Raw genomic sequence first — 227,649 nt, forward strand, 5'->3', positions numbered from 1 at the left:
ATGAAATCGATTGGTACTTTCTGCGGTTCTTCAGCTGGCGAACATCCGCTGTACCTCGAAACCGCCCGTCTGGTTGGACGTACGCTGGCGCAGCAGGGGTTGGCGCTTGTCTATGGCGGCGGCAAAGTTGGTCTGATGGGGGCGGTCGCCGATGCGGCGCTGGAGGCCGGTGGTGTGGTGATCGGCGTGATGCCGCGCGGCCTGGTGGAGCGGGAAATTGACCACCGCGGCTTGACGGAGCTGCATGTGGTCGAGGATATGCACGAGCGGAAAACCAAAATGGCGGCGCTGGCGGATGGCTTTATTGCCCTGCCGGGCGGGGCGGGGACGCTCGAGGAGATTTTCGAACAATGGACCTGGGCGCAGCTGGGGATCCATGAGAAACCGTGCGCGTTCCTGAATATTAAGGGTTATTACGATCCGCTTCAGGCGATGGTCGATAACATGGTACGGGAAGGGTTTATGCACCCGCGCTACGCGGAGATGCTGCCGTTCGCTACCTCGGCAGACGAGATTATCGCCGGTTTTCGCGACTATACGCCGCCGGCCCGAAAATGGGTTCAGCAGCCAGCTATTTAAACATCAAGCGCAGGGTAAACAGCGCGCAGACGATGAGCAGTAACAGCAGCAATTCGAAGCGATAGCGTTGCAGCATGATGTCCTCCTGAAAAAAAACCGGCGCTGTTCAGCGCCGGTTGATCACCTTAACGCCCTGACCATTATGCCGCCGGTTTAACCGCCGGTTTAGCTGCATGGTGCGTCGTTTTATGGTGTTTCTTCGCCGCCTGCGCTTTCTGCTCGGCTGCCGGTTTCGCGGCCGCTTTGTGATGTTTCTTATGGTGAACGGTAGTATGGCTGGCTGCTGCACTCGGGGTGGTGCTTGCCGCATCGGCAGCGAAAGCAACTGATGACAGACCCATAGCAGCGGCAACGACCAGAGCTAATACTTTTTTCATTCTGAAATCCTCGACTTGGTTTCTTGAGTAACCCCACTGCGGGGCTGTTGGCAACACTATAAGCGCCTGCCGGGAGGCTATCAGTGAGTCTTTGGTGTCAGGGAGTAACGGAATGTACAACGCGCCGTTATAGCGAAGAACGAAAAAGCCCGCCGGAGCGGCGGGCTTAGACAAGTTAGCGCGCAGCGCGCTGTAAGATGATGCTGGAAGGCTGGCGCTGCAGAAAACGCATCCGCAGCATCATCATGATGGCGGCGGAGGTCAGACCGATGATAAATCCGCACCAGAAACCGGCAGGTCCCATGCGGGGCACAATCATATCGGTCAGCGCCAGCAGATAGCCGCTCGGCAAACCCAGCACCCAGTACGCGGTAAAGGTAATGAAAAAGATAGACCGCGTATCTTTATAGCCGCGCAGAATGCCGCTGCCGATCACCTGAATAGAGTCGGAGATCTGATAGATAGCCGCCAGCAGCATCAGGTGCGAGGCCAGCGTCACCACCTCGGGATTATCGTTATACAGCAGCGCAATCTGCTTACGCATCAGGACGGTAAAGATAGCGGTAAATACCGCCAGGCAGACCCCCACGCCCACGCCGGTGCGGGCCGAAACCTGGGCATCGATCGTTGAGCCCTGGCCAAGGCGGAAGCCGACGCGAATGGTGACCGCCGCCGCCAGCGACAGCGGCAGAACGAACATCAGCGAGCTGAAATTAAGCGCGATCTGGTGACCAGCGACGTCAATGATCCCGAGCGGGGAGACCAGCAGCGCGACGACGGCAAACAGAGTGACTTCAAAGAACAGCGCCAGAGCAATGGGCAGCCCCAGCTGCACCAGCCGTAACAGGACGGCAAAATCAGGGCCGCTGAAGCGCTCGGCGCAGCGGATATCGCGCATCGTACGCGCCCGGCGCACCCACCACAGCATGCTGGCGAACATCACCCAGTAAACGGAGGCCGTCGCCACACCGCAGCCGACGCCGCCCAGCTCGGGCATGCCGAAATGACCATAGATAAAAATATAGTTCACCGGAATGTTGACCAGTAATCCAATAAAGCCCATGACCATCCCGGGCTTGGTTTTTGCCAGCCCTTCACACTGGTTACGGGCGACCTGGAAGAACAGATAGCCCGGCGCGCCCCACAGCAGCGCGCGCAGGTAGCCAACCGCCTTCTCTGCCAACAGCGGATCGATGTTATGCATGGAGCTGATGATGTATCCGGCGTTCCACAGCACGACCATGATCAGCACCGAGACAAAGCCGGCCAGCCAGAAGCCCTGACGCACCTGCGGCGCGATACGCTCTCGCCGCCCGGATCCGTTAAGTTGCGCCACCACCGGGGTCAGCGCCAGCAGAAGGCCGTGGCCGAAGAGGATCGCCGGCAGCCAGATGGAGGTCCCGATGGCCACGGCGGCCATATCCGTGGCGCTGTAGCCACCCGCCATCACGGTATCGACAAAACCCATCGCCGTCTGCGCCACCTGCGCAAGGATGACGGGTATAGCCAGAGCTAATAACTGACGCGCTTCAACGAAATACTTCTGCACGTGAACACCTTCGAATTGTTGTTATTTTGAGACTAAAAAAGCCGCCGTAACTGGCAGCAAGGGGATAAAAATGAGGAATTTCCAGTCTATTGTAGCGAGGATTGGCTATTAAGCCAGTGAAAAAAGAGTCGAGGCACGAAGCGCGCTGGCAACCGCTTTGCCCTCCTGTTATTGTTCCCGATAGCGAAAGCGGTAATGATACCGTCATGATTTTCAACAGGAGCCAAACATGTTTACTGGTATTGTTCAGGGAACCGCGAAAGTGGTCTCCATTGATGATAAACCCAATTTTCGCACTCACGTGGTTGAGTTACCGGCACATATGCTGGAGGGGCTGGAAACCGGCGCCTCGGTAGCCAACAACGGCTGCTGCCTGACGGTGACCGAAATCAACGGCGCGCGCATCAGCTTCGATCTGATGAAAGAGACGCTGCGGATTACCAATCTTGGCGATATTCAGGTCGGCGATGAAGTGAACGTCGAGCGAGCGGCGAAATTTAGTGATGAAATCGGCGGGCATTTAATGTCCGGCCACATTATGACCACCGCGGAAATCGTGAAGATTCTGACTTCCGAAAATAACCGTCAGATCTGGTTTAAAGTGCAGGATCCAACGCTGATGAAATACATCCTCTATAAAGGATTCATCGGTATTGACGGCATTAGTCTGACGGTGGGTGAGGTGACGGCGACCCGTTTCTGCGTACATCTTATTCCGGAGACGCTGCAGCGGACCACCCTGGGAGCGAAAAAACTGGGCGATCGCGTCAATATTGAGATTGATCCGCAGACCCAGGCGGTTGTCGATACGGTCGAACGCGTGCTGGCCGCGAAAGAGATGGCGGCTAAGGTCAATGAAGCCTGAAAAAAAATCCCCCGCCGATAAGCGGGGGAGTGTTATTTAACGGGCGACGCGCAGTCCATGTTCAATACCGCGCGAGAACACCACCTGCCAGAGCTGAATGTCGCGGGCGCGGAAGGCGCCGGCGCAGGCGTTCAGATAATAGGTAAACATGCGTTTGAAACGCTCAGAATAGTTATCGGCAATTTCCGGCCAGCTGGCGAGGAAACGCTCATACCAGGCCATCAGGGTCGTGTCATAATCGGCGCCGAAGTTGTGCCAGTCTTCCATCACAAAATGCTTCTCGCTGGCTTCGGCAATGTGACGCACGGAAGGCAGGCAGCCGTTCGGGAAGATATATTTATCGATCCACGGGTCAACGTTATGGTCGGTGACCTTGGAACCAATGGTGTGCAGTAAAAAGCGGCCGTTGGGTTTCAAATTACGGTCGGCAACCTCAAAGTAGGTGGCGTAATTTTTCGGCCCCACGTGCTCAAACATGCCAACGGAGACGATGCGGTCAAAGCTGTCGTGCAGATCGCGATAATCCTGGAGACGAATCTCTACATCGAGATCGGCGCAGCGCGCCTGGGCCATTTTTTGCTGTTCAGCGGAGATGGTTACACCCACGACGCTGACCTGATAATTTCGCGCCATATATTCGGCGAGACCGCCCCATCCACAGCCAATATCCAGTACCCGCATGCCTGGCTCCAGCTCCAGTTTGCGGCAGATGAGATCCAGCTTAGCCTGCTGGGCGGCCTCGAGGCTCTGCGCCTCTTTCCAGTAACCGCAGGAATATTGCATATAGGGATCAAGCATCCGGCTGAAGAGATCGTTGCCGAGGTCGTAGTGCTCTTTACCGACAATCCAGGCACGTTTTTTACTTTGTAGATTAAACAGACGAGCGCCTGCGATGCGGAGTGTGTCTTTGAAATGGTGTGGGAGCTGCTTTTCCAACCCGGCGCGTAACACCTTGTGGAAGAATATATCCAGACGCTCGCATTCCCACCAGCCGTCCATATAGCTTTCGCCCAAACCCAGCGAACCTTCCTGCAAAACCCGTTTAAAAAAGAGAGGATTTTTAACCCGCAGGTCGGACGGCGCGGAGCCATTGATTTCAATTCCCGCACGGCCTAATAATTCAGCTGCAATCCGGTACCAGTCATCATTTGGTACACTTACTTCTTCTATACACGATGAACTCATAGCTTCTCCATCACGCCCAAGTGATCAGAACCTTAAAACAGCGTAGACGCTTTTTTGGCTTTGTGAGAAATCTCACGGATAATCCGTGAAGTCGCTATCCGACGTAAACAGAGGAAGGGAGATAACCCTTGCCGAAAGGCCTTCCATGGTGAAACGGAGGCATCCTGCATCCGTTAATCTGTAACTATTTTCTATTTATGTGAACCCGGATCCAGTATAGGACGCTAAGTACTGGCTTTCAATAAAAATTTCTTAGCATGCTAACGACTGGTCCGGGCCCTGGCGACGGGCATTACGCGTGGGAAGAGTGGGGTGTCAGCTCCGGCGTCTGCTGCAGGCGATAGCCTATTCCGGCTAAGCCAATCGAAACCAGCATTACGCTGGTGGTGGTCAGCAGCGGCGTGGCGATCAGCGCGGATACCAGCAGACTGGTCAGGAAGCACAGGCCAAGCTGCAGGGTATTTTGCAGCGCCGCCGCGCGGCCGGTCGCCTGCGGAAAAGGCTTCAGCGCCTGAGCAACCACGATGGGGTAGATCCCGCCGTTGACCACCGCCATCATGCAGAACGGGATCATTAACGCCACCAGCGAGGCATGGGTTTGCAGGCCCACCAGCCAGGTGGCGGCTACGCTGATGGCAAAAATCACCAGCAGCCACGGCAGCATCTGTTGACCGGACCATTTCTGCAGCAGCGCGCGACAGCCATAGCCTCCCACCAGAAAGGCGATGGTCTGCGGAATATAGCTCAGGCCGATAGCGGTTGGGCCATAGCCCATTTCATGCAGGATAAAAGGTGAACCGGTAAGCCAGGCGAAGAAGCTGGCGGAACAGGCGGCGTAGATCAGGACGTTGCCGCTGTATTCCCGGGAGCGCAGTAGCGCGAGAAAGGTGATCTTTTGCTGCGTCACTACTACTGACTTCGCGGCTGCCTTCAGGCGCAGGGCAGGCAGCATCAGCAGCAGAGTGATGGCGAACAGGGTGGCGAAGATGGCTTGCCACTCGAAGTGCACCAGCAGCCAGCTGCCCAGCAGCGGGGCCAGCGCCGGCGACAGTCCTACCAGCGGCATAATGGTGGCGAAGATGCGGTTCGTGCGCTGGGCAGGATAGTAATCGGCGACCATCGCCTGCCAGGTAACGGCCGCGGCACAGACGCCAATCGCCTGCAGAAAGCGCAGCGCCAGCATCAGGGTGGCATTGTGCACCCACAGCATCCCCAGACAGCCGGCCGCGAAAATCGCCAGGCCGCTCAGCAGTACCGGTTTACGTCCATAGCGGTCCGACAGCGGTCCCCAGAACAGCTGGCCCAGCGCGAAGCCGGCGAGGAACAGGCTCAGGCTGGCGCTAATGGAGGCGGCGGAGGTGTTGAGATCCTGCTGCATGGCGGCAAACGCCGGCAGGTACATATCGGTGGCCAGAAAGCCCAGCACGCTCAGGCCGGCCAGCCAGACTAAAAATCCTTTCCCGGGTTGTGACATAACGTTCTCATAGTTGGTGTACAGGTACGATGCCGCAGAGTGTAGGGAGTGCATTGTGGCTTGTGAAACGCTAATATTTGTCACATGCATTCAAAAATTTTGCAGGCAGAAAATGTGGTCTGAATACTCTCTGGAAGTGGTTGATGCCGTCGCCCGTAACGGCAGCTTCAGCGCGGCCGCGCAGGAGCTTCACCGGGTGCCTTCCGCGGTCAGCTATACCGTGCGTCAGCTCGAAGAGTGGCTCGCCGTTCCCTTATTTGAGCGTCGCCATCGTGATGTGGAGTTGACCCCCGCCGGGGTCTGGTTTTTACAGGAAGGGCGCTCTGTTATCAAAAAAATGCAGATCACCCGCCAGCAGTGTCAGCAAATTGCGAACGGCTGGCGCGGACAGTTGTCGATCGCAGTGGATGATATTGTGAAACCGGCGCGGATGCGTCAGATGATCGTCGATTTCTATCGCCATTTTCCCGACGTCGAACTGATCGTCTTTCAGGAAGTATTCAATGGCGTATGGGATGCGCTGGCCGACGGCCGCGTTGAGCTGGCGATTGGCGCAACGCGATCTATTCCGGTCGGCGGTCGCTATGCGTTCCGCGATATGGGGATGCTGAGCTGGGACTGCGTGGTGGCGAGCGATCATCCGCTGGCAAAGATGGATGGACCCCTGAGCGACGACGTCCTGCGTAACTGGCCGTCGCTGGTGCGGGAGGATACCTCGCGCTCGTTGCCTAAACGGACAACATGGTTGCTGGATAACCAGAAGAGGGTAGTCGTCCCTGACTGGGAATCATCAGCAACCTGTTTGTCGGCAGGACTCTGCGTCGGCATGGTGCCGAGCCATTTCGCCCGTCCATGGATAGATCGCGGCGAGTGGACTGCGCTGGCGCTGGAAAATCCGTTTCCGGATGCCGCCTGCTGCCTGACGTGGCAGCAGAACGATGCCTCACCGGCGCTGAACTGGATGCTTGACTATCTGGGGGACAGCGACACGCTGAATCGGGAGTGGCTGCGGGCGCCGGAGAGACCCGCGCCCGCCAGATGCCTTAACGACGATAATCGACAAACGGGCCATCCGCTACCGAGCGGCGCTCAACCAGACGAGGGTGCACTTCGATAGACTGCGACTCTTCACGCTTGTTGACGATACGATCCAACAGCATGTTAAATGCGGCCTCGCCCAGGGAATCTTTCGGCTGATGAATGGTGGTTAACGCCGGGCTGAAATAGCGGGCGTTGCGCACATTATCATAACCGATCAGCGAAATGTCCTGCGGCACCCGCAGTCCCATTTCATCCGCCGCGCAGATAGCGCCCATCGCCATGATATCGCCGCCGCAGAAGACCGCCGTCGGGCGGTGCTGCTGGTTTAGGATCTGCTGCATTGCGCGGTAGCCGGACTCCGGCTCGAAGTCGCCCTGCACAATCCAGTTTTCCGGCACGCTGATATGCGCCTCTTTCATCGCCTGCATGAAGCCGGCCAGTCGCCCCGCGCCGGTGTTGCGCTCCAGCGGGCCCGGGATCACGCCGATTTCGCGATGGCCGCGTTCAATCAGGTAGCGTCCGGCGATATAGCCGCCCTGGAAGGCGTTATCGATCACCGCATCGGTGAAGTCGGCTTTCGCCTCGCCCCAGTCCATCACCACCATCGGGATATGGCGGTACTCTTCCAGCATGCTCAATACCGAATCCGGATACTCGGAACACATCACCAGCAGACCGTCTACGCGCTTTTGCGCCATCATCGACAGATAGGCGCGCTGTTTTTCCAGATCGTTCCACGCGTTACCGAGGATCAGAGTATAGCCCTTCTGGAAGCAGCTCTTTTCAACGGACTCAATAATTTCAGCGAAATAGGCGGCTTCGCTACTGGTCGCCAGCAGGCCAATCGATTTGGTGTGATTGACTTTCAGGCTGCGCGCCACGGCGCTCGGCGAGTAGTGCAGCTCTTTGATCGCCGCCCATACCGCATTACGCGTCTCTTCGGCAACGAAACGGGTTTTGTTAATTACATGTGACACAGTTGTAGTGGAAACGTTTGCGCGTTTCGCTACATCTTTAATAGTTGCCATTACATCTCACTCCATGCCTTGACCTGATCGCCTGATCATCGATACGTAAACGTTTGCCTACACACACCCTGAATACAATTTTCAACATTGCATCACGTCGGGAAAACGACACAGAACGACAGGAAGGGGTCAATGGCCGATACGCTTTTAAATTAGCGTGGGATTTTGTCCGATCTTGGGGCAAAGTGGAAGAGCAAAAATGTGCATCGCCCTAAATCCCGGAAGATTTTTGCGATTTTTTGTGCAAAAATGAGCAAGCTCACTTTTGGTGTGGGGATAACAAGAGGGAAAAATGATGGATACCAATTTAAAGTTTTCGCTGATCACCACGATTATTGCTCTCGGCGTGATTGTCGCTTTCAGCCTGACCGCCATACTGCACTAATGTTTCGCTGAGGGAGGAGCGCCGCTTCCTCCCCATATCCCGTTATTATTATCAATTCTGCAAAAATCTTTTGTCATTTCGTTCACTTTTGTTTTTTTGTGATTGATGTCATGCTTTTGACTTCTGATGTTACGCCGTCCTCTCTGACGGTCTGATGGAGTCATTGAATGAAAATCAACTTTCCTTTACTTGCGCTGGCGATCGGCGCCTTTGGCATCGGTACCACCGAGTTCTCCCCGATGGGATTGCTGCCGGTGATTGCGAAAGGTGTGGACGTCTCGATACCGGTAGCGGGAATGCTGATCAGTGCGTATGCCATCGGCGTCATGGTCGGCGCACCGCTGATGACGCTGCTGTTGTCGCATCGCGCACGGCGCAATGCGCTGATTTTTCTGATGGGGATCTTCACCGTCGGCAACCTGTTGTCATCCATCGCGCCGGATTACACCACGCTGCTGCTGTCGCGCATTATTACCAGCCTCAATCACGGCGCTTTTTTCGGCCTGGGATCGGTGGTGGCGGCCAGCGTCGTGCCAAAGCATAAGCAGGCCAGCGCGGTAGCCACTATGTTTATGGGCCTGACCATCGCCAACATTGGCGGCGTGCCGGCGGCCACCTGGCTTGGCGAAACCATCGGTTGGCGGATGTCCTTCCTTGCTACTGCGGGATTAGGCCTGCTGGCGATGGTTAGCCTGTGGTTCTCCCTGCCGAAGGGCAGCGCGGGGGAACGTCCTGATGTCAAAAAAGAGCTTTCTGTCCTGCTGCGCCCGCAGGTGCTCTCCGCGTTGCTGACCACCGTGCTGGGCGCCGGGGCGATGTTTACGCTGTATACCTACATTTCGCCAGTGCTCAATACGCTGACCCACGCTTCATCGCTGTTTATAACCGCGATGCTGGTGCTGATTGGCGTCGGTTTTTCGCTAGGCAACTATCTGGGCGGCAAATTTGCTGACCGGTCGGTCTCCGGCACGCTGAAGGGCTTTCTGCTGCTGCTGATGGCGATCATGCTGGCGATCCCGCTGCTGGCGCAATCCCAGGCCGGGGCGGCCATCAGCATGATTGTCTGGGGCGCAGCAACCTTTGCGGTGGTTCCGCCGCTGCAGATGCGGGTTATGCGCGTAGCGCATGAGGCGCCGGGGCTCTCTTCTTCGGTGAATATCGGCGCGTTCAACCTCGGCAACGCGCTGGGCGCCGCCGCCGGTGGGGCGGTGATCTCTGGCGGACTGGGATATGCGTTTGTGCCGGTGATGGGCGCGATTATCGCTGGTCTGGCGCTGCTGCTGGTCTGGTTTAGCGGGCGAGCGCAGCCGGAAGAGGCTTTCGCCAGCCAGTAATCATCGGCTGGGTAAGGGCAAAAAAAAACCGCAGCCGGGGAGACCCCGCTGCGGTTTGTCGTTTATGCCGCGAGGTTAGCCGCAACAAACTTCCAGTTAACCAGCGCCCAGAAGTGGTCCAGGTAGCTTGGACGGGCATTGCGATAGTCGATGTAGTAGGCGTGTTCCCAAACGTCAACGGTCAGCAGCGGCTTCGCGTCGGTGGTCAGCGGGGTACCGGCGTTGCTGGTGGAGACGATAGCCAGGCTGCCGTCGGCATTTTTGACCAGCCATGTCCAGCCAGCGCCGAAATTTTTCGCCGCGGCATCGGTAAATTTGGCTTTAAAATCCGCGAAGCTGCCGAAAGATTTGGCGATTGCGGCCGCCAGTTCGCCTTCCGGTTCGCCGCCGGCGTTAGGCGCCAGGCAGTTCCAGTAGAAGGTGTGATTCCAAACCTGCGCTGCGTTGTTGAATACGCCGCCTTCAGACGTGCGGACGATCTCTTCGAGGGATTTGCCTTCGAACGCAGTGCCTTTGATCAGGTTGTTGAGGTTAGTGACATATGCCTGGTGGTGTTTACCGTAGTGATATTCCAGGGTTTCTGCGGAAATGTGCGGCGCCAGGGCGTCTTTTGCATATGGTAATGCAGGTAATTCAAACGACATTGCTACTCTCCTTATAACTTTTTGTTTTATCTCACATTGACAGGATGAGGTTTTCACCTGAATCGTGTTCTGACCGCCCGACGCTGTCGCGTCCCGGGCGTGTTATTGTATTGAGAATGTTAACATTTGCCGCAAGCAGTGAAAAGCCTTACAACGATAAAGGCTATTATCTCCGGTGCATGTGGTGAAGGCTTAACCGTTTTCTGCAGGAGTGGGCGATAAGCCGCCAAAATTGTTGCAACCATGTATAAGGAGATGCCCTCTGCGGATTTGCGAACTCGCATAGCGATTAACTACTCTGCTTCGCCGCTGTCACGCAATGCGCTGGACAAAAAATAAAACTTTAATATCAAACGATTAATAAAAATATGCGCTCAGGCAATCGTCGCTATGCCAATAATTCATTGTCTATTTTTTAATTTGTATGACAAATATAGCCGCCAGCAGTAATTTCCCAGGATGACGACGATGGCAAAAACAGATGAGGTGGTGAGCGCGAAAATGATCCCGGTGGTGCAGGGGATTGTTGACTGGATCGAAGCACATATTTTCGACACCCTGTCGGTGAGCGCGATTGCGAAAAAGTCCGGCTACTCACACTGGTACTTCCAGCGACAATTCGCCATGGTAACGGGCTGCACGCTGGCGAGCTACGTCAGCCGACGAAAGATGACGATTGCGACAATCTATTTAACGCAGACGCAGGCGTCGATACAGAGTATTTCTCAGTGCCTGGGATACGAGGGACAAGCCGCTTTCTGCCGGACCTTTCACCGTCACTTTGGCATGTCGCCGACCCGCTATCGTCGTGATACGCCGGGCAAAGAGAGCAATCTGCAATATCCCTTGCGGGTGGGGATAGAGATCGAGCAGGAGAGGCGGTCTGCCGCCGCAGCGGCAGACCGGGATCAGCGAATGGTTTTCGGCGTCATGACGCGACGAGCGCCGACATAATGGCGAACCCAGTAATCCTCGCTCAGGGAGGTGATTTGAATATCACGACCTGTGCGCGGCGACTGAATGAATTTTCCGTTGCCGACGTAGACGCCGACATGGTCGGCAGCGCCCCGTCCGCGGGTGCGGAAGAAGACTAAATCGCCGCTCTGCAGTTCATCACGATCCACCGGACGCGCATCGCGCAGGTGGTACATTTCGTTGGCCGTACGCGGGATGTGGATCTTGACCAGGTCCTTATAGGCGTAATAGACCAGCCCGCTGCAGTCAAACCCGGTGCGCGGCGAGGTGCCGCCCCAGCGATAGGGTTTACCCAACTGGCCCATCAGTTTGTTCATCGCGGTACTTTGCGCTTTTTGCACCCGGACCTTGTGGGCGTCGGCGATCGTTAAATTCGCTTCGCTGGCCTCGGGCTTACAGCGTTTTTTATAGCCCTTGCGCACCACGCATTTGCTTTTGACGCTGTTTAGCGCCAGGGTCGGCTCGGCGCTGGCGGCGACCGTTTTCGCGCACTGCTTTTTATAACCTTTACGCAGCACGCATTTTTTCGTCGCGCCGGCGGCCTGACGATGAAGTGCGGTTTGGCTTGCTGCGGTAGTGCGGGTAGGGAGCCGGGTGCGCGAGGACTTTTTACTGGTGGTTTTAGCGGTGGTTTTAGTTTTTTGACTGGTTGCTTTTTTCTTGCGCTCTGAGCCACTTTTCGCGGGCAACGCTTTTGGCGAAGCGGAGGCGTGCGTATGCCCTGATGCCTGAGCCAGTGGCGTGAATGAGATAGACGTGAACAGTAATGCACAGAGCGATATCGCGATTTTGTTTAGCCGCGCCACTGAGCAATCCCCTGATTAATTACAGACATGTACAAATGCCTGACGATGAATGACAAACCGGAATGATTCTAAAGCATAAAAAGCCGGAAAGTTAATATTCTTTTGTATCAAAAATGTCGATTGGTTAACGATTGCAAGAAAACGCGTCAGACATTGACCGCCTCGCACAGAAAATGCGCAATGAGCGCCCGCCTGCGATCGCAAAGTGATATTTTTAAGGCAACTTCGCGCAACAGAAGATAAAATATGAATAGTGAAAAAAATGTTATTATCCGTCCTGCCTACAGGACGCTACAATGACAAGTTACTGCCGTAGAAAGAAGTTTAAGGAAGCACGACAATGAGCTCGACTTTAGAAAAGATCCAACGCCAAATCGCTGAAAACCCGATCCTGTTATACATGAAAGGGTCGCCGAAGCTGCCAAGCTGCGGTTTCTCTGCCCAGGCCGTTCAGGCGCTGTCCGCCTGTGGCGAACGTTTTGCTTACGTTGATATCCTGCAGAACCCGGATATCCGCGCCGAGCTGCCTAAATACGCCAACTGGCCGACTTTCCCGCAGCTGTGGGTAGATGGTGAACTGGTGGGCGGCTGCGATATCGTCATCGAAATGTACCAGCGTGGTGAACTGCAGCAGCTGATCAAAGAGACGGCGGCAAAGTACCATACCGACGAGCCAAAAGCGGAGTAATTCCCGCCATCAGTAAAAAAGCGACTTCCTGGAAGTCGCTTTTTTTATCACTCCGGGGTGGCTACGGGCAGCGGCCAGCCGCCCAGACGCTTCCAGCGGTTCACGATCTCGCAAAACAGCTGCGCCGTCTGCTCGGTATCATACAGGGCGGAGTGAGCCTGCGCGCCGTCGAACGGCATACCCGCGGCAATACAGGCTTTCGACAGCACCGTCTGGCCCAGCGCCAGCCCGCTTAGCGCGGCGGTGTCGAAGGTAACAAACGGATGGAAAGGGTTGCGTTTAAGTCCCGCGCGTTCGGCGGCGGTCATGGTGAAGCTGTGGTCAAAGGTGGCATTGTGCGCCACCATGATTGCCCGGCTGCAGTCGCTCTCTTTCATCCCTTTGCGCACCATTTTGAAGATGGCATGCAGGGCATCGTATTCGCTGACGGCCCCGCGCTGCGGGTCATGCGGGTTAATCCCGTTAAAAGCCAGCGCTTCGGGCTGCAGATTGGCGCCCTCGAAAGGTTCAACATGGAAATGCAGCGTTTCATCGGGCATCAGCCAGCCGTGCTCATCCATCTTCAACGTAATGGCGGCGATCTCCAGCAGGGCGTCGGTTTTGGCGTTAAATCCTGCGGTTTCAACATCGATCACCACCGGATAAAAACCGCGGAAACGGTCGCACAGACCATTCAGTTGAGCGTTCTCGGACATCAGATTCTCTTAGCTGGAAAAAAGTAGCGCGCATTATGGCAAATTTTGCCGCGGCTTGCAGCAGGCAGGGGTGAAAACAACGGGCGCCGTAGCGCCCGGGCGAGCCATGGCATTAAATATGCCAGCGTGGGGAAGCGTTAGTTGCCCAGACCTTTGCCGGCATCTTTCTCTTCAATGAGCTCGATTTTGTAACCGTCCGGATCTTCCACGAAGGCGATGACGGTGGTGCCGCCTTTTACCGGCCCGGCTTCACGGGTGACGTTGCCCCCGTTCTGACGGATCCGTTCGCAGGCTTCGGCGGCGTTATCGACGCTCAGCGCGATATGGCCGTAGGCGGTGCCCAGCTCATAGCTGTCCACGCCCCAGTTGTAGGTCAGTTCGATCACCGCGGTTTCGCTCTCTTCGCCGTAGCCGACAAAGGCGAGGGAGTACTTGTACTCCGGGTTTTCGCTGGTGCGCAGCAGCTTCATGCCCAACACGTTGGTATAGAAGTCGATAGAACGTTGCAGGTCGCCAACGCGCAGCATGGTGTGGAGTAAGCGCATAATGTCCCCTATGCAGTTTATTTGATAGATCAGAACGTTGAGTATAGCGGCGATACGTCGCCGCTATCAATGGAGGGATTACAGAGTCGGGTAATCGGTGTAGCCTTCCGCGCCGCCGCCGTAGAAGGATTCCGGGCGTTGCGGGTTAAGCGGCGCTTTTTTCTGCAGGCGAGCCACCAGATCCGGGTTGGCGATGTAATCGCGGCCAAAGGCCACGGCATCAATCAGCCCTTTATTGATAAGATCGTTGGCTTTTTCTACTGTGTAAGCGCCAGCGCCAATGATCACCCCCGGGAAGCGGTCGCGGACTTTCTGACGGAAAGCTTCACTGTAAGGTTTGCCGCCCGCCCAGTCCGGCTCGGACATGTGCAGATAGGCGATACCGCGTTTCGCCAGCTCGCTAATCAGATACAGCGCGTCTTCTTCTTCGTTCGGGCCATTATCCACATTCTGGAAGCTGCCAATCGGCGACACGCGGATGCCAATGCGCTCGGCGCTCCACTCTTGACTCACGGCGTCAACCACTTCCAGCACCAGACGGGCACGGTTCTCCACGCTGCCGCCGTACTGATCGGTACGCTGGTTCGCCGATGGCGAGAGGAATTGGTGCAGCAGATAGCCGTGGGCTGAGTGCAGCTCAACCAGATCGAAGCCGGCGTCACGGGCATTGCCGACCGCCTGACGGAAATCGTTGACGATCCCTGGGATCTCTGCGGTTTCCAGGGCGCGGGGCATTGAGGTGTCGACGCGAATGGCGTGGCCGTTTTCGTCACGCAGTGAGGTACGGGTGCCCGCGCTCAGCGCGGAAGGCGCTACCGGGGCGGCGCCGCCAGGCTGCAGGCTGCTATGGGAAATACGCCCGGTGTGCCACAGCTGGACGGCGATATGACCGTTTTCGGCATGAACGCCGGCGGTGATTTTCTGCCAGGCGGCAATCTGCTCCGGGCTGTGCAGCCCAGGCGCGCCGGCGTAGCCTTTGGCCTGCGCGGAGATCTGCGTCGCTTCGGTGATGATCAGCCCGGAACTGGCGCGCTGGCGGTAGTATTCGCCCATCAGCGGAGTAGGGATATCGCCCGGCTCAATGCTGCGCAGACGCGTCAACGGCGCCATAAATACGCGATTAGGGACGGTGACCGCACCGACTTTCAGTGGGCTGAATAATTTTGCTTCCGACATAGTGACTCCTGAGTAGACCGGTCGTCTAGTAACTGATGAAATAAAAACGCCTGTTATACCGCAGGCGCTGCAATAATCTGTTTGGCGTGGGCAAGGGCGCTTTCCAGCGGCGTTGCGCTACGCGTAATTTTGGCCTGCAGGTTGGCCCCGAGCCACAGGGAATACAGCACCTGCGACAGGGTCATGGCCTCGCCGTCAAATGCGAGACTGCCTTCCTGACGTCCTTTCTCCAGCGCGTCGCCCAGCAGGGCGATAATCTGGCTGGCTCCGCGATCCATGGCGGCGCGCATATCTTCCGACAGATCGCAAACCTCCGCGGATAGCTTGACAGTAAGACACCCGCTAATAATCCCCTGCTGGCAGAACTGATTCAGCGTGTGCTGATAGTAGGCCAGCAGGCGATCGCGATAGTTACCGTCGCCATGATCGAAGTGGTCGACCAGGCGCTGCAGATATCCGGTGTAGTGATGTTCAAGCAGCGCGACGCCGAAGGCTTCCTTAGAGCGAAAGTAGTGATAGAAAGAGCCCTTGGGCACCTCCGCCGTCTTCAGAAGTTCGCTCAAGCCCATTCCGGTAAAACCGCGATGCATGCAAAGCTGCTCGCCGGTGGCCAGGATATGTTCTCGGGTATCGCAATCGCTGTGTCTGTTCATGCTGCACACTGTAGTAGACCGATTGGTCTAATGCAAGCGTCGGCGGAAAAATGTTAGCTGGCGCAGCACGTAGTGAACAAAATTTGCGTCGGCGCGGGGAAACGTCTTCAATGAAAGGAGACGAGGGGACAGGAGGCGTGTGGTGGCAGAGCAGTTAGAATTTTTCCCGGTGCAGAGCCCGTGCCGGGGAATATGTCAGACCGATGAGCGCGGCTACTGTCGCGGCTGTTTCCGCAGCCGTGAGGAACGTTTTAACTGGCAAACGATGAGCGATGCGCAGAAACAGGAGGTTTTGCGTCTTTGCCGCCAACGGCTGCTGCGCAAAATACGCGCGAACAGGCCGGAGCCGGCGGAAGAACCGCAGCAACCCTCACTGTTTTAAGCCAAAAATTACGTATACTCAGAGCACTTTTTTATTGAGGAAGCGGTTATGGTTCAGCGTATTGCTATGGCTCCCCAGGGGCCGGAATTTTCACGTTTTGTGATGGGCTACTGGCGTCTGATGGACTGGAAAATGTCGCCTGGCGAGCTGGTCAGCTTTATTGAGCAGCATCTCGATTTAGGCGTAACCACCGTCGATCACGCCGATATCTATGGCGATTATCAGTGTGAGGCTGCCTTTGGCGAAGCGCTGAAGCAAGCGCCGCATCTGCGTAGCCGGATGGAAATCGTCAGCAAATGCGGTATCGCCACCCGGGCGCGCGCTGAGAACACCATTGGCCACTACATTACCGACCGCGATCACATCGTGCTCAGCGCCGAGCAATCGCTGCGTAATCTGGCGACGGACCATCTCGACTTGCTGCTGATCCACCGGCCGGACCCACTGATGGACGCCGACGAGGTAGCCGAAGCTTTTCTCGCGCTGCATCATAGCGGTAAAGTGCGCCATTTTGGCGTCTCGAACTTTACCCCCGCCCAGTTCACCTTGCTGCAGTCACGTCTGCCGTTTACCCTGGCCACCAACCAGGTCGAAATTTCACCGGTGCATCAGCCGCTGCTGCTCGACGGTACTCTCGATCAGCTGCAGCAACTGCGTATTCGTCCGATGGCGTGGTCTTGTCTTGGCGGTGGTCGCCTGTTTAACGAAGAGTGCTTCCAGGCGCTGCGCGATGAGCTGGCGCAGGTGGCGCACGAGCTTAACGCCGACAGCATCGAACAGGTAGTTTATGCCTGGGTGCTGCGTCTGCCGTCGCAGCCTCTGCCGATTATTGGCTCGGGCAAAATCGAGCGCGTGCGCTCGGCGATTGTGGCTGAAAAACTCAGCATGACCCGTCAGCAGTGGTTCCGCATCCGTAAAGCCGCGCTCGGGTACGACGTACCGTAACGGGCATTTCCCCTCCGGAAAGGCGTTCCTGGTTTACACTTAACAGGGAGACAGCCATCCGGAGGTGTTATGCAACGATCTATTCTCGCGATCTTATCCCTCGCATTTTGCGCTGGCGCACAGGCCGTTAGTGAAGATGTGCAACTTAATCTCGTGACCACCCAGGGCGTCGGTCAGACCATCGGCAGCGTCAAAATCACCGAAACCGACCGCGGACTCGAGTTCGCCCCCACTCTGCGGGCGCTACCGCCGGGTAAGCACGGGTTTCATATTCATGCCGAAGGCAGCTGCCAGCCGGCGATGAAAGAAGGTAAAGCCGTGGCCGCCGGGGCGGCGGGCGGACATTACGATCCGCAGCATACCGGCAAACACGAAGGGCCGTTGGGGGCCGGGCATCTTGGCGACCTGCCCCTGCTGGTGGTCAACGATGCGGGCGTAGCCGACCAGCCGATTATTGCTCCGCGCCTGAAAACGCTGGCGGAGGTGAAAGGGAAAGCGCTGATGGTCCACGTAGGCGGGGATAACATGGCCGACAGTCCGCAGCCGCTGGGCGGCGGCGGCGAACGGTTTGCCTGCGGGGTGATTAAGTAGTTCCTTCGCCAATTGTGCCGGCCACCGGGGCCTGTTCCAGCTGCGACAGGGCGCAGTACAGTCGCCAAATCGCGGCGGCCAGTTCCCGCGCCGCCGGCTGATGATGGTGGTTCAGGGCGTCGCAGATCCGCTGCAGCTCCTGCAGGGTGGAGGCCAGCGGGCGCTGCTGCACGCCGCGCTCGCTCATCACATCGCGTAACAGGTTGATGCACAGGTCGCGCACCTGGGCGAGAGGATCGGAGCGGGTTTCCCATTCGCGAAGCTGCCAGACGACGTGCGAGCAATTGAGCAGCACGACGCCCCAACGCAACAGCCAGCGGCGCGCCAGGGCATCCTTACTCTGGCTGAGCTGACTGACGTGGTGATAGACCAGCGATTCAAATTCATGCTCACTGTGCTGAGGATGACGGCTAAGCTGATCGACAAAGTGACGCCGTAACGCTCTGATATGGCGTCGCCCTTTGCGGGCGTCAGAGCCCGGACTCAGTACCGCAAAGGCCAGCCAGGCAAAGCCTACCCCGACAATCTTGCTCAAATTATCATTGAAAAAGGCCGCATAATCGTACACCGGCGGGTTGGTGACGGCGATAAACGAGCCCATAAAGACGATAAGCTGCCCCCACAGGCCGGCGTATTTGGGCCACTGCAGTTTGAGTAACTGCATGGTGGTCAGGAGCGGGAACAGGAACAGCAGAAACTGCCACAGGTCGGTTACCTGCACCATCAGGCCGAACTTCACCACGAAACTGAATAGCGACAGCAGGACCAGAGTCTGCATCAGCAATGTCAGCGAGCGAAACGGCGAGGCGGATACGGAGTAGAGCACGCAGCAGATGGAGGCCAGGGTCAGGGCCGCCGCGCAGCTGGTCCACTGGGTACTGATCCCCCATGCGCCAATCGCCACCAGCGCGCAAAAGGTACGGACACCGTTGAGCAACGCCTCCGCCTGATCGGTATGGCGGGCTAACGGCGGGGCGGCGGGCACATTGAACTCGGCGATCGCCGAGGCATTTTCAACGCGGCGGATCCAGCGGCTGCTCTCCAGGTAAATGCGACAGAAATAGCGCAATCGCGCCCAGAAAGCGATGTGCCGGTAATCGGCATCCTGCCGCGGCGCCAGCGGCGCCAGGATCCGCGCAACGTGATAACTGTCGGCATGAGGGGTGGCGAGCTCGGCGAGCAGCGACTCCAGTACCTGGCGAGTGTTCGCCGGCGCGTCAGGCCAGTTCAGCAGCATCCGTCGCAGACTGGAGATGACGCTGGTCATTCTGAGCTGCTGATGCAGGAGGTAGTTCAGCAGAGGATTCTGCCGACGGAAACGGTAGTGGCTCCAGAAGGCCTGGATACGCAGCAGGTTCATGGTCAGGATCTGGCCAATCACACTCTCATGGGCGGTGCGAATGGCATCCGTCGTCTCCGGCACCCACAGCAGGCTGGCGTGCTCCAGCAGCCGGGCGTGCATGGTTTTCAGGGCCGTCAGCAGGTTGCTGCCGTCGGAGGTGCTTGGCAGGATCATCATCATTAGCCCGCCGCAGAGGATCCCGACGATGACTTCGCAGACGCGCGACTGGGCGATGACCCACAGCTCGTAGCTGTCGCTGATGTTAATCACCGGAAAGGCGATGATGGCGCAGGTATAGCCCGCCAGCTGAAAGGCGTAGGCGACGTTGTTGGTGAACAGGGCGCAGGCCCAGGTGCAGAGCGCCAGCCAGCCGGAGATACTGAACAGAAACAGCCAGGGATCGTTGAGTGTATGACCGGCAAGCAGCAGGGCGGCGCAGGCGCCGAGCAGGCTGCCTGCGATGCGGCCAAAACTTTTACTGATCACGCCGCCGACGGTGGGAAAGCTGACCACCGCCGCGGACGTCATCGCCCAGTAGGGCTCATCAAGATCCAGCGCATAGGCGATACTCAGCGCAAGACACATCGCGATGCCGTTGCGCAATGCGTACCGCCACTGCGGCCGGGTGGCTTTAACCCAGGGGAGTGCGCGCCACGACAGGGTCTGCAGGTTCATTACTGCCCGCCAATTGAGACAGTGCAGGTGGTACCGGAGACCAGGGTGACATCGGCCGGCAGCGTATCAAAGGCAATTCGCACCGGAACGCGTTGGGCGAGACGAACCCAGGGGATATTTGGTTTGATGTTGGCCACCAGCCCGGTTCCCTGTTCCACGCTCTGGTCGACAATCGCGCGGCCGATGCTGGCGACATGGCCCTTTAGCGTCTGCTGATTGCTATAGAGAATAATTTGTGCCGGATCGCCGATGCGAATGTGGCGCAGTTTGGTCTCTTCGAAGTAGCCCAGTACGTAAAACGAATGGCTGTCCACCAGGGCAAAGACCGGATGGCCGGTGGTAGCGTAATCACCGACGCGGGTGGAAAGGTTGGTCACCCAGCCATCCACCGGCGCTTTGACAACCGTCTGGCTGAGCTGCCACTGCGCATGTTTCAGCGCCGCTTCGGTTACGCCGACCCCCGCTCTGGCGGCAGCCAGGGTGGTGGTGGCGGTATTCAGGGCGGTATTGACGTTCTCAAGGTCTTCAGCCGAGATGGCATTTTGCGACAGGCTTCGGCGACGGCGAGCCTCGCTGGCGGCCTTGCTTTGCTCCGCCTGCGCTTTCGCCACCTCCGCCTGGGCTTTCGCCAGCTGCGCCTGGGCGTTCAGCACCGCGATGCGATAGGGGGTGTCGTCGATGGTAAACAATACTTCCCCGGCTTTGACCCGTTGGTTATCGGTTACGTTCAACTGCAGAATACTGCCGGAGACCTGAGGGGTGATCCCAACCTGCTCGGCGCGCACTTTGCCGTCGCGGGTCCAGGGTGACTGAGTGTAGAAATTCCATAACAACCATGCGGCAATCAGGGCGACGGCCGCGACCAGCAGCGTTGACAGATATTTTAATCTTTTCATAACAGGGAGATCACCAGGCAATGAGCAATACCAGGGCCAGACAGACCGAGAGCGCGAACAGGGAGAGATCCATTAGTAGCGGGTGCCAGATGTCGCCCGCATACATCCAGTCACGCAGCTGGCGATGTAAAAACAACCAGATAAAGAAACCCAACAAGACGGCTTTGAACAGCGGAGGGAAATAGACGGATGCGCCGAACACCAGGTCCTGCAGCGGCAATCCGGATGTGTTAAGACTCAGTTTCACAAGCAAAAATCCTTTGCCATTACAGGGGTAACCTCAGGACGTGCTACTCTTTAACAGTGTAAATCATTGTTTTGGTTTTTGTTGAATCAAGTAATTCATTTGTTTTGATAATTCAAATGCTGCACACTATTCTAAAATCAGTATAATAACTTAGCAAGCTAATTATAAGGAGATGAAATTGGAATCGCCACTTGGTTCTGATCTGGCACGTTTAGTTCGCGTTTGGCGCGCGCTAATCGACCATCGCCTGAAACCTCTGGAGTTAACGCAGACCCACTGGGTCACGCTGCATAACATCCACCAGCTGCCGCCTGAGCAGTCGCAGATCCAGCTGGCGAAAGCTATCGGTATTGAACAGCCGTCGCTGGTGCGCACGCTCGATCAGCTGGAGGAGAAAGGGCTCATTTCTCGCCAGACCTGCGCAAGCGATCGGCGGGCCAAACGCATCAAGCTGACGGAAAAAGCCGAACCGCTGATCAACGAGATGGAAGAGGTGATAGGTAAGACCCGTGATGAAATCCTCTCAGGGGTCTCGAAGCAGGAAGTGGAAACCTTGCTCCACTTAATCCGTAAACTTGAACAAAATATCCTCGATCTCCAGGCTAAAGATTAATTCTTTGCGGCCCGGGCTAATCCGGGCCTTTTTTCACCCTCCCTGCCGATGCCAGACGATCACCTGGTTACGTCCGTTATTCTTTGCTTCATACATGGCTTCGTCCGCGCGCTGAACGCACGCTTCCGCTGTCACGCTATTGTCGTAGGTGGTATACACCCCCATGCTGATAGTCATTCGCTCCGGTAAATGGCTCTCCCCGGCACTGACCGCCAGGCGGATACGCTCGGCGATAGCTTGCGCTTCTTTTTCACCGGTGTTGACCAGCAGCAGAGCAAATTCCTCACCGCCGATGCGTGCGGCGGCGTCATCTACCCGCGAATGGCTTTCCAGCACCGAGGCGGCGAACTGGATCACTTTGTCGCCGGCGACATGGCCGTAGCTATCGTTGATGCGTTTGAAATGGTCGAGGTCGCTGATGAGCACCGACAGCGGATGCTGGGCATTCACCTTCGCCAGCTGTTGGTTAAGGGTGTCGTAGAAAAAGCTGCGGTTGTAGAGGCGGGTCAACGGGTCGCGGATCGAATTCTGATACGAATGGACATATTTGTGGTTAGACTCGCGATAGAGGATAAAGACGTCAACCAGTAGCACCAGAATCAGGAACAAGGTGCATAGCGTTTCGAAAAAACGCGCCTGGTACCAGGTCTGAGCCAGCTCCCCTGCGGTGGAGAGCAGCTGGAAAAGCGTGAACAAATAAGCGCTGCAAAAAAAAGCGCCGCTGAACCAAAAAATATTACGCAGTTTACTCAAGCTAATTAATAAAATCAGCGTGATGAACCAAACTGCCATCAGCAGCCAGCCGATAATACTTTGCCACAACGGGGTAAAGGTATGGCTCAGATCGTCGATAAAATTGACGCTCAGCCACGGCGAATGGCTGGAGTATAGCCATGATAAAACAATAATGGTCAACGTAAAAAGAATACATGCTGTAAATGTAAGAACGTGTGCTTTCCACGAATGCATGATGCGCTGGCGAAAATAGTACAAAATAATAGATGACATGAATAACACAGCCATCATTATATTGCGGAAGAAATAATAGATAACGGCGTCATTTTGATTAACGACCGGGGCCGGATTGCAGGTAAGCCAGTCCGGATAGCTGCTGAGCGTGCCAAGCATCAGCAGCGCTGAGCAGGCAAACCCGAAAGAGACTGGAGTAAGGTACAGACGCCGCTTGCTGCTCCAGTATTTCATGCCCATAAAACAGGCAATGGTAATATGAAAAACCATCAGGAAACTGGTCAGCAGCGGAAATAATATTGAGGAAGTACTACTGAAGCTGGTATGAAAAAAAGCAGTCATCCCGGAAATGCCAATCCCGGCCAGTAAACAAATGCAAATATAAAGGATTAGACGTTTAACGATATGATGCACATGTTCGGGCATAGGCAATATTCCACATAAAAGGCAACGGCAGCGACGATGAGTCGCCAGGGCTAATTTACGTTCTTGAGGGTAATAGGGGCGGGCAGATAAGATATTGCGCAGGCGCAATGATTCATGGAATATTAAAATAAAGATGTCTGATGGTTACTACGAATTTATTACGGCGAAATAAACGTGGCTGAAAAATACGATGCGGCGCAACCGGCCGCATCGTAAGGGAAATTATCGCGGAGAGACGGTGACCTGGCTGCCGCTGCCGGCAATGGCCACGCGCTGACCAACGGAGAACGGAGTGCTGCCCTGTTTCTGCACTACCATAATGGTATTGCCATCGTCCTTACGGATTTCCAGTTCAACGCCCTGCGTTTTATTCATCGCGCCCTGAACGCCCTGACCGGCTACGCCGCCCGCGACCGCACCTGCCGCCGTAGCCAGAGAGCGTCCGGTACCGCCGCCGATGGTGTTTCCAAGGAACCCGCCCAGTACCGCACCGCCAATGGCCCCGATGGCATTGCTATCGTCGCCGCTCTGGATCTGTACGGCGCGCGTATGCACGATGGTACCGTAAGTCACGCTCTGCACCTGTTTGGCTTCAGATGCGGAATAAACGTCGCCGGACAGGCCGCTGCTGCTCACGCAGCCTGCGAGCGTAAAACCAATCATCGATACAGCCAAAACACGTAAAATCATTTATGAATCTCCTGTTCACCGAAGGTGTTCAATTGAACGTCCATACGGTTAATTATATGGCATTTAGTCGTCGGCGGGCATAGGTTCTCCCTGGACTATACAAAAAATAATAAACACTGGTGCTTCAACCTCAACTAAACGCCGGTTCTTTACGATGTTCTCTGATTTGTCGCTCTATTGTTAAAAAGTATTAGTACAACATAGCATTAACCGACACTTTATGATGGAGTGAAGGGCATACAAGGGTCATGGAATGAAGGAAAACGTATGAGATCGGGTCGCTTTATTGGCGTTATGTCTGGTACCAGCCTGGATGGTATCGATGTCGTTTTGGCCACCATTACTGAAAACATGGTGGCGCAGCAGGCTAGTCTCACCTGGCCCATTCCACACGCGATAAAAGAAGAGATTCTGGCGATTTGCCAGGGGCAGTCGCTGACCCTTTCGCAGCTAGGTCGTCTGGACACCCGTCTGGGACGGCTGTTTGCCGATGCCGTACTGGCGCTGATGCGCCAGGAAAGTCTCAAACCCACCGACGTCATCGCCATCGGCTGCCATGGACAGACCGTATGGCATGAACCGCAGGGAGAGGCTCCGCATACCCTGCAAATTGGTGACAACAACCAGATCGCCGCCCACACCGGGATAACCGTAGTGGGGGATTTTCGTCGCCGGGATATGGCGCTAGGCGGGCAGGGAGCGCCGCTGGTGCCGGCTTTTCATCATGCGCTGCTGGCCCACCCCGTTGAGCGACGTATGGTGCTCAATATCGGCGGGATCGCTAATGTGTCGCTGCTGGCGCCAGGGCAGCCGGTGCGCGGCTATGATACCGGGCCGGGAAATATGTTGCTGGACGCCTGGATCTGGCGCCAGAAGGGCAAACCGTACGACAAGGACGCCCAATGGGCTAGCGAAGGTAAAGTGCTGCTGCCGCTGCTGCAGGACATGCTGAGCGATCCGTGGTTTGCCTTGCCGGCGCCGAAAAGCACCGGTCGGGAATATTTCAATTACGGCTGGCTGGAGCAGCATATGGCCCGCTATCCGGGGCTACGCGGGGAGGATGTTCAGGCTACGCTTGCGGAATTGACCGCCGTCACCATCAGTGAGCAGGTATTGTTAAGCGGCGGCTGCGAGCGTTTGTTAGTGTGCGGCGGCGGCGCGCGTAACCCCTTGTTAATGGCGCGCCTGGCGGCGCTGCTGCCGGGAACCGAGGTCTCCACCACCGATGAGGCGGGGATCAGCGGCGATGATATGGAAGCGCTGGCCTTTGCCTGGCTGGCCTGGCGAACGCTGGCTGGTCTGCCGGGCAATCTGCCCTCCGTGACCGGCGCCAGCGAAGCCTCGGTGCTGGGCGCCATTTTTCCGGCTAACCCGCCGCAGAATCGGAGTTAACTGAAATCTTAAATACGATGCGACCGGTAAACTGGACAAGTTAAGCGGAGGGCGGAGTGCCCGCCGTGACCGGGAAAGTCGAAGGCAAACGAATGAAAAAAATTCTTATCGCAGTTGTACCTTTTATGCTGGCGGGCTGTAGCTACTACAACCAGTTTGTCGAGCGGATGCAGACGGACACGCTGGAGTATCAATGCGACCAGAAACCATTGACGGTCCATCGCAATAACGCACGCCAGCAGGTCAGTTTTATCTATGATAATCAGCAACTGAACCTGTCTGAGGGGCTGTCGGCTTCCGGGGCGCGCTATACCGACGGCGTCTATGTGTTCTGGTCAAAAGGCGATACCGCCACCGTCTATAAGCGCGACCGCATCGTCCTTGATAACTGTCAGCTGCAGACGGCCAAACGTTGAGATTTCTGTCCGGGGGGCGCACAATAACGCCACCTTATGACTACATCCTCAATGGCCATGTCTGATAACGACGAACTCCAGCAAATTGCGCATTTGCGCCGTGAATACACCCGTGGCGGTTTGCGTCGCCACGATCTTCCTGCTGAACCCCTGCCGCTGTTTGAACGCTGGCTGCGTCAGGCCTGCGATGCGAAACTTGCCGACCCAACGGCCATGGTGGTTGCCACCGTCGATGGGCGCGGCCAGCCCTACCAGCGCATTGTGCTGCTGAAGCACTACGACGAAAAAGGGTTGGTGTTTTATACCAACCTCGGCAGCCGCAAAGCGCATCAAATTGAAAACAACCCGCAGGTCAGCCTGCTTTTCCCGTGGCATATGCTGGAGCGCCAGGTGATGGTAATCGGCAAAGCGGAGCGTCTGTCGACGCTGGAAGTGGTCAAATATTTCCACAGCCGTCCGCGCGACAGCCAGATTGGCGCCTGGGTCTCGAAGCAGTCGAGCCGGATCTCAGCCCGCGGCATCCTCGAAAGCAAATTCCTCGAGCTGAAGCAGAAGTTCCAGCAGGGTGAAGTGCCGTTGCCGAGCTTCTGGGGCGGATTCCGCGTCAGCATTGAGCAGATGGAGTTCTGGCAGGGGGGAGAACACCGTCTGCACGATCGCTTTTTATACCAGCGCGATAGCGGCGCCTGGAAAATAGACCGTCTGGCGCCGTAAACGCCGAAATTAGTTATCGAAGCGCTGGCGCTGAAAGGGCCGGCGCTTTATTCTATGTACTTTTCGCATCTGGCGAAAAGTCGTGTACCGGCAGAGGTGCAGTCGTTTATACATGGAGAATTTGATGGCAAGCAGTAACTTGATTAAACAATTGCAAGAGCGGGGGCTGGTAGCCCAGGTGACGGACGAGGAAGCGTTAGCAGAGCGACTGGCGCAAGGCCCGATCGCGCTCTATTGCGGCTTCGATCCTACCGCTGACAGCTTGCATTTGGGGCATCTTGTTCCATTGTTATGCCTGAAACGCTTCCAGCAGGCAGGTCATAAACCTGTGGCGCTGGTGGGCGGCGCAACCGGTCTGATTGGCGACCCAAGCTTCAAAGCCGCTGAGCGTAAACTAAACACCGAGGATACCGTGCAGGAGTGGGTGGATAAAATCCGCAAACAGGTGGCTCCGTTCCTTGATTTTGACTGCGGCGACAACTCGGCGATCGCGGCGAATAACTATGACTGGTTTGGCAGCATGAACGTGCTGACCTTCCTGCGCGATATCGGTAAACACTTCTCTGTTAACCAGATGATCAACAAAGAAGCGGTGAAGCAGCGTCTGAATCGTGACGATCAGGGTATCTCCTTTACCGAGTTCTCTTACAATCTGCTGCAGGGTTACGACTTTGCCTGCCTGAACAAGCTGCACGGCGTGGCGCTGCAGATCGGCGGCTCTGACCAGTGGGGCAACATCACCTCCGGCATCGATCTGACCCGTCGTCTGCATCAGAACCAGGTGTTTGGCCTGACCGTACCGCTGATCACCAAAGCGGACGGCACCAAATTCGGTAAAACCGAAGGCGGCGCCGTGTGGCTGGATCCGAAGAAAACCAGTCCGTACAAATTCTACCAGTTCTGGATCAACACCGCGGATGCTGATGTCTATCGCTTCCTCAAATTCTTCACCTTTATGGACATTGCGGAGATCAATGCCCTCGAAGAAGAAGACAAAAACAGCGGTAAAGCGCCGCGCGCCCAGTACGTGCTGGCAGAGCAGGTGACGCGCCTTGTCCACGGCGAAGAAGGCCTGGAAGCGGCGAAGCGCATTACCGAAAGCCTGTTCAACGGTAACCTGAGCGACCTGAGCGAAGCAGACTTCGAACAGCTGGCCCAGGATGGCGTGCCGATGATCGAAATGGAAAAAGGCGCCGATCTGCTGCAGGCGCTGGTTGATTCCGAGCTGCAGCCGTCCCGCGGTCAGGCGCGTAAAACCGTTGCCTCTAACGCGGTGACCATCAACGGCGAAAAACAGGCCGACCCGGAATATGTATTCAGTGACAGCGATCGCCTGTTTGGCCGCTACACCTTGCTGCGTCGCGGTAAGAAAAATTACTGCCTGGTCTGCTGGAAATAAAAAAATACTGCCAGGGCGTGGGAAACCACGCCCTTTTTCTTTTTAGGGTTGTGGTAAGAAAATGAAGAACATCCTCGCCATTCAGTCTCACGTTGTGTTTGGCCATGCCGGCAACAGTGCCGCCGAATTTCCGATGCGCCGTCTGGGCGCCAATGTCTGGCCCCTGAATACCGTACAGTTCTCTAACCATACGCAGTACGGCAAATGGACCGGCTGCGTCATGCCGCCTTCGCATTTGACGGAGATCGTTCAGGGGATTGCCGATATCGACAAACTGCAGACCTGCGATGCGGTACTGAGCGGCTATCTTGGCTCCGCTGAGCAGGGAGAGCATATCCTCGGTATCGTGCGTCAGGTTAAGGCGGCCAATCCGGCGGCGAAATATTTTTGCGATCCGGTGATGGGTCACCCGGAGAAGGGCTGCATCGTCGCGCCGGGCGTGGCGGAGTTCCACGTGCGCTATGCGCTGCCGGCCAGCGATATTATTGCCCCGAATCTGGTTGAGCTGGAGATCCTGTGCGGTCATCCGGTCGCCAGCGTCAGCGAGGCAGTGGCCGCCGCGCGGGAGCTGATTGCCCAGGGGCCGGAAGTGGTATTAGTTAAGCATCTTGCCCGTGCGGGTCTGAGTATGGATCGTTTTGAGATGCTGCTGGTGACGGCCGAAGAAGCCTGGCATATTAGTCGGCCGCTGGTGGATTTCGGCCTGCGTCAGCCGGTGGGCGTCGGCGATGTGACCAGCGGTCTGCTGTTGGTTAAATTGCTGCAGGGGGCAAGTCTGCGCGATGCGCTGGAACACGTCACCGCCGCGGTGTACGAGATTATGCTCGCCACCAAAAATATGCAGGAATACGAACTGCAGGTAGTAGCGGCGCAGGATCGCATCGCCGTACCGGAGCACTGCTTCAGCGCCACCCGGCTGTAACTCCCAGGGCCTGCCCGACGGTCCGCCGGGCAGGTTCAGGCCTTATTTTAAGCCTTCAGCCGCCAGTGCGGCAGCCACCGCCGGACGCGCTGCCACCTGCGTCATCCAGCTGCCGATATGACCATAGGCAGCCATATCCAGTTTTATAGCATAGGCCCAGCGCAGCACCGTAAACAGATAACCATCGGCAATGGTGAAGCGATGGCCGGTCAGCCACTGTTTGTCTGCCAGCGCTGCATCAACGTATTGCAGCTTTTTCTCAAGCAGCCCCCGCGCGACAGGCTTATAGTCCTCCGGGGTATCCGGGCGGAACAGCGGGGTAAAGCTTTTATGCAGCTCGGTGGCCACATAGTTCAGCCATTCGAGAGTCTGATAGCGCGCAATCGAGCCCACCGGCGCCAGCAGATGACGATCCGGCACCTGGTCTGCGATGTACTGCATGATGGCTACGCCCTCAGTGAGCAGGATATCATCATCCAGCAGCAGCGCCGGCACCTGACCTTTCGGGTTGATCAGCAGATAGTCTTCCCCGTTTTCCAGCCGTTTTTGGGCCAGATCCACGCTCTGCAGGGTAAAATCCAGACCGCTTTCGCGCAGGGCAATATGCGAGGCAAGGGAACAGGCGCCGGGTTTGTAGAACAGTTTCATGCGTGACTCCTCGTGGCTGCAGTTTTCTGTATGTTAGTCCTGCCAGGGGTAAAAAAAAAGCCGCTAAACTAACGTTAGCGGCTTAAAAATAATTAGTTTTCCCTGCGGCGTCAGGCAGCCGCGGTTTCGCGTGCTTTAATGTCCGCGCTGTCGTCCTGAGTCATACGATTCAGTTTCGGCGCGGTCAGCAGCATCAGGGCGGCGATAACCGCGGTGACGATACCAATCTGCAGGAATACGTGACCGTACACTTCCAGCGACACCAGCGGATCGGTGACATTCTCCGGGACTGCCATCAGGTTAGCGATTTTCCCGGCGATGATCGCCGCGCCTGCCGTGGTGAGGAACCAGCTGCCCATAATGAAGCCCATCAGACGCTGAGGAACCAGCTGAGCGACCATCGCCAGGCCGAGGCCGGAAATCATCAGTTCACCGATAGACTGCAGCGCGTAGCTCAGAATCAGCCAGTTGACCGAGACGATACCGGCGTCGCTGGCGAACTTCGCCCCTAAAGGCAGGACGAGGAATGCGCCAGAGCACAGTACCATACCGATAGCAAATTTGTGCGGCATCGGCAGGCGGTCGCCCATCTTGTTGTAGATGGCGGCCAGAATCGGGCTACCAATCATGATCCAGAACGGGTTCAGCGCCTGATACTGTTCCGGTTCAAAGGCGAGACCGAGGATCGAGTGCTCCACGTTACGGATGGCGAAGAAGTTCAGCGAGGTCGGCATCTGGCTGTACAACACGAAGAAGACAATCGCTTCTACCATCAGCAGGAAAGCGACGATCATTTTACGACGCGGAGCGCCTTTCAGGCCTATGGTTTCTTTGGCGAAAATCACGACGATACCCAGTGCGACGACGCCCAGCACCATACGTGCGATACCCTGGTTGTGCAGCAGCCAGGTGGCGATAGCGACCAGCACCACCACGCCAGCGATGGTCGCCAGCAGTTTACCCATGTGTACCGGGGCAAAGTCCGGTTTAGAGCCGTACTGTTTAACCCATTTCTGACAGAAGGCGAAGTTAATAATGGTGATCACCATCCCCACCACGCTGAGGGCAAACGCTACGCTCCAGCCAAAACGTGCGGCCAGCCACGGGGTTGCCAGCATAGAGAAGAACGAACCGATGTTGATGGACATGTAGTACATGGTAAATGCACCGTCCAGACGTGGGTCGTTTTTGTCATAGCAGGTAGAAAGCAGGGAGGACGGGTTGGCTTTAAACAGGCCGTTACCGACGGCGATGGTCGCCATACCCATATAGACGATAGCGGCGTCATGACCGGACCAGGCCACCAGCGCATAGCCAATCGCCAGCACGATAGCGCCCAGCATGATGACACGCTTGGTACCCAGCACTTTATCACCCAGCCAGCCGCCAATGGCGACGAGGCCATAAACCAGCGCGCTAAAGGAGGAGAACAGAGTAATGGAATCCGCTTCCGACATACCCAGCTGTTTTACCAGGTAAACGGCCATGATCCCTTGCAGGCCGTAGTAACCAAAACGCTCCCACAACTCGATCGAGAAAATGAGATAGAACGCGCGTGGTTGTTTGAAAGCGTTCAGACTCACGCTTTCTGCTGGTTTATTGTTTGCAGTAGACACATATACCTCTTTTTTTACATCCCATATTTACTGGGGGGTGTTCGGGGCGCAATCTCGTTGGACCGCCGCCTTTATAGTTATTCTTGGAGGGAAAACGGCAAGTAATGTTCACTATCCTGGCGCATCAGGCAAGGCTTTTGTAATAATCTGTTACACATAATCAGGGTGGTATAATGCTCCGGACATATGAATGTTATACAGCGTTAAATTTTACCGTTTCGATATCGTTGGTATTTTTATCTTTCGGGTTCGCCGGTTTACCGGGAAAAGGCGATATATTCTACTGATCTGGCGTAAGCATAGTGATATGGTCCATTATCTTAAAAAATCATGGGTCATTATCCTGACAATCTTTACTCATCCGTTGTATTGCCTGACATTTATTTCCATTCCAGTAACATTCAATCAACATAAAGTTGCGAGCATGATCTGGATCACAAATGCATAGAAATTTTGCGCTGATAAAAAATGAATGAACTAGTTGTTTGTTATATAACCGGATAATCATCCATAATCATGATGATTATGTGGTGTTAATGGCCGGTGAAATAGATGAATGCGGGCCATAACCCAGAGTTAAGCTATGACCGCAATAGAGACGAGACAGTCAGGCGTAGACTTTATCTTTGTATTCGCAAAGATCTTCAATCAGGCAGGAGCCGCAGCGCGGCTTGCGGGCAATACAGGTATAACGCCCATGCAGGATCAGCCAGTGATGACAGTCGACCTTAAACTCGGCGGGGACCACCTTCAGAAGCTTCTCTTCCACCTGCTCAACATTCTTGCCCGGGGCGAACTGCGTCCGATTGCAGACGCGGAAGATGTGCGTGTCCACGGCGATGGTCGGCCAGCCAAAGGCGGTATTCAGCACCACGTTGGCGGTTTTACGGCCCACGCCGGGCAGCGCCTCCAGCGCCGCTCTGTCTTCCGGCACCTCACCATTGTGCTGCTCCAACAGGATGCGGCAGGTTTTGATGACGTTTTCCGCTTTGCTGTTAAACAGGCCGATAGTCTTGATATACGATTTCACCCCATCCACCCCCAGGGCCAGCATCGCTGCGGGCGTATTGGCCACCGGATAGAGTTTGGCTGTCGCTTTGTTGACGCTTACGTCGGTGGCCTGCGCAGAAAGCAGGACGGCAATCAGCAGCTCGAATGGCGAACTGAAATGCAGTTCGGTGGTGGGGTGGGGATCGTTTTCCCGCAGCCTGGTAAGGATCGCCAGGCGTTTGGCTTTGTTCATATTATGCTTTCCCTGTCACGTCGGACGGGGCGACAGAGACGGCCCGGGCCGCTTGCGCCTTCCGCTGTTTGCTACGTTCATCGATAAGGTATTTAATCGCCAGCATCATGCCGAGGCCAATAAAGGCGCCTGGCGGCAGCATAGCCAGCAGGAAAGGGGTGTCGGTGTGGAAAACCTCGATGCGCAGAACCTTCGCCCAGCTGCCAAGCAGACTGTCGGCGCCGTCAAACAGGGTGCCGTTGCCAAGGATCTCGCGCAGGGAGCCCAGCACAAACATCGCGCAGGTAGCGCCCATGCCGATCGAGAAACCGTCCAGCGCCGACAGCGCCGGCCCTTTTTTGGCGGCAAAGGCTTCGGCGCGGCCGACCACGATGCAGTTGGTCACGATAAGCGGGATGAAAATCCCCAGCGACTGATAGAGGCCGAAGGCATAGGCGTTGATCAGCATCTGCACGACGCTCACCACCGAGGCGATAATCATTACGTAGATGGGGATCCGGATCTCCGCCGGCGTCCAGCGGCGCAGGCTGGAGATGGTCAGGTTGGTCAGGGTTAACACCAGGGTGGTGGCCAAACCCAGCCCGAGGGCGTTGGTGGCGGTCGAGGTGACCGCCAGCAGAGGACACATACCTAACAGCTGAACCAGGGCGGAGTTATTTTTCCACAGGCCCTGGACGATGACGTCTTTAACTTCGCTCATGGTTATTCTCCACAGGCGGTGAATTCAGGAAGTTGCGCAGGCAGCGTTTGTGCATATAAGCCTGCGCGCTTAACGGCATTGACCACCGCCCGGGGGGTGATGGTGGCGCCGGTGAACTGGTCAAAATCGCCGCCATCCTTTTTGACCGCCCAGTGGCTATCGCCCTGGCCGTGGATGACTTTCCCGGCAAAATGGGTAATCCAGTCCGACAGGCGAAGTTCGATTTTATCACCCAGGCCCGGCGTTTCATGATGCTCAGTTACGCGGGTGCCGAGGACCGTGCCGCTAAAATCGGCGGCAACCAGCAGCTGTATTGCTCCGGAGTAGCCGTCCGGCGCGGTGGCTTCCATCACCGCGCCGATCGGTCGATCGTTATTTTTGGCGATCCACACTTTATGCTGGCCTTTGCCCAGCGCCGGGGCGCTGACCAGATAGCAACTCTTAAGCAGATCGTTATTATAGCGGTCGGCAGGTAAAACCTGGTCGAATAACGCCTTTTGCTGCAGGGCCGCCTGCTGGTCGATGGTGCTTTTGGTCAGCTCATTGATCGCCGCCGTCAGCCCGGTGGAACCGGCGGCAAACAGCGCCAGCGTGACGCCGTGTTTACGCATCGTTTTTAACATCATTGCTCTCTCAACGGTGGCCATATACGCGCGGGCGCGTGTAGTAATCGATCAGCGGCACGGTAATATTCGCCAGCAGAACGGCAAACGCCACGCCGTCCGGATAACCACCGAAGCTGCGGATGAGCCAGACCAGCAGGCCAGCGAGGGCGCCAAAGATCAGACGGCCGCGGTTGGTTGTTGAGGCCGTCACCGGATCGGTCAGGATAAAGAAGGCGCCAAGCATGGTCGCCCCGGAGAGCAAATGCATCTGCGGTGAGGCCAGGCTCTGCGGCGAAAAAATCCAGCCGAGGGTGGCGCACAGGCCGAGGCTAACAAGGAAGCTGACCGGGATATGCCAGCGGATCGCCTTCTGCCACAGCAGGAAAAGGCCGCCTGCCAGCCAGGCGATATTCACCCACTGCCAGCCCAGACCTGCCAGCACGCCGCCGTAGACCGGCAATTGCAGCACCTGCTGAACGCTATGTCCGGCATGCAGGGAGGTTTTAAAGGTATCCAGCGGGGTGGCCTGGCTGACGCCGTCGATACCCAGCCGCAGACTGGCCATGTCGCCTCCGGCGGCGGTATGACCGGTGAAGATCATCTGCAGCGCGTCGCTGAATGCCGGGAGATGGGCGGCTATCTCATAGGAAGGCAGCCAGGAGGTCATCTGCACCGGGAACGAAATCAGCAGCACGACATAGCCGATCATTGCCGGGTTGAAGGGGTTATGGCCCAGGCCTCCGTACAACTGCTTGGCAATGACTACGGCAAAGGCAGTGCCGAGCACCACCATCCACCACGGGGCCAGTGGCGGAATACTCACCGCCAGCAGCAGGCCGGTGAGCAGGGCGGAATTATCTTTCAGCGTGGCAGCAACAGGCTGTTTACGCAGTTTGAGAATAGCGGCTTCGGTCGCCCAGGCCGTCAGGGCGGCGAGGACAATCTGCAGTACGGTGCCCCAGCCGAAAAACCAGGTCTGGACCACAATGCCAGGCACAGCGGCGAGCAGCACCAGCAGCATAATACGCGAGGTCTGCCGCTGGTTATGGGTATAGGGGGAGCTTGCGATTCTGAAAACCATTTATTCCTCGTTAACTGCCTGCTGTGTTGCTTTACGCGCCTGAACGCGGGCGATAGCCGCGGCGACGGCCGCTTTGCGCGGGTCGTCATTGGCTGCGGCTGACGCGAGATCCTGTTGTGCGGCCTGCTGTTCGGCTTTACGCGCTTTAGCGCGGGCGATGGCGGCTTCCACCGCCGCCTTGCGCGGGTCGACCGGTTCGGCGGTCGGGGCGTCCACCGGCGCGGCCTGCTGTTCGGCTTTACGCGCTTTGGCGCGGGCGATGGCGGCTTCCACCGCCGCCTTGCGCGGGTCGACCGGTTCGGCGGCCGGGGCGTCCACCGGCGCGGCCTGCTGTTCGGCTTTACGCGCTTTGGCGCGGGCGATAGCGGCTTCCACCGCCGCCTTGCGCGGGTCGACCGGTTTGACGGCCGGGGCTTCCACCGGCGCGGCCTGCTGTTCGGCTTTACGCGCTTTAGCGCGGGCGATAGCGGCTTCCACCGCCGCCTTGCGCGGGTCGACCGGTTCGGCGGCCGGGGCTTCCACCGGCGCGGCCTGCTGTTCGGCTTTACGCGCTTTGGCGCGGGCGATAGCGGCTTCCACCGCCGCCTTGCGCGGGTCGACCGGTTCGGCGGCCGGGGCTACCATCGGTGCGGCCTGCTGCTGCGCTTTGCGCGCCCGGGCCTCAGCCTTACGCGCTTCGCGGGCGGCAATCGCCTCGCTGTTGTCAGGTTTGGCGCCGGCCTGGATCACGATCGGCTGCGCGGCATCGCGCTGTTTATCCCGTACCCGGGCCAGGGCGGCGCTAATCGCCTCCTGATCTTTGGCGGCAGGCTGAACGGCGGCTTTTTTATGCCGCTCGGCGCGCGCGGCTTTCTCACGCTCCAGGCGCGCCTGTCGGGCCTCGAATCGGGCTTTGGCTTCCGCAGCGCGCTGCTCTTCCTGACGAATCGCCGCGATCTCGGCCTTTTCCTGACGGAAGTACTGCACCAGCGGAATATTACTTGGACATACCCACGCGCAGGCGCCGCACTCGATGCAGTCCGCCAGATTATGGGCAGTGGCTTTATCGTGCTGCTGACCTTTGCTGAACCAGTACAGCTGCTGCGGCAGCAGATCGGCCGGGCAGGCGTCAGCACAGGCGCTGCAGCGAATGCAGCCTTTCTCTTCCTGCGGTTCGCCCATCTCGCTGGCGGAAGGCGCCAGCAAACAGTTGGTGATCTTCACCACCGGGACGTCGAGCCACGGCAGGGTAAAGCCCATCAGCGGGCCGCCCATGATCACCATTGGCTCGGCGCTGGGGCAGAAGCCGGCATCGTTCAATAGATGGCGCACCGGCGTGCCAAGACGCGCCCAGACATTGCCCGGTCTGGTTACCGCTTCGCCGGTGAGGGTGACCACGCGCTCGGTTAACGGCTCACCGTCAATCACCGCGCGTTTCACCGCATAAGCCGTACCGACGTTCTGCATCAGCACGCCAATGTCCGATGAACGACCGCCGTGCGGTACCTGTTTGCCGGTGAGAATTTGGGTGAGCTGCTTGGCGCCACCGGAGGGATATTTGGTGGGGATCACGCGCAGCGAAATGCCATGGGCGTCGCAGAGCACCGCCCGCAGCATTGAGATGGCCTGCGGCTTATTGTCTTCAATGCCGATCAGCACTTCTTCAGGCTGCAGTATATGAGCGAGGATGCGGATACCCTCGACAATCTGCGCCGCGCAGTCCTGCATCAGGCGGTCATCCGCCGTGATATAGGGCTCGCACTCGGCGGCGTTAATGATCAGCGTTTTAATTTTATCTCCGCCACCGCGCAGTTTACTGCCGGTGGGGAAGCCTGCGCCGCCGAGGCCAGCAACGCCAAACTGGTGGATACGCTCGATCAGCGCTTCACGCGTGCGGGTCTGATAGTCGCTCCAGCCATCGCGCTCGATCCAGCGGTCTTCGCCGTCGGCGTCAATGATCACGCTCATCTCCGCCAGCGCCGACGGGTGCGCGGTAGTGTGCGGAGCGATGGCGGCAATGGTGCCGGAGGTCGGGGCGTGAACGGGCAGCATTCTTCCCCAGCCGCGGGTCAGCGGCTGGCCGCGCAGCACCCGGTCGCCCACTTTAACGCACAGTTCGCCCTCGGCGCCAATGTGCTGCTTCAACGGGATAACAAAGCGCTGCGGCAGGGAAACCTGACGCAGCGGGGTGCCGTTAGACTGGGTTTTCATTTCAGGCGGGTGAATACCGCCGTTGAAATCCCAGACCTTGTCTTTTCGGAAAGCGGAAAATAGCTTAAACATGTTGTTCCACAGGAATATTTCGCACCGGGATCGTATGCAGATCCCATTTCCAGGTCTCCGGGGTGGTGGCCACCGGAACGAGTGAAATGCACTGGGTCGGGCAGGGGGCGACGCACAAATTGCAGCCGGTGCACAGGTCGCTCATCACGGTATGCATGGCGCGGGTCGCCCCAACGATGGCATCCACCGGACAGGCCTGGATACACTTGGTACAGCCAATGCAGTTCGGCTCGTCAATTACCGCGAGCATGCGGGCCGGCTCCGCTTCCTGTGCGTCACCGTCGACAGGCTGCGGGTCGACGTTCAGCAAGGCGGCGATTTTTAACATCACCGCTTCGCCACCCGGCGCGCAGCGGTTTATTTTCTCACCCTGTACGCCGACTGCTTCCGCATAGGGGCGACACCCAGGGTACCCGCACTGCCCACACTGGCTCTGCGGCAATAGCTCATCAATTTTTTCCACCACCGGGTCGTCCTGCACCGCGAAACGACGCGAGGCGTATCCCAGTATTAAGCCGAAAATCAGCCCTAACAGGCTGATGGCGATCACGGCTATCCAGACTGCGCTCATTACAACTTCACCAAACCACTAAAGCCCATGAAGGCCAGAGACATTAAACCGGCGGTAATCAGCGCGATGGCATTACCGCGAAACGGCGCGGGGACATCGGCCACCACCAGGCGTTCACGGATCGCCGCGAACAGCACCATTACCAGCGAGAAGCCGACGGCGGCGGCAAAGCCGTACAGCGCCGACTGCAGGAAATTGTGGCCCAGATTAATATTCAGCAGCGCTACCCCGAGTACGGCACAGTTGGTGGTGATCAGCGGTAGAAAGATCCCCAGCAGGCGATAGAGCGCCGGGCTGGTTTTACGCACCACCATCTCAGTAAACTGAACCACCACGGCGATAACCAGAATAAAGGCCAGGGTACGCAAATAAACCAAATTTAGCGGGATAAGGATCCAGGTATCAATCAGCCAGGCGCAAATAGAGGCCAGGGTCATCACGAAGGTGGTAGCGAGCCCCATCCCCATTGCGGTTTCCAGCTTTTTGGAAACCCCCATAAACGGGCACAGACCAAGAAACTTCACCAGAACGAAGTTATTGACCAGGACTGTACCAATAAAGAGCAGTAAATAATCAGCCATCATGCGACCTGAAACGAAAAAAAGCCGCTTATTATCGAATAAAACGATACCAGCGACAACAGGTTAAGTGTGGGGGTATTACGGATTAACAAAAGTCCGTTTTACCCGCTGCGAACGGCGAAAATAGGGCGCCAGCAGCGCAGCGGCCAGCAGCGGAAACAGCAGCTGACGCAGGGCAAGCACATCCGAGACCGGCGAGAAGGCAAAAGCCTTTATCGCCAGCAGCAGGGTGATGAGCAGCCAGATAATATAGTGTTTCGGCACCACCGAGCGCCGCTTGAAAAAGGCGATAGTCAGCCAGAGCGTGTAATACCACATGGCGAGGGCAAACAGCAGCGAGGCGACCCACAGCGCCATATGGCCCGCGCTCATGGCGCGCAGTAGGGTATAGGTCTGCGGCGACATCAGCGCATTGGCAAAAAACAGCAGCGATAACGAGGCGCTCAGCAGCGCCACCAGCAACCAGGCCAGCGGAGCCAGCAGCCATCCGCCGATGCGCTCTGCAGATTGAGACGTCATGTTTCTCCCCTATTCAACGCCAGTGAATAAAATCAGGCCGGGAAGTATAAGCAACTGGCGTGAAGGATGACAGCCTTACTGCACGAATCGCCAAACGGATTTAGGAACCTGGCCCACATCGAACAATTTACCACCGGAGACCAGCTCTGCGCGACGATGATCGGCGGCGCGATACATATTCACGATCTCCTGGGTGTCAGTCAGGGAGTAGTTAAGGTGATCAAATAGTTTTTCAAGGCTTTCCAGCGAACTGATTTTGCGAAATTTTAATAAGTAGTCCAGCACGGTCATTTTCGTATCCATTTTATAATCGGAATTATTGCGTTGAATATTATCAGCATTCACTAAACCTACTCTCAACCAACGGCGCCTTCTGCTGGGGCCGCGTGGAATGAATCAGGTTATATAAACCCATGACAAGGGGCAAAGCCAGCCTTGAAGAGCAGGGAGAAGTTTAAGAATATTCTAAAATCAGACCGGGCGCCGAATGGCGCCCGCAAGAGAAGATTAACGCTGTTCGCCGTGACTGGCAATAACAGATTTGTACCAATAAAAACTCTTCTTTCGTTTCCGCGCCAGATTTTGCTGGTGATCGACATAGACAAAACCATATTGCTTTTGATAGCCGTTGAGCCAGCTCAGCAGATCGATAAATGACCAGGGGTAATAGCCGCGCACATCTGCCCCCAGCGCCAGCGCTTTTTCGAGGGCGCCAATATGGCTGCTGAGATAATCAATCCGCGGGTCGTCGACCACTTCCCCGTCAATAATCGGGTCCTTCGCGCCGAGGCCATTCTCGGTGATATATATCGGAATATCACCATAGCGCGCCTTAATCATCATAATGCCGTCAGTTAGCCCCTGCGGCCAGATTTCCCAGCCCCATTCGGTATATGTACTCTGGGGATTACGCACGAAATAGAATAATCCCTCCACGCCAGGCTCGCCGCCGGTAGCGATCTCAGGCGGCTGGGCAGATACCGTTTCCCGGCGATAGTAATTCAGACCGATAAAGTCGCAGCGGTTGTCACGGAGCAGCGCGTCGTCGCCTGGAGCAAAGCGAGGTACCCCCCACAGCGCCTGGGTCTGCGCCAGCAGGTCGGCAGGATAGGTGCCTTTCAGCACCGGATCGTACAGCCAGTGAGTATGGATGGCGTCAGCCAGTTCGGTGGCCTTAATGTCCGCCTCGCTGTCGGTGAGCGGGGTATGCGGTTGCAGTACGTTGACGAAGCCAATCTCGCCGGCCACAGCCATCTCGCGAAAGGCCTTCACCGCCAGCGCATGGGCGATAAACACGTGGTGGCAGGCCTGAATGGCCCGCGCCGGATCGCGGACCGCCGGGGGATGGAGGCCGTTAATGTAGCCGTGCCCAATGAAGACAATGGTTTCGTTGAAGGTAGCCCACAGCTTCACCCGTGAACCAAAGCGCGCATAGCACAGGCGGGCGTACTCGGCGAAGGCCTCGGCGGTAGTGCGCGCTTCCCAGCCGCCCTCATCCTGCAGGGCCTGCGGCAGATCCCAGTGATAGAGGGTGATCATCGGCTCAATATTGTGCGCCAGCAGTTCGTCGATCAGATCGCTGTAAAACTGGACTCCCGCTTCATTCACCTTACCGCGCCCGGCGGGCAGCAGGCGGGGCCAGGAGATGGAGAATCGATAGCTTTGCAGGCCCATCTCGGCCATTAACGCCACGTCTTCGCGAAAACGGTGATAGTGGTCGACGGCAATATCGCCGGTGGTGCCTTCAAAGGTGGTACCCGGCAGATGAGAGTAGATATCCCAGATTGACGGTCCTTTACCGTCGGCGTCGTGTCCTCCCTCAACCTGATACGCTGCGGTAGCGGCACCCCATAAGAAATTGTGCGGAAAAGCGGCCATGAAAAAGCTCCCTGTCTGATGATAAAGGGAGTGTAATAAAAGCGCGAGCATACGTGCAACCGGTTTCTGAAACCGGTTGCACAGTTGCGAGGCGGGTCACTGTTTTAACGCGGAGCTACTTCGTGTGCACCACATCCGCTGGCGGTGGGGACTGATAGTTATCTATATGGTGTGCGATAACCAAAAGCAGTGCCGAAATACCAAAAACAATCCAGCCAATAAGTTCTACAATACGGGTAAAAACAGTTGTCATAACACTTCAATATCCTTTGAACACAGCGTGAAATGTTACTCGATGGTCAGCAGATCACAAGGGGTATCTGTCTGATTTCTCTCACTTGCATGTAAGTCGCAAAGTGAGGAATGATAAGTTTTGCTCACGGTTTGTAAAATTATTCTCATTAACCTGGTGTTGATATCAGTTGCATAAGCGAGGCGGTAAGATGAGCGATGCGATCCGGGTGGGGCTGGTGGGGTTCGGTTACGCCAGCAAAACGTTTCATGCGCCGTTGATCGGCGGCACGCCGGGTATGGCGCTGAAGGCGGTCGCCAGCAGCGACGCCGATAAGGTCCATGCCGATTGGCCTGGCGTGAAGGTAATGAGTGCGCCGGGGGATCTGCTGGACGACCCGGATATCGATCTGGTGGTCATCGCCACCCCGAACGACACCCACTTTCCGCTGGCGAAAGCGGCGCTGGAGGCGGGAAAGCATGTTGTGGTGGATAAGCCCTTTACCGTGACACTGTCACAAGCTCGTGAGCTGGAAAGCCTGGCGAAGCACTGCGGTCGGATACTTTCGGTGTTTCATAACCGGCGCTGGGACAGCGATTTCTTAACGGTCAGCGCGTTAATCAACGAAGGTCAGCTGGGGGAGGTGTGTTACTTCGAGTCGCATTTCGATCGCTTCCGACCACAGGTGCGCCAGCGCTGGCGTGAGCAGGCGGGTCCTGGCAGCGGCATATGGTATGACCTCGCGCCGCATCTGCTCGACCAGGTCGTGGTGCTGTTTGGCCTGCCGGTAAGCATCACGGTGGACCTCGCGCAGCTTCGGCCCGGCGCGCAATCCACCGACTATTTTCACGCCGTGCTGGCCTATCCGCAGCGGCGGGTAGTACTGCATGGTACGTTACTCGCCGCCGCGGAGAGCGCGCGCTTTATCGTCCACGGCTCGCGGGCCAGCTATATTAAGTACGGTCTTGACCCGCAGGAGGAGCGGCTAAAAAACGGTGAACGGCTGCCGCAGGAGGACTGGGGATATGATATGCGCGACGGTACCCTGACCCGCGCCGAAGGGGATGAACGTAGTCAGGAGAAATGGCTGACGCTACCGGGTAATTATCCCGCCTACTATGCCGCTATCCGCGACGCCCTTAACGGCGTAGGGGAAAACCCGGTCCCGGCCAGCGAGGCGATTCAGATAATGACCCTGATTGAGTTGGGTATCGAGTCGGCCAGACATCGCGCCACGCTCAGCCTGGTCTGAGGAGGAGCCCGGCAGCACGGCTGCCGGGCCGGTTATCAGCCTTTGGCAACCCGCTGAATGAGGGCGGCTTTTTCCTGTTCGCCGAGGAACGCCAGGGTCAGGCCGTTGATCTGCGCCTGACGGATCTGCTCCCGGCTCAGCCCTGCCGCCGGCGCCGCCACGGTATACTCGTGAATGATGTCCACACCCTGGACCGCCGGATCGTCGGTGTTGAGGCTCGCCAGCACGCCGTGCTCAAGGAACTGCTTCAGCGGATGCTGGGCCAGGGAGGCCACGGTGCTGGTTTGCACGTTCGAGGTCAGGCAGGATTCAATCCCGATGCGGTGCTCGGCCAGGTAGTCCATCAGGGCTGGATCCTCTACCGCTTTAACCCCATGGCCGATGCGCTCCGCGCCCAGCTCACGTATGGCCTGCCAGATACTTTCCGGGCCGGCCGCTTCGCCCGCGTGGACGGTGATATGCCACCCGGCGTCGCGGGCCTGGTTAAAATGGTTGCGGAACAACGTACCCGGGAAGCCGAGCTCATCGCCGGCGAGGTCGAGGGCAGTGATGCCCTCGCGGTGGGCGAGCAGCGCCGCCAGCTCTTCCTGACAGGCGGCTTCGCCGAAGGTGCGGCTCAGAATACCGATCAGCCGGGCGTCGACCTGGAAATCGCGGCATCCCTCTTGAACCCCGGCAATTACCGCCTCTACCACGCCGTCGACCGGCAGCCGGTGGGTCATCGCCATATAGCGGGGAGAGAAGCGCAGCTCAACGTAGTGCAGGCCATTTCGCGCCGCGTCTTCGACGTTCTCATACGCCACGCGGCGACAGGCTTCCAGCGAGGCCAGGACCTTTACCCCCCAGTCGAGCTTGGCGAGGAAACTGACCAGATCGGGCTCAAGGCTGGTGACCTGGACATGAGGACGCAGCGTGTCGAGGGTGGTTGCGGGAAGAGCGATATTAAATTCGCGGCCAAGATCGAGGATGGTTTGGGCCCGGATGTTACCGTCAAGATGACGATGAATGTCGGTTAATGGCAATGAGGAATCAATCATGGTCGCACTCTTTTTTTAGTTAAAGTGCACGTCATTATACAACATGAACATAACTGTTTAAAAGCATTGAAAAAATGTATGCGATACAAATAGCTGGCAGCAATCAGGTCAGTGTTACGGTCTTTTTGACTGGCCCCTTTAAAACGCAGAACGAATATCATGATTGACGCGATCCTGACCAGATCAGAAATGCACACGCGCTGACCGCGGCGCCCGCAAGGCAGACCGCCTGCCATCCCCAGTTGGAATAAAGCTGTGTGGCAACGATAGCCCCTGTCGCGCTGCCCAGCGAATAAAAACACATGTAAGCCCCAACCAGGCGGCTTGCCGCTGCAGGCCTGGCGGCAATGATCAGGCTCTGGCTGGAGACATGAACGGCCTGTACCGCAAAGTCCAGCGCAATGACGCCAGCTATCAGCCAAAGCAGAGAGGTTTCGGCATAGCCGATAGGAAGCCATGAGATGGTCAGCAGCGCCAGCGCCAGGCCGGTAGTGCGCTGAGCCCATCCCTGGTCAGCCCACTTGCCCGCTCTGGCGGCGGCCAGCATGCCAGCGAAGCCGGCTAAGCCAAACATCCCCGTCTGGGTGTGCGAGAGGGAAAGGGCGGTGAGCGGCATGACCATGGTCGTCCATAACATGCTGAAAGCGGCGAAGATAAATAGCGCCAGGATCCCGCGCTTTCTCAGTTGCGGCTCGGTGAGGTACAGCTGAAACACGGACTTCAATAAGGAAAGGTAAGTCGGCTTTTGCGGCTGCGGCTGCTGCGGGGGCGAAGGCATGATTTTCCAGACGACCCCTGCAATCACCAACATCAGACAGGCAGCCGTGAGATACACGGCTCGCCAGCCGGCGATATCGGCTATCGCGCCTGAGATAAACCGAGATAACAGGATACCTGAAACAATGCCGCTGGTCAGGGTACCCACCGCCTGGCCTCGTTTCTGCGGCGTCGCCAGTATTGCCACCCAGGCCACCAGCACCTGCACCACCACGGCCATCAGGCCGACGATCAGCATGGCGCCAAGCAGCGTTGCTATATTGGGGGATAACCCTGCCGCGACTAACGCCGCTACTGAAAGCAACAGTTGACTCATCACCACGTATTTACGGTTCAACCAGTCTCCGAGCGGAACCAGGAACAGCAGGCCAATGGCATAGCCCGCCTGCGTAGCGGTGATGACGCTGCCAATCATGCCTGGCGACACCTTCAGGCTGACCGCCATCGAGTCGAGTAAAGGCTGTGCTGAATAAACATTGGCTACTGCCAGCGCGCAGGTTAGTGAAAACAACGCCGTTATCCCTGTGGTCAGCATCGTGTCAGGGACTGACGCAGTTTGGATCCTTTGGCCGGTACATCTACTTGCCTTACATTTCATAAGAGACCCTCTGTCTGGTTGCTTTTTAAAACTAGTGTACCTATAGAATTAGCCTTGCTGGTTTTTTTTTGCAACTGGTAAAGGTGAGGATTAAGCTAGATCAGTAGATAAATTGATAAGGAGCGCGCAGATGGCAAAGCAGGAATCACTTAGAACCAGTGAATGTCCGGTGGCGAGAACGTTGGAATCAATTGGTGAACGCTGGTGCCTGATGATTATCCGCGAAGCATTTGACGATGTGCGGAGATTCAGCGAGTTTCAAAAAAATTTGGGGCTGGCCAAAAATATCCTTGCCTCGCGGCTGAAGCATCTGGTTGATATCGGTATTTTCGAGATTTTACCGGCATCGGATGGCAGCGCATACAAGGAATATGTCCTGACTGAAAAGGGGCGCTCCGTGTTTCCCATTGTTGTGGCGCTGCGGCAATGGGGAGAGCGTTATATGTTTGAGCAAGGGGAAACCTATTCGGTCCTGCTGGATAACGCGCACGGCCAGCCCCTTCAGTATCTGGATGTGCGTTCCGCTCAGGGGGATAAACTGCAACCAGGCGACTGTCATCGCCGGCGCATTGTGTCCGATACCCGCGCCGAATAATGTCGTGAAGAATTTGCAGGATACCAGCGAGAATACGAGCGTACCGCTAAAGGGTCATGGAACAATCCTGACGTGTTTTTTTGCGAACTGCTTCTGATGCCAAAGCTCCGGACGCGTGAAAGTGACCCACCGCCAACCGCAGGAGGCGGTGCATAACCATTTACAATTATATTTTATTTGAATGTATTCATGTTACATATTAAATTCTGCTTACTTTATCGACGATGAGGCAAGGATGCGGATGTGGAGAGCGTAATCCATAACAATATTGAGGGTTTTCTGCTGTTGTTATTAAGCATGTGGCCGATTCTGCTGGTGGTATTCATTGGCGTCGCAATTTCATTCTATACCATGCTGTTACGCAAGACGGCGCTGGCCTGCCTGCTTTTCGCCCTCGCCATCGGCGCCGCAGGCTGGAGTCTCGCTTAGCCGCTGGCCTCAGGGTTTATCCAGCAGGCTCATACTGGAGGTGGCGGCGCCATCATTCAGATTGGCGGGCGAATGCCAGTCGCGACCCGCCAGCGCACTGTCGCTCTGTCCGCTGCCGACGCCTTGCTGCGTCGACAGCGATGAACCTTCCAGTGCTTCATCCGCCCCTGACCGATCGGGCAGGGAACTGGTATAGCCGCCATTATTCGAGTACGTATCCATGCCGTTGACTTCGTTAGGCACCGTGTCGGTAGTCGTACCGTCATCGTTAATGCAAAACGAGCCGCCAATGCCGTTTGGCTGACAGTCTGCAGCAAAAGCCGGACTGGCCAGCGCGGTCAGTAGCAATAACGGTAAGCCGATTTCCTTCATTCTTATCTCCCAGGGCCGTGTGGTCTGCCAGACATTCTGTACTATAGCGGCGGCAGTAGCGCGGTAAGTAACAAAACTGTGTAATTTTGTAATGACCGGTGGACGGTTTGTCGTTCGGCCAGGAAAGAGCGTGCGCTAAGCGTGGCATAGCGGCTCGGCAGAAAGCGGTAATCAATTGTTAATTCTACGTAAAGGTTAATGAAAATTTAAGGGAACGCCGCTATGTTGGCAGCATCATACTTTCCATAAAGGATATGCCATGCGCGATAAATATTCCGGCCTGCAGATTGGGATTCACTGGCTGGTTTTTTTGCTGGTAGTAGTAGCCTATGCGGCGATGGAGCTGCGCGGGTTTTTCCCCCGCAGTGAACGGCCATTGATTAATATGGTGCATGTTTCCTGCGGGATCACCATTTTCGTGCTGATGGTGGCGCGTCTGCTGGTGCGGCTGAAATCGCCGGCGCCGCCGATCGTACCGAAACCATCGCCGATGATGACCGGTTTCGCCCATCTTGGTCACCTGGCGATCTATTTGCTGTTCATTGCCTTGCCGTTGATCGGCATGGTGATGATGTACTGGCGCGGTAACCCCTGGTATGCCTTTGGTCTGACCATGCCGTATGCCCCGCAGAGCGATTTTGAGCGGGTGGATACCCTGAAGGCGATCCATGAATGGTTGGCCAATGCCGGGTACTTTGTGATTGGCCTGCATGCTCTCGCCGCGCTGCTCCATCATTACTGGTGGAAGGATAATACTCTGCTGCGAATGATGCCACGTAAGCGCTAAATCATCCTCTTTCACTTCCTGACCCCGTCCCGCGACGGGGTTTTTTTTGCCTTCACCGCTAATAGAATATAGTATACCCCCCTATATGATACGGAGGCGTAATCGTGCCACATTCACCTGAAGATAAAAAACGGGCGCTCAGCCGCGTAAGACGCATCCGCGGCCAGGTCGAAGCCCTTGAGCGCGCGCTGGAGTCCGGCGAGCCCTGTATGACTATTTTGCAGCAGATCGCCTCGATTCGCGGGGCGGCGAACGGCCTGATGGGCGAAATGGTGGAGATCCACCTGCAGGACGAGCTGGTCAGCGGCGACACCACCCCTGAGCAGCGGGCCGCGAGAATGGCAGAGGTCGGTCATCTGCTACGATCCTATTTAAAATAACATCACGACGAGGAAGAGACAGTTATGAAATCACGCGCAGCAGTGGCCTTCGGCCCCGGTCAGCCGTTAAAAATCGTTGAGATCGACGTCGCGCCGCCGAAAAAAGGCGAAGTTCTGGTGAAAATCACCCACACCGGGGTGTGTCATACCGATGCCTTCACCCTCTCCGGTGACGATCCGGAAGGTGTCTTCCCGGCGGTGCTGGGCCATGAGGGCGGCGGGATTGTCGTGGAAGTAGGCAAGGGCGTCACCAGCCTTAAGCCGGGCGATCACGTCATTCCGCTGTATACCGCCGAATGTGGCGAGTGCAAATTCTGTAAGTCGGGTAAAACCAACCTCTGTCAGGCGGTGCGTGCCACCCAGGGTAAAGGACTGATGCCGGACGGCACCACTCGTTTCTCGTACAATGGCGAACCGATCTATCACTATATGGGCACCAGCACCTTCAGCGAATATACGGTTTGCGCCGAGATTTCGCTGGCGAAAGTCAATCCGCAGGCGCCTTTGGATAAAGTGTGCCTGCTGGGCTGCGGCGTAACCACCGGTATCGGCGCGGTGCATAACACGGCGAAGGTCAAGGCCGGGGATAGCGTCGCGGTCTTTGGTCTGGGCGGCATTGGTCTGGCGGTGATCCAGGGCGCGGTGCAGGCGCAGGCCGGGCGCATTCTGGCGGTTGATACCAACCCGGATAAGTTCACTCTCGCTAAAGAGATGGGCGCGACCGATTTTATCAATCCGAACGACTACGATAAGCCGATTCAGGATGTGATCGTTGAGCTGACCGACGGCGGGGTGGATTTCAGCTTCGAGTGCATCGGCAATGTTAATGTGATGCGCGCGGCGCTGGAGTGCTGCCATAAAGGCTGGGGTGAGAGCGTGATCATCGGTGTAGCCGGCGCCGGGCAGGAGATCAAGACCCGTCCGTTCCAGCTGGTGACCGGCCGCGTATGGCGCGGTTCCGCCTTCGGCGGCGTAAAAGGGCGCAGTCAGCTGCCGGGCATGGTGGAAGACGCCATGGCGGGTAAAATTCGCCTCGATCCGTTTATTACCCATCGCCTGCCGCTGGAGCAGATTAACGAGGCCTTTGAGCTGATGCATGAAGGTAAATCGATTCGCACCGTGATCCACTTTGGCGACCAGTAATCCCCGACGCTTAAGGCGAATCGTCACCCATAAAAAAAGGGCCCGGATGGGCCCTTTTGTGTATGTCGATCAGTGATGGTCTGGGAGCGCGTAGGCGATGATGTAATCGCCGCGATCCGGTGACTGACGGGCGCCGCCGGCATTGATAATGATGTACTGCTTACCGGTTTTCGGTGAGACGTAGGTCATCGGGCCGGACTGGCTGCCGACCGGCAGACGCGATTTCCAGATCTCTTTGCCGTTCGCGGTATCAAAGGCGCGCAGGTAGAAATCCTGGGTGCCGGCGAAGAACAGCAGTCCGGACTGCGTTGCCAGCGATGCGCCAAGGGTCGGCATGCCGATTGGAATTGGCATGTGCATACGGATCCCCAGCGGCCCGGTGTCTTCTACGGTGCCAACCGGCACCTGCCACACCAGTTTCCCGGTTTTCAGATCCACCGCGGACATGGTGCCGAACGGCGGCTTCTGGCACGGAATGCCCAGCGGCGACAGGAAACGTTCGCGCATCGCGCCAAACGGCGTGCCCTCCATCGGCACGATGCCCATCTCGATCCCGCTGGCGTCTTTCGCCACCTTCGCGCGCGGCACCATATAGTTGGCCAGGCCCAGACGCATATCGTTGACAAACATCAGGCTGTTGTTTGGATCCAGCGAAACACTGCCCCAGTTCATGCCGCCGAGCGAGCCCGGGAACTGCAGGGAACGATCTTCACCTGGCGGGGTAAAGACGCCCTGATGGCGCATCTCTTTGAACTGAATACGGCACAGCAGCAGGTCGATCGGTGTCGCTCCCCACATATCGGACTCGGTCAACGTCTGGTTGCCGATCATCGGCATCCCTACCGAGTAAGGTTGCGTCGGCGAGTAGCGTTCACCTTTGACGTTGCCCGCCGGCACCGGACGCTCTTCCACTTTGGCCACCGGCTCGCCGGTCTCGCGGTTGAGCATAAAGATCATGCCCTGCTTGCTGGTCTGCACCAGCACAGGGGTGGTGCCGCCCTTGCCGTCAGGCAGATCGTACAGCAGCGGCTGAGACGGCAGGTCAAAGTCCCACAGATCGTGGTGTGTGGTCTGGAAGTGCCAGCGCACCTGGCCGGTGGTGGCATCCACGGCCACGATAGAGGAGCTGTATTTATCGTCCAGCGCGGTACGTTCGCCGCCAAAGAAATCTGGCGTGGCGTTGCCGGTGGGCAGATAGATCAGATTCAGCTTCGCGTCATAGGACATCGCCGACCAGACGTTTGGCGTACCGCGCGTGTAGGTCTGGCCTTCCGGCGGAACACCGGTCAGCGCTGGATTGCCCGGATCCCACGCCCATGCCAGTTTGCCGGTGTGGACATCAAACGCGCGGACCACGCCCGGCGGTTCGCCGGTGGAGTAGTTATCCGCGACGCGGCCGCCCACCACCACCACATTGCCCGCCACCAGCGGGGTGGAGGTCTGCTGATAGTAACCCGCTTTCACTTCACCCATGCCGACGCTAAGGTCGACAATACCGCGATCGCCGAAGCTTTCGCACAGTTTGCCGGTATCGGCATCAATGGCGATCAGGCGGGCGTCGATGGTCGGCAGGAACAGACGACGGGAACAGGCGGCCGGCTGCGTGCCTGCCGCTGGCGCGGTTTGCGCCTGGCTATCTTCGTAATAGCCTAAGCCGCGGCAGCGCTGCCAGTTGGGTGAAGAGGATTTGGAGTCATAGCGCCATTTCTCTTTTCCGCTGTCCACATCCAGCGCCAGCACTTTACTGTAAGGGGTACAGACATAGAGAGTATCGCCAATCTGCAGCGGGGTGTTCTGATCTTCTGCGCCCGAGCCGTTGCTCTGTGGGATATCGCCAGTATGCGCTACCCAGGCAACCTGCAGCTGGTTGACGTTTTGTTTGTTGATTTGGTCGAGGGCGGCGAAACGGTCGCCGTGGGTGGTGTTACCCCAGTGCGCCCAGTTTTTCTGCTGTTCGCCTGGCGCGACGGGCTTGACTGGTACCGCTTCAGTCGCGCTGACCAGCGGTGCGGATTTGAACATCCAGCCAAAGCTCACCGCCAGCGCCACGGCGAGAACGGCGGCGACGCCATAGGCCGGGCCTTTTTTCGCCGGTGGGCTGGCGAGGAAAGGCCAGACCAGGGCGGCCAGGAAGGCCAGTACGCCGAGCGCAAACAGGCGCGAGAAGAGCGGCCAGTAGTTCCAGCCAGCGTCACTAATCGCCCAGATCACCGAGGCGATAAACGCCACGGCGTATAACAGAATACCGCCGCGGCGGTTGCGGAAAATCAACACCGCCGCGATGACCATGACCACGCCCATCAGCGCGAAGTACAGTGTACCGCCGACGAGGGCCAGTTTTGCCCCAAGAATACCCACAGCCAGACCGATGATGAGCATCAGTCCGGCGAGAAGCCACTGCAGGATCCGGGGGAATCCGCGCGGCGCGTTGCCAGTTGCCATGTAATCTCCTTAACCACACCAGCCACCTCACTGCGAACCAAATGAAACATGTTTCTTTTGAATCATTTTTGAATGAAGTGGTTTTAACCTTCATAAAACTGTATTTGTTGCTTGATTAGATTTCGAGTGAACCATTTGGTGAAATCGAGACATGATAGATCTGTTAAAGAAGTTTGCGCAAATGTTAATAAATAATTTCGCACTAAATGATTATTTTGCCGAATATGTCTAACGTCATGGGGAGCGGCGTCGGCGCGTTTGCAGGTTCCCCGGCCGCTGCGGGCCGGGGAGAAAGGGGGGTCAGGCAGGCATGGACTTACGGATAGCGCTGAGCAGCGTCTGCGTACCCGGGGTCAGTGTCGCATCGACGCGGGTTAAAATGCCGATGGGCTCTCCGGCGCCCTGGGTGGCGATCGGCAGGGCGGTTAGCACGCCACGGCGAAGATCGTCTTTTACCGCCCCGGAAGGGACAAACCAGACATAGTCAAAATCCACCGTCAGCTGGCGCGACAGGGAGGCGGAGAGGGTCTCGATGCAGCCGGCGGGCATCTTACAGCCCTGGCTCTGGAGCAGCGCTTCGGCGTTTTGCCGCGGCACGGTGCCTTTAGGTGAGACCACCACCGGCCACTCCATCACCCGACTAAGGGTCACCGTCTCCTGAAGCAGGGGATGTCCCGGGCGAACCACCAGCTTCAGGGATTCAAGGAACAACAGTTCGTAATGCAGCCCGCTCATCAGCTCCGGGTCGGACATACGTCCAATGCCGATGTCGATCTCCCCGGATTTTAAGCCGGCGAGCAGCATGGTGTTGTTCATAGTGGCGACCTGCAGCGTGATATCTTTTTGCTGCTTGTGAAACTGGCCGATCACCGTCGGCAGGATCCCCAGCGCGGCGGTGGGCAGCGCGCCGATGCGCACGATGTCGTTATTCAGGCCCTCTTTGCGGTTCAGCGCCTGGCCGGCCGAATTAAGGGCGTCAAGCACCTTAACGGCATGCGTCAGAAACTGTTCGCCGACCAGGGTTAGCTGCGCCCCAAGACGACCCCGCTCGAACAGCCGGGTACCGGTCAGCTGTTCTAGCTCGTTAAGCGTTTTCGAGAGTGCTGGCTGGCTCAGATTTAATGTTTCAGCCGCGCGCCCCAGCGTTCCCTGTTGAGCGACGGCCACGAAGGTGTGTAGATGGCGCAAGCGAATGCGCTGACTGAAGAGACCATTTTTTTCCATAGTAAGATGATGTTAAAAACACAGCGGTGAAAGAGACAAGCGGACTTGTTTAAATTTGATAACCAGATAGCAAAATATTATTAACATTTGAGTTGGTTACATGACAAGATCTTTCCCTGTGGTTGAAAACGCCTTCGCCCCGCAGAAACGGGGCGAAGGTGGTGGTCACCGCGACGGCTAAATATCGAAAAAGACGGTTTCGTTCTCGCCCTGCAGATGAATGTCAAAACGATAGACCACTTCCGTACCGCGAACCTCGCGCTCGGCGATTAAGGTTTTGCGTCTCACCTCCCACTCGATGAGATTCAGCACCGGGTCGCTGGCGTTGGCCTCGTGTTCATCGGCAAAGTACATCCGCGTATTCAGGCCAATATTGATCCCACGCGCCACCACCCACAGGTTGACGTGCGGCGCCATCAGGCGGCCATCGCGACCGACCACCGGGCCCGGCTTGATGGTTTCAAAGCGCCAAATGCCGGAGGTGAAATCAGAGCAGGTACGCCCCCAGCCGCGGAAGGCCGGGTCGACGGCTTTCTGCTGTTGACGATCGTCAGGATGGTTATAGCGACCCGCGGCGTTGGCCTGCCAGATCTCCAGCAGCACATCGCGGACCGGCGTCCCGGAGCCGTCGATAACCCGGCCTTCAATGGTGATGCGCTCCCCGACGGTATCGGCGGTAGTGAGGACCGGGCCAAAATTTTTCTCAAAAATATGAAAGCCTGCGGCGTCCGGCGCCAGGCCGATATGAACATAGGGTCCCGCCGTCTGCGAGGCGGTTTCAGGCAGATACTCTTTCATCGGGCGGCCCCCTGAGTGCGATTTTCAAACAGCGTGGCGCGGTGGCCGCGCAGAACAAGGTCGAAGCGGTAGGCCAGACAATCCAGCGGTACGGCGGCGTGCATGTCCAGCTCGGCGATCAGCGTGCGCACAGCGTCATCATTATTAATAGTCCTGACGATCGGGCACTGCTTAATCAGCGGGTCGCCTTCAAAATACATCTGGGTGATCAGGCGCTGGGCCCAGGCGTCGCCTGAGAGAGAAAAATGGATATGCGCCGGACGCCAGTCGCTGGCCTGGTTGCGCCAGGGGTAGGGGCCGGGTTTGATGGTGCGAAAACAGTAATAGCCGTTTTCATCGGTAAGCACCCGGCCGCAGCCGCCAAAGTTCGGGTCAATCGGCGCCAGATACTGATCTTTTTTATGCCGGTAGCGACCGCCAGCATTGGCTTGCCAGACTTCCACCAGCGTATTTTTCATCGGTCGGCCGAATCCATCGCGCACGTAACCGTGGACGATGATCCGCTCGCCGATCGGCAGGCCTTCTTTGGCATAGTTCAGGATTAGGTCATTATCCAGAGGGCCCAGGTCGTCGCGGCTAAATACCGGGCCGGTGATCTCTGACAGCGAGTTCTGCAGAGAGATGAGGGCGTTTTTTGGCGAGCGCAGGACGCTGGTTTTATAGCCCGGCGCGTAAGCGGGCGGGTGGCTACTGTAATCGCGATGGACAACCTCACGTGGGGACCATTTGTCGTTCATAGGGTACTCCGTGTAGACGGTAGAGGGGCATATTGTTGTAATGTCGCCAGAAGCAGTGTGTGTAAATGTATTGTTAATTTAAAGTGAAATTACCGGGTGTTTTTCATAACTATGGGTTATGTTTTGCGCACTGACCTGGGCCGGCGGCAGGTTATCGCCATCACAGTTTGTAAATTCTTCCCCCCGCCGCGAGGCAGCTTTCCTACACTCCAGGAAGTATTCACTGGAGGTAACACATCATGGCGAACACCATCACGGCTGATGAGATTCGGGAGCACTTTTCGCAGGCCATGTCGGCCATGTACCAGCAGGAAGTTCCGCAGTACGGAACGCTGCTGGAGCTGGTGGCTGACGTCAACCTGGCGGTACTGGAAAATAATCCGCAGCTGCATGAACAGCTCGCTAACGCTGACGAGCTGGCGCGCTTAAACGTGGAGCGCCACGGCGCGATTCGCGTGGGCACAGCGGAAGAACTGGCGACGCTCCGTCGCATGTTTGCCATCATGGGAATGTATCCCGTTAGCTATTACGATCTCTCGCAGGCCGGCGTGCCGGTCCACTCCACGGCGTTTCGTCCCATCGACGATGCCGCGCTGGCGCGCAATCCATTTCGGATTTTCACCTCGCTGCTGCGCCTGGAGCTGATTGAAAATCGCGCCCTGCGCGAGCGGGCCGAGGCGATCCTCGCGCGGCGCAAAATCTTCACCCCCCGCTGCCTGGCGCTGATTGCGCAGTATGAAGCAGAGGGCGAATTCACCTCTGCCGACGCGCGCGAGTTTGTCCAGGAGGCGCTGGAGACGTTCCGCTGGCACCGGCAAGCCACCGTCGATGAGGAGACTTACCATGCTCTGCATCGCGAGCACCGCCTGATTGCCGATGTGGTCTGTTTCCCGGGGTGTCATATCAACCATCTCACGCCGCGGACGCTGGATATTGACCGCGTCCAGTCCCTGATGCCGGAGTGCGGTATTGAACCCAAAGCGTTGATTGAAGGGCCACCGCGCCGGGAGGTCCCGATCCTCCTGCGGCAGACCAGCTTTAAGGCGCTTGAGGAGCCGGTGATGTTCGCCGGAGAGCACCGAGGCACCCATAGCGCCCGCTTTGGCGAAATTGAGCAGCGGGGCGTGGCGCTGACGCCGAAAGGGCGCGCGCTATACGATCGGCTGCTGCAGGCGGCAGGAACCGGGAAAGATAATCTCAGCCACCAGCAGCATCTACAGGAGGTGTTTAGCGAATTTCCCGACAGCGAATTTCTGCTCCGTCAGCAGGGGCTGGCCTGGTTTCGCTACCGCCTGACGCCCACGGGTGAGGCACATCGCCAGGCGTTTCGCCCGGGCGACGATCCGCAGCCGCTGATTGAGCGCGGGTGGGTGGTCGCCCAGCCGATTATTTATGAAGACTTTTTACCGGTCAGCGCGGCGGGCATTTTTCAGTCCAATCTGGGCAACGAGACCCAGGCGCGCAGCCACGGGAACGCCAGTCGCGAGGCGTTTGAGGCAGCTCTGGGCTGCCCGGTGCAGGATGAGTTTGAACTATACCGACAGGCGGAGGAGCGCAGCAAACGACGTTGCGGTCTGCTGTAAAATCAGTACCCTGCTGGCATCAGCCTTACAGGGAGCAGGTTATGCAACATCCGTCGAAACCGTTGGCGAAAACCCGTCAGGGAACGCTTGCCGGGAGCGCAGAACAGGGGATTCATATCTGGCGCGGCATTCCGTACGCCGCGCCGCCCGTGGGCCCGCTGCGCTGGCGCGCGCCGCAGCCAGCCGCCCGCTGGCAGGGGGTACGTCCAGCCGAGACCTTTTCCGCCGCCAGCTGGCAGGACATTGACTACTGCCGCGAGCTCGGCGGCGGCGATCCTGGCGCCTTCAGCGAAGACTGCTTATATCTCAACGTCTGGGCCCCGGCCAGCGCAGCGCAGCCGCTGCCGGTGATGGTCTGGCTGCACGGCGGCGGGTTTACCATCGGCGCCGGCAGCCTGCCGCCTTACGATGGCAAAGCGCTTGCCAGCCGCGACGTGGTGGTGGTGACAGTTAACTACCGGCTGGGCCATCTCGGTTTTTTCGCCCATCCGGCGCTGGAAGAAGAGGCGGGCGAACGTCTCTATAATTTCGCGTTGCTCGATCAGATTGCCGCTCTGCAGTGGGTTCAGGAGAATATCCACGCCTTCGGCGGGGATGCCGCCAACGTCACGCTGTTTGGCGAATCCGCCGGGGCGCGCAGCGTGCTGTCGCTAATGGCCTCCCCGAAAGCGAAAGGGCTGTTTCATAAAGCGATTATTCAGAGCGGGTATACGCTACCCGATCTGCCGCGGGAAAAAGCGCTGGAAAAAGGGCGCCTGCTGGCGGAACACTTCGCCTTACCGCAAGCCAGCGCTGAGGAATTGCGGGCGATCCCGGCGGAGGCCTTCTGGTCGCTCACCGCGCCTCTGAATACCGGGCCAGCGCCTATTGTCGGAGACGCGGTGCTGCCGCAGCCGATGCTGGAGACCTTCTTTGCCGGCCGCCAGCATCCGATACCGGTGATGATCGGCTCCAATAGCGATGAAGCCAGCGTGATGGCCGTGTTCGGCGTCGATATTGCCGGGCAGATCCAGAAGCTGCGCCGAGAGCGCCGTCTGGGGCTGGGGCTGATCAAACTCCTCTATCCCGGCGTGAAGGGCGATGAAGCGCTGGGGCGGGAAGTATGCCGCGACATGGCCTTCACCACCCTTGGTTATGTAGTGATGCAGGCGCAACAGCGCGTGGGTCAGCCGTGCTGGCGCTACTGGTTTGATTATGTCGCGGAAGCGGAGCATGACGCCTACCCGCATGGGGCCTGGCATGGCAACGAGGTGCCCTACGTGTTTGATAACCTGCGGTTGACCGACCCGGTGCGGCAGTACGCCAGCGAAGCGGATCTGGCCTTCGCCGCTCAGGTCGCTGACTACTGGGCGCAGTTTGCCCGCCTCGCCAGCGGCGAGCAGACGCTTTCTGGCGCGGTGCGCTGGCCGGCGTGCCTGCGCGGGCGGGATCGCCTGTTGCGCATTGGCTTGCATAAGCGCGCCGGGTTTAAAGTGGAGAACCGCTTTATGCGCGCCAGACTGGCGCTGTTTCGCCGGGTGATGAAGCATCACGTGACGCTGGAATAAATCCCATAATGCGCAACTGTCGCCACCGACCGGTGGCGACGTTATCTCACATCACCACCACCGGCTTGATCACCTTGCCGGACGCCGAATCGGCGAAGGCCTGGTTGATATCGGCCAACGGATAGCGGGCGATAAGCTTATCGATAGGGAATTTTCCCTGTTTATAGAGTTGCACCAACAGCGGAATAAACAGCGCCGGCACGGCGTCGCCTTCTATCACCCCGACCAGCGATTTTCCCTCCGCCATCAGGTCGTTCTGCACGTTAAGGGTGATGTCTCCGGTAAAGCCCACAATCGCCACCGTTCCCAGCGGTTTCACCGCGTGTACGGCCTGCAGAACGATAGCGGAGACGCCGGTCGTTTCCACCGCGTAGTGGGCGCCTTTACCGGTGATTTGTTTAATCACGGCGACGGCATCCTGTTCCTTACCGTTGATCTGATGGGTGGCGCCCAGTTCGCGCGCCAGGGCGAGGCGGCTGGCATGGATATCCACCGCGATAATCTGCGAACAGCCGGTTAATTTCGCTGCCATGATGGCGCTGAGCCCCACCGCGCCGCAGCCAAACACCACCAGCGATTCGCCGACCACCGGTTTCAGGCGATTGAGCACCGTTCCGCTACCGGTCTGGATACCGCAGCCCAGCGGGCCGAGCAGGGTGAGATCAACGTCCGGGTCGACCACGACCGCGTTGCTGGCGCGGGTGACCACATACTGGCTGAAAGACGACTGGCCAAAGAACAGGGACAGATCCTGGTCTCCCAGCCGGTAGGGGGTGGTGCCATCCTCGCGTCGGCCGCCAAAATTAAGCGTATTAAAATCTTCGCAAGCCGAAGGGTGGTTGCTTAAACAATTTTCGCAGTGGTGGCAGGCGGCGTAGCTGAGCACCACGTGGTCTCCTACCCTGATGCCGCTAACCGCCTCGCCGACGCTGGCAACGATCCCGGCGCCTTCATGGCCGAGGATCGCCGGCATAGGCACCACCCCGGGGTTGTCGCGCATCACGGCGTCGGTATGGCAGACGCCGGTGGCGACAATTTTCACTAATATCTCGTCCTTCCCCGGCGGGGCGACCTCGACGTCTTTGATGACAAAAGGCTGCTGGTAGCCCAGCGTGACGGCTGCTTTCACTTGCATGGCATGACTCCTGAATGAATTCCCTGGAGAGCGTGGCGGGACAGCCCGAACGGCTCTCCCCTGTTGGCCGCTAACGTGAAGAAAGATAGCGGTTATCGGGGAAAAGTTAGCACCAGGCGCGATGGAAATTTGCGCGAATCGTGCCTAAAAAACGCGCGCGGCGAGGAGCGATACATGGGGTGAATATTCAGCACTGGAGAATAGATTTCCCTTGAATAGTCAGGGGTAAAAAGCGGCAGGCAGCGTGTATGCCCTGGCTACACGTCAGAAGAAATGAAAAAAACAGGCTGTTCCTCTGGACAGGGCTTTTTTACCTTTTTTCTGCTGGCAACAATTGGATTATTAATCGTTTTTGTCTAGAGTGGGCGGAAATTATCACGCAGCGTGATGACGCGTTGCGAATCAATTCACCCGTGCAGAAGGACGCTTTCTCAGGCATGAACCGCAGACGTTTTCTTAAATCTTCCATGGCTGTTGCCGCCGTATGCGGAACGTCAGGAGTCGCTTCCTTATTCAGTCAGGCCGCTTTTGCCGAAGACGCGGGCATTGCCGACGGGCAAACGCGTCGTTTTGATTATGCTGTTCTGCAAGCGATGGCTCACGATCTGGCGCGCCAGCCGTGGGGCGGCGCCCCGCGCGATCTGCCGCCGACGCTCGCCAATCTCACCCCGCAGGCCTATAACAGCATCCAGTACGATGCCAACCACTCGCTGTGGAACAATATTGAAGAGCGTAAGCTGGACATCCAGTTTTTCCACGTCGGGATGGGGTTCCGTCGCCGCGTGCGGATGTTCTCTTTAGACGCCAGCACCCAGCAGGCGCGCGAGATCCACTTCCGTCCGGAGCTGTTTAAGTACAATGACGCCGGTGTGGATACCCGTCAGCTGGAAGGACAGTCTGACCTCGGCTTCGCCGGGTTCCGGGTGTTTAAAGCGCCGGAGCTGGCGCGCCGCGATATCGTGGCGTTCCTCGGCGCCAGCTACTTCCGCGCGGTAGACAGCACCTATCAGTATGGCCTGTCGGCCCGCGGTCTGGCGGTGGATACCTTTACCGATACCCCGGAAGAGTTTCCCGACTTTACGTCGTTCTGGTTCGAAACGGTCAAAGGGGACGCCACGGTGTTTACCGTTTACGCGCTGCTGGACAGCCCGAGCATCACTGGCGCCTACAAGTTCACCATCCACTGCCAGGATACCCAGGTTATCATGGACGTGGAAAACCACCTGTACGCCCGCAAGGATATCAAACAGCTGGGTATCGCGCCGATGACCAGTATGTTCAGCTGCGGCAATAATGAGCGGCGGATGTGCGACACCATCCATCCGCAAATCCACGACTCCGATCGGCTGTCAATGTGGTTGGGCAACGGGGAATGGGTCTGCCGGCCGCTGAATAACCCGCAGAAGCTGCAGTTCAATGCCTTCCAGGACAAGAACCCGCGCGGCTTTGGTCTGTTGCAGCTGGACCGTGATTTCTCCCACTACCAGGATGTGATGGGCTGGTATAACAAGCGTCCCAGCCTGTGGGTTGAGCCGCGTAACCAGTGGGGCAAAGGGGCGGTCAGCCTGATGGAGATCCCAACTACCGGCGAAACGCTGGATAATATCGTCTGCTTCTGGCAGCCGGAAAAGGCGGTGAAGGCGGGCGACGAACTGGACTTCCGCTACCGTCTTTACTGGAGCGCGCAGCCGCCGGTGAGCACTCCGCTGGCGCGCGTTCTGGCCACCCGCACCGGGATGGGGGGCTTCCCCGAGGGATGGGCGCCGGGTGAACACTACCCGGATAAGTGGGCGCGTCGTTTTGCCATCGACTTTGTCGGCGGCGATTTGAAGGCGGCTGCGCCGCGCGGTATTGAACCGGTGATCACCCTCTCCAGCGGGGAAGCGAAGCAGATTGAGATCCTCTACGTCGAGCCGTTCGATGGCTACCGGATCCTTTTCGACTGGTATCCGACCACCGACTCAACCGACCCGGTGGAGATGCGTCTGTTCCTGCGCTGTCAGGGAGAAGCCATCAGCGAAACCTGGCTCTATCAGTATTTCCCGCCGGCAGCAGATAAACGCAACTACGTTGACGACCGGATCATGAAATAACCCTGAGTCACCCGACGCCCGCAGGCAGTCCCTGCGGGCCAGAAGAGAGCGCTATGACCGCAGATATCCCAGCAGTACCTGAGTCGATCCCGGTAACCGACGCGCTGACGCTAATCGCCATTGATGAGCGCTACGTTAGCGACCTGCACCAGCTGGTGGTCAAAAACCAGCGCTGGCTACAGCAGTCGCTCAGTTGGCCCGCCGAGGTGCGCAGCGAAGACGAGACCCGACGTCATGTGCAGGGCAACGTGATGCTGCATCAGCGGGATTACGCCAAAATGTTTTTGCTGTTTCTCGATAAGCAGCTAGTCGGGGTCCTGTCGTTCAATCAGATCGAGCCGCAGAATAAAACGGCCTATATTGGCTACTGGATCGATGAAGAGCACCAGGGGCAAGGGCTGCTTTCCCGTTCATTACAGGCCTTTATCCGCCATTATGCCGCCAGCGGGCTGGTGCGCCGGTTTGTGATCAAATGCCGGGTGGCGAACACCCGCAGCAACCAGGTAGCGTTGCGCAACGGGTTTGTTCTGGAAGGCTGTCTCCGACAAGCCGAGTATCTGAACGGTAGCTATGACGATCAGAATATCTACGCCCGCATTATTGACCGCGATGAGGCATTAAAGCGCGCCTAACAGCGGCGTGCGGGTGATGTGCTGCTGGCCGTCAAGCGTTTTCGGGCCGCGCAGATGAATGGCCTCTCCCTCCTGTGCGGCAATCTGCACCTCGTCATTGATGGAGACCTGGTGCTCAACGATCACATCGCCGATGATGACTGTCCGCCCCTGGATCAGCACATCGTCGTCGAGCAGAATCGGACCACCTCGCAGCTGCGCCTCGCCGCCGACCATCGCCCGATGCTTCAGCAGGCAGTTGCCTTCAATCACCGCATTCTCTGCCACCTGCGAACTGTAGCGTACGGTGGGAATGGCATCCTCTCCGCGACCGGCGATCAGGCGCGCGTGCCCGTATACCCGGGCGTTATCGCATACCCAGACGTCGTTTTCTTCGTTCCCTTCAAGTCTTGCCTGGTCAAACACTTCCGCCCGATGTTCGACAAACGCATGCTCAACGAAGGCATCGCCGTAGATTTGCGCCTGGTGGAGAATGCGCGAGGCGCTGACGGTGGCTCGCTGATAGATCTGCAGGACTTTGTCGCGATCGGCGGTTAACCCGCGCGCGGCAATCACCTGGCAGTGGGGGAGAAGACGCGCCTCGTCGGCAAGGCGACAATAACCGCGCACCTGGCTCTGCATAACCGTGACGTTGTCACTGATCTGCGCGTGATGGCTGATCTGCGAGGCGTGAATGCAGGCCCGTCCGCCGATGGTGGCCTCATGGCTGACCACGCAGAACCCGGTTAAGCGGGCGTCGTCACGGATGCGCGCCCCGGCGAAGACCACGCTGTTGACATCGTAGATCCAGCACTCCCCCTGCTGGCTGAGAGCGCATTCCTCATCCACCCAGCCGCCTTCGCTGCCCGCTTTAACGTCAGCGAAATCAATAAGCGCCACTATCTGGCGCAGGGTGACGCTTTGTTTGCCATGCTCTTCCTCATAACAATACTGCCGGGTCTGTTCGCTGAGACGGTATTTACGCATGGCCGATCCTTATTACTTATGGTTAACATAAACATAGCAAAGATCGCCATAGCGCGCGGGATAAGGTTCCTTTAGAATGCAACTTCAAATTAAATTGATATCATCAATAAAATGAATAAAACGCAAACGCCGCGGCAGGTGCTAAACCTGCCGGCGGGTTATTTTGGCATGGTGCTCGGCACCATCGGAATGGGCTTCGCCTGGCGTTACGCCAGCACCCTCTGGCCGGTCAGCCGCAGCATTGGTGATGGGCTGGTCACGCTGGCGATGGCGATGTGGGTCCTGCTCAGTATGGCGTTTATCAGCCGGGCGATCCGCTTTCCGGCGAGCGTGCTGCGGGAGATGCGTCATCCGGTCAGCAGCAGCTTCGTCAGCCTGTTTCCGGCCACCACGCTGTTGGTGGCGATTGGTTTGGCTCCCTGGTGCCGGCCGCTGGCGATCGGGCTGTTTGTGCCGGGCGTGGCGCTGCAGCTCGCCTATGCCGCCTGGCAAAGCGGTGGGCTATGGCGGGGGAACCATCCTCGCGAGGCCACCACGCCGGGGTTGTATCTGCCGACAGTAGCCAATAATTTTATCAGCGCGATGGCCTGCGGCGCGCTGGGATTTTCCGATGCCGGACTGGTGTTCCTCGGCGCCGGGGTCTTCTCCTGGCTGAGCCTCGAGCCGGCGATCCTCCAGCGTCTGCGCAGCGCAGGCGAGCTGCCGACGCCGCTGCGCACCTCGCTGGGGATCCAGCTGGCGCCTGCGCTGGTGGCCTGCTGCGCCTGGCTCAGCGTCAACGGCGGGGAGGCCGATACCTTCGCTAAGCTGCTGTTTGGTTACGGCCTGCTGCAGCTGCTGTTTATGCTCCGTCTGATGCCCTGGTATCTTCGTCAGCCGTTCAATGCTTCTTTCTGGAGCTTTTCGTTCGGCATTTCCGCGCTGGCCACCACCGGTCTGCATCTCGGCCAGGCCAGGGGAGACGGCTTTTTTCATCATCTGGCGATGCCGCTATTTATTTTTAGCAATCTGGTTGTCGGCCTGCTGCTGCTGCGTACAGCGTTGCTGTTGGTCAGCGGAAAACTGTTGCTCCAGGTCGACCGGGAAACACTCCTGAATAAGAAGGAAGGATCATGACAATGCGTGACGCGGATTATTTTAGTCAAAAATACAGCCTGACCCGCACCCATTCCGAGGTGCTGCATGCCGCGACGATTGTGCCGCCGGGGCGGGCGCTGGATCTGGGCTGCGGCAACGGGCGTAACAGCCTTTATCTGGCGGCGAACGGCTTCGCGGTGACGGCGTGGGATAAAAATCCGATGAGCCTCAACAATCTGGAAAGCATTCGAGCCGCCGAGCGACTGGATAATCTGCAAACGGCGGTGAAAGACCTCAACAGCCTGAGCTTTGACGGCGAGTATGACCTGATCCTCTCCACCGTAGTGATGATGTTCCTCGAGCCTGACACCATCCCGGGCCTGATCGCCAATATGCAGCGCTGCACCGCCGCCGGCGGCTATAACCTGATTGTGGCGGCGATGGATACCGAAGACTATCCCTGCACCGTCGGCTTCCCGTTTGCCTTTAAACCTGATGAGCTTCGTGATTATTACCAGGGCTGGGAGCTGCTGAAATACAATGAGGACGTCGGCGAGCTGCATCGCACCGACGCCAACGGCAATCGCATCAAATTGCGCTTCGCCACCCTGTTGGCGCGCAAGCCTGCCTGATTCGCCGCGGCGTGGGAAGCTGAGCATCGCCCGCGCCGCATTCCCCGCCAAAGCCTGGGCAAGACAGAGACCCGTTGCGGCGAAAATGAGCCTGGAAAACCGCGCGATACCCCTTTTAAGTGATTATTTATTAACGTAATGTTCAGGCCATCAATATTTATAAATCTTCCTTGACGAAGCCCTTTTTTTGTCACAAAACTAGTGGGTCCTATTTGCTATAACGTCTGCCGAAAAAAAACTGTATTTACAGGGATCTCTCTATGCGTACTCGCGTTTTACTGAAAGTCGCCGCTCTGGCGGGAATATTGGCGTTGACCGGCTGTGCGGCGAAAGTGGCGCAACCGAATCAGTATTCGGGCTTCTTAAAAGATTATTCCAGTTTGAAAGAAACGACCTCTGCCTCCGGCAAGCCGGAGCTGCGCTGGATCGATCCGAACTTCAATCCGGCCAACTATGACAATATCGTTTATCACCCGGTGACCTACTATCCGGTACCGAAGCCGACCACCCAGGTAGGGGAGAAGGCGCTGAAGGATATTCTTAACTACACCAACAAAGAGCTGAAACAGGCTATTTCCGAGCGTAAACCGCTGGCCACTACCGCCGGCAAGCGCAGCCTCATCTTCCGCGGGGCGATCACCGGGGTGGACTCCAGCAAAGAGGGGCTGCAGTTCTATGAAGTGATCCCGGTCGCTATGATTGTCGCCGGCACCCAGGCCGCCACCGGCCATCGTACCATGGACACCAATCTGTACTTTGAGGCGGAGGTCATTGACGCCAGCACCAATAAGCCGGTCATCAAGGTCGTTCGTAAAGGGGAAGGCAAAACCCTGGCGAATGAGAATACACCGCTGACCGTCGATACCCTGAAGCAGGTTATCGATGATATGGCGGTCGACGCCGTTAAATTCGATCCCTCTCAGCGTTAATCGTGCCAGCGCCGTCTGACGACGGCGCTGGTTTTCTTCAGCCTCCTCAGGCCAGCCTTCGGCGCAGCAATAGCTGTTCCGGTTTGGCAAACATCACCAGGTTACCCAGCAGGATCAGCGCCAGCCCGATCACGGCGCTGCTGTGCCAGACATACCCTTCATAGACGGTGGAAATGGATAAGGCGACCAGCGGAAACAGCAGCGTACTGTAGGCGGCTTTGCTGGCGCCGATGCGCCCCACGAGAGTGAAATAGGCGCCAAAGGCGATGACCGAGCCGAACAGCGCCAGGTAAAGCAGGGCGCCCAGATAGCTGACGGTCCATTCTGGCATAAAATTATCGCCGCGCAGCAGAGCGATCGCCCCCATCACCAGCGTGCCGTAGAGCATCGCCCAGCTGTTGGTGGTCAGCGTTTCCAGCCCGCGGCGCTGGTGGCGAATACTGAACATATTGCCGAGCGAAAAACCGTAGGTACCCAGGGCGCTCAGCCCGATCCCCCACAACAGCGAGGCGTTCAGTCCGTTGGCCAGCAGGTCGTCCCAGAACAGGATGACGATACCGGCGAGACCCAGCGCGGCGGCGGCCCAGAAGCGGCCCGGCGGCTGCTGGCGGAAAAAGAGAAAGCTGTTGATGGCGTTAAACAGTACCGCCATCGAAAAGATCACCGATTCCAGACCGGTATTGATCCAGGCGGCGGCGGTATAAAAACACCAGAAATTAAAGCAGAAGACGCAGCAGCCCTGCAGCAGGCAGCAGAGATGATCTTTCGCGCCCAGCGGCCGCAGGCGTCGTGTGACGAGCAGAATCGCCAGCATCGTGACGCTGGCTACGGCGAAACGCCAGAAAATCGATACCGGCGCGGCCACCGGTCCCTGTTGTAAAAAAATCGCAATCCACGTTGTACCCCAGATCACGACAACGAGTGCATAGAGTAATGCGTTCACCCTGGTTCTCCTCTACCTGTTGATGGGAGGAGTATGCCGGCTGCCGCCTGCTGCGGCTTTCACCGGTTTGTTGTCGGCTTGCAAATTCTTGCGCTTATTTGCCCTCCGCTGGCGGTGAGGACTGGAAACCGCGCCGTAGTCTCCCTAGACTAGGGCTTTTACAGACAATGTGTGAAGACGATGGGTTACGGGACATTTGAAACATTACGGCGACAGAACGCGGTGCTGAAGGGAACCGTGGAGCTGAATTCCGGTATTCAACTGGCCGCCTGGTATAACAATTGCGATACCGTGACGGTGCGGAGCGACCATCATACTTTAAGTCTGTACGTCGCTGATGGCTACGAAAGCTATCAAAAGACGCCGCACGGCTGGAAAAATGGCGGCGGCCCGGATCGTTTTTGTCTGATGCCGAAAGGCGATGAAAGCGTATGGGATATCCGCGGCGATCTGTCGTTTGTGCATCTTTACTGTACCGATGCGCACCTGCGTCGCGTCGGCGAGGAGGTGTGGGACCGCAGCCCGGCGAATTTCACCCTGCAGGAAAAGACCTTCGCCAGCGATGATAAAATCACCGCAGTGTATCGTCAGTTTTTGCTGGCTAACGACTGGCGGCAGCCGGCGAACCAGCTGACCCTCAGCGCCGCCAGCAGCTTACTGCTTACCCATCTGATCCAGCACTATTCCACCGTGCAGTGGCGTTTGCCGACGGTCACCGGCGGGCTGGCGCCAGGCGTAAAGCGTCACGTACTGGCCTGGATCGATGCTCATCTCGATCAGCCCTTGACCCTGGCCGACCTGGCGCAGCAGGCGGGTCTGAGTGAGTTTCATTTTGCTCGTATGTTTCGTCAGTCGCTAAATATGGCTCCGCATCAGTACGTCATGCAGCAGCGAATGGCGAAGGCGCAAAACCTGATCTGCCATAGCGCGCTGCCGTTAACCGAGATAGCGCTGGCCTGTGGTTTTAGCTCCCCCAGCCATTTCAGCCATCGGGTCAAAGCCGCCACCGGCCTGACGCCCTCCCAGCTACGGGCGGCGCAGCGCGGATAGCACGCCGTAACTCACTCCGCCGAGCACCACGCCCCAGAAGGCGGAGCCAATTCCCGCCAGCGTCACCCCGCTGGCGGTGACCAGGAAGGTTAGCACTGCCGCATCGCGCTCACTGGCCTGATGCACTGCCTGAAACAGACTCCCGCCGATGGTGCCGAGCAGCGCCAGACCCGCCAGCATCTGGATCCACGCCGGCGGCAGGGCCGACATCAGGGCGGTGATTGACCCGCCGAACAGACCGGCCAGCAGATAAAAACCGCCCGCGGCTATGGCCGCCAGCCAGCGCTGGTTCGGATCCGGGTGCGCCTCCGGGCTCTGGCATATGGCGGCGGTGATCGCCGCGATGCAGATGGAATAAACCCCAAACGGCGCCAGCAGTAGTGCCAACCCCCCGCAAACGACGATCAGTGCGGAGACCGGTACGGTATAGCCTGATGCCTGCAGGGTGGCGAACCCCGGAGCGTTCTGCGAGGCCATGGTGACGAGGAAGAACGGCAGACCGACGCTGAGCAAAAGCGCCGGAGTAAACTGCGGGGCGACCCATTCCGGCGTCACAAATGCCAGCGGCACGGCGGCGCTAGCCACATCCCCGGACGCCGCCGCAATCAGCGCTCCAATCACCAGCGCGGCCACCACGGCGAAGCGGGGCCACAGCGCTTTACACAGCAGCCAGGCGGCGAGCATCCCGCCGCACAGCGGCAGATGATCCTGTAAGCCGGCGAAGGCCTGCAAACCAAACCGTAGCAGGATCCCAGCCAGCATCGCGGCGGCCAGCGAATGGGGAATGATCTGCATCAGCCGGGCAAACAGGCCGGTGGCGCCGCAGATAACGATCAGCGCGTTGGCGAAAATAAAGATCCCCACGGCCTCGGCGAGGGTCACCCCCTGCAGGCCGCTAACTAACAGCGCAGCGCCCGGCGTTGACCAGGCGGTGAGCACAGGAACTTTCCGCCAGGCGCTCAGCGCGAGAGTACTGATGCCCATGGCGAGCCCAAGAGCCGTCATCCAGCCGGCGATCTGCCCGGGGGTAGCGCCGGCCGCGGCGGCGGCCTGCCAGATGATGGCGGCGGAGCTGGCGTACCCCACCAACACGGCGACGAAGCCAGCGAACAGAGTGGGAAGCGGAAGACTAAACGAGCGCATCGATGATTCTCATGTGCGTTATAACATCCATTCAATGTATCATTGTGCGTTATAACGCACAAGCGGTGGTTCGCGCAGCTACCCTGGGAGAAAAACTCGCCGCCAGTGGCGTACGATGCCGTTAAACGTCCTGAAAAAATCAGACAAATGGCGGTATACTTTGCGCAGTAAAAACAGGAGGAAGGATGAATATTGCGCAACATCTGGCGGCAACGCTTAAAACCCTGCGCCAGCAGCGAGGCTGGAGCCTGTCGCGACTGGCGGAAGAGACCGGGGTGTCGAAAGCCATGCTCGGGCAGATTGAGCGGAATGAATCAAGTCCAACGGTGGCGACGCTGTGGAAGATTGCCACCGGGCTGAACGTACCGTTTTCGGCGTTCATCGTCCCGGACGCCAGCGCCGCGCCCTCCGCGTTTGATCCGCAGCAGCAGGCGATGGTGGTGACGCCAGTATTCCCGTGGGATCCCGAGCTGCGCTTTGACCATTTTTCGATAACCCTTGCCCCCGGCGCGCTGAGCGAATCAACGCCGCATGAGAAAGGGGTGATTGAGCATGTGGTAGTGATAAGTGGTACGCTGGATTTGTGCTTACAAGGGGAGTGGCACTCGCTGCAGGCGGGTGAGGGTAGGCGTTTCGCCGGCGACGCGACGCATGCGTATCGTAACCGCGGCGCCCAGGCGGCCCATTTCCATTCTCTTATCCATTATCCAAAAGAAAAAACCGCGAGCGAACCCGCGGCCAGACAAGATGACTGATGATAACCACTCACAACGTGACGAGGAAAATCCGGAATACGTGATGACAGTACTCTTCGCCGTGATTTGAGGGAAATATCTTTTCCGTCAATACTTTGTTGAAAAGTGAAAATTCGTCGTCCAGCGACGGCGGAAAAGGTTTTCGTCTGCGCCCGGTTCTGACTACAATAGCCGCCATTTCGACCCCCTTATACTGGATAACAACACGCGTATGCGCCTGCACAATCATCGTCTTGAACTTCTTAGTCCTGCCCGCGACGCCGGTATCGCTCGCGAAGCGATCCTTCACGGCGCCGATGCCGTTTACATCGGTGGACCTGGCTTTGGCGCCCGCCACAACGCCAGCAACAGTCTGAGCGATATCGCCGGGCTGGTGCCTTTCGCTCATCGCTTTGGCGCAAAGGTATTTGTGACGCTAAACACCATTCTGCATGACGATGAACTGGAGCCGGCGCAGCGGCTGATTACCGATCTCTACGACGCAGGCGTCGATGCGCTGATCGTGCAGGATATGGGGATCATGGAGCTGGATCTGCCGCCGATTGAGCTGCACGCCAGCACCCAGTGCGATATTCGCAGTGTGGAAAAAGCGAAGTTTCTCTCCGACGCCGGCTTCAGTCAGATCGTGCTGGCGCGCGAACTGAACCTCAGTCAAATCAAAGCCATTTACGACCACACTGACGCCACTATCGAATTCTTTATCCATGGCGCGCTGTGCGTGGCCTATTCCGGGCAGTGTTACATTTCGCACGCCCAGACCGGACGCAGCGCCAACCGCGGCGACTGCTCGCAGGCTTGCCGCTTGCCGTATACCCTGAAGGACGATCAGGGGCGGGTGGTGGCCTATGAGAAACATCTCCTGTCGATGAAGGATAACGATCAGACCGCCAACCTGGCGGCGCTGATCGACGCTGGCGTACGCTCCTTCAAAATTGAAGGCCGTTACAAAGACATGAGTTATGTGAAAAACATCACTGCGCACTACCGTCAAATGCTGGATGCCATTATTGAAGATCGCGGCGACCTGGCGCGCGCCTCGGCTGGACGCACCGAGCATTTCTTTATCCCGTCCACGGATAAAACCTTCCACCGCGGCAGCACTGACTACTTTGTTAATGCCCGCAAAGGCGATATCGGCGCCTTTGATTCGCCGAAATTTATCGGCCTGCCGGTGGGTGAAGTTCTGAAGGTAGGCAAAGACCATCTCGACGTTGAAGTCAGTGAACCGTTAACCAACGGCGATGGTCTCAACGTGATGATTAAGCGCGAAGTGGTGGGCTTCCGTGCTAATACCGTGGAAAAAACCGGCGAAAACCGTTATCGGGTATGGCCGAACGAGATGCCAGCGGATCTGCATAAAGTGCGCCCCCATCAGCCGCTCAACCGCAACCTCGATCATAACTGGCAACAGGCGCTGCTAAAGACCTCCAGCGAACGCCGCATCGCGGTAGACGTGACGTTGAGCGGCTGGCAGGAGCAGCTGGTTCTCACCATGACCTGTGAAGATGGCGTCAGCGTGACCCACACCCTTGACGGGGAGTTCGCCGAAGCTAACCAAGCGGAGAAAGCGCTGGCCAACCTGCGTGACGGTGTCACAAAACTGGGGCAAACCATCTACTATGCGCGCGAGGTGCAGGTTAATCTGCCGCCGCTGTTTGTGCCCAACAGCCTGCTCAACCAGCTGCGTCGGGAAACTGCGGAGATGCTGGATGAAGCGCGCCTCAACGCCTGGCAGCGCGGCACCCGCAAGCCGGTCTCCGTACCGCCGCCGGTCTACCCGGAGACCCATCTCTCCTTCCTCGCCAACGTCTATAACCACAAGGCGCGGGCGTTCTACCAGCGCTATGGCGTACAGCTGATCGACGCCGCCTATGAAGCGCACGAAGAGAAGGGCGATGTGCCGGTGATGATCACTAAGCATTGTCTGCGGTTCGCCTTCAACCTCTGCCCGAAGCAGGCGAAAGGCTCCATCAAGAGCTGGAAAGCCACGCCGATGCAGCTGATCCATGGCGATGAGGTCCTGACCCTGAAGTTTGACTGCCGTCCGTGCGAAATGCACGTGGTCGGCAAGATCAAAAACCATATCCTCAAAATGCCGCACCCGGGCAGCATTGTGGCCTCCGTCAGCCCGGACGATCTGATGAAGACGCTGCCGAAGCGCAAAGGGGCCTGATTCGAGTCGATGCTATTGGCAGGATGCCCGCGGTTTACGGTCGTCCTGCCAGCGGTGATGTTCGCGCAGGTCTGCGGCGGCCTCCTCGTGCTGGCTGCGAAGCTCATCGCTATCCGCTTCGTGCAGCAGCTGCTGTTCGAGACTTTGCACCGGAAAGTACTCGTGTCCCTGACGATGGGCTAACAGATGCCCGGAAAATAATGCGCACAGCAACAGCAGGGCGCTTATGCTTCTCTTTAACATACCTTTTCTCGACGGAACAATGGCGTGGACATACTATGTCAGGCGCAATGCAGGCTTTTTTTCGGGCATCTCAAAGAACGGCAAGAGTTTGTCAACGATGGCTGACGAAGGATGAAAAAAGGCCTGACGCGGAAGGCCAGGCCAGAGTGTTACGCTTTCGGCGGCAGCGGTTTCCCGCTGTGCTCGCTCCCTTTTGGCGGCTGCTTGCCGTTGTGCGGCGGTTGTTTACCATCGTGTTGCGGCTGTTTACCGTCGTGCTGCGGCTGTTTGCCGTCTCGTTGTGGCTGTTTGCCGTCTCGTTGTGGCTGTTTGCTGTTGTATTGCGCTTGCTTACCTTCGTGTTGGCCGTTTTTCACCGGCGGTTTACCCTGATGCTGCGCGCCTTTTTCCGGCGGCGGCGGCGGGTTGTCGGCAGCAAAAGCCCATGACGACATTCCAAGCGTCATTACGGCGGAGAGTAAAGCTAACTTCTTCATAGCAATATCCTTTCTTCAGATGTATCGCCGTATTTCATCAGGCAAAAGTGAAGATAAGATGGAGAAGTCCCTTTTCGGACCTCTCTGCATCCCACTCAGACTTTTAGCCCTGCGGCGGTCATCAGCAGGCGAAACAGCAGGCTTATGGCGGCCAGCGTCAGTACGCTGCCTCCCCAGAGCGCGATCAGCCACAGCAGACGTTTAGGCCAGGCAGTACGCATCAGTGATATCCCTCCCCGGGCTGAACTTTGCCGCGGAACACGTAATAGCTCCAGCAGGTGTAGCCAAGAATGACCGGAATAATCAGCAGGGCGCCCACCAGCATAAAGCCCTGGCTTTGCGGGGGAGCGGCAGCCTGCCACAGCGTGATGGCCGGCGGGATAATATGCGGCCAGATGCTGATCCCCAGTCCGCTGAAGCCGAGAAAGACCAGGCCCAGCGTCAGCGTGAAGGGCGAAACATGGCGGTCGCGCTGATGCAGCGTGCGCCACAGCCAGCCGCTAACGAGGATCACCAGCAGCGGCACCGGCAGCAGGAAATAGAGATTCGGCAGGCTGAACCAGCGGGCAGCAATCGCCGGGTGCGCCAGCGGAGTCCACAGGCTGATGACGGCAAACACCACCAGCAGGGCACCCAGCAACTGCCGCGATGCGCTGCGCATTCTCTGCTGCAGCGCGCCTTCACTTTTCATAACCAGCCAGGTGGCGCCGAGCAGCGCATAGGCCACGCACAGTCCGAGTCCGCAGAACAGGCTGAACGGGGTCAGCCAGTCAAACATGCCGCCGCTGAAGGCGCGACCGCTGACGGTGAAACCGTTGATCACCGCCCCGACCACCACGCCCTGGCTGAACGTTGCCAGCAGGGAGCCGCCAAAAAAGGCGCGATCCCAGAATGGCCGGTGCGATGGCGTGGCCTGGAAGCGAAACTCAAAGGCGACGCCGCGAAAAATCAGGCCGATCAGCATCAGGGTCAGGGGGATCGACAGGGCGTCGATGATCACCGCGTAGGCGAGAGGAAAGGCGCCAAACAGGCCGGCGCCGCCTAGCACCAGCCAGGTTTCATTGCCATCCCATACCGGCGCGACGCTGTTGACCATTACGTCGCGATCCCCGCCGCCCCGCACCGTGCTGAACAGCAGGCCGATGCCCAGATCAAAGCCATCCATGACGATGTACATCAGCGTGGCAAAGACGATAATCACGAACCAGATCACCGATAATTCGATACCCATTAGCGGGACTCCTTCTGCAGATAACCTTCAGTGGCGGCGGACAGCGGGCGGGCTGGCGTACCGGTTGTCGCCGGGAGCATCTCCTGCGGCCCCTTGCGGATCAGGCGCAGCATATAGCTGTAGCCGACGCCGAAGACGGCGCTGTACACTACGATAAAGGTCAATAAACTGACCGACATATGCAGATCGCCATGAGCGGAAACGGCATCGGCGGTGCGCTGAACGCCATACACCACCCAGGGTTGGCGGCCCACCTCGGTGGTCACCCAGCCGGCGAGAATAGCGATCAGGCCGGATGGCCCCATCCACAGGGCAAAACGCAGAAACGGCCGCGAGTGGTATAGCCGGTCGCCGCGACGCAGCCACAGGGCCAGCACGCCCAGCAGCAGCATCAACATGCCTAGCCCGGCCATCAGGCGAAATGACCAGAACACCACAGTAGAATTCGGGCGCTCCTCAGGAGCGAACTCTTTCAACGCCGGCACCTGTTTATCAAGACTGTGGGTGAGGATCAGGCTGCCCAGGGCCGGTATCTCAAGCCCGTAGCGGGTGCGCTCCTGGTCCATATCGGGCCAGCCAAACAGCAGCAACGGCGTTGGCTCACCCGGCGGATTTTCCCAGTGCCCCTCAATGGCGGCGATTTTCGCCGGCTGGTGCTTCAGGGTATTCAGGCCATGCATATCGCCGATCAGCGCCTGGACGGGGGCGACCAGCAGCGTCATCCATAGCGCCATCGAGAACATCTTACGGATCGCCGGCGACTGATTGCCGCGCAGCAGATGCCAGGCCGCCGAGGCGCCGACAAACAGCGCGCTACTGAGAAATGCCGCTACTGTCATATGCAATAATCGGTAGGGGAACGACGGATTAAAGATCACCGCCAGCCAGTCGACGGGCACGACCTGGCCATCAACGATCTCAAACCCCTGCGGGGTCTGCATCCAGCTGTTAGAGGCGAGGATCCAGAAGGTGGAGATGATAGTACCCAGCGCCACCATGCAGGTGGCGAAAAAGTGTAGCCCCGGCCCCACGCGGTTCCAGCCGAAAAGCATCACCCCGAGGAAGCCCGCTTCCAGAAAAAATGCCGTCAGGACTTCATAGGTCAGCAGAGGGCCGGTTATGCTGCCTGCAAACTGTGAGAAACCGCTCCAGTTGGTGCCGAACTGGTAGGCCATCACCAGCCCGGAAACGACCCCCATACCGAAGTTGACGGCGAAAATCTTCGACCAGAAATGGTACAGCGAGCGCCAGACGGGATTTTTTGTTTTTAGCCATAAGCCTTCGAGCACCGCCAGATAGCTGGCCAGTCCGATGGTAATGGCGGGGAAGATAATATGAAATGAGACCGTAAAAGCGAATTGAACTCGCGCCAGATGGAATGCATCAAGACCGAACATGCAGGACTCCACAACAAAATTGATTCAGCGCAATTTTAGGTGGGGTGACGACTGAGGGGCAGAGGCAGTCACGCCATTTTTTATCATAACAGTTGGCCGCTGTTATGAATTTTCAGCTGTTGCCGGGGCGAGAAAATATCCTTGCGCAACCTTGATTAATCCCTGCGGAAGGTGATTAGGCGTCTATTCCGCTGTCTGTCATATTATTGCTAACGGCTGGCTACGCGGCCCTGCCGCCGGTATGGCGTAGTCACCTGGTCGGCATAATATATCCTTACCACCCGCCGTAGCTCATATTTTGGCTTACGAAATCCGCCACGGATTTTTACTCTGATTTATTGTCACTCATTAGTATGAGAATAAGTAAAAACGCTGAGCCGGTTAATCGTAAATTAAATAATAATAAATTGTCGGCTCCGCGGCTAATTTGTACTGTATGAGCTCGGGAATAAATAAAAGGGAATGCCAATGTCTGAAAAAGGATTACAGAGTCTGTGCATTACGCTTGGCGTAATGATTATCTTCTGGTTTGTTTTAATCTCGCTATTCTGGGTGGTGATATTTTAAACCCATCCCGTGCTATCACGGCGACGCGGCCGCCGCTGCAGATATAACAGTTACAGGAAACTATGATTTTTTTATAACTGATATATGATAATGGGACGTTATCGTACGGGGACGGCCGCAATGAAAAAGTATCAACAGTTGGCGCAGCAACTGACCGAGCAGATCGCCCTTGGCGTCTGGTTGCCTGGAGATCGGCTGCCGTCGCTGCGCGAGCAGGTGATCAGCAGCGGCATGAGCTTTATGACCGTCAGCCATGCCTATCAGCTGCTGGAAAGCCAGGGGCGCATCGTCGCCCGTCCGCAGTCGGGTTATTATGTTGCCCCCCAGCCGGTGAAGCTTCGCCAGCCGGCGCCGCCTGCCCAGGTCACTCGCGATGAAGCCGTCGATATCAATACCTATATCTTTGAGGTGCTCCAGGCCAGCCGCCAGGCGTCGATGCTGCCCTTTGCCTCGGCCTTTCCGGACCCGCGTCTCTTCCCGCTGCAGCAGCTCAACCGCTCGCTGGCGCAGGTGAGTAAAACCGCCACCGCCATGAGCGTCATTGAGAATCTGCCGCCGGGCAATGCAGAACTTCGGCATGCCATTGCCCGTCGCTATGCCCTGCAGGGGATGAACGTCTCGCCGGACGAGATCGTCATCACCGCCGGGGCGCTGGAGGCGCTTAACCTCAGCCTGCAGGCGGTGACCGAGCCGGGAGACTGGGTGGTGGTGGAAAACCCCTGCTTCTACGGCGCCCTGCAGGCGCTGGAGAGGCTGCGTTTGAAAGCATTGTCGGTGGCCACTGACGTCAGGGAAGGCATTGATCTGACGGCGCTGGAGGCGGCCCTGCAAAATTATCCGGTGAAGGCCTGCTGGCTGATGACCAACGGCCAGAATCCGCTCGGCTTCACCCTCAGCGCTGAAAAAAAAGCGGCGCTGGTGGCGCTGCTGGCGCGCTATAACGTGATGTTGATCGAAGATGATGTCTACAGCGAGCTCTATTTTGGCCGCGAAAAGCCGTTACCGGCGAAGTTCTGGGATCGCCAGGAGATGACGCTGCACTGCAGCTCGTTCTCAAAATGTCTGGTACCCGGCTTTCGTATCGGCTGGGTGGCGGCCGGCAAACAGGCGCGGCGGATCCAGCAGCTCCAGCTGATGAGTACGCTTTCCACCAGTTCGCCGATGCAGTTAGCCCTGGTGGATTACCTGTCCACCAAGCGCTATGACGCCCACCTGCGCCGTCTACGTCGTCAGCTGGCGGAGCGTAAACAGCAGGCCTGGCAGGCGCTGCTGCGCCATCTGCCGCCGGAGGTCATCGTCCACCACAGCGACAGCGGCTACTTTCTGTGGATCGAACTACCGGAAGGGGCCGACGCTAGCGCACTTAGCGCCCGGGCGCTGGCGTCGCACATCAGTATTGCCCCAGGGAAAATGTTCTCCACCTCCGACAGCTGGACCTCGTTTTTCCGTTTTAATACCGCCTGGGGCTGGGGGGAACGCGAAGAGCAGGGGGTGAAGCGCCTGGGGGAACTTATTCGCGAACAGCTTGCCTGACCCTGTCGTTTATTTTTCTCATGATAAACATTCTGCGAAAATAAGCGAAAGAGGATTTTTATCGAGGCCGGTCATTATTTTACCGGCGCTCACCATAGGAAATATGCATACCCCTCCTTATTCCCTAACTCGTTGTCTATAATCCATAAAGTCCTGCTTGTGTTGGCGATTTTTACGTAATGCGTCCCGGGTCACAACCTGAATAAATTCCCCTGGGGGCGTTAATCCGCTGACTACCCTTATTTCAGGAGATATTTTTACGGCACGGCTGCCGCTAATTCCTTTGTGACAGGAGTAACACCTGATGAGCAAAAAAATTGCCCGTTGCAGCCTTTATGTGCTGGGTATGGCTTGTTTGACCGTTCAGGCGGCAGAGCCGCTCACCTCGCTGGATAAACCGGAAGGGCGGCTCGATATTATTGCCTGGCCGGGATATATCGAACGCGGGCAGACCGACAAACAGTACGACTGGGTGAGTCAGTTCGAAAAAGACACCGGGTGTCAGGTTAATGTCAAAACCGCTGCCACCTCTGACGAGATGGTCAGCCTGATGGCCAAAGGCGGCTACGATCTGGTCACCGCCTCGGGTGATGCTTCGCTGCGCCTGATCATGGGCAAACGCGTGCAGCCGATCAACACGGCGCTGATTGCCGGCTGGGGCTCCCTTGATCCGCGTATTGCGAAGGGGGCGTGGTTTAACGTCGGCGGTAAAGTCTATGGCACGCCGTATCAGTGGGGGCCGAACCTGCTGATGTACAACACCCGCGTATTCCCGACGCCGCCGGACAGCTGGCGCGTGGTGTTCGTCAAGCAGGATCTACCGGATGGTAAAACCAACCAGGGGCGGGTGCAGGCCTATGATGGCCCGATCTATATCGCCGACGCCGCGCTGTTTGTCAAAGCCACCCAGCCGCAGCTGGGGATCGAAGACCCCTATCAACTGACCGAAACCCAGTACAACGCGGTGCTGAAAGTCCTGCGCGACCAGCAACCGCTGATCCATCGCTACTGGCATGACGCCACCGTACAGATGAACGACTTCAAAAACGAAGGGGTAGCCGCCTCCAGTTCGTGGCCCTATCAAGCCAACGGCCTGAAGGCGGAAGGCCAGCCGGTCGCCACCGTGTTCCCGAAGGAGGGGGTAACCGGCTGGGCGGATACCACCATGCTGCACAGCGAGGCGAAGCACCCGGTCTGCGCCTATAAATGGATGAACTGGTCGCTCACGCCGAAGGTGCAGGGCGATGTGGCGGCCTGGTTCGGTTCGCTGCCGGTGGTGCCTGAGGGCTGTAAAGCCAGCGCGCTGCTCGGTGATAAAGGCTGTGAGACCAACGGCTATGAGCAGTTTAACCGCATTCACTTCTGGAAAACGCCGGTTGCGGAAGGCGGGAAATACGTGCCCTATAGCCGCTGGACTCAGGACTATATTGCGATAATGGGCGGCCGCTAAGGATCGGAGGCAAACAATGACGTACGCGGTCGAGTTCCAGAATGTATCGCGCCTGTATGGCGATGTGCGGGCGGTGGATGGGGTTAGCATTGGCATACGCGATGGAGAATTTTTCTCGATGCTGGGTCCGTCCGGCTCGGGTAAAACCACCTGCCTGCGGCTGATTGCCGGTTTTGAGCAGCTCTCCGGCGGAACCATCCATATCTTTGGTCAGCCGGCCAGCGAACTGCCGCCCTGGCAGCGGGATGTGAATACCGTGTTCCAGGACTACGCGCTATTTCCCCACATGTCGATCCTTGACAACGTCGCCTACGGCCTGATGGTCAAAGGCATGGCGAAGAAAGCGCGCCATGCCCGCGCCCAGGAGGCGCTGGAGAAGGTGGCCCTTGGCTTTGCTCATCATCGCAAGCCCTCCCAGCTCTCCGGCGGCCAGCGGCAGCGGGTCGCGATTGCCCGGGCGCTGGTGAACCAGCCGCGGGTGCTGCTGCTCGATGAGCCGCTGGGCGCCCTGGATTTGAAACTACGCGAGCAGATGCAGGTGGAGCTGAAAAAGCTGCAGCAGTCGCTGGGGATCACCTTCATCTTCGTGACCCACGACCAGAGCGAAGCGCTGTCGATGTCGGATCGCGTGGCGGTGTTTAACAACGGGCGCATTGAGCAGGTGGATGCCCCGCAGGATCTCTATCTGCACCCCAGGACCGCATTTGTGGCCGGTTTTGTCGGCACCGCCAACGTTTTTGCAGCCGAGGCGGCCCGACGATTGTGCGGGATGGCGGGCAGCTGGTCGCTGCGTCCGGAGCATGTTCGCCTGCAGGGCGGCGGCGAGGTGCAGGTGCAGGGTGTGGTGCAGGCGGTGCAGTATCAGGGGGCGGCGACGCGGATCGAGCTCCGCCTCGCGGATGGCGACAAACTGCTGGTCAGCCAGGCCAACATCGATGGCGCGGCGGCGGCCAGCGTTCCGCGAACCGGGGAAATAGTACAGGCGTCATGGTCGCGCTCGGCGATGACCCCGCTGGAAAGCGGAGGCTGAGATGACCATGGCAATAATTCCTGCGCAGACCGGGCGCATATCGGGGATCTTCTGGCGCCGACCGGCGCTGGGCCTGTTTTTACTGCTGCTCGGGCCGCTGATGTGGTTTGGCATCGTCTATCTGGGATCGCTGCTGACCCTGCTGTGGCAGAGCATTTATACCTTTGACGACTTCACCATGTCGGTGACCAGCGATTTCACGCTGGCTAACCTGCGGGCGCTGTTCAACCCTGCCAACTACGACATTATTGTGCGGACCCTGGTGATGGCGCTGTGCGTCACTCTGGCCAGCGCGCTGCTGGCGCTGCCGATGGCCTGGTATATGGCGCGCTATACCAGCGGCAAAATGAAGGCCTTCTTTTATATCGCGGTCATGCTGCCAATGTGGGCCAGCTATATCGTCAAAGCCTATGCGTGGGTGCTGCTGCTGGTGAAAGATGGCGTGGCGCAGTGGTTCCTCGGTCATCTTGGACTGGAGGGGGCGCTGAACGCGCTGTTGAGCGTCCCGGCGGTTGGCGGCAATACCTTGTCCACCTCCGGCCTTGGACGCTTTCTGGTGTTCGTCTACATCTGGCTGCCGTTTATGATCCTGCCGGTGCAGGCGGCGCTGGAGCGTATTCCGGGATCGTTGCTACAGGCCTCGGCCGATCTGGGCGCGGCCCCGCGGCAGACCTTTCGCTACGTGGTGCTGCCGCTGGCCATTCCCGGCATCGCCGCTGGGTCGATCTTCACCTTTTCGCTGACGCTAGGCGACTTTATCGTGCCGCAGCTGGTGGGCCCGCCGGGATACTTTATCGGCAATATGGTTTACTCGCAGCAGGGGGCGATCGGCAATATGCCGATGGCGGCGGCGTTTACCCTGGTGCCTATCGTCTTGATTGCCCTCTATCTGGCGTTCGTGAAACGTCTGGGAGCCTTCGATGCACTCTGAACGCGCGCCCTGGTATCTGCGACTGGCGACCTGGGGCGGGGTGATATTCCTCCACTTTCCGCTGCTGATTATCGCCATCTATGCTTTTAATACGGAAGATGCAGCCTTTAGCTTTCCGCCGCAGGGGCTGACGCTGCGCTGGTTCAGCGAGGCGGCCGGGCGCAGCGACATTCTGCAGGCAGTGACACTGTCTCTTAAGATCGCCGCCCTGTCGACCGCCATTGCCTTAGTGCTTGGCACGCTGGCTGCAGGAGCCCTGTGGCGCAGCGCCTTTTTTGGCAAAAATGCGGTGTCGCTACTGCTGCTGCTGCCTATCGCCCTGCCGGGGATCATTACCGGCCTGGCGCTCCTGACGGCGTTCAAAGCGGTCGGCCTTGAGCCTGGCCTGCTGACGATCGTGGTGGGGCACGCGACCTTCTGCGTGGTGGTGGTGTTTAACAACGTCATCGCCCGTTTCCGCCGGACTTCGTGGAGTATGGTGGAAGCCTCGATGGATTTAGGCGCTACCGGTTGGCAGACCTTTCGTTACGTAGTGCTGCCCAATCTGGGGTCGGCGCTGCTGGCGGGGGGAATGCTGGCATTCGCTCTGTCGTTTGATGAAATTATCGTTACCACTTTTACCGCGGGGCATGAACGCACCTTGCCGCTGTGGTTGCTGAATCAGCTGGGGCGGCCGCGAGATGTGCCCGTCACCAACGTTGTCGCGCTGTTGGTGATGCTGGTGACGACGATACCAATCTTAGGGGCCTGGTGGCTCACCCGCGACGGCGATAACGACGCCGGAAACGGGAAATAAAACCATGAAACAGGATAATGCTATGCAACACAACCTATTGATAAACGGTAAGTTAGTGGCAGGTGAAGGCGAGAAGGTTCCGGTATATAACCCTGCAACCGGCGAAGTGATCCTGGAGATTGCCGAAGCGACAGCAGCCCAGGTCGATGCCGCCGTTGAGGCGGCGGACCGGGCATTCGATGCCTGGAGTCAGACGACGCCGAAGACGCGTGCGGAATGTCTCCTGAAGCTGGCGGACGCCATCTCGGCGCAGGCTGAAACCCTGGCGCAGCTGGAGTCGCTGAACTGCGGCAAGCCGCTGCACTGCGTGATTAATGATGAAATGCCGGCCATCGCCGACGTCTTCCGCTTCTTCGCCGGCGCCGCTCGCTGCCTGCCGGGGATGGCGGCCGGAGAGTATCTCGAAGGGCATACCTCAATGATCCGCCGCGATCCGGTGGGCGTGGTGGCCTCCATCGCGCCGTGGAACTATCCGCTGATGATGGCGGCCTGGAAGCTGGCCCCGGCGCTGGCGGCGGGCAACTGCGTAGTGATAAAACCCTCGGAGATCACCCCGCTGACGGCGCTGAAGCTGGCGGAGCTGGCAAAAGATATCTTCCCGGAGGGGGTTATCAACGTGCTGTTTGGCCGCGGTAAAACGGTGGGCGACCCCTTGACCGCCCACGTTAAAGTGCGAATGGTCTCCCTGACCGGATCGATTGCCACCGGAGCCCATATCATCGGCCATACCGCCTCGTCGATTAAACGCACCCACATGGAGCTGGGCGGTAAGGCGCCAGTGATCGTCTTTGACGATGCGGACATCGATGCGGTGGTGGATGGGGTGCGGACCTTCGGTTTTTACAACGCCGGCCAGGACTGCACGGCCGCCTGCCGGATCTACGCCCAGCAGGGTATCTATGACCAGCTGGTGGAGAAACTTGGGGCGGCGGTGGCCAGCCTGAAAATGGGGGCGCCGGAGGACGCTGCCACCGAACTGGGTCCGCTGAGCTCGCTGGCCCATCTTGAGCGCGTTAGCGCGGCGGTGGAAGCCGCAAGGGCGCTGCCGCACATTAAGGTGGTCACCGGCGGCAGTCGGGCTGACGGCGCGGGCTATTACTTCCAGCCGACGCTGCTCGCCGGCGCCCGGCAGGAAGACGCTATTGTCCAGCGCGAAGTGTTTGGTCCGGTAGTCAGCGTGACGCCTTTCAGCGATGAAGCGCAGGCCCTGAGCTGGGCGAATGACTCTCAGTATGGCCTGGCCTCCTCGGTATGGACGAAAGATGTCGGTCGCGCCCATCGTCTTAGCGCCAGGCTGCAGTACGGTTGCACCTGGGTCAATACCCACTTTATGCTGGTCAGCGAAATGCCGCACGGTGGCCAGAAGCTGTCAGGCTACGGCAAGGACATGTCGATGTATGGCCTTGAGGATTATACCGTGGTCCGCCATGTGATGGTTAAGCATAGCTAAAGGATTGATCATTTAGCGCCAGGCGACTATTGCGCGATGGGTGTGTTAGGCCGCTAATAGTCACAATGGCAAAAATTGTCAAAACTCAACCCAGGGGATATGAGATTATTCTGATGCCCCTTCAAGAGCTAAGCCATCATGAGTGCCGGAGATAAGCGCCGGATGGGGTCCGCCAGTCACCCTGGGCGCACAGCGCCCGGCGGGTGGGGCGGCAACATCGCGGTTCGCGACCGAATTGCGGCCCCTGTCTGTCCGCAGGGGCTTTTTTGTGCTCGCAGAAGAGCGAAGAGATGAGCCGGCCAGTCGCGCCGGGATAACGAGAATACCGCTTTAACTACTTTCAGCGCTTGGTTTTTTTGCTGGGCAGGCTGGCGCTGCGCCGGTCACGAATGTAGGAAATAAGATTATACACCGCCGCGACCAGCAGGATTAGCGCGATGACCAGCGTGATGATTCCGGACATATCCACCTCGAAATTCACAGCGCGAACTGCGCTAAAGCATTACCAATGGTTATGAATGTAAGTATTATCTGACGCGAAGGCAAATGATATTTGTTGTCATTTAGCGCTATTTCTGGCTCTTATCCGTGATGATGGAGATGAAGAGGTTATGTTACAACGGCTTGCCATCGCCATTTATCTTCTTACGATGACGGCCCGCGCGATATATTGCGCCTGTGGCGAAGGCGGCGATCCTTTTCCCCTTGCCGACGGCGAAATATTTTCCTTATTAGCGAAATTAACTCCCCTGAACAGAAAGTATTTCACGGCTAGAGATAAGCTTTTAATATTTACGGTTATCGCATGATATTTGTTCTGAATATTTTATAGCCCTGAGGCAGAGGCAAATACCGGATGCCGCCAGGTAGCGCGCCCCGGGTTTGACTTTCCGCCGCCGCTCATGCGATCATTTAGGGCATATTAGGTTTTGACGTTGATGTCGCTGTGAAAATTTTTGCTTTTATTCTGCTGGCTATCGGCGCTGTGGCGCTGAGCTATGGTAATGCCCCGGCGAAACGAATCCAAAGCTGTGAGAAGATGGGCGTAGGGCAGGCCGTCTGCGCCGCCGCCGAATGGGATAGTGAAAAAGTCAATGTACTGCCGCGCTATAACCCCAGTCTTAATAAGGTAATAGCTGCCGCGCAGTTAGCCCCCGCCGCCCGACAGCAAGATAACAACTCTGTTGTTCGCGCGTAAAAAAGCAGCCTCCGGGGCTGCTTTTTTAGGTTTCGTTGCTGAATTAAATGATTAAAACCAGCCAAATCTTACGGACAGCAGGCTGATAAGCGCGAACGCGGCGCAGACATTAATCATAACGACGGTTTTACTGGAGACATCCATAGCGCCACCCTAATGAGTAAGTCCTAAAGGTATAGTACGGCGCCAGCGGTTGCGCTATCAGATTAAGACGAATCAGGCTTTATTCTGAATATTCAGCCCGTTTCTGATTTTGTTATACAGGTATCTCTGAATCACGACGTCATGGCAGATAATCATCCCACCATGGAACGCCCTCAGGGAAGGAAAAAGTAAGAATGACGTTATATCAAAAAATGTTGGTGTTTTACGCCATTATGGGCGTGATATGCGCCGTGATTAGCTGGTTTTTAACCAAAGAGAGCCGGATGATCCGCCTGCTGGCGGCCCTGCTGATCGGCGCCACCTGGCCGTTCAGCTTCCCGATGGCGCTGCTCGTCTCGCTGTTTTAACCCTCAGGCGCTAGACGGCAGAAAAGGGTAGCACAAAGGATAAGGTTACTGTATAAAAAACCAGTAACCTTATCATGGAGGCATACAGGTGAACGGTTTTTATTCGTCCGTCGCTGGCGCCACGCTGCGCTGGCACGATTTCCCGGGAGATGGCCTTCCGGTGGTGTTTATCCACGGCCTTGGCTGCGCGTCATCCTACGATTATCCCCGCATTGCCAGCGATCCTGCGCTCCGCGAACGGCGCAAAATACTCATCGATCTGCCGGGCTTCGGCTATAGCGATAAACCGCGCGTGTTTAGTTACAACATACATGAGCAGGCTTTAGTTTTGGAGCAGTTCCTCAGCCACCTGCGCCTGCAGCGCTTCGCGCTGTTCGGGCATAGCATGGGAGGGAGCATCGCCATCGAAGCGGCGGGGCTACTGGGCGAGCGGGTGACCACGCTGTTGGTCTCGGAACCCAACCTGTTCGCCGGCGGCGGCGAGTACAGCAGGCGCATTGCGGCGCAGTCAGAGACAGCCTTTGTCGCTGACGGCTATGCCAGGCTGCTGGCGGAGGAGCGCTCGCCGTGGGCGGGTTGTTTACAAAACAGCGCCCCCTGGGCCGTCTGGCGGGCCGCCAGCAGCCTGATACGCGGCAGCGACACGCCCTGGTTTACCCAGCTATGCCAGCTGCGCTGCCAGAAAATGCTGATAGTCGGAGAGCGGTCGCTCCCTTATGCGGATAGCGACCTCGTTCAGGCACAAGGGATCCCGGTCGGCATCGTGCCCCATGCCGGACACTCGATGGCGTGGGAAAATCCGCAGGGGCTGGCGCAGCTTATCGCCAGCCATAGTTAAGAGGCGCTGGGCCTCAGAAGGGAAGCTCGCGGGGCTGGGTCTGGATCGTTATCCAGCGCAGCTCGGTGAATTCCGCGATCCCGGCCCGGCCGCCAAAGCGGCCATAGCCGGAGGCTTTGCAGCCGCCAAACGGCATTTGCGCCTCATCATGCACCGTTGGGCCATTGATATGGCAAATCCCGGTATGCAGACGTTGCGCTACGTTCCACGCTCTGGCGCTATCGCGGCTGTAGACCGCAGCGGAAAGACCGTACTCGCTGTCGTTGGCCACCGCCAGCGCCTCCTCTTCGCTATGAACGCGAATAATCGCTTTCACCGGACCGAAGGACTCTTCACGCCACAGGCGCATCTCGCGGGTCACGCCGTCCAGCAGGGTCGGGCTCATATGGGTATCGTTGGCTTTACCACCGGTCAGCAGGCGAGCGCCTTTCGCTAACGCATCGTCAATGAGCGCGTTGCAGCGGGCGATGGTGTTCATATCGACAACCGGGCCAGTGAGGGCGGCAGGCAGGGCGGCGGCGCGCCTGGCCAGCAGCGGGATAAACGCCTCCGCTACGGCATTGTCGACAATAATGCGCTCGGTGGACATGCAGATCTGCCCGGCGTTGGCGAAGGCGCCAAAAACAGCGCCCGCCGCCGCTTGCTCAATATCAGCATCGTCCAGCACCAGCAGGGGCGCTTTTCCACCGAGCTCGAGCACCGCTGGTTTTAGATACTGTCCGCAGGTGCGGGCGATAATGCGCCCCACCGGTGTGGAGCCGGTAAAGTTAACGCGCCGCACCGCCGGGTGGGCGATCAGCGATTCCACCAGCGCCGGCGCATCTTCAGGCGCACAGGTAAGATAGTTCACCACGCCCGGCGGGAAGCCCGCCGCGTCAAGGGCGTCGATAATCAGTCCCTGAGTGGCGGGGGAAAGTTCGGCGCCCTTAAGGATCACCGTGTTGCCACAGGCCAGCGGCGTCGCCAGGGCCCGGGTGGCCAGAATCAGCGGCGCGTTCCACGGCGCCATGCCCAGCACCACTCCCGCCCCCTGGCGGACGCCCATCGCCAGGTTACCCGGCACGTTGGACGGAATTATTTGCCCTTCAATCTGGGTGGTCAGCGCCGCCGCTTCACGCAGAATATCTGCCGCCAGATGAACATTAAATCCGGCCCAGTGCGCGGTCGCGCCGGTCTCCGCCGCCATGGCGGCGATAAATTTCGCCTCCCGCAACAGCATCTGTTCCGCCGCCTCGAGCAGTAAGCGACGTCGTTCCGCCGGCGCAGTATCGCGCCACAGCGGAAAGGCGCAGGCCGCGGCTTCGACGCAGCGTTTGCCGTCGGCGAGGCTGGCGGCAGCGGCCACCGAGGCTGCCTCATCGTGGGCCGGGTGGCGTCGGGTAAAGGTGCGGCGGCCTTCGGCATCGTGCCACTGGCCGTTAATGTACAGATTGCAGGTGATTGTCATGGTGGAAACCTCTTGTTCTGCGGTTCCCCCAGTGTACCGGGCGGCACTGACGGGAAGCGTGAGCCGGGCGGTTATCGCACATTTTTTTGCAGGAATTTTGTGTGGCTCACAACATCCCGAAGCCCTCTGGCGTAAAAAGCAGCGCAACGTCGATTAAACCAGCAAATTCCAAGCGTTTTGCATAAGGTGATAGCCATTGATTATTTGCCGCCGTCAGGCGGCTGTGCTGTTATTACTGTTCTTATAATCAATAATCAGGACTTATAACCATGTCTACAGGGAAAACCACGCTGGCGCTGCTGCTGAGCGCACTGCTGCCGGCCGGCGCCGCCTGGGCCGCAGGCAATGACACTCTGGTCTACTGCTCAGAAGCCTCTCCGGAGTCCTTCAATCCGCAGATCGCCAGCTCCGGTCCGTCGTTCGTCGCCAGCTCGCAGGTACTGTATAACCGTCTGGTGAGCTTTGACCCGGTGAAAAATACGCCGATCCCGTCGCTGGCCACCGAGTGGCACGTCTCTGAGGATGGCAAAACCTGGACCTTTACTCTGCGTCAGGGGGTGAAGTTCAACAGCAACAAATTCTTCAAACCGACCCGCGATTTTAACGCCGACGACGTCCTGTTCTCCGTGCTGCGCCAGATGGATCCTCAGCATCCTTATCACAAGGTGTCGCAGGGGAACTATGAATACTTCCACGACGTGGGCCTCGATAAGCTGATTAAATCGGTGAAAAAGGTGGATGATTACCATGTCCAGTTCGAGCTCAACGAGCCGAACGCGGCGTTTCTTGCCGACTGGGGCATGGACTTCGCCTCTATTCTGTCGGCAGAGTATGGTGAGGCGATGCTGAAGAAAGGAACGCCGGAAAACGTTGATAACTGGCCTGTCGGTACCGGACCGTATGCGCTGCAGCAGTATAAAGTGGATTCGCAAATCCGCTATATTGCCAATCCCCACTATTGGGAAGGCGAGGTACCGACCAAGCACCTGATCTTCTCCATTACGCCGAACGTCGAGACCCGTCTGGCGAAACTGCAGACCAACGAGTGCCAGATTATTCCCGCGCCGTCGCCGGTACAGTTCCCGGTGATTAAGGGCAATAAAGATCTGGCGCTGCATGCGGTTGAGGCGCTGAACGTCGGCTATCTGGCGTTTAACACCGAGAAAAAACCGTTTGATAATGTGCTGGTGCGCCAGGCGTTAAACTACGCTACCGACAAGCAGGCGATCGTCAAGGCGGTATTCCTCGATTCCGGCAGCGTGGCGAAATCACCGATCCCGTCGACGATGCTCGGGTATAAGAAAGATCTCCCGGACTATGACTACGATCCGCAGCAAGCCAAAGCGCTGCTCAAGCAGGCGGGTCTGGAGCAAGGCGCGGAAGTGACCCTGTGGTCAATGCCGGTCCAGCGCCCCTACAATCCAAACTCAAAACGCATTGCCGAAATGATCCAAAACGACTGGGCGAAAGTGGGGGTGAAAGCCAAAATTGTCAGCTATGAATGGGGCGAATACCTTGCCGGTATGCGTAAAGGGGAGCACGACAGCGCCCTGTATGGCTGGATGTCGGACAACGGCGATCCGGACAACTTTGCTGGCACATTGCTCAGCTGTGATAATATCCAGACCGGCTCCAACGCCGCCCGCTGGTGTGATAAATCCTATGACGCGCTGGTAAAGAAAGCGCTGTTGGTGAGCGATCCGCAGGCGCGGGCCAAACTCTACGAACAGGCGCAGGAGATTTTTTATCAGCAGGCGCCATGGATCACCCTGGCGACCGGGAAAACCTTCTATGCGACGCGCAGCAACGTCAGTGGCTACACCGTCAGCATGATGGGGAGCGATTTTTCCAAAGCGAAGCTGAATTAAGCGAAAGGAGAACAGGATGGCACATCTGGATGAGGTTATCGTCAAAGTCGATGACGCCCTGGCCGAGGGCGTTATCGCGCATATGAATGAGCTGCTAATCGCCCTGAGTGATGATGCGCAACTCAGTCGTGAGGAACGCTATATCCAACAGCAGCGTCTGCGCACCGCCATCGCCCATCATGGGCGACAGCATCAGGAAGAGCAGGACGCGCGCCGCGAGCAGTTGACCAAAGGCGGCGCGATCCTCTGAAGATGCGCTCAGAACTGGCGTCTGGCCACCAGCCAGGCGCCCACCACCAGCATCACCGCCCCGCATAACGGTCCGATCAGCGCCCGCACCGGCACGCCGTGGGCGCGAACTAAATCCATGATCAACCCGCCCACCAGCTGGCTGGCCAGCAGTACCGCAATGGTCGTCGCCGCGCCAACGTTTTGATAACCGCTGATGCTGGCGAAGACGAAAAAGGACCCCAGCAGGCCGGGGATCAGCGTCCACCATTTCACGCTCAGGGCCAGCTCCTGAAAGCCGGCGACGCCCTGGCGCAGCAGTAACATCGTCACGAAGATAACGATCCCGACCAGCGAATTGAGCAGCATAGCGATAAGGATCGTCGACGCCGACTGGGTGATGCGCACCATCAGAGTGTTCTGCACTACCAGGCCAACGCCGGCGGCGATCAGGCAGGCGAGAGTGAGCGACGCGTTCATGCTTTGCCGTCCGGGTCCTGACGCGCATCCAGCTGCAGCTGCATAAAGGTCAGATCCAGCCAGCGGCCAAATTTGGTGCCCACCTGCGGCATCTGCCCGGTGGTGATAAAGCCCAGCGTTTCATGCAGATGCAGCGAAGCGTGATTCTGCGACTCGATGCCGGCGACCATCACATGTTTATTCAGCCGTCGCGCTTCGGCGATCAAGGCGACCAGCAGCTTGCGGCCCAGCCCTTTCCCCTGATGTTCGGGATGAACGTACACCGAATGCTCCACGGTATGGCGAAAGCCGTCAAACGCCCGCCAGTCGCCAAACGAGGAATAACCGGTAATGACGCCGTCTTCCTCGCTCACCAGTACCGGAAATCCAGCCAGCTGGCGGGCTTCAAACCAGGCGATGCGGTTGTCGGTATCCACAGTTTTATCATTCCAGATGGCGGCGGTATGGACGACGGCATGGTTATAGATCTCGGCGATCGCCGCGCAGTCGTCTTTAATGGCAGGGCGAATGGACATAGCAAACCTCAATTTTTCGTACACTATAGTAGTACAATATTATTACAATAATGAACGCCACGCTGTCATCCGTTTTCAGCATAATTTTAACGGCTAACCCGGGAATAACACGTCTCGGTGGATGGTTGTGTAATGGGGGGGCGCACACTATAGTGTTACGTTATGAATACTATAGAAGACAACCTCAATCAGCGTATCAGCGCGCGCATCCGCATCGAGCGCGAGTCCCGCGGCTGGTCGCTGAACGACCTCGCCGAACGGGCCGGCGCCTCGCGGGCGATGATCCATAAAATCGAGCGCGGCGAAAGCAGCCCGACCGCCTCGATGCTGGGCCGCCTTTCCGGCGCCTTCGGCATCAGTATGTCGACCCTGATCGCCCGCGCGGAAATGCAGGAGGGCAAGCTGCTGCGCTTTGCCAGCCAGCCGGTATGGCGCGACCCGCAAAGCCACTATCTCCGCCGCCACGTTTCGCCGCGCAGCGATTTGCCGATCGATCTGGTGCAGATTGAGCTGCCGCCCGGTAGCGATGTGCCGATGCCCGCCGCGTCCTATGCGCTTGCCCGCCAGCTAATCTGGCTGCAACAGGGCGAGCTGGTGTTTGTCGAAGGCAATACCCGCCATGAGATGCAGGCGGGGGATTGTCTGGAGCTTGGCCCGCCCAACGATTGTCGCTTTATTAATGAATCCGCAGAGACCTGCGTCTATCTGGTGGTTCGCCTTAATCAATCGCCATCCGGCTCTTAATGGTAAAGCACGTTGCGCATAAAGCAGCTAGCCTCAGTACAGTCTGCTAACAAGAGGAGTTTGCTATGACAGATCAACCGCAACGCCATCGCCGCTGGGTACTGGCTTCCCGCCCCCATGGTGAACCGACGGCAGAGAATTTCCGCCTGGAAGAGAGCGAAGTGCCGACGCCAGGCCCGGGTCAAGTGCTGCTGCGTACCGTTTATTTATCGCTCGACCCGTATATGCGCGGGCGCATGAGCGACGCGCCGTCCTATTCGCCGCCGGTGGCCATTGGCGCGGTGATGGTGGGAGGGACCGTGAGTCGTGTGGTCAGCTCAAATCATGCCGATTATCAACCCGGCGACTGGGTGCTGGGCTACAGCGGCTGGCAGGATTATGAACTATCCGACGGCAGCGGACTGGTGAAGCTGGGTGACAATCCGCAACACCCGTCCTGGTCGCTGGGAGTTCTGGGGATGCCCGGCTTCACCGCCTACATGGGTTTGCTGGACATCGGCCAGCCAAAGGCGGGCGAAACGCTGGTGGTCGCCGCGGCGACCGGGCCGGTTGGCGCCACGGTTGGACAGATCGGCAAAATTAAGGGCTGCCGCACCGTCGGCATCGCTGGCGGCGCGGAAAAATGCCGCTATGCGGTTGAGACGTTAGGCTTTGATCTCTGCCTTGACCATCGTGCGGATGATTTTGCCGAACAGCTGGCCCAGGCCTGCCCGCAGGGTATTGACGTTTATTATGAAAACGTCGGCGGCAAGGTTTTTGACGCGGTGCTGCCGCTGTTAAATACCGCAGCGCGGGTACCCGTCTGCGGGCTGGTGAGCGGCTATAACGCCACCGGGCTGCCGGACGGGCCAGATCGTTTGCCGCTGCTGATGGCGACCATCCTCAAAAAGCGCATCCGGATGCAGGGCTTTATTATCGGCCAGGATTACGGGCATCGGATCGCCGAATTCCAGCAGCAGATGGGGCGCTGGGTGCAGGAGGGGAAAATTAAATATCGCGAACAGCTGATCGACGGTCTGGACCAGGCGCCGCAGGCGCTGATCGGTCTGTTAAAAGGCGAGAACTTCGGTAAGGTAGTGATCCGCGTCGCGGCGGACGACTAACCTGGCGGGCTTCGACTTAACAGGCCCCTTTTTCCGCCAGGGAAAAGGGGCCTGGCATAGAGGTCAGGCGTAGAAGGCTAACCGCTGGGCGAGCAGATCGACAAAGGCTTCGCGGTCCACATCCAGCATCAGGGTGGTATTGGGCCGATTGCCGGTCAGATGGTAGTAATCGACCACCGTCATCCCCTGGGTATATTTGCCTTCCGTTTCTACGCCAACCCAGCGTTCGATCGTGGTAAAGATCTCCGGCTTGAGGAGCCAGGCGATGGTGCAGGGATCGTGCAGCGGCGCGCCGTCGAAGCCCCACTTTTCATCTTTGTGGTAGGCCATAAAGAAGTCGAGCAGTTCGGCGACGATGGTCGACACCGGGTTGCCAATCTGGCGGAATCGCTCGATATCGGCGGGAAGGATTTGCGCCTTATGGGTGACGTCAAGGCCCGCCATGACCACCGGGATCCCGGACTGAAAGACCATTTCCGCGGCCTGCGGATCAACGTAGATATTAAACTCCGCCGCCGGCTGCCAGTTGCCCAGCCCCATGGCGCCCCCCATGATCACGATGCGGGCGATCTTCGCGTGCAGCTCCGGATGGCTGGCGAGCAGCAACGCCACGTTAGTCTGCGGCCCGGTGGCCACCAGAGTCACCGGCTCCTGGCTTTCCCGCAGCACGCTGGCCATCAGCTCGACGGCGGTGCAATTCTGCGGCGCAAAGGCCGGCTCAGGCAGGCTCGGGCCATCCAGTCCGCTCTCGCCGTGCACGTTATCGGCGATGATCAGATCGCGCATCAACGGCTTCCACGCGCCGCCGGCAACCGGAATGTCCGGCCGGTTCAGCAGCGTCAACATACGCAGCACGTTGCGCAGGGTCTTCTCCGGGGTCTGGTTGCCCGCGGAAGCGGTGACGGCTTTCACCTCCAGCTCCGGCGAGGCGAGGGCGAGGACCAGGGCGATCGCGTCATCATGTCCCGGATCGCAATCAATCATAATCGGCAGTGCCATAGCAGCTCCTTGTTGGCGATGTTCTGTGACCAGACTAACGCTGCGAGTCGAGGCAGACGAGATGGTGTGCAGAATAGTGTGATGGAGACCACGATTGCTGCGAGGGCAACGCGTATCGTTACGCGACCGTCCGTAAACATGGTGCCTCGTTTTGCGGTGGCGCAAGATGGCGCCCGGCGCGGCGCGATATAATAGAAAAATTGCTAATCCTTACGGATATTAATGGTTTGCTTTTCGGCGGGCGGGTTCTTATCCTTAAGAAAACTCAAGAGGTTATTACGATGAAAGATGTAGTAGATAAATGCAGCACCAAAGGCTGCGCCATTGATGTCGGGACGATCATTGATAACGAGGACTGCGTCTACCGGGCCGAGAAGGTGTTCCCAAGCCGCGAAGAAGCGGAATCCACCGTAGCCGCCGTGCGCGAACGTGCTGCCGCCGCAGCGCCGGCCAGTGAACCGCCGCAGGTCGATTACACCATCGTCGCCGCTGGCGACGCGGTGAAACTCGACCTCTCCATCGCCTTCTCCTGCCAGGCGGAAAAGATCATTTTCGAGTTATCCTTGCGAAATCTGCTTTAATTCGTGCCCGTAGCGGAAGCGCGATGCTCTGGCGGGCAGGCGCCTTCCGCTGATGCAGCACGCTGCCCGCCCGGCGACCTGAGCCGGGTGAGCGCGGTTAGTCTTGAAAGACGACGTTTCCGCCAACCATGGTCATCACCACGCGGCTGGCGCCAATCTCCTCATGGGCTACGGCGAAGATATCGCGGTCCAGCACCTGAAAATCAGCGACTTTGCCGACCTCTATCGATCCGCGTACCGCTTCTTTCCCTTCCTGATAGGCCGCATTGATGGTGTACATCCGCACGCCGTCCGCCACGCTAATTGCCAGTTCCGGGCGAATAACGTTGCCGCTGGAAGATGATTTGCGGGTGACCGCTGCCTGAACCATTTTGCGCCAGTTCACCAGCGCCATAATGCCATCTGACCCGCCGGCGATGATGACCCCAAGGTCGATGATATCCCGTAGCCCTTTGCAGATTTCCCCCTTGATGCCACAGTAGCGGGCGCGCTGTTCATAGTCATATGCCGGGCCGCCGGGTGAGGGTTGTTCGGAAAGCAGAATGCCGTATTTTGCCGCCGTCACGAAATCTTGCCGATCGCCCATTGAGCCGTGCAGCACATAATGCCGTCGGCTCTCCCCCGGATAGCGCTGAATCGCCTGCACGAAGCTGTTAATCGTGACTTTTACCGCCTTATCGCCGACCGCATGGACTGCCACCTGAAAACCGCGCTGGTGAGCCAGCAGAATCATCTGCTGTAGCGCCTCAACTTGTGCTTCCTCGGTCGCCTCGGGGCCACCAAACACCGAGCGTCCGCGATATCCCGGCCGGTCGGCGTAATCCTGATTCATCCACGCTGTGTGCGATGTGGGAACGCCATCGCAGAACAGTTTTATGGTCCGACAGTCCAGCCAGTCCCGGTCGGTGAACTGGGAGAAATCAAAGCTATCCAGATCGCGCTTCAGGGTGGCGCAGGATTGAACCCCCCGCTCGGCGGAGTAAAAGGCGATGGATACCCGGGCGGTGAGTTTTCCTTCATCCTGCAATTCACGGTAGGCGGCGATGGCGCGATCCCCCGCGGCGCCCACCTCGCGCGTATTTTCCCCCGGACCCATGGCGCCTTCCGTGTAGCTGGCATACCCTTCGCTGTTCATCAGGCGCTGGGCTGCCAGAAGGTTCTCTTTGAGGGCCGCTACGGTCAGACGCGGCATCGTGCCGGATGCGAGATGCAGGGCGGGCAGGTCGATGAAATTGCCGTCCAGTTCGCCACTGGCCGTTCGCCCCAGATGTCCGCCGAGGGGATCAGGGGTGCTGGCGTCAAGACCGGAGAGGGCCAGCGCCCGGCTGTTGACGATGCAGGAGTGACCGTCCCACAGGGCGAGCAGGGTGGGATGATCGGCCGTGACGTCGTCAATATCCCAGCGCGTCAGAGAGCGCTGCTCGGCCGCGCACTCCTTGATTGCGTTTGGATCCAGACCGCAGACACGAATCCATGCCCCGGCGGGAGTGCGGGCTGCCTGGTCGCGCAGTCTTTCCCGCAGTACTGCCAGGGAACGCACGTCCTGGCAGTTCAGGCAATGCCAGCTGTCAGCGAGCCAGCCGATATGGATATGTGAGTCATGCGCGGCGGGTAAAATGAGTTTGCCGCCAAGGTCAATGACCTGCGTCTGGGGACCAATATGCTGCTGAATCTCCTGGTCTTCACCAACGTTAATAATCCATCCCTGCTTCACGGCGATGGCGCGCTTAAAACTAAAATGTGCGTCCACCGTGGCGACCTTGCCGTTAATCAATACGCAGTCCGCATAAACGACATTATCCATTTATCCCTCCCTGGCTGATAAAAGTGCCGATCAATATAAATAGTAACCATGGTGATTATGTGACGACTATATGACTACGAAGGGGGTGGAGTGTCAAGCGCGGGTCGTTGGCGGGTGTCCGCCTGGCGGTGGAAAAGACGGTAAGGAAAAGCGCTTCGCCCGCCGATCGCGAGAGGCATCGGCGGGGAAGGGGCGTGTTATTCGAAGCGCCAGGCGAGGTTCAGGCCGATGCCGTAGTTACGTCCCGGGGCAGGCTCGTAGTAACGCCCGTTAGACTCGTTAACGATGACAGACCCGACGTACTCCCGGTCGAACAGGTTGTCGATGCGACCGAACAGATCCATATCCATCCTGCCGTAGCTCCATTTATAGCCAGTCGTCAGGCCAACCACCGTCCAGGAGGGCGCTTTGGCGGTGTTTTCGTCATTGGCCATGATATCGCTCATATAGCGAATATCGCTCCCGGCGTACCAACCTTGCTCCGGCTGATAGCCAAAGGAGGCGTAGCCCATATTGCGCGCGATCCCCGGAATGCGATTGCCATTGCAGCTGGCGTCGTCGCAGACGTTAGTGCGATAGGTCGCGTCCAGCCAGGTCCAGGCCGCCTTCAGACGCCAGCTCTCGCCAAACTGCTGATCCAGACCCAGCTCCATCCCCTGACGGCGGGTCTTGCCGGCGTTTTTATAACTGGTGCGCCCGCCGCTGCTGCTGTCGACCACAATCTCATTATCGGTATTGGTCTGGAACAGGGCGGCGGTGAACAGCCCATTGCCGATCCGCGTCTTGCTGCCGATCTCCACCGTGTCGTTGGTGGAGGGTTTCAGGCCGAAGTTGAGGCCGCTCTGGTTATCGGAGCGGTAGGAGAGTTCGTTAATGGTTGGCGTCTCGAAGCCGCGGCCGGCGGAAAGATAGACGTTCCACGCGTCGGTCAGGGCATATTTCAGCGAGCCCGCGGGCAGCCATTTGTGATAGCTGGCATCACCGCTGTCATCGCCATTGCCTGGGGTGATGTAGTAGTCGTTCGAGTCGAACCATACCGAGCTGTAGCGAACCCCGGCATCGAGCGAGAGTTTGTCAGTGAGCTGCCACTGGGTCTGCAGGTAGGGGTCGACGTTCCACATCAGGTTGCGTTCGTTACGGCGCAGCGCGCCCTGTTCGCCATACTGTGGCGCGCCGTTGACCATCACAAAGTTTTCATACCCTTTGCGCCGCTCGCTCATGTTTTCGTAGTCGAGACCGGCGGTGAGCGTGACGGGCACCAGCAGCTCTCCGCGATGGGTCAGCCGGGTATCGATCCCCTGGTAGTGACGGGTAAGGTCGATCACCCCGCCGGCATGGCTCGGCTTCAGCTGCGGCGCGCGCGGGATTGACTGGAACTGGGTGGTTTCACGTTCTCCAGCGTACATCATAACGCTGAGATCGTCCTGGGCACTGAGCTGGCGCTCATAGCGCAGGCCGGCCTGGGTCTGTCGGGTATTCTTGCGGGTATTATACTGGTCGCCGCGCGGCGACTGGCGCGGGTTATCGCGCCATTCATCGGCGGTCAGGCCACCGGCGTCATTGGCTTTGATATCCACGCTATTCAGCAGCAGAGTCAGCTTACTGACGTCGTTGATGCGCACCCCCAGCCGGGCGTTCGCCAGATTTTTGCGCGCGCCGCTGTGATCGCGATAGCCATGGGTGGTGAAGCGATTGGTTGAGACCGTGTAATCCACATCGCCTGCGTGGCTGCCGTCGCCAACGGCGCCAGTGGCTTTCATCCCGTAGTGCCAGGTGCCGAAGCTGCCATAGTAGCTGCTGGCTTCCACGGTGGGCGGCTGGGTGCCGGTCTGGCTGGTGACGTTGATCACCCCGCCGGACGAGTTACCGTACAGGGCAGAGAAGGGGCCGCGCAGCACCTCAATGGTGTCAACGCTGCCGATATCAATATTTGAGGTCTGCCCCTGGCCGTCGGGCATGGTGGCCGGAATGCCATCCACATAGATGCGCAGTCCGCGCACGCCATAGGTTGAGCGCGAGCCAAAGCCGCGAATCGACAGCTGCAGATCCTGGGCATAGTTTTGCCGGTTCTGCACCTGCAGGCCCGGCACGGCGCCCAGCGATTCAGAGAGATTGACGCGCGGCGCGGCCTGGCGCATCTCATCCCCATTCACCACGCTGACGGCGGCGGGGGTATCCAGTTCAGAAACCGTGGTTGGCGCGGCGGTCACCACCATGGTTTGTTCATCAGCGGCCTGGGCTGCGGCAATGAGCGGCAAGAGCAGGGCCGGGAGGGCGGCGTGACGCACGGACAGGATTTTCATCGATAATACTCAAAGACGAACCAAATGGAACATATGTATATATGTTACCTCGTTTGTAAAATATTTGAAAATTATTAACTGCTACTGGTTAACGGATAGTGCTCGCCAGGCATGAATTTACCGCACAACAACAATTAGCGCTCCACTTTGAGATAAATAATGATTACTATTCGCATTCAAAAATAAGGGTAAAGCCAGGACTTTACCGCCGGAAGCGATGTCGGGTCAGCACATACTGGTTTATCAAAGGGAGTCGTCATGTCATTACGTCATTTTGCCGCGCCGCGTCTGCGCCATTCACTGCTCGTCACTTCTCTGCTGCTGGCAGGCAGCTTTAGCGCCCACGCCGCGGAAGAGATGCTGCGCAAGGCCGTCGGAAAAGGGGCCTACGAAATGGCCTACAGCCAGCAGGAGAATGCGCTGTGGGTCGCCACATCACAGAGTCGTTCGCTGGACAAAGGCGGGGTGGTTTACCGTCTTGACCCCACCACCCTCGACGTGACGCAGATTATTCACAACGATCTGAAGCCGTTCGGCGCCACTATCAACCATGCCACCGGCACGCTGTGGTTTGGCAATACCGTCGACAGCACTGTCACCGCTATTGACGCCAAAACCGGCGCCGTGAAGGGGCGCCTGGTGCTGGACGAGCGTCAGCGCAGCGAAACCGTGCGTCCGCTGCAGCCGCGCGAGCTGGCGGTCAATGAGCAGACCAACACGGTCTACATTACCGGTCTGGGCAAAGAGAGCGTGATTTGGGTGGTAGATGGCGCGACCCTGAAGCTGAAAACGACCATTACCGGCACCGGGGCAATGGCGACGGGTCTGGCGATCGATCCGCAGGCTAAGCGTCTGTATACCACCAACGCCGATGGCGAACTGCTGACCATCGACAGCGAGAGCAACACGATTGCGTCGCGAAAAAAATTGCAGGATGACGGCAAAGCGCATTTCTATCTTAACCTGAGTCTCGATACCGCCGGCCATCGTGCCTTTATTACCGACAGCAAGCAGCCGGAAGTGCTGGTGGTCGATACCCGCGACGGCAAGGTGCTGGAGAAAATCGCCGCGCCGGAGTCGCTGGCGGTGCTGTTTAACCCGGCGCGCAACGAAGCCTATGTGACGCATCGTAAGGCCGGGGAAGTCAGCGTTATCGACGGCAAGAGCTACAAGGTGGTGAAGACCTTTAAAACGCCGACTCACCCCAACAGCCTGGCGCTCTCCGAGGACGGCAAAACGCTGTACGTTAGCGTGAAACAGGCTTCCAGCCGTGAGAAAGAAGCCACCGCGCCGGACGATGTGATCCGCATCGCCCTGTAAGACCTCAGCGCGACGAAACCGGAAAACGGTGGTCGCGCTCCGCATGCCGCCGGGCCTGGCCCGGCGACTCACCCTCTGTTACAAACGCCTATTGGCCTGACAAACCAGATGGTTATACACTTAACCCTTTCCCGCCACGTGCGGGCAGTGGTAATCAGTGGAGATAAAATGAAAAAGCCATTCATGGTGATTTGCGCCGGCGCGATGCTGGCGCTGCTGGCAGGTTGTTCGTCAAACTACGTTATGACCACGAAGAGCGGTCAAACTATCGTTACCCACGGCAAGCCGCAGCTGGATAAAGAAACGGGGATGACCAGCTATATCGATGAGTCAGGTAATAAGCGGGAAATTAACAGCAGCGATGTGTCGCAGCTGGTTGAAGATAATTAAGTTCTGACCTCCCGGTTTGCCCGCGATGGACAAACCGGGAGTCCTGCCAGTTACTTCCTCAGCGTCGGCGCCGTGCTGTGAATCTCATGCACGCGTTTACGCACACCAAACCAGCCAGCCACCAGCAATACCGCCAGCAGCGGAATTGATCCTATGGTGTAGGTACCGTTCGGATAATCGAAGGCCATCAGTACCAGCACGCTGAACAGGAACAGCAGCGTCAGCCAGGAGGTGAACGGCGCCCCCGGCATTCTGAAGCTGACCTTTGCCGCTTTCCCTTCCTTGATCGCTTTGCGCAGACGCATCTGACACACCACGATAAAGCCCCAGGAGGCAATGATCCCCAGCGAGGCGACGTTGAGTACGATCTCAAATACCTGAGATGGCACCAGATAGTTGAGGAAAACCCCGACTACATATACCCCCAGCGTCGCCAGGATCCCGGCGTAAGGGACGTGGTGACGGCTCATCTTCGACATAAACTTCGGCGCGGAGCCTCCCATCGACATCGAGCGCAGAATACGCCCGGTACTGTAGAGACCCGAGTTAAGGCTGGAAAGGGCCGCGGTTAACACCACGATGTTCATCACGCTGCCGATATATGGCACGCCCAGCTTTGAGAAGAAGGTAACGAACGGGCTCTGTCCGGCCTGGTAGGCGTTCCACGGCAGAAGCAGCACCAGCAACACCACCGAACCGACATAGAACAGACCGATACGCCAGATCACGCTGTTGATGGCCTTCGGCACCATTGTCTCCGGATCCTTACACTCTCCGGCCGCGGTCCCCACCAGCTCGATGGAGGCGAAGGCGAAGACCACCCCCTGCACCAGCACCAGCGCCGGCAGGAGGCCGTGCGGGAAGAAGCCGCCGTTATCGGTGATCAGATGGAAGCCGGTGGCATTGCCGTCCAGCGGCTTACCGGAGCCGAGGAAAATGGTGCCGACCACGAGAAAGGCGACGATCGCCAGCACCTTAACCAGCGCGAACCAGAACTCCATTTCGGCGAACCACTTCACGCCGATCATATTCATGGTGCCGACGATAGCCAGCGCGCCGAGGGCGAAGACCCACTGCGGCACATCGCCAAACGCGCCCCAGTAGTGCATATACAGCGCCACGGCGGTGATATCGACAATCCCGGTCATCGCCCAGTTAACGAAGTACATCCAGCCGGCCACGTAAGCGGCTTTTTCACCGAGGAACTCCCTGGCATAAGAGACGAAGCTGCCGCTCGAGGGGCGGTGGAGGACCAGTTCGCCGAGGGCGCGAAGAATAAAGAAGGAGAAGATGCCGCAGACCAGATAGACCAGGGCGAGCGCTGGCCCTGCCATTTGTAAACGTGCCCCGGCGCCGAGGAACAAACCGGTACCGATGGCGCCGCCGATGGCGATCATCTGTACCTGACGGTTGCCCATCGCTTTGTGATAACCCGCTTCATGTGAGTTAAGCCAGTGGCGTTTTGCAGCATGATGCTCCGCTGCATTTTCGTGTTTCGTATTCATTGATGTATCAGTTTCCTGTCAATGCCCATGTTTGCAGCCGGAATGGAGGACGGCTGGCACATTATGCTGGCTTTCTCATCATTCTGACGTAGGAGATAAGCTCAGACATGGCGCTGAATCCTACACGTAACCTAATAGTTACGCACCTAAAACATTTACCGAGAGCATTTGACAGATTTATCAATGAGATCAGCGTCGCAGAGTTTCCAGTAACAGCGTGAAAGCGCTGGTATGCTGGCGCCGGCTGGGGTAATAGAGATGGTAGCCGGGGAAGGCGGGGGTCCACTCCGCCAGCACCCGCACCAGCCGGCCGCTGGCTAAGGCCTCCGCCACGCAGTCATCCGGAACGTAGGCCAGCCCGAGGCCCGCCTCCGCCGCGTCGATGCGCTGCGGCAGGCTGTTGAGGATCAGCTGTCCCTCCACCCGCACCTGAATCTCCCGGCCATCGCGGGCAAATTCCCAGGCGTAAAGTCCCCCTCGTGTCGGCAGGCGCAGATTGATGCAGCGATGTTGGGCAAGATCCCAGGGCGTTTGCGGCGTACCGGCCCGCTGCAGATAGGCCGGCGAACCCACCACCGCCATCCGCATATCCGGGGCGATGCGCACGGCAATCATGTCTTTTGCCACCTGTTCGCCGAGACGCACCCCGGCGTCGAAGCGGTCACCCACGATATCCGTGAGCCCATTATCAACAGTGATTTCGATGTTAATATCAGGATATTGCAGCATAAATGGCTTTAGCGCCGGCCAGAGTACCGCGCTGGCGGCATGCTCCCCGGCGGTAATGCGCAGGTTGCCCGCCGGGCGTTCTCGGGTGTCGCGCAATGCAGCCAGGGCCTGCTCGATCTCTTCCAGATGCGGACCGAGGCGCTGAATCAGTCGCTCGCCCGCTTCGGTCGGCACCACGCTGCGGGTGGTGCGGGTCAACAGCCGTACATCGAGCCGCGTTTCGAGATGGCGCATGGCATGGCTGAGCGCCGACTGCGACACGCCAAGCTGGGCCGCCGCGCGGGTAAAGCTGCGTTCACGCGCCACCACCATAAAGGAGAGCAGATCGTTTACGTTCTCTTTTAGCATAATCTTTCCGGATTGATGAATACTGCTCACAGGTACGCAGAGTGTATGCCCGGCCTGAGGATTGTGCCAGCCTGATGGCCGGACGCAGTGGAGCAGAATGGTTATGGCGGATGATTTATTCCTCTGTGCAGGGCAGGTATTGTAGTAGGCCCAAAAAACGCCAGCGCCAGGTGAACCGACATTCGCTGGCGCGGCATGACCGGGGGGACGGCAGCCCGAAAGATGATTCAAGAGTATCGCCAGGCAGAGTCTGGTAACCGGGGAGAAACAGAGATGAATATCAACGTGGTCGGCACCAGCGGCTCAGGCAAATCCACTTTGGCCCGGCGCCTGGCGCACCGGCTGGAATTACCCTGGATCGAGCTCGATCGCCTGTACTGGCGGCCGAACTGGCAGGGCGCGCCGGATGAGGCATTTTTCGCCGCCATTGCCGCCGCGACGGCCACGCCGGGCTGGGTGCTGGATGGCAATTACAATCGCAGCCGCAGCGTTAAATGGCGTGCGGTGGATTTGGTGATCTGGGTAGATTATGGTTTCTGGCGCACGCTGCGCCAGGCGGTATGGCGGGCGGCGAGCCGGGCGTGGCGACATCAGGAGCTGTGGCCGGGCACGGGCAACTGCGAGAGTTTTCGCCGTTCGTTCTGCAGCCGGGAATCCATCATCCTCTGGACGCTGAAAACCTGGCGGCAGCATCGCCGACGCTATCTGGCCGATATGCAGGATCCGCAATATCGTCATATTCGCTTCGTCCGGGTGCGCAATCCGCGGCAGGCCGAGGCGCTGCTCCGCGAGCTGGAAGCGCAGCGTTCAGCCGGGCATATCTAATTTTCAGCAGTACACATGTGAATTAATTGTTTCTCAATAGTTAGCAGAGATTTTAATAATGCAGGCACGTACTTTCATATGAGCCTGCGAAATGTCTTATCGAATCAGTATTCTGGATAAAAGTCCGCTTGCCGCCGGGGAAACCGCCGCGCAGGCGCTGGCGCGTACATTAACGCTGGCGCAACACGCCGAAGCCTGGGGCTACCACCGCTTCTGGGTCGCTGAACACCACAATACCGATCAGCTGGCGAGCCCCTCGCCGGAGCTGGTTATCGCCTGGCTGCTGGGCCACACCCGGCGGATCCGTCTTGGGTCCGGCGGCGTCATGCTTCAGCACTATAGCCCCTATAAGGTCGCGGAAAACTTTAACCTGCTGGCCGCCCTCGCGCCGGGCCGCATCGATCTCGGGGTCGGCAAGGCGCCTGGCGGCCTGCCGCTCTCCACCCGCGCCCTGCAGCAGGGCCTGCATCAAGAGGAGAAAGGGACCTTTGCCGATCAGCTGGCGCAGCTGGATAACTGGCTGTCGCTGACTGAGCCCGGGGGAGAGGAGAGCCTACGCGCCACGCCGATCCCGCCGCGCCGGGCAGACGGTTTTCTCCTCGGCGCCAGCCTGGAGAGTGCTGAACTGGCCGCCCGCCTTGACTGGAACTTTGTCTTTGCCGCCCATCTCAATGGCGACAGCGCGCTGCGCCGTGCCGTGTTCAACCGCTGGCGCGAGCTCAGCCCGCGTGAGGCGATGGTCGCCGTCCAGGTGGTGGTCGCTGACGATTCGGCCACCGCCGCCGCGCTGGCGCAGCAGGTCGAGGTGTGGGGCGTCGAGCTGGAGAACGGCCAGCGGGTGACCGTCGGCAGTGAGGCGCAGGCCGTCGCTTTTGCCCGCCAGGCCGGCAGCCGACCGACGCGCATTGCCCGCCGTGAATCTTCGCTGATCTCCGGTACTCCCGAACAGGTTAAAGCCCGGCTTGACGCGCTGCAGGCGGAAGAACAGTTGGATGAACTCATCATTGATACCCCCATTAGCGACGGGCCAGCGCGCCTGCACTCTCTGCGCCTGCTGGCGCAGGCTCACTACGGCAAGGAGGTGCTGAATGTCCTTTGAACAACAACTGATTAGCTGGCGGCGCGAGCTGCACCAGAACCCGGAGCTCTCCCTGCAGGAGGTGGCCACCACCGCGCGGATCCGCGACTGGCTGCAGAGCGGCGGGCTGACCCTGCTGCCCTACGATCTGAAAACCGGGCTGGTCGCCGAAGTCGGCAGCGGCGACAAGGTGATTGCCCTGCGGGCGGACATCGACGCGTTGCCCATCGAGGAGGCGACCGGTCTGCCTTACCGCTCGCAGAATCAAGGGGTAATGCATGCCTGCGGCCACGATATTCACACCAGCGTGATGCTGGGGGCGGCGCTGCTGCTGAAGGAGCGGGAAGCGGAACTCCCGGGGCGGGTGCGGATCCTGTTTCAGCCGGCGGAGGAAAATTTTGGCGGGGCGAAAACCCTGATCCGCGCCGGGGCGCTGGAGGAGGTGTCGGCGATCTTCGGCATGCACAATGAGCCCGGCCTGCCGGTGGGCGAATTTGCCACCCGCGGCGGCGCGTTCTACGCCAACGTCGACCGCTTCGTCTTCAAAGTGACCGGGAAGGGGGCGCATGCCGCCCGCCCACATGAAGGAAGGGATGCGATCCTGCTGGCCAGCCAGCTGGTGACGGTGCTGCAGAGCGTGGCCAGCCGGGAGGTGAACACCCTCGACTCGGTGGTGCTCAGCGTGACGCGGATCCAGGGAGGCAATACCTGGAACGTGCTGCCGGAGAGCGTCGAGCTGGAGGGGACGCTGCGCACCCACAGCAGTGAAGTGCAGCAGCGGGTCAAGGCCCGGGTCAGCGAGATTGCCGCCGGTTTCGCCAGCGCCTTTGGCGCGCAGATTGACGTCTTCTGGTACGCCGGCCCGACGGCGCTGGTCAACGACGCCCGCTGGGCCGATTTCGCCAGCGAGGTGGCAGCCCAGGCCGGGTATCGCACCCACCATGCCGATCTGCATCTCGGCGGCGAAGATTTTGCGGTCTATCTTCAGCATATTCCCGGGGCGTTCGTCAGCATCGGCAGCGCCAGCGAATATGGTTTGCACCATCCGGCATTTAATCCGGATGAACGGCTGATTGCGCCCGCGGCGCACTATTTCGCCCGTCTCGCGGAAGAAGCGTTACAACACATTTAACGAATGACAGGGGAAGGGGTAGCTATGTCTGAAAATCGACAATTGCGTCTGGGAACCATATTGCATGGCGCATCGGGAAATATGTCCGCCTGGCGTCATCCGGCGGCCCAGGCGGACGCCAGTATTAATTTTGATTTCGTCACCCAGACGGCGCTAAAAGCAGAAGCGGGGAAGCTGGATTTTATTTTTGTCGCCGACGGTTTATATATTAACGAAAAATCGATTCCCCATTTTTTAAATCGCTTCGAACCCTTAACGGTACTTTCCGCGCTGGCCGCGATCACCCGGCGTCTGGGACTGGTGGGGACCTTATCCACTTCGTACAGCGAGCCGTTTACCACCGCCCGCCAGTTCGCCAGCCTTGACCATTTAAGCCAGGGACGGGCGGGGTGGAACGTGGTCACTTCCCCGCTGGAGGGGTCGGCGAAAAACTTCTCCCGGGCCCAACATCCGGATCATGCGCTGCGCTATCGCATTGCCGATGAATATCTGCAGGTGGTGAAAGGCTTATGGGATTCATGGGAAGAAGACGCCTTTGTGCGCAATAAGGAGACTGGCCAGTTCTTTGATAAAAATAAACTGCATACGCTCGATCACCACGGCGATTTCTTTAAAGTCGCCGGGCCGCTGAATATTGCCCGCACGCCGCAGGGCCGACCGATTATTTTCCAGGCCGGCGCATCGGACGACGGCAAGAAATTAGCCGCACGCCACGCCGATGCCATTTTTACCCATCAGGACTCGCTGGCCGAGGCGCAGGCATTTTATCGGGATGTCAAAAGCCAACTCGCCGCATATCAGCGCAGTCCGGACCAACTGCATATTTTCCAGGGCGTCAGCGTCATCGTCGGGGATGACGCCGAGGATGCGGAGCGGCAGTACCAGACCACCGCGGCGCTGGTTTCCATCGAGGATGCGCTGAATTATCTCGGGCGCTATTTCGAACACCACGATTTCTCGCAGTACCCGCTCGACGAACCTTTCCCGGATATTGGCGACCTGGGACAAAACAGCTTCCGCAGTACCACCGACGAGATTAAACGTCACGCCCGCGAGCGGGGCTTAACCCTGCGCCAGGTGGCTCTGGAGGCAGCCAGCCCGCGTCCGCGCTTTACCGGCACCGCCAGCGATGTCGCTGATGGCCTGCAACTGTGGTTCGAGCAGCACGCGGCGGACGGCTTCATTATTCAGGGCGGCACGCCGGAAACCTTCCCGCGCTTTGTGGATGAGGTGGTTCCGCTGTTACAGGCGCGCGGACTGTTCCGTCGCGACTATCCGGGCACCACCCTGCGGGAAAGTCTGGGTCTGGCGCTACCCGCTAATCAATTCCAAAAATAATAAAAGAGAATCACGCTATGCAGAAAACAACACTCTTGCTGGCCGTCGCGTTGGCATTTAGCGCCTCATCGTGGGGTCAGGACGTCAAGATCAATGGCACCGGAGTGAGCCTGGAGGCCAACAAAACGCCGATTCACACAGCGAAAAATCCGCAGGCCATTGCCCTGTTGCCGCAAGATCTGCATCTGGCGGTGCCGGGGAAATTCACCGTCGCGGTGGCGGCCCTGAACTCTCCGCCGCTGACGGTCTTTGCCGATGACAACAAAACCCTGCTCGGCAGCGAGGCGGATATCGCCCGGCTGGTGGCGGAGAGCCTCGGGCTGGAAGTAAACGTGGTTCCCACTTCATGGGAAGACTGGCCGCTGGGGGTCACCTCCGGCAAATATGATGCCGCGATCAGCAATATTACCGTCACCAAAGAGCGGAAAGAGAAGTTCGATTTCGCCACCTACCGCAAAGACTCGCTGGGCTTCTACGTCAAAAGCACCAGTCCGCTGAGCAAGATTGACAAAGCGGAAGATATCGCCGGGCTAAAGATTATTGTCGGCTCCGGCACCAACCAGGAGGCGATCCTGCTGGCGTGGAACGCGGAGAACGTCAAGAAGGGGCTTAAGCCGTTTATCCCGGTCTACACCAAGGATGATGCCGCCCAGACGCTGGCCCTGCAGACCGGACGAGCCGACGCCTTCTTCGGCCCCAACGTGATTGGCGCGTGGAAGGCGGCGCTGACCGGCAAAACCAAACTGGTGGGCAGCGTCGATGGCGGCTGGCCGAAAGCGGCGCATATCGCGGTAACGCTGAAAAAAGACAGCGGGCTGGTGAATGCCGTCCAGGCGGCGCTGAACGGGGCTATCGCCAGCGGGGACTACGCCAAAGTGCTTAACCGCTGGGGCGAAGGGGTGGAAAGCATTCCGCAATCGGAAATCAATCCGCCCGGACTGGGCGACTGACAGGAGGCGCGATGAGCGAAGCATTCCGCGATATTTCTCCGGAGGCTCCGGAGCTGCAGCCGATTATTAGCGGGCTGTTTGCCGAATATGCCGCCCGCTACGGCGACTATTTTTCCCGCGATGCGGAAGTGGAGTTAAGTGAGTGGTATTTGCCGCCGCAGGGGCTGTTTATTGTCCTTGAGCGTGAGGGCGAAATTATCGGCACCGGCGCGTATAAGCCGAAGGATCGCCACACCGCAGAGATCAAACGTATCTGGACGCACCGCCGTCTGCGCCAGCAGGGGCTGGCGGCGAAGGTGGTCCAGGAGCTGGAGCGACGGGCGGTGCTGGCCGGGTACAGCCATATCTACCTGACCACCGGTTTCCGTCAGCCGGAGGCGGTAAAGCTCTATCTCAGCCAGGGGTATGAGGCGCAGTTTGACCTCACGCGAGACCCGGAAGAGTACAGTCAGCCGCCGTACGATGGCCGGCTGCGGTTCACTAAAGCGCTGGCGGTGAGCGCCTACAGCCACAGCGCCTGAGGAGGCATTATGCATTCATCTGAAACGATCAAAGTGGTGCCGGCGCGCTATCCGCTGCAGGTGGTCGGGGCTCTGGTCGCCCTGCTGGTGCTGGCGGTGGTGATCCAGTCGGTGGCCTTTAACCCGCGCTGGGAGTGGGGCGTCTTCGCCCGCTGGTTCTTCGACCCGGTGATCCTCGAGGGGCTGGGGCAAACCCTGCTCCTGACCCTGCTCGGCACGGTGTTAAGCGTGATCTTCGGCGGCCTGCTGGCGCTGGCCCGTTTGTCCTCATCGTGGCTGCTCAGCAGTCTCGCCTGGGGCTATATCTGGCTGTTTCGCTCACTGCCGCTGATTGTGGTGCTGATCATTCTCTATAACTTTTCCTATCTCTACGACACCCTGTCGCTGGGGATCCCGTTTACCGGCGTCACCTGGGCCAGCTATCAGACCATTAACGTGCTGGGGCAATTCTCCACGGCGGTGGTGGGCCTGACCCTGGTGCAGAGCGCCTATACCGCGGAGATTATTCGCGGCGGCTTTCTCGGCGTCGACCACGGGCAGTATGAAGCCGCCGCCGCGCTGGGGCTACCCGCCTGGCGGCGCACGCTGCGCATTATTCTGCCGCAGGCGCTGCGCACCATCCTGCCATCCGGCTTCAACGAGATCATCAGTCTGGCCAAGGGAACGGCGATGGTGTACGTCCTGGCGATGCCGGAGCTGTTCTACACCATCCAGATGATCTACAACCGTACCCAGGAGGTGATCCCACTGTTGATGGTCGGCGCCGCCTGGTATCTGGCGATCACCAGCGTCCTCTCCGCCATTCAGTATCTGGTGGAACGGGGCCTGGCGCGCAGCGAGCGCCGCTCGGCGGTAAACAGCGCCCGCAGCAGCCGTCTGAATCAACCCGCACGTCAAGCGCAGCCGCAGGAGGCCGTTCATGCCCAGCTCTCATAATGGCCATATCTCTATCACCGGGGTCAGCAAATACTATGGCCGCCACAAGGCGCTGGACGATGTGTCGCTGGAGATCCCCCCGGGCACGGTGACGGTGATCCTCGGCCCTTCCGGCTCGGGCAAGTCCACGCTGCTGCGCACCATAAATCACCTCGAACGGGTCGATGAGGGATTTATTCAGATTGACGGCGACTATATCGGCTATCGCCGCAAAGGCGACAAGCTGTATGAGATGAAAGAAAAGGAAATTCTTCGCCAGCGGATCAACGTCGGCTACGTGTTCCAGAACTTTAACCTGTTTCCGCACCTGACGGTGCTGGAGAACCTGATTGAGGCGCCGATCGCCCACCAGCAGGTCACGCGCAAAGAGGCCATTGCCCGTGCCTATGAACTGCTGGACGTCGTCGGACTGCGCAATAAAGCCGACGCCTGGTCCCGGCATCTCTCCGGCGGCCAGCAGCAGCGTATCGCCATTGCCCGGGCACTGGCGCTGAACCCGCGGGTGATCCTGTTTGATGAGCCCACCTCGGCGCTGGATCCGGAGCTGGTGGGCGAGGTGCTGGATGTGATCAAAAAGCTGGCGCGATCGGGCACCACCCTGGTGGTGGTCACCCATGAGATTGGCTTTGCCCGCGAGGTGGCCGACCAGGTGGTGTTTATGGTCGACGGCAGGATCGTCGAGCAGGGCAGCAGCGACGAGGTGCTCAACCATCCGCAGCATCCGCGTACCCGGCAGTTTTTATCCAGGGTGCTGCCGTCATGAACAGAGCGCTAATGACCCTTGTTCTCAGCGCTTTTGCCATGAGCGCTTACGCGGCGCTGGATCTGCGCGCCAATGAGCAGCCATTGCCGGTCACCCGCGACCCGCAGGCGATAGCGAAAATTCCGCCGGGCTATCGCTTCGTCGAGCCGGGGACGCTAACGGTGGCGATCTCGGCGCTCAATTCGCCGCCGCTGGCCCTGCTGGCCAGCGACAACCGCACGCGGATCGGTAGCGACCCGGATATAGCCCGCCTGCTGGCCGGAAGCCTTGGCCTGAAGCTCAGGCTGGTGCCCACCGCGTGGGAGGACTGGCCGCTGGGCATCGCCTCCGGCCGCTACGATGTGGCGCTGATCAATATCGCGGTAACCGAGAAGCGCAAAGAGAAGTTCGATTTTGCGACTTACCGGGTGGACTCCCTGGCCTTCTCGGTGAAATCCACCAGCGACATCGCCGCGGTAAACGGACCCGCCGATCTCGCGGGGCGCAAAGTGATCGTCGGGTCCGGCACCAATCAGGAGCGGATCCTGCTGGGCTGGAACGAGGACAACCGCGCCGCCGGACGGCCGCAGGCCCAGCCGGTCTACCTGACCGATGATGCCTCCGGCAATCTCTATATCCAGTCCGGGCGGGCGGATATCTTTTTCGGCCCGCAGTCGGTGGCAGCCTATAAAGCGGCGCTTAACGGCCAGACCCGGGTGGTGGGCCTGGGGCCGAAAAAAGCGTGGGTGGCGACAACCACCAAAAAAGGCAACGGCCTGGTCTATGCCCTGCAGGCAGCTCTCGACGGGGCGATTGCCCGCGGTGAATATCAGCAGGTGCTGGCGCGTTGGGGGGAGCAGGGCGAAGCGGTGGCGCAGTCGGTGGTCAACCCTCCGGGGATAACCTACTAACCCCCAGTGGCATGGTGTGCCGGGTGGGTGAGCGGCAAATTTCTGCCTACACTTAGGCTTTACCCTGGAGGCAGACCATGATAACCGTTTATGGCGTGCCGGGATGGGGCTCGACGATTAGCGAGCTGATGCTCTCCCTGGCCGATATTCCCTACGAGGTGGTTGACGTGGAGGGCTTTGACCAGCCCGGTCCGGCGCGCGAGCGTCTGCGGCAGATTAATCCGCTGTGCCAGGTGCCCACCCTGAGGCTGGCCGACGGGAGCATCATGACCGAAACCGCCGCCATCGCGCTGATGATCCTCGACCAGCGTCCCGATCTGGCCCCCGCGCCGGGGACGCTACAGCGTCCGCAGTTTCAGCGCCTGCTGGTCTGGCTGGTGGCCAATGTCTATCCTACCTTTACCTATGCCGATTACCCGGAACGCTGGGCGCCCGCCGCCGCGGAGCAGCTGGTGGAGAATTGTCGCCAGTACCGGAAAAATCTCTATCTCTGGTTCGAACAGCAGCTGGCCGCCGGGCCGTGGGCGCTGGGCGCGTCGGTAACGTTGCTGGATTGCTATATCGCGGCGATGTACCGCTGGGGACCCCGCCAGGCGTGGTTTGACGACCACGCGCCAAAATTCGCCGCCATCGCCCGGGCGGTCTGTCAGCGACCGGAGCTGGCCGCGGCGCTACGCCGTAACAAGCTGATTTAACGCATGCGATGCCAACCAGAACGGCCATTCTGTGGTAGCGTTATGGCTCTCATCACAAGGAGTCTTTGCTATGCCGCATGTTGATATTAAATGTTTTCCCCGTGAACTGACTGATGAACAAAAAACCGCGCTGGCCGCCGACATCACTGAGGTGCTGATCCGCCATCTGAACAGCAAAGAGAGCGCCGTCAGCGTCGCACTCACTCAGATTGAGCCGGACGCGTGGCAGGCTGTGTGGGACAGTGAGATCGCCCCGCAGATGGCGCAGTTGATTAAGCAGCCGGGTTATAGCATGTAACCCGACACCCGGAGGCGATGCTGCGCATTTGTCCGGGCTACGCGCTCTCAGCGGTCTGCAGTTCCGTAGCCCGGGCAAGGCGCTTTGCGCCGCCCCCGGGGAGGGGCTTCTCCGGCGACGCACTGAGAGAAACAGCATGTTCATCTATCCTAAGCGCCAGAGAGCCAACCGAGGTGGGTATGAAAGACGAATTGTTTGCCGATCTGCTGGCGAGTGCAGAAGAAATGGTCAGGATCGAGAAAGGTGAACAAATGCCGAAGGAGCAGCACGTTCATACCTTCAGCGAAATTGACGTGAAAGCGATACGCGAAGCCACAGGTTTAAAACAGCAGGACTTTGCAGCGGCCGTTGGCGTTAGCTACGAGTTGGTTAAAAGCTGGGAAACGAAACGACGTCACCCAACCGGTGCAGCCAGAAAACTGCTTTTATTGCTTCAGGGTAATCCATTGATTATCAACTTGTTGAAGGTTGTTTGAAAGGTTATTCTTCGCAAGGAAAATGGCAGAGTTTGCCCTCTTTCGTAACCGGGGCCTTTAAAAAGGAGTGCATTACGTATGGAAACCAACGATTCTATTTTGTAAGAAATCAAGAAATACAGCGCTCATATTGATAGGTTTAGAGCGCGAGTAAACACTCATGGTATCTGGTTGTTTATTGCTACCCTTGGATGCTGGGGGGTAACTGAGCCCAGTATTCGGATATTAGCATTCGTTATGCTTTTCTTTATTTTTTTTGTTTCTTCTACACGGTAGCTTTCCAGGTGAAAAGCGAACGTTTAAAAAGATTCACGATGATATAAAAAATAAAATAGTTGATAATTTAACACCAGAACAACAGCAAGAAAGGTTTCACGATCTTCTCATCGTTGAGAAAAAACGAAAGTCACCTGTTGGAATTATAAAAACAACCTTTATCTTTTTAGCCTGTTATGGTTTTTATTTTATAAGTTTATATTACTTCATACAGCACTGGCATAGTGACAAAGTAACAGCGTGTATTTAAATCAACCCGTCCTGGCATTTGAGCCGGACGGGCCGTTTGATTAAAACCAAATCTCCGTCTGCACGCCGAAGTTCCATGTCCCGCCAGCGGTAAAGCCTTTGCTGCCGAAATCGTCATTTATCGCGTAGCGATCCAGCGCTTTATCCCAGTTCATCCAGGTGGCAAAGAAGCGGATTTCCGGCCGCGCCTTGATATCCAGCACATCACCCACTTTAAAGGTGGGGGCGAAGGTCAGCTTGTAGAAATCACCGCGCACCGCCTGATACTGATAAACGTTGTCATTATAGCGATAGCTGCGCCCGTTCGGATTGAGATCCATATACTGCCACGAGGCCTCATACAGCAGGGCGAAGTGAGCGGAGATCCCCTGTGATACCCGCAGGTTAAACGTCGCCCAGTCGTAGCGGTCGCCGTCGTGATAGCGGTCTTCGCTATGCTGGGCTATCACCGACGGCGCCAGCTGCCAGTTTTTCCCCAACGGCAGGATGCCATACGACGCAAAGCGCAGGGAGGCCGCGTTCTCGGTCAGATCGCCATCGCTCCCCGGCTGACGCGCTTCGGCGCCCAGCCCGACGCCGTACTGCAGGGCGCTTTCAGACACCCCCGGCGCCAGGCCGTAGAACTGCTGTTTGTCGTGGAGGGCCAGCATCGCGTAGTAGCCGTTTTTGGCGGTGTTATCGCTGCGCAGGGCATAGCTCCCGGTGGTCGAGGTATTATCTTTCAGATCATCGTTGCCCTGGGCGGTCATCACCGTGGTCATAAGTTGCCAGTTGCCGTAAAAATGGTTGGCGGTGAACAGCAGATTCTGGATGTCATTATCCGCGTAATTATCGCTGCCAAGGTCGCCGAAGTTACGTGCATACACCGAATAGTCGCCGCGCAGGCCGCTTCCCCAGTCGACATCATTGATCCCGCCGCCGGTACCGCCGAGGAACATGATGTCGCTATCGGTAAAGTGGATATCGAAGTTATCCCGATCAAAGCGCTTGCCGGCCCAAATTGAGGCGCGTTTTAACGGACCGGTGAATTCGGCAAAGTTACCCATCTCGACGTACAGCTGACGAATGTTCAGATGGTGGCTGTCGTTATCCTGAACCCACGGATCCGGGTTGGTGGCCCCGTCGGCGAGCATGGTCTTGAAGCGCGCCCATGAGCCATCGTTGAAGGTGAGCTTTTTGCCAAAGCTCAGCTCGGCGTAATTATCTTTTTCGTTACCGAGACGACCGACATGGGCATCGCCGTTGAGCGAACTGGCCGGGGAGACGCCCGGCCCGCCGCGGGCGCCTTTACCATGGCTGTTGACTAACATCCCGGAACGGGCGTAGGCGTTAAAGGTAAACCCATCGTCCGGGACGCGCTTCGCCAGCTGCTCGCTCAGTTGCTGATTAGTGGCCTGCTGTTTTTGTTCGCGAGCCGTGGTCTGCTGGCTGAGCGCCTGCACCTGCTGCTCCGCCGCCGCGGCGCGCTGCTCGGCGGCGGCAGTTTGCTGTTCTGCCCGCTGCGCGCGGCGGCTGGCCTCGCTGGCCTGCTGTTCAGCGAGATTGAGGCGCGCTTCCAGCTGCGCCAGCCGTTGCTCCACGCTCAAGCCGGCGGCGCTGACGCTGATGAGCGGAAAAAGGGCGCAGCAAACCGCTGCGCTAATCACAGAGATACGCATAAAAATCCTTAATTTATCCAGAGGTTAAATCAGCGGGGGCGCCTTACATGGCGGGGGATTCTCCGGCGGTCGGGGCCGGGGCTGGCGAGGCGCCGCGTCCGGCATCAAGGTCGGCACGAATCTGCTCATACTGATCGTCGAGGCGGTAGAAGCGGCCCATCCACAGCATCGAGGCGAGGATCAATAGCGCCGGAATGTATAGATAGCAGGCCTTGATGGCCAACAGGGCGCTGTCGCTCTGCGTGTGGTTGGCGATATAGCCGCTGGAGGAGAGCAGCACGCCGGTGATAGCCCCGGCACCAGCCATCGCCACCTTGCCGAGAAAACCGTTTATCGAGGTCAGGATCCCTGCGGTATTAATCCCGGTTTTCCACACGCCGTAATCCACCGGGTCGGCCTGCATCGAGAAATAGATAGCCGTGCGTTGGCCGGCGCCGAGGGAGAGGATCACGGCCCCGACGATCAGTCCCAGAACGTGGGCGCCAGACACCATCATAATCCCCATCCCGAGCAGATTGACCGCGCTGGCCACCAGATAGACATGACGTTTTTTCATGCGTCGGGCCAGAAGCGGGACGGTGAGGGTGCCGAGCAGGGGAACGAAGGTGGAGATCCCGGCGATAACCGCCGTCAGCTCGGTATTCCCGACGTAATAATGGAAGAAGTACACCAGGGCCCCGGTCTGAAAGAAAAAGGCACCCCACATCAGAAAGATATTGCTGGCGAAGACCCACCACGGACGATTGGCGCGCAGACTAATCCAGGCGCGTTTCAGGGTCATGCGCTCCCCGGTAAGGGTGATCTTTTCTTCGACGTTGCGAAAGCTCACCAGCAGGAAAAAGGCCGCCAGTACGCCAAAAATCACCGCGGTATAGAGGAATCCCTGCTGCTGGTTGCCTTTGCCTAGCATGCCGACCAGCGGCAGCGTAGCCACGGCGACGATGGTGGCGCCAAGGGAGCCCAGCAAAATGCGCACCGCCGACAGCGTGGTGCGTTCTGCGGAATCACTGGTTAAAAACGGCAGCATGGCGCAGAACGGAATATTCACCAGGGTGTAGAGGAACGACAGACACAGATAGGTGACAAAGGCGTACAGCAGTTTGCCGGTGGTGCCGAAATCCGGCACATAAAAGGCCAGAATACACAGCAGGCCAAAAGGCAGGGCGCCGATCAGCAGCCAGGGGCGGCAGCGCCCCCAGCGGGTGGTGGTATTGTCGATCACCAGCCCCATCAGCACGTCGGCCACGCCGTCTACCAGCCGGGTGACCAGGAACATCAGGCCGACATAATAGGCCGGGAGACCCATGACGTCGGTGTAAAAGAACATCAGATACAGAGAGATCATCTGCCACACAAGGTTGCAGGAGAGATCGGCAATGCCATAGCCAAAGCGCTGCCGCCACAGGGTAAACGTTGTTTCTGCCATAAATCACTCGCTTATCGTTGTTGTTAAAGTCCGTACTGGCGAATAAACCAGGCCGGGGTACAGCTCCACGCATGGCAGTAACTGTTGATAAGCTTACTGCCATACGGGGAAAAGTCAGGATGTTGGGGGTCGAAAATTTCCCAGAAGGTGTCGGCGCCATAGGCGACCATCGCCCCCCAGTAGGCTTTGATCTCCGCCACCGCCTCCTCGCGCAGGCCGGACTGTAGCAGGGCAACAATGTGATGATGACGCAGGTACGGGGTGTTCATGGCAATGGCGGGCGGCTGCTGCTGCAGGCGGCGCATCAGCGCCTGACGCTGCCCGGCGGTGCCAACTTCCGCCAGCACCAGCCAGATCTGCGACGCCCATGAGACCTGACGCACGGCGCCGCTGATAAACACCTGCCGCTCGTTGTCCCACAGGTGGTGGAGGGCGGCCTCCTTCAGCTGCCAGAGCGTGGCAATGTAGTCAGGTACCCGCTGCGGTTCAAAACGCTGCGCCAGCCAGAGGGCGCGCTGCAGACAGTAGATGAGCACCCCCTGCGCCGAGGCCTGTTTATTCAGCTCCGCCTGCCAGTCGATAAATACCCACCAGTCATCGCTGTCGCGCACCAGCCCCTGAGAATCGCAGCGGGTCAGCGCCAGCTCGATTTGCCGCCGCGCCGTGGGCCACAGCTCACCGACGGTTTCCGTGTCGCCGGTGCTTTGCAGGTAGTTATAAAGCACGTCGACAAAAAACAATGAGTAATCAAACAGAAAGGTGTCATCGGCGCGTACTTCTGGCTGAACAAAGACATTGGCGGAAACCATGCCATCTTCCCGGGTATGGCCAGCAAAGAGATACAGGCAGCGGCGGACCAGATCGTGGTGGCCGAAGGTCACGTCATTCACCTGCGCCTGCAGGCGCAGGTCGCCCAGCCACAGCCGACGGTCGCGTTTCGGCCCATCTTCAAACACCTCCTGCATGCAGTTTTTCAGGGTACGAACGGCAACGTCATCAATGGCTTTCAACTGCGGATCGGCGATGACCGCCGGGTGCGGGCTGCCGGCAGAGGTGACGGTTTCCAGAGCGATCTCATCGAACTGCAGACGAAACTTGCGCGACAGCGCTTTGACCTCCACCTTCAGGTAGCGCAGGCAATAGCGACGTGGCAGAGCGACCCGGGCGGGCAGGACGTCAAGCCACAGATCCTGCTGCTGCAACCAGCTGCTGCTCAGCCATCCCTGGTATTCGCTGAACGGCTCACAGACTTCGCTCAGCGTCTCGCCGAAGGTGAAGTGCAGATGGGCCGGGGCATCGGGCGGGCTGCCGACGCTGCGGCAGCTGAACTGCAGGTAGCCAACAAAATGGCTGCCAAAATCAATAATGATGCTGTCGCCGACGTTGAGCGGTTGCTGATAAAACTGCTCCGGCGTGCAGACGGTATTCCCCCGCCAGCCGTTCAGCGCTCCTGGTTCAGCGACGGCCTCGACGATGGCCTGCGGCGTCTGGCGCAGGCGTTGCAGCGCGGGCGTCAGGTCGGCCGCACGCTGTAAAAAGCGCGGGTGACGGATCATCGCCACGCTGGAATTGTATTGAATTGCTTGTGACATACTGCGTCCTCTCCGTTAGGTTAGGCGCAGCATAGGCCGTCGTCCGGCGCGGCTACCACTCTGGCAATGCCAAACCGTCAGTGAAAATGGCAGGAATAATGAGGTGGGGGCGCTGGCGATCACAAATCCGCACATCGGGCGCGTGCCGAGGGCCGGAATAGATTATCGTGCCCCTGCGCCATAGGTTGTTCAGGATTTGCTGTAATGATGACACTGACCGTTGAGTATTATTTCACCCATCCCCAGGATAAGCTCGGCATGTACGCCAGTGACCCTGAGGATAATAGCCAGGAGCATGGCCATGAATTTGCCGAACTGGTGATCGTCGAGGAGGGGCATGGGTTACACGTTATTAATGGTCGCCCGCTGTATATCCAACAGGGAGACGTATTTTACGTCCAGCCTGGCGATGTGCATTATTATGATGAGCTGGGGACGCTGAAGCTGATTAATGTCTTAATTAATCCGGCGGTGGCCTTTGGCTATTTACAGCAGATGGAGGGATTGCTGCAGCAATTATCCGCGCAGCGCGCCGCCTGCTATGGCTGGCTGGCGCCGGAGACTCGCAGCTATTGCCGGGAACTGGTGGAAAAGATATTTTCCCCGGCGCTGAGGGCGGCGGATAATACCCCGCTACGGGAGTCTCTCTTTTTCCAGCTGGTGACCACCATTCTCACAGCCGAGTCGGAAGCCGAATATAGCAGCACTCGCTATAAACTGCATAAATTACTCACCTGGCTTCAGGAGCACTGTTTCGAAGAACATAACTGGCAGCAGCTGGCGGAGCAATTTCATCTCACCACCCGCACCGCGTTTCGCCATATTAAAGAGGCCACCGGATTAACCCCGGATAATTATCTGAAACGTCTGCGGCTGGTCTCCGCGCGGGTCAAATTACGCGAAACGGAGATGACCATTACCGAAGTGGCTTATCTGTGCGGCTTCGCCAACAGCAACCACTTTACCACCCTGTATAAAAAAGTGTTTGGCCTGACCCCCAGCGCCGATCGCCGCCGCCCACCGGGTTAAAAGGGGGCCGCAGGCCGGGCAGGGGAAAACCGGCCGCCCGCGGCAAGTCACTCTTATTCGTCGAGGGAGTTTGCCCGCACATGACGGCCGCTGGCGACAAAATTGCCGGTGCCAAGATGATGCAGGGTATTGAGCTTATCGTCGTCGAATTGCCAGCGTCCGGTGACGAATGCGCGCTCATCGGCGGCGGCAGAGACCACCTCCCCGAACAGGGTGTCGTACTGGGTCTGGGCCGCCGTCGCCGGCAGCAACCGGCACTCCATCCATGCCAGACATTTCTCCTCGATCAGCGGCAGCCCCAGCTCCGGACCGGTTACTACCGGGATCCCCCAGGCATTGAATTTGTCCTCATCGCGGCCGCTGACGCTGCCGACGGCGTAGGTCCAGCTGGCGGCTGCGACGCCGGGAACCACAATGCCGAAGGTGCCATTGCGCTCGATGATCTCCCGCGTCCAGGTGCTTTTATCCACCACGATAGCCACCCGCGGCGGGGCGAATTCCACCGGCATTGACCAGGCGGCGGCCATAACGTTGCGCCGGTCGGACGGGGCATCGTAGCTGGTGATCAAAATGGTTGGGCCGTGGTTGAGCAGACGGCTGGCGTACTGCAGTTCAACGTGGCGAAAGCGGCTCATAGGCGTTCCTTGAATAATGGGTCGGTTGGCAGGTAACACGTTAAGCCGCAATGAAAATGTAATCAATACGTCATCTCGTCTGACTATAGTCGCCAGCACTAAGTCCCAAAGAGGATCACAATATGTTGGCTCCCCTGATGCTATCCCAGGTGAGCGTGCCCCGTCGGATGTCGGCCGCCGGGCAGGTCTCGCTGTCCCGAAAGGGAGGGCGATGATGCGCACGCTGACCCCTATCACCCTGCAGGCGGTCTCTTTCGCCTTCGCAGAGACCCCCATTCTTGACCGCTTCACGTTGCATATCGAACCCGGCCGCATCGTGGCGCTACTGGGCCCTTCCGGCTGCGGCAAAAGCACGCTGCTGCGTCTGCTGGCCGGGCTGAGCGTGCCGGCCAGCGGCGAAATCCGCTTTGGCGACAGGCTGGTCGCCCGCGCAGGATGGGGATTGCCCCCGGAGCAGCGCGATATCGGCATGGTTTTTCAGGATTATGCCCTCTGGCCGCATATGAGCGTGGCGCAGAACGTCGCCTTTCCGCTGCGCATGCGCGGCGTCTCCCGCAGCGAACGCGAGCGCCGGGTCAGCGAGGCGCTGGCGCGGGTAGGCCTCAACGGCTTTGCCGAACGTAAGCCTTCAGGCCTCTCCGGCGGTCAGCAGCAGCGGGTGGCGCTGGCGCGGGCGATCGTCGCCGCGCCGCGGGTGCTGCTGTTTGATGAACCGCTCTCCAACCTGGACAGCGAACTGCGCGAATCGCTGTGTGGCGAAATGAGCCGCCTGCTGCGACAGCTCGGCATCACCGCCCTGTATGTCACCCATGACCGACGTGAAGCCGAGCTGTTAGCCGACCAGATTGTCTATTTATCCGCGGGCCGCGTGGCCGCTGTCCGCGCCGTTACGCCAACCTCAGGGGAAGTTGCATGAACACCGTTATGACCGTTAAGAAAGGAGTGGTACTCGCGATGGCTCTCTCCGCCATGATGCTCTCCAGCGCCCATGCGCTGACCGTTTACACCGCCGGACCCGGCTCGCTGGCGAAAAGCCTGGCCAGCGGTTTTGAACAACAGACCGGGGTGAAGGTGACCGTTTTTCAGGCCACCACCGGCAAAGTGATGGCCCGACTGGAGGCCGAGCAGGCCAACCCGCAGGCGGATGTGCTGATCTCCGCCTCATGGGATACCGCCGAAGATCTGCACCAGCGGGGCTGGTTGTTGCCTTTTGCGAGCGCCAACGCCGACCAGGTACCGGCGAACCTGAAATCGGCGGACTATATCGCCCAGGGCGTCTCCGCCCTGGGTATTGTCTGGAACAGTAAAAGCGGCACCCCGGAACCGAAAGAGTGGCGGGATCTCACCCAGCCGGCGTTTAAAGACAAGGTGACCACCCCCGACCCGGCGCTCTCCGGCGCGTCGCTGGATTTGCTGATCGGGCTGCAAAACAGCATGGGCGACCAGGCCTGGCAACTGTTTGACGATCTGAAAAAGAACGGCATGGTAGTCAGCGGACCCAACGCCCAGGCGGTGACGCCGGTGATGCAGGGAGCGAAAGCGGCGGTGTTTGGCGCGGTGGATTATGTCTCCTACGGCAATATTCAGCAGGGCGAGTCGCTGAAGGTGATCTTCCCGGCCAGCGGAACGGTGATTGCCCCGCGCCCGATGATGATCCTCAAAACCAGCCAGCATCCCGGCGAGGCCAAAGCCTTTATCGATTACGTGCTGTCGCCGGAAGGTCAGGCGAAGGTCGCCGACGCCTGGCTGATGCCCGCCCGCCGCGACGTGGCGGCTAAACGTCCGCTACTGGACGCGCTGAAGGTGCTACCCACCACCAGCGAGGGCAGCAGCGAGCGGGGCGCCGTGCTCGCCCGCTTCAGTCAGCTGTACGCGCAGTAATTGATCCCGTTTCTCCGGCGCTGGCCGCCGGAGGACCCTCAGCTTCAGGAACCGGTTGTGAAACAAACATTCCTTTCCGGCGCGACCCTTGCCGCCCTGGTGATGCTGGTCGCGTTACCGTTAGTGTTTATTCTGCTGCAGGCGATTTTTCCCCATTTTAGCGCCGGTTCGCTCGGGGACGCCTTTGGCGGCATCCCGGCGCTGCTGGCCGATCCTCAGCTGCCGGCGATGCTCGGCGGTACGCTGTGGATCGCCGCCGGCGTGGCGCTGGTCAGCGTAATGATTGGCCTGCCGCTCGGCATCCTGCGCGGTATGTTTTCGCTGCCGCTGCCCCGGCTGTGGGATCTCCTGTTTTTGATCCCCTTTCTGACGCCGCCCTATATCTCGGCGCTCTCCTGGATGCTGGCCCTGCAAAGCCAGGGCTATCTGCAGCAGCTGACCGGCTGGCAGCTGAACGATCTGCTGTTCAGCCGCAGCGGGATCGTGCTGGTGATGACCTTTAACATATTTCCGGTGGTGTACTTTGCCGTCTCCCGCAGCCTGCTGGCGAGCGGGACCCGGCTGGCGGTGGTCGCCCGCGTCCATGGCGCCAGCGCCTGGCGCGCCTTCTGGCACGTGACGCTACCGATGCTCTCTCCGGCGCTGGCGGCGGGGATGCTGCTGGCGTTTACCCTCGCCATCGAGGAGTTTGGCGTACCGGCGGCGCTGGGCAGCCGGGCGGGAGTGGTGATGCTGACGGTCGGTATTGAGAAAAAGCTGGCCGACTGGCCGGTGGATCTCCCTGGCGCCGCGCTATTGTCGCTGCTGCTGATGGCGGTGGCGTTGTTCGCCTGGTGGCTGCAAAGGCGGCTGGTGGGGGAGAAAGAGGTCACCAGCGTCACCGGTAAGCCGGGGGAGAACCACGGGGCATTGCTGGGCTGGATGACGCTGCCCGCCGTGCTGGCGATGGCGGCCGTCGGCGGCCTGGCGGTCGGCGTCCCCGCCGTCTCGATGATGCTCACCAGCGTGATGGGCACGCTCTCCGGTGGCGTGAGTGTTGAGAATGTCACACTGCGTCATTTCGCGGCGCTGTTTGACCAGCAGGGAGATGCCCTGTCGGCCCTCGGCACCAGCCTGTCGCTGGCCCTGGGTTCGGCGCTAATCGTCGGCGCGCTGGGCCTGCTGGCCGCCTGGCTGGTGATGGTGCAGAAGATTAAAGGGCGCGGGATGGTGGACGCGCTGTCGCTGATGCCGGCGGCGCTGCCGGGCGTGGTGGTGGGGGTCGGTTTGATCCTGCTGTGGAATCAGCCCTTCTGGCCGCGCTCGCCCTATAACACGCTGTGGATGCTGCTGCTCTCCTATTGCTGCCTGCTGTTGCCCTGGCCGGTGCGCTATGTCGGCAGCGCGCTGCGCCAGCTGGGCCCGAACCTTGAGCCCGCCGCCAGGGTGCACGGGGCGTCGCCACTGCAGGCGCTGCGGTTGATTGTCCTGCCGCTGGTCTTTCCGGCGCTGCTGGCGGCGATGCTGATGGTGTTCGCGGTGGCCTCCCGGGAGCTGGTGACCTCGCTGCTGCTCTCTCCGGCCGGTACGCAAACCGTGGCGGTGTTTATCTGGCGCCAGTTCGAACAGGGTTCCGTCGGTCAGGGCATGGCGATGGCCAGCCTGACGTTGTTGACCGGTCTGGTCCTGATGCTGACGGCGCTGGCGCTGATGCAGCGCCGCACGTGCGGTTAACGCTAAGCGCACAAAAAAGACGGTCGGCGCGGAAAAATAGGCTATAAATGTCGGACACCTACAGCTGGAGGCCCTGATGAGTCCCTTTTTACGCGCCTATTTTACCCGTCTGAGCTGGACGGGTGAGCCTGATGTTTCCATTGATACCCTGCGGGAACTGCATCTGCAGCATAACAGCGCCATCCCCTTTGAAAACCTCGACGTCCTGCTGCCGCGTGAAATCCACCTTGACGATGGGGCGCTGGAAGAGAAGCTGATCGCCGCCCGCCGCGGGGGGTATTGTTTTGAACAGAATGGCCTGCTGGAGCGCGCGCTGCGCGAGATAGGCTTTAACGTCCGCAGCCTGCTGGGCCGCGTGGTGCTGGCCAACCCGCCGCAGATGCCGCCGCGTACTCACCGTCTGTTGCTGGTGGAAGTGGCGGGGGAGCGCTGGATCGCCGACGTCGGCTTCGGCGGCCAGACGCTGACCGCGCCGATCAAACTGCTGGCCGATATCCCACAGCAAACGCCGCACGGCAGCTATCGTCTGGTGCATGAAGGGGATGAGTGGACGCTGCAGTTCAACCATCACGAACACTGGCAGTCGATGTACCATTTCGATTTAGGCCGCCAGTATGCGTCTGATTATGTGATGGGCAACTTCTGGTCGGCGCACTGGCCGCAGTCCCACTTCCGTCACCATCTGCTGATGTGTCGTCATCTGCCGGACGGCGGCAAAATGACCCTCACCAACTTCCACTTTACCCACTGGGAGAATAACCATGTGGTGGAGAAGATCGATTTTGCCGATGTCTCCGCGCTGTATGAAGCGCTGCAGACCCGTTTCGGCCTGGGTGTGGACGATCCTAAACATGGCTTCAGCGAAGCGGCGCTGGCGGCGGTGATGGCGGCGTTCGATACCCATCCGGAAGCCGGAAAGTAAATCTCCTCATGCCCGGCGGCGCTGCGCTTGCGCGGGCCTGCGAGGTATGAGCCTGTGAGAGGACCCTGTAGGCCGGATAAGGCGTAGCCGCCACCCGGCGAAATTACAGGAACCGTGCCTGATATCTTGCCCGGCGGGCGCTGCGCTTGCGCGGGCCTACGGGTATGAGCCTGTGAGAGGACCCTGTAGACCGGGTAAGGCGACAGCCGCCACCCGGCGAAATTACAGGTACCGTGCCTGATATCTTGCCCGGCGGCGCTGCGCTTGCGCGGGCCTGCGAGGTTTGAGCCTGTGAGAGGACCCTGTAGGCCGGGTAAGGCGACAGCCGCCACCCGGCATAAAACCTGGAGCCAGGTACGATAAATACCCGAACTTGGCGCGAAGGCCTCGTCCGGGCTACCGGTAAGGATGAATGGTAAACGCCGCCAGCGCTCAGCGCCGGGAGCGTACCACCTGGTAACGCCGGGTGAAATATTCCACCGGCGCGCTCCAGACGTGAACCAGCCGGGTGAAGGGGAAGATCAGAAAGATGGTCATTCCGAGCACCAGGTGGACGCGGTAAATCCATGCGACACCGTCCAGATGCGCCGAGGCGCCGCCGTGGAAGGTGACCACCGCCTGCGCCCAGTCCACCAGCTTGAGCATTTCGCTGCCGTCCGGATGCTGGGCGGAGAAGGGGATGGTCGTCAGCCCCAGCGCGCACTGAATCAGCAGAATGCACAGGATCAAAATATCCGCGGTCGTGGAGGTGGCGCGAATTCGCGGGTTGGTCAGGCGGCGCATCAGCAGACCGATACCGCCTACCAGGGTCAGCACGCCGCATACGCCGCCAAGGATCATGGCCATCAGCTGCTTCTGGGACATCGGCAGGAACCACGAGTAGACCCAGTGTGGGGTCAGCATGCCAAAGAGATGGCCAAAGAAGATGCCGAGAATGCCGATATGAAATAAGTTCGACCATAGCACCATCCCGCGCTTATCCAGCATCTGGCTGGATGAGGCGCGCCAGGTATACTGCCCGTAATCGTAGCGCAGCCAGCTGCCCACCAGAAAGACGGTGCCGCACAGGTAAGGGTAGATATCGTAAAAGAAGACGTTCAGATACTGGATCATTTCGGGCCTCCGGCGCGGATGTCAACGTACTGCGGCGCCACATCCTGACTAAAGCGTCGTTGATAAGCTTGCATCGACGAGCTATCGCAAGCGGTCGCATTATCTTCGATAAACTTCACCTGCTCTTCTTCCCACACGGCGTCCAGCGCCTGACGGGTATCGTCGCGCTTTTCTCCCGCCACCTGTTTTGTGACACTGTCACTGGTGAGCGGGCTTTTAGCCAGCGCCAGCAGGGCGTCAAACAGCTGGTAGTACGGGCAGGCTCGCTGCTTAAGACGGCCGCCGATCAGCGCCAGAATCGGCGCGATATTCTGCAGCCCCTCCCGAGCCTCCGCGGGAGGTAGAATACTGAGATACTCCAGATACAGCGGCAGATGGTCGGGCAGCTCGCGACAATCGATCTGCAGACCCGCCTGCTGATACTGATTCATCAGGTCGACCATCGCCTGGCCGCGGTCGCGGGATTCGGCATGCACATGTTCAAACAGCAGCAGCGAGGTGGCGCGCCCGCGCTCGAACACCTCGCACCATTCGGCCTGGCGATCCAACAGCGGAGCTGTCAACAGCTCACTGACAAACGGCGTCAGGGAAGGGACATCGGCCCTGACCAGCGCCAGGGCGTCGTCGCGGTTCTCCCACAGTAACTCGTCGGGGTACTCCAGCAGCAGACCGATCACTTTCAGGATCCGCATCACTCGCCCTCCCCATGCTTACGCACGCCGCTGACGTCGATGGCGTCGATCCGCCGGCTGTTAAACAGGTTGAATTTCGTATCTGACCCGTGGCAGCCATCGCCGAAGGTAAAGCCGCAGCCGTTACGTTCCGGAAAGGCATCCTCCGCCAGTTCGCGATGGCTGGTGGGGATCACGAAGCGGTCTTCGTAGTTGGCGATCGCCAGATAGCGATACATCTCTTCGACCTGCTCAACGCTGAGGCCCACCTCTTCAATGGCCCGGGTATCAGTGACGCCCTCGACGGTTTGCGAGCGCTTGTAGTGGCGCATCGCCATCATCCGTTTCAGCGCGCGCAAGACCGGTCCGGTATCGCCGGCGCTCAGCAGATTCGCCAGGTATTGCACCGGGATGCGCAGACTCTCAACCGCCGGCAGGATGTTGCCGTTGCTCGGTAAGCCGCCGGCGTCGGCAACCGACTGGATCGGCGACAGGGGCGGCACGTACCAGACCATCGGCAGGGTGCGATACTCCGGATGCAGCGGCAGGGCCAGCTTCCAGTCCATCGCCAGCTTATAGACCGGAGACTTCTGCGCCGCCTCAATGACGTTGTGCGGGATCCCTTGCTTTAGCGCTTCCTCGATGACCGCCGGATCGTTTGGATTAAGGAACACCTCGCACTGGCGCTCATAGAGGTCGGTTTCATGTTCGGTACTGGCCGCCTCTTCAATACGGTCGGCGTCATACAGCAGTACGCCAAGATAGCGGATGCGCCCGACGCAGGTTTCTGAGCAGACCGTTGGCTGCCCGGACTCAATGCGCGGATAGCAGAAGATGCATTTTTCCGACTTACCGCTCTTCCAGTTAAAGTAGATTTTTTTGTACGGGCAGCCGCTGATGCACATCCGCCAGCCGCGGCATTTATCCTGATCGATCAGTACGATGCCATCTTCCTCACGCTTGTAGATGGCGCCGCTCGGGCAGGTGGCCACGCAGCTCGGGTTGAGGCAGTGCTCGCACAGGCGCGGAAGATACATCATGAAGGTATTTTCGAACTGGCCGTACATCTCTTTTTGCATGGCTTCGAAGTTACGGTCGCGGGCGCGTTTCTCGAATTCGCCGCCGAGCAGCTCCTCCCAGTTCGGGCCCCAGTTAATCTTATCCATACGCTCGCCGCTGATCAGCGAGCGCGGGCGGGCGGTCGGCAGATATTTGCCCTCCGGCGCGTTGTGCAGGTGCTGGTAGTCATAGGTAAAGGGTTCGTAGTAATCGTCGATCGCCGGCAGCACCGGGTTGGCGAAAATCTTCGATAATACGCTGACCCGATTGCCGAGGCGGGGCGTCAGCTTACCGCTAATGCCGCGGATCCAGCCGCCTTGCCACTGATCCTGGTCCTCCCAGTTTTTGGGGTAGCCAATGCCCGGTTTGGTCTCCACGTTATTGAACCACGCGTACTCCATGCCTTCGCGGCTGCTCCAGACGTTTTTACAGGTGACCGAGCAGGTGTGACAGCCGATGCATTTGTCCAGATTCAGCACCATTCCAACCTGAGAACGGATTTTCATTTTTTCGCCTCCTGTACCTGATCGCGACCTTCGTCATCCAGCCAGGCAATATTCTTCATTTTGCGGATCATGATGAACTCGTCGCGGTTCGATCCGACGGTGCCGTAGTAGTTAAAGCCATAGGCCAGCTGGGCGTAGCCGCCAATCATGTGCGTTGGCTTCGGACAGACGCGGGTTACCGAGTTATGAATGCCGCCGCGACGACCGGTCACTTCCGAACCCGGGATATTCATAATCCGTTCCTGAGCGTGGTACATCATGGTCATCCCCGGCGGCACCCGCTGGCTCACCACCGCCCGCGCGGTGAGAGCCCCGTTGGCGTTGAACGCTTCAATCCAGTCGTTATCTTCAATGCCCAGCTCTTTCGCGTCGGTTTCGCTAAGCCAGACGATCGGCCCGCCGCGCGACAGCGTCAGCATCAGCAGGTTTTCGCTATAGGTGGAGTGGATCCCCCACTTCTGGTGCGGCGTCAGGAAATTCAGCGCTTTTTCCGGAAAGCCGTTTGGCGGCACGGCCTTCATCTGGCTGACGCTGCGGGTATCAATGGGCGGGCGATAGGCTACCAGGCTTTCGCCGAAGGCGCGCATCCACGGATGGTCCTGATACAACTGCTGGCGGCCGGAGAGGGTGCGCCATGGGATCAGCTCATGCACGTTGGTATAACCGGCATTGTAGGAGACGTGCTCGCTTTCCAGTCCCGACCACGTCGGGCTGGAGATAATTTTGCGCGGCTGCGCCTGAATATCGCGAAAGCGGATCTTCTCATCCTCTTTATTGAGCGCCAGATGGGTATGATCGCGGCCGGTAAACTCTCCCAGCGCCTGCCAGGCTTTCACCGCCACCTGGCCGTTGGTTTCCGGGGCGAGGCTAAGAATAACTTCGGAGGCGTCAATGGCGCTGTCGATCCGCGGCCGGCCTTTGGCCGGACCGTCGGGCTTGACGTAGTTAAGCTTGCCGAGGAAATCGACTTCGCTTTGCGTATTCCACGAAATGCCTTTCCCGCCGTTGCCAAGCTTATCGAGCAGCGGGCCGAGAGAGGTGAAGCGTTCCCAGGTGGCAGGATAGTCGCGTTCCACCAGGGCAATCGACGGTGCGGTTTTCCCGGGGATCAGATCGCATTCGCCCTTGCGCCAGTCAAGCACCTCGAACGGCTGCGACAGTTCGCCGGGGGAATCATGCTGCAGCGGGACCAGTACCACATCGGTCTCTTTGCCAAGATGGCCGACGCAGACCTGCGAGAAGGATTTAGCGATATCCTTGTAGATCTCCCAGTCGCTTTTCGCCTCCCAGGCCGGGTCGACGGCGGCGGAGAGCGGGTGGATAAACGGGTGCATGTCCGAGGTGTTCATATCGTCTTTTTCATACCAGGTGGCGGTCGGCAGGACAATATCGGAGAAGAGACAGGTACTGGACATGCGGAAATCCAGCGTCACCAGCAGGTCGAGTTTTCCCTCAATAGCCGCGGTCTGCCACTCGACTTCCTCAGGTTTTACCTCATCGCTGGCGCCCAGTTCATCACCCTGAATACCGCTGTCGGTCCCGAGCAGGTATTTCAACATGTACTCATGCCCCTTACCGGACGATCCCAGCAGGTTTGAGCGCCAGATAAACAGGTTGCGCGGATGGTTTTTGCCGCTATCCGGCTGCTCGGCGGCAAAGCGAATATCGCCTGATTTTAACGACTGGACGGTGAACTCCGCGGGGGAGAGCCCGGCGGCCTCGGCCTGCTGCTTAATGGTCAGCGGGTTGACGTTGAGCTGGGGCGCAGAAGGTAACCAGCCCATCCGTTCCGCACGGACGTTGAAGTCGATAAGGCTGCCGCTAAATTTGCTGGCGTCGGCCAGCGGCGACAGCAGCTCCTGCGCGGTCAGTTTTTCGTAGCGCCACTGGCTGGCGTGGTTGTAGAAATAAGAGGTACTGTTCATCTGCCGCGGCGGACGACTCCAGTCCAGGGCGAACGCCAGCGGCAGCCAGCCGGTCTGCGGGCGCAGTTTCTCCTGACCGACATAGTGCGACCAGCCGCCGCCGCTCTGGCCGACGCAGCCGCAGAATACCAGCAGATTAATCATCCCGCGGTAGTTCATATCCATGTGGTACCAGTGGTTCACCCCGGCGCCGAGGATAATCATTGAGCGGCCGTGGGTCTTATGCGCCGTATCGGCAAACTCGCGGGCGATTTGTTCGATATGTTGACGCGGTACGCCGGTGATCTGCTCCGCCCATGCCGGGGTATAGGCTTTGACCTCGGCGAAATCCTTCGCCGCATTGACATCGTCAAGCCCGCGATCCAGACCGTAGTTGGCCAGAATCAGGTCATAGACGCTGACCACCAGGCCGCTTTCGCCACTGGCCAGCGTCAGCTGTTTAGCCGGTAGCGGGTGAAGGGTCACCGGTGACTGCGCTACGCTGCGAAAATGCGGGTTTTCGTTGCCGCCAAAGTAGGGGAAGCTCACCGACACCACGCTGTCGCGAATATCCAGCAGCGACAGCTTAAGCTCGACATCTTTGCCGTCTGCCCGTTGTTCGAGATTCCATTTGCCTTTTTCGCCCCAGCGAAAGCCGATGGAGCCGTTCGGCGCCACCAGTTCGCCGTCGCTGTTATAGGCCACGGTTTTCCATTCCGGGTTATTACTTTCCCCGAGACCGTCAAGCAGGTCGGAAGCACGCAGCATACGGCCCGGCGTATAGCTGCCGTCGTCGCGCGGCTCGAGTATCACCAGCATCGGCATGTCGGTGTAGGTCCGGCAGTAGTTGAGAAAGTAATCGCTCGGGTTATCGAGGTGGAAGGCTTTGAGGATCACATGGCCCATGGCCATCGCCAGCGCGCTGTCGGTGCCTTGCTTCGGCGCCAGCCACTGGTCGCAGAGCTTAGCGACTTCCGAATAGTCCGGCGTGATGGCGATAGTTTTGGTGCCCTTGTAGCGCACTTCGGTAAAGAAGTGGGCGTCCGGGGTTCGGGTCTGCGGCACGTTGGAGCCCCAGGCAATAATGTAGCTGGAGTTGTACCAGTCGGCGGATTCCGGCACGTCGGTCTGTTCGCCCCAGGTCATCGGCGAGGCGGGGGGCAGATCGCAGTACCAGTCATAAAAGCTCAGGCAGGTGCCGCCAATCAACGATAAATAGCGAGTGCCCGCGGCGTAGGAGACCATCGACATCGCCGGGATCGGCGAGAAGCCGGCGACGCGGTCCGGGCCATAGTGTTTGATGGTCCAGACGTTGGCGGCGGCGATGAGCTGGTTCAGCTCTTTCCAGCTGGAGCGGACAAAACCGCCTTTGCCGCGCGCCGCTTTATAGCTGCGGGTTTTTGCCGGATCCTGCATGATGCTATCCCATGCCAGCACCGGGTCGGGATGCTGCGCCAGGGCTTCGCGCCACAGCTCAATCAGTCGTTTACGCGCCAGCGGGTACTTCAGGCGGTTGGCGCTGTAGAGATACCAGGAGTAGCTGGCGCCGCGCGGGCAGCCGCGCGGTTCGTGATTTGGCAGATCCGGCCGGGTGCGCGGATAATCGGTCTGCTGGGTTTCCCAGGTAACGAGACCGTTTTTGACGTAAATTTTCCAGCTGCAGGAGCCGGTGCAGTTCACACCGTGCGTGGAGCGGACAATTTTGTCGAACTGCCAGCGTTGACGGTAGCTATCTTCCCAGTCACGGTTGTTGTTGTAGACCTGGCCGTGGCCGTTGGCAAAGGTCTCGCCCTTCTGCTTAAAGTAGCGAAAGCGATCCAGAAGTTTACTCATGACATTTCTCCTGCTCCGATGATGTCCGGCATCGTGCCACCCGGCCGGATGAGCGAACGAACTCGTAAGGCCGGATAAGGCGTAAGCCGCTATCCGGCAGATAAATCGTTATGGTTAAGCGGGTTTACGGCGGCCGTAGACCAGCCAGGTCACCAGCACGCAAACCACATAGAAGACAAAAAAGACTTTCATCGCGCCAACCGGTGAGCCGGTCATCGCCAGCGAGGTGCCGAAGGCTTTCGGAATAAAGAAGCCGCCGATGGCGCCGATCGCCGAGATAAAGCCCAGCGCGGCAGCGGTATCGGTGACCGCCTCGTGCTGCGCTTCTTCATCGCTGCCGCCGCGCTGTTTTACGCTGTCGATGGTGAGCTGGCGGAAGATGACGGCGATCATCTGGAAGGTGGAGCCGCTTCCCAGACCGGCGGTTAAAAAGAGCCCCATAAACACCACGTAGAAAGCGAGAAAGCTGCCGGAGCCGCTGCCTGGCAGGGTCAGAAACAGCAGGCCGGTAAACAGCGCCATCAGGACGAAGTTAACCAGCGTCACCCGCACGCCGCCGAGACGGTCGGAGATGATCCCGCCGAACGAGCGCGCCAGCGCGCCGATGAACGGTCCAAAGAAGGCGAGCTTGAGGATATCGACCGCGGGAAACTGGGTTTTCGCCAGCATGGCAAAGCCGGCGGAAAAGCCGATGAACGAGCCAAACGTCGCCAGATAGAGCAGGCTTAACAGCCACATATGCGGTCGCTTGAGCACGGGAAGCTGATCGCGAATCGAGGCCTTTGAACCGGCGATATCGTTCATGCCGAACCATGCCGCGACGGTGGCGAGCAGCAGCAGCGGTACCCAGACGAGCGCCGCATTACTCAGGGTGATTGTCGAACCATCGGGCTGGGTGACGCCATGGACGCCGAGAAAGGTGAAGAGCGGCAGGAAGATGACCGCCGGGGCGACCATCTGCATCACGCTTACGCCCAGATTGCCAAGGCCGCCGTTGACTCCCAGCGCGCTGCCCTGTTTCGCTTTGGGGAAAAAGAAACTGATATTTCCCATGCTGGAAGCAAAATTCGCTCCGGCAAAACCGCACAGCAGCGCAATAATAATAAATACCCAGAACGGAGTAGTAATATTCTGGATTGCCACCCCTAACCAAATACAAGGCACGATCAGGATAACGGTACTTAATACGGTCCAGTAGCGCCCGCCAAAAAGGGGTACCATAAAGGAGTAGGGGACCCGTAATATCGCGCCGGAAAGTGAAGGCAGGGCGGTTAATAAAAAAAGCTGGTCGGTGGTGAAATGAAAACCGACCTTATTGAGATTCACCGCTACGGCGCTGAATAACATCCATACGCAGAAAGCAAGCAGCAGGCAGGCCACTGATATCCATAGATTTCTTCGCGCAATGGCTTGGCCTTTATTTTCCCAGAACGCCTTGTTTTCAGGCCGCCAGTTGTTCAAAAGGTAATGATTATCTTTATCATTCTGCACCGACATATTGCCCTCTACTTGCCCGGAAAGGAGTAAATAAATAAGGTCAACAGCTGAATACAAGGGGATAGTGAATAACGCTTAATTTGCGTTATCTATGAAGCGTAGATAAAAAAAACGTGCTGACAGAGAGCACGTGGTAAGCGTAGCGGAATTAATTGTTACTAAATGTAAATATGCCTAAAACAACTCCAGCGTAATCATCTTATTTACATAGCGGCTAAACGCCGCCTCATCCAGGGCCTGCGCGTCCAGCGCATAAATCCCGTCGAGGCCGCACACCAGGGCGATAAAGCGCCAGGCGATATCCGCCGCAGGCTCAGCCGACCGAAATTCGCCGCTGGCGAGGCCCTGCTCGATGATGGCGACGGTCTCGGCATGCCACATATTCATGGTCAGCAGGTAGGCCGCTTTGATGTCCGGATCGCTGTCGGCCAGCACCTGGCCTTCGCGCCACAGGCGGATATAGGGTTCCAGTCGGCCATCCTCGCTGCCGATCATCGAGAACAAGCGCTCGCGCCAGCTGGCGTCCTCAGCCACCAGCGGCATGTCGAGCATCTCGCGGATCAGGCGGATGAAAACCTGCGCTTTCAGCTCGCCGATGGAGGTGAAGTGGTGGTGCAGCTGCCCGGCGGCCACCTGGGCTTCGCGGGCGATCTGCCGCACGGTCATGGCGGCAAAGCCGCCGCGCAGCGCCAGGCGCATGGCGGCCTGCATAATCCCTTCCCGTCGCGCATCACGTTGTAAATAGTGCATAGAACCCCGCTGTCATCTGGCTTTGGCCGAGTGTAACAAAAAGTTGGACATGTGTTCAACAATCCGGCAGGATCGCCATCCTGGACGTGTGTCCAATATTCAATATTGATTGAGGTACAAGCTATGTCACGGCAATGGATGACGCTGATGGCGATTTTGCTGGTTTATATTCCGGTGGCGATTGACGCTACGGTGTTGCATGTGGCCGCGCCGACCCTCAGCGTGGCGCTGGGTAGCAGCGGCAATGAGCTGTTGTGGATCATTGATATCTACTCATTAGTGATGGCCGGCATGGTGCTGCCGATGGGCGCCCTTGGCGATAAGATCGGCTTTAAGCGCCTGCTGCTGCTCGGCAGCGCCATTTTTGGCATCGCCTCGCTGTGCGCCGCGCTGTCGCCGACGGCCATGACGCTGATTGCCTCACGCGCTTTGCTGGCGGTGGGAGCGGCGATGATCGTCCCGGCGACGCTGGCCGGGATCCGCAGCACCTTTGCCGAGGCCAGCCAGCGCAATATGGCGCTGGGGCTGTGGGCAGCGGTCGGCTCCGGCGGCGCAGCCTTCGGCCCGCTGGTGGGCGGTATCCTGCTGGAGCATTTCTACTGGGGGTCGGTGTTCCTGATCAATGTGCCGATCGTGCTGGTGGTTATCGCGATTAACGCGAAAGTGGTGCCGCGCCAGCCCGCGCGCCGCGAACAGCCGCTCAATCTACTGCAGGCGCTCGTTTTGATTGCCGCGATCCTGATGCTGGTGTTTAGCGCGAAATCGGCGCTGAAGGGCCAGCTGGCGCTGTGGCTCACCGCGCTGGTGGCGCTCGGCGGGGCGGCGATGTTAACCTGGTTTATCCGCAAGCAGCTGTCGGCGGCCCGCCCGATGGTGGATATGCGCCTGTTCACCCATCGCATAATCTTAAGCGGGGTGATGATGGCGATGACGGCCCTGATTACCCTGGTCGGTTTTGAGCTGCTGATGGCCCAGGAGCTGCAGTTTGTGCACCAGAAAACGCCGTTCGAGGCGGGGATATTTATGCTGCCGGTAATGGTGGCCAGCGGCTTCAGCGGCCCGATTGCCGGCCTGCTGGTGTCGCGGCTTGGGCTGCGCGAGGTGGCGACCGGCGGGATGCTGCTCAGCGCCTTCAGCTTTCTCGGCCTGGCGTTGACCGATTTCAGTACCCAGCAGTGGCTGGCCTGGGGGCTGATGACGCTGCTGGGCTTTAGCGTGGCCAGCGCGCTGCTGGCCTCCAGTTCCGCGATTATGGCGGCAGCGCCGAAGGAGAAAGCGGCGGCCGCCGGGGCGATTGAAACCATGGCCTATGAGCTGGGCGCCGGTCTCGGCATAGCGCTGTTCGGCCTGATCCTGACCCGCAGCTACAGCGCCTCTATTGCGCTGCCGTCTGGCCTGAGTGGCGCCATGGCGCAGCAGGCGGCGTCATCGATTGGCGAGGCGGTGAGTCTGTCCCAGGCGCTGCCCGCCGGGGTGGCGCAGGCGCTGATGGCGGCGGCGAAGACGGCTTTTATTCAGGCTCATAGCCTGGTGCTGGCGACGGCGGGTGTATTGCTTCTGCTGCTGGCCGCCGGGATCTGGCGCAGCCTCGCCACCGTGGCGAAACCGCAGTCGGCGCTATAGCTGCAGCGACAGATCCATCGCCGCGCGCCGTAGCGGAGCGAGGGCCTTCTCTTTTAACGCCGCGGCGCAGACCGTCGCGGCAGGTACCCCGACATTCAGGGCGGCCACCACCTGACCGTGACGCGACAGCACGGGTACCGCCAGCGAGCACAAGCCTACCTCGATCTGCCGGTCGGCGAGGGCATAGCCCTGCATGCGCACCCGAGCGATCTCTGCACGTAAACCGGACAAATCGCACAGGGTATGCGGAGTGTAGCGAATAAGCGTAGCCCGTGACAACGTCACTTCCAGCTGTTCCTCCGGCAGCGCGCTCAGCAACACCCGCCCCATCGACGTGGCCCACGCCGGCAGGCGGCTGCCGCGCCCCAGATCGATGCTCAGTAAATTATTGACCGCCGCGCGGGCAATATAGAGCACGTTATCCCCGTCGAGCGTGGCCGCCGAACAGGATTCGCCGAGCGCTTTGCCAAGATTATCCAGCGCCGTCTGCGCCACCTTGGCCAGCGGCGTGCCTGCCAGATAGGCGTGGCCGACGGCCAGCACCCGGGGGAGCAGTTCATAGCTACGGCCATCCGGACTGTGCACCATGCCCAGCGCGGCGAGGGTATACAAACAGCGGCGTACCGCCGCGCGCGAGATTTGCGTTTTCTGGCTGAGCTGGGAAATGGTCAGCCGCTGGCGCTGGGGGGTGAAGGCGTTAAGGACCTCCAGCCCGCGGGCCAGAGATAGCATAAAGTTAGGGTCGTGCTCGGCCTGCCTGGCGCTCAGCGTATTGGGTATATTGTCGCTCATCGCATCCTTCTCCGTTGCAGCGTAAAGCTCACGGCAGATCACTATACCTTGCGCAAAATGGGGCGCGCTGAATTGTGCCGGTTTTACCACCATGATCACATTAATAACCGTCTTTTAACAAACGCGTCGATAATCGCACAACATTTCGATTATCGCCGTTGACCATCCGCCAGGCTGAACCCTATTGTCAATGGCACAGACCCCCGTTATGGATGTGGGTACAAAAAGTTATATATCTCATCAGGAACAGAAAATGACTGCCACCGTAGAGCAAATCGAGAGCTGGATTGTGGATGTCCCGACCATCCGGCCGCATAAATTGTCGATGACCACCATGGGCTGCCAGTCGCTGGTGACTGTGCGCCTTACCCGTTCCGACGGCATCTGCGGCATCGGCGAAGCCACCACCATCGGCGGCTTGAGCTATGGCGTTGAGAGCCCCGAGGCCATCTCGTCGGCGATCACCCATTATCTGACGCCGCTGTTGAAAGGGCAGTCGGCCGATAACCTGAATGCGCTGACCGCCCGTATGAACGGCGCCATTAAAGGCAACACCTTTGCGAAGTCCGCCATCGAAACTGCGCTGCTCGACGCCCGGGGCAAAGCCTTAGGTCTGCCGGTATCAGCCCTGCTCGGCGGCGCGCTGCAAACGGCGTTGCCGGTGCTGTGGACCTTAGCCAGCGGCGATACCGCGAAAGATATCGCTGAAGGAGAAAAACTGTTGGCCGAAGGCCGCCACCGGGCGTTCAAACTGAAGATCGGCGCGCGTGAACTCGCCACCGACCTGCGTCATACCCGCGCCATCGTTGAAGCGTTAGGCGACCGCGCCAGCATCCGTGTCGACGTCAACCAGGCCTGGGACGCTGCCACCGGCGCGAAAGGCTGCCGCGAACTGGCGGCGATGGGCGTCGATCTTATCGAACAGCCGGTCAGCGCCCACGATAATGCCGCCCTGGTGCGGCTAAGCCAGCAAATTGAAACCGCGATCCTCGCGGATGAAGCGGTCGCGACCGCTTACGATGGTTATCAGCTGGCGCAGCAGGGCTTTACCGGCGCTTACGCGCTGAAAATCGCCAAAGCCGGGGGGCCGAACAGCGTGCTGGCGCTGGCCCGCGTCGCGCAGGCGGCAGGGATTGGCCTGTACGGCGGCACCATGCTGGAAGGCACCGTAGGGACCGTGGCTTCTCTGCACGCCTGGTCGACGCTGCCGCTGCAGTGGGGTACCGAGATGTTCGGCCCGCTGTTGCTGAAAGACGATATTGTCAGCGTGCCGCTCACCTTTGCCGACGGTCAGGTGGCGCTGCCGCAAACGCCGGGCCTTGGCGTCGAGCTGGATGAAGACAAACTGCATTTTTATACCCGCCAGCCGTAGCGGGGAACAGGAGAAAAAAATGTTATTTAAAGTGGAGATGACCGTCAATATTCCGCCTGGCTTTCCCGCCAACGAGGCGGAGGAAATAAAACAACGCGAAAAAGCCTATTCGCAACAATTACAGCGGGAAGGCAAATGGCGACATATCTGGCGCGTTGCCGGCCTTTATGCCAACGTCAGTATTTTCGATGTTCAAGATGCCGAAGAATTGCATCAAATATTAATGGGATTGCCGCTATATCCTTTTATGGCGATAAAAGTGGAAGCCCTCTGTCGTCATCCGTCATCAATTCGCGATGACGATCGCTAATAATAATATCTGACCTCACGCCGGTATTACCGGCGTATACCCTGCAAAATATAAGAGAGAACCAGTATGAGTAATGTATTCGTACAACAACCAGCTATTCAGAAATTATTACGCGACAGTGCCGGATTAGATGTTGCCGGCGGCGATGAACGTTTTAAGGCGATTATTCATCGTCTGCTGGAAAATATCTGCACGCTCATCGACGACTATAACGTTACGGAAGAAGAGTTCTGGCACGCGGTAAACTATTTGCACGAGCTGGGCGGGCGCCAGGAGGCGGCGCTGCTGGCGGCGGGTCTGGGACTGGAGCATTTCCTCGATCTGCGCCAGGACGCCATCGACGCGGCAGCGCATCGGGAAACCGGCACCCCGCGCACCATCGAAGGGCCGCTGTACGTGGCTAATGCGCCGCTGGCCGAGGGTCACGCCCGCATGGATGATGGCGCCGACGCCGGAGAAGTGATGTGGCTGCACGGTGAAGTCAAAGACACCGAAGGTCGGCCAGTGGCCAACGCTATTGTTGATATCTGGCACGCCAACACCCTCGGAAATTATTCCTTCTTCGACCCAGGCCAGAGTGAGTACAACCTGCGCCGGCGGATCCGCACCGGCGCCGATGGCCGCTACAGCGTGCGCAGCATCATGCCCTCCGGCTACGGCTGCCCGCCGGATGGCCCAACCCAGAAACTGCTGGACAGACTGGGTCGCCACGGCAACCGTCCGGCGCACATTCACTTTTTCGTCTCCGCGCCGGGTCATAAACATCTGACCAGCCAGATTAACCTCAATGGCGATAAATACCTGTGGGACGATTTTGCCTTTGCCACCCGCGACGGCCTGATTGCCGATCCGGTAAAAGTGACCGACCGCGAGATCATCGCGCAGCGCAATCTTGAGGGAGAGCACACCGAGGTTTGTTTTGATTTCACCCTGTGTAAAGCGCTGAGCGCCGACGAAGAGCAGCGCGGGATCCGCGTGCGCGCCAAAGAGTAAGCGGCATTATCGGCCCCGGGCACGCTACTGCCCGGGCCAGATATTGCACTCGAAAACGAAGAATTCACCCTGTTTCTTTCATCCTGAATCCTGCAGGAGGGACCGACTCATGCAAAAAACGCTCTCGACGCTCAAAGACAAAATCAATAATGCCTTAGTTGTCGACCGTGAAAATCATATTTACCGCTGCCATCGCTCTATATTTACCGACCCGCAGCTGTTTGAATTTGAAATGAAGCATATTTTCGAAGGTAACTGGGTATTTCTCGCTCATGAAAGTCAAATTCCCCAGCCGGGTGATTATTATACCCTGACGCTGGGACGGCAGCCGGTTATTATTACCCGCGATAAAAAGAATGAGCTGCACGCGCTAATTAACAGCTGCGCCCACCGCGGCGCCATGTTATGTCGACGCAAAACCGGGAATAAAAATTCGTTTACCTGTCCGTTTCACGGCTGGACCTTCAGCAATAACGGCAAATTATTAAAAGCCAAAGATGAGAGCACCGGCGGCTATCCGCCGAGCTTTAAACAAGACGGCTCCCACGACCTGCAAAAATTGCCGCGTTTTCAGTCTTACCGCGGTTTCTTATTCGGTAGCCTCAAGGCCGACGTGCAGCCGCTGGAGGCCTATCTCGGAGAAACCTGCAAGATTATTGACCTGATCGTCGACCAGGCGCCGGAGGGGCTCGAGGTACTTAAGGGTTCGTCGAGCTATGTATATGAGGGCAACTGGAAACTGGGCGCGGAAAACGGCGCCGATGGCTATCACGTCAGCGTGGTCCACTGGAACTACGCCTCAACCATGTCACGCCGCAACTATGAAGCGGAAGGGACGCACGCGGTGGATGCCAACGGTTGGTCAAAAAGCCTCGGCGGCGGCTATGGATTTGATAACGGCCATATGCTGTTGTGGACCCGGGCGCTCAACCCGGAAGTGCGCCCGGTCTATGCCCACCGCGAACGGCTGCAGGCGGAATTTGGCGAACGCCGTGCCGACCAGATGGTCAACGAAACCCGCAACCTGTGCCTGTACCCCAATGTCTACCTGATGGATCAGTTCTCGACGCAAATCCGCGTAATCCGCCCCATTGCGGTGGATAAAACCGAAGTCACCATCTGGTGCTTTGCGCCGAAAGGGGAATCCGACCAGGCCAGAGCGCTGCGAATCCGCCAGTACGAGGATTTCTTTAACGTCAGTGGGATGGGGACGCCGGACGACCTCGAAGAGTTCAGCGCCTGTCAGCGCGGCTATCTCGGCGAAAATCTGCCATGGAGCGACCTCAGCCGCGGCGCGCTGCGCTGGGTCGATGGCGCGGATGAGCATGCGCAACATGCCGGCTTTTCGCCGCGGTTAAGCGGGGTGAAATCGGAGGACGAAGCGCTGTACATCGCCCATCACCACCACTGGCAGACGCTGATGCTGGCGGCCATTGAACAGGAACAACAGCGTTACGACCAGTCCATTACCCAGCGCGTGGAGGTGGCCTGATGCTTAACCTCGAACAGGTTCGCCAGTTTCTCTACTACGAAGCCCGTCTGCTGGACGATCGTCAGTGGGACGAATGGCTCAGCTGCTACAGCCCGCAGGTGGTCTACTGGATGCCGGCGTGGGGCGACGATGACCAGCTGACCCGCGACCCGCAAAAAGAGATTTCGCTTATCTACTACCCCAACCGCGAAGGGCTGGAGGATCGCGTCTACCGCATTAAAACCGAGCGCTCCGGGGCCAGCACGCCAGAGCCGCGGACCACCCATATCATCAGCAACGTTGAGCTGATGGGCGAAAGCGACGAGGGTCTGGAGGTGCGTTACAGCTGGGTCACCTGGAGCCATCGCTATCAGCACACGGATGCCTATTTTGGCTCTACCTGCTGCACGCTAATTGAGCAGGACGGCAGGCCGCAGATCGTCCGTAAAACTGTGCGCCTGAATAACGACTATATCCGTCAGGTGATTGACGTTTACCACATTTAAGAGGCGCTTATGACCTTCAATATTGCTCTTAATTTTGAGGACGGCGTAACCCGTTTTATTCAGTGCAATGCCGGAGAGAAAGTCCTGGATGCCGCCTATCGCCAGAAGGTGAATCTGCCGATGGACTGCTCGGACGGCGTTTGCGGTACCTGCAAATGCCACTGCGCCAGCGGTGAGTACGACCTGGGTGAAGATTATCTCGACGAGGCGTTAAGCGACGACGAAGCGCAGGCCCGTCAGGTGCTGACCTGTCAGATGGTCCCGACCAGCGACTGCGTGATCGATGTGCCGGTGGCCGCCGCGCAGTGTAAAACCGCGCTGACCAACACCGGGGCGCAGGTACGGCAGGTGAATTTACTGTCCGATACCGCCATCGAACTGGTGGTCGCCCTCGATGAGCCGCTGGCCTTCCTGCCGGGGCAGTACGTCAACATTCAGGTGCCGGGCACGCCTCATGTCCGCGCCTACTCATTTAGCTCGCAACCGGGTTCCCTCGAAGGGCGTTTTCTGATCCGTAACGTGCCTGGCGGGATGATGAGCCAGTGGTTAACCCAGCGGGCGCGGCCCGGCGATCGTCTTACCCTCAGCGGCCCGATGGGCAGCTTCTATCTGCGCCACGGCGAACGTCCGCTGCTGATGCTTGCCGGCGGTACCGGCCTGGCGCCGCTGCTCTCCATGCTCCATACCCTGCAGACACAGGGCAGACAGCGTCCGGTGATGCTGCTGTACGGTGTTACACGTGACTGCGATCTGGTGAAAACCGACGCGCTGGATACCTTTACTCAACAGTTGACGGGGTATCGTTGGCTACCGGTGGTGGCCGATGAAAACAGCACTTGCCCGCAGCGCGGCTTTGTCACCGACCATCTCGACGACGCGATGCTGAACAACGGCGACGTGGACATCTATCTCTGCGGCCCGCCGCCGATGGTTAACGCGGTTGCCACGGCGTTGCGCGACCGCGGGATCACCCCGGCGGGGTTCTGGTATGAGAAATTTATCGCCAGCCAGAGCGCGGCGGCATAAGGAGACAAAATGCGTTTTACCGATAAAGTCGTCGTCATCACCGGCGCGGCGCAGGGCATTGGCCGCCAGACGGCGGAGCAGGCGGCTGCAGAAGGCGCGGCTCTGCTGCTCATCGATCGCTCGTCATACGTCCATGAGCTGGCGGCGACGCTGGCGCAATCCGGCTGTCTGGTGCTGGCGCTGGAGGCGGATCTGGAAGCGTGGGAAAGTACCGAGCAGGCGTTTGCCGCCGGGGTCGCTCATTTTGGCCGTATCGACGTGCTGATCAACAACGTTGGGGGCACCATCTGGGCGCGCCCCTTTGCCGAATACCAGCCGGAGCAGATTGAGAAAGAGATCCGCCGCTCGCTGTTCCCCACGCTGTGGGGCTGCCGCGCGGCGCTGCCATGGATGCTGAAGCAGGGCAAAGGCAGCATCGTCAACATTTCATCGGTGGCGACGGCGGGAGTGAATCGGGTGCCGTACTCGGCGGCGAAAGGCGGCGTTAACGCGCTGACCCGGTCGATTGCCATGGAGTACAGCGGTAGCGGTATTCGGATTAACGCCGTGGCCCCGGGCGGGACCGAGGCGCCGCCGCGCCTGACGCCGCGTAACGAAGAGCAGCCGAGCGAGCAGGAAAAGGCGTGGTATCAGCAGGTCGTCGATCAGACGGTGGCGAGCAGTCTGCTGCACCGGTACGGCACGCTGGCGGAACAGGCGAATGCGATCCTGTTTCTCGCCAGCGATGAGGCCAGCTATATCACCGGCGTGACGCTGCCGGTAGCCGGAGGCGATCTCGGCTAACGGCGGGTGGCGTACCAGCAGAGCAGGGAGCCGAGACATACCATCCCGGCCCCCTGCCAGAAGGACCACGACAGGGTCGCACTCAGCAGGATCGCCGCCAGCGCAGAGGAGAGCACCGGCGTGAAGTAGGAGGCCGCCGCCAGCAGGCTGACGTTGCCGTGCAGGATGCCAACGTTCCACGCCGCGTAGGCCAGCCCCAGCGCCACGGAGACCGTCATCAGCTTAATGACCACCGGCCAGCTAAACAGCATCGGCGGCTGGTCGCTGGCGAGAAATTTCAGCCATAGCGTCAGGGCGGTTAACAGGACGAACAGCGTAATGGCGTTTTTACCGCGGGCATATTTGGCCGTCACCGTGCAGTAGGCGGCCCAGATAAACGCCCCGACAAAGGCCAGCAGATAGCTAAGCGGGCTGGAAATGACGTTACTGATAATCTCATCGGGCTGTAGCCCATGCTCACCGCCCAACACCCAGCCAACGCCCAGCAGGGCGAGAATCAGGCCGGGGATCACCAGCCAGCTGCTTTTCTGGCCATTAAAGAGAATGGCGAATAAAATCGTCAGGCTGGGCCACAGGTAATTGACCATCCCCACCTCAATGGCCTGCTGGCGGTTGGCGGCATAGCCCAGCGACAGCGCGAGGCAGATTTCATAGCTGACAAACAGCACGCTGCCCGCCAGCAGATAGCGACGCGGGATCTGGCGCAGGTTGGGAAAGCCGACGGTAAAGATCAGCAGCAGGCCGCTAAGGCTGTAAATCATCGCCGCGCCGCCGACCGCTCCCAGTCCTTCGCTGACGCCGCGAATCAATCCGACCATCGTGCTCCATAAGATAATGGCGGCGAAGCCGATCGTCGTGGCTCTCTTTTTCTCCATGCTTTTCCTGATGGTTACGCAAATGCAGCCGGCATATATATCATCTTTTTATCGGTGAGGGGCGAAATTTTCCGCCGTTGCTAACCCTTAGGGATTAGCGAAAATGGCCAGGGCTGGCGATTAAGGGGGCGAAGGTTTTCCTCCTTGATTTGACGCAAATTTTCCCGGGATTTTGCTGTTAGTTTCCTCCGCGCGATGAATCAACATCCTGCATGGAGGAATGCAATGGACGTCAGCCGCAGAAAGTTCTTTAAGATCTGCGCAGGCGGTATGGCCGGAACTACCGCCGCCGCCCTGGGCTTTGCCCCTAAAATGGCGCTGGCTCAGGCACGCAATTTCAAATTGCTGCGTGCGAAAGAGATCCGCAACACCTGCACTTACTGCTCCGTGGGCTGCGGGCTATTAATGTATAGCCTCGGCGACGGTGCGAAAAACGCCAAAGAAGCGATCTACCATATCGAAGGGGACCCGGACCATCCGGTGAGCCGCGGCGCGCTGTGCCCGAAAGGGGCAGGCCTGCTGGACTATGTCCACAGCGAAAACCGTCTGCGTTATCCGCAATACCGCGCCCCGGGCTCGGATAAATGGCAGCGCATCTCGTGGGATGAAGCCTTTAACCGCATCGCCCGACTGATGAAAGCCGACCGCGACGCCAACTTTATTGAAAAGAATGAACAGGGCGTGACGGTTAACCGCTGGCTTTCCACCGGCATGCTGTGCGCCTCGGCGGCAAGCAATGAGACCGGCATGCTAACGCAGAAGTTTGTGCGATCGCTGGGTATGCTGGCGGTAGACAACCAGGCGCGCGTCTGACACGGACCAACGGTAGCAAGTCTTGCTCCAACATTTGGTCGCGGTGCTATGACCAACCACTGGGTGGATATCAAAAACGCCAACGTCGTGGTGGTGATGGGCGGTAACGCCGCCGAAGCCCATCCGGTGGGTTTCCGCTGGGCGATGGAGGCGAAAAACAATAACGACGCCACGCTGATCGTCGTCGACCCGCGCTTTACGCGCACCGCGTCGGTGGCCGATATCTATGCGCCGATTCGTTCCGGTACCGACATTACCTTCCTGTCGGGCGTGCTGCTGTACCTGATCGAAAACAATAAGATCAATGCCGAGTACGTTAAGCATTACACCAATGCCAGCCTGCTGGTGCGGGATGATTTTGCCTTCGAAGAGGGGCTGTTCAGCGGCTACGATGCGGAAAAACGCCAGTACGATAAATCGTCCTGGAACTACCAGTTCGATGAAAACGGCTACGCCAAACGCGATGAAACGCTCACCCACCCGCGCTGCGTGTGGAATCTGCTGAAGCAGCACGTTTCCCGCTACACGCCGGAAGTGGTGGAGAATATCTGCGGTACGCCGAAAGCGGACTTCCTTAAAGTGTGCGACGTGCTGGCCTCAACCAGCGCCGCGGACCGCACCACCACCTTCCTGTATGCCCTGGGCTGGACGCAGCACACCGTCGGCGCGCAGAACATCCGCACCATGGCGATGATCCAGCTGCTGCTCGGCAATATGGGCATGGCCGGCGGCGGCGTCAACGCCCTGCGCGGCCACTCTAATATTCAGGGGCTGACCGATTTGGGCCTGCTGTCGACCAGTCTGCCGGGCTATTTGACGCTGCCATCGGACAAACAGACCGATCTGCATAGCTACCTCAGCGCCAACACGCCGAAGGCGACCCTGCCCGAGCAGGTGAACTACTGGAGCAACTACCCGAAATTCTTCGTTAGCCTGATGAAATCCTTCTACGGCGAGGCGGCGCAAAAAGAGAACGACTGGGGCTTTGAGTGGTTACCGAAGTGGGACCAGGCTTACGACGTTATCAAATACTTCAACATGATGGATAACGGCAACGTCACCGGCTATATCTGCCAGGGCTTTAACCCGGTTGCCTCCTTCCCGGACAAAAACAAAGTGGTTCGCAGCCTCAGCAAGCTGAAATATATGGTGGTTATCGACCCGCTGGTGACCGAAACCTCGACCTTCTGGCAGAACCACGGCGAGTCTAATGATGTCGACCCGTCGGCGATTCAGACCGAAGTCTTCCGTCTGCCGTCGACCTGCTTTGCCGAAGAGGACGGTTCGATCGCCAACTCCGGCCGCTGGCTGCAGTGGCACTGGAAAGGTCAGGATGCCCCAGGTGAAGCGCGCAATGATGGCGAAATCCTTGCCGGGATTTACCATCGCCTGCGCGAACTGTACCGCACCGAAGGCGGGAAGGGCGCGGAACCCCTGCTGAAGATGAGCTGGCGCTACAAGCAGCCGGACCATCCGGAATCGGAAGAGGTGGCAAAAGAGAACAACGGCTACGCGCTGGCGGATCTCTACGATCAAAATGGCACTTTGCTGGCGAAAAAAGGCCAACTGCTCAATAGCTTCGCGCTGCTGCGCGATGACGGCAGCACCGCGTCGTCTTGCTGGATCTATACCGGCAGCTGGACCGAGCAGGGTAACCAGATGGCGAATCGTGATAACGCCGATCCTTCGGGCCTGGGCAATACGCTGGGATGGGCTTGGGCGTGGCCGCTCAATCGTCGGGTGCTGTACAACCGCGCTTCGGCCGATATCAACGGCAAGCCCTGGGATGCGAAGCGGATGCTGATCCAGTGGAACGGCAGCAAGTGGGTCGGGAATGATATTCCGGACTTCAATACCGCGCCGCCAGGGAGCAAAACCGGGCCGTTTATCATGCAGCAGGAGGGGCTGGGTCGCCTGTTTGCGCTCGATAAACTGGCGGAAGGGCCGTTCCCGGAGCACTACGAGCCGATGGAAACCCCGCTTGGCACTAACCCGCTGCACCCGAAGGTGGTCTCCAGCCCGGTGGTGCGGTTGTATGAAGAGGACGCCATTCGCTTAGGTAAGAAGGATAAATTCCCGTATGTCGGGACCACCTATCGTCTGACCGAGCATTTCCACACCTGGACCAAGCATGCGTTGCTCAATTCCATCGCGCAGCCGGAACAGTTTGTCGAAATCAGCGAAGGGCTGGCGAAAAGCAAAGGTATCGCTAACGGCGATTGGGTGAAAGTCAGCAGCAAGCGCGGCTTCATTCGCGCGGTTGCCGTGGTGACCCGCCGACTGCGCACGCTGAACGTCAACGGCCAGCAGGTGGAGACCGTCGGGATCCCGCTGCACTGGGGTTTTGAAGGCGTGGCCCGCAAAGGCTACATCGCCAACACCCTGACGCCTAACGTTGGCGATTCCAACTCGCAAACGCCGGAATACAAGGCGTTCCTGGTCAACATCGAGAAAGCGTAAGGAGCGATTCAATGGCGATGGAAACCCAAGACATTATTAAACGCTCCGCGACCAACCCGATCACCCCCGCGCCGCGCGCGCGGGACTATAAAGCGGAAGTCGCCAAGCTTATCGATGTCTCCTCCTGCGTGGGCTGTAAAGCCTGCCAGGTGGCCTGTTCCGAGTGGAATGACATCCGCGATGACGTGGGGCACTGCGTCGGGGTGTACGACAACCCGGCGGATCTCAGCGCCAAATCCTGGACGGTAATGCGTTTTAGCGAGACCGAACAGAACGGCAAACTGGAGTGGCTTATCCGCAAGGATGGCTGTATGCACTGCGCAGAGCCGGGCTGCCTGAAGGCCTGCCCGTCCGCCGGGGCGATTATTCAGTACGCCAACGGCATCGTCGATTTCCAGCAGGAAAACTGCATCGGCTGCGGCTACTGCATTGCGGGGTGTCCGTTTAACGTCCCGCGCCTCAATAAAGAGGATAACCGGGTCTATAAATGCACCCTGTGCGTGGATCGGGTCAGCGTCGGCCAGGAGCCGGCCTGCGTGAAAACCTGTCCTACCGGCGCGATCCACTTCGGTACGAAGAAAGAGATGCTGGAGGTGGCCGAGGAGCGGGTGGCTAAGCTTAAAAAACGCGGTTATGCCAACGCCGGGATTTACAACCCGCCGGGCGTCGGCGGCACCCACGTGATGTACGTCCTGCATCATGCCGACCAGCCGGAGCTGTATCACAAGCTGCCGAAGGAACCGCAGATCGATACCAGTATCAGTCTGTGGAAGGGGGCGCTGAAACCGCTGGCGGCGGCGGGCTTTATCGCCACCTTCGCCGGGCTGATTTACCACTACATCGGTATCGGGCCGAACAAGGAAGTTGACGACGACGAGGAGAAGCATGATGAGTAAATCGAAGATGATTGTGCGCACGACGTTTATCGATCGCGCCTGTCACTGGACGGTGGTTATCTGTTTCTTCCTCGTGGCGCTGTCGGGAATATCGTTCTTCTTTCCGACACTACAGTGGCTAACGGAAACCTTCGGCACGCCGCAGATGGGGCGTATTCTGCACCCGTTCTTTGGGGTGCTGATTTTTGTCGCGCTGATGTTTATGTTCGTGCGCTTTGTCCACCACAACATCCCTGATAAACAGGATATTCCGTGGCTGAAAGGCATCGTCGAGGTGCTGAAAGGCAACGAGCATAAGGTGGCGCGCGTCGGTAAGTATAACGCCGGGCAGAAGATGATGTTCTGGACCATCATGAGCATGATTTTCGTGCTGCTGGTGACCGGGGTGATTATCTGGCGCCCATATTTTGCGGAATATTTCCCGATGCAGGTGATTCGCTATAGCCTTCTGATTCACGCAACATCGGCCATCATTCTGATCCACGCCATCCTTATCCATATGTATATGGCGTTCTGGGTGAAGGGGTCGATTAAGGGAATGATTGAAGGCAAGGTGAGCCGCCGCTGGGCGAAGAAACACCACCCGCGCTGGTATCGCGATGTCGAACGCCTGGAGGCGATGAAAGAGAGTCGTGAAGGGATGAAGTAAGCCTTCACGGCGCGAAACCCGCTCCGAGGATGTCGGAGCGGGTTCCCGGCAGTCAGCAGTTCGTGATAAGTGTATCGATTGAATCGATAACGCCCTGGCGCGCATGACTCAGATTGCAGACGAAATCCTGTGGCGGGATCCGTTTATTATTTAAGTTACTGATCATTGGCGTACAAAGTAAAAAGCTGTCAAATTCTATATTTATCCTTGGTACGACATGCTGATGCCAGCGTGGTAACTGTTGTGGTCGCATTAAAGGAATAATGACTCTCGTGGCCAGGTCTGCATAATAATCATTCTGCACGATCATATAATATGGCAGGGTTTTATTTGTCTGAGCAGAACAATTTCGATAAACATTGAATTGTTCAAGCATCATAGCACCCTGAAAAATTCATCATCAGTAAGAGTGCCTCCTTTTGCAATAAATTCATTCATTGCGGCAATGAATTCCTTGTGCTGTCGCTGTTTATCTGCTTCTCGTAAATCCTTACCTGGCTGTTCTGACGCCTTCTGGACGGGTACGTCAGTGGGTCTTTTACGTAGCGTATTACTTTTCATCATAGGCTCCTTGCGGTTGGTTCTGTGATTATTTACTTTACCCACTAAAAAATAAATACCAGCAGTAAGTTTAATATTTATTTTGCGAAGCAGCTTCCAGAGGGAAGTAACAGCCTGAAATATTCATGGTTATAGTAATAAACCTGGCGCTGGCATTAACCAGCGCGACGGGAAATAATCAAAACTTCTCCGGAATGAAGCGGAAAGGAAAATTAGTCTGTTTCATTTTGCCAATTTTGCGCTTCGGCAGCGTCACAGGCTCCACCGGTAAAGCTTCATAGGGGATCTGCGACAGCAGATGGGTGATGATATTCAGACGCACGCGCTTTTTATCCTCCGAGCGGGCGACGAACCACGGCGCCCAGGCGGTATCGGTGGCGGCGAACATGGCGTCGCGGGCAGCAGTATATTCATCCCAGCGGTTGAAAGACTTAATGTCCATCGGCGAGAGCTTCCAGATTTTACGCCCGTCGTCGATGCGATCCCGCAGACGGCGCTCCTGCTCCTGCGGAGAGACCTCCAGCCAGTACTTGAGCAGAATAATGCCCGATTCGACCATGCCGCGCTCCACCATCGGCGCGCCGTCGAGGAACTTCTGCACCTCCTCCGGCGTACAAAAGCCCATCACCCGTTCGACGCCGGCGCGGTTGTACCAGCTGCGATCGAAAATCACGATTTCGCCGGCCGCCGGGAGATGCTTGATATAGCGCTGAAAGTAGAGCTGGCTTTTTTCGCGCTCGGTGGGCGAGGGTAAGGCGACGACCCGGAAGATACGCGGGCTGACGCGCTCGGTGATGGCCTTAATGGTGCCGCCTTTCCCGGCGCCGTCCCGGCCTTCAAAGACAATGCACACTTTCAGTCCTTTGTGTACCACCCAGCGCTGCAGTTTCACCAGCTCAACGTGGAGTTTGCGCAGCGCTTTCTCGTACGCTTTGTTGTCGAGCGGCGCGATTTTTGCCGCCGTGTCGACCGGATTACCGCTTTTCTTGTTGCCCATCGCCATGCTCCGTGTTGCCGAGGTATCCCTTTGAAGTGTAATCCTCCCCCGGCGAGGCGGTGGAAAATTATTCACCGGGTTTTCCCGCCAGGATGACTTCCAGTCCCACCCGCTGCCCCCACGACAGCTCCAGGGTGTTACCGTCCGGGTCGGCAAAGAAAGCGAAATAGCCCACCGGATCGCCCAGCTGCTCCGGCTCCCGGCGTAAAACACCTTCCCGCCGTGCGAGGGCCACTTTCTCATCGATCTCGGCCTGGGTGGCGCAGGCGACGCCGAGATGGCCGAACGGTCCCAGCGGCGTATCGGCCGGATCGTCACTTTGCACCAGCACCAGGGCGAAAGGCCGGGTGCGGTCGCTGAGCCATGCCACTTTCCGCGCCGAGGGGAGGTCGGGCTCGCGCTGGTGAATGACGGTCATCGCGGTATAGCGGGTATAAAAATCGATGCTGCTGGCCAGACAGCGGACGGTAAAGGCGACATGAGTAAAACCGACATCAACACTTTGCATGGATAATTCTCCCAAGGTGAACGATGATTTGACTTTGCAACCTCAAGTTAACTTGAGATCAATGAGGTATTTATCTCTTTGAGCCCACTGATTTTGATAGGGGATTGTTACTGCGAAACCACGCCGCCGGTATGCCACGCGGCTGGGGAACATGAACGAATCAGGCTGTTGTATGGAGGAAACTGCCGTCGGGCGTTTTTAGCTGGTGTGTCGGGGCGGGATGGTAAATAATGCCGGCCGGCTCTCAATACCCCTATAAGATGTATGAAAAAAACGATTTTTTCACTGGCGCTGGGCACCTTTGGACTTGGCATGGCGGAGTTTGGCATTATGGGCGTGCTGCCGGATATGGCGCACGATGTCGGAATATCCATACCCGCCGCCGGCAATATGATTGCCTGGTATGCCTTCGGCGTGGTGATCGGCGCGCCGATCATGGCGCTGCTCTCCAGCCGGTTTTCCCTGAAATCGGTGATGCTGTTCCTGGCTGGCCTGTGTATTCTCGGCAATACCCTGTTTACCTTCTCCAGTAGCTACGCCATGCTGGCGCTTGGCCGGCTGGTTTCCGGGTTTCCCCACGGGGCGTTCTTTGGCGTCGGCGCGATTATCCTGTCGAAAATCGCGCCGCCGGGGAAGGTGACCGCCGCGGTGGCGGGGATGATTGGCGGCATGACGATCGCTAACCTGGTGGGCGTCCCGGGCGGCACCTGGCTTGGGCATCACTTCAGCTGGCGCTATACCTTTGCGCTTATCGCGGTATTTAACGTGGCGGTATTTCTGGCGATCTTCTGCTGGGTGCCCACGCTTTATGACCGGGCCAGCACGCGGCTGCGCGAGCAGTTCCGTTTTCTTGCCTCCCCGGCGCCGTGGCTGATTTTCGCCGCCACCATGTTCGGTAACGCCGGCGTGTTTGCCTGGTTCAGCTATATCAAGCCCTTTATGCTCAATGTATCCGGCTTTGCTGAAAGCAAGATGATGCTGATTATGATGCTGGCGGGGCTGGGAATGGTGGTCGGCAATCTGTTCAGCGGCAAAATTTCCGGGCGCTACAGCCCGCTGCGCATTGCGGCCATGACCGACGGGGTCATTGCCGTGACGCTGCTGCTGATCTTTGTCTTCGGTGAACAGAAAGTCGCTTCGCTGGCGCTGGCGTTTCTCTGCTGCGCCGGGCTGTTTGCTCTGTCGGCGCCGCTGCAGATCCTGCTGCTGCAGAACGCCAAAGGCGGCGAGATGCTGGGGGCGGCCGGGGGACAGATCGCCTTTAACCTCGGCAGCGCCATCGGCGCCTTCTGCGGCGGAATGATGATCGCCCAGGGCTTTGGCTGGAACAGCGTGGCGCTCCCCGCCGCCGCGCTGTCGTTTCTGGCGATGAGCGCCTTGCTCATCTATGGCTGTCATCAGCGGCGACAAGCTTACTAACGACGCCTACTCACGCCAGGGTTCGCCCAGGGTCAGCATCAGGCGGTTGGCCCAGGCGAAAAAGGCCGCGGACTGCAGCAGATCCAGCTGGGCCAGAGTATCTAAGCCCTGCTCATCAAGCGCCGCCAGATGATCGGCGTTTAACGCGGGTGGCGTCACTGATAGCGCGGCGGCGGCGTCGATTTCCGCCTGCCAGCGCGGCGATTGCCCGTCGCGTAGATCCTCTCCCGGCGTCACCGCCAGCAGCGTGTCGACGGCGGTCTCGTCCTTCGCCAGCTGCGCCGCTTTGCGGGCATGCACCGAGGCGCAGTAGATACAGCCGTTGATTTTACTGGCGACCGTGGCGGCCAGCTCGCGTTCGGCGCGCGGCAATCCTCCCGCGGTATAGAAAATGCCCCTATCGGTCAGGGTCCGCTGCTCCAGCACCGGCTGGTTGCGCGCCAGCAGGCGAAAGTAGGGGGAGTCGCTATGGCCATATTTGGCCAGAATCGCCTGTTCTTCAGCGTTGAATTCCGCCAGCGGTTTATCGGCCAGCCAGGGTTCCCAGTGCAGCTCGTCGCGGGTGAAGCGAACCGGGGCCGCTTTGCCGCTCTGCGCGTACGGGGTGGTATGCCAGTATCCGGCGACCAGCGGCGTATCTGCGCTGACGATGGGCTTATGGTTGAGCGCCCGCAGGCCCAGCAGCAGTCGGCTCTGGAAGCTGACAAAGGCTACCAGCTGCGCCAGGGTGACGATGCCCCGCAGGCTCCAGCCCGCGCCGGTTAAGGTGTGCAGCGCGCCGGGAGTGGCTTCAACGGGGGTGAAGGTGAGCAGGCGGGCAAAGGCCAGCGCCGGGACCAGACGATCGGTGGTCGGATCGGCGAGGCCGAAACCGGCATAGTGCGCCGCCAGCGCGTCCGCCTGGTGCAGTTTTGCCACCTTCGCGGCCACCGCGAAGCGTTCATCAAGAGGAAAGTCAGCGTCCTGCTGGCGGAACAGCACTTCATAACTTCCCTGGGCGTGACGGGTGGCGGCATCGCGGACGGCGCGCGCCTGATCGAGCGGGGAACCGGGGGTAATCTCCGCCAGTTCTGCCAGAATATCCTGACTCAGCGTCATGGGGACTCCTTATCTGATGTGGGGGGCAATATGCTGAGCAATCAGCTCAATGGAACGCAGCGTATCCCGGTGCGAAGGCTCGACCGAGTGCACCTGAAACGAAATATCGGTGGCGCGGGCCAGCACGCTGTCCTGCGCCAGGGAGGCAATAACATGCTCAGGATCGCCAACGTGGGCATCCAGCTGTTGCAGATAGTCGGTGACACTGTCACCTTCTATCGTATGACCCGCCGCCCGGTGCTGAGTCGCCTGCTTGCGCAGACCGGGCTCGGCGACCTGCAGGGCGTGGGCGTGACTGTCGGCGACGAAGGCGGTGCGCGAGGCGAGGATCCGCGGCGCAACGCCGTCCGGCAGCGCTGACAGGTAGGCGTCGATGATCGGGTTCTGAATGGCGTCCAGCGGCAGGCGTGGCTCGCCGGGCGGCCGTGGCTGAGTGCGGGACAGCATCAACCCGTGTCCCGCCTGACCGGCGCGGATAGCGCCCTCCGCCGAGAAGGTGGCGATCCAGATACGCTCCGCCAGCTGCGGCGCCGGCGGATAGAGACGGTTGTCCGGGTGGCTCAGCGTGTCGCCGCGCCAGGCGCTATGGATCAGGTGCAGATGGTCGGCAAACACCGCCCCGCGCTGCTCGCTGGTCAGGCCGAAGGGCAGAAATGACGTTGGCGTGCCGCCGGAGCCAAAACCCACCTCCAGACGTCCGTCGGTGAGTAAATCCAGTACCGCTGCGTCTTCGGCGACGCGCAGCGGATTTTCCATCGGCAGAGTGATAATCGCCGTGCCGAGACGGATCCGGTCGGTCTGTGCCGCGACGTGGGCGAGAAACACCAGCGGTGAAGGCAGGCCGCCTTCCTGTTCATGAAAATGGTGCTGGGCAATCCATGCGCTGTCGAAGCCCAAACGCTCCGCGTGGCGGATCTGTTCGGCCGCCAGCCGGTAGCGCGTTTGCGCGGAGCCCTGATCGAGCAGACGGGTAAAAAAACCGAGGCGTTTAGGCATTATGCGTTCTCCGTGTGGGCCTGTGCTAAGCGGGAGGAAACCTGGGGAATGGCGGCGATCAGTTCGCGGGTGTAGGCCTGCTGTGGGGCGGCGAACAGGCGGTTTACGTCGCCATGCTCCACCACCTGGCCGGCGCGCAGCACCGTGACGCTGTCGGCGATCCGCCTGACCGTCGCCAGATCGTGGGTAATGAACAGGTAGCTCAGACCCAGCTGCTGCTGTAGCTGCTGCAGCAGGGCGAGGATCTGCGCCTGCACGGTGACGTCGAGCGCCGAAGTCGCTTCGTCAAGGACCAGTATCGCCGGCTCGAGGATCAGCGCCCGGGCAATCGCCACCCGCTGGCGCTGGCCGCCGGAAAGCTCCCGCGGCGTACGCGACAGCAGCTCGGGGGCCAGGGCCACCCGGGCGGCAACGCTCTCCACACGCTGGCGACGCGTCGCCGCGCTGAGGCGCTCAAAGTTTTTTAACGGCTCTTCGATAATCGCAAACAGCGTCTGGCGCGGGTCGAGCGAAGCGAAGGGGTTCTGGTAGACAAACTGGATCTTGCGCCGCAGCTGACGCTGTGCCTCGCGGCTGAGATGCCCGGCGTCGATACCGTCGATGATGACCTGTCCGGCGTCGGCGCGCTCAAAGCCCAGCAGGATCCGCGCCAGGGTGGTTTTCCCGGAGCCGGATTCGCCCACCAGCGCATGGGTGCTGCCGCGTCTGACCTCAAAGCTGACGCTGTCGAGCGCCTGCAGCGCCTGTTTGCCCAGCGAGAAGCGTTTGCTGATCCCCTCCACGCGAATGGCCGGCGTGGCCAGCGGCCGGTGACGCGCCGCCGTTAGCCTCAACGGCGCATCCTGCAGGTCGTGGAGCAGCTGGCGGGTGTAAGGATGCTGTGGACGCTGGACAATCGTCTCGGTGGCGCCTTGTTCCTGAATCTCTCCCTGGCGAAACACCATGATCCGGTCGGCGCGTTCGGCGGCCAGCGCCAGATCGTGGGTGACAAACAGCACGGCGGTACCCGACTCGCGACGCAGGATATCGAGCAGGTCGAGAATGCGCTTCTGCACCGTGACGTCGAGGGCGCTGGTGGGCTCGTCAGCAATAATCAGATCCGGCTGCAGGGCAATGGCGATGGCTATCAGCACCCGCTGTTTCATCCCGCCAGACAGCTGATGTGGATACTGGTCAAAACGCTGTTCCGGGTGGCTGAGACCGACTTTAGCGAGCAGGTTAAGAACCTGCTGTCGACGCTCAGCGGCGGAGAGGGACTGATGCAGCCGCAGGATCTCTTCCACCTGCTGACCAATGGTTTTTACCGGGTTGAGCGAATTACCGGGATCCTGCGGGACCAGGCTGATGCTCACTCCGCGCAGGCGGTTCAGGCGTTTATCCGACCAGTCGCTAATCACTTCGCCATTGAGGACAATCCGCCCGGCATCCCGGCGGGCATTATCCGCCAGCAGGCCGATAATGGCCTGCGCGGTGGTGGTTTTCCCCGAGCCGGATTCTCCGACGAAGGCCAGCATTTCGCCGCGCTGGATGGAAAAGCTGATGTTGTGCACCACCTCGCGCCATTCGCCCCGCGAGCGGTAGCTGATGCGCAGATCTTCAACGGACAAAACGGTCATGGGCGTACTCCACTCCACTGGCGGCTAAGACGATTGGCGGCAAGGACCACGGCGACCACGGCGAGGCCGGGGAAGGTGGTCAGCCACCAGGCGGTTGACAGGTAGTTGCGACCTTCGGCGATCAATAATCCCCACTCCGGGACCGGCGGCGGTGTGCCGTAGCCGAGGAAGCTGAGGGTGGCCAGGGCCAACATCGCCTGTCCGAACTGCAGCGTCGCGAAAGCAAGCACCGCAGTGAGCGAGTTGGGCAGAATATGGCGCCAGAAGACGGCGAAAAAAGTGCCACCGCTGCCCCGGGCCGCCTCGACGTAATCGCTGTGGCGCACGCGCACCACTTCTGCTCGCGCCAGGCGCGCGAAGCTGGCGATAGCCGCGACGCCAACCGCCACCGCCGCATTTACCGTGCCGAAACCCAGCAGAATAATCACCGTGAGCTGCAGCAGCAGGGAGGGGATAGCCAGCAGGACATCGACCAGGCGCATGATGGTGGATTCCACGCGTCCGGCCAGCGCCCCGGCGAGGGTGCCAAGGGCGGTACCCACCACCAGGCCGATGGCGACGGCGATCAGCGCCGCCGACAGGGAATGCACCGCGCCGTAAACCACCCGCGTCCACAGGTCGCGCCCCAGCTGGTCAGTACCCAGCCAGTAGTGCGCCTGCGGCGCCAGGCGCTGAGCGCCGGGGATCCCCTCCAGCGGGTTAGAGGAGGTAAACCACTGTGGGGCAATGGCCATTAACAGGGCGGCGATCATCACCGCCCACGCCAGCCACAGGCCAGGCTGCAGGCGCACTCTACGCCACTCCGGGCGGCGGCGAACCGCGATGGTATAGTCGACCAGGCTCATTTCGCACCTCCGGTCTGTAAATGGAGTCGGGGGTCCAGTCGCGGCATGACCAGGTCGACCAGCAGGTTGATCAGGACGAAACCGAGGGCGGAGATCATCACCACCGCCTGTAGTACGGCGATATCCTGGTTATTGACCGCCTGCTGGGTCAGCTGGCCGAGGCCGCTGCGGCCGAAGACGGTCTCGGTGATCAGCGCCCCGGCAATCAGTTCGCCGAGCAGCAGCCCGGCAATATTCAGCGCCGGCAGCAGGGCATTCCCCATCACATGGCGCCAGAGGACGCCCGTTTCGCTCATGCCCTTGGCGCGGGCGACCGCGACGAAGGGCTGAACCGCCACCTGATCCATGCTGCGCATCAGGATCTGCGCCAGTGGGGCGGAAATGGGCAGTGCGACGGCGATAACCGGTAAAATCAGTCCTTCCAGTGGGCCGGGGTTGATTACCGGGATCCAGCGCAACTGAAACGAGAAGAGCTGGATCAGGGCGATACCCAACCAAAAGGTAGGTAGAGAGATAAACAGCACCGGTAGCGACTGCAGAAAATTGCTCAGCCAGCGCAGCCCCGGCAGCCGCGAGGCGAAAGCGAGGGCGAACGCCAGCGCCACCGCCAGCAGGAAGGCCGGCAGCGCGAGGCTTAAGGTATCCGGCAGGTTGCTGGCAATCAGACTGCTGACCGCCAGACCCGCCTGCAGGGAATAGCCGAAGTCGCCGTGCAGCATCGCCAGCAGCGTGTGCAGGTACTGGCGCCACAGCGGGCTATCGGCGCCGTAGGCCAGCCGCATCTCCGCAATTTGCGCCGGGCTCAGGCCGAGGTCCGGGTTCTGAAACTTGATCAGCACCGCATCCCCCGGCAGGACCTGCAGCAGGAAAAAGGTGAGGGTAAAGGCCGCCCACAGGACCAGCAGCCCCTGGCCGAATCGTCGCAGAAGATAAGCGCTCATAACCGGCCTCTTAGTGCTTGTCCAGCCACGCGCCGTAGAACGACGGACGACCGACGGCCTCGAAGCTGACGCCTTTGACCCACGGCGCGCCGGCGAACACCTGCGGCTCTTCGAAAATAGGGATCACATAGGCGTTATCGATCAGATAGCGCTGGGCGTCGCCGGTTAACTGCAAGCGCTGCTGCGGCTCTACCGCCGCGGAGATACCGGTCAGCAGGTCATTGAGCTTATCATCGCGGAAGCGCTGCACTTTATCGCTGGAGCCGCCTTTCTGCAGCAGCGCATCGCGGTTGTTGGGGAAGAACATACTTTTCACCACATCCGGGTCGGCGCGCCCCACTTCTGAGACGGTGAGCGGGGTTTTCTGCGGGTCGAGGTTATCCAGCGTACGGCTACCGGCATCCCCGGCTTTGACCGTCAACGCCACACCCACCTGGCTCCACTGCTGGGCGATCAGCTGCAGCACTTCCTTATTTTGCGGCTGCGGCAGCGACTCATAGACGGTCAGCGCCAGCCGCTGACCGTCTTTGCTGCGAATACCGTCGGCGGCGGGCTTCCAGCCGGCGTCATCCAGCAACTGCCGGGTTTTGGCCTGGTCGAAGGTGAGTTTATCGCTGAGATTGACATAGCCGGCGGCAGAGCTGGCCAGCACGGAGGTGGCTTGCGGGTAGTTAGCGGAGAACAGCGTCTCCACCACCTGCCTGGCGTTGGTGGCATGGAGCAGGGCCTGACGCACCCGCAGGTCGGCGACCAGTGGGTTATCCGGGCGGAAGCTCAGGCTGTCGTTGACCCCGCGGGTAGGGGCAGCGTAGATCTTAAATCCCTGATCGGTAGCTTGCTTTTCATCGTAGGCCTGCACCTGGCGAATAAAGCCCGCCTGACCTGCCAGCAGCGCGCCGATACGCACGCTGTCTTCCGGCGTCACAATATAGGTGATGCCGTCGAGGTTAGCGGGCCCCTGCTGGGCAATGTTTTTCGGCCCCCACTGGTAATCCTTGCGCGCCACCAGCGTCAGCTCGCGGCCTGGTTTTTCATCCTGCACGACGAAGGGGCCGGAGCCGATAATATGTCGGGCATCGCCCAGCTCTTCAAAATTACGCTGCAGGGTGCTGAGAGATACCAGACCGGAGCCGATGGTGGCGGTTCCCTGCAGGAAGCCCGGCGACGGCTTGTTGAAGTAGAATTTTACCGTCAGCGGGTCGATCACTTCGCTGCGCTGGTAGTTATTGATGACCTCTGAGACGGGCAGGCGATGGGCTTTATCTCCCAGACCATAGGTATCGAAGTTTTTGGCGACGGCGGCGGCGTCCAGTGGTGTGCCATCTGAGAAGGTGACCCCTTTGCGCAGGTGGAAGGTGTACTCGGTTTTATCGGCATTGCTGGTCCAGCTCTCGGCGATCCACGGCTCAATCTCCAGCGTTTTCGGGTTCTGCCAGGTGAGCTTGTCGGTTATCTGATTGAGAATCCCGCCATTCGGGTAAAAGCCGCCGGCGGGCGGATAGAGATTGGTGTGCGGTTGCTGCTCCAGATAAATTAAGGTGCCGCCTTTAACCGGCGTGTCGGCGGCCCAGACGGAAAAGGCGCCGGTGAGAAACAGCGCGGCCAGCGCGGGCAGGCGAAAATGACGATGCATGGTGAATTCCTTTGTTATCTATTGTGTTGCCATCATCGGGCGCGGCTAAAAACAAAGGAACCAAGGAATTGCGCTAAGCATTTGCGGAAATTGCATTTACTTCCCGGGTTGGGAAGCGAGAGGACGTGCCAGGGGGATCGCCTCTCCCGGACGGGAGAGGCGCGGGTGATTAGCTACGCAGATCGATAACCATACGGCCGCGGATCTGACCTTGCTCCATCTCTTTGAAGATAGCGTTGATATCTTCCAGCGGACGCAGGGTGACTTTCGGCACTACTTTGCCTTCGGCGGCAAACTGGAAGGCTTCCACCAGATCCTGACGGGTGCCGACCAGCGAACCGACCACCTCGATGCCGTCCAGCACCAGACGCGGAATATCGAGGCTCATCGCCTCCGGCGGCAGGCCCACCGCGACCACGCGGCCACCGGCGCGAACGGCATCCACCGCCGAGTTAAAGGCCGCTTTGGCCACCGCGGTTACTACCGCAGCGTGGGCGCCGCCGGTTTTTTCCTGAATCACTTTCGCCGCATCTTCATTGCGGGAGTTGATGGTCAGGTCGGCGCCCATCGAGGCCGCCAGCTCCAGCTGTCCGTCGTTGACGTCGATAGCGATCACTTTGGCGTTAAAGACATTCTTCGCATACTGCAGCGCGAGGTTACCCAACCCGCCGAGGCCGTAGATGGCGATCCACTGGCCCGGTTTGATGTGGGAGACCTTGACCGCTTTGTAGGTGGTGACGCCCGCGCAGGTGATGCTGCTGGCGGCGGCGGAGTCGAGGCCGTCCGGAACTTTTACCGCGTAGTTGGCGGTGACGATGCACTCTTCCGCCATGCCGCCATCGACGGTATAGCCGGCGTTTTTCACCGAGCGGCAGAGCGTCTCGTTGCCGCTGTTACAGTAATCGCAGTGGCCGCAGCCTTCGAAGAACCACGCCACGCTGGCGCGGTCGCCCGGCTTCAGGGAGGTGACGCCCGGGCCGACTTTTTGTACCACCCCGATCCCTTCATGGCCGAGAATGACGCCGGTTTTATCGCCAAAATCGCCGTTTTTCACGTGCAGGTCAGTATGACACACGCCGCAGCATTCCATTTTCAACAGCGCTTCGCCGTATTCCAGCGGGCGCAGCGTTTTTTCCGTGACGTTAACCTGATGGTCGTGGGTAACAACAGCTGCCTTCATGCCTGTCTCCTTGTGGGGGAATTGATTAACTTAATTAATGCAATAGTACCCAATAAGGATTAGACGCTGAGCGGTAAAATACAAGGCGCTTAGTACAGAATGTGGCTTTTTGCTACAGAGATAGCACAAAATTCAGACAATATCGCTATATTTGGTAGGTAATAATATTGACGCTGAATGGTCATGTTTTTGTCATCACTCGAATCTATTGTTTTGCGCATCAATTTCTTATAACAACAGAGTGATACAACAATGCATCTGGTAAAAACCATCCTCACCGCCGGTCTGCTTTTGTCCGCCGCCGCCCAGGCCCACAATGTGCTGGAATTTCCCCAGCCGGAAAACAACCCGGAAGAATTTTACGCCGTCACTGAGATCCCGACGGGCGGGATCATTAAGTACGAAACCGATGCTAAAACGGGGTTTATCGTCGCCGACCGCTTTCAGTCGATGCCGGTGGCCTACCCGGCGAACTACGGCTCGCTGACCCAGTCGCTGGCCGGGGATGGCGACCCGCTGGACGTGGTGTTTTATACCCGCGCGCCGATGGCCCCGGGCACGCTGATTAAGCTGCGGGCAATTGGTGTGCTGAAGATGATAGACGGCGGTGAGAAAGACGACAAAATCATCGCCGTACCGGCCAGTAAAATTGACCCGACCTACGACGACATCAAGACCATCTCCGATCTGCCGAAAATAGAACAGCAGCGGCTGGAGGCCTTCTTCCGGGTCTATAAAGAACTGCCGGAGGGGCGTAAAAAGGTCGAGCTGGCCGGCTTTAATGACGCCGCGGCCGCGAAGCAGGAGATCAAATCGGCCTGGGAGGCCTGGAAGGCGAAGAACCCGCAATAATATTCATCGCGGGCGCTGTCCGGCGCCCGCGGCATTCGCTTTCACGATCCCTGTGGCGGCAAAATCACACGTCACACGTCACACGTCACACGTCACACGTCACACGACAACGCTTATCCCACCATATTGCATCTTGACGCAGGATGAAGGTGATGGTTGTATTGTACAACCATTTCATTTTCTGGACCCGCCGCTATGCCTGATACCCCCTTAATCCAACAGATTCGTACCGCCTCGCGGTTAATGGTGCGCGAGCTGGGCTTTATGAGCACCACGCTGGCCGCCACCCATTATTCACCTTCGGCGGTGCACACCCTGCTTGAGGTATCGATGAGGGGGGAGATGACGGCCGCGCAGCTGGTCACGTTGCTGGGACTGGAAAAATCAAGCGTCAGCCGGATGGTCTCTCGTCTGCTGGCGGCTGGTGAGCTGGAGGAGCGTCCTTGCGCGGAGGATGCGCGCGCGAAATCACTCGCCCTGACGGCAAAGGGGCACGATACGGTGGCGAAAATTAACGCCTGGGGTACCCGTCAGGTGGTGGAGGCGTTAGACCATCTGGATGAGACGCAGCAGCAAACTGTCGCCACTGGACTGGCGGCCTATGCCCGGGCGCTGGCGCAGTGTCGGGATAGCGCGCTCGCGGATACGGCTCCGCAAATTTCGCTGATGACCGGCTACCAGCCGGGGATGATCGGCCGGATAGCCCAGATGCACGGGGAGTATTACGCCCGTCATCATGACTTTGGCGCTTTTTTTGAAGGCAAGGTCGCCAGCGGCGTAGCGGAATTTGCCACCCGGCTCTCCTCCCCGGCCAACCAGATCTGGCTGGCGATCCGCGAAGGGAAAATCGTCGGCTCGCTGGCTATCGATGGCGAGGACCTCGGCCAGCAGGAGGCGCATTTGCGCTGGTTCATTCTCGATGACAGCTGCCGGGGAACCGGCATTGGCAGGCGGCTCCTCAGCGAGGCGATGGCTTTCTGCGATAGTCGCCAGTTTAGCGCGGTGCAGCTGTGGACCTTTAAAGGGCTGGACGCGGCCCGCAAACTGTATGAATCCTTTGGCTTCACGTTAATCCGCGAATGGCAGGGGGAGCAGTGGGGAAAGGTAATGACCGAGCAGCAGTTTACCCGGTCCGGAAACACCGGCTAAGGGTGTTGCGCCTTAGCCGGTGGGGGGACATGGAGATTACGTCAGTTGGTTAAGCAGGCGGGCAATCTCCTCTTGCCACTGTGCCTGCAGTGACGGCTTTTGATGTTTTGGCTTGCGGGCCATGTCGTCAGCCAGCCACTGCTCCAGGTCAATCAGCCGCGCCAGCAGCGCCTCCTCATCATCGTCAGCCCCGGCGGGTGTACTTTGCAAAGCGAGCCGGCTGTCCGGGGCGGGCGCCACGGCCTGCAGACGGGCATAGACCTCCTCCAGGCTGTGCCACTCCGTTAGCTCGGCGCTGTCAATCAGCCAGAAGCGGTTACAGCTTTCGCTAATCAGCTGGCGGTCATGACTGACCAGCAGCACGCCGCCGGGGTAATCGCGCAGCGTCTGCGCCAGCGCCGCTTTACCCTCCATATCAAGATGGTTGGTGGGTTCATCCAGCAGCAGCAGACTGTAGCGCGCCAGCGACAGGCCAACGAACAGCAGCCGCGATCGCTCGCCGCCGCTGAGGGTGCTGACCTTCTGGCTATGTCTCGCCCAGCCAAACCCGGCGGCGATCAGCGCCCGTTTACGGGTGTCCGCCGACGGGGCAAACGGCGTCAGGGCCTCGAGCAGGCTGGCCTCGTCCGGCAACTGCGCCAGGGTCTGGTCGTAGTATCCGGGGTGCAGCCGGGGGTGCAGGCGCAGCCCCGGGAGAGGTGATGCGTCGTTCATCTGCTGCCACAGCAGGCGCAGCAGGGACGATTTGCCGCCGCCATTACGTCCCATGATAGCCACGCGATCGCCGCTGCGCAGGCGCGCCACGCCGGTGGTGAAGAGGGATGGCAGGCCCGGCGCGGGCGAGACGGGAAGGGTGTCCATCTCCAAAAGGCGGTCGGCCGGCAGGGCGTCCCCCTGTAACACCAGGCGCCACGGCGGGCCGACGCTGAGCTCGGTCTGCTCGTCTTTCAGGCGGGCGACCTGCTTCTCCATCTGTTTGGCTTTGCGGGCGAGATCTTCATTGTCATAGACCCGACCCCAGGTGGCCAACCGCCGGGCGCTGGCGCTGACCCGGTCGATCTCTTTTTGCTCCGCCTTATGACGTAACGCGGCGCTTTCATCCTGCTCCTGCAGTGCCTGACGGGCAGCGCTGCAGGGCAAGGCGAAGCAATGTAGCGTCTGGTTGCGGAGGATCCAGCTCGCATTAGTTACAGCATCCAGTAAGGTGTTGTCGTGTGACACCAGTACGAAGCTCCCCTGCCAGGTTTGCAGGAAGCTTTCCAGCCACAGCAGGGTGGGCAGATCGAGATGGTTGCCCGGCTCATCCAACAAGAGCAGATCAGGCTGGCGGATCAGCGCCCGGGCCAGCAGCAGACGCGTGTGCTGGCCGCCGCTCAGGGTGGCGGTCTGCTGCTCCATCACCGCCGGGGTAAAGCCCATCTGCGCCAGCAGGCGCTCGGCCAGCCAGCGCTGTGCTTCCCGCGCGTCGGCGGGTAATGGGGCCAGCACCGCCTGCAGCAGCGACTGCGTATGCAGCGCCTCCGGCAGATGCTGTTCAACGCGGGCCATCAGACACTGACCGGCGAGCGAGACGCTGCCCGAGGTGGGCGCGAGGGTGCCGTCCAGCACTTGCAGCAGGGTGCTTTTGCCGCAACCGTTATGGCCGATGAGACCGATCCGGTCGCCTTTCTTCAGGGTGAAGGAGAGGGAGTTAAACAGCGGCCCAAAAGCCGTCTCCACGTGGAGCGCATGGGCAATTAGTAATGTACTCATAGTCAACTTACTCAAGAGTTACAGGCATGCAAATGCCTCGTCAAAACTCGCTGACGATAACCCGGTAAGCCGGAGAGAAGGGATTGCGTGAAGGGTCTTCGCTCAAGCCATAGTTATCGCAGCACGATACCGATAACGCTTGAGCTGGCGCAATTGCCTAAGGCATGTGAAACAATAAACATTTCACAATACAGCATGGGGGGCCTCCTTTTTTATTCAGTAAGTTGATGGGTGATGGCAGTGTAGTGGGGAAAGGGAAAGCGCGCCAGTGACAAAACTGGCAGGGGGCCCCGCCAGCTGTCACCTGCGCCGCCTTTGTCTACGATGCCGGGTTGGCGCAGAGGGCTTATGTGTTTGCCAGAACATGGTTGCAGAACCATTTTTTTGCTGGCTCATTTACGGTGCCTCCACAGGGACGGTGGCGATCGGGCGGGCAATCATGATTGCCGTTTCACTGAGCGCATTCAGATCGCTTACCTGAGTACACTGGCGGGCCATGACCTGCGGATCGCCGTCCGGAAACCAGCCCTCATTGAATGACAGGGTGTAAAACTGGGTATGCCGCTTGACTTCACAGCGCCAGGCGCGGCCAAGATTGTTTCTGTCGATAAGCCAGCGGGGATCTTTCGCTTCAACAAAAATTTCATATTTAGAGGGTTGAGTGACATGTCGATCTGAATTCGTTTTGCTCCAGAAAATGGCAGTGTAAGAAATGTTGTGTTTACCGTACTGAATACTGGCATCTCGTCCGGGTGTGACCTCCGGATGGAGGAAAATAACTATCCCGGCGGCAATCAGTATTATCAGCGCTAATATAGGATGCTGTATCGGCCGCCAGGGAATGTTACGTACCGCCAGCAGCCAGATCAGGGTAATAATAAACACGTAGAGCAGGGCGAAGAAAAATTTACTCGGCTCATAGATGACGACATCCACCAGATCGCCGGTGGCGGGCTGATACTGCTCAGCGCGCGGGGTGAGCATCCACATATCGCCGCCAAACAGGCACAGGCCGGCGATGATGGCGGACCCGCCCGTAAGCAATAAAACAACACGGATCAGAATAGCGATCGTTTTATTTGTGCCTGGGGTTAATTTTTGCATTTCACATTCCGTTGTGAGGGGAGAGGCAACTATTTTGCACAGCGGAGGGCGCGCGGCAAATGCTATCCGTTTTATATTTTTACGATGAATGTATATAGGCGGAAAAAACGTTTCTGTGGCGGGAGGTATTATTCTGACGTTATTAATAACCGGGCCGCTATTTCGACCCGGTGACAGTGATTAAATCGAGGTGCGGCGATAATTGCGATATTCCGGTAACCAGAAATTATCGCTGATCGCTTGCAGCAGCGCTTCGGCGGAGGTTTTCACCGCCACGCCTTGCTCCTGGGCCACCTTGCCGACCGCGAAGGCAATTGCCCGTGAGACGGTCTGGATATCCTTCAGCTCCGGCAGCACCGGACCTTCGCCGTTGTTGACCAGCGGCGAGTGCTGCGCCAGGGTTTCGCTGGCAGCCATCAGCATCTCGTCGGTGACCCGCGACGCGCCGGAGGCGATCACCCCCAGTCCAATACCCGGGAAGATATAGGAGTTATTGCACTGGGCGATGGGATACTGCTTGCCTTTCACGGTAACCGGGGAGAATGGGCTGCCGGTGGCGACCAGCGCCTCGCCGTCGGTCCAGCTCAGGATATTCTGCGGCGTCGCTTCCACCCGTGAGGTTGGGTTGGAGAGCGGCATCACGATAGGCCGCGGGCAGTGCTTGTGCATCTCGCGGATAATCTCTTCCGTGAACAGTCCCGGCTGACCCGAGACGCCGATCAGGATGTTCGGCTTCACGTTGCGCACTACGTCCAGCAGGGACAGCGCCTCGCTGGTGGTATCCCAGCTCTGCAGCTGCTCACGCTTTTGCACCAGCTTGTTCTGGAACGGTAGCAGATTAGGCATGCCGTCGGTTAACAGGCCGAAGCGATCAACCATAAACACGCGCTGGCGGGCCTCTTCTTCACTGAGTCCTTCGCGGACGATCTGGGCGATAATCTGTTCAGCGATACCGCAGCCGGCCGAACCCGCGCCGAGAAAGACAATTTTTTGCTCGCTCAGCTGGCTACCGGCGCCGCGGCTGGCGGCGATCAGCGTCCCGACGGTCACCGCCGCGGTGCCCTGAATATCGTCGTTAAACGAGCAGATTTCATTGCGGTAGCGGTTGAGCAGCGGCATGGCGTTCTTTTGCGCAAAATCTTCAAACTGCAGCAGCACGTCCGGCCAGCGGGCCTTAATCGCCTGGATCACGTCGTCAACGAACTGATAGTACTCGTCGTCGGTAATGCGTGGATGGCGCCAGCCCATATACAGCGGATCGTCGAGCAGCTGCTGGTTGTTTGTTCCGACGTCCAGCACGATAGGCAGGGTGTAAGCCGGGCTGATGCCGCCGCAGGTGGTGTACAGCGACAGTTTACCGATCGGGATCCCCATTCCGCCGATCCCCTGGTCGCCGAGGCCGAGAATGCGCTCGCCATCGGTGACCACAATCACTTTCACGTTGTGGTTCGGGACGTTCTGCAGGATGTCGTCAAGGTTATGGCGATTCTGGTAGGAGATAAAGACGCCGCGGGCGCGACGATAGATCTCGGAGAACCGTTCGCAGGCCGCGCCTACCGTCGGGGTATAGATAACCGGCATCATCTCTTCAAGGTGGTTGCCGATCAGGCGATAAAACAGGGTTTCGTTGGTGTCCTGGATGTTACGCAGATAAATATGTTTGTCGATTTCAGTTTTGAATCCCTGATACTGGATCCAGGCGCGTTCCGCTTGCTCTTCGATAGTTTCAACCACTTCCGGCAGCAGGCCGAGCAGGTTGAAATTGCTGCGCTCTTCCATACTGAAGGCGCTTCCCTTGTTGAGCAGGGGGAATTCAAGCAGAACGGGACCCGCGTAGGGGATGTACAGGGAACGGTTTTTCTTATGGGTAAATTGCATCGCACTAACTCCTTGATCATGACCACAGTCCCGGCGCGGCGATAAGCGAAGGGCGGGTGGAAAGCAGCGGGCAGAGTATAGAGCAGAAGGTCTTCAAGCGGGTAAACAAGCAGTCAATTGCCATAAAAAAACACCATCCTGGCAACAGGACGGTGTTGTTTATCATCACTCAGGCTGAAAATTAACCACCGCGGCGTTTGCGGCCGGTAGCATGGATGTGGTTAATGGTGGTTTCTTCATCGCCTTCCAGCACCACTTTTTTCTGCCGGGAAAGCTTATAGTTCAGACCGAGAAGATGACGTGCCTGATGGTTCGATTTCATTCTGACTCCTTTATCCTGTTCTGGTTTCAAGGGCAAACCCGGTAATGACCGGATGAAATGTAACCCAAAGTCGGCCGCGCGTTTTTTGTGCGGCCACAGGTAGGGTGGTCCATTTTCTCGGTAATAGCAACCCTGGGGAGCCAGATTAAGAACAGTCCTCCTTGCGCGCCGCAGGGGTCACCACTTCATCTCACCGGTATTAACTTTGGCGCTTAACTCCAGCGAGCTGGTCTCCGCCAGGCCCGGCCACTGTGCCTCCATCGCCTTGATCACCCCGGCCGAATCCGAATGCGTCTTCAGCGCCTGCTCGAACTGCTGGAGATAAGTTTTTGTAAAGCGCACTGCGCTGTCTCCCTCCGGCGGGGTGCCGAGATAATGGCCCGGGATCACCCGCTGCGGGTGCAGGGCGATCATCTGGTCCAGCGTATTACGCCATTGCTGACGACTGGCCGGCGTCTGGGTGTCGGCGGTCCAGAGATGCATACCCCACGCCACGCCGGTGCCGCCGAGGATCGTTTTGTTCGCCCGGATCCAGACGAACGCCGCGTAGTCATGCGGCTGCATGATGGTTACTTTCTCGCCATCGATGGTAAAGCTGTTGGCCTTCAGCGCCTGCGGGACATACACCTGCGTCGGCGCGCCGTCTTTCATTTGCGGGCCCCAGTACGCCAGTTTGGCCGCTTTGGTGGCTGCAATATGTCTGACGACCTCCGGCGTGGCGACCACCTCCGCCTGCGGGAAGGCTTTTACCAGCGGCTCAAGACCAAAATAGAAATCCGGATCGCCAGAGGTGATCACAATCCGCGATAGCGGTTTGCCGTTTTTCTTGATCATCTCCACCAGCTTTTCCCCATCTTTGACGCTGAACTGCGCGTCGAAAAGTACCGCTTCATGCGGACCGGAAACGAGGGTCGAGTTGACGGCAAAAAGTCCTTTTTCCTGCGGGTTGTAAGTTTGCAGCGTCAGAGGCGCCGCGAAGACCGCGCCGCTGAACAGGGCGGTAGCAACAGCAAGGGCAGATAATTTCATGATTTATTCTCAGTAACAGGTGAATGCGTTCCATTGTACGGATTTCGCTATTTGATAGAATTCCTGAAACAAGAGATGCTGAGTTTCATAAAACGTGCAGATCAGGGGGAGTGATGGACAGGGTGATTGCTGCGCAGGTGTATCTGCGCATCTGCGAGCTGGGAAGTCTTAGCGCCGCGGCGCGGGCGCTGGGGATGTCGCGCCCGATGGTGAGCCGCTATCTGGAACAGATGGAGAGCTGGGCCGGCGCCCGGCTGATCCATCGCTCAACCCGGCGGCTGACGCTGACCCCGGCCGGGGAGAAGGTATTGCTCAAGACCCGCGGTTTGACGCGGATCGCCGATGAAATCGCCGGCGAGCGTCAGCGGGCCGATCCCAGCGGCACACTGCGCGTCGCCTGCGCGCACTTTACCGCCATGCAGCTGATCTCTCCGCTGCTGCCGGACTTTCTCGCCCGCTATCCACTACTGCGCCTGGAGCTGGATATCAATAACCATCCGGTCAGCCTGATCGGCGAGCGTATCGACGTGGCCATTCGCATTACCGACAACCCGGAGGCGGGGGCCATCGCTCGTCGCCTCGGAGTGTGCCGTTCGCTGCTCTGCGCCGCGCCGGGCTGGATGCGCCAGCATGGCCCGTTGACGACGCCCGACGATCTGCAACGACATAACTGCCTGCTATACAGCCATTTCGCCAGCCAGCACTGGCAGTTCAGCGATGCGCAGGGGCGGGAAGCGTCGGTGGCGGTGAACGGTAATCTGAGCGCAGGGATATCTTCATTGCTGCTGGAGGCGGCGGTTGCCGGGTGCGGCATTGCGATGCTTCCCGAACTGGAGGCCCGGGGCGCGATTGCCAGCGGCACGCTGGAGGTGGTGCTTCCGGAGTGGACGCCGAAGGCGTTGAGCGTTTACGGCATCTATCTTTCCCGCGACTACCAACCTGACGGATTACCGCTATTTCTTGATGCGCTGCAGAGGCGTCTGGGAGAGGAGACTGGCCACGGCTGAGTCTTGGCGCTTCGCGCCCCGACAGCACCGGCGGAAGGCAATTCCGCCGGTAGGCTGACGTTGAGCTTTATTCGTTGCCCCACTGATTAAGGAAATTAGCGATATCGTCAATGCGGTCTTCGTTAATGGCCGCCTCGCGGGCCATTTCTCGCTGCGCCTCTTCGTCAATCTCTTCGTTATTAGTTAACCGCGCAATCAGCAGTTGGAAATAGCGCGCCAGCGCATCGCGTTCTTCATCCTTTACCGGCGCAGCCGCTTCGGTCTCGTATTCGTCCACGATGTCATAAAATTTCAGGGGGATGTCATTACTCATCTGTCGTCCTCAGGGGTGGCGTCGGGGCCAGGGTTAGCGCACAGCGGCGGGCGGACATCATAGCATGCGGCCAGAGTAGCGGAGTGGAGGAAAGAAAAAATTGCCGCAACCGGGAGGCGAGGGGCCAGTATATAGCCGCAAGGGTTGGCCGGGAAAATACCGGCGCGCGCTGGCGCGCGTCGGTATGCCGGGAGGCTTAGACCACACCATCCCCGCCGTCAGAACACCACACCTGTCCGGAGGTATATGAGCAGGCATCGGATGCCAGGGTGACATACAGCGGGGCGATCTCTACCGGTTGCCCCGGGCGCCCCATCGGCGTGTCTTTGCCAAACTGTTTCACCTTCTCGTCCGGCTGGCCGCCGCTGGATTGCAGCACCGTCCAGTAAGGGCCAGGCGCTACGGCGTTCACGCGAATGCCTCGTTTCGCCACCTGTTTAGCCAGCGATTTAGTGAAGATCGCGAGACAGGCTTTGGTCTGCGCATAATCGAGCAGGATCGGGCTGGGTTTATACGCCTGCACCGAGGTGGTATTGATAATCGCGCTTCCGGCCTGGAGGTGAGGCAGTGCGGCGCGGGTGATCCAGAACGGCGCGTAGACGTTGGTTTTAAAGGTAGCGTCGAAATCTTCGGTAGTGAGTTCCTCAAGGGTTTCACAGTATTGCTGACGCCCGGCGTTATTAACCAGGATGCTCAGACCTCCCAGCTGTTCCACCGCGTCGGCCACCAGCGACTGGCAGAAGGATTCGGAGCGAATATCACCCGGGAGGGCCACCGCGGTGCGCCCTTCGGCTTTGATCAGGGCGATAACTTCATCCGCATCCTTTTGCTCTTCGGGCAGATAGTTTATCGCGACGTCGGCGCCTTCGCGGGCAAAGGCGATCGCCACCGCACGGCCAATACCGGAGTCGCCGCCGGTAATTAACGCTTTCTTACCGGCCAGTCGCCCGGAGCCGGTGTAGCTGGTTTCACCGTGGTCCGGGGATGGCTCCATTTCCGCATCCAGACCCGGCGGGGTTTGTTCTTGCTCCGGGAACTCCGGACGTGGAGCCGTCTCTTCTGGCAACATGGAGGTGGGTAACTTCTTCATTGGCGGTTTTTCATCTTGCATAGTCATCTCCTTCAGACAGAACGGGCCAGCTCTAAGAATAGGTCAGCTTCTCCTGGCGACAGACCCTGGATGACTCGCAACATCGCAGTCAATGGCCAATCGTAGGCGTAACGGTATGCCTTAACCGACTGATCCTTGGCGTATTTCGGGGGATAGCGTTGCGTTATTATTGCTGACGTTAAATTAGGATTATTCCATCCTTAATCAAGGGCCACGGGCTATTTTCGTAACGCGCATGATCTTTTTCTCAAGTTACGATGAAGGTGCTGCATGAATAAACGATGAAGATGTTCATTAGCAAACCATGGTCTATAAGGTGATACCTCTTTAGGGGTAATATTTCTGGATATTGTGTTCCGCGAGATAAAGAAATATTTATTCATTAAATTGTTTGCATTTTTTTACAAACGGCCGTTGGACGTTTCTGTTTTACCCGCCGGTGAACATAACCTACGTCAAATAAAGGAGTTGTGTGAGGTATATTTTATCTTACCGCTTCGTTAGTAAAGCTTTATTTTGTCAGTGCGCGGATGGGTATCTGAAATTAATTTGACTCCTGCAGGCATTCCTCTAGTGTTAGATATCGAGGGCGATGATTTGTAACAGGGTCATTTTCCATTTACCAACCGATATTGATCAAACCAAAGGTGAAAATTATGGCAGAGCATAGAGGCGGTTCAGGTAATTTTGCAGAAGATCGTGAGAAAGCATCCGAAGCCGGGCGTAAAGGCGGACAGCACAGCGGCGGGAACTTTAAAAATGATCCTGAACGTGCATCCGAAGCCGGTAAGAAGGGTGGTAAGAACAGTCATGGCGGCGGCCGTAAATCCGGTGACAGCTAGCGACTGATGAGCTGTGACGCCGACAAATCGGCGTTGAGACAAAACCTGTGGGCCAGATGGTCCGCAGGTTTCTGCATATTCAGGGTTTATTTATCTATAACGACATTCATTATCCGCGATGTGGGGAAACTAAAAGGTGAGTAGGAAATCGCCGCATCACTAGCAATTAAAGACGGCCGCAGCGGCAATAAATTAGCCGGACGGTAAAGACAGAAAATAACGGAACGGGACAATACGCAACGCTGTTTTCTTTTTTATGCTTAGGCAAAAGAAAGACATTTTCAGCGTAAGGTTTAGCGCCTGACGCAGCGGTCAGAGCGTCGATAAAATGGTCGCTCAATATTGTTCGGTCCTAAGGTAATAAAATGAAGTTGACGCCAGTGTTTATTAAGCGCTGTCATCTTGTCGCCGCCGTTATGTGGGTGGGTCTGGCGATACCCTCGTTAATCTGGTGGAAAGACAGCGTACTGTGGGTCATTCTCATCAGTATTTATGCCAATATTGTTGGCCATTTATCCGGATATAGCGCAGCGCGAGCTGACCAGGCGGCGGAAGAGAGTGAAGATTCCACGTCAAAATAAAAGGTTAATGATCAGAGGTGTATATGACGGATATTGAAAATTATCACAACTGGCTTCGCGATGCGCATGCCATGGAAAAACAGGCTGAGTCGCTGCTGGTGGCCACCATCAGACGCCTCGATAATGAACCGCAGTTACGCACCCGCCTTGAACAACATCTCTATGAAACCCGACGGCAATTGTCCGCCCTGCAGGATATCATCGCCCGCAACCATATTTCCCGCTCCGCGCTGAAGGATGCGATGAGCCGGGTGGCGGCGTTAGGACAGACCATTGGCATCATGCTGCCCGGTGATGAGGTTATTAAAGTGATTATCACTTCCTACGTTTTTGCCCATTTTGAGGTCGCCTGCTATACCGCTTTATTAACGGCGGCGAAAAGAGTAGGCGACCACAGCGCGATGCACACACTGGAGGGTATCCTGGCTGAAGAGAGAGGAATGGCTGATTGGCTGCTCCATTATCTGCCAGCGCTGACCGGGCAATATCTTATGGATACCGATATGCCTGGCGTTGAGGCCGGGCATTAAGCCGCCGGAGAACGCTATGGTCAAACGGCAAACCATCGCGCTCCTCGCCGCCGAGGAAGAGGTTCCGCTGGTATTAACCGCCAGGCAGCAGGCGCTGGTGGACGCGGTAGCGAACAGGATGCTACCAGCGGAACGCAATCCCGTATCGCCTGTCGGCAAACCGCGCGCGAAGGCCAGGGCGGGGTCCGGATCGCGCTGAGGCGGCTGACAGGGACGGGCAGAACGCGAGGTGAGAGTGATGCAACGGGAAGAGTGGTTTCACAGAGCGGTCATCTATCAGGTTGACAGTTCGCTCTTTTATGATGCCAATGGCGATGGTTTTGGCGATCTCGCGGGCATTCGCCAAAAGCTACACTACATTCGCAGCCTCGGAGCGACGGTGCTCTGGCTGACTCCGTTCTATCTCACTCCTCTGCAGGATGATGGCTATGATATCAGCGATCATCTGCAGCCCGATCCGCGGTTCGGCACTATCGCTGACGTGATTGAGCTGATTGCCCGCGCCCGCGAGCTGGGACTGCGGGTGATCGTTGAGCTGGTGATCCAGCACACCTCCGCGCAGCACCCGTGGTTCCAGGCGGCGCGACGCGATCCCCGGTCGCCGTGGCGGCCGTATTATCTGTGGGCCGATCGGCCGCCGGAAAACGACGATCCTCCCATGTTTCCCGGCGTTGAGGAGAGCGTCTGGCGCTGGGACGAACAGGCTGGGCAATATTATCGCCACATGTTTTATCACCACGAGCCCGACCTGAATCTCGCCCATCCGCCGGTGATCGCTGAAATCGAAAACATTATCACCTTCTGGCTGCAGGCTGGGGTGTCTGGCTTTCGTCTCGATGCCGCGTCACATCTGGTCAAGCAGGCCGGAAAGGGCGACGAGACGCGCGGCTACCCGCTGCTGACCCATCTCCGGCAGGTTGTACAGCGCCTCAATCCCGATGCGATACTCCTGGGTGAAGTGGACGTCGCGGTAGAAGATTACCGTCATTATTTCGGCCAGGGCGATCGGCTGCAGATGGTGCTTAATTTCTGGCTTAACAAATACCTCTACCTCAGTCTGGCGCAGCAGCGCGCCGCGCCGGTGGTGAAGGCCCTGCAGGCGATGGTGACCCCGCCGGACGGGTGCTGCTTCGTCAACTGGCTGCGCAACCATGATGAACTGGATCTTGAGGGGATTGGCGAGCGCAACAAGCGCCAGGTTATCCGCACCTTTGCCCCTGATAAATCGATGTCCGTTTACCAGCGCGGCGTACGCCGAAGACTGGCGCCGATGCTGGACGGCGATACCCGACGCATAGCGTTAGCCCATGCTATCCTGCTGGCGCTGCCCGGCGTGCCGGTGATGCGCTATGGCGACGAGATTGGCATGGGTGACGATCTCTCCTTACCGGAGCGCTACGCGGTCAGAACGCCGATGCAGTGGTCAGCCGCGGCCAACGCCGGCTTTTCCCGGGCGGCGCGGGATGATTTGCCGGTAAAACCGGTGGCCAGCGGGCGGTTCCGCTACCAACGGATCAATGTCGAAACGGCGCTGCGCCATCCCAGGTCGCTGCTGCATCGGGTACGCAATATGGTATTGGCGCGCACGGAATATACTGAACCGGGCTCCCTCCCTTTTACTCTCCTTACCCTAAAGGCCGACGCGGTGCTGGGCTTGCTCTATCGCAGCGAATCGCGGGAGGTACTGATGCTGGCCAACTGCAGCCAGCAGGCGGTAGAGGTCCTGCTCCCGCCGCTGGCCGAGGGCTACTGGAGCCCAATTCTGGAAGATAAGCTCTATCAGGATGGCCTGCACGGCGGGAAAGATGCGCGGCTGGCACTCTCCGGATATGGTTACCGTTGGTTCAGCCGCAGCCTGAGTTAGCGCCGTTTTCCGGAACGACGGAACAACGCCCGCAGCGCCATCGTCGCCACTGCTACCCCGACGCCGGCGGCGACTTTACCCGGGAGATCGGCGCTGATGGTGACTGCTTTACGCCGTGCGCCATCGTTAAAGGGGCCGTGGCCCGGATGATTGCCGCGCACCGGCGTGAACAGGTCGTCCTGTTGGTCTGACGACTTTGGCTGACCGGTAAACTGTCCCTCCCACGCTTTTTTCACCATCAGCCGATCGAGCAGGCGAGGGAAGAAGACCTGGCCGAGGATCGACTGGATGGTGCTTTTTCCGACCCACAGCTCGTTGACCGGGCGCTGGATGACGCTGTAAATAGCCTCGGCGGCGACTTCCGGCTGATAGACCGGGGGCACCGGCTGCATGGCCTGATCCATTTTGTTTCGCGCCCAGCCAAACTGGGCGGTGTTCATCCCCGGCAGTTGCACCATGGTCAACTGGATGTGGCTTTTCTCATGCATCAGTTCGGTTCGCACGGCATCGGTAAAGCCGCGGATCGCCGCTTTCGCTCCGCAGTAAGCCGACTGCAGTGGGATTGAACGCCAGGCCAGCGCCGAGCCGGCCTGAATAATCACCCCCCGATCCCGGGGGATCATGACCTCCAGCGCCGCGCGGGTGCCGTTCACGTACCCGAGATAGGTCACCTCCGTCACCCGGCGAAACTCCTCCTCGCTCATCTGACGAAAGGGCGCCAGCACGGTGGTCATGGCGTTGTTGATCCAGACGTCGATTGCCCCGAGGGTGGTTTCCACCTCGGCGGCGGCGCGCTGCAGCGCCCCGGCATCGACGACATCGGCGCTAATAGCCAGCGTTTTAATGCCAAACCGTTCACAGGCCTGTCGCGTCTCCTGCAAACCCGTTTCGTCTCGGGCGATCAGCGCCACGTGATATCCAGCGCGGGCGAAACGCAGCGCGGTAGCTTTGCCCGCTCCCGCGGTTCCACCGGTAATAACCATCACAGACATAGTGACCTCATTATGTTTTGGCTTTCACAATATTGACTGTACGGATCGGTTAATTATTTCTCACCAATGGCAATGACGAGGTGGGAAATATCCTGGAATAAGCGCAATGTGAATCAGGCGGCATCTCCTGGTTAGTTTCGGCAGATCCTACATACTTCGGCGAAGGCGTTCTATAATTTGTAGGATCCCTGACAACCAGCGAGGAGGAAAAATGTTAATGTTGAACGTTGTTAACGGTGAAAAAGAAGAGGATGACGCCACTCGCGCTCCGGAATCAGGTGATAAACAACCGGAGCGTGATAAATAGCGAAGCCGATACTATTCCTGCTCAGGAATAATGGATATCTGGCCGTTACGCTCGAGAATAGCGAATTTGATCGCTTTCAATTCATAAATGCCATGGTGCTGCCTGGCCGCCAGCAGGATATCATCGACAGAGATATTGACGAGCTTAATCTTCTCGTCGATGACAGCACCATTTTCCACCACGATAACCGGCGTACCATCGAGAAAATTTTCTGCCTGAGCAAATTTTTTCTTAATATAGCCGAACAAAATATCAATACTAACCAGGGTGACGATAGTCAGCATCGACCCGGTAACCGAATAGTCTGTGCTGAGCATCGCCTGCTGGGTGGCTTCGCTGATAATCAGCAACAGTATCAGGTCAAAGTTGGTTAATTGCATCAGAGTTCTTCTGCCGGCAATCTTAAAAATAATCAACAGGATCAGATAGATTGCTGCGGCTCTAAGGACCATTTCCATAGCGACTCCTACGGATAGACAAACTGCTGCCAGGTTACAGAATAGCGATCGTTAACTACCGCCTGCAGAGAGATATTACCGGCCGTTTTTGGGGTAACGGCTAACCACACAGATATCGGTGAAGGCGGGTTCGACCGCTGATAGACGAGATGTAATTTCCCGTCGGCGCTATACATTTTATCCGGCTGCGGACGGATATCACCGATCTGGTAGCGGGTTAATAACGGGGCGGCGAAGCTGATAATGGTGTCGCTGGCCGTATCCGGTTTAATCTGAATATTAAGCTCGGTTTCACTCATCAGCCTGGCATAGCGCTGATAATCGACGCTTAATTCGCCTCCACTGGTTTCCCGGTGTGCTTCACTGAAATAACCGGAGGACCACAGGCCGCTTAACGCGGTAAGAATGATGAGACTCAAAACAATTATCCCATAGCGGCGGAAGCGATATTCAAAGCGTAAGGAGCGTTCATTCTCATCGACGATAGGACAAGGCTGTTGATTCTTAATCATTAATATTTTCCCCGCGTTTCGTTTCGCCAGGAGCGTAACGATAAGGACATTCTTATATTAGACGATATCAGAACAATTGACTTTGTAAAAATGGCCAGCCTCAGCCAGGCTTTATTCTCATCGTCAGCAAAAAACGGAGGCATGATGAAAAAACTAGCATTGGCCATGGCATGTCTGTTTGCCGTAGGTGTCGCGCAGGCGGACGATAAGGGAGGGTTTAGCCAGGATGCCGCGCCGCCGCCGCCGCACAAACTCGATGACGGCTATCGCGGCGTCGAGGATGGCCGGATCATGACCGTTGAGCAGGCGAAAACCATGCACGATGGCGCGACCGTTTCGCTGCGCGGCAATCTGCTCAAGCGGCAGGGAGATGACCGTTATCAGTTTCGTGATAAAAGCGGCACCATCACCGTTATTATCCCGGTCGCCGCGTTTAACGAACAACACGTAGAGCCAGACGATCTGGTCAATATCAACGGCAGTCTGGATCGCAAAATGACGCCGCCGGTCGTGCGAATCGATCGTCTGCTCAAGCAGTCGCCTAAGTAAGCGGAGCACGTCGATATGAGCACCTTTTCTCATTCGCAAGACGAAGAGCGCGGTAAGCAACCTGCCCGTGAGGCGCCCGGGGAGCAGGGCGAAGTTCCGCGTAAACGGGACGACAGCAAGGATGACAAATCCGATCCCTGGCATCCGCAGGATGGCCGATAGCGTCACCAACGACACGAAAACCACGGGAACGTGGGAGCCAGAGGCTGCGAAAAGACGCAGCTTCGGCATCACGCACTATACTTTTTGTTCGACATCACTACAGGAGGAATCAAATGGCGATTCATAAGAAAGGGCTAGCGCACTGGGAAGGCGACCTGAAGCATGGCAAAGGCACCGTGTCGACAGAAAGCGGGGCGCTGAGCCAGCAGCCCTACGGATTTAACACCCGTTTTGAGGGGGTGAAGGGCACCAACCCTGAGGAGCTGATCGGCGCTGCACATGCCGCCTGCTTTTCGATGGCCCTGTCGCTGATGCTCAGCGAAGAGGGATATACCGCAACGTCCATTGACACTACCGCAGTGGTCACCCTCAATAAAACCGACGGCGGCTTTGCGATTACCGATATCGCGCTGCAAAGCCAGATCGTCCTGCCGGACGTGTCTCCGGCGGCGTTCGATGAGATCATCCAGAAAGCGAAAGCAGGCTGCCCGGTATCGCAGGTGCTGAAGGCCAACATTACCCTCGATTACCAGCTGAATCCGTAAGCCGTCGTGCCCGCGTGCTGCGGGCACTCTTTCCGCAATATCTCTCCCAATGCTGTCCAACAGTGGTATCTTTTGTCCTTTAGTTGCACGTAAGGGATACCATCATGATCGGCATTCGCCGGATGATCGAGGCGCAGGTGCTCGGCCTGACCGGCATGGCGCTAAAAGAGATCGACTTTGAACGACCCAAAGGAGAGCCGGGGCTGTTTGGTCCCCAGTCGGCCATCTGGCAGGTGCACGGCGATTTTACCTCGATGCTCTGCGGCGGCATTAGCGCGCTGTTGCTGCAGATGCTGCATCCTCTGGCGCTGGCCGGCGTCTGGGATCACTCTCGTTTTCGCGAGGATATTTTGGGCCGCCTGCGCCGCACCAGCCAGTTTATTTCTGCCACCACTTTTGCCACTACCCCCGACGCCGAACGGCTAATCGCCAAAGTACAGGGGATCCATCAGCGGATCGCCGGGGTGGATAAGGACGGAACCCCGTATCAGGCGAGCGACCCGGCGCTGTTAACCTGGGTGCACGTCGCCGAGTGCAGTCGCTTTATGGCTTCCCACCTGCGCTACAAGCGGACGGTGGTCAGTCCCGAGCGCCAGGAGGACTATTTTCGTGAGTCGGCGGAAATCGCCCGGCGGCTGGGGGCTCGGGATATCCCTCAGACACCGCAGGAGGTGGCGGACTATCTCGAGGCGATGCGCCCGCGACTGCGCTGCGACGAACGTACCCGGGAGGTAGCTCAGGTGCTGCTCTCCACCCGTCTGCCGGGGCGGATGAGCCAGCCGGTCGGCCGGGTGATGATGAACGCAGGAATTGACCTCCTGCCGGAATGGGCGCAGGAGATGCTGGGATTGTCGCTCACGCCGCTGCAGCGGCGCACGACGCGCCTGATGGTGCATGGCGTGGCCCGCGTACTGCGCGCCTCGGTACGCAACGGCGCCTGGCATTGCGCCATGCGCCGGATGACAGAGGCGTGATTCAGTTCGCTTGGCCCAGGTGACCGGCAATCAGCGCCTGCAGACTGCCATCCGCCCGCCACTCGCTAAGCGCGTCGTTTACCGCGTGAAAACGGTCCACGTCCGCCCGGGCGACGCAGATGGCCTGCTGGATCTCGGTAAAATTATCCGCCAGTACCCGCACCCCGGCGTGCTGACGGGCTGTCGCCTCCAGCGGCTGGCGGATGCCGGCGACCATATCCCCTTCACCGGCGAGGAAGGCGTCGATTGCCTCCTGCGAAGAGGGAAGGCGATGCAGGCTGGCGTGCTGCAGATGGCGGGTTAGCCATAGATCGTATGCGGCGTTTTGTCCGACGTTAATGGTGGTTGCCGGGCGATCCATGTCGGCCACGCTCTGGCAGGGCGAATCAACGCTGACCAGCGCGGTGCCCTGGATGGTGATATAGGGCGAGGTAAAGCGCAGGGTGGCTTCCCGCGCCGGATCGATGGCCAGAAAGGCAATATCCCAGTGCTCGCCACCGGCGTCAGCCACCACTTTACCCGCGGCAGGATAGGGAACGAATTCGGCGCTGACGCCCCAGCGCGTCGCCAGCCGATGGCTGAGCTCGACGGTGATGCCCGCGGGCATTCCTGTCTCCCCGAGATGGGCCAGGACCGCATTGCCCAGATTAATGGCGAAACGCAGCCGGGATGGTTTGTTATGTGACATCGCTGACTCCTGTGGTGGCTAAGCTAAAGTGGCCCGACCTGTGGCCACCCTTCAAAAGATAGTTCATAGGCGCAAGGTTGCAGCGTTCCAACGGCACATACAGTAAATAGTCATTACCGACCGCCGCGATATCGTTAAACGGCAAGGCAATGGCTTTTATATTGTTAAGCATAAACTCAGTTTGTCAGTTTATTCTTCCCGCTCACAAAGGGAGAGAAATAATGACACAACATAATTTTGAAAATGATAATAAATATCATGAGCGTTCGGTGCAGGCGCGAAAGAGTACCCTTGTTAGCGTGGTGGTTAATATTTTACTTTCTGCCTTACAGGTAGTCGTGGGAATATTTTCCGGCTCTCAGGGATTAATTGCCGACGGAATGCACTCTTTTTCCGATCTGGTCGCCGATGGCGTGGTATTGATGGCGAATAAAAAGAGCCGTCGACCGTCTGACCACGATCACCACTATGGCCACTGGCGCTATGAGAACGGCGCCTCCCTAATTATCGGCGCGATTCTGCTGCTCGTCGGGGGTGGCATGCTATGGTCCGCGTCGGGCCATCTTGCGCAACCGCAAACTATTCCGCCGGTGCACAGCGCGGCGCTGTGGATGGCGCTGGTGGCGCTGGCCGTCAAGGAGGGGCTGTTTCGCTATATGCTGGCGGCCGCCAGGCGGCTGAATTCGTCGCTGCTTATCGCCAATGCCTGGCATGCCCGCTCTGACGCCGCATCCTCCCTGGTGGTGGCCCTGGGGATTATCGGTAATCTGGCCGGGTTCGCCTGGTTTGACCCGCTCGCCGCGCTGGCGGTGGGGCTGCTGATTGCGCGCATGGGCTATCGTTTCGCCGCCAGCGCGCTGCATGATTTAATGGACCGTGCGGTTGATGAAGAGATGCAGCAGGCGATCGCCGATACGCTGCGAGCAACGCCGGGCGTGGCGGGCCTCCACGATCTGAAAACCCGTAAGGCGGGGGATCTGGTGCTGGTGGATGTCCATCTCGAGGTGGCTGGCGAGATGTCGGTAGCCGAAGGGCATCAGATTGCCCGTCACGCGCGGGAGCGGGTGCTGGCGCAGCATCCGGTGCTTAATGTGATGGTGCATCTCGATCCCTGCGAAGCGCAGGGGTTGACGAAAGCGGTCTGATACACCCGGTAGCCTAAGCGGAAAAATGAATTGGCTCAGCGGTTATTTTTTCTTCTGAGCCATTATTGCTGGCGCATTGATTGCCTGAAATATAAAAAAGGCCCATACTAAAAACGCCATTACCATCGCTAAATAATGGCGCAGATCTGCCCATCGCAGTTAACGATAAAATAAACCAATCGGCTCATAGATAATCTCTATTCTGTATTCAGAGATAATGACCAGAGCGGTAATTCAGGAAGTCAGACAATGATCATTCGGCCAGAACAACACTGGTTTCTTCGCCTATTTGACTGGCACGGCTCCGTGCTGTCGAAAATCATCTTTCGCCTGCTGCTAAATGTGCTGATGTCGATCATCGCCATTATCAGCTATCAATGGTACGAACAGCTGGGGATCCACTTAACCGTGGCGCCGTTCAGCCTGCTGGGGATTGCGATTGCGATTTTCCTCGGCTTTCGCAACAGCGCCAGCTACAGCCGCTTCGTCGAGGCGCGCAATCTGTGGGGGACGGTGCTTATCGCCGAACGCACGCTGGTGCGTCAGCTGCGCAATATCCTGCCGGCGGAACACGATGCCCATCGCCGCATCGTCAGTTATCTGGTGGCCTTTAGCTGGAGCCTGAAGCACCAGCTGCGCAAAACCGATCCGACGGCTGACCTGCGGCGGTTGCTACCGGAGGAGAGGGTGACGGAGATCCTCGCCAGCTCAATGTCCACCAACCGGATCCTGCTGCTGGCCGGCAACGAAATTGGCCAGCTGCGGGAGGCGGGCAAGCTCAGCGACATCACTTACGGGCTGATGGACAACAAACTCGACGAGCTGGCGCACGTGCTGGGCGGTTGTGAAAGGCTGGCCACCACCCCGGTGCCTTTCGCCTATACCCTGATCCTGCAGCGTACCGTCTACCTGTTCTGTACGCTGCTGCCGTTCGCCTTGGTCGGCGATCTGCACTACATGACGCCGTTTGTCTCGGTCTTTATCTCTTACACCTTTTTATCGTGGGATTCGCTGGCGGAAGAGCTGGAAGATCCGTTCGGCACCGCAGCCAATGACCTGCCGTTGAACGCGATGTGCAATACCATCGAGCGCAATCTGCTCGACATGACCGGTCAGCATCCGCTGCCGGAGACGCTGCGTCCGGACCGTTACTTCAATCTGACCTGAGCCTGGCCCACCGGGCGGTTTCGCTGCCCGGTCATCACTTTCCGTAGCAATTTATCCGTCACAGCACCGCGGTGAAAACCGCAAAATTTGCAAATAAGTTAAATTTAACACCTGATAGATAACATCAATTATACAGAATTGTGGTGTATGTTATTATTCAGTTAACAAACGCAGTACCTACGCTTTCCCATCGTACTATCCTTGAGAAACAGCATTCTTTTCAGGTGACGCCATGCGATTCACGCTTCGTCGCCGGGGTTGTCGTACGCCTTTTTCGGCTAGAGACAGCCAGAACAGAGCAGCAGGAGTAAAGAGATGACCAATAAAAGACGCGCGGTTCCCGGTGTTCACCCCTATGACGGTCCGGCAGGCGGGTGGGGCGCGTTGAAGGCCACGGCCATCGCCGTGCGCACCCAGATGGATGCCTTTGAGGCGCCCGCCACGCTGCTGCGTACCAACCAGCCGGACGGTTTTGACTGCCCGGGCTGCGCCTGGCCGGATAAAGAACATAAATCGACCTTCCAGTTTTGCGAAAACGGCGCCAAAGCCGTGACCTGGGAGGCGACCACCAAACGGGTGACGCCCGCATTCCTCGCGGCAAATACCGTATCTTCCCTGCTGGCAAAAAGCGATTTTGAACTGGAGGGCTACGGCCGCTTAACCCATCCTTTGGTTTACGACCGGGACAGCGATACCCTGCGTCCGGTGGCGTGGGAGCAAGCCTTCGCCCGTATCGGCGAGATCCTCCGCGGCCTGCAGCCGGATGAGGTTGAATTCTACACCTCTGGCCGAGCCTCCAACGAAGCGGCGTGGCTGTTCCAGCTGTTTGCCCGCGAGTATGGCACTAACAACTTCCCCGATTGCTCCAACATGTGTCATGAATCCACCAGCGTGGGCCTGCCACAGTCGATCGGCATTGGTAAAGGCACCGTCTCTCTCGACGATTTTGACCAGACCGAGCTGGTGATCTCCATCGGCCATAATCCGGGCACCAACCACCCGCGGATGATGGGCACCCTGCATGAGCTATCCCGCCGCGGCGTGCCGATTATCGTTTTCAATCCGCTGCGTGAACGGGCGCTGGAGCGTTTTGCCGATCCGCAGAACGTAATGGAGATGGCGACCCGGCGCTCGACGCCGATCGCCTCGACCTACTACCAGGTACGGGCCGGCGGCGACGCGGCGGCGCTGAAAGGGATCGCCAAAGCGCTGCTGCAGCTGGAGGAGGAGCAGGGCAATGTGCTCGACCACGCGTTTATTGCCCAACATACCCAGGGATTCACCGCCTTCGCCGATGACCTCCACGCCACCCGCTGGCAGGATATCGAGCAGGAGTCTGGCCTGACGCGCGAATCCCTGAACCAGGTTGCGGCGGCTTACGCCAAATCCAGGGCCACCATCGTCACCTACGGTATGGGCATCACCCAGCATAACAAAGGCACCTCCAACGTGCGTCTGATTGCCGACCTACTGCTGATGCGCGGCAATATCGGCAAGCCGGGGGCCGGGATCTGTCCTTTGCGCGGTCACTCGAACGTCCAGGGTAACCGCACTGTCGGGATTAGCGAAAAACCCTCCGCGGCTTTCCTCGACAGCCTGCAGCGGGTGATGGGGATTACGCCGCCGCGGCATCATGGCCACGATGCGGTAAAAGCCCTGGAGGCCATGATCGCCGGCGAAGCCAAAGCGCTGATCTGCCTTGGGGGCAACTTCGCCGTGGCGATGCCGGACCACGAACGCGCCTTCCCGGCGATGCGCGGCCTTGAGCTCAGCGTTCACGTCGGCACCAAGCTCAACCGCTCACATCTCCTGACGGCGAAAGAGACCTTTATTCTGCCGTGTCTGGGCCGCACCGAGCTTGACCTGCAGGCCAGCGGCCGGCAGTCGATCACCGTCGAGGATTCGATGTCGATGGTGCATGCTTCGTCGGGCAAGCTTAAGCCCGCCTCGCCGATGCTGCGCTCGGAGCCGGCGATTGTCGCCGGTCTGGCGAAGGCCACCTTGCCCGCCAGCAAAGTGGACTGGCAGTACCTCGTGGAAGACTACGATCGCATTCGCGATCTGATCGAACAGACCATTCCTGGGTTCGAGGATTATAACCAGCGCATTCGCCATCCTGGAGGCTTCCGCATGCCGCTGCCGCCGACCGAGCGCATCTGGCCTACCGCCACCGGTAAAGCCATGTTCTCGGTATTTAAAGGGGTGCATGAGAACGTGGTAGTGGAGGGTGAGGACGTGATGCGCCTGGTGACGCTGCGCAGTCATGACCAGTACAACACCACCATCTACGCGATGGATGACCGCTACCGTGGCGTCTTTGGCCGCCGTGACGTGCTGTTTATGAACGAGCAGGATATGGCCGCCCAGGGTCTGGAGCATGGCGATCGGGTAGATATTCATACCGCGCTGCCGGGAAGCGCGCTGACGCTGGAAGATATCACGGTGGTGGCCTACGGCATTGCGCCGGGCACCGTCGGCGCCTATTATCCGGAAGCCAACGTGCTGGTGCCGCTGAACTATCTCGATGAAGAGAGCGGCACCCCTTCGTATAAGTCGGTTCCCGTTCGCCTGACGCTGCGCTCGAAAGAGATCCGTCCGCTGGCCGGCGGGCGCTAAAAAGGTATAGCGCAGAGCGGCGTCGCGCCGTCCTGCGCCCCGCAGCACCTCGTGGTGTCCTCGCTTGAATTTATCGCTAGCGAAACTAACATTCTGGTAACCTGTGCGCGGCCCCGGGGGTGAACGGCGGGGTTCAAACGGGAAAGAGAATGGATATTAAGCAACTCAAGTATTTGATCGCGCTCGATCAGACGCGCCATTTTGGCCAGGCGGCGGCGGCCTGTCATATTACCCAGCCGACGCTCTCCATGCGCATTCGTAACCTGGAAGAGGAGCTGAACCTGACGCTGATCCAGCGCGGCCAACGCTTTGAAGGTTTTACCCCGGAGGGAGAGCGGATCCTGGCCTGGGCGCGGGCGGTGCTGGCCGCTCATGACGGCCTGGCGGCAGAGGCGGCCATCTGTCGCGGGCAGATGGTCGGCCAGCTGCGGGTCGGTATGGTGCCGCTGGCGAGCCTCAATCCGATGCAGTTGATTAAACCCCTGGCGGAGAAATATCCGGCGCTGCAGTTCAGCCTGTTGTCGATGACCTCGGAGCAGATTATCGATGGCGTCAGCCGTAATCAGCTGGATCTTGGGATTTGTTATCTGCAGCATCTGGATGAAGGTCAGTTCAAGATTGCTCGCTTGCCGCAAACCCGGATGGGGCTCCTGCACGATAAACGCCATTTCGACTTCAGCGCCGGGACGCCGGGATGGGAGACGCTGGCGATGCTGCCCCTCGGCTTTTTGACCAAGGGGATGTATTACCGGGAATCGATTGAAATCAGCTTTAAGGCCAAAGGGCTAACGCCGAGGTATGTCTTTGAAAGTGATTCGACGTTTCAGATTATCCAGGCGGTGCAGGCGGGGATCTGCTGCGCCATTATGCCGCTTAACAACGGCCTCGAAGCGCTAAGCGATAATCTTGAAATTCTGCCGATCGCCGAAACCCATGTTGATTCACAGCTGGCGCTGATTATGCGCCAGCAGGAACCAGTCTCGACCCTGGCGGAAAAATGCTTCGCCGAGGCGCAGGGGATATTTGGCTGAGGCCGGGCCGCCGACCTGGCGGCTTGTCACTAAAATGCCTAAACGCCCCTCTGATGGGAGAGTGTCAATATAGCCCCGGTGATGCTGGACCGTTGGTAAAAGTGGTATTGCGGCGCCGCTTAATGCTGTCCAGAAGTTACAAGCCTTAATGACAATTTTTTATCCCTCCTGCAGTACACATCACAAATATTAACTATGGCAACAGTCGTCATTTAAGTTAACAACAACCGATATGTATTACTCCCTAATGATATATTAGGCTGACTTCCTGGTTAGATTATGATGCATTAATGTCATGCCGGCATATGAATTCTTAAATGAATATGTCTGAAAACTAATAATATCACGGACTGTTTACATGTCATCTCATACCAACATTGTACAAGAAAAGGCTTTGCAACTGATGCAAAGTATTGGTCAAAATACCTACCTTAAGTCAATCATGAGCGGTATGATGCTCATATTGCCAGTAACGATCATGAGTTCTGTGGCGACTTTGGTTAAAGTGTTTCCGTTTGCTCCATATCAGGATTTTTTGTTACGACACAACTTAACTCGCTTCTTTGATATCCCGATTACCTTCACGAATAATTTTTTAGCCGTGATTGTCGCTTTCTCCGTTGCCTATACGCTAGCGAAAAATTTCGATGTTGATGGCTTCATGTCAGGCCTGATTTCAATGATCTCTTTCTTTATTTTAACGCCGTATGATCTCGGTGAAATAGGGCCGTTAGGGCAATCATTTTCAATCCCTGGCCAATGGCTGGGGCCCATGGGGCTGTTTACCGCCATTCTGGTGGCGATAATTTCAACACGAATATTCGTGGCGATAACTCGCAAGGGGTTGATTATCAAAATGCCAGAAAATGTCCCTGAATTTATCTTCAAATCGTTCTCTTCATTGATTCCAGGAATCGCCATCCTGACGCTGTTTACAATTATCTCCGCAGTCATTACCAGCGTTTGTTATGGGAGCATTCACGAAATTATTTATAAATTAATCCAGGTTCCGCTAACATCACTTGGATCCGGAATCTGGTCACTCATCTTTGTTGCTGTTGTTGCGCAATTGCTATGGTTTTTTGGGCTGCATGGCCACGCTATCACCCTCGGTATCGTAGCGCCGATCTGGTTTGCCATGGATGCCCAGCAGCTTGCTGCGTATGCTGCAGGCGTCGACTTACCCAACATCACCGGCTTTGCGTTCTTTATGACTTATGGCGCTGCTGGAGATTTATTGCCGCTGGCTATAATGCTCGCTTTTTTCGCGAAGAGCGCACGCTATAAAACGCTCGGTAAGATCGCCTTGCCGCCAGCTATCTTCACCATTGGCGAACCGATGGCTTATGGCGTGCCGCTGGTAATGAATTTTACTCTGGCGATTCCTTATATTTTTATCAATGGCATCATGCTCGGCATTGCATGGTATCTAACGGTCATTGGCGTATTGCCTCGCGTCGCTGGGGTGAGTACCCCGGCCGGCATGCCGATCATTATTTCTGGTTTTATGCAGGGGAGCTGGAAAATTGCCGCTTTCCAATTTATAGGACTTTTTGCGCGATTTGCAGGATGGTATTTCTTCTTCAAGACTGCCGATCTTGTCGCTTGTCGGGAAGAAAATCAGACGGATACCATTTGAATGCTCCTTAAAAAAATGCCAGCAACGCCAATTTAGCCATGGTGGGAAAGATGTTAAGTATCAATTACCAAACGGAAAACATTATTGTCGATCATCTGCCAATTATGGTGTGCTGGTCTACCAATTATCCTCAAAAGTCATTTACGATAAAAGTGTATAAAGGTGCCGAACTGGTATCTCTTATCGCAAGAGAGGGTAATAAAACAATTGTCACTCTCGATGCAATATCGTTACAAAGCTTTACTTCTTATACCATAGAAGTCCTTACCCACGGTGACAATGGTGAGAACAACGTTTTTAAAAACAGTTTTACGACCAGTAACCTTGGCCATTTTTCTGGCCGCTGGGTGAGCGGTGGGCATCACTTCACTAATGATATTCATTACTATCGCGGTAAACGTAATGTGGTGATGAGAAAAACAATTTATCTCGACGAAGAACTCCTCGATGCCTATATCAGCATTGTTGGTCTTGGTTTTTATAAATTGTATATCAACGGTAAAGAGGTCACACGCGGTGAGCTCAATACTGACTGGACAAATTATGCTAAAATTATTTATTATGATACTTACAATATAAAGCCGTTTATTAATCAGCCGAAAAATGAAGTCATTGTTGAGCTAGCCGATGGCTGGTTTAATCCAGCGCCGCTTAAATTATTTGGTAAATATAACCTGAGAGAGACCTTAACCATCGGTGAACCACAGGTCATCGCTGACATTTATATGAAGTTTGCAGACCGCGAAATGATCATCGGTAGTGATGCCGACTGGCAATATTGCGAAGGCGCTTATACCTTCAATAATATCTATTTGGGCGAGCGCCTGGATATGAAACTGTTTCGCGGAGACAACACCACCGATTTGCTGATGCCTGACTGGAAAAATGTGGTGCTGAGCAACGGGCCTGAAGGCCGTCTGGTCTCGAGTTTTATTCCGAAAATTAACCATACGTTGTCCCTCGGGGCAGAGCATATCCACGTCGTAGACGAAGAGACATTCATTATTGATTTCGGTGCCATCGTCACCGGATTTATCGATTTATCCATTACCGCGTCTGAGAATCAACGTGTGGAACTGCTCTATAGCGAAGACGTTGATGAAAACTACGAACTAAACACTGACTCCACCCTTGCGGGATTTGTCGGCAAACAGGTTATTGAAGGTGTGATTATTGACGGCGGAATTGGATCACCGGCGAGGGCGGAACAGAAGGATGCCTTTGAATGCCGCAGTGGGAAGAATCATTTTATCAATGCCTTTACCTGTCATTCGTTTCGCTATGTGCAGTTAAGCGGTATTAATATTGAACAATTAAACAACGTTCAGGCGCTTTCAGTACATACTGTACTAAGGGAAAACGGGGGCTTTTACTGCTCAGATCCTTACATAAATAAGCTCTTTGAGGTTGCTAAAAGAACCAAACTGAATAACATTCATTCGGTCTTCGGGGATTGTGCCCGCGAACGTTTCGCCTATGGCGGAGACATTGTCGCGTTGGCCCGGTCGCAAGTGTATCAGTTTGACTCTGCCGCTATTTATAAGAAAACTATCTTTGATTTTATCAATGATATTCGTCCCTGTGGTGGTGTGACGGAAACTGCGCCATTTATGGGAATTAAGACTAATGGAGTCGGCGGGGAAACGGGCCCCCTGGGCTGGCAACTGGTATTACCTTATTTGATAGCCATTCACTATCGACATTATGGCAATGTCAATCTGCTGGCCGAAAGCTTGCCATTTCTTGAGAAGCAGATCCTCTCCCTGGAAATGCGCGACTTTGATGACCTGGTGACCTGCTGCCTGGGTGACTGGGGAAGCCGCGTTCATGATATGCGTAATTACAAAAATGGCTCGCCAGCTCTCCATTTCACCAGTGCTTGTTTCTATTATTATCATTTGTTAATTATCGCAAAAATATGTGATGATCTTGGCTTTAAAGAAAAATGGCTAAAATATATTGGCAAGGCCAATAAAATTAGAGAGAAAATTTTATCACTCTATAAGAATACGGATGGCAGCTTTGCCGATCGCAGTCAGACCAGCTTTGTTTTTGCAATCTACTTCGATTTGTGTGATGATATCGAGAGTTCATTGAATGCATTGATCGATCTCATCAAAAAAGAGCAAAATGTTATCACTTGTGGGATTTTTGGCCAAAGTTTTGCCTATGAAATATTTCATCGCTATGGTCATAATGAATTAATCCTTGAATGGTTAAGAGTCGAAGCCGGATTCAAGAAAATGCTTAAAAATGATGCCAGCACATTGAAGGAATTTTTCGGTGATAACCTGAATGGTTCGAATAATCATGCGATGTTCAGTTCTTATTCCAGTTGGCTGTTTCAGGCTTTGGGCGGCATTACCGTCGCTGAGGAGGCGGTTGGTGCTGATGTTATTTTAATCAGTCCATCCTTTACTGACACAATTAACTTTGTGGATTGCTGGCATCAAACCATCAGAGGGCGTATTGAGTGTCGCTGGCGGCGCTATAAAAAAGGCATAGAATTAGTCATCAAAGTGCCATTTAACCTCAAAAAATGCACTCTTAAATTACCAAAAGTGTATCAACTTAATAAACAATTACCTGCGCCGATAGACTGTGATACCTATCATCACTTTTATGACATTACCGATGCAGGTGAGATAAAAGTACTATTGTAATGATAGTGCATACCCAAACGTTCGCTCCAGTTAGGTACTTTTATGTTACACCATGATATTCATGAAAAGCTACTGGCTTATACCGATAGAGAACTCGAACTGCTTCGCGCTAACTATCAACTGTGTCATAAATTCAAAAGCCATATGGAGCGAAGGTTTTTCAAAGACAACTACATTCATATTGAAAAACAGACCCGATTTACTAAAATTCCGTTGCATTCTCATGGCTTTATCGAGCTTATTTATATATATCAGGGTAAAATGCATCAGAAGATTAATGAAGAAAGTCTCACTTTAGGTAAGGGGGAGATCCTGCTTATCAACCAGTTTGCCAGACACGAAATTGAAGCCGCAGGGCAGAATGATATTATCATCAATTTTATTATTAAGACCGAATTTTTCGGTCGACTCATGTCCCTTTTTGACGAAAATAACATCATTTCCCGTTTTATCCTTTCAGCAATTAATGGCAGAAAAAAACATGGAGAGCATATTCACTTTAAAGTGGGGGAAATCGACGCAATTCAAAACATTATGCATGTCATCATTAGCGAGATCTACAGTAATAACCACTTAAAAGAGATACGCGTCAATTTCCTGGTGGGACTGTTGATGACCGAACTGCTCTCGAATGTGCAAGCCAGCGATTACCATATCAACGGCAGTTACAATGAATCACTTGCCATGGCCGTGTTGAGATATATTGATACCGATTATAAAACTGCCAGCCTGAAAGAGATCTCCTGTCGTTTAAATCAGCCGAATTATAAGGTGAGTAAACTGATAAAAGACTTCACTGGTAAGAACTTTAGCGATTTGTTGGTTGAAAAACGCCTGGATGTGTTGATCCATCTCCTTAAGCATACTAATCACTCTATTATTGATGTTATTAATATGACGGGTTATGAAAACGCCTCGCATTGTTATAAGGTATTTAAAGAGAAATATAATATGAGTATTAAGGAGTATCGTGATCTGAACTCCTGAATAGTAAATTGGCTCACAGCGTTCATGCTATTGCATGTTTTTGTAATAAGTAAAATCGGCAACAACCGATATATAAAAAGGCAAGCTGGGTTATAACACGGGTGGCATTCTTTAAATAAAATCAGATAAGCAATAAAAATAATAATTTTATTTATTTTATATCTCTTACCCGATGGAGTCTGAAGAATGAACCCCAGAATTATTATTTCAGGTGTTATCTCATGTTTTCTGCCTGCGACCTTATGCCATGCGGCCAATCTAAGCGACGACGGCAGCTTCCAGTTAAATGGATATGGCATGGTGGCTGGAGATTTTCAGAGCGAACTAAACCGTCCCAAAAACATGTCGTTGCATACCGATCCCACCGGACCTAATCAGGATCCTCGTGGCAAAATGGGCGATTTGGGAAACAGTTTCTGGCACGATTACTGGACATCGCTGGCTATCACTAAAAAATGGCAGGGGCTGGCTTCTCCCGAGCAATGGGCTGATTACACCTATGAAATGGTGGGTTACGGCGATAAAACGGGTGATGCTGCCAACTTACTGATTTAGTGTATGATGGTGTTTTTGAGGTGCTCCAGTGGCTTCTGTTTCTATCAGCTGTCCCTCCTGTTCAGCTACTGACGGGGTGGTGCGTAACGGCAAAAGCACCGCCGGACATCAGCGCTATCTCTGCTCTCACTGCCGTAAAACATGGCAACTGCAGTTCACTTACACCGCTTCTCAACCCGGTACGCACCAGAAAATCATTGATATGGCCATGAATGGCGTTGGATGCCGGGCAACCGCCCGCATTATGGGCGTTGGCCTCAACACGATTTTCCGCCATTTAAAAAACTCAGGCCGCAGTCGGTAACCTCGCGCATACAGCCGGGCAGTGACGTCATCGTCTGCGCGGAAATGGACGAACAGTGGGGATACGTCGGGGCTAAATCGCGCCAGCGCTGGCTGTTTTACGCGTATGACAGGCTCCGGAAGACGGTTGTTGCGCACGTATTCGGTGAACGCACTATGGCGACGCTGGGGCGTCTTATGAGCCTGCTGTCACCCTTTGACGTGGTGATATGGATGACGGATGGCTGGCCGCTGTATGAATCCCGCCTGAAGGGAAAGCTGCACGTAATCAGCAAGCGATATACGCAGCGAATTGAGCGGCATAACCTGAATCTGAGGCAGCACCTGGCACGGCTGGGACGGAAGTCGCTGTCGTTCTCAAAATCGGTGGAGCTGCATGACAAAGTCATCGGGCATTATCTGAACATAAAACACTATCAATAAGTTGGAGTCATTACCGATGACCCATTGGGCACTGGCAAGCAGAAAGCAATTAGTTTTTCCGCGAAATACAGCATGCCGTCTTTTTGGGGAGTGGCAAAGGGACAATCGACAGTCAAATTACAGTATGGTAAAGGGGTTATTGCTCCTTATCTGAACACCAGTCGTATTACCGTCCTTAGCGAAGAGGGCGATTGTTCAATGCGTTTTTCCACCGACGGAAACTTGACGTTATTTGATGATTTTGCCGTCTCGCCGGCTTTCATCTATGAATATAACAAGCGTGAAAAAACTGCTGACCGAACCACCTTTATACCTGATACAGGTTATTCAGGGGGGGACATGACCTATGGTTCCGCAAATGAAACCGGGATCTTTACCGGCGTAAACGTTAAACAAAATATTCATCACCAAAATCTCTCCATGTTGTATGAAGTCATGGTGAATAACACTATCAATAAAAATGGCGTCGAAGGTGCCAGCGGCGTCGGCTACAAAATTGCCGCCGGCCCGGCCCTGCAACTGGATGTTTTACCGTATGTCGCGCCGATTCTCAGTTTGACGGTTACCTACGCAGGCGGGGACAAAGAGGTCACGTTATTGCCGGAAGACTCGGAGTGGCGAGTCGGGTATCGAATGGAAGTCTGGTTCTGAATCATTACTACATCACTACAGGATATTACCCTATGAACAAACACGTCGCTGCTATGCTGACGATGCTTATTATTCCGTCTGCTTTTGCACAAACACCTTTAACAGACAGCAAAACTATCGTTATTAAACCCAGCGCTCTGGCCGTCGAGATGGTGCCTGATATTGCCTATTCATTTACGCAAAATATCATGGGACGACCGCTCCAGTTAACGATGGATTTGCTCAAGCCTTATGCTGATAAACCGTTACCCGCAGTAGTATTTATTACCGGCGGCGGCTTTCTCGATGCGCCCAAATCAAAATTCATCGGTCAGCGGGTCGATATTGCCCGGGCCGGTTACGTCGTCGCCAGCATTACCTATCGGGTCGTACCCAATGTGACTTTCCCGGGCATGGTTGAAGATGCGAAAACGGCGGTCAGATTTTTACGCGCCAATGCTGAAAAATTAGGCATCGATCCCAACCATATCGCTGTGATGGGCGAGTCGGCGGGTGGGTATTTAGCCGCCATGGTGGGTACCACCAGCGGTCATAAGGAATTCAACCAGGGAGAGTATTCAAATCAAAGCAGCGATGTGCAGGCGGTGGTTGATCTCTATGGCCTGTCCGATCTGACGAAAGTCGGGGCTGACTTTTCCGCGGACATTCAAAAAGCGCATCAGTCACCGGCCATACCAGAGGCGATGCTGGTTAATGGTATTCCCTGGCAAGGCGGTGGCGCGATCTCCGCCTATCCCGAAAAGGCGAAACGGGCTAATCCTATCACCTGGATTTCGAATAAAACGCCGCCTTTTCTGCTAATGAACGGCGATGCCGACAATGTGGTTTCACCCAGCCAGTCAACGCTTTTACACGAGGCGCTGGTAGCGAAAAAAATACCGTCCACCCATTACGTGGTGAAAGGGGCGGATCACGCAGGTTTGATGTGGTATCAGCCTGAAGTATCAAAAATTATTATTAATTTTTTAGACCAAAATCTCAAAGATAAGCATCAATAATACGTTACAGAAACAGGTAAATAAGATGAAAAAAATATTTTTGTGCTGCGCTGCCGGCATGTCAACGAGCATGGTAATGAATAAAATGAAACAAGCGGCTGCGGCGCAAGGCATTGCTGTCGATATTATTGCTGTTTCAATGGATGATTTTGATCGCACGTTACCAAATTACGATTGCTGTCTTTTAGGGCCGCAGATTAAATATAAATTCGAAGAATTTAACAAAAAGGCCGCTGCGGTGGGCAAGAGAGTCGCCGTTATCGATAGCATGGATTACGGCATGATGCGTGGCGATAAAATTCTTGCTGCGGCGCTGGCGCTGCTGGATGAACCTTCACTTAACAAGTAGGGAAACCGTATGGATATGGAAGCAACCGTCATGGAACTCATCATTAACGCCGGTGAGTCCCGCAGTCTGGCGATGCAGGCGCTGCAAGCCGCCAGAAAAGGAGTGTGGCAGGACGTTGATAGGCTGATGCAGGACGCCGCAGATGCCGCAAAACGCGCGCATGATGTACAAACCATGCTTATCGGTATGGATGAGGGCTGTGGCAAAGTACCGGTTAATCTTATTCTGGTACATGCCCAGGATCATATAATGACCTCTATGCTTGCGCGGGAGTTGATCGCGGAGCTTATTGAGGTTCAGCGCCAGCTGCAACATCGCAACTGATAAAATATGTCGCCGCCGGCACCCTCGGCGGCGACCGCCATCAGATATTCTCCAGACGAATGCCCCGCGTTCTCGGGCCGAAGATCCCCACCGACAGCATCACCATCAGCATACTGACGACGATAAAGCTAATTACTCCCGGCGTGCCGGCGTATTGCAGAATAATGCCGATCAGAATGCTGGTCACCGCGGTCGAGAGCCGGCTGAACGAGTAGCAGAAGCCGACGGCGCGGGCGCGAATATGGGTCGGGAAGACCTCGGCCTGGTAGGCGTGATAGCTGATGGTCAGCCAGGCGTTGGACCAGGTGATCATAAACCCGCAAATCACCAGCAGAATCGGGTTGTTTTGCAGGGCGAACAGGGTGCCGAAGATAACGGTCATCAGCGCGGAGAGGACAATCTGCCACTTGTTTTCAAAGCGATGCACGAAGCGGGTGCAGAACAGGCAGCCCAGCGGATAGGCTAGGGTGATAAAGAAGGCGTACAGCAGGCTATGGGTGATGCTGGCGCCCTGACCGGAGAGCAGCGCCGGCAGCCAGTTGCCAAAGCCGAAGAAACCGATCGCCTGGAAGAAGTTCATCACCATTAGCATCAGGGTGCGCTGCCGATACTGCGGCGCCCAGATTTCGCGGAAGGTGCCGCGTTTGACGACGCTCTGTGCCGCATGCGCATGCTTCGGCGACGGCGTCAGGCCGCAGCGGGCTTCCATCTCACACATCACCGTATGCGCGTCATCATGCCGCCCTTTGCTTTCCAGCCAGCGGGCTGACTCCGGTAGCTTTTTACGGATAAACCAGATCGCCAGCGAGAACAGTGCGCCAAAGATGATCACCCAGCGCCAGCCGCTGAGGCCGAACAGGGTGGTCGGCACCAGCATCCAGGACATCAGCGCCACCGCCGGAACCGAGAGGAACTGGATGAAGAAGGCAAAGGCAAAGGCTTTATTGCGCAGATGGGTTGGCACCCATTCGCTGAGATAGGTATCAATGGTCACCAGCTCAATGCCGAGGCCGATCCCCACCAGAAAGCGGAAGAAGATCACCCCTTCCGCGCTACTCTGCGTCGCCATCAGCAGCGAAAAAAGACCGTACCAGGCGAGCGCCACCATAAAGGTCAGGCGGCGGCCCAGTTTGTCCGCCAGCGGCGCCAGCAGACTGGCGCCGATAAACAGTCCCATAAAGGTGGCGGAGGCGAAGGCCGCCTGGTCGGCGATGCCGAAGATGCCCGCCTGTCCGGTGTGGAAAATGCCCTCCGCCAGCAGGCCCGCGCTGATATACCCGGTCTGGAAGAGATCGTAGAGCTCAAAGAAGCCGCCAAGTGAGAGCAGGGTAATAAACGACCATAACCCAAATGAGGCGGGCAGCGCATCAATGCGTCCGGTTAAGCTGGCGTGCGGTTGTCCTGGCGAAGCATAGGGCGTTTCGCCGAGAACCTGGGTGGTAGACATGGTGTTGTGTTCCTCAGGAAGAATGGTTTGCCTGCTAATGTTAATTGATTGTTAATAGTTTTAAATTTTTAATCCTTAGCCTTAGCGACATTCTTTAGCGTAAGATCGCGCTGGGGAGACATAAATTTGATATTCATGCTGGTTTTCGCCGCATCCCAGCGGCGGAATTGAAGTAAATCACCGCTGACGGCATTTTGTCGCCTGGCGATGTCACGCTACGCAGGACCCGCGAAAGACAAACTAAACGAATCGTCACCGGCGGCGTTTTCGTGCTTTACCCATCATTACCCCGGGCTATAATGTGCCCACTTTTATTCAGGAGTCATACGTTGGACAGTCACCCTTATTGCGATTTTCCGGCAAGCTAACGCGATCATTTCGCTGCTTGCCGTCCCGGCGGGCAGCAATCTCTCAGTTCCGGATTGCCTCCCTCAATAATTTATGCGCCATTGAGCGCGAGAGGCAGCGTTATGTTTATGTTTTCCAGACCCTTATTTCCTCCACCATCATCCACCGGCTAATCGCCCGGCGCGGCTGAGCGCTACATCTGTAATTTTTGGCTTTCTGTTTTCTGGAGGAAGGCGCGATGGTATTTCCTTATATGACACATTTACTCGCGGCAATGTTGTTGGGGGCGCTGATCGGCGCGGAAAGACAGTGGCGGCAACGTATGGCCGGTTTACGCACCAATGCCCTGGTGGCCACCGGCGCGGCGGTGTTTATTCTCAGCGCGATGTCGGCCTCGCCGGACAGCCCGGGGCGTATTGCAGCGCAGATCGTCTCCGGTATCGGCTTCCTTGGGGCAGGGGTGATTATGCGTGATGGCATGAACGTCCGCGGCCTCAATACCGCCGCCACGCTGTGGTGTTCGGCCGGGATCGGCGTACTCTGCGGCCTGGGACAGTTCTGGAACGCGACGGCGGCTACGCTGATTATTCTGTGCGCCAATATCCTGCTGCGCGAGGCGGCGCAGCGCATTCATGCCTTGCCGGGGGCCGGTGACGAAGAGAAACGCTATGTCTTACGCGTCACCTGTCTGCGCGAACATGAAAATGCCGTGCGTCAGCTGTTGCTGAATATTGCGCAGCAGCAGCGGTTTACCCTGCAGGGATTGCAGTCGGCGGCGGCGGACACCGGGGACCATCTGGAGATTTGCGCGCAGCTGATTAGCCATAAGCAGCACCAAAAAACGCTGGCGCAAATTATGGCGCAGATGGGCGTTCAGCAGAACGTCACATCGGTGCACTGGCGTGTCGGAGAGGCGTAGGGCTGGCGGCGGAGCAGCGGAAACGGCCGCTCGTCGCGCGATTCGCCATCCCGCGGGAAAGCGGCTAGAATGGCCTCCTCGCAGGAGGTTATAAGAATGTTAAATAATGGATGTGTACCCTCGAAATCTGGTCCCACAGAGGTGACGGCTGATTTTCGTTTTACCCGCGTGATGGCCGAGCAGGCGGCGCGGGCGCGTCTGACGCTGGACGACGATCAGCTGTCACTCATCGCCCGCCTTGACGCCCTCGGTCAGCAGTTGGTGTCCACGACAGGCAGCCCGCAGGGGGTATACGTCTGGGGACGTACCGGGCGAGGGAAAAGCTTTATCCTCGACCACTTTTTCGCCAGCCTGCCGCTCGCCGCCAGGCGGCGGGTCCATTTTCATCACTTCTTCCGCGAACTGCACCAGCGGCTGAATGCCCCCGGAGCGCCCGACCTGCAGACGGTGATGAGGCAGATGACATCCGGTTGCCGCCTGCTATGCTTCGACGAATTTCATCTGCATGACCCCGGCGACGCCATGCTGATTAAAGCCTTGCTGGAACACCTCTTTCAACACGGTATCGTGCTGCTGGCCACCTCAAACTACCCACCGGAGATGCTGCTGCCCAATCCGCTGTATCACGATCGCTTTTTACCGTCGATCGCGCTGATCCGCGCCCATCTAACGGTGGTGGCGCTGAACGGCGAGGAGGATTATCGCGAACGGCATCTGAGCCAGGATAACGCCTTCTGCAGCGGGCGGATGTGGGTTAATCCGAATGCACAACAGCGTCAGCTGTATGACCTGCCGTCGCTGCCTGGCGAACCGGTTTCGCTGACGGTAGGCTATCGCACGCTGCTGGCGGCCGCGGCGTCGCCCGCGTTGCTGCACTTCACCTTTACCCAGCTTTGTCAGGCCGCCACGGCGGTGATGGACTATCTGACGCTCTGCGAAAGCTATGCCATCTGGTTACTGGACGAGGTGCCGCCATTGGCTACGGTGGGGCCGGCGGCCCAGCAGCGCTTTATCAATGTGATTGATGTGCTGTATGAAAAGCAGATCCGCCTGCTGTTGGTGACCCGCTGCGACCTGGAGACGCTGGTGGCAGGGGTGGAACTGGAGGATATTCAACGAACGCGGAGTCGCCTGCAACAGCTGCCGCGGGCGGTATAAGAAAAACGCCCCGGCGGGAGCCGGGGCGAGAGGATTACAGATCGAAGCGGTCGAGGTTCATCACCTTGGTCCAGGCGGCAACGAAGTCATGCACCAGCTTCTGCTGCCCGTCGGCGCAGGCGTACACTTCCGCCAGGGCGCGCAGTACCGAGTTGGAGCCAAACACCAGATCCACGCGGGTGGCGCTGTACTTCGCTTCGCCGGTTTTACGGTCGCTGCCGGTAAACAGCTCCGCGTTATCATCGGCCGCTTTCCAGACGGTAGCCATATCCAGCAGATTGACGAAGAAGTCATTGCTGAGCACGCCGACGCGGTCGGTAAACACCCCGTGTTTGCTGCCGTCGTAGTTCGCGCCCAGTACGCGCAAGCCACCGACCAGCACGGTCATTTCCGGGGCGGTTAGCGTCAGCTGCTGCGCTTTATCGATCAGCAGGGTTTCCGTCGAGACACCGCCTTCGATACGGCGATAGTTGCGGAAGCCATCCGCCAGCGGCTGCAGCAGATCAAACGACTCGACGTCGGTCTGCTCAGGCAGAGCGTCGACGCGGCCTGGGGTAAACGGCACATTGACGCTGACGCCGGCGGCAGCGGCTGCCTGCTCAACGCCGACCACGCCGGCCAGCACGATAATATCGGCCAGCGACGCTTTGCCGGAGGCGCGCTGGATCGCCTGCAGGGTCGGCAGCACCCGGCTGGCGATGGCGTTAACCGGCCAGTCTTTCTGCGGGGCCAGCGCCAGACGCGCGCCGTTAGCGCCGCCGCGTTTATCGCCGCCGCGGAAGGTGGAGGCGGACGCCCAGGCAACCGAGACCAGCTCACTGACCGACAGGCCGGCGCCGGCGATGGCGCTTTTCAGGCTGGCGATATCTTCCGCGCTCGGCTGATGTGTCGCTGCCGGCAGCGGATCCTGCCAAATCAGATCTTCTTTCGGCACTTCCGGCCCGAGGTAACGGGATTTTGGCCCCATATCACGGTGGGTCAGCTTGAACCACGCCCGGGCGAACGCCTCGTTAAAGGCCTGCGGATCGTTGAGGAAGCGGCGGGAGATTTTTTCAAACTCCGGGTCGAAGCGCAGGGTCAGGTCGGTGACCAGCATGGTCGGTTTGCGCTTTTTCTCCGGGTTAAACGGATCCGGGATAATCTCCGGCGCGTCTTTGGCTTCGAACTGGATCGCGCCAGCCGGGCTGCGGGTCTGCACCCATTCGTATTTGAACAGGTTTTCGAAAAAGTAGTTGCTCCACTGGGTGGGCGTCTGCGTCCAGACCACTTCCAGACCGGAGGTGATGGCGTCCGCGCCTGCGCCGCTGCCGTAGCTGGAGTGCCAGCCCAGACCCTGCGCTTCCAGCGGCGCGGCTTCCGGCTCGGCGCCGACGTGGCTGGTTTCTGCGGCGCCGTGGGTTTTGCCCAGCGTATGGCCGCCGGCGATCAGCGCGACGATCTCTTCATCGTCCATCGCCATATTGCCGAAGGTGGCGCGAATGGCCGCCGCGGCGGACAGCGGCTCGCCGCTGGCGTTCGGACCTTCCGGGTTGACATAAATCAGACCCATTTCGGTGGCGCCGATGGCCTGTTTCGCCAGGCTTTCCGGATGACGGTGGGCCAGCCACTCTTTCTCATCGCCCCAGTCGACGTCGAGATCCGGTTCCCAGACGTCTTCGCGACCGGCGCCAAAGCCAAAGGTGCGGAAGCCGGCGTTTTCCAGAGCGACGTTACCCGCCAGCATGTAAAGGTCGGCCCAGGAGATTTTCTGGCCATATTTCTGTTTCACCGGCCACAGCAGACGGCGGGCCTTATCGAGGCTGACGTTGTCAGGCCAGGAGTTCAGGGGGGCAAAGCGCTGCTGTCCACGACCTGCGCCGCCGCGACCGTCAACGGTGCGGTAGGTGCCGGCGCCGTGCCAGGCCATACGAATAAACAAGCCAATATAGCTACCCCAGTCTGCCGGCCACCACTCTTGCGAATCGGTCAGCAGCGCTCTGAGATCAGCCTTCAGCGCGGAGTAATCGAGCTTTTTAAACTCTTCCCTGTAGTTAAAATTCTCACCCAACGGGTTGGAGCGATTGGAGTGCTGGTTTAACAGATCGACACGCAGCTGGTTCGGCCACCAGTCGCGGTTGGCGGTGCCGCTGCCGGCGCTCTGTTTTGGCGTCTCGGCGTGGAAAGGGCACTTCCCGGCGGATGCATTGTTGGATGGGTCGTTAGACGTGCTCATATCAGGCTCCGTTTGCTTTTGTGAATGCCGTTACGATATACACTGCTACCAATAAGCGATATTTGAATGAATCTACGGATTTAATAGCTATTTCCGTTCAATGAAGGGTTAGGCAACCCCCTGGTGGGACCGTGTCGGCCTGGAGATTGAGATTAACCTCATTAGTAACCATAGCCGTAACGAGGCGGCAAAGGAAACGATCCGCGTCAAGCTGGGCGAAGGAATGCTAATTGTTTGAGATATGACAATTTTCCTGCGAGAAAAGGATGAGGGCTGTCCGTTGCGCGAGCGTAACGAATGTTCGGTACGGGGGTTGTTGGCGGACACAGAATAAGCTAATACTTAGGCACCATGTGACTGGCGCTGAAGACAGAATACTGTCGGGGAGCATGGTCGACGTCGCCGCGCGCCTGGGCATTACCGATAGCTGGAGATAAGTTATGCCTGAATTCGCTTCATTAATGGCCTTTGCCGCGGTGGCGCTGGGGTTGGTGTTAACCCCAGGCCCCAACATGATGTATCTCACTTCGCGTTCGATTTGCCAGGGAAAACGCGCTGGCTTTATCTCCCTTGCCGGCGTGGCCGTGGGTTTTTTCTTCTATATGTTGTGTGCCGCTTTCGGCATCACCGCGTTGGTTTTCGCGGTCCCATACGCCTACGATGCCTTGCGTTTATGCGGGGTCGCTTATTTGCTCTATCTGGCGTGGCAGGCGATCAAACCGGGAGGGCGGCCGATATTTGCGGTGCGCGACTTACCCGCGGACAGTGGGCGTAAGCTGTTTCTGATGGGATTCCTCACCAGCCTGGCGAACCCCAAAGTTGCCATCCTGTATCTGTCCCTGCTGCCGCAGTTTATCACCCCTGGACTCGGCAGCGTGCTCAGTCAGTCGTTAATATTAGGCTGTACCCAGGTGATGATCAGCGTGGCGGTGAACGGCATGATTATCTTGCTGGCCGGGCAGGTGGCGTTATTTCTTGGTCGGCGGCCGGGCTGGCAACAATTTCAACGCTGGCTGATGGCGACGGTACTGGCGGGAATGGCGGTTAAGATCGCTTTTGAGGCCAGAAAATAAGCGGGTTGATCGTGTAAACAGATGCCAGCCGTCCCCGTTGCTGGCTAACCTCGCACTCTGATGCCTTTCTCCTGCACAGAAAGGCTTCCCACGCTCTAACATGCTGAAACATTTCTGCCAGATCATTAGCAACCTTTCAGTAGGGCTGACGCTGCGATAAGGCTATGCTTCCCGGCCGTTACGCCGTTGGCTTTTCCAGTGATTCAGGTGATGTACCGCTAATGCCCCTTTTGAGAGACGAAATTCGCGACCACTCCGCGGAAGAGATGCTGTTTATCCGCCGGGCCGCAATTGCTTTTCTGCTGGTGGTGGTCTGCTTTGGCGTGCTGATCGTTAACCTCTACCATCTGCAGGTGGAGCAGCACGATTTTTACCAGACCCGGTCAAACCAGAACGACATCAAAATGCTGCCCATTGCCCCCAGCCGCGGGCTGATATTCGATCGCAACGGCATTCCGCTGGTGCAGAATATCACCCTGTATCGCCTGCAGGTGATCCCGAGCAAAATTCCCGATATGGCCGCGCTGTTGCAGCAGCTGACGCCTATCGTCGACCTGACGCCGGACGACATCGCCAGCTTTCGCGACGATATGCACCACACCAGCCGCTACAAAGCGGTCACCCTCAAGTCAGACCTCAGCGATGTGGAGGTGGCCCGCTTCGCGGTCAACGAATTCCGTTTCCCCGGCGTGACGGTGGAGAGCTACCAACAACGGGAATACCCCTACGGCGCAGAGCTGGCGCACGTGGTGGGCTATGTGTCGAAAATCAACGACAGCGATCTGCAGCGGCTGGCGAAAAACGGCGAAGAGGAGAACTACGCCGCCGACCGCAATATCGGTAAGCAGGGCATCGAGGGCTATTATGAAAAAGCGCTCCACGGCACCACCGGCTATCAGGAAGTGGAGGTGGATAACCACGGCCGGGTGGTGCGTCTACTGAAAGAGGTGCCGCCGGTGGCCGGAAAAAACCTCTATCTGACTCTCGACCTTCATCTCCAGCAGTATATTGAGTCGGTGCTGAAGGGACAGCGGGCGGCGGTGGTGGTGGTCGACCCGCGGGATGGCGGCGTGCTGGCGATGGTCTCCAGCCCCAGCTACGATCCTAATCCGTTCGTCAAAGGTATCGGCTATCAGGCCTATAAATCGCTGCTGGAGAATCCGGACCGGCCGCTGATCAACCGCGTCACCCAGGGGCTATATCCTCCGGCTTCGACGGTCAAACCCTATATGGCGCTGTCGGCGCTCTCCGCTGGGGTCATCACCCCGAACACCACCTTCTTCGGGGCGCCGACGTGGACGCTGCCGGGCACGCAACGCCGCTACCGCGACTGGCTGAAAACCGGCCACGGCATGCTCAACGTGACTAAAGCCATCGAAGAGTCAGCGGACACCTTTTTCTATCAGGTCGCCTTCGAGATGGGCATTGACCGGATCCATGAATGGCTGAGCAAGTTCGGCTACGGCCAGTCCACCGGCATCGACCTTAATGAGGAGTACGCCGGGGTGCTGCCCAGCCGGGAGTGGAAACAGCGGGTGCATAAAAAGCCCTGGTATCAGGGGGACACCATCTCGGTCGGCATCGGCCAGGGGTACTGGATCGCCACCCCGATCCAGATGGTGAAGGCGCTTACCACTCTGCTGAATAATGGTAAAGTACAGGATCCGCATCTGCTCTATTCGATGAAGCAGGGCAACCATGTGGAACGTTATCAGCAGCCGGCGAACCTGCCGCAGGTGGGTGACCCGAAATCCGCGTACTGGGGCATTGTGCGCAACGGCATGTATGGGATGGCGAATCAGCCCAACGGCACCGGCTATAAGCTGTTTCATACTGCGCCGTATCAGATCGCGGCGAAGTCCGGGACCTCGCAGGTCTTTAGCCTGAAGCAAAACCAGACCTATAACGCCAAAATGATCCCGGTGCGTCTGCGCGACCATATCTTCTACACCCTGTTTGCCCCTTATCAGCATCCGAAGGTGGCGATGGCGCTGATTCTGGAGAACGGCGGCGGGGATGGGGTGGTGGCCGGACCGACGGCGCGCGCCATCCTGGACCATATTTTTGTCCCGCAGCAGGCGTCTTCGGCGGCAGCCGATGTGCCGCAGCGTGACAGCGCCGATGCCCAGTAAGCGACAGGACTTATTCCGCAGGCGCATCGTTCATAGATATTGGTTATTTGTCCCATCGTCTTCCCGGCGGCATAGTGTTTTACGGGAACATGACCCGGAGCGAGGAGGAAAGGTGACACGTAACCGATTACTGCTGGTCCAGACCGGCACGCCGCCGACGGCCATTCGCCAGGCGCATGGCGATCTGCCGCGCTGGTTTCGCACGCTGCTGGCCCCGTGGCAGACGCAGCTCACCACGGTGCGGGTGTTTGAAGATGAACCGCTGCCGACGCCGGATAACCAGACCATAGCGGTGCTGACCGGCTCGTGGGCGATGGTAACCGATCGTCTGGCGTGGAGCGAACGGACCGCCGACTGGATCCGGCAGGCGGTGGCTATCGACATGCCGCTGTTCGGCGTTTGTTATGGTCATCAGCTGATGGCCCATGCCCTGGGGGGCGAGGTGGCGTATCATCCTGGCGGGCGGGAAAGCGGCAGCCAAACCATTACGCTGTCGCCATGGGGTATCGATGATCCGCTGCTGAGCGGCCTGCCGGCTACATTTCCTGCGCATCTGAGCCATTTGCAAACCGTGACTCGTCTGCCGGAAGGGGCCACGGTGCTGGCCGCGTCCGCCCACGATCCCCACCAGATTGTGCGCTATGGGCCGCACGCGGTCTCTACGCAATTTCACCCGGAATTTACCGCGCCGATAGCCCGTTCGCTGATCCGCCACCGGGAGGCGGTGCTGCAGGCGGAAGGTATTGACGCGCAGCGGTTACACGACGAGGTGCAGGAGAGCCCGCAGGGCGCGGCGATCCTTACGCGCTTCGTCAGCGCCTTTCTGACCCCGGATGCCCCCGGCCATTAATCCCCTGTCGTGAACAGCACCTGCCAGCGGCGACGCCGGCGGGTCATTTCGCGTGCCAGATCGGCCACCTCTGCAACGCGCAGCGCGTCGACCGCCTGCGGCGTTAGCTCTGGTAAACCATACTCCTGACGCAGGGCGGACAGCGCCCGCGCCTCTGGCGGCCTGCTGGCGCGGATCTGAGCGGCCAGGCGCTGCTGTAGCGGTCTGAAGGTCGCCTCATCCATGGGGGCCAGCTGGCGCAGAAAGTCTTTACCACAGCGCAGCAATTCCCCGGCGCGGCGATCCGGGGACTGGAGCGCCATCAGCAGCCCGTCGCGATCGGCGACCCGCTGATAGCGGCAGCTCACCACATAGCCAATCTGCTGCTCCACCCGCAGGCGCTGGAAAAATAGCGGCTCACAATGCTGCGCCAGCAGCCGCAGGGCCGCCAGCGAGGCGCCATCCGGCAGCGGAATGAAGACCAGCAGCGCCGTATCGCCTCCCGGATAAACCAGACGTTCGACGCCGCGGCGGCAGGGCGCCGGAGCGGGCATCGGCGGATTAACCGGGGCGGTAATCAGGCTCAGCTGACGCGCTACCCACTGCGCATCTTCTGCGCTGCCGCCGGCCAGGGCCGCCAGCCAACCTTTCTGATGCCCGGATGTACCCAGCCGTTCGGGGAGTTGAGCCATGAGATAACGGATAGCGATACTTTCCGGCGGTGGGGTCAGCGAGGCGACCGGGAGTGCGAGCTGCCGCAGGATGGCCTGCAGGATCGCCTCCGGCCGTCGGCCGGGCTCCGGCAGCTGGAGGGTCAACTGCCAGCTGCCGTCGAACAGATGCCACTCGCCGTGTCCCCCGGCATGGCGCAGGGCGGCAAGCTGTGGGCGCAGCTGTTCCCCACGCGCCAGTCCTTCGGCCTGATCGGGCGAGCAGTAGAAGGGCGGTCGCAGCAGGAGCCTCGGCGGCTCTCCCGGTGACGGGAGGTGGAGCAGCGGCGCGGCTTTCTCCGGGCATTTGGCAACGAGATCGCCAGCGGCCTGCGGATAAAAAGCGAACGCCAGCGCCGGGTCAGACTCAGGGCGGCGGCGCCAGCGGCTAAGCGGCAGGCTAAAGCCCTGGGTGGCAACAGACTCCCCTGGGGAAACGGTCTGACAGGCCAGGCTGACCGACGGGGCGGCCTGCAGGGCGGCGCAAAAATCGGCGAACCCGGCGGGCGGCGCGCCGGGGGCAAAGCCGAATGCCCGCTGGCGCAGCTGACCGAGAGGCGACAGCGCCTGAAAGCGGCGGCGGGATAGCTGATAGTAGTGTAGCTGCTGCTCAGGCGTCGTTTGCTGTAGCGCCTGCAGCCAGTGGGTTATCTGCCGGTCGACCTCTTCCGGCCGGTCGCTGGCGAAGACCAGCGCCAGCCAGCCGAGGTGCCGATCCTGATACAGCCAGTTCAGCGCCACATCCCCGGCCAGCCGGCGCTGGCGCAGGCCGGCCATCAGGCTGCCGGGGGCTTCATCCAGCAAAAACTCGCGCAGTAACGTGACGTTGTCACTTAAAGCGATCAGCGGGCAGCGCCACAGCGCGGGCTGGCTGGAGACCGCCAGCTGCAGTGCAGTGAACTCGCCCAGGCGCAGCGGCGGCGCCGGCGGCGGAGGCTCGCCTGCGGCAAGCCCGGCGGCGAAACGGGCCGCCAGCTCGCCGAGCGCCTCCAGCGACTGCGGCCCCTGCAGCCAGAGCTGCATTCGCCGGGCGACGTAATGGGTGCGGTGAAAATCGCCTAAGGCGGCCTGCAGCGCAGCGAGATCGCCCGCCAGCGCGTCGGCGCTGCCTACCTGAAAGCGGCGAAACGCCGCGGGCGCGCTGGCGGCGTGGCGCACCGCGGCTTCCCGGCGCGATGGCTCATGCTGCTGGATCAGGCGGTACTCGGCGTCAATCACCGCCACTTCGCGCTGAATATCTTCCCTGAGCAGCAGCGGGGCCTGCAGCATCTCCTGTAGACGCGCGACGCCATCAGCCAGAGCATCGGCGGCAACCTCGAAAAAGAACGCGCTATGGCGAGCCAGGGTGGTGGCATTCACGCTTCCGCCCTGGCGCTGCACCCAGCCCATCAGTCGGTCATCATCCTGGTAGCGCTCTCCGCCGTAAAACAGCAGATGTTCCAGCAGGTGCGCCAGCCCAGGGAAGCGCGACGGTTCGTGGTGGCTGCCGCCGGCGACCCGCGCCAGGGCAGCCGCGCGATCCGCCTGCGGCTGATGGACCAGGGTGGCCTGCAGGCCGCCCGGCAAAGTGACGGTGCGGGTCGCCAGCGTCATTACAGGTCCCGGGTTTGGTAGATCAGCTGCGAGCGGGTACGGTTGCGGAACTGCAGCTGGCTGACTTTTATGTCGCTGCAGGCCGCTTCGCGCCGGGCCTCGAGGATTTTGTGATGATGCGGGGATTTGCTGCACACCGGGTCGGCGTTATCGGCGCTGCCGGTCAGCATAAAGGCCTGGCAGCGGCAGCCGCCGAAGTCCTTCTCTTTTTCATCACAGGAGCGGCACGGCTCCGGCATCCAGTCATACCCGCGGTAGCGATTGAAGCCGAATGAGTCATACCAGATCGATTCCAGACTCTGCTCCAGCACCGACGGAAACGCCACCGGCAGCTGGCGCGCGCTGTGGCAAGGCAGGGCGGTGCCTTCCGGGGTGACGCTGAGGAAAATCGATCCCCAGCCGCCCATGCAGCCTTTCGGCCGCTCTTCGTAATAGTCCGGGGTGACGAACAGCAGGTTGGTGAGGTTGCCGCTGGCGGCCATTTTCTGCCGGTAGTCAGCGACCACCTGCTCGGCGCGGGCGATCTGTTCCCGGGTCGGCAGCAGCCCTTCGCGATTAAGAAACGCCCACCCGTAGAACTGGCAGGTGGCCAGCTCAACGTCATCGGCTTCCAGCTCAATGCACAGCTCGATAATTTTTTCGAGCTGGTCGATGTTGTGCCGGTGGAGAACGAAGTTGAGCACCATCGGGTAGTCGCGCGCTTTCACGGCTTTGGCCATGGCCAGCTTCTGCTGGAAGGCTTTTCTGTTGCCGGCCAGCGCGGCGTTGAGCACTTCATCGCTGGCCTGGAAGCTAATCTGGATATGGTCCAGCCCGGCCTCGCTGAAGGCGTCCAGTTTGCTCTCCGTCAGCCCTATCCCGGAGGTGATCAGGTTGGTATAGAACCCGAGGTCGCGCGCGGCGCGGATCAGCTCCGGCAGATCTTTACGGGTCAGCGGCTCGCCGCCGGAAAAGCCCAGCTGAACGCTGCCCATCGCCCGCGCCTGGCGAAAGACCTCGATCCATTGTTCGGTGGTCAGCTCCTTATCCTGCCGGGCGAAGTCCAGCGGATTGGAACAGTAGGGACACTGCAGCGGGCAGCGGTAGGTCAGCTCCGCCAGCAGCCACAGCGGCGGATTGACGGTGGGTTTACTCTGGCTCACGGCAGGTGATCCACTTCTGTTGACAGGCGATCTGCAGGAACTCGATGACGTCGTCATCGACGCCGCCGGCTTCCGGGAAACGTTCATTAAGCATGGCGATAATCGCCGCGACGTCGCGCCGGCCATCGACCAGCTCGAGGATCGCCGCGGCGGTCTCATTGAGTTTGGCCATACCCTCCGGATAGAGGATCACATGGCTCTCCTGGGCGGCTTCCCACTGCAGTCGGTAGCCGCGACGAAAGGCAACGATGGACGTTTTTTGCATGATTACACCAGTCGGGTCGTGTGCCAGGCCGCCTTGTCGGTGACCGTGTGATAGGGCGGGCGCTGCAGGGCATAGGCCATGGTCATGGCATCGAGCATCGACCACAGAATGTCGAGCTTAAACTGCAGGATCTCCAGCATCCGGTTCTGTTTTTCAGCGCTGTCACAGTAGGCCTTCGCCAGCGCCAGGCCATGCTCAACGTCGCGATTGGCCTGGCTCAGACGACTGCGGAAGTAAAAGTAGCCTTCCTCTTTGATCCATGGATAGTGCTGCGGCCAGCTGTCGAGGCGCGACTGATGGATCTGCGGGGCGAACAGCTCGGTCAGGGAGCTGCAGGCCGCCTCCTGCCAGCAGGCGCGACGAGCGAAATTGAGATAGGCATCCACTGCGAAGCGCACGCCGGGCAGCACGTGACGCTCGCTGAGCAGATCGTCGCGGCTCAAACCGACCGCTTCCCCCAGCCGCAGCCAGGCTTCAATCCCGCCGTCCTCGCCGTGGCTGCCGTCGTGGTCGAGGATCCGCTGCACCCATTTGCGCCGGGTCTGCGCATCCGGGCAGTTGGCCATAATTGCCGCGTCTTTCAGCGGAATAGTGGTCTGGTAATAAAACCGGTTCGCCACCCAACCCTGAATTTGCTCGCGGGTCGCGTCGCCGTTATGCATGGCGATGTGGTAAGGGTGGTGAATATGGTAGAAGGCGCCTTTAGCCCGCAGAGCCTCTTCAAAGGCCTGCGGCGACAGCGTGTCAGTGATCAACATGCGGTATCCTGAAGGGTGATTGCCATCCCGTCCCAGCTCACTTCGATCCCCTGTTGCGTTAGCGCCTGGCGCTGGGGAGACTGCTCGTTAAGGATCGGGTTGGTGTTATTAATATGAATGAGAATTTTGCGTTTTGCCGGCAGAGAGGCCAGCAGGGCCATCATCCCGTGCTCATCGCCGAGCGCCAGGTGGCCCATATCGCGCCCGGTATTGCGCCCGACGCCGGCGGCCTGCAGCTCGTCATCCTGCCAGACGGTGCCATCGATCAGCAGACAGTCCGCTTTTTGCAGCCACGGCAGAAGGGTTTCATCCGGCTCACCCAGCCCCGGGGCATAGAACAGCGTCTGCCCGTTGCGGCGGTTTTCGATAAACAGCGCCACGTTATGACCCGGCAGCGGCCGGTCGCGATACGGCGAATAGGGCGGCGCGTTGCTGGCGATAGGCACCGCGGTAAACTGCAAATCAGGACAGGCGTCAACGGTAAAAGGCTGCTGCGGAGCGATGGGATGATGCACCAGGCCGCCGTTCCAGTGCCGCAGCATGGTAAACACCGGGAAGCCGGTGGAGAGATCCTCATGAACCTCCGGGGTGCACCAGACCTGATGTGGGCAGCCTTCCCGCAGGCTCAGCAACCCGGTGGTGTGGTCGATCTGACTGTCGGTGAGAATAATGCCGCCGATATGCGTTCCGCGCAGTACGCCGGCTTTATTTAACTCGGGGGTATGGGCAATCTGCTGGCTGATATCCGGCGAGGCGTTGCACAGCACCCACTCTTTACCGTTGTCGCTGACGATAATTGACGACTGGGTGCGGGGGGCAGCCTGAATGGTGCCATCGCGCAGACCCTGACAGTTGGCGCAGTTGCAGTTCCATTGCGGGAAACCGCCGCCGGCGGCGGAACCGAGGACTTTAATGAACATGAAGACGGACCGGGTAATGAATGAAGGTGCCCGCGCGAACGGCGGGCGGGGCGATTAACGGTTAGAAATGTACAGCGTCACTTCCAGACCGAGACGTAAATCGATAAAAGCAGGTTTCTTCCACATGTTTTGTTCCTCTTAAAAATGACTACAGGCCTCACGGATAATGGTGGATCTGTGACGGCTGCCGCATATTGCGCTTCACCGGGAGAGAGATCAACCCGGAATCTGTAAGGAATTAACTTTATGTTTACAATATAACCTATTGTTGCCAAACATTTTTTAATACCCGTAGCCAGTTACGCCACAGCAGCTTATCCAGCACCAATTGATCATAGCCGCTAGCGCGCAACGTATTGATAAGCCGCGGTAAGCCGGCCACATCGCCCAGCTCGTCCGGCAGGGTGATGCCGTCAAAATCCGAGCCAAGGGCCACATGATCCTCACCCATTATGTTAATAAGATAGTCGATATGCCGGACAATGGTGGTTAAGGGCGTGTCGCTATCGCGCCGGCCGTCGGCGCGCAGGAAAGCATTGCCGAAATTGACGCCCACCACGCCGCCGCTGTCGCGGATCGCCCGCAGTTGCTGGTCGGTCAGATTGCGCGGCTGCGGGCACAGGGCGTGGGCATTGGAGTGGGTGGCCACCAGCGGTGACGTCGAGTGATGGGCGGTATCCCAGAACGCTTTTTCATTCATATGAGACACGTCCATCTGCATCTTCAAGGCATTGGCCTGCTTAATCAGATCGATACCTGCCGCTGTCAGTCCAGGCCCAGTGTCCGGGCTACCGGGAAACGAACCGTTAACGCCGCTGCCGAAGCGGTTCGCAATATTCCAGAACGGACCAATGCTGCGGACCCCGGCGGCATAAAAGACCTGCAGGTCGCGGCCCTCGCCATCAAAACCTCCGGCACCCTCAATATGCGCCACCATCGCCAGTACCTTATCCTCGCGGCAGCGTTCGATATCCGACGCGCTCAGACACAATCTCAAGCGTCCAGCGGAGTGGGCGATAAGTTGCTTCAGGATGGCCAGTTGCTGCCAGAGGATATTGATCGGATCCCATCGTTGGCTGGCGTATTGCGGCGTCATACGGGCAATATATTCCTGCGGTGGCACGAATAGCGCGAATAGCCCGCCGGCAAATCCGCCTTGCAGCATGCGCGGATAGTCGAGATGGCCGTTCTCTATCCCGGCAAAGAAGGCGCTCACCGGATCCGCGCGATGGTGAAGCCAGAGATTCAGCAGCAGGTCATTGTGACCATCAAAAATCGCCATAGCGGGTTCCTGCGTTCTTAAGTGGTGAAAAATGCCTGCCACGGTAACGGATTTATCTCCCGGGGCAAGCATAAATTCACATGCCCGCAACAATTGCCAACCTCGACTTTGTATCACACTGTATCTGGCGGCGCAGCGCTGACATTAAGAGATAAAAATGGCCCCGGTCGGGCACATGGCGGATACAAATTTCCGCTTTACTGGTCACGTACTCTCTTGATGACGATAAAAGGTGAGAAAACGATGAACAGATTATCCCTGATCCGCTATACCAGCGCCGTGGCGCTGGGGTTATCCACCCTGTGGTCCGCCGCCGTTTGCGCCGCTGAAGACGCGGGGGCGTTCGACAAGATCCAGCAGATCCGCGCCGGCGACCTGAATATTGGCTACGTGGATATCGGTCCGCGCGACGGCCAGCCGGTGATCCTGCTGCACGGCTGGCCCTACGATATTCAGAGCTATGCCCAGGTGGCGCCGGCTCTAGCGCAGAAGGGTTACCGGGTGATCGTGCCGTATCTTCGCGGCTACGGCACGACCCGTTTCCTCTCCGCCAGCACGCCGCGTAACGGTCAGCCGTCGGCGATGGCGGCCGATATTGTCCATCTGATGGACGCCCTTAACATCAGGCAGGCGGATCTGGCCGGTTTTGACTGGGGCGCGCGCACGGCGGATATCGTCGCCGCGCTGTGGCCGCAGCGGGTGAAATCCCTGGTCTCGGTGAGCGGGTATCTGATCAGCAGTCAGCAGATTGGCGAAAAACCGCTGCCGCCGCAGGCTGAGCTGTCGTGGTGGTATCAATTCTATTTTGCCACCCCGCGTGGGGAGGCCGGTTACCGGCAAAACACCCACGACTTTGCGAAATTTATCTGGCATCAGGCGTCGCCGCAGTGGCAATTCAGCGACGCGACCTTTGCCAAAACCGCCCGGGCTCTGGATAACCCGGACCATGTGGCGATCACCATCAGCAACTACCGCTGGCGCCTGGGGCTGGAGAAAGGGGAAGCGAAGTATGCCGGCTATGAACAACGGCTGGCGGCGCTACCGCCGATAACCGTGCCCACCATCACCCTGGAAGGGGCGAATAACGGCGCGCCGCATCCGGCTCCCGCCAGCTACCGTGCCAAATTTACCGGTAAATATGAGCACCGGGATCTGCCGGGAGCGGTGGGCCATAACCCGCCGCAGGAGGATCCGACGGCGTTTGTGCAGGCGGTGGTGGACGCCGATCGTTTGTAACCCGCGCCTTGCCGGCGGCGCGACGTTGCGCTTCCGGCAACACGGCTTATGCTTGTGAAGAGTTTATTTTGCCCCAGGAGCAGCCTTTGGAGCGTATTGACCACATCCTGGTCGTCGACGACGACCGCGACATCCGGGAACTGATTGTCGACTATCTGGAAAAATCGGGATATCGCGCCAGCGGCGCGGCGAACGGCAAAGCCATGTGGTCGGTACTCAAAAACCATCAAATTGACCTGATTGTGCTGGATATTATGATGCCGGGAGAGGATGGCTTAACGCTCTGTCGCCAGCTGCGCGCTAACCCGCAGCAGGATATCCCGGTGCTGATGCTCACCGCCCGCACCGATGACAGCGACCGGATCCTCGGCCTGGAAATGGGGGCTGACGATTATCTGATTAAGCCCTTTGTGGCTCGCGAACTGCTGGCGCGCATCAAAGCCATTTTACGCCGCACCCGGGCGCTGCCGCCGAACCTGCAGATCACCGAGGCGGGCAGGCTGATCGCCTTTGGCGACTGGCTGCTCGACACTGCCGCTCGCCATTTGCTGGACGACAGCGGCGCCATCGTCGCCCTCAGCGGGGCGGAGTATCGGCTGCTGCGGGTGTTTCTCGACCACCCACAGCGGGTGCTGAACCGCGATCAGCTACTCAATCTGACCCAGGGACGCGACGCGGAACTGTTTGAGCGGTCAATTGACCTGCTGGTGAGCCGACTGCGCCAGCGGCTACGGGAGGATGCTCGCGAGCCGGCCTACATTAAAACGGTGCGCAGCGAAGGCTATGTGCTGTCGGTACCGGTCTCCATTCGCGAGAGGCATGAATGAGGTTCTGGCCCGCCTCGCTGCAGTCGAGGCTGATGGCGCTGCTGTTTCTGGCGCTGCTGCTGGCGAATACCTTAACCCTGTCGCTGCTGTTTTATGAGCGTATGAGCAGCGCTCGCAGCGTGATGCTGGGCAATCTGGCTTCCGATGTCGCCACCAGCGTGGCGATCCTTGACCGCCTGCCGGCCGCTGAGCGCCCACAATGGCTGCCGAAGCTGGCGCGCGGCAATTATCGCTATCTGCTGGACGCCGGGGAGCGCGGCGATTACCCGGACAGCTGGCGCGCCCGGGACGCGGCCCGCTCCCTGCAGGAGGCGCTGAGCGCGCAGTATCCGGTAAGTATTGTGGCGATCCCCGGCCCGCGGCAGCATATTCAGGCCCATATTACCCTTCACGACGGCGCGCCGTTGACCCTCGACCTGTGGCCGAAACTACCGGCCATCGCCCGCTGGCTGCCGGTGGTGCTGATCGCTCAGTTTGTCCTCCTGCTGGCCTGCGCCTGGTACGCGGTTCGCCAGGTATTGCTGCCCATCTCCCGCTTTACCCACGCGGTAAATGCCCTGGAGCCGGCCAGCGACACGGCGGGAACTATGGCCGAGCAGGGGCCGGAGGAGGTGCGTCGCGCCGCCCGCGCGTTTAACGCGATGCAGGCGCGCATCCACGATCATCTGCAGGAGCGAGCGCGGATCCTTGCCGCCATCTCCCACGATCTGCAAACCCCGATAACCCGAATGAAGCTGCGGGTGGAGATGGCCGACCAGCCGGAACTGCGCGATAAGCTACTGCAGGATCTCGACAATATGACCCGTCTGGTGCGGGAGGGCATCGCCTTCGCCCGCACCTCGCAGCCGCTGGAGGAGGCGCGACAGCGGCTGAATCTCGATGCGTTTCTCGACACCATCGTCTGCGATTATGCCGATGTCGGCCGGCCGGTCCAGTTTTGTCCCGAAGAGACCGCCGGGGTGGTGTGGATCCCGCCGCAGGCTCTGCGCCGGGTGATGACCAATCTTATCGATAACGCCTTGAAATTCGGTACGACGGCCACGGTAACCCTGACCCGTGACGCCGTGGGGGATATCACCCTTCATGTGCTGGATGAGGGGCCGGGGATCCCGGAGGCCTCGCTGCAGGAGGTGCTGCAGCCGTTTTATCGCCTGGAGGACTCGCGCAATCGCGATACCGGCGGCACCGGCCTGGGGCTGGCGATCGCCGCGCAGCTGGTCAGCCAGATGGACGGCGCGCTGCGCCTGGCCAACCGCCCGCAGGGCGGCCTGGACGCCAGCGTTCGCCTTGCCGCGGCGGGATTGTATCCTGATGTATCTTCGGGGAAAACGGATAACTAAGCCGACAATTCTCCCCCTTTCCCGACACATTCGCCTTACATGGCCTTGCTGTAATGTCGTGGCTGCCACTCTCGGCAGCGACGGCATAATGAGGAGAAGGCGATGTCGATATTAATTGCATTTTGGGGCGGGATGTTAACTCTGCTGAGCCCCTGTACGCTGCCGGTGATCCCGCTGCTGTTCGCCAGCGTCCGGGGCCGCCGGGGGCAGCTGGCGATCATGCTGGCAGGAATGGCGCTGATGTTCGGCGCTGTCTCCTGGCTGGTGACGGTCGCCAGCGGCTGGGTGGTGAATCTGACCCTCGCAGGCCGCGGTCTGGCGCTGGCGTTCTTCGCCCTGGTCGGGCTGAGTCTGCTTTCGCAACGCGTCGCGCAACGGCTGACCTCACCCCTGGTAGCGTTGGGGAATCAGCTTAACGATGCCAGTTCACGCCAGCGCGGCTGGATCGGTTCTCTGCTGGCCGGGCTGGCGGTGGGCCTGCTGTGGGCGCCGTGCGCCGGGCCGGTATTGGGGGCGATACTTAGCCTGGGCTTTGTGCATCCGGGGCAGGCGACTACCGGCGGCTTGCTGCTGGCCTACGGCAGCGGCGGGGCGCTGATGTTATTCCTGCTGGGGTGGTGCGGGGCGGCGTTGATCGCCAGATTGCGTCGCGGACAGGCGTTCGGCGAACGGCTGCGCCGGTTGGCAGGGGGGGCAATGCTGGCCTCGGTGGCGCTGATCGCCAGCGGCGGCGATCGCTATCTGCAGAGCGCTGGTGGACTGAGCCAGGCGCTGGAGCAGCGGCTGGCCGCCCGTCTGCCGCAGCCGGAGCAAAAGACCAGCCTCCAGCCGATCGCCGCGCCGCAGCCCAGCAGCGCGATGCCCTCTCTGGCGGGGGGCAGCGCATGGATCAACAGCCCGGCGTTAACTCCGGAGCGTCTGAAGGGCAACGTGGTGCTGGTGGATTTCTGGACCCGGGAGTGTATCAACTGTCAGCATACCCTGCCTTACGTGCGCGACTGGGCGAACAAATACCGCGCGGCGGGCCTGGTGGTGATTGGCGTTCATACCCCGGAATATCCCTGGGAGCGTTCGTTGCCCCTGCTGCGCCAGGCGGTGAAGGACTGGCGGATAACCTACCCGGTGGTGGCGGATAATGAGTACGCCATCTGGAACGCCTTCGGCAATCAGTACTGGCCGGCGCATTACATTTTCGACGCTCGCGGGCAGCTGCGCTATACCGCATTCGGCGAAGGGGATTATGCCCGCCAGGAGCAGGTGATCCAGCAGCTGCTGCAGGAGAGCAAAGCCTGACCCGCGGCGCAGGCGTCTGGCGGACGGATCTCTCCAGCCTTTATACCCGATGCCGGGCGGCGCTGCGCTTGCCCGGCCTACATCGTTACGGAACCGCGTGTAGGCCCGGTAAGGCGCAGCCGCCACCGGGCATTGAAGCGGGAGAGGCGCTGGATGTCCATTGCCGGTGACTGCCGGACGGATCCCTCCAGCCCTTATAGCTGATGCCGGGCGGCGCTGCGCTTGCCCGGCCTACATCGTTACGGAACCGCGTGTAGGCCCGGTAAGGCGCAGCCGCCACCGGGCATTGAAGCGGGAGAGGCGCTGGATGTCCATTGCCGGTGACTGCCGGACGGATCCCTCCAGCCCTTATAGCTGATGCCGGGCGGCGCTGCGCTTGCCCGGCCTACAGGAGCGCGCAGGGAGAGTGTAGGCCCGGTAAGGCGCAGCCGCCACCGGGCATTGAAGCGGGAACGGCGCTGGATGTCCATTGCCGGTGACTGCCGGACGGTTCCGTTCATCTCTTGTGCCTGTTGCCGGGCGGCGCTGCGCTTGCCCGGCCTACATCAGCGCGCAGGGAGAATGTAGGCCCGGTAAGGCGTAGCCGCCACCGGGCATTGAAGCGGGAGAGGCGCGGAATGCCTATTGTCGGTGACTGCCGGACGGATCCGTTCATCTCTTGTGCCCATTGCCGGGCGGCGCTGCGCTTGCCCGGCCTACAGGAGCGCGCAGGGAGAGTGTAGGCCCGGTAAGGCGCAGCCGCCACCGGGCATTGAAGCGGGAACGGCGCTGGATGTCCATTGCCGGTGACTGCCGGACGGTTCCGTTCATCTCTTGTGCCTGTTGCCGGGCGGCGCTGCGCTTGCCCGGCCTACATCAGCGCGCATATTGAAGCGGGAGAGGCGCGGAATGCCTATTGTCGGTGACTGCCGGACGGATCCGTTCATCTCTTGTGCCCATTGCCGGGCGGCGCTGCGCTTGCCCGGCCTACAGGAGCGCGCAGGGAGAGTGTAGGCCCGGTAAGGCGCAGCCGCCACCGGGCATTGAAGCGGGAACGGCGCTGGATGTCCATTGCCGGTGACTGCCGGACGGTTCCGTTCATCTCTTGTGCCTGTTGCCGGGCGGCGCTGCGCTTGCCCGGCCTACATGAGCGCGCAGGGAGAATGTAGGCCCGGTAAGGCGTAGCCGCCACCGGGCATTGAAGCGGGAACGGCGCTGGGCTGGGCTGCGCTTGCACGGGAGACAGAATGTGGAGGGGGGTAACAGATGCTGCCGAACGGTTCCCTCTCCCTTCAGGGAGAGGGTTAGGGTGAGGGTGAATGGAAATGGCGTGACAGTGTCACCTGTCGAGCCATCCCTGCAGGGCCTCGGTCATCAGTTCGCCGAGCAGCGCCACGGCGGCGGAATGGTGTTCCTCACGCGGGGTTTGTCGCAGGCTGACGGCCAGACTTCCTGGAGCTGGCAGGAGTCCTCCTGCGGGGCGCAGGTTGCCTGGCATGCCGATGCGGGTGCGTATCGTCAGGCCCAGCCCGGCCTGCACCGCCGCCCAAATGCCGCTCAGGCTGTGGCTGACGAACACCACCTGCCAGGGGATCCCCGCGGCATCGAGACAGGCAATGGCGCGGGAGCGCATCAGGCACGGGCTGTCGAACATCACCAGCGGCAGCGGCTCGCCGGAGACCAGCAGAGCGCGAATGTCCAGGTCAGGGTGCGCAATCCACGCCAGCGGGCAGAGGCCCAGCCCGGGACCCTGATCTTCGCTTTGCCACAGCAGCGCCAGATCCAGCGCCTCTTCCGCCAGCGCCTGGCGCAGCGGACCATTGCGATCCACCCTGGCGACTATCCGCACCTGCGGATGATGCCGTTTAAATTGCCCGAGGATCTCCGGCATCAGCGATTCGCCAAAATCTTCCTGCATACCAAGGTGGATCTCGCCGGTGAGCCGCTCACCCTGCAGCGCGCGCAGGGTTTCATCATTGAGCGCCAGCAGGCGTCTGGCGTAGCTCATCAGCTTTTCGCCTTCTGCCGTCAGCGCAAGATGTCGGCCTTGCTTAACCACCAGCGCCGCACCGCACTGGCTCTCCAGCTTTTTAAGCTGGGCGCTGACCGCGGAGGTGGAACGCGACAGGCGCAGCGCTGCCTGGGCGAAACTGCCGCACTCCATGCCGGTCACAAAGCTGCGCAGGGCGTCGAGATCCAGCCCTGGTAAGCGTTTCTCCATCATCATCCCCATTTTCAGGACGTTTATCCTGAACGTTGTTATTTTCGAGATAGTACTGTGGCATCGCGAGAGGCAGGGGTCAACGGGCCCTGCGAAGAGAGCATTAGCGGTGCGGAAAGAAATAAAAAAAGCCGATAAGGACATTATCGGCTTATTGCAGGCAAGGCTGACAGCGGGGCGGCAGGCGCCGCCTCGCTAAGGCAGGTTATTGCGCCAGCAGCTCCTGAGCGGTGCGCTCCACCAGGTTCAGCAGAACCTTCACGTCATCCAGCGTCACCACCGGGTTCAGCAGGGTCAGCTTCAGGCAGGTAACGCCGTTGTGCTCGGTTACGCCGACGTTAGCGCGGCCGGAGGCCAGCAGGGCGTCGCCGACGCGCTGGTTGAGCAGCGCGATAGCCGCCGCGTCGCTCCCGGCCATCTGCGCCGGACGGGAACGGAACAGCACGCTCGCCAGCTGCGGCTGCATCACCAGCTCCAGCGTCGGCTGCGACTTCACGTACTCCGCCACGTTTTTCGCCATCGTGACGCCGTGATCGATGATCGCCGCATACTGTTTCTGGCCCAGCGCTTCCAGACCCATCCACAGCTTCAGCGCATCGAAGCGACGGGTGGTCTGCAGCGACTTAGACACCAGGTTCGGTACGCCGTGTTCTTCATCGAACTCGGAGTTCAGATAGGCCGCCTGATAACGCATCAGCTCGTAATGGCGCGCGTCCTTCAGCAGGAATGCGCCGCAGCTGATGGTCTGGAAGAACTGCTTATGGAAGTCCAGGGTAACGGAATCCACCAGCTCCAGACCGTCAAGGTAGTCGCGATACTGCTCAGACAGCAGCAGGGCGCCGCCCCAGGCTGCGTCAACGTGCAGCCAGATCTGATGTTCCGCAGCGATACCGGCGATGTCGCGCAGCGGGTCGATAGCGCCCGCGTCGGTGGTGCCGGCGGTGGCGACGATCGCCATGATCTGCTCGCCGTTAGCCTGCGCTTGCGCAATCTTCGCCTGCAGGTCGGACACGTCCATCCGCGCGAATTCGTCGGTTTTCACCAGCGTTACCGAGCGGTAGCCGAGGCCCATCAGCGCCATGTTCTTCTGCACCGAGAAGTGGGCGTTTTCCGAGCACAAGACTTTGTACTTGCGGATATCCCCCGGCAGCCCATCCTGCTGGATGGAGTGGCCCTGACGGGCGAAGAAGGCGTCGCGCGCCAGCATCAGGCCCATCAGGTTGCTCTGGGTGCCGCCGCTGGTGAAGACGCCGGCGTCGCCCGCCGGAAAACCGACCCGGGCGCGCAGCCATTCGATCAGCTTCATCTCGATAATGGTTGCCGACGGGCTCTGATCCCAGGAGTCCATGCTCTGGTTGGTGGCGTTAATCAGCACTTCCGCCGCCTGGCTAATCACCAGGCTCGGGCAGTGCAGGTGCGCCACGCACTGCGGGTGATGCACCGACAGGCTGTCTTTCAGGAAGTACTCGATCGCACGATCAATCGCCGCCTGGTTACCCAAACCCTGTTCGTTAAATTCAAGGGAGATACGCTCACGCAGCTCGTCAACGCTTTTCCCCTGATACATCTCAGGTTGCTTCAGCCACTGCACAACGGCCTGGCTGGTCTGCTCGATAACCTGCTGATAGGCTTCAACGCTCTGCGCTGAACCAGCAAGAATCGGATTCAATGTGGACATGGCGGTCACTTACTCCACTCAGACCGGTTTTACGCCGGCGGCCAGCAGGGCCTGTTCAAATTTGTCGAGGAACACGTCCAGCTCCGCGTCGCTGATCAGCAGGGACGGCAGCAGGCGCAGCACGCAGCCGTGACGACCGCCACGCTCGAGGATCAGGCCCGCTTCGAAGCATTTCTTCTGCAGCAGGGCAGAGAGTTCGCCGTCAGCCGGGTAGCAGCCCATGTGATCCTGCGCTTCGTTCGGCTTGACGATTTCGATACCGATCATCAGACCGAGACCGCGAACGTGGCCAATCACCGGGTAGCGTTTCTGCAGCTCGGCTAGTTTACCTTTCAGCCACTCGCCCTGGGCGGCGACTTTGTCGGCGATCTTGTTGTCGCGCAGATGACGCAGGGTGGTCAGGCCGGTGGCCATCGCCAGCTGGTTACCGCGGAAGGTGCCGGTGTGGTGACCCGGTTCCCAGGCGTCGAACTGCTTTTTAATGCCCAGCACCGCCAGCGGCAGCCCGCCGCCAACCGCTTTCGACATCACGATGATGTCCGGCTGAATACCGGCGTGCTCGAAGGCGAAGAATTTACCGGTACGGGCAAAGCCGGCCTGCACTTCATCGACGATCAGCAGAATGCCGTGCTCTTCGGTCACTTTGCGGATGCGCTGCAGCCACTCGACCGGCGCCGGGTTCACACCGCCTTCGCCCTGAACGGCTTCAAGGATCACCGCCGCCGGTTTACGGACGCCGCTCTCCACGTCGTTGATCAGGTTTTCGAAGTAGTAGGTCAGGGCTTTCACGCCGGCTTCGCCGCCGATGCCCAGCGGGCAACGATACAGGTGCGGGTAAGGCATGAACTGGACTTCCGGCATCATGCCGTTAACCGCCGCTTTCGGCGACAGGTTGCCGGTGACGGACAGCGCGCCGTGGGTCATCCCGTGATAGCCGCCGGAGAAGCTGATCACCGCGGTACGACCGGTGTATTTTTTCGCCAGCTTCAGCGCGGCTTCCACGGCGTCAGCGCCGGACGGGCCGGTGAACTGCAGGCAATATTCTTTCCCTTCGCCCGGCAGGCAAGAGAGCAGGTATTCGGAGAAGCGATCTTTTAACGGGGTGGTAAGATCGAGAGTATGTAACGGCAAGCCGCTGGTAATGACACTTTGGATGCTCTGCAATACATCAGGGTGGTTATGGCCCAGAGCGAGAGTACCGGCGCCCGCGAGGCAGTCCAGGTACTGTTTGTTATCCGCATCCGTCAGCCACACGCCTTCGGCTTTAGTGATAGCCAGCGGCAGCTTACGCGGGTAACTCCTGACATTCGATTCGAATTCGGCCTGACGGGCCAAAAAGGTTTCGTTGTTTGCGTCTAATAAATCGGCACGTAAAGTATCAATACGGACTTTATCCGTCATCATATCACTCCCACAACCAGCATTGCGGTTGAACGCTGGTTGAATAATTGGTGTAAGAAATTGAATTGGCATTCATAAAGCGCGCACAATATATGGCTTTTTAAATCCGCATTCAACGTTTTATTGATTGCGCTATTTTGACGTTATTCTTACCAGGGGCAAAATTAACGTAACTTGCTGAATTATAATAGAACAACGCTCTGTCACTATAACCCTTTAAAGTGTAATTATTAGTGAGAAAGTCTCTATATTTTTATTGCCGCTACGTTAAAGCGCTGACGGAATGCCTTCCGTCAGCGATAGCAAGACTCAATGCAGTTCCACCGCATAATTTGTTAAAGGTGTAACTTTTTTCACCAACTTATTGTTATATAAAAACTGTTCGTAAGTCTCGTAGCGCGCTTTATCCAGCGCTGCCGGATCGGTGGCGAACAGGGGCACGGTTTGCAACCACGCCTGGTGGTTGAGTTCGGTCCTAAGCTCCGGGTGGGCGGCGGCGAACGCCTCCCAGCTCTTCTGCGGATGGGCGCGCAGATAGCCCACTCCCGCCTGCAGGGCGGTGAGGAATTTACGGATCTTCGCCTCATGAATTGCGTCGCGATGGGCGACAATCACCAGCTCGTCATAGGCCGGCACGCCGTAATCTTCGACGTTCATCACCACCGGCGTTTTGCCCTGCAGCTTCAGCTCCTGCGCTTCTATATTACGATAGCCGCCGATAACCGCGTCCACCTGGCCGGCCAGCAGGGCGCTGGTCAGCTGGAAATTGACGTTCACCAGTTTGATGCTGGCCGGATCGATCCCCGCATGTTGCGCCATGGTCGCCAGGGTGGCCTGCTCAATGCCGCTGACCGAGTAGCCCACCTTCTTGCCTTGCAGATCTGCCGGGGTTTTGATCTGCTTATCCAGGGCGATAACCGTATTCAGCGGCGAATTAATCAGAGTCCCTACACGCACCAGCGGTAACCCTTCGTCAGCAAAGAAGTGCACCTGCGGCTGGTAGGTGATGGCCAGATCCGCTTGACGGGCGGCCACCATGCGCGGAGGCAGCGCGGGATCGGAAGGGGGGACTATCCTGACGTCCAGCCCCTGGGCCTTAAAGGCGCCGATCTGCTCGGCCACCATAATCGGCGCATGGTCGGGATTAATGTACCAGTCCAGCACCAGCGTCAGCGGTTCATTGGCCAGCGCGTGGCCGCTGAACAGGGCGGTCAAGGTTGCCCCGGCGAATAGCGACTTTTTCATCTGTTTTCCTTTATTACGTCATTCTTATTCCGGCGACCAGTCGATCAGCCGGTGTAGCAGGGTATCTACCGCCAGCCACAGCAGGAGGGTCAGTAGTACTAAAATAAACAGCGCGGCGAAGCAGATATCGGTTTGCAGTCGCGCATTGGCGTTGAGCATGACGTAGCCCAGCCCCTCGGCGGAGCCGACCCATTCGCCGATGATCGCGCCAATGGGCGCCACCGCCGCCGCCATGCGCAGGCCAGAGCCCAGCGCCGGCAGGGCGGCCATCAGGCGGACATGTCGCAGTTGAGCACCGAAGGAGGCATTCATGCTGCGCGCCAGATCGAGATACTCCTGGTTGACCCGCCGCAAGCCATCAAAGAAGGCGGAAGTTACCGGAAAGAAAATCACCAGCACCGCCATCGCCACTTTGGCGCTCATGCCAAAGCCCAGCCACAGCACCAGCAGCGGGGCGAGGGCAAAGACCGGGATCGCCTGACTGGTGAGCACCAGCGGCATCAGCCAGCGCTGCAGACGGGGGGAGAGGATCATGCCCAGCGCCAGGGTGACGCCGAGCGTCACGCCCAGCGCCAGGCCGCTCAGGATCTCACTGAGCGTGATAAGCGTATGCCAGCCGAGATAGGCGCGATTTACCCATAGCGCCTCGGCGACCGCCAGCGGGGACGGTAAAAGAAAATGGGGAATGCCGCTGCGGCTGGCCAGACCCCAGAGGAGCATCAGCCCGCCGAATACCATGCCGCCGCGCCAGAGACGTCCGGTCATGGTTGGGCCCTCATCAACTGCTGCAGCAGGGCGGCCTGGCCGATCAGGAGATCGGGCGCGTCCGGCGCGCGCGGAGGTGTGCCGGCGAGGTGATGGCTATCATCAATGTCGCCGTCGGCCGCCGAGAGGACCAGCAGGCGGTGGCTCAACCGGCAGGCCTCCTGCGGATCGTGGGTGGTAAGCACCACCGTGCGACCGGCCAGCAGGGTGGCCGCCAGGGTCTGAATGCGCGTACGGGTGAGGGTATCCAGCGCCGAGAAAGGCTCATCCATCAGCACGATGGGGCGATCCTCATACAGCGTGCGCGCCAGCGCGGCGCGCTGACGCATGCCGCCGGAGAGAGTCGCCGGGCGGGCGTCGGCGCAGGATGAAAGCTCAACCTGTTCAAGCAGAGCGGCGACCCGGGCACGATCGACTTTTTCACCGCGCAGCCGCGCGCCGAGGGCGACGTTGTCCCGAACGCTCAGCCAGGGGTAGAGCAGATCTTTCTGCCCCATCCACGCCAGACGGCCCTGAATCGGTTGCCCATCGCTGGCGACCACTTCTCCGCGGGTGGCGGGCGCCAGACCGGCCATCACCCGCAGTAGGCTGGTTTTGCCGGCGCCGCTGGCGCCGAGCAGCGACACCCACTGCCCGCCGGGGACCGTAAACGACAGGTTGTCGAACAGCCGACGGTCGCCGACATGCAGGCTCAGGCCACGGACCTCGATACCCGGCGCCGTCACGCCCGGGTCTCCGCCGCGGCGTTGAGGCCCATCTGCCAGAACTGCGCCTCAAGGCGGGTGGCGGTGGTGAAAATCTCGCTCAGCTCAGTGATTCGCTCCTCGCTCCCGCGCTGCTGCCACACCGTTTCCAACAGCGCCAGCGCGGCGCTGACGCCCTGCAGATAGCCTTCATCGCCATAGTTGCGGATCCATGAGGCGTAGGGGTTATCGTCCAGTCGGGTGGCGGGATGCTGCAGCAGGCCGAGACCGATTTCGGCGTAGCCCGCGACGCAGGGCATCAGGGCGACCAGCAGATCCAGCGCGTCACCCGAGTGGCCAATATCCAGCACATAGCGGGTATAGTTGAGGGTTTCGGGGGCTTCAGGTTGGGCGGCCATCTCCGGTTCGCTAATCCCCCACTGGGCACAGTAGCCGACGTGCAGCGGCAGTTCGTTGAGGATGGCATTCATCGAGGCGGCCGCGGCCCGCATCTCCGGCAGCGCGCGCAATTTACTCACCAGCAGCGCGTAGCTGCGGGCAAAGTGAATCAGAAACAGATAATCCTGGGTCAGATAGCGACGAAAGGCGTTTTCCGCCAGCGTCCCATCGGCAAGTTGCTGGACGAAAGGATGCGCCACATAGCGCTGCCAGTCAGCGGCGGCCAGCTGGCGTAAACGGCCGTAAAGACCTTGGCTAAAAGCGGGAACGATCACAGGACCTCCATTTATTCAGGGGAGATCCGGGCGTGCAGGGGTGTGAACAGGCAATGGCGGTAATGCTGGCAAAATTGCCGACCCGTCCCTTCGCTGGCATGACCCAGATCAGGTTCAAAGGGTTCGGCTTGCGCCATCTCAGCCCTCACGGGACACCCCTCGGTAGCGCTATGTTATACGACATTCACCTTTTGAATACAATCACCGCGCCACCTTGCCGCAGGATGATGGTAATAGGGGGATAGCCAGCGCTTTTCCGCGCAAGAACTACTAACCACCGGGCCGCGACGAACGGAAGAGCGGCTTTTACGCGCGCAATAGTTTCGTTGTCGGCGCTGAATACCGTTTTTAACTAAAACCGCAGGCGCTATCTGCCGGTAAGATGCGCGCACTTTTATTGCTGTGGAGAGGCTGTTGATGCGTAAAGCCTTCTGGCTATTATTCGCGCTGGCGCTGCCGGCGCTGGCGCAGGATCCGGTGCTACCCGCCGTGACGGCGATCCATACGGCGCCCACCCTCGGTGAGCTGCCGCCGCCGGAGTCGCTGCGACCGTGCTGCGCTTTTGGTTACGACCTGCACGTGCGCGCGGCGGGCATTCCGATCCCGATGTACCAGATCGGTAATGTGTTGACTCTGGGTACGCTGGGTAAGCACCATTACAACGACAGCGCGTTCGGTGCGGTGAAAAATCTGCTGGGGCTCAGCGAGGAGCAGAACGGGCTTATCTATACCCGCCGCGGCGGGTTTATTGATATCGCCCATGTGCGCGATACGGCGGACAACACCTTTTATCTGTTCAATCGTATTGCGCCGACGCTGGGCCAGGCGGGGCGGATCTTCTACAGTGAAGAACTGGGCGTGCGCCGCGTGCAGCTGAATGCCTTTACGCCGCCGGCGGGCGTCAGGCAGCGCTATCAGCTGGCGGCCTGGCTCGCCGGGCATCTGGCCTTCGAAATCGCCCAGTGGCATGAGATCGCCCAGTGGTATGGCTTCCAGTCGGTCCCCGGGTTTTCCGAAGAGATTTCCGCTTTTTCGCCCGAGGATCTCTACTCCAATTTACTGGGCGCGAGGCTGGCGATTAATGTCATCCTCAGCGGCCACGGCGGTTCGCTGGAGGATTATAACCAGGCCATGGATGCGGCGCTGAAACAAGTGCTGACCCGGCTGCTGGTGGCGACGCGCGGTGAGACGGAAGCGATGTTTCAGCAGATCGACGGCGACTGGTGGAACAGTCACCGGCGGGTGCCGGATAAGTTTCTGGTACTGAAGCGTAACTACGATCTACAGGAAAACCGGCTGCCGACGCCGGTCCCATTCGAAACCATGCCGCCGTATCGCCTGACCATGCCGGAGCAGGTCGGAGGATTCCGCTTACGCGACCTCGGGGAACTGCAGATCTATCCAGGGCACGATATGCAGGCGCTGCCGGTTCCCGCGCAATACTATGGCGCCGGAGCGTTCCAGGGGCTGGCGGATCGCGCCCATGAGGCGGATAAAACCCAGCTGGCGCGGACAGAAAAATAGCCGTAAAGGCTCAGGACGAACGCCCTGAGCCGGCGAGTTAGCGGAAGTCGACCCAGCAGGCGCCGTTGTCGGCAGAACGCACGCAGTTTTCCAACCAGCGGACGCCGAACGCCCCGGCGCAGGCGTCCGGGTACCAGAAGTCGGCCAGCAGCGCCTCGTCGCGACGGTCGGCGGCATCCATGGCGATGGCGAAGCGGCGATAGAGATTCGACCATGCCTCAAACAGTCCCTCGGGATGGCCGCCGCCGATGCGATCATCCTGACGCGCCAGCGGATCGAGATAGTCCATACCGCGCTCGAGGATGCGCACGGGGTCGCCCTGGATTTCGTAGCGTAGCTGGTTGGGCTGTTCATCCCACCATTCGAGACTGGCTTTTTCACCGATGATTCGCACCTTTTGCCCGTGCATCGAACCGCAGTTGACGGCGGAGCTCCACAGTGAGCCGATGGCCCCGTTGTCATACTCCATCAGTACATGGGCGTTATCTTCCAGCGGCGCGCGGCTTTTGACGAAGCTTTGTCTGGCGCACATCAGCCGGGTGATCTTCAGCTGCGGGGCCATGGTTTCGACCAGAAACAGCGGATGGGTGGCCAGGTCGCCCAGCACATAGCTGGGGCCGACGAAGCGGGGATCGACCCGCCAGCGGGTACTGGCGTTTTCCTGTTCCACCGGCTGGGCGTGAAAACCGTGGGCAAACTGCATATTAACGATACGGATATCGCCCAGCAGCCCGTCGGCGATCATCTGCCGGGCCTGCAGGATCAGCTGGTGGCCGGCATAGCCGTAGGTCACCCCGATAATCTTGCGCCGCCGCTGGCTGAGCGCCACCAGCTCGTCAGCTTCCTCGCTGCTGAAGCACAGCGGCTTTTCGCACACCACGTGCAGCCCGGCCTCCAGCGCGGCCCGGCAGATGGCATAGTGGGTGTTATTTGGCGTGGCAACTGACACCGCCTGAATGCCGTCAGGCCGGGCAGCCTCGCTGCGGAACAGGCTTTGATAGTCGGCGTAACAGCGGTCGGGATCCACCCCCAGCCGTTGGCCGAACTGGCGTCCGCGCTCGGCATCAATATCAAAGGCGCCGGCCAGCAGCGTGAAGGTGTTATCGCGCAGCGCTGCAGAGCGGTGAATATAGCCGATCTGGCTGCTGCCGCCGCCGCCGACCATGCCCCAGCGCAGGGTGCGGTCGAGAGGTTTTAAACCGTTAATCATGTCGTGCCTCCTGTCAGAATCCGACGTCGCGCAGATAGCGCAGACTTTCCGTGACCGCCTGCAGGCTGCCTCCGGCATGGCGCGGGTCGCGCTCTTGTTCAATGGTTATCCAGCCCTGATACCCCCGGCGGGCAAGAAAGTCTTTGATAGCCGGATAGTCAATGGCGCCGCTGCCGAGCGGGCACATCACCCCTTCGGCGCAGGCAGTGAAGAAGTCGATACCTTCATGGATAGCGCGCTGATAAACCTGCGGGTCGACATCCTTGAAGTGCAGATAGTCCAGGCGGTGGTAATAGCGATCCAGCCAGTCGAGCGGATCCATCCCGGCATAATAGAGATGTCCGGTGTCCAGACACAACCCGGCGACGTCGTGCGGGATATCGTTGGCCAGCCGCTCGATCTCATCCGCGAATTCAATGCTGCCCCCGGCGTGCGGATGGATAACCGCCCGCACACCGTACTCCTGCCAGGCGAGGGTGCTAAGGGCGATAATGTGCTCCATCATGCGCTGCCAGTCTTTGTCATTGAGGCGCGGAGCCAGCGCGCCGCGCCCGGCAAAGCGCGCCCGTTCGGGGTTGCCGAAGTCGATAATCACCAGATAGGGCGGCTGGAAAGGGCGGCCCGGGATCGGTTCGGCAGCGGCTACCTGCGACAGATTGCGGCAGATTTGATGGGTCAGCGCCACCAGGGTGGGGAGATGGGCCTCGCTCACCAGATCGTCAAAGATCGTGCCGGCGACCAGCGACAGCTGATGCTGCTCCAGCGCCGCGCGCAGGCTGGCCGGATCGCTGGGGAGATAACCCCAGGGGCCGAGCTCAATGCTGCGATAGCCAGCCTGCGCCGCCTCCTTCAGCACGGTAGCCCAGGCAGGGAGGTTAGGGTTTTTCGGGTCATCGACGCCCCAGCTGCAGGGGGCGTTAGCGATAGGATGTATCATGTCGGCTTCCTTTTTCATACAAGGGATGCCGCTGAGTATTGAATAAAGATTTCATTATCAACAATGATGGAATTTTGATTTTATGATAATCATCATGATTTTAATTGATGGATTTTTTGATAATTTTTTATCAAATCGAGATGTGGCGCGGTCCGCCCGATACCCGTCTCCGCTGGAGACGGAGCCGGAAATTTACATATTTTCTTTGGTGATGATATCGAAAGGCTGAGGGAGTGAAATCACCTCGCTATGGGGGCGTGAAGCGGCGTCCGCCATGGCGCGCAGCGTAACGGCGGCAAACTCATCCAGCCGGTGGTTAAGCATGATGTCGATGGTGCCATCGATCAGGGCCAGTTCACTGTCGCTGAGCGGACCGTGGCAGACCAGAGCGATCTCCTGCTGACGGCCGCTGTCGCGCAGCGCGTCGACGATCCCTTCGACGCCGCCGCAGGGGGCGTAGATCGCCTGCAGGGCCGGGTACTGAGTCAGCATCTGTTCCGTCACGGTCCTGGCGATATCCGCCCGTTCATGACTGCGAACCGGCTCAAGGATCTGTTGCCCCTTGCCCTGTTCTCGCAGGCAGGAGCGAAAGCTGATCTCACAGCTTTCCTGGCAGGTAAAACGATTATCGCCAATGATAATGCCAATTTCGCCATTCCCCCGGCATAAGCGCTCGATAAACCAGGCGGCGGTGCGCCCGGCTTTATGATTATCGAGGCCGATATACCCGCTGCGCTGGGGGACCGACAGATCGGAAAGCAGGGTGAACACGCGCACGCCGCGGGCGGCGGCCCGGGCCACCGCGTGGCGAATCAGCGGGTGATCCAGCGCCACCAGGCCGAGCACCTCCACTTCATCGCTGAGTCGGTGAATGGCCTGAGCCATCGCTTCCACCGCATCGATGGCAAAATGCAGTATCACCGGCGCCTGGCCCGCCGGTAGCCATGGGGCAGCCTCGCGCGTCAGCGCCCGGGCCAACGGCAGGTAGAAGGAGTGGCTCTCCTGCAGCAGGATAAAGCCCATTCTGATCGTGACCGGCGCTTTGCCGGCAGCCAGGCGATAGTGGGGCTGCTCGAGGGTAAAACCCAGCCGGCGGGCGGCCTCCAGCACGCGCCGCGCCGTGGACTCTTTCACCGCCGCGCGCTTATTGAGCACCCGGTCGACGGTGGCTACGCCGACGCGCGCTTCACGCGCAATGTCGGCAAGGGTGATTTTAGTGGCGATTTTTTTCAAGGTAATTGTCGCTATGAATGAGCGTAATGATAGAAACTATCACGGTTAGCCTGGGCAGAAAAGCGACTCTCTGCCCGCCCTGGCCTATGCCGCTGCGCCTGCCGGGTAACCCCTGTTGGCGATGCACACTCTGTGATCAAAAGCGACTACCCGTTCTGGCATTGCTGCTATGCTGTTGAAATAAAATTATTATTAAAGGCAGCATCGCTTCTGTTGGTTAAACTGCGCGCAAAGTCACCCTCAGAGGGCTTTACTGGGCGCATAACCGACTATACTTGGCGCGCTCGCGCGTAATTGCGGTTTCTCGGTGTCTATTTTGCTTTCACTTTAAACCAGCGTTGGGGCTGCACAGCGTTAAGTGCCGTTCCGCGCCGGCAGTGGGTCGGTTTGGGGCCTGTATGTTATTAAAAGAGCTGGCTGTTTTTGAGGTCTTAAGCACCCCGATATGGGTAGTTCATCCTTTTAACGAAAGGGTGGTCTATGCCAATCAGGCTTCCCGGACATTGAGCGGCGAGATGTCGCTCAATGAGATGCGTAACGGTATTTATTCCACCTGTCCGGAAACGCAACTGCAGCACTACCTTCGCTATCTCGACACCATGAGCGAGATATTCGAAGTCTGGACGTTACCCACCGCCAATGGGTTGCAGTCGGTGTATTGCAAAACCACCCTGATTGATACCGAAGACTGTGGTTGCTTGCTGCTGTTTGAAGCCGTGAAGCTGCTGGCGCAAAATCAGTCGATTCATACCGGCTCCCGCCGCTACCAGCGGCGTAACAATGGCTTTTTCGCTCGCTTTTTTATGACCAATACCGCGCCGATGCTGTTGATCGACCCTCATAAAGATGGCCGGATTGTCGATGCCAATATTGCCGCGCTACGTTTTTATCATTATTCCGATGAGGAAATGCGCACCAAACATACCTGGCAAATAAATACCCTGGGCCGGGACGTCATCCCCATTATGAATAATATTGCCAATCTGCCTGGCGGTCATAAACCGCTTAATTTTACGCATATTCTGGCTGACGGCTCGCTACGTCATGTCCAAACTTATGCCGGGCCGGTGGTGCTGTATAATATTCGACTGATGCTATGCATCATTCACGATATCACCGAAGAAGTGCATCTGAAAAAAGAGCTGGAATTTTCCGCCGCCCACGATCCGTTAACCGGTTTGCTTAATCGCCGGGAGTTTCACCGTCTGGTTGAGGCGCCAACTTTTATCCCCCGGGGTTATTGTCTGCTGTTAATCGATATCGATCATTTCAAGAGCATTAATGATATTCACGGCCATCAAAAAGGCGATGAGGTCCTACTGGTGCTCTCTCGTATTCTGGAAACGTCGGTCGACCGCGAAGATAAAATTTATCGCTGGGGTGGAGAAGAGTTTCTGCTTTTTTT

At 58.4% G+C, this 227,649-nt stretch carries 222 protein-coding genes, 4 pseudogenes and 2 riboswitches (1 of these 228 only partly in view); of the genes and pseudogenes, 116 read left to right on the plus strand and 110 right to left on the minus strand.

Going from position 1 to position 227,649, the window contains the following annotated elements; all coding sequences use genetic code 11:
* Nucleotides 1-579, plus strand: a complete 579-nt coding sequence (locus KB890_RS00005) for an LOG family protein (RefSeq protein ID WP_004180173.1) — start codon at nt 1-3, stop codon at nt 577-579.
* Nucleotides 580-722: 143 nt separating this feature from the next.
* Here KB890_RS00005 and asr read toward each other — a convergent pair.
* Both asr and mdtK read right to left on the minus strand, forming a co-directional pair.
* Nucleotides 723-956, minus strand: a pseudogene (gene asr, locus KB890_RS00010) (acid resistance repetitive basic protein Asr); the annotation flags it as partial.
* A 175-nt stretch (nt 957-1,131) separates the two neighbouring features.
* The gene (gene mdtK, locus KB890_RS00015; RefSeq protein ID WP_004148609.1) at nt 1,132-2,505 is read right to left on the minus strand and encodes an MdtK family multidrug efflux MATE transporter; all 1,374 of its coding nucleotides are present in this window, start codon (nt 2,503-2,505) and stop codon (nt 1,132-1,134) included.
* A gap of 229 nt (nt 2,506-2,734) precedes the next feature.
* On the opposite strand from mdtK, the gene KB890_RS00020 reads away from it, so the two are divergent.
* Nucleotides 2,735-3,370, plus strand: a complete 636-nt coding sequence (locus tag KB890_RS00020) for a riboflavin synthase (RefSeq protein ID WP_002907792.1) — start codon at nt 2,735-2,737, stop codon at nt 3,368-3,370.
* A 36-nt stretch (nt 3,371-3,406) separates the two neighbouring features.
* On the opposite strand, the gene cfa is transcribed toward KB890_RS00020, so the two are convergent.
* The gene (gene cfa, locus KB890_RS00025) at nt 3,407-4,555 is read right to left on the minus strand and encodes a cyclopropane fatty acyl phospholipid synthase (RefSeq protein ID WP_002907788.1); all 1,149 of its coding nucleotides are present in this window, start codon (nt 4,553-4,555) and stop codon (nt 3,407-3,409) included.
* A gap of 292 nt (nt 4,556-4,847) precedes the next feature.
* Complete coding sequence (gene punC / locus KB890_RS00030) at nt 4,848-6,029, minus strand: purine nucleoside transporter PunC (RefSeq protein ID WP_004196034.1); 1,182 nt, start codon at nt 6,027-6,029, stop codon at nt 4,848-4,850.
* Nucleotides 6,030-6,141: 112 nt separating this feature from the next.
* Here punC and punR point away from each other — a divergent pair, with 112 nt between their 5' ends.
* On the plus strand, nt 6,142-7,146 hold the full coding sequence (punR, locus tag KB890_RS00035) for a DNA-binding transcriptional activator PunR (RefSeq protein ID WP_004180170.1): 1,005 nt from the start codon (nt 6,142-6,144) through the stop codon (nt 7,144-7,146).
* Here the strand turns inward: punR and purR are convergent.
* Complete coding sequence (gene purR / locus KB890_RS00040; protein WP_002907778.1) at nt 7,073-8,098, minus strand: HTH-type transcriptional repressor PurR; 1,026 nt, start codon at nt 8,096-8,098, stop codon at nt 7,073-7,075. The two genes, punR and purR, sit on opposite strands and share 74 nt — an antisense overlap.
* A gap of 292 nt (nt 8,099-8,390) precedes the next feature.
* On the opposite strand from purR, the gene KB890_RS00045 reads away from it, so the two are divergent.
* The gene (locus tag KB890_RS00045) at nt 8,391-8,483 is read left to right on the plus strand and encodes a cytochrome bd-I oxidase subunit CydH (protein WP_002907776.1); all 93 of its coding nucleotides are present in this window, start codon (nt 8,391-8,393) and stop codon (nt 8,481-8,483) included.
* A 167-nt stretch (nt 8,484-8,650) separates the two neighbouring features.
* Entirely contained in the window at nt 8,651-9,817 is a 1,167-nt protein-coding gene (locus KB890_RS00050) for an MFS transporter (protein WP_002907773.1), read from the plus strand.
* Nucleotides 9,818-9,879: 62 nt separating this feature from the next.
* On the opposite strand, the gene sodB is transcribed toward KB890_RS00050, so the two are convergent.
* Nucleotides 9,880-10,461, minus strand: a complete 582-nt coding sequence (gene sodB / locus KB890_RS00055) for a superoxide dismutase [Fe] (protein ID WP_002907771.1) — start codon at nt 10,459-10,461, stop codon at nt 9,880-9,882.
* Nucleotides 10,462-10,929: 468 nt separating this feature from the next.
* On the opposite strand from sodB, the gene KB890_RS00060 reads away from it, so the two are divergent.
* Nucleotides 10,930-11,415: a helix-turn-helix domain-containing protein gene (locus tag KB890_RS00060; protein WP_004180169.1), complete on the plus strand. Its 486-nt coding sequence runs from the start codon at nt 10,930-10,932 to the stop codon at nt 11,413-11,415.
* Here the strand turns inward: KB890_RS00060 and KB890_RS00065 are convergent.
* Nucleotides 11,370-12,242, minus strand: coding sequence for a C40 family peptidase (locus KB890_RS00065; RefSeq protein ID WP_004151204.1), 873 nt, complete (start codon nt 12,240-12,242; stop codon nt 11,370-11,372). The two genes, KB890_RS00060 and KB890_RS00065, sit on opposite strands and share 46 nt — an antisense overlap.
* Before the next feature lie 340 nt (nt 12,243-12,582).
* Here KB890_RS00065 and KB890_RS00070 point away from each other — a divergent pair, with 340 nt between their 5' ends.
* Entirely contained in the window at nt 12,583-12,930 is a 348-nt protein-coding gene (locus tag KB890_RS00070) for a Grx4 family monothiol glutaredoxin (RefSeq protein ID WP_002907768.1), read from the plus strand.
* 47 nt (nt 12,931-12,977) lie between these two features.
* On the opposite strand, the gene rnt is transcribed toward KB890_RS00070, so the two are convergent.
* The 4 genes from rnt to KB890_RS00090 form a co-directional block, all read right to left on the minus strand.
* Nucleotides 12,978-13,625: a ribonuclease T gene (gene rnt / locus KB890_RS00075; protein WP_002907766.1), complete on the minus strand. Its 648-nt coding sequence runs from the start codon at nt 13,623-13,625 to the stop codon at nt 12,978-12,980.
* Nucleotides 13,626-13,762: 137 nt separating this feature from the next.
* Nucleotides 13,763-14,170: a lactoylglutathione lyase gene (gene gloA, locus KB890_RS00080; RefSeq protein ID WP_002907764.1), complete on the minus strand. Its 408-nt coding sequence runs from the start codon at nt 14,168-14,170 to the stop codon at nt 13,763-13,765.
* Between the two features lie 78 nt (nt 14,171-14,248).
* Complete coding sequence (locus tag KB890_RS00085) at nt 14,249-15,346, minus strand: alkene reductase (protein ID WP_002907763.1); 1,098 nt, start codon at nt 15,344-15,346, stop codon at nt 14,249-14,251.
* A 53-nt stretch (nt 15,347-15,399) separates the two neighbouring features.
* The gene (locus KB890_RS00090) at nt 15,400-15,999 is read right to left on the minus strand and encodes a TetR/AcrR family transcriptional regulator (protein ID WP_004175857.1); all 600 of its coding nucleotides are present in this window, start codon (nt 15,997-15,999) and stop codon (nt 15,400-15,402) included.
* Nucleotides 16,000-16,138: 139 nt separating this feature from the next.
* On the opposite strand from KB890_RS00090, the gene KB890_RS00095 reads away from it, so the two are divergent.
* The 3 genes from KB890_RS00095 to sodC all read left to right on the plus strand — a co-directional run bounded on the left by KB890_RS00095 (nt 16,139) and on the right by sodC (nt 17,917).
* Entirely contained in the window at nt 16,139-16,381 is a 243-nt protein-coding gene (locus tag KB890_RS00095) for a DUF1289 domain-containing protein (protein ID WP_004189722.1), read from the plus strand.
* Between the two features lie 48 nt (nt 16,382-16,429).
* Complete coding sequence (locus KB890_RS00100; RefSeq protein WP_004180168.1) at nt 16,430-17,326, plus strand: aldo/keto reductase; 897 nt, start codon at nt 16,430-16,432, stop codon at nt 17,324-17,326.
* A 69-nt stretch (nt 17,327-17,395) separates the two neighbouring features.
* Nucleotides 17,396-17,917, plus strand: coding sequence for a superoxide dismutase [Cu-Zn] SodC (gene sodC, locus KB890_RS00105; RefSeq protein ID WP_022631271.1), 522 nt, complete (start codon nt 17,396-17,398; stop codon nt 17,915-17,917).
* Here sodC and KB890_RS00110 read toward each other — a convergent pair.
* From KB890_RS00110 to KB890_RS00120, 3 genes are read right to left on the minus strand one after another with little or no spacing between them, the layout of a single operon-like run.
* Entirely contained in the window at nt 17,910-19,934 is a 2,025-nt protein-coding gene (locus tag KB890_RS00110; RefSeq protein WP_002907754.1) for an FUSC family protein, read from the minus strand. The two genes, sodC and KB890_RS00110, sit on opposite strands and share 8 nt — an antisense overlap.
* The gene (locus tag KB890_RS00115) at nt 19,934-20,830 is read right to left on the minus strand and encodes an efflux RND transporter periplasmic adaptor subunit (protein ID WP_004143835.1); all 897 of its coding nucleotides are present in this window, start codon (nt 20,828-20,830) and stop codon (nt 19,934-19,936) included. The genes KB890_RS00110 and KB890_RS00115 overlap by 1 nt, the downstream gene beginning before the upstream one ends.
* A 10-nt stretch (nt 20,831-20,840) precedes the next feature.
* Complete coding sequence (locus KB890_RS00120) at nt 20,841-21,077, minus strand: DUF1656 domain-containing protein (protein ID WP_004143834.1); 237 nt, start codon at nt 21,075-21,077, stop codon at nt 20,841-20,843.
* Nucleotides 21,078-21,249: 172 nt separating this feature from the next.
* Between KB890_RS00120 and slyA the strand changes: the two genes are divergently transcribed.
* A complete protein-coding gene (gene slyA, locus KB890_RS00125) occupies nt 21,250-21,690 on the plus strand; it encodes a transcriptional regulator SlyA (protein ID WP_004143833.1) in 441 nt (146 codons plus the stop codon).
* Nucleotides 21,691-21,723: 33 nt separating this feature from the next.
* On the opposite strand, the gene KB890_RS00130 is transcribed toward slyA, so the two are convergent.
* Both KB890_RS00130 and slyB read right to left on the minus strand, forming a co-directional pair.
* Entirely contained in the window at nt 21,724-23,085 is a 1,362-nt protein-coding gene (locus KB890_RS00130; protein WP_020325143.1) for a sensor domain-containing diguanylate cyclase, read from the minus strand.
* A gap of 222 nt (nt 23,086-23,307) precedes the next feature.
* A complete protein-coding gene (gene slyB / locus KB890_RS00135; RefSeq protein ID WP_002907749.1) occupies nt 23,308-23,775 on the minus strand; it encodes an outer membrane lipoprotein SlyB in 468 nt (155 codons plus the stop codon).
* A gap of 267 nt (nt 23,776-24,042) precedes the next feature.
* Here slyB and anmK point away from each other — a divergent pair, with 267 nt between their 5' ends.
* The 5 genes from anmK to pdxY all read left to right on the plus strand — a co-directional run bounded on the left by anmK (nt 24,043) and on the right by pdxY (nt 28,618).
* Nucleotides 24,043-25,167 carry an anhydro-N-acetylmuramic acid kinase gene (anmK, locus tag KB890_RS00140; RefSeq protein WP_004143831.1) on the plus strand — a complete coding sequence of 375 codons (1,125 nt, stop codon included), beginning with the start codon at nt 24,043-24,045 and terminating at the stop codon, nt 25,165-25,167.
* A 92-nt stretch (nt 25,168-25,259) separates the two neighbouring features.
* The gene (gene mliC / locus KB890_RS00145) at nt 25,260-25,583 is read left to right on the plus strand and encodes a C-type lysozyme inhibitor (RefSeq protein ID WP_002907744.1); all 324 of its coding nucleotides are present in this window, start codon (nt 25,260-25,262) and stop codon (nt 25,581-25,583) included.
* A gap of 57 nt (nt 25,584-25,640) precedes the next feature.
* Nucleotides 25,641-26,297, plus strand: coding sequence for a pyridoxamine 5'-phosphate oxidase (pdxH, locus tag KB890_RS00150; RefSeq protein WP_004196058.1), 657 nt, complete (start codon nt 25,641-25,643; stop codon nt 26,295-26,297).
* Between the two features lie 124 nt (nt 26,298-26,421).
* On the plus strand, nt 26,422-27,696 hold the full coding sequence (gene tyrS / locus KB890_RS00155) for a tyrosine--tRNA ligase (RefSeq protein ID WP_002907740.1): 1,275 nt from the start codon (nt 26,422-26,424) through the stop codon (nt 27,694-27,696).
* A 61-nt stretch (nt 27,697-27,757) separates the two neighbouring features.
* Nucleotides 27,758-28,618 carry a pyridoxal kinase PdxY gene (pdxY, locus tag KB890_RS00160; RefSeq protein WP_002907739.1) on the plus strand — a complete coding sequence of 287 codons (861 nt, stop codon included), beginning with the start codon at nt 27,758-27,760 and terminating at the stop codon, nt 28,616-28,618.
* A 42-nt stretch (nt 28,619-28,660) separates the two neighbouring features.
* Here pdxY and gstA read toward each other — a convergent pair whose 3' ends face one another.
* The 13 genes from gstA to blr form a co-directional block, all read right to left on the minus strand.
* Nucleotides 28,661-29,266, minus strand: a complete 606-nt coding sequence (gene gstA, locus KB890_RS00165; protein WP_002907736.1) for a glutathione transferase GstA — start codon at nt 29,264-29,266, stop codon at nt 28,661-28,663.
* A gap of 110 nt (nt 29,267-29,376) precedes the next feature.
* The gene (gene dtpA / locus KB890_RS00170; protein WP_004151206.1) at nt 29,377-30,882 is read right to left on the minus strand and encodes a dipeptide/tripeptide permease DtpA; all 1,506 of its coding nucleotides are present in this window, start codon (nt 30,880-30,882) and stop codon (nt 29,377-29,379) included.
* A 607-nt stretch (nt 30,883-31,489) separates the two neighbouring features.
* On the minus strand, nt 31,490-32,125 hold the full coding sequence (gene nth, locus KB890_RS00175; protein ID WP_002907734.1) for an endonuclease III: 636 nt from the start codon (nt 32,123-32,125) through the stop codon (nt 31,490-31,492).
* 1 nt (nt 32,126) lies between these two features.
* Nucleotides 32,127-32,825, minus strand: a complete 699-nt coding sequence (locus KB890_RS00180; RefSeq protein ID WP_002907733.1) for an electron transport complex subunit E — start codon at nt 32,823-32,825, stop codon at nt 32,127-32,129.
* A gap of 2 nt (nt 32,826-32,827) precedes the next feature.
* Entirely contained in the window at nt 32,828-33,448 is a 621-nt protein-coding gene (gene rsxG / locus KB890_RS00185; protein ID WP_002907731.1) for an electron transport complex subunit RsxG, read from the minus strand.
* Nucleotides 33,449-33,458: 10 nt separating this feature from the next.
* Nucleotides 33,459-34,511, minus strand: a complete 1,053-nt coding sequence (rsxD, locus tag KB890_RS00190; RefSeq protein ID WP_004180162.1) for an electron transport complex subunit RsxD — start codon at nt 34,509-34,511, stop codon at nt 33,459-33,461.
* On the minus strand, nt 34,512-36,773 hold the full coding sequence (gene rsxC, locus KB890_RS00195; RefSeq protein WP_038434399.1) for an electron transport complex subunit RsxC: 2,262 nt from the start codon (nt 36,771-36,773) through the stop codon (nt 34,512-34,514).
* A complete protein-coding gene (rsxB, locus tag KB890_RS00200; protein WP_004143816.1) occupies nt 36,766-37,344 on the minus strand; it encodes an electron transport complex subunit RsxB in 579 nt (192 codons plus the stop codon). The genes rsxC and rsxB overlap by 8 nt, the downstream gene beginning before the upstream one ends.
* Entirely contained in the window at nt 37,344-37,925 is a 582-nt protein-coding gene (gene rsxA, locus KB890_RS00205) for an electron transport complex subunit RsxA (RefSeq protein WP_002907658.1), read from the minus strand. The genes rsxB and rsxA overlap by 1 nt, the downstream gene beginning before the upstream one ends.
* A gap of 78 nt (nt 37,926-38,003) precedes the next feature.
* Entirely contained in the window at nt 38,004-38,444 is a 441-nt protein-coding gene (locus KB890_RS00210; protein ID WP_002907654.1) for a DUF2569 domain-containing protein, read from the minus strand.
* A gap of 75 nt (nt 38,445-38,519) precedes the next feature.
* Nucleotides 38,520-38,735 carry a transcription modulator YdgT gene (gene ydgT / locus KB890_RS00215; protein ID WP_002907652.1) on the minus strand — a complete coding sequence of 72 codons (216 nt, stop codon included), beginning with the start codon at nt 38,733-38,735 and terminating at the stop codon, nt 38,520-38,522.
* A gap of 216 nt (nt 38,736-38,951) precedes the next feature.
* Nucleotides 38,952-40,322 (minus strand): GH1 family beta-glucosidase, encoded by a 1,371-nt coding sequence (locus KB890_RS00220; protein WP_004180160.1) that lies wholly within the window; start codon nt 40,320-40,322, stop codon nt 38,952-38,954.
* 115 nt (nt 40,323-40,437) lie between these two features.
* On the minus strand, nt 40,438-40,575 hold the full coding sequence (gene blr / locus KB890_RS00225; protein ID WP_004227851.1) for a division septum protein Blr: 138 nt from the start codon (nt 40,573-40,575) through the stop codon (nt 40,438-40,440).
* A gap of 190 nt (nt 40,576-40,765) precedes the next feature.
* On the opposite strand from blr, the gene KB890_RS00230 reads away from it, so the two are divergent.
* On the plus strand, nt 40,766-41,806 hold the full coding sequence (locus tag KB890_RS00230) for an oxidoreductase (RefSeq protein WP_002907650.1): 1,041 nt from the start codon (nt 40,766-40,768) through the stop codon (nt 41,804-41,806).
* Nucleotides 41,807-41,841: 35 nt separating this feature from the next.
* Here KB890_RS00230 and add read toward each other — a convergent pair whose 3' ends face one another.
* Entirely contained in the window at nt 41,842-42,843 is a 1,002-nt protein-coding gene (add, locus tag KB890_RS00235; protein ID WP_004151209.1) for an adenosine deaminase, read from the minus strand.
* Nucleotides 42,844-43,000: 157 nt separating this feature from the next.
* Nucleotides 43,001-44,155: an MFS transporter gene (locus KB890_RS00240; RefSeq protein WP_031280736.1), complete on the minus strand. Its 1,155-nt coding sequence runs from the start codon at nt 44,153-44,155 to the stop codon at nt 43,001-43,003.
* A gap of 193 nt (nt 44,156-44,348) precedes the next feature.
* Here KB890_RS00240 and KB890_RS00245 point away from each other — a divergent pair, with 193 nt between their 5' ends.
* Both KB890_RS00245 and KB890_RS00250 read left to right on the plus strand, forming a co-directional pair.
* A complete protein-coding gene (locus tag KB890_RS00245) occupies nt 44,349-44,813 on the plus strand; it encodes a winged helix-turn-helix transcriptional regulator (RefSeq protein WP_004180158.1) in 465 nt (154 codons plus the stop codon).
* A gap of 243 nt (nt 44,814-45,056) precedes the next feature.
* Nucleotides 45,057-45,242, plus strand: coding sequence for a hypothetical protein (locus tag KB890_RS00250; RefSeq protein ID WP_002907644.1), 186 nt, complete (start codon nt 45,057-45,059; stop codon nt 45,240-45,242).
* 9 nt (nt 45,243-45,251) lie between these two features.
* On the opposite strand, the gene KB890_RS00255 is transcribed toward KB890_RS00250, so the two are convergent.
* Nucleotides 45,252-45,614 carry a hypothetical protein gene (locus KB890_RS00255; protein ID WP_004143806.1) on the minus strand — a complete coding sequence of 121 codons (363 nt, stop codon included), beginning with the start codon at nt 45,612-45,614 and terminating at the stop codon, nt 45,252-45,254.
* Between the two features lie 259 nt (nt 45,615-45,873).
* Between KB890_RS00255 and cybB the strand changes: the two genes are divergently transcribed.
* From cybB to KB890_RS00270, 3 genes are all read left to right on the plus strand, one after another.
* The gene (cybB, locus tag KB890_RS00260; protein ID WP_002907640.1) at nt 45,874-46,401 is read left to right on the plus strand and encodes a cytochrome b561; all 528 of its coding nucleotides are present in this window, start codon (nt 45,874-45,876) and stop codon (nt 46,399-46,401) included.
* Between the two features lie 104 nt (nt 46,402-46,505).
* A complete protein-coding gene (locus KB890_RS00265) occupies nt 46,506-46,781 on the plus strand; it encodes a metal/formaldehyde-sensitive transcriptional repressor (protein WP_002907563.1) in 276 nt (91 codons plus the stop codon).
* A 24-nt stretch (nt 46,782-46,805) separates the two neighbouring features.
* Nucleotides 46,806-47,924: an S-(hydroxymethyl)glutathione dehydrogenase/class III alcohol dehydrogenase gene (locus KB890_RS00270; RefSeq protein WP_020324757.1), complete on the plus strand. Its 1,119-nt coding sequence runs from the start codon at nt 46,806-46,808 to the stop codon at nt 47,922-47,924.
* A gap of 69 nt (nt 47,925-47,993) precedes the next feature.
* Here KB890_RS00270 and KB890_RS00275 read toward each other — a convergent pair whose 3' ends face one another.
* The 4 genes from KB890_RS00275 to pcaH all read right to left on the minus strand — a co-directional run bounded on the left by KB890_RS00275 (nt 47,994) and on the right by pcaH (nt 53,125).
* Complete coding sequence (locus KB890_RS00275; RefSeq protein ID WP_020324764.1) at nt 47,994-50,366, minus strand: membrane-bound PQQ-dependent dehydrogenase, glucose/quinate/shikimate family; 2,373 nt, start codon at nt 50,364-50,366, stop codon at nt 47,994-47,996.
* Between the two features lie 300 nt (nt 50,367-50,666).
* Nucleotides 50,667-51,590: a LysR substrate-binding domain-containing protein gene (locus KB890_RS00280; RefSeq protein ID WP_004143800.1), complete on the minus strand. Its 924-nt coding sequence runs from the start codon at nt 51,588-51,590 to the stop codon at nt 50,667-50,669.
* 177 nt (nt 51,591-51,767) lie between these two features.
* Nucleotides 51,768-52,388: a protocatechuate 3,4-dioxygenase subunit alpha gene (gene pcaG / locus KB890_RS00285; RefSeq protein WP_004175889.1), complete on the minus strand. Its 621-nt coding sequence runs from the start codon at nt 52,386-52,388 to the stop codon at nt 51,768-51,770.
* Complete coding sequence (gene pcaH, locus KB890_RS00290) at nt 52,385-53,125, minus strand: protocatechuate 3,4-dioxygenase subunit beta (protein ID WP_002907552.1); 741 nt, start codon at nt 53,123-53,125, stop codon at nt 52,385-52,387. The genes pcaG and pcaH overlap by 4 nt, the downstream gene beginning before the upstream one ends.
* A gap of 239 nt (nt 53,126-53,364) precedes the next feature.
* On the opposite strand from pcaH, the gene KB890_RS00295 reads away from it, so the two are divergent.
* Nucleotides 53,365-54,708 carry a 2-oxoadipate dioxygenase/decarboxylase HglS gene (locus KB890_RS00295; RefSeq protein ID WP_002907549.1) on the plus strand — a complete coding sequence of 448 codons (1,344 nt, stop codon included), beginning with the start codon at nt 53,365-53,367 and terminating at the stop codon, nt 54,706-54,708.
* Nucleotides 54,709-54,749: 41 nt separating this feature from the next.
* The gene (locus KB890_RS00300) at nt 54,750-56,255 is read left to right on the plus strand and encodes a carboxylesterase/lipase family protein (protein ID WP_020324754.1); all 1,506 of its coding nucleotides are present in this window, start codon (nt 54,750-54,752) and stop codon (nt 56,253-56,255) included.
* A gap of 46 nt (nt 56,256-56,301) precedes the next feature.
* Here KB890_RS00300 and KB890_RS00305 read toward each other — a convergent pair whose 3' ends face one another.
* Nucleotides 56,302-57,390, minus strand: coding sequence for an NAD(P)-dependent alcohol dehydrogenase (locus tag KB890_RS00305; protein WP_020324768.1), 1,089 nt, complete (start codon nt 57,388-57,390; stop codon nt 56,302-56,304).
* 437 nt (nt 57,391-57,827) lie between these two features.
* Here KB890_RS00305 and KB890_RS00310 point away from each other — a divergent pair, with 437 nt between their 5' ends.
* Together KB890_RS00310 and rimL are read left to right on the plus strand one after the other, a co-directional pair.
* Nucleotides 57,828-59,483 carry a glucan biosynthesis protein D gene (locus KB890_RS00310; protein ID WP_002907489.1) on the plus strand — a complete coding sequence of 552 codons (1,656 nt, stop codon included), beginning with the start codon at nt 57,828-57,830 and terminating at the stop codon, nt 59,481-59,483.
* A gap of 53 nt (nt 59,484-59,536) precedes the next feature.
* Nucleotides 59,537-60,115, plus strand: a complete 579-nt coding sequence (gene rimL / locus KB890_RS00315) for a 50S ribosomal protein L7/L12-serine acetyltransferase (RefSeq protein ID WP_002907487.1) — start codon at nt 59,537-59,539, stop codon at nt 60,113-60,115.
* On the opposite strand, the gene ydcK is transcribed toward rimL, so the two are convergent.
* Entirely contained in the window at nt 60,101-61,081 is a 981-nt protein-coding gene (ydcK, locus tag KB890_RS00320) for a YdcK family protein (protein ID WP_004175903.1), read from the minus strand. The genes rimL and ydcK overlap by 15 nt on opposite strands.
* A 111-nt stretch (nt 61,082-61,192) precedes the next feature.
* Here ydcK and tehA point away from each other — a divergent pair, with 111 nt between their 5' ends.
* The 3 genes from tehA (at nt 61,193) to KB890_RS00335 (ending at nt 63,719) form a co-directional block, all read left to right on the plus strand.
* On the plus strand, nt 61,193-62,197 hold the full coding sequence (tehA, locus tag KB890_RS00325; RefSeq protein WP_020324749.1) for a dicarboxylate transporter/tellurite-resistance protein TehA: 1,005 nt from the start codon (nt 61,193-61,195) through the stop codon (nt 62,195-62,197).
* Complete coding sequence (gene tehB, locus KB890_RS00330; protein WP_004189756.1) at nt 62,194-62,790, plus strand: tellurite resistance methyltransferase TehB; 597 nt, start codon at nt 62,194-62,196, stop codon at nt 62,788-62,790. Before tehA ends, tehB begins: the two co-directional genes overlap by 4 nt.
* A 260-nt stretch (nt 62,791-63,050) precedes the next feature.
* Nucleotides 63,051-63,719 (plus strand): DUF3313 domain-containing protein, encoded by a 669-nt coding sequence (locus KB890_RS00335; RefSeq protein ID WP_020324744.1) that lies wholly within the window; start codon nt 63,051-63,053, stop codon nt 63,717-63,719.
* Nucleotides 63,720-63,765: 46 nt separating this feature from the next.
* On the opposite strand, the gene KB890_RS00340 is transcribed toward KB890_RS00335, so the two are convergent.
* On the minus strand, nt 63,766-64,662 hold the full coding sequence (locus KB890_RS00340) for a DMT family transporter (protein ID WP_004180146.1): 897 nt from the start codon (nt 64,660-64,662) through the stop codon (nt 63,766-63,768).
* Between the two features lie 180 nt (nt 64,663-64,842).
* Here KB890_RS00340 and KB890_RS00345 point away from each other — a divergent pair, with 180 nt between their 5' ends.
* Complete coding sequence (locus tag KB890_RS00345; protein WP_004151213.1) at nt 64,843-65,712, plus strand: AraC family transcriptional regulator; 870 nt, start codon at nt 64,843-64,845, stop codon at nt 65,710-65,712.
* On the opposite strand, the gene KB890_RS00350 is transcribed toward KB890_RS00345, so the two are convergent.
* A complete protein-coding gene (locus tag KB890_RS00350; RefSeq protein WP_004214979.1) occupies nt 65,689-66,855 on the minus strand; it encodes a benzoate/H(+) symporter BenE family transporter in 1,167 nt (388 codons plus the stop codon). The two genes, KB890_RS00345 and KB890_RS00350, sit on opposite strands and share 24 nt — an antisense overlap.
* Nucleotides 66,856-67,040: 185 nt before the next feature.
* On the opposite strand from KB890_RS00350, the gene KB890_RS00355 reads away from it, so the two are divergent.
* Nucleotides 67,041-67,610, plus strand: coding sequence for a helix-turn-helix domain-containing protein (locus KB890_RS00355; protein WP_002907473.1), 570 nt, complete (start codon nt 67,041-67,043; stop codon nt 67,608-67,610).
* Nucleotides 67,611-67,620: 10 nt separating this feature from the next.
* On the opposite strand, the gene KB890_RS00360 is transcribed toward KB890_RS00355, so the two are convergent.
* Nucleotides 67,621-67,788 carry a hypothetical protein gene (locus tag KB890_RS00360; RefSeq protein WP_020806151.1) on the minus strand — a complete coding sequence of 56 codons (168 nt, stop codon included), beginning with the start codon at nt 67,786-67,788 and terminating at the stop codon, nt 67,621-67,623.
* 33 nt (nt 67,789-67,821) lie between these two features.
* Here KB890_RS00360 and KB890_RS00365 point away from each other — a divergent pair, with 33 nt between their 5' ends.
* Nucleotides 67,822-69,783, plus strand: coding sequence for a peptidase U32 family protein (locus tag KB890_RS00365; protein ID WP_002907469.1), 1,962 nt, complete (start codon nt 67,822-67,824; stop codon nt 69,781-69,783).
* Nucleotides 69,784-69,795: 12 nt separating this feature from the next.
* Here the strand turns inward: KB890_RS00365 and KB890_RS00370 are convergent, their stop codons facing one another.
* The 5 genes from KB890_RS00370 to KB890_RS00390 all read right to left on the minus strand — a co-directional run bounded on the left by KB890_RS00370 (nt 69,796) and on the right by KB890_RS00390 (nt 73,130).
* A complete protein-coding gene (locus tag KB890_RS00370; protein ID WP_004143781.1) occupies nt 69,796-70,026 on the minus strand; it encodes a DUF2554 family protein in 231 nt (76 codons plus the stop codon).
* Nucleotides 70,027-70,175: 149 nt separating this feature from the next.
* Nucleotides 70,176-70,502: a hypothetical protein gene (locus tag KB890_RS00375; protein ID WP_020324755.1), complete on the minus strand. Its 327-nt coding sequence runs from the start codon at nt 70,500-70,502 to the stop codon at nt 70,176-70,178.
* Between the two features lie 95 nt (nt 70,503-70,597).
* Nucleotides 70,598-70,723: a DUF2474 domain-containing protein gene (locus KB890_RS00380; RefSeq protein ID WP_004180143.1), complete on the minus strand. Its 126-nt coding sequence runs from the start codon at nt 70,721-70,723 to the stop codon at nt 70,598-70,600.
* Nucleotides 70,723-71,733, minus strand: a complete 1,011-nt coding sequence (gene cydB / locus KB890_RS00385; RefSeq protein ID WP_020324774.1) for a cytochrome d ubiquinol oxidase subunit II — start codon at nt 71,731-71,733, stop codon at nt 70,723-70,725. Before cydB ends, KB890_RS00380 begins: the two co-directional genes overlap by 1 nt.
* Complete coding sequence (locus KB890_RS00390; RefSeq protein WP_004151214.1) at nt 71,733-73,130, minus strand: cytochrome ubiquinol oxidase subunit I; 1,398 nt, start codon at nt 73,128-73,130, stop codon at nt 71,733-71,735. Before KB890_RS00390 ends, cydB begins: the two co-directional genes overlap by 1 nt.
* A gap of 687 nt (nt 73,131-73,817) precedes the next feature.
* Here KB890_RS00390 and KB890_RS00395 point away from each other — a divergent pair.
* The 6 genes from KB890_RS00395 to patD all read left to right on the plus strand — a co-directional run bounded on the left by KB890_RS00395 (nt 73,818) and on the right by patD (nt 80,887).
* Nucleotides 73,818-75,230: an aminotransferase-like domain-containing protein gene (locus KB890_RS00395; protein WP_004180141.1), complete on the plus strand. Its 1,413-nt coding sequence runs from the start codon at nt 73,818-73,820 to the stop codon at nt 75,228-75,230.
* 304 nt (nt 75,231-75,534) lie between these two features.
* Nucleotides 75,535-76,680, plus strand: a complete 1,146-nt coding sequence (gene ydcS / locus KB890_RS00400) for a putative ABC transporter substrate-binding protein YdcS (RefSeq protein WP_002907384.1) — start codon at nt 75,535-75,537, stop codon at nt 76,678-76,680.
* Between the two features lie 16 nt (nt 76,681-76,696).
* On the plus strand, nt 76,697-77,710 hold the full coding sequence (locus tag KB890_RS00405) for an ABC transporter ATP-binding protein (protein WP_004184243.1): 1,014 nt from the start codon (nt 76,697-76,699) through the stop codon (nt 77,708-77,710).
* A gap of 1 nt (nt 77,711) precedes the next feature.
* Nucleotides 77,712-78,641 (plus strand): ABC transporter permease, encoded by a 930-nt coding sequence (locus tag KB890_RS00410; protein WP_020324750.1) that lies wholly within the window; start codon nt 77,712-77,714, stop codon nt 78,639-78,641.
* Nucleotides 78,631-79,437 (plus strand): ABC transporter permease, encoded by an 807-nt coding sequence (locus tag KB890_RS00415; protein WP_004143773.1) that lies wholly within the window; start codon nt 78,631-78,633, stop codon nt 79,435-79,437. The genes KB890_RS00410 and KB890_RS00415 overlap by 11 nt, the downstream gene beginning before the upstream one ends.
* 22 nt (nt 79,438-79,459) lie before the next feature.
* Nucleotides 79,460-80,887: an aminobutyraldehyde dehydrogenase gene (patD, locus tag KB890_RS00420; protein WP_004175939.1), complete on the plus strand. Its 1,428-nt coding sequence runs from the start codon at nt 79,460-79,462 to the stop codon at nt 80,885-80,887.
* A 340-nt stretch (nt 80,888-81,227) separates the two neighbouring features.
* On the opposite strand, the gene KB890_RS00425 is transcribed toward patD, so the two are convergent.
* A complete protein-coding gene (locus tag KB890_RS00425; RefSeq protein ID WP_004175940.1) occupies nt 81,228-81,350 on the minus strand; it encodes a small membrane protein in 123 nt (40 codons plus the stop codon).
* 148 nt (nt 81,351-81,498) lie between these two features.
* Between KB890_RS00425 and KB890_RS00430 the strand changes: the two genes are divergently transcribed.
* Both KB890_RS00430 and KB890_RS00435 read left to right on the plus strand, forming a co-directional pair.
* Nucleotides 81,499-81,696 (plus strand): hypothetical protein, encoded by a 198-nt coding sequence (locus KB890_RS00430; RefSeq protein ID WP_004189776.1) that lies wholly within the window; start codon nt 81,499-81,501, stop codon nt 81,694-81,696.
* 137 nt (nt 81,697-81,833) lie between these two features.
* Nucleotides 81,834-82,085, plus strand: coding sequence for a hypothetical protein (locus tag KB890_RS00435; protein WP_002906893.1), 252 nt, complete (start codon nt 81,834-81,836; stop codon nt 82,083-82,085).
* Nucleotides 82,086-82,136: 51 nt separating this feature from the next.
* Here KB890_RS00435 and yncL read toward each other — a convergent pair whose 3' ends face one another.
* Nucleotides 82,137-82,229: a stress response membrane protein YncL gene (gene yncL / locus KB890_RS00440; RefSeq protein WP_002906891.1), complete on the minus strand. Its 93-nt coding sequence runs from the start codon at nt 82,227-82,229 to the stop codon at nt 82,137-82,139.
* Between the two features lie 194 nt (nt 82,230-82,423).
* On the opposite strand from yncL, the gene KB890_RS00445 reads away from it, so the two are divergent.
* Together KB890_RS00445 and KB890_RS00450 are read left to right on the plus strand one after the other, a co-directional pair.
* Nucleotides 82,424-82,597 carry a GhoT/OrtT family toxin gene (locus tag KB890_RS00445; protein ID WP_002906888.1) on the plus strand — a complete coding sequence of 58 codons (174 nt, stop codon included), beginning with the start codon at nt 82,424-82,426 and terminating at the stop codon, nt 82,595-82,597.
* An 88-nt stretch (nt 82,598-82,685) separates the two neighbouring features.
* Entirely contained in the window at nt 82,686-83,435 is a 750-nt protein-coding gene (locus KB890_RS00450; RefSeq protein WP_020324765.1) for an alpha/beta fold hydrolase, read from the plus strand.
* Between the two features lie 13 nt (nt 83,436-83,448).
* On the opposite strand, the gene KB890_RS00455 is transcribed toward KB890_RS00450, so the two are convergent.
* Nucleotides 83,449-84,882: an aldehyde dehydrogenase gene (locus KB890_RS00455; RefSeq protein WP_004200088.1), complete on the minus strand. Its 1,434-nt coding sequence runs from the start codon at nt 84,880-84,882 to the stop codon at nt 83,449-83,451.
* A 269-nt stretch (nt 84,883-85,151) separates the two neighbouring features.
* Between KB890_RS00455 and KB890_RS00460 the strand changes: the two genes are divergently transcribed.
* Complete coding sequence (locus KB890_RS00460; RefSeq protein ID WP_020324732.1) at nt 85,152-86,750, plus strand: ABC transporter substrate-binding protein; 1,599 nt, start codon at nt 85,152-85,154, stop codon at nt 86,748-86,750.
* A gap of 16 nt (nt 86,751-86,766) precedes the next feature.
* Nucleotides 86,767-87,000 (plus strand): YdcY family protein, encoded by a 234-nt coding sequence (locus tag KB890_RS00465; RefSeq protein WP_004180136.1) that lies wholly within the window; start codon nt 86,767-86,769, stop codon nt 86,998-87,000.
* Between the two features lie 8 nt (nt 87,001-87,008).
* On the opposite strand, the gene KB890_RS00470 is transcribed toward KB890_RS00465, so the two are convergent.
* Nucleotides 87,009-87,458: a DMT family transporter gene (locus KB890_RS00470; RefSeq protein ID WP_020324762.1), complete on the minus strand. Its 450-nt coding sequence runs from the start codon at nt 87,456-87,458 to the stop codon at nt 87,009-87,011.
* On the minus strand, nt 87,455-87,973 hold the full coding sequence (locus KB890_RS00475; RefSeq protein WP_002906796.1) for a GNAT family N-acetyltransferase: 519 nt from the start codon (nt 87,971-87,973) through the stop codon (nt 87,455-87,457). The genes KB890_RS00470 and KB890_RS00475 overlap by 4 nt, the downstream gene beginning before the upstream one ends.
* Before the next feature lie 162 nt (nt 87,974-88,135).
* Here KB890_RS00475 and KB890_RS00480 point away from each other — a divergent pair, with 162 nt between their 5' ends.
* Together KB890_RS00480 and KB890_RS00485 are read left to right on the plus strand one after the other, a co-directional pair.
* Nucleotides 88,136-88,717, plus strand: a complete 582-nt coding sequence (locus tag KB890_RS00480) for a helix-turn-helix domain-containing protein (RefSeq protein WP_002906794.1) — start codon at nt 88,136-88,138, stop codon at nt 88,715-88,717.
* 65 nt (nt 88,718-88,782) lie between these two features.
* A complete protein-coding gene (locus KB890_RS00485; protein WP_002906792.1) occupies nt 88,783-89,820 on the plus strand; it encodes an NADP-dependent oxidoreductase in 1,038 nt (345 codons plus the stop codon).
* Nucleotides 89,821-89,883: 63 nt separating this feature from the next.
* On the opposite strand, the gene rihA is transcribed toward KB890_RS00485, so the two are convergent.
* Nucleotides 89,884-90,819 (minus strand): pyrimidine-specific ribonucleoside hydrolase RihA, encoded by a 936-nt coding sequence (rihA, locus tag KB890_RS00490; RefSeq protein ID WP_002906791.1) that lies wholly within the window; start codon nt 90,817-90,819, stop codon nt 89,884-89,886.
* Here rihA and KB890_RS00495 point away from each other — a divergent pair.
* Nucleotides 90,781-91,011 (plus strand): hypothetical protein, encoded by a 231-nt coding sequence (locus tag KB890_RS00495; protein WP_020324766.1) that lies wholly within the window; start codon nt 90,781-90,783, stop codon nt 91,009-91,011. The two genes, rihA and KB890_RS00495, sit on opposite strands and share 39 nt — an antisense overlap.
* 89 nt (nt 91,012-91,100) lie before the next feature.
* Nucleotides 91,101-91,400: a DUF406 domain-containing protein gene (locus KB890_RS00500; protein ID WP_002906788.1), complete on the plus strand. Its 300-nt coding sequence runs from the start codon at nt 91,101-91,103 to the stop codon at nt 91,398-91,400.
* Between the two features lie 97 nt (nt 91,401-91,497).
* Here the strand turns inward: KB890_RS00500 and KB890_RS00505 are convergent, their stop codons facing one another.
* The gene (locus KB890_RS00505) at nt 91,498-93,204 is read right to left on the minus strand and encodes an amidohydrolase (protein ID WP_004184217.1); all 1,707 of its coding nucleotides are present in this window, start codon (nt 93,202-93,204) and stop codon (nt 91,498-91,500) included.
* Between the two features lie 197 nt (nt 93,205-93,401).
* Nucleotides 93,402-95,507 (minus strand): TonB-dependent receptor PqqU, encoded by a 2,106-nt coding sequence (gene pqqU / locus KB890_RS00510; protein WP_002906783.1) that lies wholly within the window; start codon nt 95,505-95,507, stop codon nt 93,402-93,404.
* 258 nt (nt 95,508-95,765) lie between these two features.
* Between pqqU and KB890_RS00515 the strand changes: the two genes are divergently transcribed.
* Nucleotides 95,766-96,827, plus strand: a complete 1,062-nt coding sequence (locus tag KB890_RS00515) for a 7-bladed beta-propeller protein YncE (RefSeq protein WP_002906780.1) — start codon at nt 95,766-95,768, stop codon at nt 96,825-96,827.
* A 168-nt stretch (nt 96,828-96,995) separates the two neighbouring features.
* Entirely contained in the window at nt 96,996-97,217 is a 222-nt protein-coding gene (locus tag KB890_RS00520; protein ID WP_002906779.1) for a YgdI/YgdR family lipoprotein, read from the plus strand.
* Nucleotides 97,218-97,267: 50 nt separating this feature from the next.
* Here KB890_RS00520 and ansP read toward each other — a convergent pair whose 3' ends face one another.
* Both ansP and KB890_RS00530 read right to left on the minus strand, forming a co-directional pair.
* The gene (ansP, locus tag KB890_RS00525; protein WP_002906778.1) at nt 97,268-98,722 is read right to left on the minus strand and encodes an L-asparagine permease; all 1,455 of its coding nucleotides are present in this window, start codon (nt 98,720-98,722) and stop codon (nt 97,268-97,270) included.
* 189 nt (nt 98,723-98,911) lie between these two features.
* Nucleotides 98,912-99,799 carry a LysR family transcriptional regulator gene (locus KB890_RS00530; RefSeq protein WP_002906776.1) on the minus strand — a complete coding sequence of 296 codons (888 nt, stop codon included), beginning with the start codon at nt 99,797-99,799 and terminating at the stop codon, nt 98,912-98,914.
* 273 nt (nt 99,800-100,072) lie between these two features.
* Here KB890_RS00530 and KB890_RS00535 point away from each other — a divergent pair, with 273 nt between their 5' ends.
* The 11 genes and pseudogenes from KB890_RS00535 (at nt 100,073) to nadS (ending at nt 109,701) form a co-directional block, all read left to right on the plus strand.
* Nucleotides 100,073-100,624, plus strand: coding sequence for a P-loop NTPase family protein (locus tag KB890_RS00535; protein WP_004180132.1), 552 nt, complete (start codon nt 100,073-100,075; stop codon nt 100,622-100,624).
* Nucleotides 100,625-100,715: 91 nt separating this feature from the next.
* The gene (locus KB890_RS00540) at nt 100,716-101,723 is read left to right on the plus strand and encodes an MsnO8 family LLM class oxidoreductase (RefSeq protein ID WP_004898544.1); all 1,008 of its coding nucleotides are present in this window, start codon (nt 100,716-100,718) and stop codon (nt 101,721-101,723) included.
* On the plus strand, nt 101,713-102,834 hold the full coding sequence (locus KB890_RS00545; RefSeq protein ID WP_004180131.1) for a M20 peptidase aminoacylase family protein: 1,122 nt from the start codon (nt 101,713-101,715) through the stop codon (nt 102,832-102,834). The genes KB890_RS00540 and KB890_RS00545 overlap by 11 nt, the downstream gene beginning before the upstream one ends.
* Before the next feature lie 24 nt (nt 102,835-102,858).
* Nucleotides 102,859-105,122 (plus strand): annotated as a pseudogene (locus KB890_RS27470) (NtaA/DmoA family FMN-dependent monooxygenase).
* 11 nt (nt 105,123-105,133) lie between these two features.
* Nucleotides 105,134-105,643: a GNAT family N-acetyltransferase gene (locus KB890_RS00560; RefSeq protein WP_094932900.1), complete on the plus strand. Its 510-nt coding sequence runs from the start codon at nt 105,134-105,136 to the stop codon at nt 105,641-105,643.
* A 9-nt stretch (nt 105,644-105,652) separates the two neighbouring features.
* Nucleotides 105,653-106,579 (plus strand): amino acid ABC transporter permease, encoded by a 927-nt coding sequence (locus KB890_RS00565; RefSeq protein WP_004180124.1) that lies wholly within the window; start codon nt 105,653-105,655, stop codon nt 106,577-106,579.
* On the plus strand, nt 106,563-107,342 hold the full coding sequence (locus KB890_RS00570) for an amino acid ABC transporter ATP-binding protein (RefSeq protein ID WP_002906697.1): 780 nt from the start codon (nt 106,563-106,565) through the stop codon (nt 107,340-107,342). The genes KB890_RS00565 and KB890_RS00570 overlap by 17 nt, the downstream gene beginning before the upstream one ends.
* A 38-nt stretch (nt 107,343-107,380) precedes the next feature.
* On the plus strand, nt 107,381-108,232 hold the full coding sequence (locus tag KB890_RS00575; protein ID WP_014343117.1) for a transporter substrate-binding domain-containing protein: 852 nt from the start codon (nt 107,381-107,383) through the stop codon (nt 108,230-108,232).
* A 77-nt stretch (nt 108,233-108,309) separates the two neighbouring features.
* A complete protein-coding gene (locus tag KB890_RS00580; protein WP_004180119.1) occupies nt 108,310-108,927 on the plus strand; it encodes a glutathione S-transferase family protein in 618 nt (205 codons plus the stop codon).
* Nucleotides 108,928-108,997: 70 nt separating this feature from the next.
* Nucleotides 108,998-109,225, plus strand: coding sequence for a tautomerase PptA (gene pptA, locus KB890_RS00585; protein WP_004180117.1), 228 nt, complete (start codon nt 108,998-109,000; stop codon nt 109,223-109,225).
* Between the two features lie 179 nt (nt 109,226-109,404).
* Nucleotides 109,405-109,701: a NadS family protein gene (gene nadS, locus KB890_RS00590; RefSeq protein WP_004180116.1), complete on the plus strand. Its 297-nt coding sequence runs from the start codon at nt 109,405-109,407 to the stop codon at nt 109,699-109,701.
* A gap of 566 nt (nt 109,702-110,267) precedes the next feature.
* Here nadS and KB890_RS00595 read toward each other — a convergent pair.
* From KB890_RS00595 to KB890_RS00605, 3 genes are read right to left on the minus strand one after another with little or no spacing between them, the layout of a single operon-like run.
* The gene (locus KB890_RS00595; protein WP_004180115.1) at nt 110,268-111,884 is read right to left on the minus strand and encodes a carbohydrate porin; all 1,617 of its coding nucleotides are present in this window, start codon (nt 111,882-111,884) and stop codon (nt 110,268-110,270) included.
* A gap of 43 nt (nt 111,885-111,927) precedes the next feature.
* On the minus strand, nt 111,928-113,310 hold the full coding sequence (locus KB890_RS00600) for an MFS transporter (protein WP_004180114.1): 1,383 nt from the start codon (nt 113,308-113,310) through the stop codon (nt 111,928-111,930).
* A 23-nt stretch (nt 113,311-113,333) separates the two neighbouring features.
* Nucleotides 113,334-114,902 (minus strand): alpha-L-rhamnosidase-related protein, encoded by a 1,569-nt coding sequence (locus tag KB890_RS00605; RefSeq protein ID WP_020324726.1) that lies wholly within the window; start codon nt 114,900-114,902, stop codon nt 113,334-113,336.
* Nucleotides 114,903-115,106: 204 nt separating this feature from the next.
* On the opposite strand from KB890_RS00605, the gene KB890_RS00610 reads away from it, so the two are divergent.
* Nucleotides 115,107-115,931 carry a helix-turn-helix domain-containing protein gene (locus KB890_RS00610; RefSeq protein WP_004180112.1) on the plus strand — a complete coding sequence of 275 codons (825 nt, stop codon included), beginning with the start codon at nt 115,107-115,109 and terminating at the stop codon, nt 115,929-115,931.
* Between the two features lie 53 nt (nt 115,932-115,984).
* On the opposite strand, the gene KB890_RS00615 is transcribed toward KB890_RS00610, so the two are convergent.
* Nucleotides 115,985-116,566 (minus strand): flavin reductase family protein, encoded by a 582-nt coding sequence (locus KB890_RS00615; RefSeq protein WP_004151228.1) that lies wholly within the window; start codon nt 116,564-116,566, stop codon nt 115,985-115,987.
* 211 nt (nt 116,567-116,777) lie between these two features.
* Here KB890_RS00615 and KB890_RS00620 point away from each other — a divergent pair, with 211 nt between their 5' ends.
* From KB890_RS00620 to nhoA, 4 genes are all read left to right on the plus strand, one after another.
* Nucleotides 116,778-117,482, plus strand: a complete 705-nt coding sequence (locus KB890_RS00620) for an ABC transporter ATP-binding protein (RefSeq protein WP_016946398.1) — start codon at nt 116,778-116,780, stop codon at nt 117,480-117,482.
* Nucleotides 117,479-118,447: an ABC transporter substrate-binding protein gene (locus KB890_RS00625; protein ID WP_004189830.1), complete on the plus strand. Its 969-nt coding sequence runs from the start codon at nt 117,479-117,481 to the stop codon at nt 118,445-118,447. Before KB890_RS00620 ends, KB890_RS00625 begins: the two co-directional genes overlap by 4 nt.
* A 57-nt stretch (nt 118,448-118,504) precedes the next feature.
* Nucleotides 118,505-120,160, plus strand: a complete 1,656-nt coding sequence (locus tag KB890_RS00630; protein WP_020324758.1) for an ABC transporter permease — start codon at nt 118,505-118,507, stop codon at nt 120,158-120,160.
* 76 nt (nt 120,161-120,236) lie between these two features.
* A complete protein-coding gene (nhoA, locus tag KB890_RS00635; RefSeq protein ID WP_020324752.1) occupies nt 120,237-121,082 on the plus strand; it encodes an N-hydroxyarylamine O-acetyltransferase in 846 nt (281 codons plus the stop codon).
* A 432-nt stretch (nt 121,083-121,514) separates the two neighbouring features.
* Here the strand turns inward: nhoA and narI are convergent, their stop codons facing one another.
* The 6 genes from narI to KB890_RS00665 all read right to left on the minus strand — a co-directional run bounded on the left by narI (nt 121,515) and on the right by KB890_RS00665 (nt 130,415).
* A complete protein-coding gene (gene narI, locus KB890_RS00640; protein ID WP_004180107.1) occupies nt 121,515-122,195 on the minus strand; it encodes a respiratory nitrate reductase subunit gamma in 681 nt (226 codons plus the stop codon).
* Entirely contained in the window at nt 122,192-122,887 is a 696-nt protein-coding gene (gene narW / locus KB890_RS00645) for a nitrate reductase molybdenum cofactor assembly chaperone (RefSeq protein ID WP_004180106.1), read from the minus strand. Before narW ends, narI begins: the two co-directional genes overlap by 4 nt.
* Nucleotides 122,887-124,431 (minus strand): nitrate reductase subunit beta, encoded by a 1,545-nt coding sequence (gene narH / locus KB890_RS00650; RefSeq protein WP_004148517.1) that lies wholly within the window; start codon nt 124,429-124,431, stop codon nt 122,887-122,889. Before narH ends, narW begins: the two co-directional genes overlap by 1 nt.
* Nucleotides 124,428-128,168, minus strand: a complete 3,741-nt coding sequence (locus KB890_RS00655) for a nitrate reductase subunit alpha (protein WP_004180105.1) — start codon at nt 128,166-128,168, stop codon at nt 124,428-124,430. The genes narH and KB890_RS00655 overlap by 4 nt, the downstream gene beginning before the upstream one ends.
* Before the next feature lie 114 nt (nt 128,169-128,282).
* Entirely contained in the window at nt 128,283-129,665 is a 1,383-nt protein-coding gene (locus tag KB890_RS00660; protein WP_004151231.1) for a NarK family nitrate/nitrite MFS transporter, read from the minus strand.
* Between the two features lie 174 nt (nt 129,666-129,839).
* The gene (locus KB890_RS00665) at nt 129,840-130,415 is read right to left on the minus strand and encodes a TetR family transcriptional regulator (RefSeq protein ID WP_004888643.1); all 576 of its coding nucleotides are present in this window, start codon (nt 130,413-130,415) and stop codon (nt 129,840-129,842) included.
* A 123-nt stretch (nt 130,416-130,538) separates the two neighbouring features.
* On the opposite strand from KB890_RS00665, the gene kmrA reads away from it, so the two are divergent.
* Complete coding sequence (gene kmrA, locus KB890_RS00670; protein WP_004175980.1) at nt 130,539-132,038, plus strand: efflux MFS transporter KmrA; 1,500 nt, start codon at nt 130,539-130,541, stop codon at nt 132,036-132,038.
* Here kmrA and KB890_RS00675 read toward each other — a convergent pair.
* Complete coding sequence (locus tag KB890_RS00675) at nt 132,033-132,923, minus strand: IclR family transcriptional regulator domain-containing protein (protein ID WP_020806255.1); 891 nt, start codon at nt 132,921-132,923, stop codon at nt 132,033-132,035. The two genes, kmrA and KB890_RS00675, sit on opposite strands and share 6 nt — an antisense overlap.
* Nucleotides 132,924-133,038: 115 nt before the next feature.
* On the opposite strand from KB890_RS00675, the gene KB890_RS00680 reads away from it, so the two are divergent.
* The 7 genes from KB890_RS00680 to benD all read left to right on the plus strand — a co-directional run bounded on the left by KB890_RS00680 (nt 133,039) and on the right by benD (nt 139,291).
* Nucleotides 133,039-134,202 (plus strand): muconate cycloisomerase family protein, encoded by a 1,164-nt coding sequence (locus KB890_RS00680; RefSeq protein ID WP_020324746.1) that lies wholly within the window; start codon nt 133,039-133,041, stop codon nt 134,200-134,202.
* A gap of 19 nt (nt 134,203-134,221) precedes the next feature.
* Nucleotides 134,222-134,512: a muconolactone Delta-isomerase gene (gene catC / locus KB890_RS00685; protein WP_002906471.1), complete on the plus strand. Its 291-nt coding sequence runs from the start codon at nt 134,222-134,224 to the stop codon at nt 134,510-134,512.
* Between the two features lie 66 nt (nt 134,513-134,578).
* Nucleotides 134,579-135,505, plus strand: coding sequence for a catechol 1,2-dioxygenase (gene catA / locus KB890_RS00690; protein ID WP_004175986.1), 927 nt, complete (start codon nt 134,579-134,581; stop codon nt 135,503-135,505).
* A gap of 109 nt (nt 135,506-135,614) precedes the next feature.
* Nucleotides 135,615-136,997: a Rieske 2Fe-2S domain-containing protein gene (locus KB890_RS00695; RefSeq protein WP_004175987.1), complete on the plus strand. Its 1,383-nt coding sequence runs from the start codon at nt 135,615-135,617 to the stop codon at nt 136,995-136,997.
* Nucleotides 136,997-137,482, plus strand: coding sequence for a benzoate 1,2-dioxygenase small subunit (benB, locus tag KB890_RS00700; RefSeq protein WP_004200052.1), 486 nt, complete (start codon nt 136,997-136,999; stop codon nt 137,480-137,482). The genes KB890_RS00695 and benB overlap by 1 nt, the downstream gene beginning before the upstream one ends.
* Before the next feature lie 9 nt (nt 137,483-137,491).
* Nucleotides 137,492-138,508: a benzoate 1,2-dioxygenase electron transfer component BenC gene (benC, locus tag KB890_RS00705; RefSeq protein WP_020324740.1), complete on the plus strand. Its 1,017-nt coding sequence runs from the start codon at nt 137,492-137,494 to the stop codon at nt 138,506-138,508.
* Nucleotides 138,509-138,517: 9 nt separating this feature from the next.
* Nucleotides 138,518-139,291 carry a benzoate diol dehydrogenase BenD gene (gene benD / locus KB890_RS00710; RefSeq protein ID WP_004143751.1) on the plus strand — a complete coding sequence of 258 codons (774 nt, stop codon included), beginning with the start codon at nt 138,518-138,520 and terminating at the stop codon, nt 139,289-139,291.
* On the opposite strand, the gene yddG is transcribed toward benD, so the two are convergent.
* Nucleotides 139,288-140,166 (minus strand): aromatic amino acid DMT transporter YddG, encoded by an 879-nt coding sequence (yddG, locus tag KB890_RS00715; protein ID WP_020324775.1) that lies wholly within the window; start codon nt 140,164-140,166, stop codon nt 139,288-139,290. The genes benD and yddG overlap by 4 nt on opposite strands.
* 225 nt (nt 140,167-140,391) lie before the next feature.
* Here yddG and fdnG point away from each other — a divergent pair, with 225 nt between their 5' ends.
* From fdnG to fdnI, 3 genes are read left to right on the plus strand one after another with little or no spacing between them, the layout of a single operon-like run.
* Complete coding sequence (gene fdnG, locus KB890_RS00720) at nt 140,392-143,439, plus strand: formate dehydrogenase-N subunit alpha (RefSeq protein ID WP_086549527.1); 3,048 nt, start codon at nt 140,392-140,394, stop codon at nt 143,437-143,439.
* 11 nt (nt 143,440-143,450) lie between these two features.
* Nucleotides 143,451-144,335, plus strand: coding sequence for a formate dehydrogenase subunit beta (fdxH, locus tag KB890_RS00725; RefSeq protein WP_004143747.1), 885 nt, complete (start codon nt 143,451-143,453; stop codon nt 144,333-144,335).
* On the plus strand, nt 144,328-144,984 hold the full coding sequence (gene fdnI / locus KB890_RS00730; RefSeq protein ID WP_002906457.1) for a formate dehydrogenase-N subunit gamma: 657 nt from the start codon (nt 144,328-144,330) through the stop codon (nt 144,982-144,984). The genes fdxH and fdnI overlap by 8 nt, the downstream gene beginning before the upstream one ends.
* Before the next feature lie 52 nt (nt 144,985-145,036).
* On the opposite strand, the gene KB890_RS00735 is transcribed toward fdnI, so the two are convergent.
* From KB890_RS00735 to KB890_RS00750, 4 genes are all read right to left on the minus strand, one after another.
* Entirely contained in the window at nt 145,037-145,363 is a 327-nt protein-coding gene (locus KB890_RS00735) for a CcdB family protein (RefSeq protein ID WP_020947744.1), read from the minus strand.
* Nucleotides 145,360-145,545, minus strand: coding sequence for a hypothetical protein (locus KB890_RS00740; RefSeq protein ID WP_004175994.1), 186 nt, complete (start codon nt 145,543-145,545; stop codon nt 145,360-145,362). Before KB890_RS00740 ends, KB890_RS00735 begins: the two co-directional genes overlap by 4 nt.
* A 178-nt stretch (nt 145,546-145,723) precedes the next feature.
* Nucleotides 145,724-146,542: a polyphosphate kinase 2 gene (ppk2, locus tag KB890_RS00745; RefSeq protein ID WP_004180084.1), complete on the minus strand. Its 819-nt coding sequence runs from the start codon at nt 146,540-146,542 to the stop codon at nt 145,724-145,726.
* 67 nt (nt 146,543-146,609) lie between these two features.
* A complete protein-coding gene (locus tag KB890_RS00750) occupies nt 146,610-147,050 on the minus strand; it encodes a VOC family protein (RefSeq protein WP_002906451.1) in 441 nt (146 codons plus the stop codon).
* 264 nt (nt 147,051-147,314) lie between these two features.
* On the opposite strand from KB890_RS00750, the gene araJ reads away from it, so the two are divergent.
* Entirely contained in the window at nt 147,315-148,469 is a 1,155-nt protein-coding gene (araJ, locus tag KB890_RS00755; protein ID WP_020806253.1) for an MFS transporter AraJ, read from the plus strand.
* A 6-nt stretch (nt 148,470-148,475) separates the two neighbouring features.
* Here araJ and KB890_RS00760 read toward each other — a convergent pair whose 3' ends face one another.
* The 7 genes from KB890_RS00760 to adhP all read right to left on the minus strand — a co-directional run bounded on the left by KB890_RS00760 (nt 148,476) and on the right by adhP (nt 156,778).
* Entirely contained in the window at nt 148,476-149,567 is a 1,092-nt protein-coding gene (locus tag KB890_RS00760) for an alkylhydroperoxidase domain protein (RefSeq protein WP_020324738.1), read from the minus strand.
* Between the two features lie 9 nt (nt 149,568-149,576).
* The gene (locus tag KB890_RS00765) at nt 149,577-150,563 is read right to left on the minus strand and encodes a putative FMN-dependent luciferase-like monooxygenase (RefSeq protein ID WP_020324769.1); all 987 of its coding nucleotides are present in this window, start codon (nt 150,561-150,563) and stop codon (nt 149,577-149,579) included.
* Entirely contained in the window at nt 150,563-152,179 is a 1,617-nt protein-coding gene (locus tag KB890_RS00770; protein WP_020324739.1) for a dipeptide ABC transporter ATP-binding protein, read from the minus strand. The genes KB890_RS00765 and KB890_RS00770 overlap by 1 nt, the downstream gene beginning before the upstream one ends.
* Nucleotides 152,176-153,024: an ABC transporter permease gene (locus KB890_RS00775; RefSeq protein ID WP_020324770.1), complete on the minus strand. Its 849-nt coding sequence runs from the start codon at nt 153,022-153,024 to the stop codon at nt 152,176-152,178. The genes KB890_RS00770 and KB890_RS00775 overlap by 4 nt, the downstream gene beginning before the upstream one ends.
* Nucleotides 153,021-153,965: an ABC transporter permease gene (locus KB890_RS00780; protein ID WP_002906228.1), complete on the minus strand. Its 945-nt coding sequence runs from the start codon at nt 153,963-153,965 to the stop codon at nt 153,021-153,023. The genes KB890_RS00775 and KB890_RS00780 overlap by 4 nt, the downstream gene beginning before the upstream one ends.
* A gap of 10 nt (nt 153,966-153,975) precedes the next feature.
* On the minus strand, nt 153,976-155,598 hold the full coding sequence (locus KB890_RS00785) for a TIGR04028 family ABC transporter substrate-binding protein (protein WP_020324741.1): 1,623 nt from the start codon (nt 155,596-155,598) through the stop codon (nt 153,976-153,978).
* Between the two features lie 169 nt (nt 155,599-155,767).
* Nucleotides 155,768-156,778 carry an alcohol dehydrogenase AdhP gene (gene adhP, locus KB890_RS00790; RefSeq protein ID WP_002906221.1) on the minus strand — a complete coding sequence of 337 codons (1,011 nt, stop codon included), beginning with the start codon at nt 156,776-156,778 and terminating at the stop codon, nt 155,768-155,770.
* 252 nt (nt 156,779-157,030) lie between these two features.
* On the opposite strand from adhP, the gene KB890_RS00795 reads away from it, so the two are divergent.
* Nucleotides 157,031-157,630 (plus strand): inorganic diphosphatase, encoded by a 600-nt coding sequence (locus KB890_RS00795; RefSeq protein WP_002906218.1) that lies wholly within the window; start codon nt 157,031-157,033, stop codon nt 157,628-157,630.
* A gap of 195 nt (nt 157,631-157,825) precedes the next feature.
* Nucleotides 157,826-158,779 (plus strand): bifunctional helix-turn-helix transcriptional regulator/GNAT family N-acetyltransferase, encoded by a 954-nt coding sequence (locus KB890_RS27780; RefSeq protein ID WP_004143731.1) that lies wholly within the window; start codon nt 157,826-157,828, stop codon nt 158,777-158,779.
* Between the two features lie 36 nt (nt 158,780-158,815).
* Here the strand turns inward: KB890_RS27780 and KB890_RS00805 are convergent, their stop codons facing one another.
* The 3 genes from KB890_RS00805 to KB890_RS00815 all read right to left on the minus strand — a co-directional run bounded on the left by KB890_RS00805 (nt 158,816) and on the right by KB890_RS00815 (nt 163,513).
* Complete coding sequence (locus KB890_RS00805) at nt 158,816-160,531, minus strand: ABC-F family ATP-binding cassette domain-containing protein (protein ID WP_020324730.1); 1,716 nt, start codon at nt 160,529-160,531, stop codon at nt 158,816-158,818.
* Nucleotides 160,532-160,927: 396 nt separating this feature from the next.
* Nucleotides 160,928-161,635, minus strand: a complete 708-nt coding sequence (locus KB890_RS00810; RefSeq protein WP_020324731.1) for a hypothetical protein — start codon at nt 161,633-161,635, stop codon at nt 160,928-160,930.
* 180 nt (nt 161,636-161,815) lie between these two features.
* A complete protein-coding gene (locus tag KB890_RS00815; protein WP_002906125.1) occupies nt 161,816-163,513 on the minus strand; it encodes an NAD-dependent malic enzyme in 1,698 nt (565 codons plus the stop codon).
* A gap of 56 nt (nt 163,514-163,569) precedes the next feature.
* Here KB890_RS00815 and KB890_RS00820 point away from each other — a divergent pair, with 56 nt between their 5' ends.
* Entirely contained in the window at nt 163,570-163,698 is a 129-nt protein-coding gene (locus KB890_RS00820) for a hypothetical protein (protein ID WP_002906122.1), read from the plus strand.
* Here the strand turns inward: KB890_RS00820 and sra are convergent.
* Together sra and KB890_RS00830 are read right to left on the minus strand one after the other, a co-directional pair.
* The gene (sra, locus tag KB890_RS00825) at nt 163,695-163,835 is read right to left on the minus strand and encodes a stationary-phase-induced ribosome-associated protein (protein ID WP_004143727.1); all 141 of its coding nucleotides are present in this window, start codon (nt 163,833-163,835) and stop codon (nt 163,695-163,697) included. The two genes, KB890_RS00820 and sra, sit on opposite strands and share 4 nt — an antisense overlap.
* A 177-nt stretch (nt 163,836-164,012) precedes the next feature.
* The gene (locus KB890_RS00830; RefSeq protein WP_022631274.1) at nt 164,013-164,864 is read right to left on the minus strand and encodes a Vmh family MBL fold metallo-hydrolase; all 852 of its coding nucleotides are present in this window, start codon (nt 164,862-164,864) and stop codon (nt 164,013-164,015) included.
* 113 nt (nt 164,865-164,977) lie between these two features.
* On the opposite strand from KB890_RS00830, the gene KB890_RS00835 reads away from it, so the two are divergent.
* On the plus strand, nt 164,978-165,871 hold the full coding sequence (locus KB890_RS00835; RefSeq protein ID WP_004184171.1) for a LysR family transcriptional regulator: 894 nt from the start codon (nt 164,978-164,980) through the stop codon (nt 165,869-165,871).
* A gap of 67 nt (nt 165,872-165,938) precedes the next feature.
* Here the strand turns inward: KB890_RS00835 and KB890_RS00840 are convergent, their stop codons facing one another.
* Both KB890_RS00840 and KB890_RS00845 read right to left on the minus strand, forming a co-directional pair.
* Nucleotides 165,939-166,184, minus strand: a complete 246-nt coding sequence (locus KB890_RS00840) for a YmjA family protein (RefSeq protein ID WP_002906114.1) — start codon at nt 166,182-166,184, stop codon at nt 165,939-165,941.
* A 196-nt stretch (nt 166,185-166,380) separates the two neighbouring features.
* Nucleotides 166,381-167,295 (minus strand): SDR family oxidoreductase, encoded by a 915-nt coding sequence (locus KB890_RS00845; RefSeq protein ID WP_004151242.1) that lies wholly within the window; start codon nt 167,293-167,295, stop codon nt 166,381-166,383.
* A 656-nt stretch (nt 167,296-167,951) separates the two neighbouring features.
* Here KB890_RS00845 and KB890_RS00850 point away from each other — a divergent pair.
* The 5 genes from KB890_RS00850 (at nt 167,952) to KB890_RS00870 (ending at nt 171,112) form a co-directional block, all read left to right on the plus strand.
* On the plus strand, nt 167,952-168,137 hold the full coding sequence (locus KB890_RS00850; RefSeq protein ID WP_004143718.1) for a con-10 family general stress protein: 186 nt from the start codon (nt 167,952-167,954) through the stop codon (nt 168,135-168,137).
* Between the two features lie 365 nt (nt 168,138-168,502).
* Nucleotides 168,503-168,718 carry a hypothetical protein gene (locus KB890_RS00855; protein ID WP_004143717.1) on the plus strand — a complete coding sequence of 72 codons (216 nt, stop codon included), beginning with the start codon at nt 168,503-168,505 and terminating at the stop codon, nt 168,716-168,718.
* A gap of 23 nt (nt 168,719-168,741) precedes the next feature.
* A complete protein-coding gene (locus KB890_RS00860; RefSeq protein ID WP_020324760.1) occupies nt 168,742-169,248 on the plus strand; it encodes a ferritin-like domain-containing protein in 507 nt (168 codons plus the stop codon).
* A 16-nt stretch (nt 169,249-169,264) separates the two neighbouring features.
* Nucleotides 169,265-169,447: a hypothetical protein gene (locus tag KB890_RS00865; protein ID WP_020324736.1), complete on the plus strand. Its 183-nt coding sequence runs from the start codon at nt 169,265-169,267 to the stop codon at nt 169,445-169,447.
* A gap of 39 nt (nt 169,448-169,486) precedes the next feature.
* A complete protein-coding gene (locus KB890_RS00870; RefSeq protein ID WP_094965510.1) occupies nt 169,487-171,112 on the plus strand; it encodes an alpha-amylase family protein in 1,626 nt (541 codons plus the stop codon).
* Here KB890_RS00870 and KB890_RS00875 read toward each other — a convergent pair.
* The 3 genes from KB890_RS00875 to KB890_RS00885 all read right to left on the minus strand — a co-directional run bounded on the left by KB890_RS00875 (nt 171,109) and on the right by KB890_RS00885 (nt 173,381).
* Nucleotides 171,109-172,104, minus strand: coding sequence for an SDR family oxidoreductase (locus KB890_RS00875; protein WP_004151245.1), 996 nt, complete (start codon nt 172,102-172,104; stop codon nt 171,109-171,111). The genes KB890_RS00870 and KB890_RS00875 overlap by 4 nt on opposite strands.
* A 318-nt stretch (nt 172,105-172,422) precedes the next feature.
* Nucleotides 172,423-172,869: a DUF421 domain-containing protein gene (locus KB890_RS00880; protein ID WP_004148482.1), complete on the minus strand. Its 447-nt coding sequence runs from the start codon at nt 172,867-172,869 to the stop codon at nt 172,423-172,425.
* An 8-nt stretch (nt 172,870-172,877) separates the two neighbouring features.
* Nucleotides 172,878-173,381: a hypothetical protein gene (locus tag KB890_RS00885; protein ID WP_004180065.1), complete on the minus strand. Its 504-nt coding sequence runs from the start codon at nt 173,379-173,381 to the stop codon at nt 172,878-172,880.
* Nucleotides 173,382-173,525: 144 nt separating this feature from the next.
* Between KB890_RS00885 and KB890_RS00890 the strand changes: the two genes are divergently transcribed.
* From KB890_RS00890 to KB890_RS00905, 4 genes are all read left to right on the plus strand, one after another.
* The gene (locus tag KB890_RS00890) at nt 173,526-173,930 is read left to right on the plus strand and encodes a YdeI family stress tolerance OB fold protein (RefSeq protein WP_002906035.1); all 405 of its coding nucleotides are present in this window, start codon (nt 173,526-173,528) and stop codon (nt 173,928-173,930) included.
* A gap of 15 nt (nt 173,931-173,945) precedes the next feature.
* Nucleotides 173,946-174,092 carry a hypothetical protein gene (locus tag KB890_RS00895; protein ID WP_002906033.1) on the plus strand — a complete coding sequence of 49 codons (147 nt, stop codon included), beginning with the start codon at nt 173,946-173,948 and terminating at the stop codon, nt 174,090-174,092.
* Nucleotides 174,093-174,205: 113 nt separating this feature from the next.
* A complete protein-coding gene (locus KB890_RS00900; RefSeq protein WP_002906030.1) occupies nt 174,206-174,637 on the plus strand; it encodes an OsmC family protein in 432 nt (143 codons plus the stop codon).
* Between the two features lie 104 nt (nt 174,638-174,741).
* A complete protein-coding gene (locus KB890_RS00905; protein WP_004180062.1) occupies nt 174,742-175,611 on the plus strand; it encodes an oxygenase MpaB family protein in 870 nt (289 codons plus the stop codon).
* A gap of 1 nt (nt 175,612) precedes the next feature.
* Here the strand turns inward: KB890_RS00905 and KB890_RS00910 are convergent, their stop codons facing one another.
* Nucleotides 175,613-176,299, minus strand: a complete 687-nt coding sequence (locus KB890_RS00910; protein WP_004180060.1) for an ABC transporter substrate-binding protein — start codon at nt 176,297-176,299, stop codon at nt 175,613-175,615.
* A complete protein-coding gene (locus KB890_RS00915; RefSeq protein WP_004143707.1) occupies nt 176,289-176,471 on the minus strand; it encodes a hypothetical protein in 183 nt (60 codons plus the stop codon). The genes KB890_RS00910 and KB890_RS00915 overlap by 11 nt, the downstream gene beginning before the upstream one ends.
* Before the next feature lie 49 nt (nt 176,472-176,520).
* On the opposite strand from KB890_RS00915, the gene KB890_RS00920 reads away from it, so the two are divergent.
* From KB890_RS00920 to KB890_RS00980, 13 genes and pseudogenes are all read left to right on the plus strand, one after another.
* A complete protein-coding gene (locus KB890_RS00920; protein ID WP_004180058.1) occupies nt 176,521-177,444 on the plus strand; it encodes a cation diffusion facilitator family transporter in 924 nt (307 codons plus the stop codon).
* 249 nt (nt 177,445-177,693) lie between these two features.
* Nucleotides 177,694-178,611 (plus strand): bestrophin family protein, encoded by a 918-nt coding sequence (locus tag KB890_RS00925; protein WP_004180056.1) that lies wholly within the window; start codon nt 177,694-177,696, stop codon nt 178,609-178,611.
* A 315-nt stretch (nt 178,612-178,926) separates the two neighbouring features.
* Nucleotides 178,927-181,227, plus strand: coding sequence for an FdhF/YdeP family oxidoreductase (locus tag KB890_RS00930; protein WP_002906020.1), 2,301 nt, complete (start codon nt 178,927-178,929; stop codon nt 181,225-181,227).
* Nucleotides 181,228-181,376: 149 nt separating this feature from the next.
* Nucleotides 181,377-182,258, plus strand: coding sequence for a LysR family transcriptional regulator (locus KB890_RS00935; protein WP_004180054.1), 882 nt, complete (start codon nt 181,377-181,379; stop codon nt 182,256-182,258).
* Between the two features lie 403 nt (nt 182,259-182,661).
* Complete coding sequence (locus tag KB890_RS00940) at nt 182,662-183,897, plus strand: PTS sugar transporter subunit IIC (protein WP_020324756.1); 1,236 nt, start codon at nt 182,662-182,664, stop codon at nt 183,895-183,897.
* Nucleotides 183,898-183,947: 50 nt separating this feature from the next.
* A complete protein-coding gene (locus KB890_RS00945) occupies nt 183,948-186,560 on the plus strand; it encodes a family 78 glycoside hydrolase catalytic domain (RefSeq protein ID WP_004180050.1) in 2,613 nt (870 codons plus the stop codon).
* Nucleotides 186,561-186,602: 42 nt separating this feature from the next.
* Entirely contained in the window at nt 186,603-187,547 is a 945-nt protein-coding gene (locus KB890_RS00950) for an AraC family transcriptional regulator (protein ID WP_004180047.1), read from the plus strand.
* 186 nt (nt 187,548-187,733) lie between these two features.
* On the plus strand, nt 187,734-188,102 hold the full coding sequence (locus tag KB890_RS00955; protein WP_224146631.1) for a hypothetical protein: 369 nt from the start codon (nt 187,734-187,736) through the stop codon (nt 188,100-188,102).
* A 28-nt stretch (nt 188,103-188,130) separates the two neighbouring features.
* Nucleotides 188,131-188,828 (plus strand): IS1-like element IS1B family transposase gene (locus KB890_RS00960; RefSeq protein WP_095033700.1). Its coding sequence is split into 2 segments (ribosomal slippage): nt 188,131-188,380 and nt 188,380-188,828, totalling 699 coding nucleotides; the frame shifts between segments, so codons are not numbered across the junction.
* A gap of 24 nt (nt 188,829-188,852) precedes the next feature.
* The gene (locus KB890_RS00965) at nt 188,853-189,479 is read left to right on the plus strand and encodes a carbohydrate porin (protein WP_071784506.1); all 627 of its coding nucleotides are present in this window, start codon (nt 188,853-188,855) and stop codon (nt 189,477-189,479) included.
* Between the two features lie 32 nt (nt 189,480-189,511).
* Nucleotides 189,512-190,467: pseudogene (locus tag KB890_RS00970) on the plus strand (alpha/beta hydrolase fold domain-containing protein).
* 35 nt (nt 190,468-190,502) lie between these two features.
* Entirely contained in the window at nt 190,503-190,826 is a 324-nt protein-coding gene (locus KB890_RS00975; protein ID WP_004180042.1) for a PTS sugar transporter subunit IIB, read from the plus strand.
* Between the two features lie 9 nt (nt 190,827-190,835).
* Nucleotides 190,836-191,150 carry a PTS lactose/cellobiose transporter subunit IIA gene (locus KB890_RS00980; protein WP_004180041.1) on the plus strand — a complete coding sequence of 105 codons (315 nt, stop codon included), beginning with the start codon at nt 190,836-190,838 and terminating at the stop codon, nt 191,148-191,150.
* Between the two features lie 40 nt (nt 191,151-191,190).
* Here the strand turns inward: KB890_RS00980 and KB890_RS00985 are convergent, their stop codons facing one another.
* A complete protein-coding gene (locus KB890_RS00985) occupies nt 191,191-192,597 on the minus strand; it encodes an MFS transporter (protein WP_004180040.1) in 1,407 nt (468 codons plus the stop codon).
* A gap of 586 nt (nt 192,598-193,183) precedes the next feature.
* Here KB890_RS00985 and KB890_RS00990 point away from each other — a divergent pair.
* Together KB890_RS00990 and zapE are read left to right on the plus strand one after the other, a co-directional pair.
* Nucleotides 193,184-193,864: an MgtC family protein gene (locus tag KB890_RS00990; protein WP_004180032.1), complete on the plus strand. Its 681-nt coding sequence runs from the start codon at nt 193,184-193,186 to the stop codon at nt 193,862-193,864.
* Between the two features lie 96 nt (nt 193,865-193,960).
* Complete coding sequence (gene zapE / locus KB890_RS00995; protein ID WP_020324751.1) at nt 193,961-195,022, plus strand: cell division protein ZapE; 1,062 nt, start codon at nt 193,961-193,963, stop codon at nt 195,020-195,022.
* A gap of 34 nt (nt 195,023-195,056) precedes the next feature.
* Here the strand turns inward: zapE and katG are convergent, their stop codons facing one another.
* Nucleotides 195,057-197,234 carry a catalase/peroxidase HPI gene (gene katG, locus KB890_RS01000; protein WP_004180028.1) on the minus strand — a complete coding sequence of 726 codons (2,178 nt, stop codon included), beginning with the start codon at nt 197,232-197,234 and terminating at the stop codon, nt 195,057-195,059.
* Nucleotides 197,235-197,577: 343 nt separating this feature from the next.
* A riboswitch (ZMP/ZTP riboswitch) is annotated at nt 197,578-197,657 on the plus strand.
* 17 nt (nt 197,658-197,674) lie between these two features.
* On the opposite strand from katG, the gene KB890_RS01005 reads away from it, so the two are divergent.
* The 3 genes from KB890_RS01005 to KB890_RS01015 all read left to right on the plus strand — a co-directional run bounded on the left by KB890_RS01005 (nt 197,675) and on the right by KB890_RS01015 (nt 201,289).
* Nucleotides 197,675-198,307: a LysE family translocator gene (locus KB890_RS01005; protein WP_004180026.1), complete on the plus strand. Its 633-nt coding sequence runs from the start codon at nt 197,675-197,677 to the stop codon at nt 198,305-198,307.
* Nucleotides 198,308-198,528: 221 nt separating this feature from the next.
* Nucleotides 198,529-200,439, plus strand: coding sequence for a penicillin-binding protein 2 (mrdA, locus tag KB890_RS01010; protein ID WP_004180024.1), 1,911 nt, complete (start codon nt 198,529-198,531; stop codon nt 200,437-200,439).
* A 112-nt stretch (nt 200,440-200,551) separates the two neighbouring features.
* A complete protein-coding gene (locus KB890_RS01015) occupies nt 200,552-201,289 on the plus strand; it encodes a glutamine amidotransferase (protein WP_004180022.1) in 738 nt (245 codons plus the stop codon).
* On the opposite strand, the gene pqqF is transcribed toward KB890_RS01015, so the two are convergent.
* The 7 genes from pqqF to KB890_RS01050 form a co-directional block, all read right to left on the minus strand.
* Complete coding sequence (gene pqqF / locus KB890_RS01020; RefSeq protein WP_004180020.1) at nt 201,286-203,571, minus strand: pyrroloquinoline quinone biosynthesis protein PqqF; 2,286 nt, start codon at nt 203,569-203,571, stop codon at nt 201,286-201,288. The genes KB890_RS01015 and pqqF overlap by 4 nt on opposite strands.
* Nucleotides 203,571-204,713, minus strand: a complete 1,143-nt coding sequence (pqqE, locus tag KB890_RS01025; RefSeq protein WP_004180018.1) for a pyrroloquinoline quinone biosynthesis protein PqqE — start codon at nt 204,711-204,713, stop codon at nt 203,571-203,573. The genes pqqF and pqqE overlap by 1 nt, the downstream gene beginning before the upstream one ends.
* Nucleotides 204,700-204,978, minus strand: a complete 279-nt coding sequence (pqqD, locus tag KB890_RS01030; RefSeq protein WP_004143686.1) for a pyrroloquinoline quinone biosynthesis peptide chaperone PqqD — start codon at nt 204,976-204,978, stop codon at nt 204,700-204,702. The genes pqqE and pqqD overlap by 14 nt, the downstream gene beginning before the upstream one ends.
* Before the next feature lie 2 nt (nt 204,979-204,980).
* A complete protein-coding gene (gene pqqC, locus KB890_RS01035) occupies nt 204,981-205,736 on the minus strand; it encodes a pyrroloquinoline-quinone synthase PqqC (RefSeq protein ID WP_004143685.1) in 756 nt (251 codons plus the stop codon).
* The gene (pqqB, locus tag KB890_RS01040) at nt 205,730-206,656 is read right to left on the minus strand and encodes a pyrroloquinoline quinone biosynthesis protein PqqB (protein ID WP_004148467.1); all 927 of its coding nucleotides are present in this window, start codon (nt 206,654-206,656) and stop codon (nt 205,730-205,732) included. The genes pqqC and pqqB overlap by 7 nt, the downstream gene beginning before the upstream one ends.
* Before the next feature lie 54 nt (nt 206,657-206,710).
* On the minus strand, nt 206,711-206,782 hold the full coding sequence (gene pqqA / locus KB890_RS01045; protein ID WP_002905689.1) for a pyrroloquinoline quinone precursor peptide PqqA: 72 nt from the start codon (nt 206,780-206,782) through the stop codon (nt 206,711-206,713).
* 136 nt (nt 206,783-206,918) lie between these two features.
* Nucleotides 206,919-207,938 carry a dipeptidase gene (locus KB890_RS01050; RefSeq protein ID WP_004180016.1) on the minus strand — a complete coding sequence of 340 codons (1,020 nt, stop codon included), beginning with the start codon at nt 207,936-207,938 and terminating at the stop codon, nt 206,919-206,921.
* Between the two features lie 243 nt (nt 207,939-208,181).
* On the opposite strand from KB890_RS01050, the gene KB890_RS01055 reads away from it, so the two are divergent.
* From KB890_RS01055 to KB890_RS01070, 4 genes are all read left to right on the plus strand, one after another.
* On the plus strand, nt 208,182-209,174 hold the full coding sequence (locus KB890_RS01055) for an alpha/beta fold hydrolase (RefSeq protein WP_004180015.1): 993 nt from the start codon (nt 208,182-208,184) through the stop codon (nt 209,172-209,174).
* An 86-nt stretch (nt 209,175-209,260) separates the two neighbouring features.
* Nucleotides 209,261-210,001: a response regulator gene (locus KB890_RS01060; protein ID WP_004180014.1), complete on the plus strand. Its 741-nt coding sequence runs from the start codon at nt 209,261-209,263 to the stop codon at nt 209,999-210,001.
* Entirely contained in the window at nt 209,998-211,341 is a 1,344-nt protein-coding gene (locus tag KB890_RS01065) for an ATP-binding protein (protein WP_004180013.1), read from the plus strand. Before KB890_RS01060 ends, KB890_RS01065 begins: the two co-directional genes overlap by 4 nt.
* Before the next feature lie 102 nt (nt 211,342-211,443).
* On the plus strand, nt 211,444-212,634 hold the full coding sequence (locus KB890_RS01070) for a cytochrome c biogenesis protein/redoxin (protein WP_004180012.1): 1,191 nt from the start codon (nt 211,444-211,446) through the stop codon (nt 212,632-212,634).
* A 1,318-nt stretch (nt 212,635-213,952) separates the two neighbouring features.
* Here KB890_RS01070 and KB890_RS01075 read toward each other — a convergent pair.
* From KB890_RS01075 to tenA, 7 genes are all read right to left on the minus strand, one after another.
* A complete protein-coding gene (locus KB890_RS01075) occupies nt 213,953-214,846 on the minus strand; it encodes a LysR substrate-binding domain-containing protein (RefSeq protein WP_020323908.1) in 894 nt (297 codons plus the stop codon).
* Between the two features lie 193 nt (nt 214,847-215,039).
* Nucleotides 215,040-216,521, minus strand: a complete 1,482-nt coding sequence (locus KB890_RS01080; RefSeq protein ID WP_004217942.1) for a pyridoxal phosphate-dependent decarboxylase family protein — start codon at nt 216,519-216,521, stop codon at nt 215,040-215,042.
* Nucleotides 216,522-216,530: 9 nt separating this feature from the next.
* The gene (locus KB890_RS01085; RefSeq protein ID WP_002905540.1) at nt 216,531-217,916 is read right to left on the minus strand and encodes a diaminobutyrate--2-oxoglutarate transaminase; all 1,386 of its coding nucleotides are present in this window, start codon (nt 217,914-217,916) and stop codon (nt 216,531-216,533) included.
* Between the two features lie 306 nt (nt 217,917-218,222).
* Nucleotides 218,223-219,158, minus strand: a complete 936-nt coding sequence (locus KB890_RS01090; protein WP_004180008.1) for an ABC transporter substrate-binding protein — start codon at nt 219,156-219,158, stop codon at nt 218,223-218,225.
* Between the two features lie 24 nt (nt 219,159-219,182).
* Nucleotides 219,183-219,923: an ABC transporter permease gene (locus KB890_RS01095; protein WP_004180004.1), complete on the minus strand. Its 741-nt coding sequence runs from the start codon at nt 219,921-219,923 to the stop codon at nt 219,183-219,185.
* Nucleotides 219,920-220,648: an ABC transporter ATP-binding protein gene (locus tag KB890_RS01100; protein WP_094932906.1), complete on the minus strand. Its 729-nt coding sequence runs from the start codon at nt 220,646-220,648 to the stop codon at nt 219,920-219,922. The genes KB890_RS01095 and KB890_RS01100 overlap by 4 nt, the downstream gene beginning before the upstream one ends.
* On the minus strand, nt 220,645-221,340 hold the full coding sequence (gene tenA, locus KB890_RS01105; RefSeq protein ID WP_004180000.1) for a thiaminase II: 696 nt from the start codon (nt 221,338-221,340) through the stop codon (nt 220,645-220,647). Before tenA ends, KB890_RS01100 begins: the two co-directional genes overlap by 4 nt.
* Nucleotides 221,341-221,408: 68 nt before the next feature.
* A riboswitch (TPP riboswitch) is annotated at nt 221,409-221,510 on the minus strand.
* Here tenA and KB890_RS01110 point away from each other — a divergent pair.
* Both KB890_RS01110 and KB890_RS01115 read left to right on the plus strand, forming a co-directional pair.
* A pseudogene (locus KB890_RS01110) lies at nt 221,511-221,692 on the plus strand (hypothetical protein).
* A gap of 65 nt (nt 221,693-221,757) precedes the next feature.
* Nucleotides 221,758-222,864, plus strand: a complete 1,107-nt coding sequence (locus tag KB890_RS01115; protein WP_002905531.1) for a DUF4056 domain-containing protein — start codon at nt 221,758-221,760, stop codon at nt 222,862-222,864.
* Nucleotides 222,865-222,901: 37 nt separating this feature from the next.
* Here KB890_RS01115 and KB890_RS01120 read toward each other — a convergent pair whose 3' ends face one another.
* The 3 genes from KB890_RS01120 to KB890_RS01130 form a co-directional block, all read right to left on the minus strand.
* Nucleotides 222,902-224,074: a Gfo/Idh/MocA family protein gene (locus tag KB890_RS01120; RefSeq protein ID WP_004179997.1), complete on the minus strand. Its 1,173-nt coding sequence runs from the start codon at nt 224,072-224,074 to the stop codon at nt 222,902-222,904.
* Nucleotides 224,075-224,087: 13 nt separating this feature from the next.
* Nucleotides 224,088-225,011 (minus strand): TIM barrel protein, encoded by a 924-nt coding sequence (locus KB890_RS01125; RefSeq protein WP_004179995.1) that lies wholly within the window; start codon nt 225,009-225,011, stop codon nt 224,088-224,090.
* A gap of 192 nt (nt 225,012-225,203) precedes the next feature.
* The gene (locus tag KB890_RS01130; RefSeq protein ID WP_004148452.1) at nt 225,204-226,244 is read right to left on the minus strand and encodes a LacI family DNA-binding transcriptional regulator; all 1,041 of its coding nucleotides are present in this window, start codon (nt 226,242-226,244) and stop codon (nt 225,204-225,206) included.
* A gap of 398 nt (nt 226,245-226,642) precedes the next feature.
* Here KB890_RS01130 and KB890_RS01135 point away from each other — a divergent pair, with 398 nt between their 5' ends.
* On the plus strand, nt 226,643-227,649 hold the 5' portion of the coding sequence (locus tag KB890_RS01135; RefSeq protein ID WP_004884412.1) for a sensor domain-containing diguanylate cyclase. Its footprint extends 250 nt past the window's final position; the window shows 1,007 of its 1,257 coding nt (coding positions 1-1,007); the start codon lies at nt 226,643-226,645; its stop codon lies off the right edge, out of view.

Source organism: Klebsiella sp. P1954, assembly GCF_018199955.1.
In the GTDB taxonomy this organism is placed as follows: Bacteria; Pseudomonadota; Gammaproteobacteria; order Enterobacterales; family Enterobacteriaceae; genus Klebsiella; species Klebsiella pneumoniae.

Bases quoted from the DNA above. Each gene is read 5' to 3' on its own strand.
- KB890_RS00005 (WP_004180173.1), top strand. From the start codon at position 1: ATGAAATCGATTGGTACTTTCTGCGGTTCTTCAGCTGGCGAACATCCG.
- KB890_RS00020 (WP_002907792.1), top strand. From the start codon at position 2,735: ATGTTTACTGGTATTGTTCAGGGAACCGCGAAAGTGGTCTCCATTGAT.
- cfa (WP_002907788.1), bottom strand. From the start codon at position 4,555: ATGAGTTCATCGTGTATAGAAGAAGTAAGTGTACCAAATGATGACTGG.
- punC (WP_004196034.1), bottom strand. From the start codon at position 6,029: ATGTCACAACCCGGGAAAGGATTTTTAGTCTGGCTGGCCGGCCTGAGC.
- punR (WP_004180170.1), top strand. From the start codon at position 6,142: ATGTGGTCTGAATACTCTCTGGAAGTGGTTGATGCCGTCGCCCGTAAC.
- purR (WP_002907778.1), bottom strand. From the start codon at position 8,098: ATGGCAACTATTAAAGATGTAGCGAAACGCGCAAACGTTTCCACTACA.
- KB890_RS00045 (WP_002907776.1), top strand. From the start codon at position 8,391: ATGATGGATACCAATTTAAAGTTTTCGCTGATCACCACGATTATTGCT.
- KB890_RS00050 (WP_002907773.1), top strand. From the start codon at position 8,651: ATGAAAATCAACTTTCCTTTACTTGCGCTGGCGATCGGCGCCTTTGGC.
- sodB (WP_002907771.1), bottom strand. From the start codon at position 10,461: ATGTCGTTTGAATTACCTGCATTACCATATGCAAAAGACGCCCTGGCG.
- KB890_RS00060 (WP_004180169.1), top strand. From the start codon at position 10,930: ATGGCAAAAACAGATGAGGTGGTGAGCGCGAAAATGATCCCGGTGGTG.
- KB890_RS00070 (WP_002907768.1), top strand. From the start codon at position 12,583: ATGAGCTCGACTTTAGAAAAGATCCAACGCCAAATCGCTGAAAACCCG.
- rnt (WP_002907766.1), bottom strand. From the start codon at position 13,625: ATGTCCGAGAACGCTCAACTGAATGGTCTGTGCGACCGTTTCCGCGGT.
- gloA (WP_002907764.1), bottom strand. From the start codon at position 14,170: ATGCGCTTACTCCACACCATGCTGCGCGTTGGCGACCTGCAACGTTCT.
- KB890_RS00085 (WP_002907763.1), bottom strand. From the start codon at position 15,346: ATGTCGGAAGCAAAATTATTCAGCCCACTGAAAGTCGGTGCGGTCACC.
- KB890_RS00090 (WP_004175857.1), bottom strand. From the start codon at position 15,999: ATGAACAGACACAGCGATTGCGATACCCGAGAACATATCCTGGCCACC.
- KB890_RS00100 (WP_004180168.1), top strand. From the start codon at position 16,430: ATGGTTCAGCGTATTGCTATGGCTCCCCAGGGGCCGGAATTTTCACGT.
- sodC (WP_022631271.1), top strand. From the start codon at position 17,396: ATGCAACGATCTATTCTCGCGATCTTATCCCTCGCATTTTGCGCTGGC.
- KB890_RS00110 (WP_002907754.1), bottom strand. From the start codon at position 19,934: ATGAACCTGCAGACCCTGTCGTGGCGCGCACTCCCCTGGGTTAAAGCC.
- KB890_RS00115 (WP_004143835.1), bottom strand. From the start codon at position 20,830: ATGAAAAGATTAAAATATCTGTCAACGCTGCTGGTCGCGGCCGTCGCC.
- slyA (WP_004143833.1), top strand. From the start codon at position 21,250: ATGAAATTGGAATCGCCACTTGGTTCTGATCTGGCACGTTTAGTTCGC.
- KB890_RS00130 (WP_020325143.1), bottom strand. From the start codon at position 23,085: ATGCCCGAACATGTGCATCATATCGTTAAACGTCTAATCCTTTATATT.
- slyB (WP_002907749.1), bottom strand. From the start codon at position 23,775: ATGATTTTACGTGTTTTGGCTGTATCGATGATTGGTTTTACGCTCGCA.
- anmK (WP_004143831.1), top strand. From the start codon at position 24,043: ATGAGATCGGGTCGCTTTATTGGCGTTATGTCTGGTACCAGCCTGGAT.
- mliC (WP_002907744.1), top strand. From the start codon at position 25,260: ATGAAAAAAATTCTTATCGCAGTTGTACCTTTTATGCTGGCGGGCTGT.
- pdxH (WP_004196058.1), top strand. From the start codon at position 25,641: ATGTCTGATAACGACGAACTCCAGCAAATTGCGCATTTGCGCCGTGAA.
- tyrS (WP_002907740.1), top strand. From the start codon at position 26,422: ATGGCAAGCAGTAACTTGATTAAACAATTGCAAGAGCGGGGGCTGGTA.
- pdxY (WP_002907739.1), top strand. From the start codon at position 27,758: ATGAAGAACATCCTCGCCATTCAGTCTCACGTTGTGTTTGGCCATGCC.
- gstA (WP_002907736.1), bottom strand. From the start codon at position 29,266: ATGAAACTGTTCTACAAACCCGGCGCCTGTTCCCTTGCCTCGCATATT.
- nth (WP_002907734.1), bottom strand. From the start codon at position 32,125: ATGAACAAAGCCAAACGCCTGGCGATCCTTACCAGGCTGCGGGAAAAC.
- KB890_RS00180 (WP_002907733.1), bottom strand. From the start codon at position 32,825: ATGAGCGAAGTTAAAGACGTCATCGTCCAGGGCCTGTGGAAAAATAAC.
- rsxG (WP_002907731.1), bottom strand. From the start codon at position 33,448: ATGTTAAAAACGATGCGTAAACACGGCGTCACGCTGGCGCTGTTTGCC.
- rsxD (WP_004180162.1), bottom strand. From the start codon at position 34,511: ATGGTTTTCAGAATCGCAAGCTCCCCCTATACCCATAACCAGCGGCAG.
- rsxC (WP_038434399.1), bottom strand. From the start codon at position 36,773: ATGTTTAAGCTATTTTCCGCTTTCCGAAAAGACAAGGTCTGGGATTTC.
- rsxB (WP_004143816.1), bottom strand. From the start codon at position 37,344: ATGAGCGCAGTCTGGATAGCCGTGATCGCCATCAGCCTGTTAGGGCTG.
- rsxA (WP_002907658.1), bottom strand. From the start codon at position 37,925: ATGGCTGATTATTTACTGCTCTTTATTGGTACAGTCCTGGTCAATAAC.
- KB890_RS00210 (WP_002907654.1), bottom strand. From the start codon at position 38,444: ATGACGTCTCAATCTGCAGAGCGCATCGGCGGATGGCTGCTGGCTCCG.
- ydgT (WP_002907652.1), bottom strand. From the start codon at position 38,735: ATGACCGTGCTGGACTACTTATTAAAATTTCGCAAAATCAGTTCGCTG.
- KB890_RS00220 (WP_004180160.1), bottom strand. From the start codon at position 40,322: ATGGCCGCTTTTCCGCACAATTTCTTATGGGGTGCCGCTACCGCAGCG.
- blr (WP_004227851.1), bottom strand. From the start codon at position 40,575: ATGACAACTGTTTTTACCCGTATTGTAGAACTTATTGGCTGGATTGTT.
- KB890_RS00230 (WP_002907650.1), top strand. From the start codon at position 40,766: ATGAGCGATGCGATCCGGGTGGGGCTGGTGGGGTTCGGTTACGCCAGC.
- add (WP_004151209.1), bottom strand. From the start codon at position 42,843: ATGATTGATTCCTCATTGCCATTAACCGACATTCATCGTCATCTTGAC.
- KB890_RS00240 (WP_031280736.1), bottom strand. From the start codon at position 44,155: ATGCTGACCACAGGGATAACGGCGTTGTTTTCACTAACCTGCGCGCTG.
- KB890_RS00245 (WP_004180158.1), top strand. From the start codon at position 44,349: ATGGCAAAGCAGGAATCACTTAGAACCAGTGAATGTCCGGTGGCGAGA.
- KB890_RS00255 (WP_004143806.1), bottom strand. From the start codon at position 45,614: ATGAAGGAAATCGGCTTACCGTTATTGCTACTGACCGCGCTGGCCAGT.
- cybB (WP_002907640.1), top strand. From the start codon at position 45,874: ATGCGCGATAAATATTCCGGCCTGCAGATTGGGATTCACTGGCTGGTT.
- KB890_RS00270 (WP_020324757.1), top strand. From the start codon at position 46,806: ATGAAATCACGCGCAGCAGTGGCCTTCGGCCCCGGTCAGCCGTTAAAA.
- KB890_RS00275 (WP_020324764.1), bottom strand. From the start codon at position 50,366: ATGGCAACTGGCAACGCGCCGCGCGGATTCCCCCGGATCCTGCAGTGG.
- KB890_RS00280 (WP_004143800.1), bottom strand. From the start codon at position 51,590: ATGGAAAAAAATGGTCTCTTCAGTCAGCGCATTCGCTTGCGCCATCTA.
- pcaG (WP_004175889.1), bottom strand. From the start codon at position 52,388: ATGAAAGAGTATCTGCCTGAAACCGCCTCGCAGACGGCGGGACCCTAT.
- pcaH (WP_002907552.1), bottom strand. From the start codon at position 53,125: ATGAACGACAAATGGTCCCCACGTGAGGTTGTCCATCGCGATTACAGT.
- KB890_RS00295 (WP_002907549.1), top strand. From the start codon at position 53,365: ATGGCGAACACCATCACGGCTGATGAGATTCGGGAGCACTTTTCGCAG.
- KB890_RS00300 (WP_020324754.1), top strand. From the start codon at position 54,750: ATGCAACATCCGTCGAAACCGTTGGCGAAAACCCGTCAGGGAACGCTT.
- KB890_RS00305 (WP_020324768.1), bottom strand. From the start codon at position 57,390: ATGCAAGTGAAAGCAGCCGTCACGCTGGGCTACCAGCAGCCTTTTGTC.
- KB890_RS00310 (WP_002907489.1), top strand. From the start codon at position 57,828: ATGAACCGCAGACGTTTTCTTAAATCTTCCATGGCTGTTGCCGCCGTA.
- rimL (WP_002907487.1), top strand. From the start codon at position 59,537: ATGACCGCAGATATCCCAGCAGTACCTGAGTCGATCCCGGTAACCGAC.
- ydcK (WP_004175903.1), bottom strand. From the start codon at position 61,081: ATGCGTAAATACCGTCTCAGCGAACAGACCCGGCAGTATTGTTATGAG.
- tehA (WP_020324749.1), top strand. From the start codon at position 61,193: ATGAATAAAACGCAAACGCCGCGGCAGGTGCTAAACCTGCCGGCGGGT.
- tehB (WP_004189756.1), top strand. From the start codon at position 62,194: ATGACAATGCGTGACGCGGATTATTTTAGTCAAAAATACAGCCTGACC.
- KB890_RS00335 (WP_020324744.1), top strand. From the start codon at position 63,051: ATGCGTACTCGCGTTTTACTGAAAGTCGCCGCTCTGGCGGGAATATTG.
- KB890_RS00345 (WP_004151213.1), top strand. From the start codon at position 64,843: ATGGGTTACGGGACATTTGAAACATTACGGCGACAGAACGCGGTGCTG.
- KB890_RS00350 (WP_004214979.1), bottom strand. From the start codon at position 66,855: ATGCGCTCGTTTAGTCTTCCGCTTCCCACTCTGTTCGCTGGCTTCGTC.
- KB890_RS00355 (WP_002907473.1), top strand. From the start codon at position 67,041: ATGAATATTGCGCAACATCTGGCGGCAACGCTTAAAACCCTGCGCCAG.
- KB890_RS00360 (WP_020806151.1), bottom strand. From the start codon at position 67,788: ATGGCGGCTATTGTAGTCAGAACCGGGCGCAGACGAAAACCTTTTCCG.
- KB890_RS00365 (WP_002907469.1), top strand. From the start codon at position 67,822: ATGCGCCTGCACAATCATCGTCTTGAACTTCTTAGTCCTGCCCGCGAC.
- KB890_RS00370 (WP_004143781.1), bottom strand. From the start codon at position 70,026: ATGTTAAAGAGAAGCATAAGCGCCCTGCTGTTGCTGTGCGCATTATTT.
- KB890_RS00375 (WP_020324755.1), bottom strand. From the start codon at position 70,502: ATGAAGAAGTTAGCTTTACTCTCCGCCGTAATGACGCTTGGAATGTCG.
- KB890_RS00380 (WP_004180143.1), bottom strand. From the start codon at position 70,723: ATGCGTACTGCCTGGCCTAAACGTCTGCTGTGGCTGATCGCGCTCTGG.
- cydB (WP_020324774.1), bottom strand. From the start codon at position 71,733: ATGGGTATCGAATTATCGGTGATCTGGTTCGTGATTATCGTCTTTGCC.
- KB890_RS00390 (WP_004151214.1), bottom strand. From the start codon at position 73,130: ATGTTCGGTCTTGATGCATTCCATCTGGCGCGAGTTCAATTCGCTTTT.
- KB890_RS00395 (WP_004180141.1), top strand. From the start codon at position 73,818: ATGAAAAAGTATCAACAGTTGGCGCAGCAACTGACCGAGCAGATCGCC.
- ydcS (WP_002907384.1), top strand. From the start codon at position 75,535: ATGAGCAAAAAAATTGCCCGTTGCAGCCTTTATGTGCTGGGTATGGCT.
- KB890_RS00405 (WP_004184243.1), top strand. From the start codon at position 76,697: ATGACGTACGCGGTCGAGTTCCAGAATGTATCGCGCCTGTATGGCGAT.
- KB890_RS00410 (WP_020324750.1), top strand. From the start codon at position 77,712: ATGACCATGGCAATAATTCCTGCGCAGACCGGGCGCATATCGGGGATC.
- KB890_RS00415 (WP_004143773.1), top strand. From the start codon at position 78,631: ATGCACTCTGAACGCGCGCCCTGGTATCTGCGACTGGCGACCTGGGGC.
- patD (WP_004175939.1), top strand. From the start codon at position 79,460: ATGCAACACAACCTATTGATAAACGGTAAGTTAGTGGCAGGTGAAGGC.
- KB890_RS00425 (WP_004175940.1), bottom strand. From the start codon at position 81,350: ATGTCCGGAATCATCACGCTGGTCATCGCGCTAATCCTGCTGGTCGCG.
- KB890_RS00430 (WP_004189776.1), top strand. From the start codon at position 81,499: ATGTTACAACGGCTTGCCATCGCCATTTATCTTCTTACGATGACGGCC.
- yncL (WP_002906891.1), bottom strand. From the start codon at position 82,229: ATGGATGTCTCCAGTAAAACCGTCGTTATGATTAATGTCTGCGCCGCG.
- KB890_RS00445 (WP_002906888.1), top strand. From the start codon at position 82,424: ATGACGTTATATCAAAAAATGTTGGTGTTTTACGCCATTATGGGCGTG.
- KB890_RS00455 (WP_004200088.1), bottom strand. From the start codon at position 84,882: ATGACAATCACCTGCAATCTGTACATTAACGGCCAGTGGCACGATGCC.
- KB890_RS00460 (WP_020324732.1), top strand. From the start codon at position 85,152: ATGTCTACAGGGAAAACCACGCTGGCGCTGCTGCTGAGCGCACTGCTG.
- KB890_RS00465 (WP_004180136.1), top strand. From the start codon at position 86,767: ATGGCACATCTGGATGAGGTTATCGTCAAAGTCGATGACGCCCTGGCC.
- KB890_RS00470 (WP_020324762.1), bottom strand. From the start codon at position 87,458: ATGAACGCGTCGCTCACTCTCGCCTGCCTGATCGCCGCCGGCGTTGGC.
- KB890_RS00475 (WP_002906796.1), bottom strand. From the start codon at position 87,973: ATGTCCATTCGCCCTGCCATTAAAGACGACTGCGCGGCGATCGCCGAG.
- KB890_RS00480 (WP_002906794.1), top strand. From the start codon at position 88,136: ATGAATACTATAGAAGACAACCTCAATCAGCGTATCAGCGCGCGCATC.
- KB890_RS00485 (WP_002906792.1), top strand. From the start codon at position 88,783: ATGACAGATCAACCGCAACGCCATCGCCGCTGGGTACTGGCTTCCCGC.
- KB890_RS00495 (WP_020324766.1), top strand. From the start codon at position 90,781: ATGTCCCGGATCGCAATCAATCATAATCGGCAGTGCCATAGCAGCTCC.
- rihA (WP_002906791.1), bottom strand. From the start codon at position 90,819: ATGGCACTGCCGATTATGATTGATTGCGATCCGGGACATGATGACGCG.
- KB890_RS00500 (WP_002906788.1), top strand. From the start codon at position 91,101: ATGAAAGATGTAGTAGATAAATGCAGCACCAAAGGCTGCGCCATTGAT.
- KB890_RS00505 (WP_004184217.1), bottom strand. From the start codon at position 93,204: ATGGATAATGTCGTTTATGCGGACTGCGTATTGATTAACGGCAAGGTC.
- pqqU (WP_002906783.1), bottom strand. From the start codon at position 95,507: ATGAAAATCCTGTCCGTGCGTCACGCCGCCCTCCCGGCCCTGCTCTTG.
- KB890_RS00515 (WP_002906780.1), top strand. From the start codon at position 95,766: ATGTCATTACGTCATTTTGCCGCGCCGCGTCTGCGCCATTCACTGCTC.
- KB890_RS00520 (WP_002906779.1), top strand. From the start codon at position 96,996: ATGAAAAAGCCATTCATGGTGATTTGCGCCGGCGCGATGCTGGCGCTG.
- ansP (WP_002906778.1), bottom strand. From the start codon at position 98,722: ATGAATACGAAACACGAAAATGCAGCGGAGCATCATGCTGCAAAACGC.
- KB890_RS00530 (WP_002906776.1), bottom strand. From the start codon at position 99,799: ATGCTAAAAGAGAACGTAAACGATCTGCTCTCCTTTATGGTGGTGGCG.
- KB890_RS00535 (WP_004180132.1), top strand. From the start codon at position 100,073: ATGAATATCAACGTGGTCGGCACCAGCGGCTCAGGCAAATCCACTTTG.
- KB890_RS00540 (WP_004898544.1), top strand. From the start codon at position 100,716: ATGTCTTATCGAATCAGTATTCTGGATAAAAGTCCGCTTGCCGCCGGG.
- KB890_RS00545 (WP_004180131.1), top strand. From the start codon at position 101,713: ATGTCCTTTGAACAACAACTGATTAGCTGGCGGCGCGAGCTGCACCAG.
- KB890_RS00560 (WP_094932900.1), top strand. From the start codon at position 105,134: ATGAGCGAAGCATTCCGCGATATTTCTCCGGAGGCTCCGGAGCTGCAG.
- KB890_RS00565 (WP_004180124.1), top strand. From the start codon at position 105,653: ATGCATTCATCTGAAACGATCAAAGTGGTGCCGGCGCGCTATCCGCTG.
- KB890_RS00570 (WP_002906697.1), top strand. From the start codon at position 106,563: ATGCCCAGCTCTCATAATGGCCATATCTCTATCACCGGGGTCAGCAAA.
- KB890_RS00575 (WP_014343117.1), top strand. From the start codon at position 107,381: ATGAGCGCTTACGCGGCGCTGGATCTGCGCGCCAATGAGCAGCCATTG.
- KB890_RS00580 (WP_004180119.1), top strand. From the start codon at position 108,310: ATGATAACCGTTTATGGCGTGCCGGGATGGGGCTCGACGATTAGCGAG.
- pptA (WP_004180117.1), top strand. From the start codon at position 108,998: ATGCCGCATGTTGATATTAAATGTTTTCCCCGTGAACTGACTGATGAA.
- nadS (WP_004180116.1), top strand. From the start codon at position 109,405: ATGAAAGACGAATTGTTTGCCGATCTGCTGGCGAGTGCAGAAGAAATG.
- KB890_RS00595 (WP_004180115.1), bottom strand. From the start codon at position 111,884: ATGCGTATCTCTGTGATTAGCGCAGCGGTTTGCTGCGCCCTTTTTCCG.
- KB890_RS00600 (WP_004180114.1), bottom strand. From the start codon at position 113,310: ATGGCAGAAACAACGTTTACCCTGTGGCGGCAGCGCTTTGGCTATGGC.
- KB890_RS00605 (WP_020324726.1), bottom strand. From the start codon at position 114,902: ATGTCACAAGCAATTCAATACAATTCCAGCGTGGCGATGATCCGTCAC.
- KB890_RS00610 (WP_004180112.1), top strand. From the start codon at position 115,107: ATGATGACACTGACCGTTGAGTATTATTTCACCCATCCCCAGGATAAG.
- KB890_RS00615 (WP_004151228.1), bottom strand. From the start codon at position 116,566: ATGAGCCGCTTTCGCCACGTTGAACTGCAGTACGCCAGCCGTCTGCTC.
- KB890_RS00620 (WP_016946398.1), top strand. From the start codon at position 116,778: ATGATGCGCACGCTGACCCCTATCACCCTGCAGGCGGTCTCTTTCGCC.
- KB890_RS00625 (WP_004189830.1), top strand. From the start codon at position 117,479: ATGAACACCGTTATGACCGTTAAGAAAGGAGTGGTACTCGCGATGGCT.
- nhoA (WP_020324752.1), top strand. From the start codon at position 120,237: ATGAGTCCCTTTTTACGCGCCTATTTTACCCGTCTGAGCTGGACGGGT.
- narI (WP_004180107.1), bottom strand. From the start codon at position 122,195: ATGATCCAGTATCTGAACGTCTTCTTTTACGATATCTACCCTTACCTG.
- narW (WP_004180106.1), bottom strand. From the start codon at position 122,887: ATGCGGATCCTGAAAGTGATCGGTCTGCTGCTGGAGTACCCCGACGAG.
- narH (WP_004148517.1), bottom strand. From the start codon at position 124,431: ATGAAAATCCGTTCTCAGGTTGGAATGGTGCTGAATCTGGACAAATGC.
- KB890_RS00655 (WP_004180105.1), bottom strand. From the start codon at position 128,168: ATGAGTAAACTTCTGGATCGCTTTCGCTACTTTAAGCAGAAGGGCGAG.
- KB890_RS00660 (WP_004151231.1), bottom strand. From the start codon at position 129,665: ATGTCGGTGCAGAATGATAAAGATAATCATTACCTTTTGAACAACTGG.
- KB890_RS00665 (WP_004888643.1), bottom strand. From the start codon at position 130,415: ATGCACTATTTACAACGTGATGCGCGACGGGAAGGGATTATGCAGGCC.
- kmrA (WP_004175980.1), top strand. From the start codon at position 130,539: ATGTCACGGCAATGGATGACGCTGATGGCGATTTTGCTGGTTTATATT.
- KB890_RS00675 (WP_020806255.1), bottom strand. From the start codon at position 132,923: ATGGTGGTAAAACCGGCACAATTCAGCGCGCCCCATTTTGCGCAAGGT.
- KB890_RS00680 (WP_020324746.1), top strand. From the start codon at position 133,039: ATGGATGTGGGTACAAAAAGTTATATATCTCATCAGGAACAGAAAATG.
- catC (WP_002906471.1), top strand. From the start codon at position 134,222: ATGTTATTTAAAGTGGAGATGACCGTCAATATTCCGCCTGGCTTTCCC.
- catA (WP_004175986.1), top strand. From the start codon at position 134,579: ATGAGTAATGTATTCGTACAACAACCAGCTATTCAGAAATTATTACGC.
- KB890_RS00695 (WP_004175987.1), top strand. From the start codon at position 135,615: ATGCAAAAAACGCTCTCGACGCTCAAAGACAAAATCAATAATGCCTTA.
- benB (WP_004200052.1), top strand. From the start codon at position 136,997: ATGCTTAACCTCGAACAGGTTCGCCAGTTTCTCTACTACGAAGCCCGT.
- benC (WP_020324740.1), top strand. From the start codon at position 137,492: ATGACCTTCAATATTGCTCTTAATTTTGAGGACGGCGTAACCCGTTTT.
- benD (WP_004143751.1), top strand. From the start codon at position 138,518: ATGCGTTTTACCGATAAAGTCGTCGTCATCACCGGCGCGGCGCAGGGC.
- yddG (WP_020324775.1), bottom strand. From the start codon at position 140,166: ATGGAGAAAAAGAGAGCCACGACGATCGGCTTCGCCGCCATTATCTTA.
- fdxH (WP_004143747.1), top strand. From the start codon at position 143,451: ATGGCGATGGAAACCCAAGACATTATTAAACGCTCCGCGACCAACCCG.
- fdnI (WP_002906457.1), top strand. From the start codon at position 144,328: ATGAGTAAATCGAAGATGATTGTGCGCACGACGTTTATCGATCGCGCC.
- KB890_RS00735 (WP_020947744.1), bottom strand. From the start codon at position 145,363: ATGATGCTTGAACAATTCAATGTTTATCGAAATTGTTCTGCTCAGACA.
- KB890_RS00740 (WP_004175994.1), bottom strand. From the start codon at position 145,545: ATGAAAAGTAATACGCTACGTAAAAGACCCACTGACGTACCCGTCCAG.
- ppk2 (WP_004180084.1), bottom strand. From the start codon at position 146,542: ATGGGCAACAAGAAAAGCGGTAATCCGGTCGACACGGCGGCAAAAATC.
- KB890_RS00750 (WP_002906451.1), bottom strand. From the start codon at position 147,050: ATGCAAAGTGTTGATGTCGGTTTTACTCATGTCGCCTTTACCGTCCGC.
- araJ (WP_020806253.1), top strand. From the start codon at position 147,315: ATGAAAAAAACGATTTTTTCACTGGCGCTGGGCACCTTTGGACTTGGC.
- KB890_RS00760 (WP_020324738.1), bottom strand. From the start codon at position 149,567: ATGACGCTGAGTCAGGATATTCTGGCAGAACTGGCGGAGATTACCCCC.
- KB890_RS00765 (WP_020324769.1), bottom strand. From the start codon at position 150,563: ATGCCTAAACGCCTCGGTTTTTTTACCCGTCTGCTCGATCAGGGCTCC.
- KB890_RS00770 (WP_020324739.1), bottom strand. From the start codon at position 152,179: ATGACCGTTTTGTCCGTTGAAGATCTGCGCATCAGCTACCGCTCGCGG.
- KB890_RS00775 (WP_020324770.1), bottom strand. From the start codon at position 153,024: ATGAGCCTGGTCGACTATACCATCGCGGTTCGCCGCCGCCCGGAGTGG.
- KB890_RS00780 (WP_002906228.1), bottom strand. From the start codon at position 153,965: ATGAGCGCTTATCTTCTGCGACGATTCGGCCAGGGGCTGCTGGTCCTG.
- KB890_RS00785 (WP_020324741.1), bottom strand. From the start codon at position 155,598: ATGCATCGTCATTTTCGCCTGCCCGCGCTGGCCGCGCTGTTTCTCACC.
- adhP (WP_002906221.1), bottom strand. From the start codon at position 156,778: ATGAAGGCAGCTGTTGTTACCCACGACCATCAGGTTAACGTCACGGAA.
- KB890_RS00795 (WP_002906218.1), top strand. From the start codon at position 157,031: ATGCATCTGGTAAAAACCATCCTCACCGCCGGTCTGCTTTTGTCCGCC.
- KB890_RS27780 (WP_004143731.1), top strand. From the start codon at position 157,826: ATGCCTGATACCCCCTTAATCCAACAGATTCGTACCGCCTCGCGGTTA.
- KB890_RS00805 (WP_020324730.1), bottom strand. From the start codon at position 160,531: ATGAGTACATTACTAATTGCCCATGCGCTCCACGTGGAGACGGCTTTT.
- KB890_RS00810 (WP_020324731.1), bottom strand. From the start codon at position 161,635: ATGCAAAAATTAACCCCAGGCACAAATAAAACGATCGCTATTCTGATC.
- KB890_RS00815 (WP_002906125.1), bottom strand. From the start codon at position 163,513: ATGCAATTTACCCATAAGAAAAACCGTTCCCTGTACATCCCCTACGCG.
- sra (WP_004143727.1), bottom strand. From the start codon at position 163,835: ATGAAATCGAACCATCAGGCACGTCATCTTCTCGGTCTGAACTATAAG.
- KB890_RS00830 (WP_022631274.1), bottom strand. From the start codon at position 164,864: ATGAAATTATCTGCCCTTGCTGTTGCTACCGCCCTGTTCAGCGGCGCG.
- KB890_RS00835 (WP_004184171.1), top strand. From the start codon at position 164,978: ATGGACAGGGTGATTGCTGCGCAGGTGTATCTGCGCATCTGCGAGCTG.
- KB890_RS00840 (WP_002906114.1), bottom strand. From the start codon at position 166,184: ATGAGTAATGACATCCCCCTGAAATTTTATGACATCGTGGACGAATAC.
- KB890_RS00845 (WP_004151242.1), bottom strand. From the start codon at position 167,295: ATGCAAGATGAAAAACCGCCAATGAAGAAGTTACCCACCTCCATGTTG.
- KB890_RS00850 (WP_004143718.1), top strand. From the start codon at position 167,952: ATGGCAGAGCATAGAGGCGGTTCAGGTAATTTTGCAGAAGATCGTGAG.
- KB890_RS00855 (WP_004143717.1), top strand. From the start codon at position 168,503: ATGAAGTTGACGCCAGTGTTTATTAAGCGCTGTCATCTTGTCGCCGCC.
- KB890_RS00860 (WP_020324760.1), top strand. From the start codon at position 168,742: ATGACGGATATTGAAAATTATCACAACTGGCTTCGCGATGCGCATGCC.
- KB890_RS00865 (WP_020324736.1), top strand. From the start codon at position 169,265: ATGGTCAAACGGCAAACCATCGCGCTCCTCGCCGCCGAGGAAGAGGTT.
- KB890_RS00870 (WP_094965510.1), top strand. From the start codon at position 169,487: ATGCAACGGGAAGAGTGGTTTCACAGAGCGGTCATCTATCAGGTTGAC.
- KB890_RS00875 (WP_004151245.1), bottom strand. From the start codon at position 172,104: ATGTCTGTGATGGTTATTACCGGTGGAACCGCGGGAGCGGGCAAAGCT.
- KB890_RS00880 (WP_004148482.1), bottom strand. From the start codon at position 172,869: ATGGAAATGGTCCTTAGAGCCGCAGCAATCTATCTGATCCTGTTGATT.
- KB890_RS00885 (WP_004180065.1), bottom strand. From the start codon at position 173,381: ATGATTAAGAATCAACAGCCTTGTCCTATCGTCGATGAGAATGAACGC.
- KB890_RS00890 (WP_002906035.1), top strand. From the start codon at position 173,526: ATGAAAAAACTAGCATTGGCCATGGCATGTCTGTTTGCCGTAGGTGTC.
- KB890_RS00895 (WP_002906033.1), top strand. From the start codon at position 173,946: ATGAGCACCTTTTCTCATTCGCAAGACGAAGAGCGCGGTAAGCAACCT.
- KB890_RS00900 (WP_002906030.1), top strand. From the start codon at position 174,206: ATGGCGATTCATAAGAAAGGGCTAGCGCACTGGGAAGGCGACCTGAAG.
- KB890_RS00905 (WP_004180062.1), top strand. From the start codon at position 174,742: ATGATCGGCATTCGCCGGATGATCGAGGCGCAGGTGCTCGGCCTGACC.
- KB890_RS00910 (WP_004180060.1), bottom strand. From the start codon at position 176,299: ATGTCACATAACAAACCATCCCGGCTGCGTTTCGCCATTAATCTGGGC.
- KB890_RS00915 (WP_004143707.1), bottom strand. From the start codon at position 176,471: ATGCTTAACAATATAAAAGCCATTGCCTTGCCGTTTAACGATATCGCG.
- KB890_RS00920 (WP_004180058.1), top strand. From the start codon at position 176,521: ATGACACAACATAATTTTGAAAATGATAATAAATATCATGAGCGTTCG.
- KB890_RS00925 (WP_004180056.1), top strand. From the start codon at position 177,694: ATGATCATTCGGCCAGAACAACACTGGTTTCTTCGCCTATTTGACTGG.
- KB890_RS00930 (WP_002906020.1), top strand. From the start codon at position 178,927: ATGACCAATAAAAGACGCGCGGTTCCCGGTGTTCACCCCTATGACGGT.
- KB890_RS00935 (WP_004180054.1), top strand. From the start codon at position 181,377: ATGGATATTAAGCAACTCAAGTATTTGATCGCGCTCGATCAGACGCGC.
- KB890_RS00940 (WP_020324756.1), top strand. From the start codon at position 182,662: ATGCAAAGTATTGGTCAAAATACCTACCTTAAGTCAATCATGAGCGGT.
- KB890_RS00945 (WP_004180050.1), top strand. From the start codon at position 183,948: ATGTTAAGTATCAATTACCAAACGGAAAACATTATTGTCGATCATCTG.
- KB890_RS00950 (WP_004180047.1), top strand. From the start codon at position 186,603: ATGTTACACCATGATATTCATGAAAAGCTACTGGCTTATACCGATAGA.
- KB890_RS00955 (WP_224146631.1), top strand. From the start codon at position 187,734: ATGAACCCCAGAATTATTATTTCAGGTGTTATCTCATGTTTTCTGCCT.
- KB890_RS00975 (WP_004180042.1), top strand. From the start codon at position 190,503: ATGAAAAAAATATTTTTGTGCTGCGCTGCCGGCATGTCAACGAGCATG.
- KB890_RS00980 (WP_004180041.1), top strand. From the start codon at position 190,836: ATGGATATGGAAGCAACCGTCATGGAACTCATCATTAACGCCGGTGAG.
- KB890_RS00985 (WP_004180040.1), bottom strand. From the start codon at position 192,597: ATGTCTACCACCCAGGTTCTCGGCGAAACGCCCTATGCTTCGCCAGGA.
- KB890_RS00990 (WP_004180032.1), top strand. From the start codon at position 193,184: ATGGTATTTCCTTATATGACACATTTACTCGCGGCAATGTTGTTGGGG.
- zapE (WP_020324751.1), top strand. From the start codon at position 193,961: ATGTTAAATAATGGATGTGTACCCTCGAAATCTGGTCCCACAGAGGTG.
- katG (WP_004180028.1), bottom strand. From the start codon at position 197,234: ATGAGCACGTCTAACGACCCATCCAACAATGCATCCGCCGGGAAGTGC.
- KB890_RS01005 (WP_004180026.1), top strand. From the start codon at position 197,675: ATGCCTGAATTCGCTTCATTAATGGCCTTTGCCGCGGTGGCGCTGGGG.
- mrdA (WP_004180024.1), top strand. From the start codon at position 198,529: ATGCCCCTTTTGAGAGACGAAATTCGCGACCACTCCGCGGAAGAGATG.
- pqqF (WP_004180020.1), bottom strand. From the start codon at position 203,571: ATGACGCTGGCGACCCGCACCGTCACTTTGCCGGGCGGCCTGCAGGCC.
- pqqD (WP_004143686.1), bottom strand. From the start codon at position 204,978: ATGCAAAAAACGTCCATCGTTGCCTTTCGTCGCGGCTACCGACTGCAG.
- pqqC (WP_004143685.1), bottom strand. From the start codon at position 205,736: ATGTTGATCACTGACACGCTGTCGCCGCAGGCCTTTGAAGAGGCTCTG.
- pqqB (WP_004148467.1), bottom strand. From the start codon at position 206,656: ATGTTCATTAAAGTCCTCGGTTCCGCCGCCGGCGGCGGTTTCCCGCAA.
- KB890_RS01050 (WP_004180016.1), bottom strand. From the start codon at position 207,938: ATGGCGATTTTTGATGGTCACAATGACCTGCTGCTGAATCTCTGGCTT.
- KB890_RS01055 (WP_004180015.1), top strand. From the start codon at position 208,182: ATGAACAGATTATCCCTGATCCGCTATACCAGCGCCGTGGCGCTGGGG.
- KB890_RS01065 (WP_004180013.1), top strand. From the start codon at position 209,998: ATGAGGTTCTGGCCCGCCTCGCTGCAGTCGAGGCTGATGGCGCTGCTG.
- KB890_RS01070 (WP_004180012.1), top strand. From the start codon at position 211,444: ATGTCGATATTAATTGCATTTTGGGGCGGGATGTTAACTCTGCTGAGC.
- KB890_RS01075 (WP_020323908.1), bottom strand. From the start codon at position 214,846: ATGGGGATGATGATGGAGAAACGCTTACCAGGGCTGGATCTCGACGCC.
- KB890_RS01085 (WP_002905540.1), bottom strand. From the start codon at position 217,916: ATGATGACGGATAAAGTCCGTATTGATACTTTACGTGCCGATTTATTA.
- KB890_RS01090 (WP_004180008.1), bottom strand. From the start codon at position 219,158: ATGAAAAAGTCGCTATTCGCCGGGGCAACCTTGACCGCCCTGTTCAGC.
- KB890_RS01095 (WP_004180004.1), bottom strand. From the start codon at position 219,923: ATGACCGGACGTCTCTGGCGCGGCGGCATGGTATTCGGCGGGCTGATG.
- KB890_RS01115 (WP_002905531.1), top strand. From the start codon at position 221,758: ATGCGTAAAGCCTTCTGGCTATTATTCGCGCTGGCGCTGCCGGCGCTG.
- KB890_RS01120 (WP_004179997.1), bottom strand. From the start codon at position 224,074: ATGATTAACGGTTTAAAACCTCTCGACCGCACCCTGCGCTGGGGCATG.
- KB890_RS01125 (WP_004179995.1), bottom strand. From the start codon at position 225,011: ATGATACATCCTATCGCTAACGCCCCCTGCAGCTGGGGCGTCGATGAC.